Here is a 226,305-nt window from a genome sequence, read left to right on the forward strand (position 1 = left end):
CATCTCCTTCAACAAGGTGGTGATCGACATGCGCCGCATGGGCGGCGGCTTCGGCGGCAAGGAAACCCAGGCCGCCGCGCCCGCCTGCCTGTGCGCGGTGATCGCGCGCCTGACCGGGCGCCCGGCGAAGATGCGCCTGCCGCGCGTCGAAGACATGCAGATGACCGGCAAGCGCCACCCCTTCTACGTCGAGTACGACGTGGGCTTCGACGACGACGGCCTGCTGCACGGCATCCACATGGACCTGGCCGGCAACTGCGGCTACTCGCCAGACCTCTCCGGCTCCATCGTCGACCGCGCCATGTTCCACTCCGACAACGCCTATTTCCTCGGCAACGCCACCATCAACGGCCACCGCTGCAAGACCAACACCGCGTCGAACACCGCCTACCGCGGCTTCGGCGGCCCGCAGGGGATGGTCGCCATCGAGGAAGTGATGGACGCGGTGGCGCGCCACCTGGGCAAGGACCCGTTGGAAGTGCGCAAGCGCAACTACTACGGCAAGGACGAGCGCAACGTCACCCACTACCACCAGCAGGTCGAGCACAACCTCATCGCGGAGATGACCGCCGAGCTGGAGGCCAGCGCCGAGTACGCCAAGCGCCGCGCCGAAATCCGCGCGTTCAACGCCGCCAGCCCGATCCTCAAGAAGGGCCTGGCGCTGACCCCGGTGAAGTTCGGCATCAGCTTCACCGCCACCTTCCTCAACCAGGCCGGCGCGCTGATCCACATCTACACCGACGGCAGCATCCACCTGAACCACGGCGGCACCGAGATGGGCCAGGGCCTGAACACCAAGGTGGCGCAGGTGGTGGCGGAAGTCTTCCAGGTCGACATCGACCGCGTGCAGATCACCGCGACCAACACCGACAAGGTGCCCAACACCTCGCCGACCGCGGCATCGAGCGGCGCCGACCTGAACGGCAAGGCCGCGCAGAACGCCGCCGAGACCATCAAGCAGCGCCTGGTGGAGTTCGCCGCGCGGCACTGGAAGGTCACCGAGGAAGACGTCGAGTTCCGCAACAACCAGGTGCGCGTGCGCGACCTCATCCTGCCCTTCGAGGAGCTGATCCAGCAGGCCTACTTCGGCCAGGTGTCGCTGTCCTCCACCGGCTTCTACCGCACGCCGAAGATCTACTACGACCGCGACAAGGCCGCCGGCCGGCCGTTCTACTACTTCGCCTTCGGCGCCGCCTGCTCGGAAGTGCTGGTGGACACCCTCACCGGCGAGTACCGCATGCTGCGCACCGACATCCTCCACGACGTCGGCGACTCGCTGAACCCGGCCATCGACATCGGCCAGGTGGAGGGCGGCTTCGTCCAGGGCATGGGCTGGCTGACCATGGAAGAGCTGGTGTGGAACGCCAAGGGCAAGCTGATGACCAACGGCCCGGCCAGCTACAAGATTCCGGCCATCGCCGACATGCCAATGGACCTGCGGGTGAAGCTGGTGGAGAACCGCAAGAACCCGGAGCAGACGGTGTTCCACTCCAAGGCCGTGGGCGAGCCGCCGTTCATGCTCGGCATCTCGGTGTTCTGCGCCATCAAGGACGCCGTGGCGAGCCTGGCTGACTACCGCGTGCAGCCGCAGATCGACGCACCGGCGACGCCGGAGCGGGTGCTCTGGGGGGTGGAGCAGATGCGCAGGCTGAAGGCTGCGCAGGCCGAGACCACCCAAACCCAAGCCGAACCAGCGTAACCCTGTAGGAGCGAGCTTGCTCGCGAACAACCCAACCACCCTTCGCGAGCAAGCTCGCTCCTACGAAGAGCCATCTACCGAGGTAGACGTCATGAACTGGATCAGCGCCCTCGCCGACCTGCAGCAACGCGGCGAAGCCGCCGTGCTGGTGACCATCATCGAGGAGCTCGGCTCCACGCCGCGCAACGCCGGCTCGAAGATGGTGGTCAGCGCCGACAGGCTGTTCGATACCATCGGCGGCGGCCACCTGGAGTTCAAGGCCCTGCAGATCGCCCGCGAGATGCTCGAACAGCGCAGCCAGCAGCCGCGCCTGGAGCGTTTCAGCCTGGGCGCCAGCCTCGGCCAGTGCTGCGGCGGCGCCACCGTGCTGCTGTTCGAGCCGATGGGCCAGCCCCAGGCGCACATCGCGGTGTTCGGCGCCGGCCACGTCGGCCGCGCGCTGGTGCCGCTGCTGGCCAGCCTGCCGTGCAAGGTGCGCTGGATCGACTCGCGGGAGGCCGAGTTCCCGGAAAGCATCCCGGCCGGCGTCGAGAAAGTGCTGAATGACGAAGTGCTCGACGAGGTCGAGAATATGCCGGCGGGCGGCTACTACATCGTCATGACCCACAACCACGCCCTGGACCTGGAGCTGACCGCGGCGATACTCAAGCGCGACGACTTCGGCTACTTCGGCCTGATCGGCTCGGACACCAAGCGCGCCAAGTTCGAACACCGCCTGCGCGACCGCGGCTTCGCCAGCGAGACCGTGCAACGCATGCGCTGCCCCATGGGCATCGCCGAGGTGAAGGGCAAGCTGCCGGTGGAGATCGCCGTGTCCATCGCCGGCGAAGTGATAGCCACCTACAACGCCGCCTTCGGCCAGGAAAAGGCCAGCGGCGAACACTCGGTGGCCAAGCTCCTGCCCAGCAGCCGCCGGGCCCGTACCGCCGAGAGCGGTACCTGAGGCAACCAACAGACATTCGTAGGATGGGTTGAGCGAAGCGATACCCATCGTTCCCAGGATCGAGAGAACGACATGACCAGCAAAGCCTACCGCGCCAGCATCCTGCACAGCGTCGCCGACCCCGCCGAAGTGGGCGTCGACAAGTCCTACCAGTACTTCGAAGACGGCATCCTGCTGGTGGAAGACGGCAAGGTCGCCCGCCTCGGCCACGCCGCCGAGCTGCTGCCGCAACTGGGCGGCGTGGAAGTGGTGGAATACCGCGACGCGCTGATCACCCCCGGCTTCATCGACACCCACATCCACTACCCGCAGACCGGCATGATCGCCTCCTACGGCGAACAGCTGCTGGATTGGCTGAACACCTACACCTTCCCCACCGAGAAGCAGTTCGCCGACCCAGCCCACGCCGCCGACGTCGCCGGCATCTTCCTCAAGGAACTGCTGCGCAACGGCACCACCACCGCCTTGGTATTCGGCAGCGTGCACCCGCAATCGGTGGACGCGCTGTTCAATGCTGCCGAGAAGCTCGACCTGCGGCTGATCGCCGGCAAGGTGATGATGGACCGCAACGCCCCGGACTACCTGACCGACACCGCCGAAAGCAGCTACCGCGACAGCAAGGCGCTGATCGAGCGCTGGCACGGCAAGGGCCGCCTGCTCTACGCGGTGACCCCGCGCTTCGCTCCCACAAGTACCCCCGAACAGCTGGACGCCGCCGGCCGCCTGCTCAAGGAGCACCCGGACGTGTACCTGCACACCCACCTGTCGGAGAACCGCAAGGAAATCGAGTGGGTCAAGGAACTGTTCCCCGAGCGCAGCGGCTACCTGGACGTCTACGACCACCACGGCCTGCTCGGCGCGCGCTCGGTGTTCGCCCACGGCGTGCACCTGTGCGACGGCGAATGCCAGCGCCTGGCCGAGACCGGCTCGGCGGTGGCCTTCTGCCCCACCTCGAACCTGTTCCTCGGCAGCGGCCTGTTCGACCTGGCCAAGCTGGAGAAGCACAAGGTCAAGGTCGGCCTGGGCACCGACGTCGGCGCCGGCACCAGCTTTTCCCAGCTGCAGTCGCTGAACGAGGCCTACAAGGTGATGCAGCTGCAGGGCATCAAGCTCGACCCGTTCAAGTCGCTGTACCTGGCCACCCTCGGCGGCGCCCGCGCGCTGGAGCTGCAGGACAAGGTGGGCAGCTTCGCCCAGGGCAACGAGGCGGACTTCGTGGTGCTGGACTACAAGGCCACCCCGCTGCTGGACTACCGCCTGCGGCAGGCGAAGAGCCTGGAGGAAAGACTCTTCGCCCTGATCATCCTCGGCGACGACCGCACGGTCCGCGAAACCTTCGCCCACGGCCGCTCGGTGCACCAGCGCGGCTGACGCTTACGGTCACGCCGGCCGGGCCCTTGCTCAGGACCGCCGGCCGGGGTGGCCGCTTTTCATTTCCCGGGGGGACGGGGTCGAACCGTAGGGCGCATAACGCCTACGGCGTTATCCGCCGTTTGGCCTTGGTCCCACTCGAGCACGAAGCCCCCGGCCCAGCCACGCATTCAGCGATGAGAAAGGCCAGGCGGCGGATAACCGCGAACGGTTATTCGCCCTACGCTGGCCGAGGGCTTCGTGCGATGCGAGAGAGTCCTCACAGCAAAGCCCAAGGGAAACTCCATTCGCGAGCATGGCTTTTCGTAGGATGGGTTGAGCCTTGGCGAAACCCATGCGGCCGTGGCGATGGGTATCGCTTCGCTCAACGCCATCCTACGGGTCTTGTGTTTGCCGGAGGGCGTAGGAGCGGATTCATCCGCGATCCGCGCCTGCACCCGGTCCATCGCGGACGGAGTCCGCTCCTACAAAAGCAGCCCCGCGCTACCCCCGCACCTCCACCAACACCGGGCAAGGCGCCCGCTCGATCACCCGCTGCCCCACCGAGGGATCCAGCAGCCGCTCGATGCGCCCCAGGTGGCGGTGGCCGATGACGATCAGGTCGCAGCCCTGGCGCTCGGCCTCGCGCAGGATCGCCCGCGCCGGGTCGCCGGCCAGTATCCGCCCCGTGGCGCGGCCCGCCGGCAGTTGCGCCAGCGCGGCGTCCAGCAGGGCCTGGGCCTCATGCTGCTCGTGCTCGGCCGGCGGGTAATCGAGCACGTCCGGCTGCGGCAGGGCGAAGGCGCGGTCGACCACGCAGACTACCTCCAGGCGCGGCGTGCCGGCCTCTGCCAGCTGCGCGGCGGTGGCGATGAGGCGCTGGGCCTGCGGGGTGCCGTCGATGGCGACCAGGATGCGTTCGAACATGGGGCTTCCTTAATAAAACGGTGAACACCGATCATTCTTCGGGCTCGCGCGGAATGCGTAAAGGCACCCTGGCTGCACGCCAGAGTTGCACCACACGCACGTATCGCCGAGCATCCCTGCGAACCAACGTTCCCGGAGGCACCATGGCCCTGCCCGACCTCAACCTGCTGGTCGCCCTCAACGTGCTGCTGGAAGAAGGCAGCGTGGTCGGCGCCGCGCGCCGCCTGCACCTGAGCCCGCCGGCCATGAGCCGCACCCTGGGGCGCATCCGCGAGGCGGTGGGCGACCCCATCATGGTCCGCGCCGGGCGCAACCTGGTGCCCACGCCGCGGGCGCTGCAGTTGCGCGAGGAGGTCAGCGAGCTGGTGGAACACGCCATGCGCCTGTTCAACGCCAAGGAAAACCTGCAGATGGACCGCCTGGAACGCTGCTTCGTGCTGCGCTCCAACAACGTGCTGGTGGGCGGCTTCGCCTCGCGCATGCTGGCGGTGATGCGCGACGAGGCGCCGCACTGCAGCCTGCGCATGGCCCCCGAGGCCGATTTCGACGACGAGGCCCTGCGGCAGAACCGCATCGACCTGTACATCGGCGCCACCTCCAGCCTGGAGCCGGAAATCCGCACCCAGACGCTGTTCACCACCAACTTCGTCGGCCTGGCCCGCCGCGACCATCCGATCTTCGACGGCGAGATCACCCCGGAACGCTTCGCCGCCTATCCGCAGATCAGCGTCTCGCGCCGCGGCCGGCCCCTCGGGCCGATCGACGAGGAACTGGCGAACCTGGGCCTCAAGCGCAACATCCGGCTGATCGCGCCGACCTTCCATTCCTCGATCTTCGCCCTGCTGGAATCCGACCTGCTGCTGCCGATCGCCGAGCACTCGCTGTGGCGCCTCGACCGCCTCGGGCTGTCCCTGCGCCAGTTCGACATCCCGCTGCCGCTGAAATCCGTGGTGATCATCCAGGCCTGGCACCCGCGCTTCGACAACGACCCGGCGCACAGCTGGCTGCGGCAGACGGTGAAGCGGGTATGCATCGAGCTGCGCGAGAGTTCGGGGTTGCTGAGCTGATCCCCAACCAGTGCACAATACGCACTGATTAGTTCTAATCATTTCAATTTTCACACTGATTGGCGCTCCCTAGACTCTGCTCAAAACCCCTAGAGTCCCGACGCCATGCCTTGCCCCGACCATAGCGCGATGGCCGGCCTCCGCCACGAGGCCCGGCCATGACCGCCGCGCTCACCCCGCTCGCCACCCCGGCCGCCGCGCAGCCGGCCAAACCTGTCGCCCAGCCCTTCGGCCCACGCATCCTGGTGGGCATGCTCGGCGTGCTGCTCGCCTCGCTCAGCGCCGGGCTCAACGACAAGGTCACCGACCTTGCGATGAACGACGTGCGCGGCGCGCTGGCCATCGGCCATGACGAAGGCACCTGGCTGCTGGCCCTGTACGCCGCCTTCCAGGTCGCCGGCATGGCCTTCGCGCCCTGGTTCTCGGTAACCTTCTCGCTGCGCCGCTTCACCCTCGCCGCCATCGCTGCCTTCGCCCTGCTGGCGCTGCTCTGCCCCTTCGCCCCCAACGTGCACACGCTGTACCTGCTGCGCGCCCTGCAAGGCCTGGCCGGCGGCTGCATGCCGCCGATGCTGATGACCGTGGCGCTGCGCTTCCTGCCGCCGGGCATCAAGCTCTACGGCCTGGGCGCCTACGCCCTGACCGCCACCTTCGCGCCCAACCTGGGCATGCCCCTGGCGGCGCTGTGGACCGAGTACGTCGGCTGGCAGTGGGTGTTCTGGCAGGTCATTCCCTTGTGCGCGCTGGCCATGGCCGCAGTGGCCTGGGGCATTCCCCAGGACCCGCTGCGCCTGGAGCGTTTCCGCCAGTTCGACTGGCTCGGCGTGGCCCTCGGGCTGCCAGGCATCCTCATGCTGGTGCTGGGCCTGCTGCAGGGCGAGCGCCTGGACTGGTTCGAGTCCGACCTGGCCACCCTGCTGGTGGTAGGCGGCGCGGCGCTGCTGGCGGCCTTCTTCCTCAACGAATGGACGCACCCGCTGCCGTTCTTCCGCCTGGACATCCTCAAGCGGCGCAACCTCAGCCACTCGCTGCTGACCCTGGCCGGCGTGCTGGTGGTGCTCGGCGCCTGCGCCGGCGTGCCGGCCTCGTACCTGGCCGCCGCCCACGGCTACCGCCCGCTGCAGAGCGCGCCCATGGCCCTGCTGGTGGCCCTGCCGCAACTGCTGACGCTGCCGCTGGTGGCCGCTCTGTGCAATATCCCGCGCGTCGACTGCCGCTGGGTGCTGGCCATCGGCATCGCCCTGTGCGGCCTCTCCGCCTACGGCATGAGCCAACTGACCGGCGACTGGACGCGGGACAACTTCTACCTGCTGCTCAGCCTGCAGATCATCGGCCAGCCGATGGCCGTGGTGCCGCTGCTGATGTCCTCCACCAGCGTGGTGGCGCCCGTCGAAGGGCCCTTCGCCTCGGCCTGGTTCAACAGTGTGCGGGCCTTCGCCGCGGTGGTCGGCAGCAGCGTGGTGGGCATCCTCATGACCTGGCGCGAGCACTACCACTCCAACCGCCTGGTCGACCACCTGGGCGCCGCGCCCCAGGCCCTGGCGCTACGCCTGGACCAGCTCGACGGCAGCCTGCCGTGCCTGGCCGGGCAGGTCCACGGCCAGGCCTCGGTGCTGGCCGCCGCCGACACCCTCTGGTGCATGGCCTGGCTGGCCGCCGCCCTGCTCCCGCTGATCGCCGTCATGCCGCTGCGGGTCTACCCGCCGCGCCCGGTCGCCCCCGCTCACTGAAATCCGGAAAGCCATCATGTCCAAGACATTCCTCACTTCCCGCCGCGCGAGCCTGACAATGGCCGCGCTGCTGCTGCTCGCCGCCCTGGCCTGGCTGCTGCTGCGCCTGCTCGGCCCGGAGCGCGAACAGAGCACCGACGACGCCTACGTGCGCGCCGATTTCACCCTGGTGGCGCCCAAGGTCGCCGGCATCGTCGACAGCGTACTGGTGGAAGACAACCAGTCGGTGAAGGCCGGCCAGGTGCTGGCGCGCATCGACCCACGGGACTACCAGACCGCGCTGGCCGCCGCCGGGGCCGAGCTGCTCTCGGCGCGGGCGCGCCTGCGCCACGTCGGCGCCGACCTGGAGCGCCAGCACGCGGTGATCGCCCAGAGCGCCGCCCAGGTCGCGGCCGACCAGGCCACCCAGCGCTTCGCCCAGCAGGAGCTGCAGCGCTACCAGCACCTCGCCAGCCAGGGCGCCGGCACCCTGCAGAACGCCCAGCAGGCGCGCTCGCGCCTGGACAACGCCCAGGCCGCGCTGGACAAGGCGCGCGCCGCCAACCTGGCCGCGCGCAAGCAGCTGGACGTGCTGCTGGCCCAGCAGGCCGAGGCGCAGAGCGCGGTGCAGCGCGACGAGGCGCAGTTGCAGCAGGCGCAGCTGAACCTGTCCTACTGCGAGATCCGCGCGCCCTTCGACGGCATGGTCGGCCGCCGCGGCGTGCGCGTCGGTGCCTACGTCACCCCGGGCAGCCCGCTGCTGGCGGTGGTGCCGCTGCAGCAGGCCTACGTGGTCGGCAACTTCCAGGAAACCCAGCTCACCGAAGTGCATCCCGGCCAGGCGGTCGAAGTGCGCGTCGACACCTTCCCCGGCCAGGTGCTGCGCGGCCACGTCGACAGCATCGCCCCGGCCACCGGCCTGAGCTTCGCGCCCATCGCCCCGGACAACGCCACCGGCAACTTCACCAAGGTGGTACAGCGCATCCCGGTGAAGATCGTCCTGGAGCCGAACCAGGCGCTGCTGGCCCGCCTGCGCGTGGGCATGTCGGTGGTGGCCAGCATAGACACCGCCTCCGCCGGCGAACAACGGGTGGCCGCGCAATGAAACACACCCCGCTCCTGCTCGCCTGCCTGGCCCTGGGCGCCTGCAGCCTCGGCCCGGACTTCCGCCAACCCGACGCCCAGGCGCCGGCCTCCTGGAACGCCAAGGGCGACGACGTCGCCAGCCGCCCCGCCGGCGGCGCCGTGGAAAGCCAGTGGTGGAAGCTGTTCAACGACCCGCAGCTGGACCGCCTGCAGGCCCGCGTGGCCGCCGGCAACCTCGACCTGCAAGCCGCCGCCGCGCGCCTGGAGCAGAGCCGGGCGATCCGCCGGGCGCTGGGCGCCGACGCCGTGCCGCAGGTGGATGGCAACGCCGGCTATGCGCGCCAGCGCAACAGCGAGGTGGGCCTGTCCGATCCGTCCGGCGAGGCTGGCCGGCACAACTTCAACCAGCTCGACGCCGGCTTCACCCTGAGCTGGGAGCTGGACCTGTGGGGCCGCGTGCGCCGCGAGCTGGAGGCCGCCGACGCGCAGGTGCAGGCCAGCGAGGCGAGCCGCCATGACGTGCTGGTGGCGGTGCTGGCCGAAAGCGCCCGCGACTATGTGCAACTGCGCGGCGAACAGGGCCGCGAGGCGATCCTGCGCGGCAATCTGGACATCGCCCGGCACAGCCTGCAGCTGACCCAGCTGCGCCGCGCCGAGGGCGTGGCCACCGAACTGGACGTCGCCGAGGCCAAGGCCCAGGTGGCGGTGATCGAGTCGCAACTGCCCGGCAGCCAGAAACGCCAGGCGCGCCTGCTCAACGCCCTGGCCTTCCTCCTCGGCGAACAACCCGGCGCGCTGACCGCCGAGCTGGCCCAGACCGCGCCCATCCCGCGCGCGCCCCAGGCGGTGCCGGTGGGCCTGCCGGCGGAACTGGCCCGGCGCCGCCCGGACATCCGCCAGGCCGAGGCCCTGCTGCACGCGGCCACCGCCAGCATCGGCGTGGCCCAGGCGGACTTCTACCCGCGCATCAGCCTCAACGGCGACTTCGGCTTCCAGGCCCTGCAACTGGCCAACTTCGGTGACTGGAACAGCCGCACCTTCGGCATCGGCCCCAGCCTGCACCTGCCGATCTTCGAAGGCGGCCGGCTGAAGGGCACCCTGGCCCTGCGCGAGGCGCAGCAGAAGGAAGCGGCCATCGCCTACCGGCGCACGGTGCTCAATGCCTGGCGCGAGGTGGACGATGCGCTGAACGACTACGCCGCCGACCAGCGCGAGCTGGCGGCCCTGGATGAAGCGGTGGAGCACGGCCGCACGGCCTTGGCCAATGCCCGCGAGCAGTACAAGGCGGGGGCCGTGGATTTCCTCAATGTGCTGAGTGCGCAGCGTGAGTTGCTGGCCAGTGAGGAGCGCCAGGTGCGCAGTAGCGAGGCGGTGGGGGTGAACCTGGCGCTGCTGTACAAGGCGCTGGGTGGGGGGTGGGAGTCGTAGGGCGTACAACAGTTCGCGGTTGTACGCCGTTACAGCTGTCTCGTGGCTGGCTTCGTGGTTGGTGTCGGAGTGAGGCCGGGCGGTGCTTCCTGGCCGAACCCGGAGCGTTGTGGGGCCACGGTCAGGCGGCGGATAACCGCGAACGGTTATTCGCCCTACGTTTGCCGGGGCTTCTGTGCGATGCGAGAGCACCCTCTCCCCAGCCCTCTCCCTGAAGGGAGAGGGAGCTTGTCCGTGCCGAGAAAGGATTTGGTGTTAGCCGGGCCCTCGGTACAAGCCGGCTAACACAGAAACACCAGCGCACTCCGAACGATCCCCTCTCCCTTCAGGGAGAGGGTTAGGGAGAGGGAGCGGCGTCAACCCAACGCGCCAAAGCCACCGGGAAACGCCGTTCGCACCCTCCTCAGCGCGAAGCCTTCCGCCGCAAAGCCGCCGGGCTGAACTCCGCCACGTCCGGCGCCGCCTTGCTGAAGTCGGCGGTGCCCGGCTCCTCGTTGTCCAGCCACTGCACGCTGTAGCGCCGCGACTGCAGGTCGTGGAAGGTGTCCAGCGCGGTCCAGACCATGGGCTGTTCGTAGAAGTTCTTCAGGTAGGCCATCGATACCCGCCACAGCTCGCCACGGCCATCGTACTGGTCGACCACCGCCGCGCCCCAGCTGTCCTCGTCCAGGTACAGGGTGCGCTTGCTGTAGATGTGCCGCGCGCCGGGCTTGAGCTTGCCTTCCACCACCCACACCCGGTGCAGTTCGTAGCGGGTGTATTTCGGGTTGATGTGGCCGGGGGTGAGCAGGTCCTTGTATTTCACCTCGGGGCTGGTGACCAGGTAGTTGTTGTAGGGGATGTAGATTTCCTTCTTGCCCACCAGGGTCCAGTTGTAGCGGTCCGGCGCGCCGTTATACATGTCGGTGTCGTCGGCGGTGCGCAGGCCGTCGGAGTCCTCGATCGGGGTGTCGTAGGCCAGCGTCGGCGCGCGCCGCACGCGGCGCTGGCCGGGGCTGTAGCCCCAGGCCTGGCGCGGTTCCTTGACCTGGTCGAGGGTCTCCTGCACCAGCGCGCCCTCGCCCGCCAGGCGCGCCGGGGCGGTGGTGAAGGTCATGTAGTAGAACAGGGTGTTGCCCAGCTGCTCGAAGCTGCCTTTCGGATCGTAGAAGCGGAACAGCGCGGCGTCCTGGCTGGTGACCAGCGAGTAGGCGCCGTTGCGCTGCACGCCGGTCTGCGCCGAGCGCCGTTCGATGTAGCTGCCGCGGTAGCGGGCGATGTGGTTCCACAACGCTTCCAGGCCGCTCTGCGGGATCGGGAAGGGAATGCCGCCGTAGGCGTCGGCGAAGCCGTTGCCGCCTTCCACCAGCTTGCCGCTGGTGGCGTTGCGGAAGGTGTTGTCGTACACCCACTGCGGCGCCGCGCCGCTGCGGCGGGTCTGGTAGACCGGCATCTGGAAGCTGTCCGGGTAAGTGTTGAACAGGGCGATCTGGCCGGGCGTCAGGTTCGCCTTGTACTGCTCCAGGTTGGCCTTGGTAATGGTGAACTGCGGCTTGTCGCCGGCGAAGGGGTCGACGTGGTGGCTGCCCGGGCCCTTGTAGCCGGCCGGCGCCTGGGTCAGGCCGCCGCTCCAGGCGGGGATGCTGCCGGCGGCGTTGCCGGCCTTCTCGGCGCCCAGCGGCGTCAGGCTGCTCTTGAGCTGTGCGGCCTGGTCGGCGCTCACCGCCGCGCGGGCGTCGGTCGCCACCAGGGCCGCCAGGGCCAGCAGCGCGATCATGGGTTTCTTGGCGATCATGCGAGTCTCCATCACCTGGCTGATCAGAACGAGTACTTGGCGCTGATCGAGACGTTGTCCCGGTCACGCATGGAGTTGTTCACCCCGGCGCCGTAGTAGTTGGTGTACTGCATGCCCACCTGGAAGGTGTTCAGGTAGGTGGCGTCGGCGCCGAGGGTGTAGGCCTTGCGCCCTTCGATGAAGTTGCCGGTGCGGTCGGAGTTGCCCTTGAAGTCGTCCTGGTAGACCACGTAGGGGCTGAGCTTCACGCCGGCGAACACGTCGTTCCAGGTGCCGCTGAGCAGCAGGGTGTAGCCGTAGCTGTCGCGGCTGATCTGGTCGCCGTCGTCGGAGCCGCCGACATAGGACTTGTCCTGGGCGCCGACGAAGCGGCGCTTGCTGCCGTCCCAGGCGGTGTACTCCAGGCTGCTGCCGCGGATGAACTCGCCGGCCAGCTCGGCCACGCCCACCACCGAGTCGAAGGTCATGTGCGGGCCGAAGTTGTAGATGCCGGTCAGCGAGGCGTTGTAGGTCTCGGCGCGCTCGTAGTTCTGGAACAGCGAGCCGCGGCACAGCTGCTTGCCGGACACCGCCGCGCAGGCCTGGTCGGCCGGGGTGTTGGCGTCGTAGAGGTTGGTCAGGCCGAGCACGCCCTGGGTCAGCAGGTCGCCGAGCAGGTCGTTGGTGGCCGCGATGCTGATCGGCATGTTCGGCCGGTAGGCCAGCTCGCCGGCCACCGAGGCGTCGCCCAGGGTGGTGTTGAAGCTGAAGCCGTACATGCGGATGTCTTCGACGTAGTCGCGGCGCGCCTGGGCGTTGCTGGCCAGGTCCAGGGTGGCCAGGCCGGGCACCGCCTCGCCCAGGCCCAGCGGGCCGAGCACGCCGTTGAGGGCGGCGATGTCGGCGCCCTGATAGCTGCGCAGGTCCACCGCCACCTGGGGTTCCTTGGCGTGGTAGTTGACGAAGTACAGGCCGAACTCGGTGGAGTTGAGCTGCTCGGCGATGTAGCGGAAGGCCACGCCGTACTGGCCGCTGTCGCGGGCGTCGAGGTCCTTGCCGATGCTGGCCACCTTGAAGGTGCCGGTGTTGGGGTTGAGGTAGGCGTTCGGGCCGGCCGGGCCGTTGCCCAGCAGGCCGAGCCCGGCCACCAGCGGGTAGCCGGCCAGCAGCTGCTTGAACTCCGGGCTGTCTTCGGTGGTGTAGGCGACGTCGCCGCCGTCGGCGAACAGGTCGGTGTCGGCGAAATAGGTGCCCACCGGGTCCAGGCGCGTCTCCTTCCACTTCCACTGGTAGTAGCTTTCCATCGACAGGTTGTCGGTCAGCCCCAGGTTGAAGCTCAGCGCCTCCACCGGCACCAGCACTTCCTTGAGCTCCGAGCCCGGCAGGTGGAAACGCGAGGCGTCCACCGGGTTGATGGTGTTGATGCCGCCGCGGTAGAAGGTGCTCTCGCCCCAGTTCAGCACCTGGCGGCCAACGCGGCCGGTGACCGGGTGCTCGGCGACGTCCCAGTCGCCGGAGAGGTAGGCGTCGAGCAGCTCGGCCTTGCGTCCGGCGATGTGGCGGGTGTCCTGGGTGAAGCGGTCGTCGTCGGGGTAGGACTGGCTGGGGCGCTCGACGCCGTCGGTGGTGCTCAGGTAGTCGTTGCGCTTGTCCATGATCTGCGTGTCGTAGTAGGCGGTGCCACGCATGAACAGGCCGTAGTTCTGGTACTTGGCCGAGAGGTCCGAGGTGAGCTTGAACACCTGGGAGACCAGGCCCTTGTCGAAGTTGCGGTTGCCGTCGTCGGTGTTGATGTCGTCTATGTTCTCGGTGCCACGGCCCTGCACGCGCCACATGGCGCCGTACGACAGGGTACTGTCCAGCGAGCCGGTGACCTGGTTGTCGGCGAAGCTGAACTCGACGGCCTGGACACTGCCCGCCACCAGCAACGGCAGCAGCCCCATGAGCGCGCCGGCGCGCCTGGGCGCCCAGAACGACGGGTTGCCCCAACCCCTTTCGATGCACGTACGACGGTTCATCGAAGCATTACCTCCATGACGGCCAAGATTTATCGCCCCGGGCATTGCGTCCGGCGCTGTTCTTATTCGTTTCTCGGCTGCTGGCCGGTCTGGCGGCCCAGCAGTACAACTCCTCGGATGGCGCTTGCCGGCGCCGGCTGGCTCCTCTGGCGAATCCCCTGCACGCGGAATCTGGCACGATAGTGCAAGCAAGGTAACAAACTGTTTCCCCACTTGCCAACCCGAAAGCATGAACGCCCATCGCACGAAAGCGCGATCCAGACGGATTGGACTTCAGGCAGCGAAGGCTCCGCAATGACAGGTCGCGCCACTGCGACTCACAAATCTGACCGTCGGCCCGGCGGCGGCAGGCAGCCGGCGAAGGAAACGAGGCGGCCCGCGCCCGGGCTCAGCGCTGCGGCGGCGAGCGGCTATCCTATTGGCCATAGCCTTCCGGAAGCCTCGCCATGACTGCCGCCCCCTTCGCCATCCGCCCCCACGCCGACGAGGTCGAGGGCATGCCGATCCTGCGCGCCCTGCCTTCCGCGCAATTCCGCAGCATCGGCCCCTTCGTGTTCTTCGACCACATGCTGGCCACCGACTTCGCGCCGGGCCAGGGCATGAACATCAACCAGCACCCGCACATCGGCCTGTCCACCCTCACCTACCTGTTCGAGGGCCAGGTGCAGCACAAGGACAGCCTGGGTTCGGACCAGTTGGTGCTGCCCGGCGACGTCAGCTGGATGACCGCCGGGCGCGGCGTCGCCCACGTCGAGCGAACGCCGCGGGCGCTGCGCGAAAGCGGTTCGCGCCTGCACGGCCTGCAGGTCTGGCTGGCCCTGCCGCAAGCCGAGGAAGGCCGCGAGCCCAGCTACAGCCACCACCCGCTGGCCAGCCTGCCGCAGAGCGAGAGCCTGGGCGTGCGCATCCGCCTGATCGCCGGCAACGGCTTCTGCCTGGTCTCGCCGGTGCCGGTGCTGTCGCCGACCTTGTATGCCGACATCGAGATGGTTGCCGGCAGCACCCTGACGCTGCCGCCTGAACATCCGCAAAGGGCGTTCTATCTGTTGGAAGGCGAGGCCCTGCTCGACGACGATCCCGCGCCGCTGCGCCAGCTGCTGGTCCTGCCCGAGGGCGCAAGCCCGGTGCTGAGCGCCTGCGCCGACTGCCGCGCGGTGCTGATCGGCGGCGAGCCGCTGGACGGTGCGCGGCGGATGAACTGGAACTTCGTCGCCAGCGACCCCGCGCTGATCGACGAGGCCCGCCGGCGCTGGGCCGCCGGCGACTGGCCGACGGTCCCCGGCGAGCGCGAGCGCATCGAGCTGCCGCGCTGAGGCGCGGCCCTCCCCTTTCCTTCCACGTCCTGGAGCTGCCATGCCAGAGCAGAATCGTCACGCCGGCGCACTCACGGTGCTCACCGTGCTGTTCTTCATGTGGGGCCTGATCACCTCGCTGAACGACATCCTGGTGCCGCACCTGAAGGCGGTGTTCACCCTCAACTACGTGCAGGCGTCGCTGGTGCAGTTCAGCTTCTTCACCGCCTACTTCGTCATGTCCTTCCCGGCCGGGCGGCTGGTGGAGCGCCTGGGCTACAAGCGCGGAATCATCGTCGGCCTGGTCACCGCTGGAGTCGGATGCCTGTTGTTCCTGCCTGCGGCCGGCGCGCAATCCTACCCGGCGTTCCTCGCCGCGCTGTTCATCCTGGCCTCGGGCATCACCCTGCTGCAGGTGGCGGCCAACCCCTACGTCAACGTGCTCGGCAGCCCGCAGTCGGCGGCCAGCCGGCTGAACATGACTCAGGCCTTCAACTCCCTGGGCACCACCGTCGGCCCGCTGGTGGGCTCGGTGACCATCCTGGCCATTGGCGCGGGCGCGGCCAGCGAACTGGGCAGCGCCGCCGCCGAGGCCGACTCGGTGAAGATGCCCTACCTGGTGCTGGCCGCCCTGCTGTTCGCCATCGCCGTGCTGATCGGCCTGTTCCGCCTGCCGCGCATCAGCCACGGCGAACCCAGCGACGGCGCGGCCGCCGGCCGGCAGTCGCTGCTCGCCCACCGGCACCTGGTGTACGGGGTGGTCGGCATCTTCTGCTATGTCGGCGCCGAGGTGGCCATCGGCAGTTACCTGGTCAGCCTGATGGGTCAGCCGGACATCGCCGGCCTACCCGGCGAACAGGCCAGCAAGTTCCTCTCGCTGTACTGGGGCGGCGCCATGATCGGCCGCTTCATCGGCAGCGTGCTGATGCGCAGCATCCGCCCCAACCGCATCCTGGCCTTCAACGCGGTGACCAACGCCGTGCTGCTGGCGGTGGCCATCGGCGTGGGCGGCCACGTGGCGATGTGGGCGCTGATCCTCATCGGCCTGTTCAACTCGATCATGTTCCCGACCATCTTCTCCCTGGCCCTGGAAGGCCTGGGCAACCTGACCAGCAAGGGCTCGGGCCTGCTGTGCATGGCCATCGTCGGCGGCGCCCTGGTGCCGCTGGTGCAGGGCTTCTTCGCCGACCATATCGGCCTGCTGCATTCCTTTGCCATTCCGCTGGTGTGCTACCTGTATATCTGCTGGTTCGGTGCGCGGGGGTATCGGGCGGATGAGGCTGGGGCAAGGTGAGGGGGCAATCGCGGACGGAGTCCGCTCCTACAGTTCCAGGAAAGCCCGTAGGATGGGTTGAGCGAAGCGATACCCATCAGCGCAACCGCATGGGTTTCGCAAGTGTTCTGCCGGGAGACATGGGTAACAGGTGTCGGGAGACATAGGTAACGCATTTAGGATCACGGAATTGCCGTATCGGGAGATCGAGCGATGCCGTGGAAGGAGTGCACACCTGTGTCCAGTCGATATGAGTTCGTTCTCCTGGCAGAACAGCCTGATGCCAACGTGCGGGAGCTGTGCCGGCGCTTCGAGATCAGTCCGAAAACAGCCTACAAGTGGCTTCGACGCTACCAAGAGCAAGGCGAACCGGGATTGCTGGATAAGTCCCGGCGTCCCTTGAGTTGCCCCCGCCGTAGCAGCGAGGACCTGGAGCACGCTGTCCTGGCCTTGCATGAGGCCTATCCCGCCTGGGGCGGCCGCAAACTGCGCAGCCTGATGTCGGGTGACGAGTCTGCACGTCCGCATCACAGCACGCTCGATGCGATTCTGCGCCGGCATGGCCGGCCGTTGCGTTATGGGGCCGACGCCGGCCCTGCCGCGACATCGCGCTTCGAGCACGAGGCGCCAAACGACCTCTGGCAGATGGACTTCAAGGGGCACTTTGCGCTGTTCGGCCAGCGCCAGCATTGCCATCCATTGACGCTGCTCGATGACCACTCACGCTTTGCCCTGTGCCTGGCGGCCTGTGCTGACGAGCGGCGTGAAACGGTCCGCCAACAACTGATCAGGGTATTCCGGCGCTATGGCCTGCCCCGGCGCATTACCAGCGACAACGGCCCACCCTGGGGCTCAACCCGTCGCGGCGGCCTCTCGGCTCTGGAAGTCTGGTTGATGCGCTTGGGCATCAAGGTCGGACACAGCCGGCCTCACCATCCGCAGACCCAAGGCAAGCTCGAACGCTTCCATCAGACGCTCAAGCGCGAGCTGCTGCACGACGCGCACTTCCGCACCCTGGAGCAATGCCAGGCGGGTATGGACCGCTGGCTGGAACAGTACAATCAGCAACGTCCGCATCAGGCGCTGGGCCAGAAGCCGCCCTTGACGCGTTACCGGAGCAGCCCCAGGCCATACCCGGAAAAGTTGCTGGAAGTGGAGTACGAGCCCGGAGAGCGGGTGCTGACGGTACATACCAAGGGCCAGATTCGCCTCGATGGCCGAATGGTATTCGTCAGCGAAGGTCTGGCGGGTGAGCGAGTCGCCATCCGCCCCGCCAAGGAGGATGGCGTACTCGACATCATTTTCATCAACAAAACGGTCCGGCAGGTCGACCTCAGGCAGCCGGAGTGACCATGGGAAACCGTTACCCATGTGTCCCGACAGGCGTTACCTATGTGTCCCGGCAGAACACAAGCTCAACCCATCTTACGAAGAACGCCTCGGCGCAGACAGTTGCTCCTACAGTTCCAGGGAAGCACGGGCGCAGGAGCGGACCTTGTCCGCGATTGGATTCACCGGCCACACCGGACGCCCCGGCGCCACGAATAGGTGTTTCTGCGTAGGGCGCATAACGCCTACGGCGTTATCCGCCGAATCGCGGACGGAGTCCGCTCCTACGGTTCCAGGGAAGCACGGGCGTAGGAGCGGACTTTGTCCGCGATTGGATTCAGCGGCCGCACCGGACGCCCCCGGTGTGCCGGACTTTTGCATGGCCGAACGAAACCGCCCTACTCGCCGAACTTCTCATCCAGCAAATCGTACATCGCCTGGAACGCCCGGCGGGCCACCTTGGCGTCGTATTGCATCTTGCCCGGAATCTGGGCCTGCGGATCGGTGAAGGAATGCGCGGCGCCACCATAGCTGGTCAACGCCCAGTCCACGCCCGCGTCGTTCATTTCCTTGGCGAAATCAAGCAGTTGCTCGCGCGGCACCAGCGGGTCGATAGCGCCGTCGAGGACCAGCACCGAACCCTTGATGTTCTTCGCATCCGCCGGGTTGGGCGAATCCAGGGTGCCATGGAAGGACACCGCCGCGGCCAGCGGCGCACCGTCGCGGGCCAGGTCCAGGGCGCAGCAGCCACCGAAGCAGAAGCCGAACGCGGCCAGCTTGGCACCATCGATCGGTGCCTTGCCGGCCTGGGCCTGGAGCGCCTTGAAGGCCGCCTGCATGCGGCGGCGCAGCGAGGCGCGGTCGTTCTTCAGCGGCATCATGGCGGCGCCGGCCTGCTCCGGGCCGTCGGGGCGCACGTCCTTGCCGTAGAGGTCGGCCACCAGCACCACGTAGCCGTGGCCGGCGACCTGGCGGGCGATGTCCAGAGCGCCCTGGCTGACGCCCATCCAGTTCGGCGCCATCAGCAGGCCGGGGCGCTGCACGGTGCTGGAGGCGTCGAAGACCAGTTGACCTTCGAAGGACACGCCGTCGACTTCATAAGCGACGGGTTGGACGCTGATCTGGCTCATGGGGTGACTTCCTTCAGTGGGAGTAGGAAAAGCACAAAGCCCGCTTAAGGCGGGCTTTGTGTGAGGTTACCGGCTCAGGCGGAAAGTTCCACCAGCAGCTTGTTCAGGCGACGCACGTAGGCGGCCGGGTCCTTGAGGCTGTCGCCGGCGGCCAGGGCGGCCTGGTCGAAGAGGATGTGCGCCAGTTCGCCGAAGCGGTCCTCGTCCGGCTCCGCGTCGAGCTTCTCGATCAGCGGGTGGGCCGGGTTGAACTCGAAGATCGGCTTCGACTCCGGCACCTTCTGCCCGCTGGCTTCGAGAATCTGGCGCATCTGCAGGCCGAGGTCGGCCTCGCCGATGGCGAGGATCGCCGGCGAGTCGGTCAGGCGGTGCGACACGCGCACTTCGGCGACTTCCTCGCCGAGGGCGGCCTTCAGGCGCTCGACCAGGCCTTCCTTCGCCTTGGCCACTTCCTCCTGGGCCTTCTTGTCCTCCTCGGAGTCCAGCTTGCCCAGGTCCAGGTCGCCGCGGGCGACGTCGACGAAGTCCTTGCCGTCGAAGCTCGGCAGGTAGCTCATCAGCCACTCGTCGATGCGGTCGGTGAGCAGCAGCACTTCGATGCCTTTCTTGCGGAAGACTTCCAGGTGCGGGCTGTTCTTCACCTGCGCGTAGCTCTCGCCGGTGAGGTAGTAGATCTTGTCCTGGCCTTCCTTCATGCGGCCGATGTAGTCGGCCAGGGACACGCTCTGCTCGCCGGAGTCGTCGTTGGTGGAGGCGAAGCGCAGCAGGCCCGCGATCTTCTCCTTGTTGGCGAAGTCTTCCGCCGGGCCTTCCTTGAGGACCTGGCCGAAGTTCTTCCAGAAGCCCTTGTAGGCCTCGGCGTCGCTGCTCGCCAGTTTCTCCAGCATGTCCAGCACGCGCTTGGTCAGCGCCGACTTCATCGAGTCGATCACCGGGCCGGACTGGAGGATCTCGCGGGAGACGTTCAGCGACAGGTCGTTGGAGTCCACCACGCCCTTGATGAAGCGCAGGTACAGCGGCAGGAACTGCTCGGCCTGGTCCATGATGAACACGCGCTGCACGTACAGCTTCAGGCCGCGCGGGGCCTCGCGGTGGTACAGGTCGAAGGGCGCGCGCCCGGGCACGTAGAGCAGCGAGGTGTATTCCAGCTTGCCTTCGACCTTGTTGTGGCTCCAGCTCAGCGGGTTCTCGAAGTCATGCGCGATGTGCTTGTAGAACTCCTGGTATTCCTCGTCCTTGATCTCGGTGCGCGGACGGGTCCACAGGGCGCTGGCGCGGTTGACCACTTCCCACTCGGTTTCCGCCGGCGCGTCTTCACCGTGCTGTTCTTTCGGCAGCTCGATGGGCAGGGCGATGTGGTCGGAGTATTTCTTGATGACGTTGCGCAGGCGCCAGCCATCGGCGAACTCGTCTTCGCCGTCCTTCAGGTGCAGGACGATGCGGGTGCCGCGCTCGGGCTTGTCGACGGTGGCGACTTCGAACTCGCCCTCGCCCTTCGACGACCAGTGCACGCCCTCGCTGGCCGGGGCGCCGGCGCGGCGGGTGAAGACGTCGACCTTGTCGGCGACGATGAAGGCGCTGTAGAAGCCCACGCCGAACTGGCCGATGAGGTGCGAATCCTTCTTCTGGTCGCCCGAGAGGTTCTTCAGGAAGTCGGCGGTGCCGGACTTGGCGATGGTGCCCAGGTGCGCGATCACTTCCTCGCGGCTCATGCCGATGCCGTTGTCTTCGAGGGTGACGGTCCTGGCGTCCTTGTCGAAGCTGACGCGGATCTTCAGCTCGGCGCCGCCTTCGAGCAGCTCGGGCTTGGCCAGGGCCTCGAAACGCAGCTTGTCGGCCGCGTCGGAGGCGTTGGAAATCAGTTCGCGGAGGAAGATTTCCTTGTTCGAATACAGGGAATGGATCATCAGGTGAAGCAGCTGCTTCACTTCGGTCTGAAAGCCCAGGGTCTCTTTCTGCGTCTCCACGCTCATAGGTTCTCGCTCCGAGGATGACAAAAGCCGCAGCGGGCGGCGGATGTCAGCGAGATGGGGGCTTCCTGAAGCTTTTCAAGGGTTTGCCGCGACGAACGTCACTGCGGCAGGAGTTCGATGGCGCTGATCTCCGCAGGCCGCAGGCTGTAGCTGGCCTGGCCGGCGCCGGTGAGCAGGTGGCGGATGACCACCCGGCCGTTCGGGTCCAGGCCGGTGAACACGCCTTCGGCCACGCGCCCGCGTTCGGTGGTCACGCGCATGCCGCGGTTGACGTAGCGCTGCGGCTCGGCCTGCAGGCGCTCCAGGCTCAGCGGCCGCGTCGCGCTGCCGGGCTGCGGCGCGGCGGGCCCGGGTTCGGCCACCGGGGCGCTGGCCTCGGCGCGCGGCGCCAGCTTCGGGTAGCGGTCGCCGCGCACCGCCCAGCCACGGCTGGCGCTGCGCTTGAGCTCCAGGTCCAGGTGCTGCGCTTCGCCGTCCAGGCGGAAGTCCAGCGGCACCTGCATGATCGGGCCCAGGGGCTCCAGGCGCGTCTCGGGCAATTCCAGCTGGCGGCCCGGGAAGCGCCGCTGCAGGTAGTCGCGCAGGACGTAGGCCAGGGTGTCGGCGGAGTCGAAACGGGTGTCCACCTGGCCGTCGCGGTAGCGCAGGCGGTCGGTGTACAGCTCAATGCGGCCGCTGAGGGTGGTGCGGTATTCCGTCGGCAGCACCAGGTGGAAGTCGCCGCGCAGGCGGTTGGGCGCCTCGGGCTGCAGGTCCAGGTGCAGGCTGTAGCCGCGCTCCAGGCGCACGGCCTCGGGCAGGTCGGCGCCCGGCGCCAGCCAGCTGACCTCCACCACGGGCCGCGGCCCGCGGTCGTCCGGCAGCACGTCCAGGCGCAGCGGCCCGTGCGGCTGGGCGGCCAGGCGGATGCGCACCTCGCGGTGGGCATAGAAGTCCTGGCCCTCGCGCAGGCTGAGCACGCCGTCGATCAGCTCCGCCTGCTGCGGCGCGAAGGCCTGGCCGTCGAGTTCGCCGCGCAGGGCGATGTCCAGCTCCGGCGCCGCCGCCGGCTCGCTGCGCAACCATTGCAGGCTGAGGATGGCCTCAAGCCGCGCGCTGTCGCGGCTGGCGAGCATGGCCAGGCCGACGACCAGGGGAATGCAGCCCAGAGCGCCGAGGAACAGCGCCTTGCGCGCGAAGCCCCAGTGCCGCGCCAGGAACACCGGCGCCAGCGGCGGCAGCAGGCAGGCCAGGCCCCACAGCGGGCCGCGCGCGAACGCCAGCATGACCAGCCAGGCGTAGCCGGCCAGGATCAGCAACAGCCCGCCGAGGATCAGCAGCGTGTCCATCGAGCCCCCGGCCTCAGGCGCCGTCGACCTTGAAATGCGCCCGCGCGGTGGCGATCGGCTCGGCGCGAGTGCTCTGCCAGGCGGTGATGGCGACGTTGGCCACGCGCCGGCCCTGGCGCCACACCTGGCACTGGGCGTAGGTGTCGCGGAAGTGCCCGGCGCGCAGGTAGTCGACGGAGAAGTCGATGATCTTCGGCAGGTGCGGCACGCCCATGAGCATCAGCAGGTGCAGCATGGCCGCGTGTTCCATGAAGCCGGCGATCACCCCGCCGTGCAGCGCCGGCAGCGTCGGGTTGCCGATGTTGTCGCGGCTGGCCGGCAGGTGGAAGATCACCTCCTCGCCCAGGCGCAGGCAGCGGATGCCGATCAGCCGGGCGTAGGGGATCATGTCCAGCAGCGGGCTGAAATCGTTGTCCTGGTGCATCTGGCGCAGCAGGTTCTCGATGTTCGGCGTGCTCATGCGCCCTCCCCCTTGGCGCCCGCCGGCGCGCCGGTGGCGCCCTTGCCCAGGCGCATGAAGGTGCCGACCACGTGGGCGATGGGCTGCTCGGGGTCGTCCTGGTAGGCGATGCCGCGGGTGAAGATGACGGTGGGCGTCACGCGGTAGCACTCGGCGAAACCGAAGATGTCCTTGTGCGGCTCGGCCGGGTGCATGTAGTCGATGCGCAGGTCGAGGGTCGGGCAGATTTCGAACTGCGGCAGCACGCAGAGCGTCGAGATGCCGCAGGTGGTGTCCATCAGGGTGGTGATGGCGCCGCCGTGGATCACGCCGGTTTCCGGGTTGCCAACGATCGCTTCGCTATAAGGCAGGCGCAGGGTCAAACCCTTTTCGTCCGCGGCATGGGCCGCGATGCCCAGCACCTGGCAATGGCGCAGGACGGCGAGGAAGCGTTGCGCGCGCTCTAGAATGGACATTTCACTCATGCGGATCGGGGCCCCGGGATGCTCGAAGGCGCATCATACTCCGCCGCCAAAGGGCGCTGCAGTGAATAATCGTAGTGCCGGCGCAAACTTGCGTTGAACTTCTGAGGAAGGTCTCAGCTCAAAGGGCTAACACCAGGAACGCCGCACATGGAGGCTCCACGATGAAAAAAACCCTTCCCTTCGCTCTGATGCTGGTTGCAGGCCTGACGCTGGCCGGCTGCGACAAGAAAGAAGAGCCCAAGGCCCCGCCGGCCGCGCCGAGCACCGAGCAGCCGGCGACCCCGGCGCCGACCACTCCGCCGGCCAACGAAGCCGCTCCGGCGCCGACCACCCCGGCTCCGGACACCGCGCCGGCTCCGTCCAACGAGGAGCAGAAGTAACCGCCCGCTCCCCGTACAACGCACAAGGCCCGCATTCGCGGGCCTTGTCGTTTCTTCACTCCGGCTCTTTCGCCGGCTCCCCGTGGGGCGTGGGGGTGAACACCATCACCTTGAGCACGTCGGAATGGAATTCGCGCTGGTACAGCACCCCGACCACCCCGGCGGTGACCAGCATGAAGATCCACGGGTTGATGAACCAGGCCAGCATGGCCAGGCCGAAGTAGTAGGAACGCAGGCCCTGGTTGAACTGGTGCGCGGCCATGGACACCACCCGCGCGGCGCGCTCGGCGAAGGCATTGCGCTCCTGCTCGCCGACGTGGCGCTCGCCGATCATCGGCGCCGAGCCCACCAGCACGGCGGCGAAGTTGTACTGGCGCATGCACCAGCTGAAGGTGAAGAAGGCATACACGAACACCACCGCCAGGCACAGCAGCTTCAGCTCCGACAGCCCGCGGGTCGGCGAGGCCACGAAAGGCAGGTCGGCCAGCACCGACACGGTGCGCTCGGCCGAGCCCAGCAGGGTGAGGATGCCGGCCAGGATGATCAGGGTGCTGGAAGCGAAGAACGAGGCGTTGCGCTCCAGGTTGCCGATCACGCTGGCATCGGCCACGCGGTTGTCGCGCAGCAGCAGGCGGCGCATCCAGTCCTTGCGGTACAGGTGCAGCACGCTGGCCAGGCACGCGGTGTCGCGGGCCCTGTGGCTGGCGTAGCGGGCATAGCCGACCCAGCAGAAGGCGAACCAGAGCATGGCCAGCAGGTTCCACAGGTACTGGATATCGAAGAGATCGACGACGTCGGTCATGGGCTTCCTTGGCGGGCCCTGTCGGCGGGCCGGGCCTGTTGATCGGGTGATTGAGGGAGAACGCGGCAGATAGACGCCGGATGTCGGCGGGAAGACACGAAGCTGCGTCACCTCCCCCATCGGGACACTTGACTACGCCAAACCGAAGGCAATTCCTACAAGCAAACGAGCCTTTCCCTCAAAAGCCCTGCCCTAGAATCGCGGCGGCCATCACGGCATTCCCGGCGCATCTGTGCAGATCGCCCAGTGAGTCGTGAGCAAGCGCACAAACCCGACCTCCCTCACTTGTAGTTGGACCAAAATGAAAACAATCGCCTTTGCCTTCGCCCTGTCCGGAACCCTTCTGGCCAGCAACGCCCAAGCCGCCGCAGGCTCGGTAAGCTTCGACGGATACATCACCCCCTCTACCTGCGCCGTAGCCGTCAACGGCCAGGGCGAACATGGCGCCGTGACCTTGAAGCCGGTCGGCTGGGAAAAGCTGCAGAACGCCGGGGATCTCGCCGGCGACACGCCGTTCACCATCACCCTCACCGGCTGCGGTGAAAGCGGCGCGCCGGCCTGGGTCCGCCCCAAGTTCGCCTCCACCGGGGTGAACCCCGCGACCGGCAACCTCCGGAACCAGAGCGGCGACGGCAACTCGGACATCGAAATCCAGCTGCGCAACGGCACCTACGCCACCATCGACCTGATGACCAACGAAAACAACTCCCCGCAGATAGCCGACTCGGTCATGACCTTCGACTACCACGCCCATTACTACCGCGCCGGGACCACGGGCACCGTAAGCGGCCGCGTCACGGCGAAGCTGGAGTTCTCGGTGGAGTACATATGACGGTCCCCTCCTCGACAATGTGAGGACCCGTAGGGCGGACAGAGTCTGCTCCTACGGTTACAGAGAAACACGGACGTAGGAGCGGACTCCGTCCGCGATTGGGTTTACCGGTCACGCCGAACGCCCCGGTGGCACGGCCAACGGCGGATAACCGCGAACGGTTATACGCCCTACGCTCCTACACGACGTCCCGTAGGATGGCGTTGAGCGAAGCGATAGCCATCACCATGGCCCGATGGGTATCGCAGGTTCAACCCATCCTACGAAAAGCACCTCGGCGCGTCGGCAAGGCAGTTGCGCAACGAAAAAGGCCGCCTCGTGGGCGGCCTTTCTCATTGTGGCGGGCCCGGTCAGGCCACGGCTTCGCTCGGTTCGCCGAGCAGGCGGTCGATCACCACCATCACGGCGAGCATGGCCACCGACGGAATCAGCCAGGCCAGGCCCTGCTCGGACAGCGGCAGGTGGGCCAGCCATTCCGGTAGGGCGAAGCCGGCGCCCTTGAGCGCGTCGATCATGCCGAACACCAGCGACACCGTCATCACCGGGGCGACTATGCGCGTCTGCGACTTCCACAGGCCGGCGCAGAAGCTCAGCGCCACCAGCACGATGCACGGCGGGTAGATGGCGGTCAGCACCGGCACCGAGAACTGGATCAGCTTGGTCAGGCCGAGGTTGGACACCAGCAGCGAGAAGCCGGCCAGGATCACCACCAGGCTGCGGTAGGACAGCGGCAGGATGCGGCAGAAGTACTCGGCGCAGGCGCAGGTCAGGCCCACGGCGGTGACCAGGCAGGCCAGGGCGATGAGCACGGCGAGGAAGCCGCTGCCCAGGGAGCCGAAGGTGTGCTGCACATAGGCGTGCAGCACGGCCGCGCCGTTGGTTGCGCCGGCGGCGATGTCGTGGCTGCCCGAGCCCAGGCGGAACAGGCTGATGTACACCAGCGCCAGCCCTACCCCGGCGATCAGGCCGGCGATCACCGCGTAGCGGGTGATCAGGCGCGGCGACTGCACGCCGCGGGAGCGGATGGCGTTGACGATGACGATGCCGAAGACCAGGGCGCCCAGGGTGTCCATGGTCAGGTAGCCGTTGATGAAGCCCTGGGAGAAGGCCGCGTGCTCGTAGCTCGGCTCGGCCTGGCCGATGGTCCCGGCCGGCAGCATGAAGGCGGCGATGCCCAGCGCGGCCAGGGCGATGATCTTCAGCGGGGCGAGGAAGCGGCCCACGGTGTCCAGCAGCTTGCCGGGGTACAGCGAGATCAGCAGGACGATGGCGAAGTACACCAGGCTGTAGAGGAACAGCGGCAGCGGGCCGTCGCCGGTGAGCGGCGCCAGGCCGACTTCGAAGGACACGGTGGCGGTGCGCGGGGTGGCGAACAGCGGGCCCACGGAGAGGTAGCAGACCGCCGCCAGCAGGCCGCCGGCGACGCGCCCGATGGGGTGGCTCAGGGTGTCCATGGCGCCGCCGACCTTGGCCAGGGCGACCACGGTGATGACCGGCAGGCCGACCGCGGTGATCAGGAAGCCGAGGGCCGCCATCCATACGTGCGGGCCGGAGTGCAGGCCGACGATGGGCGGGAAGATGATGTTGCCGGCCCCGACGAACAGGGCGAAGGTCATAAAGCCGAGCGCCAGGATGTCCTGGCCTTTCAAGACGTTCATTTAGGGGAATACCACAGTGCTGAAACGGGTTTCGTGGCCTCCCAAGGCACAAAAGCCGAACGGGCACGGCGCAGCCGCATCGGAGATGCCTGCGTTCATACCTGCACGGGAGATTGTTCTTGGAAGTCCGATAGCAGAGGTTTTCCATGGGCTCGTGGCCCGTTTGCTCCTGCATTCTGGTTGTCCCGCCATCCATGACGGTCCGGAATAGCCGCCGCTCCGGGTAGGAGTTGGCGGTTAGCACGCCTTCCCTTGTGGGGAACGCAGCGCTGGGGATAGTTGCTAGCCTAACGATCTATCCCGATGAACTGTACTGACGTATGTCAGCTCGTCCACGGGATGAAAGGGCGTGTCGCCTGAACGACACTTCTGAGGACGTCTCACCAAAACAAGAGGCCACCCGAAGGTGGCCTCTCGCGACGGACGGTCAGGTAAGCGAAGCGCTTACTTGGTCGCCCAACCGGTCAGCTCGGCCAGGGCCTTGCCGATGTCGGCCAGGGAACGCACGGTTTTCACACCGGCGTCCTGCAGGGCGGCGAACTTCTCGTCCGCGGTGCCCTTGCCACCGGAGATGATGGCGCCGGCATGGCCCATGCGCTTGCCGGGCGGCGCGGTGACGCCAGCGATGTAGGACACCACCGGCTTGGTCACGTTGGCCTTGATGTAGGCAGCGGCTTCTTCTTCAGCCGAACCACCGATCTCGCCGATCATGACGATGGCTTCGGTTTTCGGGTCTTCCTGGAACAGCTTCAGGATGTCGATGAAGTTGGAGCCCGGGATCGGGTCGCCACCGATGCCCACGCAGGTGGACTGGCCGAAGCCGGCGTCGGTGGTCTGCTTCACGGCTTCGTAGGTCAGGGTGCCGGAACGCGACACGATGCCCACTTTGCCCGGCAGGTGGATGTGACCCGGCATGATGCCGATCTTGCACTCGCCGGGGGTGATCACGCCCGGGCAGTTCGGGCCGATCAGGCGTACGCCCAGCTCGTCGCACTTGACCTTGGCGTCCAGCATGTCGAGGGTCGGGATGCCTTCGGTGATGCAGACGATCAGCTTGATGCCACCGAAGGCGGCTTCCAGGATCGAGTCCTTGCAGAACGGAGCCGGAACGTAGATCACCGAGGCTTCGGCGCCGGTGGCTTCAACGGCTTGCTTGACGGTGTCGAACACCGGCAGGCCCAGGTGGGTGGTGCCGCCCTTGCCGGGGGTCACGCCGCCGACCATCTTGGTGCCGTAGGCGATGGCCTGTTCGCTGTGGAAGGTGCCCTGCGAGCCGGTGAAGCCCTGGCAGATGACCTTGGTGTCTTTGTTGATCAGGATGCTCATTACTTACCCTCCGCGGCCTTGACGACTTGCTGGGCAGCGTCGGTCAGGCTGGTCGCCGCGATGATGTTCAGACCGCTTTCGGCCAGTACCTTGGCGCCGAGTTCGGCGTTGTTGCCTTCCAGACGGACGACAACCGGAACCTTCACGCCGACTTCTTTAACGGCACCGATGATGCCTTCGGCGATCATGTCGCAGCGGACGATGCCGCCGAAGATATTCACCAGTACGGCAGCGACGTTGCTGTCGGAGAGGATGATCTTGAACGCTTCGGTCACGCGCTCTTTGGTCGCGCCGCCGCCAACGTCGAGGAAGTTGGCCGGCTTGCCGCCGTGCAGGTTGACGATGTCCATGGTGCCCATGGCCAGGCCTGCGCCGTTGACCATGCAGCCGATGTTGCCTTCCAGCGCGACGTAGTTCAGCTCCCACTTCTGCGCATGGGCTTCACGGGCGTCGTCCTGGGACGGGTCGTGCATGGCGCGCAGCTTGGGCTGACGGTACAGGGCGTTGGAGTCGATGTTGATCTTGGCGTCCAGGCAGTGCAGGTTGCCGTCTTTCTTGATCACCAGCGGGTTGACTTCGAGCAGGGCCAGGTCGTAATCCTGGAACAGCTTGGCCAGGCCGACGAAGATGTGCACGAACTGCTTGATCTGGTCGCCCTTCAGGCCCAGCTGGAAGGCCAGCTCGCGGCCCTGGAACGGCTGGGCGCCGACCAGCGGGTCGATGGTGGCCTTGAGGATCTTCTCGGGAGTGTCGTGGGCGACCTTCTCGATGTCCACGCCACCTTCGGTGGAGGCCATGAAGACGATACGGCGGCTGGAACGGTCGACGACGGCGCCGAGGTACAGCTCCTTGTCGATGTCGGTGCAGGATTCCACCAGGATCTTGCTGACCGGCTGGCCATTGGCGTCAGTCTGGTAGGTCACCAGACGCTTGCCCAGCCAGTTGGCGGCGAACGCCTTGGCGTCCTCCTTGCTCTTGACCAGCTTCACACCGCCCGCTTTACCGCGGCCACCGGCGTGCACCTGGGCTTTCACGACCCACTCGGTGCCACCGATTTTCTCACAGGCTTCTGCGGCCTCTTCGGGTGTGTCGACGGCGAAGCCCTTGGATACGGGCAGGCCGTACTCAGCGAACAGCTGCTTACCCTGATACTCGTGGAGATTCATGCTTGTCTACCGTTTTTTCGTCTTGGGTATTGCGCATTCGGCGCAGCGCTCGTGGCGCCGCACCACCTGTGATTCCCGCGCCGCGGCGCGGGAATCCGGCGGGGTGGTCACGACAGTCCCTCGCGAATGACTGCCGCCCTGCCCCGCCGTGGTCCTACCGCCTCAGCGCTTCTTGCGGTTGGCGATGTGGATGGCGTGGCCATTCACCGCCAGGGCCGCTTCGTGCAGCGCTTCGGACAGAGTCGGGTGGGAGAAGACCATCATGCCCAGGTCTTCGGCGCTGGTGCCGAATTCCATGGCGATCGCGCCCTGCTGGACCAGCTCGGCAGCGCTCGGGCCGATCACGTGGACGCCCAGGACGCGGTCGGTCTTGGCATCGGCGATGACCTTGACCAGGCCGGTGGTGTCGTTGGCAGCCATGGCGCGGCCGCTGGCGGCGAACGGGAAGGTGCCGACGTTGACTTCGACGCCTTCGCCCTTGAGCTGCTGCTCGGTCTTGCCGACCCAGGCGATTTCCGGGTGGGTGTAGATGACCGACGGGATCAGGTCGTAGTTCATCTGCGCCTTGTGGCCGGCGATGCGCTCGGCGACCATCACGCCCTCTTCCGAGGCCTTGTGCGCCAGCATGGCGCCGCGGACCACGTCACCGATGGCGAACACACCCGGAACGCTGGTCTTGCACTGGTCGTCGACGTAGATGAAGCCACGCTCGTCGAGGGTCACGCCGCTGTCGGCGGCCAGCAGGTCGGTGGTCACCGGGCGACGGCCCACGGCCACGATCAGCTTGTCGAAGGTTTCCTTCTGCTCGCCGTTGGCGTCGGTGAAGGTCACGGTGACCTGCTTCTTCTTCACTTCGGTGCCGGTGACGCGGGCGCCCAGGCGGATATTCAGGCCTTGCTTGGTCAGGACCTTCAGGGCTTCCTTGGCGATCTGCTCGTCGGCGGCCGGGAGGAACTTGTCCAGGGCTTCCAGGACAGTGACTTCGGCACCCAGGCGGGCCCAGACCGAACCCAGCTCCAGGCCGATGACGCCGGCGCCGATCACGCCCAGCTTCTTCGGCACGGCCTGGAATTCCAGGGCGCCGGTGGAGTCGACGATGATGTCGTCGGTCAGCGGGGCCGGCGGAATCTCGACCGGCTTGGAACCGGAGGCGATGATGATGTTCTCGGCTTCCAGGACCTGCACCTTGCCGTCCAGACCGGTGATTTCGACCTGCTTGTTGGCCAGCACCTTGCCGTGGCCTTCGAAGGAGGTGACGCCGTTGGCCTTGAACAGGGTGGCGATGCCGCCGGTCAGGTTCTTAACGATGTTGGCCTTGCGCGCGACCATGGCCGGTACGTCGATGGTGACGCCCTTGGCTTCGATACCGTGGACGGCGAAAGCCTCCTTGGCCTCGTGGTACTTGTAGGAGCTGTCCAGCAGCGCCTTGGACGGAATGCAGCCTACGTTCAGGCAGGTACCGCCGAGGGCGACCTTGCCCTCCTTGCCGATGTACTTCTCGATGCAGGCGGTCTTCAGGCCGAGCTGGGCGGCACGGATGGCAGCCACGTAGCCGCCGGGGCCGGCACCAATCACAACCACGTCGAATTTCTGGCTCATATCTCAATCCTTATTCCGGTGAAGCGGACGGCCCCTCGCGGGGCCGTCGTGTAGTACGGGGCCGTCAGGTGAAATGACGAATCAGACGTCCAGCAGCAGACGAGCCGGATCTTCCAGCAGGTCCTTCATGGCGACCAGGAAGCTCACCGCTTCCTTGCCGTCGATCATGCGGTGGTCGTAGGACAGCGCCAGGTACATCATCGGCAGGATCACCACCTGGCCGTTAACGGCCATCGGGCGTTCCTGGATCTTGTGCATGCCGAGGATGGCGGTCTGCGGCGGGTTGACGATCGGAGTCGACAGCAGGGATCCAAATACGCCACCGTTGGAAATGGTGAAAGTACCACCGGTCATGTCTTCGATGGACAGCTTGCCGTCTTTGGCCTTCTTGCCGAAGGTGGCGATGCCGTTCTCGATCTCGGCCAGGCTCATGAACTCGGCGTTACGCAGTACCGGTACCACCAGGCCGCGGTCGCTGGACACAGCGACACCGATGTCCTGGTAGCCGTGGTAGACGATGTCGTTGCCGTCGATCGAGGCGTTGACGCCGGGGAAGCGCTTCAGGGCTTCGGTGGCGGCCTTGACGAAGAAGGACATGAAGCCCAGGCGCACGCCGTTGTGCTTCTTCTCGAACAGGTCCTTGTACTTGTTGCGCAGGTCCATGATCGGCTTCATGTTGACTTCGTTGAAGGTAGTCAGCATGGCCATGGAGGACTGGGCTTCGACCAGGCGCTCGGCGACCTTGGCGCGCAGGCGGGTCATCGGCACGCGCTTCTCGACGCGGTCGCCGGCGGCGAACACCGGGGCCTCGGCGGCCGGAGCGGCCGGCTTGGCGGCGGCCGGAGCGGCAGCCGGGGCGTTCTTCTTGGCCTCGACGGCGGCGACCACGTCTTCCTTGGTCACGCGACCGCCCTTGCCGGTGCCGGCGATGCTGTTCGGATCGATGCCGTTCTCTTCGGCCAGCTTGCGCGCGGCCGGCGAGAGGATGGCGTCTTCACCGGCGGCGGCCGGAGCGGCAGCGGCAGCCGGGGCAGCAGCCGGAGCTGCGGCGGCCGGGGCCGGAGCGGCGGCAGCGGCGCCGCCTTCGCTCAGCTTGCCGAGCAGTTCGTTGGAGAGGACGGTGTCGCCTTCGTTCTTGACGATCTCGGCCAGTACGCCGTCGGCCTCGGCCAGCACCTCGATGACCACCTTGTCGGTCTCGATGTCGACGATCAGTTCGTCACGCTTGACGGCTTCACCGACCTTCTTGTGCCAGGTGGCGACGGTGCCGTCGGCGACCGATTCCGGGAAGGTTGGGGCTTTGATTTCGATAGCCATTCTGTGTGTTTCCTTAAATTCGGTATCTACTGCGCGTTGGCGTTAAACAGTGAAGGCGTCTTGCAGCAGTTTTTCCTGCTGCTCGGCGTGCATCGAAGCGTAGCCGCAAGCCGGGGCGGCCGAGCCGTCGCGGCCGGCGTATTCCAGGTTGAGGCCCTTCTTGTGCGCGGCGATGACACGGCGCATGTGGTGCTGCGAGCAGTACCAGGCACCCTGGTTCATCGGCTCTTCCTGGCACCAGACGATGTGCTTGAGGTTCTTGTACTGCGACAGGACCTCGGCCAGGTCGTCTTCCGGGAACGGGTAGAGCTGTTCCAGGCGGACGATCGCGATGTTCTCGCGGCCTTCGGCGCGGCGCTTCTCCAGCAGGTCGTAGTACACCTTGCCGCTGCACAGGACGATGCGGTCGACCTTCTTCGGATCCAGGCTGTCGATCTCGTTGATGACGGTCTGGAACGAGCCGTTGGCCAGGTCTTCCAGGGTCGAGATGGCCAGCTTGTGGCGCAGCAGCGACTTCGGCGTCATGACGATCAGCGGCTTGCGCAGCGGACGGATCACCTGGCGGCGCAGCATGTGGTAGACCTGAGCCGGGGTGGTCGGCACGCAGACCTGGATGTTCTGCTCGGCGCACAGTTGCAGGTAACGCTCAAGGCGCGCGGAGGAGTGCTCCGGGCCCTGGCCTTCGTAGCCGTGCGGCAGCAGCATGGTCAGACCGCACAGGCGCTGCCACTTGGTCTCGCCGCTGGTGATGAACTGGTCGACCACCACTTGCGCACCGTTGGCGAAGTCACCGAACTGGGCTTCCCAGACCACCAACGCGTTCGGCATGGTGGTGGCGTAGCCGTATTCGAAGGCCAGTACCGCTTCTTCCGAGAGGAAGGAGTCGTACAGGCTGACGCGCGGCTGGCCGTCGAACAGGTGGGCCAGGGGGATGTAGACCGAGTCGTCCTTCTGGTTGTGCAGCGCCGCGTGGCGGTGCGAGAAGGTGCCGCGGCCGACGTCCTGACCGGTCATGCGCACCGGGTGGCCTTCGAACAGCAGGGTGGCGTAGGCCAGGTTCTCGGCGAAGCCCCAGTTGATCGGCATGCCGCCGGCCGACATCTTGGCGCGGTCTTCGTAGATCTTCTGCACCTGGCGCTGCATGACGAAGCCGTCCGGAGTCTCCAGCAGCTTGTTGGACAGCTCCTGCAGGGTCTTCAGGTCGAAGCGGGTGTCGTGACGCGCGGTCCAGGCATGGCCGACGTACGGACGCCAGTCGACGAAGAGCTCCTTGTTCGGCTCCTTGACCAGGCTCTTCACCACGTGCAGGCCGTTGTCCAGGGCGTCGCGGTATTCGTCGACCTTCTCCTGGGCCTGCTCGGCGGTCTGCACGCCGGCGGCGATCAGCTCGTCGGCATACAGGTCGCGGGTGGTGCGCTGCTTGGCGATCTGCTGGTACATCAGCGGCTGGGTGCCGCTCGGCTCGTCGGCCTCGTTGTGGCCGCGGCGGCGGTAGCAGACCAGGTCGATGACCACGTCACGCTTGAACTGCATGCGGTAGTCGACGGCCAGCTGGGTGACGAACAGCACCGCTTCCGGATCGTCGCCGTTCACGTGGAAGATCGGCGCCTGGATCATCTTGGCAACGTCGGTCGCGTACTCGGTGGAGCGCGCGTCGTCCTGGCGGCTGGTGGTGAAGCCGACCTGGTTGTTGATCACGATGTGGATGGTGCCGCCGGTCTTGTAGGCACGGGTCTGGGACATCTGGAAGGTTTCCATGACCACGCCCTGCCCCGCGAAGGCGGCATCGCCGTGGATGGAAATCGGCACGACCTTGTCGCCGCTGCCGTCCTTGCGACGGTCCTGGCGGGCGCGTACCGAGCCCTCGACCACCGGGGAGACGATCTCCAGGTGCGAGGGGTTGAACGCCAGCGCCAGGTGGACTTCGCCGCCCGGGGTCATGACGTTGGAGGAGAAGCCCTGGTGGTACTTCACGTCACCGGAACCCAGCTCGACCAGCTTCTTGCCCTCGAACTCGTCGAACAGGTCGCGCGGGTTCTTGCCGAGGGTGTTGACCAGGACGTTCAGACGGCCACGGTGGGCCATGCCGATGACCACTTCCTTGACGCCGTAGGAGCCGGAGCGCTGGATGATCTCGTCGACCATCGGGATCAGGCTCTCGCCGCCTTCCAGACCGAAACGCTTGGTGCCCGGGTACTTGGTGCCCAGGTACTTCTCCAGGCCCTCGGCCGCGGTCAGGCGCTCCAGCAGGTGGGCGCGCGCCTCGGTGGAGTACGCCGGACGACCGCGCACGCCTTCCAGGCGCTGGGCGAACCAGTGACGCTGCTCGGAATCGACGATGTGCATGAACTCGGCGCCGATGGTGCTGCAGTAGGTCTGCTTCAGGGCGTCGATGATTTCGCGCAGGGTCGCCTCTTCCTTGCCGATGTAGAGCTCACCGGTGCGGAAGGTGGTGTCGAGGTCGGCGGCGGTCAGGCCGTAGTGATCCAGCGACAGGTCCGAAGGCGCGGTACGCACCCAGAGGCCCAGCGGATCGAGCTTCGCGGCCTGATGCCCACGCAGCCGGTACGCCAGGATCAGGCGCAGGACTTCGACCTGCTTCTTCTCGTGCTCGGTGCTTACGCTGCCGGCGGAAACGGGCGCGGCGCGGCGCTGGTTCTTGGCCAGGAGCACGAAATGATCACGGATGGAGGAATGCGAGACGTCGGGGGCGGGATTGCCGTCGGCAGGGAGCTTCTGGAAGTACGTGCGCCACTCTTCTGGCACAGCGTTCGGGTCGTGCAGGTAGAGCTCGTAGAGCTCTTCGACGTAGGCAGCGTTCCCACCGGATAGATGGGCACTGTTCCACATCCGCTGCATTACGCTTTCGTGCATGCTTGGTCACCCTCGGTAAGGGGACTCCACCTGATGGAACTCTCGGGAGACCCAGCCCTGTGCAGCGACTGGTAGCCACAAAGGTTCCCGCAGATAGTCCGGGTACCAGCCCGGATGCCCCTGCTGGTCATATATACGTTTTCAGAGTCAGAACCCCGGCTTTGTGGGCTGGGGCCCGTTGCAACCGTACCGCCGGACAATGTTCCGGCGGCACGGGTATTGCTCTTTTCGCACGCGACGGCGAGTGGGATCAGGTCCCGCTCTGCAGCAGCATGTTGCGAATGTGACCGATGGCCTTGGTCGGGTTCAGGCCTTTCGGGCAGACATTCACGCAGTTCATGATTCCACGGCAACGGAACACGCTGAACGGATCGTCCAGGCTCGCCAGGCGCGACTGGGTTTCCGTGTCGCGGCTGTCGGCCAGGAAGCGATAGGCTTGCAGCAGCGCGGCGGGGCCGAGGAACTTGTCCGGGTTCCACCAGAACGACGGGCAGGAGGTCGAGCAGCAGGCGCACAGGATGCACTCGTACAGACCGTCCAGCTTTTCGCGCTCTTCGGGGGTTTGCAGGCGTTCGATCGCCGGCGCGGCATACTTGTTCTGCAGATACGGCTTAACGCTCTCGTACTGCTTATAGAAGATGCGCATATCGACGACCAGGTCACGGATCACCGGCAGGCCCGGCAGCGGACGCAGCACCAGCTTGCCGCCCTTCAGGCCGGCGGCCGACAGCGGAGTGATGCAGGCCAGGCCGTTCTTGCCATTGATGTTCATGCCGTCGGAGCCGCAAACGCCTTCACGGCAGGAACGACGGTAGGAGAAGCCCTCGTCCTGTTCCTTGATCAGCGCCAGCACGTCCAGGACCATCACGTCCTTGCCCTGGGTATCGACGTCGAAGTCCTGCATGTAGGGTGCAGAGTCCTTCTCCGGGTTGTAGCGGTAAACACTTACTTTCAACATGACGGGCACCCTTAGTAAGTACGAACCTTGGGTTCGAATGCCGGAACGGTCTTCGGCGCGAAGTTGACGGCACGCTTGGCAACGCGTTTCTCACCCGGGAAGTACAGGGTGTGGCACAGCCAGTTCTCGTCGTCGCGCTCCTCGAAGTCTTCGCGGGCATGGGCGCCGCGGGACTCTTTGCGGTTTTCGGCCGCGATGGCGGTGGCTTCGGCCACCTCGAGGAGGTTCTGCAGTTCCAGCGCTTCGATGCGCGCCGTGTTGAAAGCCTGGCTCTTGTCGTTGATCTTGACGGTGGCGATACGCTCGCGCAGGTCAGCCAGTTGAGCGATACCCTTCTGCATGTATTCGCCGGTACGGAATACACCGAAGTAGTTCTGCATGCACTGCTGCAGTTCGCGCTTGAGCGGGGCGACTTCTTCGCCGCTGGTGCGCTCGTTCACGCCGTTCAGGCGCTTGAAGGAGGCTTCCAGGTCGGACTCGGAGGCGCCGCGGTGCTCGATGCCCTCTTTCAGGGCCTTTTCCAGGTGCAGGCCGGTAGCGCGGCCGAAGACCACCAGGTCGAGCAGCGAGTTGCCGCCCAGGCGGTTGGCGCCGTGTACCGATACGCAAGCGACTTCGCCGACCGCGAACAGGCCTTCGATGATGGTGTCGTTGCCGTTGGCGTCCATGGTCAGGGCCTGGCCATGGATGTTGGTGGCGACGCCGCCCATCATGTAGTGGCAGGTCGGGATGACCGGGATGGGCGCGACCACCGGGTCGACGTGGGCGAAGGTCTTGGACAGTTCGCAGATGCCGGGCAGGCGGCTGTGCAGGACTTCCTCGCCGAGGTGGTCGAGCTTCAGCAGTACGTGGTCCTTGTTCGGGCCCACGCCGTTGCCGGCGATCACTTCCTTGACCATGGAACGGGCGACCACGTCGCGGCCGGCCAGGTCCTTGGCGTTCGGAGCGTAACGCTCCATGAAGCGCTCGCCATGGGCGTTGATCAGGTAGCCGCCTTCACCACGGCAGCCTTCGGTGACCAGTACACCGGCGCCGGCGATGCCGGTCGGGTGGAACTGCCACATCTCGATGTCCTGCACCGGTACGCCGGCGCGCAGGGCCATGCCCACGCCGTCGCCGGTGTTGATCAGGGCGTTGGTGGTGGAGGCGTAGATGCGGCCTGCACCGCCAGTGGCCAGGACCACGGCCTTGGAGCGGATATAGATGGTGTCGCCGGTCTCGATGTCGATGGCGATGATGCCGACCACGTGGCCGTCCTGGTTCTTCACCAGGTCGACGGCGTACCACTCATTGAGGAAGGAAGTGCCGTTCTTCAGGTTAGCCTGGTACAGGGTGTGCAGCAGGGCGTGACCGGTACGGTCGGCCGCGGCGCAGGTACGGGCGGCCTGGCCACCCTTGCCGAAGTCCTTGGACTGGCCGCCGAACGGACGCTGGTAGATGCGGCCCTGCTCGGTACGGGAGAACGGCAGGCCCATGTGTTCCAGCTCGAACACGGCTTCCGGGCCGACGGAGCACATGTATTCGATGGCGTCCTGGTCACCGATGTAGTCGGAGCCCTTGACGGTGTCGTACATGTGCCAGCGCCAGTCGTCGTTCGGGTCGGCCGAAGCGATGGCGCAGGTGATGCCGCCCTGGGCGGAAACGGTGTGCGAACGGGTCGGGAAGACCTTGGTCACCACGGCGGTCTTGTGACCGCCCTGGGCCAGTTGCAGCGCGGCACGCATGCCGGCGCCGCCGCCACCAACGATGATGGCGTCGAAGGAGAGAGTGCGAATGCTTGCCATGGATCAGTTACCCCAGAGAATCTGCACACCCCAGACGAAGAATGCGAACATGGCCATGCCGCATACCGCCTGGACGAGGAAACGCACGACGGTCGCGGCTTTGCCTAGCGCCATCGGAGTCAGGTAGTCGGTGGTGATGGTCCACATGCCGACCCAGGCGTGCACGCTCAGGGCAACCAGCGTGAGAAGACTGAAGATCTTCATCAGGCTGTGGGAGAACAGACCATGCCACTCCTCGTAGGAGATGTTCGGGTGTGCGATCAGGTAACCCAGCAGGAAAAGCACGTAAGCCGCGAGAACGACCGCAGAAACGCGTTGGGCCATCCAGTCGTAGAGGCCGGAACGCGAGAAGTTAGTGACGTTAGTTACCATACCCAGACCCCCGCCAGAACGATCAGCACCACGGCAATGGCGATGACGATTTTCGAACCACGCTTGCCACCTTCCAGCGTCTCGCCGATACCTGCGTCCATGACGAGGTGACGAATGCCGGCTACCAGGTGGTAAAGCAGCGCGGAGAGCAGGCCCCAGATCACAAGCTTGGCCAACGGATGGGCCAGACACGCCTTCACCTGCTCGAAGCTGTCTTCCGATGCCAGGGACTTGTCGAGCGCGAACAGCAGCACGGCAATGCCCACGAACAGGATGACGCCAGAGATGCGGTGGAGAATGGACGTGTAAGCAGTGACAGGGAGTTTGATGGTCCTTAGGTCTAGGTTTACAGGTCGTTTGCTATTCACGGCTTTTTTCACACTGAGAGCCCTTCGAATTGCAGGGCTAGTTGTCGGGAGGTGCACTTGTCAGGTACCCATCACCTTCGGGAGTGACAACCGCCTGTGGAGCGAGGCCTGGAGGGCCCCAGCGGCTGGTCGCCGAGTATAGACAGTTAGGCTCCTAATGACAACGGAATCGCCTTCGCCTAAGGACTTATTGCCGCACCCCCATAAAAGGCGTAAATAGGCGATTTTTTTCGCCAAAACAGGCAGTTGGAGGGGCTGTCCGGTAGCGGTTCTTGCAAATTGACAATCGGATTTATCTCTCTATAGTGGTGCGGGCCCTGCGTGGGGGGTCGTACAGATGATTTCAAGCATTAATAGGAGGCCTAATCATGGCTGACAAGAAAGCGCAGTTGATCATCGAGGGCGCAGCCCCCGTCGAACTGCCCGTCCTCTCCGGCACGCTGGGCCCCGATGTAGTGGATGTGCGGGGTCTGACCTCCACGGGCCACTTCACGTTCGATCCTGGCTTCATGTCCACCGCCTCCTGCGAGTCGAAGATCACCTATATCGACGGCGACAAGGGCGTGCTGCTGCACCGCGGCTATCCGATCGAGCAACTGGCCGAGAAATCCGACTACCTGGAAACCTGCTACCTGCTGCTCAAGGGCGAACTGCCCACCGCCGAGCAGAAGGAACAGTTCGTCGGCACCATCAAGAACCACACCATGGTTCACGAGCAGCTGAAGACCTTCTTCAACGGCTTCCGCCGCGATGCCCACCCGATGGCCATCATGTGCGGCGTGATCGGCGCCCTCTCCGCCTTCTACCACGACTCCCTGGACATCAATAATCCCAAGCATCGCGAGATTTCCGCGCATCGCCTGGTCGCCAAGATGCCGACCATCGCCGCCATGGTGTACAAGTACTCCATGGGTCAGCCGATGATGTATCCGCGCAACGACCTGAGCTACGCAGAAAACTTCCTGCACATGATGTTCAACACCCCCTGCGAGACCAAGCCGATCAGCCCCGTGCTGGCCAAGGCCATGGATCGCATCTTCATCCTGCACGCCGACCACGAGCAGAACGCCTCGACCTCGACCGTGCGCCTGGCCGGCTCCTCCGGCGCCAACCCGTTCGCCTGCATCGCCTCCGGCATCGCCGCCCTCTGGGGCCCGGCCCACGGTGGTGCGAACGAAGCGGTACTGCGCATGCTGGACGAGATCGGTGACGTTTCGAACATCGACAAGTTCGTGGCCAAGGCCAAGGACAAGAACGATCCGTTCAAGCTGATGGGCTTCGGCCACCGCGTGTACAAGAACTTCGACCCGCGCGCCAAGGTCATGAAGCAGACCTGCGACGAGGTGCTCAGCGAGCTGGGCATCAACGATCCGCAGCTGGAACTGGCCATGAAGCTGGAAGAGATCGCCCGCCACGACCCCTACTTCGTGGAGCGCAACCTCTACCCGAACGTGGACTTCTACTCGGGCATCATCCTCAAGGCCATCGGCATCCCGACCAGCATGTTCACCGTGATCTTCGCCCTGGCGCGTACCGTGGGCTGGATCTCGCACTGGCAGGAAATGCTCTCCGGCCCGTACAAGATCGGCCGCCCGCGCCAGCTGTACACCGGCTACACCCAGCGCGATTTCGTCGACCTCGGCGCTCGCAAGTAAGTTTCGCCGGGATACGGAAAAGGCTGCTTCGGCAGCCTTTTTTGTTATCTGCTCGCGTGCCCTAGTACTTGTAGGAGCGAGCTTGCTTGCGAACTTTTATCCCGCGCTCCGATCCTCACGCCCCTGAGGCGTTCCGGTGCATGCGGAGGTTTCTGCGTAGGGCGCATAACGCCTATGGCGTTATCCGCCGAATCGCGGACAGAGTCCGCTCCTACGGTTCAGGGAAGCACTGGCGTAGGAGCGGACTTTGTCCGCGATTGGATTCACCGGCCACGCTGGGCATCCCGTTCGCCGGCAGCTCAGGACAGCCCGCAAACACAAAAAAGGCCGCCCCCAGGCGGCCTTTTCCATAACACCAAGCCTCAGCGCTTCTCCGCCGCCGCCCGCAACCCCTTCAGGGTATTCATCGGCGCATCCACCACGAAGCTGTTGGCCAGCCACGACGGAATGCTGCCGCCCGGCTCGGTCTGCACCTGGTAGGTCACTTCGGTGACGCCCGCGCCCTTGGGCACCAGCTTCCATTCGCCGACCAGCTTGGGCACCCGGATCTCGCCCTTCTCTTCCGGGATGTAGGTCGGCTCGGCCTGCAGGTGGCGGATGAGGCCGCCGTCGGCGGTCTTCTCGGTGGTCACGTGGATCACCACGTCGCGGCCGGTCACAGGCCAGGGCATGTCGATCTTCGAGTAGGTCCAGGAATTGTCGCCCTCGCTCTTGAGCAGGCGCATCTCGGCGCAGGCGTGGATCCACTTGCAGGAGCCCTTCACGTCTTCCTGCAGGGCGTTGATGCTGGCCACGTCGGCCTTGATGTCGACCACGCCGCGATAGGCCTTGTACTTCGAGCCCGGGACGCTGCTCAGGTAGACCTTGACGCCGTCCTGGTCCTTGGCCAGTTGCCAGTCCTCGGCCATGGCGGCGCCGGAGGCGCCCAGCAGGGCGGCGCTCAACAGGGTCATACGCAGGATGCCACGCATCGTCATCTTCCTCTGGTTATTGTTGGTCTGGCCGGGCCGGCGGAGGGCCGTACCCGTTGCAAATCCGCGATCCTGAGCGGTTCGGCAGTCAGGATGGGCGCCAGTATGGCCCCTGAAAACGTGACTTCCAAGTCACTCAGGCGGCGGTGATCCGTTCCCATTCGGCGAGGATGCGCAGCGCCTCCTCGTTGCTGCTGCCGCAAGCCTCGGCGTCGGCGTCGAAGGCCGCGCACACCGCCGGACGCTCGGGCCGGCCGAACAGGCGGCAGAGGTTGCGCTCGTCCAGTTGCACGCAGCGCACGCCCGCGGGCTTGCCGCCGGGCATGCCGGGGATGGGCGAGGAAATCGACGGCGCCACGCAGCAGGCGCCACAGCCGGCACGGCATTGCATCGTTGCTGGGCTCATAAAAAGGCACGGAGGAAGATCGCGCACCGCAGGGCCGGTGCGCGGCGCGGAGGATAAGCCCAGCGGCGCCCGCCGCCAAGGGCCTTGCATCGCCTGCCCCTCTTGGCGGCGCGAGCGCGGCGATTTAGGCTGGCGCCCTCCTCACCTCCGAGAGCTCCCCATGCCGGTCTGGGCCCAAACCGCCACCCTCCTGGCGTTCTCCAACCTGTTCATGACCTTCGCCTGGTACGGCCACCTGAAGACGCTGAACACCAAGCCCTGGATCATCGCCGCCCTGGTCAGCTGGGGCATCGCGCTGTTCGAGTACCTGCTGCAGGTGCCGGCCAACCGCATCGGCTATACCGCGCTGTCGGTGGGCCAGCTGAAGATCATGCAGGAGGTCATCACCCTGGCGGTGTTCGTGCCCTTCAGCGTGTTCTTCATGCAGCAGCCGCTGAAGCTGGACTACCTGTGGGCGGGCCTGTGCCTGCTGGGCGCGGTCTACTTCATCTTCCGCAGCTGACTCACCCGCGCGGCTTCAGCCGGGTGATCAGGCTGGAAGTATCCCAACGCCCGCCGCCGGCGGCCTGCACCTCGGCATAGAACTGGTCGACCAGCGCCGTCACCGGCAATTGCGCGCCGTTGTGCCGCGCCTCGTCGAGCACGATGCCGAAGTCCTTGCGCATCCAGTCCACGGCGAAGCCGAAGTCGAAGCGCCCTTCCAGCATGCTCTTGTGGCGATTCTCCATCTGCCAGGACTGCGCCGCGCCCTTGCTGATGACCTCGATGGCGGCCTCGCCGTCCAGCCCCGCGCACTGGGCGAAATGCAGGGCCTCGGACAGGCCCTGGAGCAGGCCGCCGATGCAGATCTGGTTGACCATCTTGGTCAGTTGCCCGGCGCCGCTGTGGCCCATCAGCCGGACCATCCGCGCATAGGCGGCGATCAGCGGCTCGGCGCGCCGGTAGAAGACCTCCTCGCCGCCCACCATCACCGTCAGCACGCCGTTCTCGGCGCCGGCCTGGCCGCCGGACACCGGCGCGTCGAGGAAGCCCAGCTCGCGCTCGGCGGCCTGCACCGCCAGCTCCCGGGCCACCGCCGCCGAAGCCGTGGTGTGGTCGACGAAGACGCTCCCCGGCTGCATCCCGGCGAGGGCGCCGTCCGGCCCCAGCACCACGCTGCGCAGGTCGTCGTCGTTGCCCACGCAGCACATCACGAATTCCGCCTGCGCCGCGGCCTCGCGCGGCGTGGGCGCGGAGCTGCCGCCGTGCTCGGCGACCCACTGCGCGGCGCGCGCCGGGGTACGGTTGTAGACGCAGACCTCATGCCCCTTGGCCTGCAGATGCCCGGCCATGGGATAGCCCATGACGCCCAGGCCGATGAACGCGACTTTCGCCATGGCTCGGTTCCCCTGTTGTCGATCGGGCTAGCCTAGCAGCGGTTTGCCGAGCCCCGAAAGGCCTTCCATACTGCATGCCAGGCGCCGCGCACGCGGTCCGGACCGTCCCACTTCAGCGCACGAGCAGGCCCTATGCCCCACTGGCTGGTGATCGACCTGGAAGCCACCACCGAGGAAGGCGGCTGGCCGGTCGAGGAAATGGAGATCATCGAGATCGGCGCGAGCCTCGTGGCCGCCGCCGACGGCCGCGAGCTGGACCACTTCCAGCGCTTCGTGCGGCCGCAGCGCCGCCCGCTGCTGACCAGCTTCTGCCGCGAACTCACCCACATCAGCCAGGCCGACGTCGACGGCGCCGCACCGCTCACCGAGGTCTGGCCGCAGTTCGAGCGCTGGCTCGCGCAGCACAGCCCGCGCCTGGCCGGCTGGGCCAGCTGGGGCGACTACGACCGCCGCCAGCTGGAACTGGAATGGCGCCAGCAGCACATCGACAGCCATCTGAGCCAGGTGCCGCACCTGAACCTCAAGCAGCGCTTCGCCCAGGCCCGCCAGCTCAAGCGCCCGGTGGGCCTGAACACCGCGCTGCAACTGGCCGGACTGCATTTCCAGGGCCAGCAGCACCGCGCCCTGGAAGACGCGCGCAACACCGCCCGGCTGCTGCCGCTGGCGCTGTGACGGCCGCGTAGTGACGCTGCCCATCGCCTTGGGCATACTGGCGCTCCTTTTTTCGCCCTCCCTACCCCCTGTTGCAGGAGCAGCCCCATGTTCAAGGTCAACGAGTACTTCGACGGCACCGTCAAATCCATCGCCTTCGGCATGACCGAGGGCCCGGCCACCATCGGCGTCATGGCCCCCGGCGAGTACGAATTCGGCACCAGCCAGTTGGAGATCATGCACGTGGTCGCCGGCGCCCTGACCGTCAAGCTGCCGGGCAGCGACGAGTGGGAAACCTTCGCCGCCGGCAGCCAGTTCACCGTGCCGGGGAACAGCAAGTTCCAACTGAAGGTCGCGGTGGAGACTGCTTACCTCTGCGAATATCGCTGAGTTCGGGTGGTGTGGTGAAGAAACCGGCCTTTGGGGCCGGTTTTTTATTGGGTGGCTTGCGAAAGCAGTGGCGTAATGCCGAAGAGCGCCCTCTCCCTAACCCTCTCCCTGAAGGGAGAGGGCTGGGGAGAGGGAGCGGAGTTACCCCTGGCACCGGAGCAACCGGTAAGCGCCATTCGCGAGCAAGCTCGCTCCTACACTCCCCCTCTCCCACCAAGCCTCTGCAACCGCTGCTGCGTAGCACTGGGCGTCTCCCCGAACAGCTTGCGATAGTCCCCCGCAAAACGCCCCAGGTGAGCAAACCCCCACCCCATCGCGATCTCCGAGATGCTACGCGCCCCACCCGCAAGAATGTCCTCGCGCACCCCATGCAGCCGGTAGTGCTTCAGATAGGTCATGGGCGCACTGCCAAAGTACCTGCGAAACCCCTCGAACAGCTTGAACCGCGACACCCCGGCAGCCTCTTCCAAGTCGTCCAGGCACAATGCCTCACGAGCATGGGCATGGATGTGCTCGCGGGCGCGAAGCAGGTAGTGCGGCACCTTCTCGGCCAGGCAGCGGCGCAGCGCCTCGCTGTAGTTGTTCGGCTGGGCGAGGATCAGCCCCTTGAGCAGCGCGCGCTCCAGGTCGCGGCTGAAGAAGGCCTGGCCGAACAGCTCGCTCAGCGCCATCTCCTCGTTCAGGTGGCGGACCATGCGCCACCAGGCGGCCGCCGCGCCGTCCCGGGCGTCCATCTCCGGCTCGAACACCAGGGGCTGCTCGGCCGGGCGCTGGAGCATTTCCTCCAGGGTCCGGCGCATGGCCAGCAGCGGTATCACCACCTGCAGCTTGCGGCAGTCGCCGGTGATGTTCAGTTCCTGGCTCTGGTTGGGCGAGACGATCACCCCGCGCTGCGGGTTCGACTGCAGGTAGCGCCCGGCCACGCTCAACTCCTGCTCGCCCACCAGCGGCAGGCTCAGGCTGTAGCTGTTGAAGCGCTCGGTCTCGACGATACCGATGGTCACCTCGGTGCCGTACTCGATGCAGCCCAGGGTGGTGGACATGCCCTTGAGCACGCTGCCGCTGTGCTGGAAGCGCACCGCCTCGGGGTGGCCGGCGTGCAGGCGGTGGGGCCCGCAGATGGCCGACATCCAGTTGCGGGCGGCGGCAAGGTCGAGGCGATCGGCGTGGATGTCACGGAAGTGACCGGGGTTCTTCGGATTCATCGCTGGGCACTCACGGCTTGTTCGGGGCGGCTCTGACGGCGCTTGCGCCCAGTGTGCAGCAAGACGCGTACCCCCGGGCCACGGGTCGTCGGCAAAGCCCCAGTATGCGGATAGTGTTCGACCACTTTCCGGACCATTCGCACCCTGCCGGCGCCCCACCCGCCCTCTCCGCCGCCGCCCGGCGCACTGCGGCTGGGCAGCTTCTACCCAGCCCCTGCACCGCGGTGTTACCCCGCCGCCAATTTTGCGGATCGCCTTCCCCCACTGGGCGGATAGACCGCCATGGCGCGCCGGCCGTGAAATGGCGCCACCGATCCGCCCGATGGGACAACAACAATGAACGCACCAAGCAAGAGCCTTGCGCAGTGGCAGGACTACATCCGTGGCTGCCTGGATTTCCGCCCCGCCGAAGGGGTATACCGCATCGCCCGGGACATGTTCACCGAGCCGGAACTGTTCGACCTGGAGATGGAGCTGATCTTCGAGAAGCAGTGGATCTACGCCTGCCACGAGAGCGAGATCGCCAAGCCCAACGACTTCATTACCCTGCGCGCCGGGCGCCAGCCGATGATCGTCAGCCGCGACGGCAACGGCGAGCTACACGCCATGGTCAACGCCTGCCAGCACCGCGGCGCCACCCTCACCCGGGTGTGCAAGGGCAACCAGTCCACCTTCACCTGCCCGTTCCACGCCTGGTGCTACAAGAGCGACGGGCGCCTGGTGAAGGTCAAGGCGCCGGGCGAATACCCGGCGGACTTCGACAAGGCCAGCCGCGGCCTGAAGAAGGCGCGCATCCAGAGCTACAAAGGCTTCGTCTTCATCAGCCTGGACGTGAGCGCCAGCGACAGCCTGGAAGACTTCCTCGGCGACGCGAAAGTGTTCTTCGACATGATGGTCGCGCAGTCCCCCACCGGCGAGTTGGAAGTGCTGCCGGGCCGCTCCGCCTACACCTTCGAGGGCAACTGGAAGCTGCAGAACGAGAACGGCCTGGACGGTTATCACGTCAGCACCGTGCACTACAACTACGTGGCCACCGTGCAGCACCGCCAACAGGTCAACGTCGAGAACGGCACCGCCAGCGGCACCCTGGACTACAGCAAGCTCGGCGCCGGCGATGCGCAGACCGACGACGGCTGGTTCAGCTTCCGCAACGGCCACAGCGTGTTGTTCAGCGACATGCCCAACCCCGCCGTGCGCCCCGGCTACGCCAGCGTGATGCCGCGCCTGGTCGAGGAACACGGCCAGGCCAGGGCCGAGTGGATGATGCACCGCCTGCGCAACCTGAACATCTACCCCAGCCTGTTCTTCATGGACCAGATCAGCTCGCAGCTGCGCATCGTCCGCCCCATCGCCTGGAACCGGACCGAAGTCATCAGCCAGTGCATCGGCGTCAAGGGCGAGTCCGACCAGGACCGCGAGAACCGCATCCGCCAGTTCGAGGACTTCTTCAACGTCTCCGGCATGGGCACCCCGGACGACCTGGTGGAATTCCGCGAGCAGCAGCGCGGCTTCCAGGGCCGCCTGGAGCGCTGGAGCGACATCTCCCGCGGCCACGGCAGATGGGTCGAGGGCCCGACGCCGAACAGCCAGACGCTGGGCATCGCCCCGGTGCTCACCGGCACCGAGATCACCCACGAAGGCCTCTACGTCAACCAGCACCAGCACTGGCAGCGCTTCCTCCTCGCCGGCCTGGAACGCAAGGCCCTGCAGCCCAAGGAGGTGCAGGCATGAACGCGCAACTGCAATACCGGGTGGAACAGTTCCTCTACCGCAACGCCGAGGCCTGCGACGCCCAGGACTGGGACGCCTACCTCGACATGTTCAGCGAGGACAGCGAGTTCCACGTCCCGCAGTGGGATTCCGAGCACGTCTACACCACCGACCCGAAGCGCGGCATGTCGCTGATCTACTACCCCAGCCGCGCCGGCCTGGAGGACCGGGTGTTCCGCATCCGCACCGGCAAGGCCGCCTCGACCATCCCCATGCCGCGCACCCTGCACGGCATCGACAACGTGCGCATCCGCGAACTGGACGGCGGCGAGCTGGAAGTGCGCGCCAACTGGCACACGCTGTTCTACCGCCTGGAGAGCCTCGGGCAGTTCTTCGGCCATGCCACCTACCGCCTGCGTCCCCATGGCGAGAGCTGGCTGATCGCCCGCAAGCATGTGCTGCTGCTCAACGACCGCATCGACTCGGTGCTCGACTTCTACCACCTGTGAGGATGGCCCGATGAACCACAAGGTCGCCTTCAGCTTCGCCGACGGCAAGACACTGTTCTTCCCCGTGCAAGGCAACGAAATCCTGCTCGACGCGGCGCTGCGCAACGGCATCAAGATTCCCTTGGACTGCCGCGAGGGCGTCTGCGGCACCTGCATGGGCCGCTGCGAATCCGGCAGCTACGCGATGGACTACGCCGACGAGGAAACCCTCTCCGCCGAGGACCTGGCCCAGCGCAAGATCCTCAGTTGCCAGACCCGCGTGCAGTCCGACGCCGCGTTCTACTTCGACTTCGACTCCAGCCTGTGCAGCGCCGCCGGCCCGGCCAGCCACCGCGGCGTGGTCAGCGGCGTCGAGCAGGTCTCGGCGAGCACCGCCATACTGCGCCTGCAGGTCGAAGGCCCGGCGCTGGACTACCTGCCCGGCCAGTACGCGCGCCTGCGCGTGCCGGGCACGGACGCGGTGCGCTCCTACTCCTTCGCCAACCGGCCCAATGCGCAGAACCAGCTGCAGTTCCTCATCCGCCTGCTGCCCGACGGCGCCATGAGCGACTACATCCGCGAGCGCTGCCAGCCGGGCGACGAAATCCGCTTCGAGGCACCGCTGGGCGCCTTCTACCTGCGCCACGTCGAACGCCCGCTGCTGCTGGTGGCCGGCGGCACCGGGCTGTCGGCCTTCCTCGGCATGCTCGACGAACTGGCCGAGGCCGGCGGCTGCGGCCAGCCGGTGCACCTGTACTACGGCGTGCGCCAGGCGGCGGACCTCTGCGAGCTGGAGCGCATCGCAGCCTACGCCGAGCGCATCCCGGGCTTCGCCTTCACTCCGGTGATCAGCGATGACGCCGGCTGGGACGGCAGGCGCGGCTACGTCACCGAGCACTTCGACGCCGCGGCCCTGCGCGATGCGCCCTTCGACATGTACCTGTGCGGCCCGCCGCCGATGGTCGAGTCGGTGAAGGAATGGTTGCAGGCGCAGGGCCTGGAGAACGGCCGGCTGTACCTGGAGAAATTCACCCAGAGCAACAATTGAACCCGTGAACGCTGCGGCTGGGCTGGGCGTAGGGCGAATAACCGTTCGCGGTTATCCGCCGTTGGCCCGGAACACCGCGGCTCTGTATCGCTTGGTAGGAGCGGGCCCTGCCCGCGATTCGCGCGCAGGGCGCGCTCCTACAGGGGAATGGCGTGGTTGGGGCAGCGTAGGAGCGGATCTCATCCGCGAACCGCGCCTGGACCTCCGGCTATCGCGGACAAGGTCCGCTCCTTGTTTTCTGGGTTATCCCCCTGCGGGCCAGCGCAAGCGCTGTTCGCGATGGAGCCGCGTCCCGCGAACGCGGGAACCCAATAAAAGGTGCAGGAAAAACGCCATCGTAGGATGGCGTTGAGCGAAGCGATACCCATCACCACGGCCCCATGGGTTTCGCAAGCTCAACCCATCCTACGAAAAGCGGCGGTGGCTTCACCCCTCCTCGCCCAGTTCCTCGCTGGCGGCGCGCAGGCATTCGCGGAACAGCCGCGCCGCCGGGCCCAGTTCGCGGCCGCTGGGGTGGAAGCAGCCGATGTCGCCGAAGCGCAGCGCGATGTCCAGCTCGAAGGCGCGGACGCCGCCGCCATCGGCCAATTGCCGGGCGGTTTCCAGGGGCAGCAGGCCGACGGTCTGCTGGTCCTGCATCAGGGCGACGTTGGTGAGCACCGATAGCGACTCGATCACGTTGCCCGGCAGCGCCAGGCCGGCTAGGGCGAACAGGTGGTCCACCGTCTGCCGCAGCAGCGAGCCGGGCGGCGGCAGCACCCAGGGGTAGGCGTGCAGCTCGGCCAGGCCCACTGCGCCGCCGGCATGCAGCGGGTGGCCATGGCCGCCGACGATGCACAGGCGCTCGTCGTAGAGCACGTCCACGCCCAGCGCCCGCGCCTCGCCGCGGGCCTGCCAGTCGTCCGGCACGCGGCCCACCACCAGGTCCACCTCGCCGCCGATGAGGGCCGGGAACAGCTGGTCGAACTGGCCGATGCGCACCGACACCAGCACCCGCGGCGCACGGCTCTTGAGCAGGCGCAGGGCGCGCGGCAACAGCGAGGTGGAGGCGGAGATCAGGGTGCCCACCACCACGTGCCCGGAAGTGCCGTCGCGGAAGGCCTCCACCTCGTCGCTCAGGGCCCGCAGCTCGGCGAGCATCGAGCGCGCCCGGCGCAGCACCAGCTCGCCCAGTTCGGTGACCTTCACCCCGCGGTTGCTGCGTTCGAGCAGCGGCGCATCGAAGTACGACTCCAACTCGTGGATGACCTTGGTCACCGCCGGCTGGGTCAGGTTCAGCACCTGCGCCGCGCGCAGCAACGAACCGCTCTGCACCACCTGGTCGAGCACCACCAGTTGGTAGAACTTCAGCTTGCGCGCGACCGATACCACACTCGACTTCATCGACTACCCCGACATCCGGCTCAGAAACGGAAAGTACCACGCATCGACAGGCAGGCCGTGCCATCGCCAGCCCGGGTGAGCGCCGGCAGGCCCGGCCTGGGAGTGAACGGAGTGGTTTTCTTCGGGATGCGGGCGAGCATCGGCATGGACGGTTCTCATCTCGGAAATGGCCCGGCCGTAATGGCCGGGCCTGCAAAGGGATTCATCGGCTGCTGGCGGCTTCCAGCAACTGCGGCACCAACGGCCTGCCCTGCGCGTCCAGGCGCAGGTTGTTGCGCTGGGCATAGGCGCGCCAGTCGCGCAGCAGCTCGGCCAGCGCCTGGGGCCGCTGCGCGGCCAGGTCGTGGCGCTCGCCCGGGTCGCTGGCGAGGTCGTAGAGGCGCCAGCGCGCCTGGGCGTCCTCGACGTCGTAGAGCAGCTTCAGCGAGCCCTTGCGCAGGGCGGCGTTGCCATTGAGCTCCCAGCCCAGCGGCTCGTCGGCGGCATGCACGCGCGCGCCTCGGCCGAACAGCAGCGGCAGCATGGACAGGCCCTGCGGCGGGATGACCTCGCGGCCCCGGTAGCGCGGCCCGGGCTGCTCGGCGCCGGCCAGCTCCAGCAGCGTCGGCAGCAGGTCGTGCACCCGCGCCAGCTGCGTGTTGCGCCCGGCGGCGATGCGCTGGGGCATGTAGGCGAACAGCGGCACCCGGTAGCCACCCTGGTAGGTGGTCATCTTGTAGCGCCGCCCCGGCAACGAGCTGACCTGCGCCCAGGCGCTGCCCTGCAGCAGGAAGGAGTCGCGCCGGCCGTAGTTTTCCTGGCGGTTGTCGAAGTGCTCCGCCACCCACCTGGCGTCCATGCTGTCGCGCCCTTCCGGGCCGTTGTCGGACATGAACAGCACCAGGGTGTTGTCCAGTTGCCCGCTGCGGCGCAGGTGGTCGAGCAGGCGGCCGACCTCGGCGTCGAAGGCCTCGACCATGGCCGCATAGACCTCCATGGTGCGCGCCGACTGGCGCTGCTGTTCGTCGCTCAGCGTGAACCAGGCCGGCACGCCTTCCAGTTGCGCCTGCGAGGGATAGCCCTCGGGGATCAGCCCCAGTTCGCGCTGACGCGCCAGGCGCTGCTCGGCGATGGCCTGGTAGCCGGCGTCGTAGCGTCCGCGGTACTTCGCCAGGTAGGCGTCCGGCGCCTGCAGCGGCCAGTGCGGCGCGGTATAGGCGGCAAAGGCGAAGAACGGCCGGCCGTCGCCGGCGCGGCGGTCGATCATCTCGATCAGGCGGTCGGTGTACCAGGTGCTGGAGTAGAAGTCGTCCGGCAACTCGATGGGCTGTCCGTCGTGCAGGTAGGTGGTGCTGTAGTTGGGCAGCAGCGCCATGTTGGCCTGCTTGAAGTTGGCCGCGCCGCCTTCCAGCAACACGTAGGACTCCTCGAAGCCCCGCTTCTGCGGCTGCAGTTCCGGCTGCTTGCCCAGGTGCCACTTGCCGGCGATGTAGGTGTGGTAGCCGGCATCGCCCAGCAGCTCGGCGAGGGTCGGCACCTTGGCCGCCAGCACGCCCTCGTAGCCGGGGCGCAGACGCTCGCGCTGCGCAGGTGGCAGGCGGCCGCGCCATTCGGCCATCATGCCGACGCCGACCAGGTGCGGGTCGTTGCCCGAGAGCAGCGCCGAGCGCGTGGTGGAGCAACTGGGCGTGGCGTGGAAGTCGAGGAAGGTCATGCCCTGGCGGGCCAGGCGGTCGAGGTTGGGGGTGGCGATCTCGCCACCCAGCGCACCTATGTCGGAGAAGCCCAGGTCGTCGGCGACGATCAGCAGCACGTTGGGCCGCTGGCCGCCGTCGGCGGCCTGGGCGAAGGGTAATGCGCTGGCCAGCAGCGCAGCGGCCAGCCACTTGAGCAAGGTATGCATGGAGATGAGGCCCTCCTTCCTGTCGTTGTCGGCCAGCCGCGGGCGCCTCAGGCGAGTTCACCCCGCGCGGCGCCCGGTGCACGGCGCAGGACCATGACGAACAGCGCCAGGCTGGCCAGCAGCGCCGGCGCGGCGAGCCAGATGAAGAACACCTGCAGGCCACCGGCGGCCTCGAACAGCCAGGCGCCGAGCAGCGAACCGATGATCGAGCCGGCGCGCCCGGCGCTCAGCGCCCAGCTCACGCCGGTGGCGCGGGCGTGGGTCGGGTACAGGGTGGCGGCGAGGATGCTCAGGTTGTTCAGCGCGCCGGTGAGGGTGAAGCCCACGGCGAAGACCATCAGCAGCAGCGCCAGGCCGTTGCCCAGCTGGGTGCCGGTCAGCGCCAGGGCCACGGCGGCGCACAGGCACAGCGGCGGCAGCAGGCGCTGGGCGCCGAAGCGATCCATCAGCAGGGCCATGACGATGCCGCCGATCACCCCGCCGAAGGGGATCATCGCGGCGATGTGCGAGGTCTCCTGGGTGCCGTAGCCGCTGCCGCGGAGGATGGTCGGCAGCCAGCTGGTCAGCAGGTAGAAGACGAACAGGCAGCAGAAGAAGGTCAGCCACAGCATCAGGGTGCGCAGCGCCCGGCCCTCGGCGAACAGCGTCGAGGCGGGCGAGCGCTGTTGCGCGGCGGCGACGTCGCCGACCAGGGTCGCTTCGTCCAGGTCCTGGCGCCCGCTGATGCGCCCGAGGATCGCCCGCAGCCGCTGGGCGTGCGCCGGGCTGCCGGCCATGAAGCAGGTGGATTCCGGCAGCGCCAGGACCAGCGCCGGCAACAGCACCAGCGGCGCCAGGCCGCCGCACAGCAGCAGGCCCTTCCAGCCCACCAGCGGCAGCAGCAGGCCGGCCACCCAGCCGCCCAGGGCCAGGCCCAGGGTGAAGCCGGAATAGCTCAGGGTCACCAGCAGCATGCGCCGCCGCGCCGGCGAGTATTCCGAGCTCAGGGTAATGGCGTTGGGCAGCACGCCGCCCAGGCCCAGGCCGGTGAAGAAGCGCAGCGCGGTGAGCACCTCGATGTTCGGCGCCAGGGCGCAGGCCAGGGTGCCCAGGGCGACTATGCCCAGGCTGAGCAGCAGGACGAACTTGCGGCCCTTGCGGTCGGCCACCGGGCCGAAGCCGACGCTGCCCACCAGCATGCCGAACAGCCCGGCGGCGAAGGCCGGGGCCAACTGGCCGCGGGTGATGCCCCAGTCGCGGATCAACTCGGGGGCGATATAGCCGATGGCGGCGGTGTCGAAGCCGTCGAGCACCACCACCAGGAAGCACAGCAGCAACACGCGGATCTGCAGGGCGGACAGCGGACTGTTGTCGATCACGTCGCTGACGCGCAGGGTTTGTCTGTTCATGGCGTTCTTCTCGTTGCTAGGGGGTGGGCCGGCTCAGAAGAGCTTCCAGGTGTAACTGAGGATCAGGCGGTTCTCGTCGACGTCGGTGAGGTAGTTGGAGCGGGCCACGGCGTTGCGCAGGCGGACGTTCAGCCCGGCCAGCGGGCCGCCCTGCAGCGTGTAGGCCAGCTCCAGGTCGCGCTCGCGGTCGCGGCCCTCGAAGCCCCTGCCGGTGTCGACGTTGCTGCCGCGCAGGTAGCGCAGCGTGGTGCTCAGGCCGGGGATGCCGAGGGCGGCGAAGTCGTAGTCGTGGCGCACTTGCCAGGAGCGCTCGTCGGCCGAGGCGAACATGAAAGTGGGCACCTCGTTGCCCAGCGGCGCGACGTTGGGGAATACCCGCGGGAAGCCGTCGTCGCCGAACATGCCCTGGTAGCCGACGTAGAAGGTGTGCCCGCCGCGCTTGGCCGAGAGCAGCGCGTAGAAGGCGCGGTTGTCCAGGTTGCCGAGCAGGCGCTTGCCGTCCTCGTTGGCGTCGTAGTAGCCGAGGTTGCCGCCCAGCACCCAGTCGCCGACGCTCTGGCTGTGCTTGAGGCCGAGAAAGCCCTGGCGGTAGATGTCTTCCAACTGGCCGTACCACAGGCTGGCGCGGGTGCGCTTGGCGTTGAAGTCATAGTCGCCACCGGCGAAGTTGAAGGCGTCGCTTTCCACCTGGCGGTAGGGCGTCGCGCCGACCATCGCCTGCAGGTCGCTGGTGCCGGCCTCGTTGCGCATGCTGTAGGACTTCAGCCGCCCCGCCTGCAGGGCCAGGCCGGGAATATCCGCGGAGGCCAGCATGGCGCCCTGGTAGGTCGGCGGCAGCAGGCGGTTGTCGCTGGCCGGCAGCACCGGCAGGTTGGGCTGCAGTTCGCCGAGCTTGAGTTCGCTGTGCGAGACCTTCGCCTTCAGCGCCACGCCCAGGCGGCTGTAGTCGTCCGGCGCGCGGCCGTCGCCGTCCACCGGCAGCAGGCCGGTGTTGGCCCGGTCCGGGCTGCTGTCCAGCTTCAGTCCGAGCAGGCCGATGGCGTCCACGCCGAAGCCCACGGGGCCCGGCGTGTAGCCGGAACGGAAGTCGAGGATGAAGCCCTGGGCCCACTCCTCCGCCTTCGATTGCCGGCTGGCGCCGACGATGTCCGAATAGTCGCGGCTGAAGTAGTAGTTGCGCGCCTGCAGGGTGGCGCTGGCGCCCTCGACCAGGCCCTCGCCGGCCTCGACCTGGGGCAGCGCCGCCAGGGTGCCGGAGGCGAGCACCGCCAGGGACAGTTTGGGTTGATTGCTCATGCTGCTTGCACTCTTCTCGTTGTTGTAGGCAAAGCGTCCCCTGCCACCGGCAGCCCGGCGGCAGGAATGAGTCGGTAGCGGAGTCGTCAGTTCACCGGTTCGCGCTGGCGCAGCGCGGCGTCGTAGGGCTCGCGCACTACGCCCTTGGGCGTCAGTTCGAAGGCCATCAGGTCCTGGCCGATGACGAAGGAACCGTCGTAGCCCTGGGCCACGCGCGCACGGATGTCCTCTTCGGAAGCGCGGCCGATGTCGCCGCGGCTGTACAGCGAGATGTGGGAGAACACCGCATCGCGCGGACGCGTCTCGCTGAGCACTTTCGCCACCGTCTCCGGGTTGGCCAGGTAGTCGTAGAAGTGCTTCACGTAGTCGGGGTAGGCCTTTTCCAGCTGATGGCTGGCGATCGACAGGGAGTGCACCAGCAGGTCCACGCCCTTGGCCTGGCGGACCAGGTTGGGGGCATAGGTGGTGTCGCCGGAGAGCACCACCGACCGCCCCGCGTAGTCGATGCGATAGCCGTACGCCGGCTTCACGTAGCCGTGGTCCACCAGGAACGCGGTGACCTTCACGCCCTCCTTGTCGAAGACCACGCCGCCTTCCGCCGGTATGGCCTGGTCGGCGATGCGCGCGGCCTGCGCGTTGGTCTCCTTGCCGCGGATGCGGTTGTTCTCGCTGAACATCTGCTCGATGCCCCGCGCCACGCTGTCGATGCCCTTGGGCCCATAGACCGGCAGGGCCTGGGTGCGCCGGCCGTCGTCGGTGGGCAGCGGTGCGGTGGCGTACAGGTCCGGCAGGCCGGTGAGGTGATCGGAGTGCAGATGCGTGATGAACACCGCCTCGATATCGCGCAGCGGCACCTGCAGCTGGTGCAGGCGGATGGCCGCGCCGCGCCCGGCGTCGAACAGCAGCTTGTGCGGGCCGGCCTCGACCAGGGTGCTCATGCCGAAGCGGTTGACGTTGAGGATCGGGGTCCCGGTGCCCAGCAGGGTCACCTTGATGCTGTCTTCCGCCGCTGCGGAGGCGGGGGCGCCATGCAGCGCCAGCAAGGCGGCGCCGACGGCGCCCAGGATGCGCAGAGCTTTCATCGTGTTCTACCTTCTATTGTTGTTATTGGTCGCTTGGCCGGTACCGGCCCGGCACGCCCAGCCATTAGCGGCCGCCGCTCCCTGCCGGTCTATCCGCATAGTCGGCGGCTTCGATCCGCTGAGTGCCGCTACGCTCGCCGCGCCGCCCGGCTCGCGGCCGCCGGGTCGGAAGCCGCCGCCGCGCTCCCTTTCAAAGGCCGAAGAAGGCCTGGGCGTTGCTGGCGCAAATGCGAGCCTTGTCCTGCTCGCTGAGCTGCGGGTGTTCCAGCACGCCGGCGCCGATGCTCTGTTCGCCCAGTGGGAAGGGCGAGTCGGAGCCGAGCATCACGCGGTCGGCGCCCATCACGTCCACCAGCAGGCGCAGCGCGCCGGGGTCGAATACCGCCGAGTCGACGAAGAAGCGCTTGACGTAGCTGGACGGCAGCTGCGGGCAGTCCTCGCGGACGATGTCGCGGTGGCGCCAGGCGTTGTCCACCCGCCCGAGCAGGAAGGCGAAGCCGCCGCCGCCGTGGGCGAAGCAGATGCGCAGCGACTCGGGCAGGCGCTCGAAGGCGCCGGAGAGGATCAGCGAGAGGATGCCCAGCTGGGTTTCCGCCGGCATGGCCACCAGCCAGGGCAGCATCCACTTCTTCATGCGCTCGCGGCCCATCATGTCCCAGGGGTGCACCAGCAGCGGGATGCCTTCGTTGGCGCAGTGGCGCAGGAAGATCTCCAGGCCGGAATCGTCCAGGTCACGCTCGCCGACGTGGTTGCCGATCTGCACGCCGACGTGGCCGCAGGCCATGGCCCGGCTGGCTTCGCGGCAGGCGGCGTCGATGTCCTGCAGCGGCACCTGGGCCAGCACCTTGAGGCGCTCCGGGGCAGCGGCGGTCATCTCCAGGGCGCGGTCGTTCATCAGCTGCGCCCAGGGCAAGGCGCGTTCGATGGGCTGGTCGTAGCCGAACATCACCGGGGTGGCGCACATCACCTGGGCGTCCAGGCCCTGCTCGTCCAGGTGTTCGATGCGTCGCACCGGGTCCCAGAGCACGTCGTGCACCGGGCGGAAGGGCTTGTCGCCGAGCATGATCTGCCCGCGCCGGCCCTCGGTGTGCAGCCAGGGCGCGCGCTGCGGGTGCAGGCGCGCGGCCTCGGCCTGGGTGATGCGCGGGAAGAAGTGCGAGTGGATGTCGATCTTCATACGGAGTGGAACTCGTTGAGTGTCTGGTGCCAGGCCTGCCAGTCGCGGCCGGGATGGATCTCGCCGCATTCGTGGCAGCGGCGTTCCTCGTCGGAGGTGGCGTAGAACTGCTCGTACACCGGCGGCAGGTCGGCGACGATGCTTTGCAACTGCATCTCGTAGCGCTTGATCAGGCAGCCGCAGCGCGCACAGGACCACTGCAGGGCGTCGTGCTGGCCCGCCGGGCGGCGGTGCTCGATGACCAGGCACAGGCTGCCGGGCTCGGGGCGTTGCGGCGAATGGATGACGTGCGGGGCCATCAGGTAGATGTCGCCTTCCTTGAGGTCCACCCGCTCGTAGCGGCCGCGGTCCCAGATGTTCAGGTAGGCGTTGCCCTTGAACTGGTAGAAGAACTCTTCCACCGGGTCGTCGTGGAAGTCGGTGCGCTGGTTGGGGCCACCGACCACGGTGACCATGTAGTCGCTGCCCTGCCAGATCTGCTGGTTGTTCACCGGCGGCTTGAGCAGGTGGGCGTGCTCGTCGAGCCAGCGGTTGAAATTGAAGGGGGCGCTGAAGTGGTGCTTGTCCATTGTTGTTGTCTCCCAGCGGTTCAATGGGTGCGGGGGGCGTAGGCCACCGCCTTGATCTCGATGCGCAGGTGCGGGTGCGGTAGTTGGTGCACGGCCACGGTGGTGCGGGTCGGGCCGTTCTCGTCGAAGTACTGGGCGTAGACCTGGTTGTAGCCGCCGAAGTCGTTCATATCGACGAGGAAGCTGCTGATCTCGACCACGTCCGACAGCCGCGCGCCCTCGCTGGCGAGGATGTCGCGGATGTTCTCGATCACCGCGCGGGTCTGGGCGCGGATGTCGAGGTTGGTGGTGCCCATGGCGTCCACCTCGACGCCGACGAAGCTGTTGTCCGGGCGCCGCGAGCTGGTGCCGGAGACGAAGAGAAAGTCGCCGGCGCGCTTGATGTGCGGGAAGCGCCCGCGCGGGGTGGCCTTGCCGGCGACCACGGTGGATTTGTTGTCGCTCATGCTGCTGCTCCTTGAGGGTTGCGGACGCTGAAGCTGCTCTGTCCCAGGCCCTGGACTTCGACGCTGACGTGCATGTCAGGGCGCAGCGCCTCGGCGGCGGTGGCGGCGCCGGCCATCACCAGGCTGCCGGCGGGCAGTTCGATCTGCGCCTGGTGCAGCAGGCGCGAGGCCTGCACCAGGCTGCGCAGCGGGTTGCCGAGGATGGCGGCGCTGGAACCGGCCTGGACCACGCGGCCATCCAGGCGCAGCACCACGCCGGCATTGGCCAGGGCGCCGAAGTCCCGCGACCAGGGGCCGACGGTGAGGCCGGCGGAGGAGCAGTTGTCCGCCACCACGTCTTCGAGGCTGAACTTGAAGGCCTGGTAGCGCGAGTCGATGATCTCCAGCGCCGGGGCCACGGCCTCGATGTAGTCGGCGGCTTCCAGCAGCGTCAGCGGGCGGTCGATGGCGCGGCGGGTGAGGAAGCAGACTTCCGGCTCGACGCGCGGGTGGATGTAGCGGCCCAGGTCGACCAGGCCGCCGTCCTCTTCCAGCATGGCGTCGGTGAGCCAGCCCCAGATCAGGCTGTCGACGCCCATCTGGACCATCTTGGCGCGGCTGGTGAAGCCGAGCTTGACGCCGATGCCGCGCTCGCCGTCGTCGTAGCGACGCTGCATGGAGGCGCGCTGGATGCGGTAGGCGTCATCCAGGCTGAAGGGCGTGCTGGCGCTGAACTGCGCCAGGGGTTCGGCATGCCGCGCGGCCTGGTCGAGGGCCTGGGCGATGCGGGGGATGTCGGTGCTCATGTGTGGTGCTCCTGCAATTCAGGCTTTTCGTAGGATCGAGCGAACCCGGTCTCGCAGCGGGGTTGGTTCGCGAGCAAGCTCGCTCCTACAGGGCTAGGTCGATGCTTTCGTAGGATGGGTTGAGCCTGCGAAACCCATCGGGCATGGCGATGGGTATCGCTTCGCTCAACCCATCCTACGAGGGTGTTTCTCCTGCGCCAGCAACTGCGCCGCGGTGCTCTTCGTAGGAGCGAGCTTGCTCGCGAACCTGGCCTCACAGCGGGGGTTGGTTCGCGAGCAAGCTCGCTCCTACAGGGCTAGGTCGGTGCTTTGAGGAGGTCCAGGGCCACGTCGACGATCATGTCTTCCTGGCCACCGACCATGCGCCGCTTGCCCAGCTCGACGAGGATGTCCACCGCCTTGATGCCGTACTTGGCCGAGGCCACCTCGGCGTGGCGCAGGAAGCTCGAATAAACGCCGGCGTAACCGAGCGCGAGGGTTTCGCGGTCGACGCGCACCGGGCGGTCCTGCAGTGGGCGCACCAGATCGTCGGCGGCGTCCATCAGCGCATAGAGGTCGGTGCCGTGGTGCCAACCGAGCTTGTCGGCGGCGGCGATGAAGACCTCCAACGGCGCGTTGCCCGCTCCCGCGCCCATACCCGCCAGGCTGGCATCGATGCGGTTGCAGCCCTCCTCCACCGCGGCGATGGAGTTCGCTACACCGAGGCTGAGGTTGTGGTGGGCGTGGATGCCGGTTTCGGTTTCGGGCTTCAGGACAGCCTTCACGGCACGGAAGTGCGCGCGGATGTCATCCATGTTCATCGCACCACCGGAATCGACGACGTAGATGCAGGTAGCTCCGTAGCTCTCCATCAGCTTGGCCTGTTGGGCTAAACCTTCAGGGGTTTGCATGTGGCTCATCATCAGGAAGCCCACGGTGTCCATGCCGAGTTCGCGGGCATATTCGATGTGCTGCTTGGACACATCGGCTTCGGTGCAATGGGTGGCCACGCGGACCACGCGGGCGCCGGCGTTGTAGGCATTCTTCAGGTCGTGGATAGTGCCGATACCCGGCAGCAGCAGCGTGGCGATCTTGGCGTGCTTCACCACATCGGCCGCCGCTTCGATCCACTCCAGATCGGTGTGGGCGCCGAAACCGTAGTTGAAGGACGAACCTTGCAGGCCATCGCCGTGAGCGACTTCGATGGAGTCCACCTTGGCGAGGTCGAGTGCGGCAGCAATCGCACGCACATCCTCCAGCGAATACTGATGGCGGATCGCGTGCATACCGTCACGCAGCGTCACGTCGGAGATATAGAGTTTCTGGCTCATACCGAAGCCCCCATTGCCTGCGCCATGCGCTCGGCGGTGGCCAGCGCGGCGGAGGTCATGATGTCGAGGTTGCCGGCGTAGGCCGGCAGGTAGTGGGCGGCACCTTCGACTTCGAGGAACACGGAAGTCTTCAGCCCGGAGAAACGGCCACGGCCGGGAATGTTCAGGTCACGGACTTCGTCGAACTGCACCTTCTGCTTCAGGCGGTAGCCCGGCACATAGGCCTGAACCGCAGCAGCCATCTCCTCGATGGAGGCCTCGACCTTGGCTTGATCGACCGACTCGCTGAGCACGTACACCGTGTCACGCATGATCAGCGGCGGCTCGGCCGGGTTCATGATGATGATCGCCTTGCCCTTCGCCGCGCCGCCGATCACTTCGATGGCTTTCGAGGTGGTCTCGGTGAACTCGTCGATATTGGCGCGAGTACCGGGACCCGCCGACTTCGAAGCGATGGAGGCAATGATTTCCGCGTAGTGGACTTTGGCCACACGGGAGACCGCCGCCACCATCGGAATGGTCGCCTGCCCGCCGCAGGTCACCATGTTCACGTTGCTGGCCGTGAGGTGCTGCTCCAGGTTGACCACCGGCACGCAATACGGACCGATCGCTGCCGGGGTCAGGTCGATCATCCGCAGCCCGGGCTTCACGCCAAGCAGGAAGGCGTCGTTCTTCACGTGGGCGCTGGCGGAAGTGGCATCGAAGACGAAGTCGATGTCGGCGAAAACCGGCAGTTTCACCAGCCCTTCGACACCCTCGTGGGTGGTGGCCAGGCCCAGGCGGGCGGCGCGGGCCAGGCCGTCGGAGGCCGGGTCGATGCCGACCATGGCGGCCATTTCCAGATGCTGCGCATTGCGCAGGACTTTGATCATCAAATCGGTGCCGATATTGCCGGAACCGATGATGGCGACTTTGCGTTTGTTGCTCATGGCATTCCTCGGAAAGCGTTCGATCAAGAGCAAAGAGCTCGATTAAGAGCGCTGAAGGCTGGAGGCTGAACGACAAGCAGTCCCTGCCACGGTGGAGGTCGGCGCTCTTTCGTCCAGCCCTCCAGCCTCCAGCGCTTTTTTCGGCTTTTTAGCTCTGCACGAAGGAGGCGCTGACGCGCCCCAACCCCTGGATTTCGGCGCTGAATACATCGCCTGGGCGCACCGCCACCATCGGCCCCAGGGCGCCGGTGAGCACCACGTCGCCGGCGCGCAGCGGCTCGCCCAGGCGGGCCATGGTGTCGGCCAGCCAGAGCGCGGCGTTCAGCGGGTTGTCCAGGCAGGCGGCGCCGGCGCCGACGGATACCGGCTCGCCGCGCAGGCTCAGGCTCATGCCGCAGTTCACCAGGTCCAGCCGGTCCAGGCGCACCGGACGGCTGCCGAGGACGAAGAGTCCGGAGGAGGCGTTGTCGGCCACGGTGTCGAGCAGGCTGATGTCCCAGTTGGCGACGCGGCTGCCGACGACCTCGATGGCCGGCAGGGCGAAGGCGGTGGCGCGGATGATGTCGGCCAGGGTGTGGCGCTCGTGGCACAGGTCGTGTTCCAGCACCAGGGCGATTTCCGCCTCCACCTTGGGCTGCTGGCAGTCGCCCCAGGCGATGGGCTGGCCGTCGCCGCGGGCCATCTGGGCGAACAGGCGGCCGAAGTCCGGCTGCTCGACGCCCAGCTGGCGCTGCACGGCGCGGGAGGTCAGGCCGATCTTGTGGCCCACCGGGCGCCAGCCGGCGGCGATGTCGGCGACGTTGTTGCATTGCTGTACGGCGTAGGCCAGGTCGAGGGCGGCGGCCCCCTGTTCGTTGGCGGCCTGCTGGACGAGGTCGCGCACCGGCGCGCACGGCTGGCCCTGTTCACGGGCCTGGCGCAGGCGCGCGGCGGCTTCGGCTATGGCTGGATGCATGGGCTTCTCCTGGCCTCAGGGGTTGACGCAGATGGTGGTGAGTTCGGAATAGAAATCCAGCGAGTGGCGGCCGCCCTCGCGGCCCAGGCCGGACAGCCGGGCGCCGCCGAAGGGGGTGCGCAGGTCGCGCAGGAACCAGGTGTTGACCCACACCATGCCCACGTGGATGCGTCGCGAGACGCGGTGCGCGCGGCCCAGGTCGCGGGTCCACAGCGAGGCGGCCAGGCCATAGGCGGAGTCGTTGACGCGGCGCAGCACTTCCTCGTCGCTGTCGAAGGGCGCGATGTGGCAGACCGGGCCGAAGACTTCCTCGCGCATGCAGCGGGCGTCGTCGGCGAGGCCGGTCCAGATGGTCGGCTGGACGAAGGCGCCGTTGTCGCGCGCATCGCCGAACTTCGGCACGCCGCCGCCGCTGACCACCGTGGCGCCCTCCTCGCGGGCCAGCTGGAAGTAACCCAGCACCTTGTCGCGGTGCTTGTGGGAGATCAGCGAGCCCATGTTCACGCCGTCTTCGTCGGGGTAGCCGATCTTCAGCTGCTCGGCGCCTGCCTTGAGCGCGGCGACGAAGCGTTCGTAGATCGGCCGCTCGACGTAGACGCGCTCGGAGCACAGGCAGACCTGCCCGGAGTTGGTGAAGCTGGAACGCAGCACCCCGGCCACGGCGGCGTCGAAGTCGCAGTCGGCGAAGACCACCGCGGCGTTCTTGCCGCCCAGCTCGAAGGAGACTTCGCGCACGCCTTCGGCGGCGGCGCGCATGATGGTCGAGCCGGTGCGCGACTCGCCGGTGAAGGTGATGGCATCGACTTCCGGGTGGCGGGTGAGGAACTCGCCGGCGGAGTTCGGCCCGAAGCCGTGGACCAGGTTGAAGGCCCCGGCGGGCACGCCCACCTCGTGCATCACCTCGGCCAGCAGGGTGGCGCTGGAGGGCGTGTCTTCCGAGGGCTTGACCACCACCGAGTTGCCGCAGGCCAGGGCCGGCGCGACCTTCCAGGTGAGCAGCAGCAGCGGCAGGTTCCACGGCGAGATGATCGCCACCACGCCATGGGGCTTGCGCACCGTGTAGCTGAACACGTCGCTGCCGTCGCCGGTGCGCATCTCGAAGAATTCGCTGCCGCCCTGGCGCACCAGGTCGGCGAAGGTGCGGAAGTTCTGCACGCCACGGGCCACGTCGAGGCTGCGGGCCTGGTGTACGGGGCGACCGGTGTCGGCCACCTCGGCGGCGACGAAGTCTTCGAAGCGCCGCTCGATGCCGTCGGCGATGCGTTCCAGCAGCTCGGCGCGCTGGGCGGCGCTGTAGCTGACCCAGGGGCCGTTCTGCGCCTGCGCGGCGGCGCTGACCGCGGCATCGACTTCCACCTCGCCGGCCTCGCAGACCTGGCCGAGGACGCGGCCATCCACCGGGGAGACGTTGTCGAAGGTGCGGCTGCTGGCTACGAAAGCTCCGGCGATGTAGTGGCGGAGCAAGGAATGGGACACGGCGACCTCCTGCATAGGCTTGTTTTTCGCCGAGTCTAGGGAGGCCGCCTATAAGCGGATAATCAAAAAAGCGCTCTCAGGTATCCCTTACAGGAATACCGGAAATACCCTCGGGCGCCCTCCTCCATCCGCCCCGGTAGCCGGGGCGGACAGGGGGCCGAGCGGCCCCGGATGGGCTCAGAACAGCTTCCAGGTGTAGCTGAGGATCAGGCGGTTCTCGTCGATGTCGCTGCGGTAGTTGGAGCGCGCCATGACGTTGCGCACGCGCACGTTGAGCCCGGCCACCGGGCCGCTCTGCACGGTGTAGCCGATGTCCAGGTCGCGCTCGCGGTCCTTGCCCTCGAAGCCCTGACCGGTGTCGACGTTGTTGCCGCTGATGTAGCGCACGGTGGTGGTCAGGCCGGGCACGCCGAGGGCGACAAAGTCGTAGTCGTAGCGCGCTTGCCAGGAGCGCTCGTCGGTGGAGGCGAACTCGTAGGTCGGCACCTCGTTGCCCAGCGGCGAGACGTTGGCGAACACGCGGGGGAAGGCGCTGTCGCCGAACATGCCCTGGTAGCCGAGGTAGAAGGTGTGCCCGCCATGCCTGGCCGAGAACAGCGAGTAGAAGGCGCGGTTGTCGATGTCGCCGAGCAGGTGCTTGCCATCCTCGCTGGCGTCGAAGTAGCCGAGGTTGGCGCCCAGCACCCAGTCGCCCAGCGGCTGGGCGTGCTTGAGGCCGAGGAAGCGCTGCTTGTAGATGTCTTCCAGCTGGCCGTACCAGGCGCTGACGCGGGTGCGCTTGGCGTTGAAGTCGTAGTCGCCGCCGGCATAGTTGAAGGCATCGCTCTCGGCCTGGCGCTGCGGCTGGTAGCTGAGCATGGCGAGCATCTTCTCGTCGCCGCCCTCGTTGCGCAGGTGTGTGGAGGTGAGGTGCCCGGCCTGCAGGGTCAGCCCGGGGATTTCGCTGGAGGTCAGCGAGGTGCCCTGGTAGCTGGGCGGCAGCAGGCGGATGTCGCTGAACACCAGCACCGGCAGGTTGGGCTGCAGCTCGCCGATTTTCAGCTCGGTCTTCGAGAACTTCATCTTGCCGGCCACGCCCAGGCGGCTGTAGTCGTCCGGCGCGCGGCCGTCGCCGCCCACCGGCAGCAGGCCGCTGTTGGTGCGGTCGGGGCTGCTGTCCAGCTTCAGGCCCAATACGCCGATGGCGTCCAGGCCGAAGCCGATGGGCCCCGGGGTGTAGCCGGAACGGAAGTCGAGGATGAAGCCCTGGGCCCACTCCTCCGCCTTGGACTGCCGGTTGGGCCCGACGATGTCGGAGAAGTCGCGGCTGAAGTAGTAGTTGCGTGCCTGCAGGGTGGCGCTGGCACCTTCGATCAGCCCTTCGGCCGCGGCCGCCGGCTGGGCGGCGGCCACGCCGATGCCCAGCGCGACGGCGGTCACGCATACGCGATTGCTCATGGTTTTCTCTTGTTCTTATGGTTGTGCGATCCCCTGCCGAGCGACCGGAGGGCCGCGGCTTGGCGCAGGGCGGGGAGTCATGTATCGGCGACGGGGGCCCGGGGCTGTCCGCTTCGATCAGCCGCCCTGCCCTGCTTCCGCTGCCGTGTTGCCTTGGGCGGACGCCCCGGCCGGGCGCCCGCTTGCCGTTGCCCGATGGTCAGGCGCGCACGGCGCGCGCCTCGCGTTGAGGAGTGCGGCGGCGCACCAGCAGCAGGTGCGCGGCCAGGCCGAAGATCAGGCCCCAGAAGGCCGCCGACAGGCCGAGGAAGGACATGCCCGAAGCGGTGACCAGGAAGGTGATCAGCGCCGCCTCACGGTCCTCGGGCACGCCCATGGCGCCGGCCAGGGCTCCGCCGATGGCGCCGAACAGCGCAAGGCCGGCCAGCGCGGCGATCAGCTCGCGAGGGAAGGCGCTGAACAGCGACACCAGGGTCGCGCCGAACAGCCCCAGCAGCAGGTAGGCGACGCCGCCCACCACCCCGGCGACGTAGCGCCGCGCCGGATCCTCGTGGGCCTCGCGGCCGGTGCAGATGGCCGCGGTGATGGCGGCGAGGTTCAGGCCGTGGCAGCCGAAGGGCGCCAGCAGCAGGGTGCCCAGGGCGCTGCTGGCGATCAGCGGGCGCGCCGGGGTCTGGTAGCCGTCGTTGCGCAGCACGGCGATGCCCGGCACGAACTGCCCGGTGAGCGCCACCACCACCAGCGGCAGGGCGATGTTGAGCAGCGCGTGCAGGCTGAACTCAGGGGCGATCCATTGCGGCGTGGCCAGGCCGATCACCAGCGCCGAGGCGTTCAGCTCGCCGCCGCCGATGGCCATGGCGCAGCCCACCAGCAGCACCAGGGCCACCGCGTAGCGCGGCGCCAGGCGCTTGCCCAGCAGGTAGGCGACGAACATGGCCAGGACCAGCGCCGGCTTGGCCTGCAGCGAGACGAACAGCTGGGTGCCGAAGCTGAACAGGATGCCGGCGAGCATGGCCGCCGAAATGGCCGGCGGCAGCTTGCCGACCACACGGTCGAAGGCGCCGGAGATGCCCACCAGGAAGATGATCAGGCTCGACACCAGGTAGGCGCCCACCGCCTCGTTCAGGCTGATGCCCGGCAGCAGCGCCACCAGCAGCGCCGAGCCGGGCGCCGACCAGGCGATCACCAGCGGCACCTTGTAGCGCAGGCTGAGGAGGATACCGAGCACGCCGCTGCCGATGGAGATCGCCCACACCCAGGACGACACCGCGGCGTCGGGCAGGCCGGCGCTCTTGGCCGCCTGGAAGATGATCACCAGGGGGCCGGCGTAGGAAATCAGTGTGGCGATCAACCCGGCCACCAGGGCGGACAGCGAGAAGTCGCGGATGAGGTCTTTCATGGCGCCTCACTTTTTCTTGTTCTGCACGCAAGGCTTCGCCGTGCCGGCAAGCCGGCTCGGGACGATGCTTGGGGTAACCGTGTAGGAGCGAGCTTGCTCGCGAACCAACCCCCGCTGCGAGGCTGGGTTCGCGAGCAAGCTCGCTCCTACACCGTTTTCTGGGTTCCCGCGTTCGCGGGAATGACGTCGGGAAACACAGTTCTCAACCCGTCATTCCCGCGCACGCGGGAACCCAGAGAACAGCGCCTCAGGCGCCCTGCACCTGCAGCGCGCGCGGGCGGTGGCTGCGCTGTTCGTCTTCGGCGCTGGCGGCCTTCTGCAGCTGGAAGCTGAATTCCAGCTCGGCCACGCGGCCGTCGATGCCGCGGACGTTCTCGGCGAACTTCACTTCGCCGACCAGGCCATCGCGGGTGGCGTAGGCGAAGTCGTCCCACAGGTACTGGTCGCCCGACAGGTTGATCTGGGTGGTCAGGTGGCGGTAGCCGGGCGCCGAGATGAAGAAGTGGATGTGCGCCGGGCGCTGGCCGTGGCGGCCGAGCTGGTCCAGGCATTCCTGGGTCGGGCCCTGCGGGTCGCAGCCGTAGCCGCTGGGGACGATGCTGCGGGCGCGGTAGCGGCCCTCGGCGTCGGTAATGATGCGGCGGCGCAGGTTGTACTCGGACTGGCTCTGGTCGAAGTAGGAGTAGTTGCCCTTGGTGTTGGCATGCCACAGGTCGACGGTGGCACCGGCGACGGGCTTGCCGTCCAGGTCCAGCACCTGGCCTTCGAGGAACATCACGGTGGCCACGCCATCCTCGCTGCCGTCGTCCATGCGCGCCTCGCCCTCGACGATGGGCGCGCCGGCCACGTACAGCGGGCCTTCGATGGTGCGCGGGGTGCCGCCGGTCTTGCCGATCTGCGCGTCCTTGGCGTCGTTGAGCAGGTCGATGAAGTGCTCGATGCCCAGGCCGGCCACCAGCAGGCCGGCTTCGCCGCGGCCGCCCAAGCGGTTCAGGTAGTCCACGGCGGTCCAGAATTCGTCGTCGGTGACTTCCAGGTCCTCGATGAGTTTCGCGGTGTCCTGCAGCACGCGCAGGACGATCTGCTTCAGGCGCGGGCTGCCGTTGTCGTTGCCGTAGCCGGCGGCTTCTTCGAAGAACTTCTGGATCTCGGCAGTCTGGGAAATCTTCACGGTCATGGTGTTCACCTCGTCTTGTTCTTATACAAGGGTTTCGTCGTTGGGGTTCAGGGCTCAGCGGTCATCGGCATGGATGGAGGACGGATGGCGGCAGAGTCCGTCGACCTCGATGTCCATGTAGGGGAACAGCGGCAGTTGCATCAGGGTGTCGTGCAGTGCCTCGACGCTGGCGACGTCGAAGACGCTGTAGTTGGCGTAGTGCCCGGCGATGCGCCACAGGTGGCGCCACTTGCCCTCGCGCTGCAGGCGCTGGGCCAGTTCCTTCTCGTCGGCCTTGAGCTGGGCGGCGCGGGCCGGGTCCATGTCGACGGGCAGTTTCACCGTCATCTTCACGTGGAACAGCATGGGGCTTCTCCTCTCTCTAATTCAGGGGCGGCGGAAGCGCTTGAGGCGCTCCTCGTCCAGGCTCAGGCCGAGGCCCGGGGCGTTGGGCACCAGCAGTTGGAAGTCGCGGTACACCGGCGGCTCGCTGACGATCTCCTCGGTCAGCAGCAGCGGGCCGAACAGTTCGGTGTGCCAGGTCAGCTGCTTGAGGGTGAGGAAGGCATGGGCCGAGGCCAGGGTGCCGATGGCGCCTTCGAGCATGGTCCCGCCGTACAGGGCGATGCCGGCCGCCTCGGCGATCTGCGCGGTGCGCAGCACGGCGCGCGGGCCGCCGTTCTTGGCGATCTTCAGGGCGAAGATGCTGGCGGCGCCGTCGGCGGCCAGGCTGAAGGCGTCTTCGACACTCTCGATGGATTCGTCGGCCATGATCGGCGCCGGGCTGCGTAGGTTCAGGCGCACCTGGCCGGCGCGGTTGATCCGCGAGATGGGCTGCTCGACGAGGTCGATGCCGTTCTCGCCGAGCACCTGGCAGCCGCGGATGGCCTGGGATTCGTCCCAGTACTGGTTGACGTCCACGCGCACGCTGGCGCGCTCGCCCAGGGCGCGCTTGATCGCCACCACGTGCTTGAGGTCCTGCTCCAGCGGGTTGGCGCCGATCTTCAGCTTGAAGATGCGGTGGCGGCGCAGGTCGAGCATGCGCTCGGCTTCCTCGATGTCGCGGGCGGTGTCGCCGCTGGCCAGCGTCCAGGCCACTTCCAGGCCGTCGCGCACGCGGCCGCCGAGCAGTTCGCTGACGGCCAGGCCCAGGCGCTTGCCCTGGGCGTCGAGCAGCGCGGTTTCCACCGCCGAGCGGGCGAAGGTGTTGCCCTTGATGGCCTTGTCCAGGCGCTGCATGGCGGCGTTGATGTTGCAGGCGTCCTGGCCGATCAGCAGCGGCGCGAAGTGCGCCTCCAGGTTGGCCTTGATGCTTTCCGGGCTTTCGTTGCCGTAGGCCAGGCCACCGATGGTGGTGGCCTCGCCGAGGCCTTCGATGCCGTCGCTGCAGCGCAGGCGCAGGATCACCAGGGTCTGCTGCTGCATGGTGTGCATCGCCAGCTTGTGCGGGCGGATGGTCGGCAGGTCGACGATGATCGCTTCGAGGCGTTCGATCAGGGCTTGGGTCATCTCGGGTTCCATATCACGCTAGGCTGCTTGTCGAGGCCCGGCCGTCTGGTGCGGCCGATACCTTCCAGGTCTTTTGTTGCACACCGAAGGATTGCGCCAGCGGTGGCGAGCAGTCCAATATCATTGCCCTCTCGTTCCATACCCTGGAGGTATCATGGAGCTTCGACACCTGCGGTACTTCCAGGCGGTCGCCGAAACCCTCAACTTCACCCGCGCCGCCGAGCGCCTGCACATCGCCCAGCCGCCGCTGAGCCGGCAGATCCAGCAGCTGGAAGAGCTGCTCGGCGTCGAGCTGCTGGAACGCGGCCGGCCGCTGCGCCTGACCGAGGCCGGGCGCTTCTTCTACGAGCAGAGCGGCACCCTGCTGGAACAGCTGCAGAACATCTGCGACAACACCCGCCGTATCGGCCTGGGCCAGCGCCAGTGGCTGGGCATCGGCTTCGCGCCTTCGACGCTCTACGCGGTGCTGCCGGAGCTGATCCGCGAGCTGCGCGGCGACGCCGAGCTGGAGCTGGGCCTGCAGGAAATGACCACCCTGCAGCAGGTCGAGGCGCTGAAGAGCGGGCGCATCGACATCGGCTTCGGGCGCATGCGTTTCGACGACCCGGCCATCCACCAGCAGGTGCTGCGCGAGGACCCGCTGGTGGCGGTGCTGCCCACCGGGCACCCGCTGCTGGGCGCGCCGGTGAGCCTGCAGCGCCTGTCCCGCGAGCCCTTCGTGCTGTACCCGGCCAACCCGCGGCCGAGCTATGCCGACCACGTGCTGGCGCTGTTCGCCAACCACGGCCTGGGCATCCGCGTGGCGCAGTGGGCCAACGAGCTGCAGACCGCCATCGGCCTGGTCGCCGCCGGCCTGGGCGTGGCCCTGGTGCCGGCCTCGGTGCAGCAGCAGCACCGCCCGGACATCGGCTACGTCGCCGTGCTGGAGCCCGAGGCGGTGTCGCCGATCGTCCTCAGCCGCCGCGCCGGCGACGTCAGCGCCATGGTGCAGCGTTGCCTGGCGCTGATCGAGCAGGTCAACCGCTGAGCGGGCCACTCAGAGCAGCCTCAGGGGCGCGTCGATGATCAGGCGGAACTCCTCCAGGTTGCCCTCGATCTGCCCCGCGCTGGCGCGGTGCCAGATGTAGCCGGTCGACAGGCCGACGCCGCGCAGCGGCCCGGACTGCACGGCGTAGCTGAGCAGGCCGCCGACCTCGTAGTGGCTCTCGCCCTTCTGCCCCAGCACCGAGTTGTAGGCCGCGCGGGGGCCGCCGTTATAGCCGCTGCCGTCGATGCCCCAGCCCTTCACGTACCACAGCAGGCTCTTGAACCCCGGCAGGCCGTAGGGCGTCCAGTCGGTGCCGTAGCTGACCTGGAAGGAGCGCTCGTTGGGCCCGTTGTAGTACGAGAGCATGGCGTTGGGCAGGTCGAAGGCGTTGGACTCGGCGGGGAAGTCGAAGTACTCGTCGCCATTGATCTGCTGGAAGGCCAGCTTCAACGTGTGGTTGGCGTAGCCCGGCGCGACGCTCGCGCCGTAGGCCCGCTGGCTGATGCGCCCGGCGTTCTCGCGGCCGCTGGAGCGGGTGTCGTAGAAGTCCAGGCGCAGGCCCAGGTCCAGCTCGCCCAGGCGGTAGCGCTGCGCCCAGCCGGCGTAGGTGCGGTCCCAGACGTCGTCGAAGCGCGACAGGTAGAGGCTGGCCCGGCCCCGCTCGCCGAGGCGGTAGTCGCCGCCGGCATAGGCGATCCAGTCGCTTTCCACCAGGCGCGTGGTGAAAGTCAGGCTCAGGTCCTGGCTGCCGGCGCCGGTGCGCGGCGTGGCGCGCTGGAAGTGCCCGGCCTTGAAGGTCAGCCCAGGCAGGTCATAGCTTTGCAGCGAGAAGCCATCGAAGGAGGCCGGCAGAGTGCGGGTGTCGGCGTAGCTCATCACCGGCGTGCGAACCTGCTGGCGACCGAGCTTCGCCTCGGTTGCGCCGGCTTTCAGCTTGAGCGCGGCGATGCCCACCTTGCCCCACTGGTCCACCACCTCGCCGTCGCGCTCCACCAGCAGGCGGGTGCTGCCGCCGGCCACCGCTTCGCGGCTGCGTTCCAGGGCCACCGCGCCGTACAGCGAGAAGTCCATGCCCAGGCCCAGCTCGCCCTGGCTGTAACCGGACCGGTAGTCGAGCTTCAGGCCCTGCAGCCAGGCCACGCGGTCGCGCACCGGGCGCCCGCCCTCGTCGTCGGGCACCCGGAAGTAGCTGTCCTTGCGGGCGATTTCATGGGAGTACCAGTGGCGGGTGTTCAGCACCAGCGAGCTGTCTTCGAGCAAGCGGCGCTCGTCGGCCAGGGCCAGTTCGGCGGTGAAGGGCGCCAGCAGCGCCAGGGGGCCGGCGAAGCGCCGGGCCCGGGTTTCGCTTATGTGCATCGGGTCATGCCTCTTCATTGTTGTTGTCGTCTGGCATGGGCGCTCAGGCGGGCCCGGTCGGATAGGCGCGCGGCATCCGCGCCGCCGCCTCGATCACGGCGGCCACCTGGAAGCAGCGGTCCTCGCGGTAGTGGTCGGCGATGACCTGCACGCCGGCCGGCAGGCGCTCGCCCTGCAGGCCGCTGGGTACGCTGAGCGCCGGCAGGCCGCTGAGCGCGACGCTCATCAGGATCGCCTGCTGGCGCATGATCCGCGCCATGGCCGCGCCGCCCTGGGCATCCAGGCCCCAGGGCAGCGGCGCGCTGGCGGACACCGGGGCAATCAGCGCGTCGTAGCGCTGGAACAGCGCGCGCCACTTCACCCGCAGGTTGTTGCGGGTGGCCAGCGCCACGACGTATTCGTCCAGGCCGGTCTCCGGCGTCACCTCCAGCATGCCCTGCACGGCCGCCTGCAGCGCCTCGCTGCCCTCGCGCCGCATGACCGGCAGCAGCTGCAGGCGGATCTCGGTCATGACGATGCGCAGCCAGGTCTGGGTGGCCAGCTCGTGGTCCGGCAGGCTCACCGGCTCGACGCGGTAGCCGGCGTCCTCGAGCATCTTCGCCACCGCCGCCAGGTTGTCCCGCACCGAAGCGTCGAGGGGGATGCCGGGCAGTTCGTTGACCAGGCCGATCACCCGCTTCTCGCGCGCCTCGGGCGCCGCCACGGGGCTCACCCAGTTGGGGTCGGCGCCGCCGCTGCTGGCCATCGCCAGGAACGCCAGGCGCGCATCGGCCACGCTGCGCGCCAGCGGGCCCTGGGTGGATATCTGCTGCCCGGCGAAGCCCAGGCCGAGCCCGGTGGGAATGCGTCCGACGCTGGGGCGCAGGCCGACCACGCCGCAGGCATAGGCCGGGTAGCGGATGGAGCCGGCGATGTCGTTGCCGTGGGCGATCGGGCACATGCCCGCGGCCACGGCCGAAGCCGCGCCGCCGCTGGAGCCGCCTGGGGTGATGTCGGCGCGCCAGGGGTTCAGCGTGCGGCCGTACAGCGGGCTTTCGGTGTACCAGCGGAAGGAGAACTCCGGCGTGCTGGTCAGGCCGATGATGACCGCGCCGTTGTCCAGCAGGTTCTGCACCACCGGGCTGTTGTCGGCGGCGATGTTGTCGCGGCGCGCCAGAATCCCGTTGGTGTTGGGCTGGCCGGCGACGTTCTGGTTGATCTTGACGGTGACCGGCACCCCGTGCAGCGGCGGCAGCGCGTCGCTACCCCGCCGCTGGTCGGCGCGCTGCGCCGCGCGCAGGGCCTCGTCGCGCATCTCGTGGACCACGGCTTTGAGCCCGGGGTTGGCCTCGGCGATGCGCCCGAGGCAGCTTTCCACCGCCTCCCGGCTGCTGATGGCGCCGCTGGCGATGCCGGCGGCCAGCTCACTGGCCTGCCACTGCCACAGCGGCGCATCCGGCAGCGCGAGCGCTGCCTGCCCTTGCTTCACGCTGGCGGCCAGCGCGTTCCTGCCGAGCAGCAAGCCGGCGGACAAGGCCGCGGCACCGGTCATGAAATCTCTGCGTTGCATAGTGTTCCCTCCTTGGCTCCCGTCAGCGCGGAAGCCTGCGGCGGGCGCCGGAGTGGCCGGCCCCGCCCTTCCGTTGTCGGTTCAGGCCTGGGCTTCGGCCAGGGGCGCGACCACCCGCTCGCTGCGGCTGACCAGGTACATGGCCAGGGCCGCCAGCGCGCCAGGGATGGCGAAGGCCATGAAGTTCAGGTGCAGCGGCAGCTCGATGGCCAGCAGCGAGCCGCCCAGCAGCGGGCCGACGATGGCGCCGTTGCGGCCGATGCCCGAGGCCCAGCCCAGGCCCGTGGAGCGGATGGCCAGGCCATAGAACTGCGCGGCAGTGGCGTAGAGCAGGATCTGCGTGCCGATGGTGGTGGCCCCGGCGATGCCGATCAGCAGGTAGAGCACCGGCATCGGCGTATTGAAGCCCAGCAGGGTGATGGAAACGGCGGCGGTGACGAAGAACAGCGCCACCACCTTGGGCAGGTTGAAGCGGTCGCCCAGCCAGCCGCCGAAGATGGCCCCGAACATGCCGCCGAAGTTCAGCGCCAGCAGGAACGACAGGCTCGAACCCAGGCTGTAGCCGGCGTTGGCCATCAGTTTCGGCAGCCAGGAACTGAGCGCGTAGACCATCAGCAGGCAGCAGAAGAACGCCACCCAGAGCATCAGGGTGCGCAGCGCGCGGCCCTCGCGGAACAGCTCAAGCACCGGCGCGCCCTGCGGCTTGCTCTCGCCCAGGTGCAGATCGGCGGCCTCCTCCAGGGTGGTTTCCGGGGAAATGCGGCGGAGGATGGCGCGGGCCTGTTCGGTACGCCCCTGGCGTAGCAGGAAGCCCACCGACTCCGGCAGCTGCCAGAGGATCAGCGGCAGCATCAGCAGCGGCAGCAGCGCGGCGAAGAACATCGCCTCCCAGCCGAAGCGCGGCAGCATGTAGATGCCCACGCCGGCGGAGAGCATGCCACCCAGCGAGTAGCCGCTGAACATCACCGCCACCAGGGTGCTGCGCAGCTTCCTCGGCGCATATTCGTTCATCAGCGCCACCACGTTGGGCATCAGCCCGCCGATACCGAGGCCGGCCATGAAGCGGCAAATGCCGAACTGCGTGGGGTTGCTGGCGAAGCCGTTGACCACGGTGAAGCCGGAGAAGAGCACGAAGCAGATGGCGATGCCCTTCTTGCGCCCGACCTTGTCGGCCAGCGGGCCGAAGAACAGCGCGCCGGCCATCATACCGAACAGCGCATAGCTGCCCAGGGCGCCGGCCTGCAGCGGGGTCAGCCCCCACTCCTTCATCAGCACCGGCAGCACCACGCCGTAGATGAACAGGTCGTAGCCGTCGAAGATCAGCAGCAAGGCGCACCAGGCCATGACCATCCAGTGGAAGCGGCCGAAGCGCGCGTTGTCGATGACCTCGTGTACGTCGATTTTCCGCATGGCATCACTCTCTTTTTTGTTGTTGTGCGAGAAGCCGTTGGGGACCGCGTCGTGGGCGGTCCGTCTTTACGTAGGATGGCGTTGAGCGCAGCGATACCCATCAATGCCGGGCGATGGGTATCGCCTTCGGCTCAACCCATCCTACGAATGTGCGTGGTTCAACCCAGGTCGCCACCGCCTACCGGCAGGGTCACGCCGGTGATGTAGGAGGCTTCGTCGGAGGCCAGGAAGAGGATGGCGCCGACCTGTTCGTCGATGCTGCCGTAGCGCTTCATCAGGCTGCTGTTCACGGTCTGGTCGACGATCTGCTGGTACCAGACCTTCTCCTGCGGGCTCTGCTCGGCGGCGTTGCGCGGGATGCGCCGCGGCGGCGCCTCGGTGCCGCCCGGCGCGGTGGCGTTGACGCGCACGCCGCGCTCGGCGGCCTCGAAGGCCAGGCAGGCGGTCAGCGCGTTCACCCCGCCCTTGGCCGCGCCGTAGGGCACGCGGTTGACGCCGCGGGTGGCGATGGAGGAGACGTTGACGATGGCGCCGGCGCCCTGCTCCAGCATCGGCACCAGGGCGGCGCGGCAGCACCACAGGGTGGGGAACAGCGAGCGGCGCACTTCGGCTTCGATCTCATGCTCGGCGTAGTGCTCGAAGGGCTTGGCCCAGATGGTGCCGCCGACGTTGTTGACCAGGATGTCCAGGCGGCCGAAGCGCTGCACGGCTTCGTTGACCACACGCTGGGCTTCGGCGAATTGCTCCAGGTCGGCGGTGAGGGTCAGCACTTCGGCGTGCCGGCCGAGTTCGTCCTGCAGTTCGTGGACCAGCTCGGAGCGGTCCACGGCGACCAGGCGGGCGCCCTCTTGCGCCAGGCGCTCGGCGACGCGGCGGCCGATGCCCTGGGCGGCGCCGGTGACCAGGGCGACTTTGTGGGGGAATCTGTTCATGGCTACCTCACGGGCTCAAGGGGTGCTGTAGGAGCGAGCTTGCTCGCGAATGGATTCCGCAGCGGGGCTTGTTCGCGAGCAAGCTCGCTCCTACGAAGTGCGCTTACGCCGCACTAGCCGCAAACTTCTCGTAGTAGAAATTCGCCGGCGTGATCCCCTGCTCGCGGATGTACGCGCTCACCGCCTCGACCATCGGCGGCGGGCCGCACAGGTAGATGTCCACCTCGCCTTCGTTGAGGTGCGCAGGCGTGATGTGCTGGGTGACGTAGCCCTTGTGCGGGTAGCTGCTCTCGGGGTTGGCCACACAGGCGCTGAAGCTGAAGTTGGGGATGCGCGCGGCGAAGGCTTCGAGCTTGTCCAGTTCCACCAGGTCGAAGTCGTTGGTCACCCCGTAGATCAGGTGCAGCGGGTGCTCGCTGCCCTGCTCGGCGATCTTCTCCAGCATCGCGGTGAAGGGCGCCAAGCCCGTGCCGCCGGCCAGCAGCAGCAAGGGGCGCCTGATGTCGCGCAAGTAGAAGCTGCCCAGCGGGCCGGCCAGCTCCAGGCTGTCGCCGGCCTTGGCCAGGCTGGTGAGGAAGCTGCTCATCAGCCCGCCGGGCACGTTGCGGATCAGGAAGCTGACCTCGCCGCCCTTCTGCAGCGAGCTGAAGGAGTAGGCACGGCTCTGGCCGCTGCCCGGCACCTGCAGGTTGACGTACTGCCCCGGCAGGAAGGCCAGCTTGCTCAGCGACTCGCCCTTGACCGACAGCGCGATGGTGCTCTCGGACAGCTGGCGCACCTCGCTGATGGCCGCCTGGTAGCTGGCCTGCTGGGTCTTGCAGACGTCCGAGGCCGCCGGCACGCGCACCACGCAGTCGCTTTCGGCGCGCATCTGGCAGGTCAGCACGTAGCCCTGCTCGGCTTCTTCCTCGCTCAGCGCGTCCTCGATGTAGTCCTGGCCCAGGTCGTAGCGGCCGGCTTCGGCGAAGCACTTGCAGGTGCCGCAGGCGCCGTCGCGGCAGTCCAGCGGGATGTTCACGCCCTGGCGGTAGGCCGCGTCGGCGACGGTTTCGTCGGGGTTGGCGTCGATGAAGCGGGTGACGCCGTCTTCGAAGTTCAGTGCGATCGAATAGCTCATGGCGGCCACCTCAGATGTGGTAGATGTCGATGACCTGGCGGACGTAGTCGTTCTTCAGGACCACCTTCTTCGCCTTGATCAGCGGGTTCTCGCCGCGCAGGTCGAGGGTGTAGAAGCTGGTGCCGAAGTAGCTGTCGGTGGTCTTGTAGCGGAAGCTCAGGGTGTGCCAGTTGAAGCGCACCTGGCAGATGCCGTCTTCCTCGCCCAGCACCTCGATGTTGCCGATGTTGTGCGAGGTGCGGGTGTCCGGCATGGTCGCGCTGGAGCGTTCGGTCTTGATGCGGAACACGCGGTCTTCCAGGCCGCCGCGGTTGCCGTACCAGATCAGCGAGATTTCCCGCTGCGGGTCCTGGGTCAGCTCGTCGCGGTCGTCCCAGGCCGGCATCCAGAAGCTGGCGTCGCTGGCGTACAGCTCCAGCCAGGCGTCCCAGTCCTTGTCGTCGAGGTAGCGGGCTTCGCGGTAGAGGAAGTCGCGGACGGTTTCGTAGCGGCTCATCACACGGCCTCCTCGAGCGGAATGCGCTTGGCTTCTTCGGCGACCAGGGCTTCGCTCATCGCTTGCAGCCAGTACTTGTGCTGCAGCACGAACAGGCCTTCGTCCTCGGTGCGCACGCCGGACAGCTGCGGGTGCAGGTCGATTTCCTGCGCGGCGGCGTCGGCGCCGTCGATCCAGTGCGCGGCCCCGCGGGACATGTCGTTCCAGCCGTCGGCGCTGCCCTGGTAGGCCTGCTGGCAGGAGCGGAACTCCTCCAGGTCGTCCGGGGTGGCCATGCCGCTGACGTTGAAGAAGTCCTCGTACTGGCGGATGCGCTGGGCGCGGGCCTCCAGGCTCTCGCCTTTCGGCGCGATGCAGTAGATGGTGATTTCGGTGCGGTTGACGTCGATCGGCCGGGCGATGCGGATCTGCGAGCTGAACTGGTCCATCAGGTAGACGTTGGGGTACAGGCAGAGGTTGCGCGAGTTCTGGATCATCCAGTCGGCGCGGGCCTGGCCGAAGTCGGCGGCGAGCTGCTCGCGGCGCTCGAAGGCCGGGCGGTCCTCGGGGTTGGCCCAGCGCGTCCAGAGCAGCATGTGGCCATGCTCGAAGGAGTAGAAGCCGCCGCCGTGCTTGGCCCAGCCGCCGGCGCTCATGGTCTTCACTTCCTCGCCGGCCTCGCGCTGCTTGCGCTGGTTCTGGGTGGCGGCGTAGTTCCAGTGCACGGAGCTGACGTGGTAGCCGTCGGCGCCGTTCTCGGCGGTGAGCTTCCAGTTGCCTTCGTAGATGTAGGTGGAGGAACCGCGCAGCACTTCCAGGCCTTCGGGGGACTGGTCGACGATCATGTCGATGATCTTCGCCGACTCGCCCAGGTGCTCCACCAGCGGGCGCACGTCGGGGTTGAGGCTGCCGAAGAGGAAGCCGCGGTAGGACTCGAAGCGGGCGACCTTGGTCAGATCGTGGGAGCCTTCGCAGTTGAAGCTCGACGGGTAGCCGGCCTCGGCCGGGTCCTTGACCTTGAGCAGCTTGCCGGAGTTGTTGAAGGTCCAGCCGTGGAACGGGCAGGTGTAGCTGGAGCGGTTGCCCGACTTATGCCGGCAGAGCATGGCGCCCTTGTGGCTGCAGGCATTGAGGAAGGCGTTGAGCACGCCATCCTTGTTGCGCGCGATGAAGATCGACTGGCGACCGATCAGGGTGGTCAGGAAGTCGTTCTTCTCGGGAATCTGGCTTTCGTGGGCGAGGTAGACCCAGTTGCCTTCGAAGATGTGCTTCATCTCCAGTTCGAACAGGCGCGGGTCGGTGAACATTTCGCGCTTGCAGCGGTAGACGCCCTTGGCGGGGTCTTCTTCAAGCAGGGAACGCAAGTAGTCGATACCCAGGGTCATGGCCGGGGCCTCCGTTGTTATTGTTCAGGCAGGCTCAGGTTAGGGCTGGGTGGGCGGGGGGAATATCCGCTTTGTGCAGAGCGTTATCCGGTTTTTGCAGGGGGGGGTTGCGGGGTGTTTCGGGGGGCTTATGGGGGGCTTGATCCTGCCCTCGCACCTCACCCCCACCTTCGTCATTCCCGCGAACGCGGGAACCCAGAGACGTCTTGTTTGGGTGTGTTTGCGCCGCTTCGGCGTGCTCGGATGTTTCTTGTTTCGCCCCCTCGGGCGAGTCCCTTTTGTCAAACGCCACAAAAGGAACCAAAAAGGCTTGCCCCAACATACGGGCCCGATGAAGCCGGGCTACCCTCGCGAATTCCCCCGCCACGGAGGCCCGCCCCGAGGGTACGTCCCTGTAGCCCGCGGGGCTCTCGCGACATCCATGTCGCATGACCTCCTGAGCGCGGGTTTCGTTCGGCCTTCTGAAGGGGCGTTTCGGAGTGCGCGGATATTTCCCTGGAAGTCCCAGAGCAAACGCGCTTTTGCTTTTGCTTTTCGTAGGAGCGAGCTTGCTCGCGAACCGCCCGTCACTGGATTCCCGCGTTCGCGGGAATGACGGGGTTGAGTTAGAGGTTCCAGGATGACTCAGGATTCTCCCTTCACTCAGGACAGCCCCCTCTCCCTTCAGGGCGGGGCGCGCAGCCGAGGGTTGGGGAGAGGGCGCTCTTGAACCCAGCACCTACGCCCCCGGCAAACTCCGTTCGCGAGCAAGCTCGCTCCTACGAAGAGCGAAGAGCGAGGAGCCGCTCGGGCTCAGCCGCGGCGTTTGAGGGTTTCCGACGGCAGTTCGCCGAACTGCTGGCGGTAGCTTTCGGAGAAGCGCCCCAGGTGCAGGAAGCCGTAGTCCAGCGCCAGCTCGGTGACGCTGCGCACGTTACAGCTGGGGTCGGCGAGGCAGGCGCGGATGCGTTCGAGCTTGCGTTGGCGGATGTACTGGCGCGGGGTGGCGCTGGCGTGGCGTTCGAACAGGGCGTAGAGCGAACGCAGGCTCATCTTCGCCTGGCGGGCCAGTTCCTCGATGTCGATGTCCTGCCGCAGGTTGCGCCCTATGTAGTCGTCGATGCGCTCGAAGCAGGCCATGGGCGCGGCCAGGCATTCGCGGCTGACGTTGGTCTGCAGCAGGGTCAGCAGCTTGCTGGCGACGATCTGCTGGTAGTGCTCCTCGATGCGCGGCAGGCGCTCGCTGGATTCGGCTTCCATGCAGACCATGCCCAGCAGGTTGACGAAGCCTTCCAGCTCGCCCAGGCGGTAGCGGCTCTCGGTGAAGCGCGGGCCCTGGCGCGGGTGGGCCCAGCGCTGTTCGGCGCAGATGCCTTCGAGCACCGCGGTGGGGATCTTGATGATGAATTTCTCGCAGTCGTCCGAGTAGGTCAGGTCGACCGGATCGTCCGGGTTGATCAGCAGCAGCTCGCCGGGCTCCAGGTAGTGTTCCCGGCCCTGGCCGCGCCACAGGCAGTGGCCGTGCAGCAGCACCTGCAGGTGGTAGATGGTCTCCAGCGCCGGCGAGGTGACGCGCACGGCGGCGCCGTAGCGGATGCGGCAGAGGTCGAGGCTGGCGAACTTGCGGTGGTTGAGGCTGGCCTCGGGGCGGCCGTGGGCGGGCATGCGCAGGGCGTGGTTGCCGACGTGCTGGTTGACGTAGCCGGACACCGCGTAGGGGTCGGCTCGCTCGAATACCCGGCTGCGCTCGCTCAGCAGGTTCTCCATACAGGCACTCACTCTTGTTGTTGTCGTCCGCGCTCTTCGTCGCGGCTCGTGCCCGTCCAGTCTATGCCGGGGCCGGGATGGCGGGGCCCGGCAGAGATGGACGGTCGTGCGGGCCACCCCGGATCGGGGACGGCTGGCCCGCGTAGCGTCCGGCCACCCTAAAGGCCGGAAGGCGGGCGGCGCAATTCGACCTGTGGCGCAGTGTTCGCTTATCGCACGCTTTCGCCCCGGCTCATTGCCAGCAGCTGCTGGCCGTGCCGGTGCCGGTGGCGCCGCGGGTGCCGGCCTGGTCGAGGGTGAGCGTCAGGCATTCGCTGTCCCTGGCCTGGCTGCCGGTGGCCGTGGCGGTCAGGGTGTAGGTCGAGGCGCTGACGTTGGAGATGGCCAGGCCGTAGTACTGCAGGCTGGCGACGTAGCTGGTCATGTTCAGCGCCGCGGCGCTGCTGGCGTAGCTGTTGTTCTGCGCGAAGTAGCGCTCCTGCCGCGCCGCGGCCTCGCTGAGCAGCGCCTGGCCTTCGGCGCGGTGGCTGCGCAGCACGTACTTCTGGTAGCTGGGCAGCGCGATGGCCGCGAGTATCGCCAGGATGACCACGACGATCATCATTTCTATCAGGGTGAAGCCGCGGCTTCGCTGTGCAGGTTTCATCGCTGGCCCTTTCAGTTGGAATCGCTCGGCAGCACCTGCCAGCTGCGCCGGCCGCTGACCGTGCCGGTGTTGGTGGCCACGCCGTCGAGGGTATTTTCGGAGTTGCCCCAGGTGTAGCCGCCGGACAGGGTGATGTCGCCGCCGTCGGTGACGAAGCCGGATATCGACTCGTAGGTGCCGTCGCTGTTCAGGTCGAAGACGTTGTAGTCGGTCTTGCCGCCGCTCTCCGGGTCCACCGCGTAGACGGTGCCGGACAACCCCGCGGCGCAGGTGCCGGTCTGCGGCGTGGAGCTGGCGAAGATCAGGCTGGAGCCGTACAGCGTCATGTCGTAGATCAGCCGCTCGCCAGTGCGCGGGAAGTCGAAGTACCAGCCCCAGGTGGCGACGTTGGCGTCGGCGGTGTTGCCGCTGCTGTCGTACCAGGTGACGTCGCTCTCGCTCAGGGTGTAGGTGGTGGTGCCGTCGGTGGTGCCGGCGGTCAGCGTCTGCTGTTGCAGGTCGCTGCGCGTCCTGGCCGCGGTCAGCGAGGCGCTGGTGGCTTCGCCGGCGGTCTTGCGGTCCCAGATGCCGTAGACGCTCTGGGTGGCGGTGGAGGTCTTGTCCGAGGTGGTCAGGTAGCGGCCGGTGCCGAAGGCGACGATGTAGCCGGTGCCGCTGGGGTGCTCGACCAGGCTCGGCGCCGCGGTGATCGGCTGGCGCACGTTGCTGGCGTTGCGCGCCACGTATAGCGGATTGCCGCCGAAGGCCACGGCGAACTTGGCGTCGGCGGCGCTGGCGGTGAGCGGGCTGCTGGCGCTGGTGTCGATCAGGTCGAAGCGCCAGAGGTCGCCCAGCAGGTCGCCGGCATAAGCGTAGTCGGCGATGCCGTCGCTGTTCACGTCGGCCACGTAGAGCCGCGACAGGCCGTTGGCCAGGCTGTCGATCGCGCCAGTGTCGGTGGTGGTCAGGCTGGGGGTGGCGGTGATCTTCTTCAGCAGGGTGCCGCTCTGGATGTCGATGATCAGCAGCGAGGCGCTGTTGCTGCCGCTCTCGTAGCCGTTGGGCACCAGGGCCACCCACTTGCCGTCGTGCAGGCGGGCGATGCTGGGCTTGGCGGCGGTGTAGCCGAGGCTGGAGTCGTTGTCGCTGGTGAACTCCCAGAGCAGGCTCGGCGATGCCGGGTCGGTGATGTCCAGGGCGAACACCTCGCGGCCGCCGGCGCCGAGGCTGCCGAGCAGCACCTTGTGCCAGGCCGAGCCGTAGTAGACGTCGGCCACCACCGGAGTGCCATCGACGAAGTAGCGGTGCTCGGTGCCTTCGTCCTGGCCGTAGTCGCTGGCGGTGAGGATGTTCAGGTTGGCGATCACCGCGCTGGGGATGAAGGCGAACAGCTCGGCTCCGGTGCTGGCGTTGAAGGCATGCAACATGCCGTCGTTGGCGCCGACGTAGACCGCCGACGGCTTGGCGGCCTGCTCGCTGGCGTAGGTGGCGTAGCTGGTGCTGCCTTCCAGGGCGTCGGCCCGCGCGGTAATGTAGTCGGCGCCGCTGACCAGCACCGGCGAGGAGTTGACGATGTCGCCGAGCAGCGAGGAACGGCTGCGGAAGCTGGTGTTGCTGCCGCGCAGGAAGTCCACGCGGGTCGAGCCCTTGCTGTCGACCACGCCGGCGGCGGTGCGGTTGAGCGTGGTCTGCTGGGCGCTGCTGAGGTTGGCCCAGGTGAACGAGGTCAGGCTGCCGTTCTTGGCGAAGTAGATGTTGCGGCTGCTGGGCAACTGCGCCGAGGCCTTCCACAGGGTGGTGGTGGTCGTGCTGGTGGCGCCGCTGCTGGAGGTGCTCTTGACCTTCTGCTTCTTGATCAGGTCGCCGGTCCAGTCGCTGGAACTGAAGTTGGTGCTATAGACGTAGTCGCCGTCGTCCAGCGACTGCGAGTCCACCGCCACCGCGGTGACCGAGGTGTTGAGCTGGAGAATGTCGTCGAAGGCCGACTTCAGCTGGCTGGCCAGCTTGCTCGGGTTGCTCACCAGGAAGTAGTTGTCCGGGGTGCCGTCGCCGTCGGTATCCCAGGTGCTGAGGTCGCTCTTGCCGTACTTGGCGGCGTACCACAGCGGGTCCTGCAGGGTGGTGACGGCGGTGGAGGTGGATGGCGTGAAGGTGCGGGTGTGCGAGTCGGAGCGCCCGCTGATGCTCGCGCTGTTGTTCGCCAGGCCCGGCAGGTAGCTGCAGTTGGCGTTGGTCGCCGAGCAGTCGCCGGGGTACTTGCCGTCCGGGGTGTCGAGCTTGTAGCGCGTGGTCCCGCTGCCGCCGCCGGTGACCTCCAGGTAGACGCCGTCCTTGGTGGTGCCGGACATGGTGTAGCCCATGTGCGACTCGTAGGAGGCCACCGAATATTCGGTCTTGGAGGTGACCGACACGGTGCCGTCGCTGTTGGCCGTCACCGTGTAGAGCACGATGGCGTCCATGTCGTAGTCGCTGCCCTGGGCCGAGTCGTCGTAGACCACGCGGAAGGTGATGGTGCTGATGTTGCCGCTGCTGTCCTTGGTCAGGGTGTCGATGTAGAAGCCGGTGATCTGGCTGACCACGCCCTGGGTCACGTCCATGCTGAAGGGCACCAGCTTGAGGCTGCCCTTGCTGGTGGTGATCTTGATGTTGGGCAAGGTCGAGGACAGCGCGATGGAGAAGCTCTGCACCTTGTTCGAGCCGGCAGTGGTCAGCACCGTCTGGCTGCCGAAGTAGCTCACCGCGGCGGTGCTGTAGCTGCCCTGGCGCGTCGGCTCCTCGGCCAGGCCGCGGATGCTGGCGAAGCTGCTGGCGGACTTGGCGGTGGGCGCCGAGTCGTTGGTGGTGCCGGAGGATTCGCCGATGTTGACCTTGGCGCTGGCGCCCACCTCCTTGCTCCACAGGGTGGCGCCCAGGGTGGCGAAGTCGAAGCCGATGTCGTCGGTGGGCTTCACGTCGCTGCCCAGGGTGCTGCCGGGCACGTCCGAGTCGTAGCTGGGGTTGATGTCGCTCATCAGCGTCATGAACGGCCGTGTGCACGACGGATAGGTCGAGTAGGGGTTGCTCCAGGTGGATACGCTGGACAACCCGAGCGCGGTGTCGATGCTGCCCGAGGCATAGTTGCCGTTGAGCGCCTTGCCGGCGTAGTAGCGCAGGGCCTCGTAGGCCATCTCGCCCAGCGGGTTGCCCCAGTCCGGGCAGCTGCCGTTGGTCAGCGGGTTGAGCAGGGTGCCGCTGCTGCAGCGCTGGTAGTACACCAGGCGGTCGAGGTTGGCGACGATGCCGCTGTTGTTCACGTAGCAGCGCGAGTTCAGGCAGCCGGTGCCGCTGGTGGAATCGGTGAGGAAGCGCCCGGTGCTGGCGGTGTATTCATCGCCGAAGCTGGCCGGCGCCTTGCGCAGCACGCCGCCACGCAGGTTGTTGGTATAGGTGCCGGTCATCAGGCCGAAGTACATCTTGTTCGAGGCGCCGTAGTCATGCAGCACCCCGGTGGGCTTGTAGACGCTGCCGTACTGCACGCAGTTGCTTTCCAGCAGGCCGCTGACGCAGGCCTGCACGCGCACGGTCATGTCCGGGCTGGGGGTGACGCTGGTGCTGGAGGAAATGGTGTTGGTGGCCTGCGGGTCCTCCCGCGAAACCCAGTTCCAGATGCGGTAGCTGGTATTGCTGATCACCCGCAGCTTGGGCACGGCGCTGCTGCTGTAGCCGGTCAGCGTGGACGTGCCGCTGGCCGGCCGCGAGGTGTTGGCGAAGAGGATGTACTTGCTGCTGTCCGGGACGCTCAGCGGCGCGTAGTCGGCGATGTTGTAGCCGTCGCGGGCGACGCTCTTGTATTCCTTGCCCCAACTGTGCGCGTCGTTGGGGATGAAGGCGCGCTCCAGCACCGTGGCGGTGGCGCTGTCGGTGGAGCGGTAGCCGCCGTAGAGCACCTTGCGCAGCACGTCCAGGCGCGACATGGTCAGGTAGTTGAGGAAGTCGCCGCTCCACTGGCTGCTGCATTTCTTGGTGCTGGTGACGCTCTTCGGGACGAAGACGTTGTTGCTGCTGTCGTAGCTGTAGCACTTGTACGAGTCGAAATAGCCGGTGTAGTCGATGCTCGGCTTGTAGTAGATGTCCAACTGGCCGTCGCCGTCGATGTCCGAGGCGTCGTTGTAGGCCGGGAAATAGAGCTTCTGGTCGCGGCCGACCACCAGCATGTTCATCGGCGGCGCGATGTTGCTGACGAACAGCGGCGTCTGCGCCAGCACCGAGGCCCGGGCTCCGGCGCACAGCAGGCAGGACAGCAGGAACAGCGCCAGCATGCGCAGCGGTTTCATGGCGGGGAGCCTCCTTGCGGGCCTCATGGGATCACCAGCGCGGTGCTGGAGCGCAGGCACAGGGTATTGGCGGCGCAGCCGGTGGCGCTGGCGCTGTCCTTGTAGGCCTGGGCGTTGACTTCGTAGTAGTAGGTGCAACCGGACTGGCCCTTGGACAGGTAGGCGTTGGCGCTGCCGCCGGAGCCGCCCTTGCAGCTGTTGCCGATGTAGCGCAGGTACCAGCGCGCGTTGCGCGGCAGGCTGGTGGCGCCGTCCAGCCCGGTGTAGGCCGTGGCGCCGGAGAAGTCCGCGGCATAGCTGCTGGCCAGGCCGGTGTAGCAGGGGCTGGACGACGAGCAGGCCTCCAGCGCGCGGCTGCTCTCGCTCACCCTGCCCTCGCCTTCGCGCAGGGCCGACTCGGCGGCGCTGGTCAGCCGTTGCAGTTCCAGGCGGTTGCCGGTCATCCGCCCTTCCAGCTGCATCTCGCGCATGCCGCCGACCGCCAGCAGGGTCAGCACCAGCAGCATCACCAGGGCGACGAACAGCACGGCGCCGTGTTGCCGCCCATGCACAGAAATAGTCATGGCATCAGGTTCCTCAACATGCTGCTGCCGCTGACGATGCGCCGCAGGGTGCCGTCGCCGTCGGTGCAGGCGCTGCCGCCGCTCAGGGTCGTCCAGTTGGCGCAGGTGGTGGTGCTCATGCCGCCGGTCAGGTTGCTCCCGCTGCTGGCCAGCAGCAGCGTGTAGCGCAGGCTGCGCACGGTCTGCGCGCTGCCCGGGCTGGCGACATACTTGGCGACCTGGCGGGCGTTCTCGTCGGTGCCGGTGTCCACGCCGTAGTCGAAGTGCACCGCCGCCACGTTGTCGGCCAGCACGCTGCCGTTGCAGCTGAGCTGGCCGCTGGCCAGGCCGATCTTCTCCACCACGTCGTTGCCCGGGCTGAAGGTCGCGTAGGGCGTGGTCAGCCCCGGCACGCTCGCCAGGGAGGCGCCGGTGCAATCGGTGTCGGCGGCGTCGCGCGGCTGGTAGCGCAGGCACAGGGTGTTGGCGTCCACCCGCACCAGCGCCTGGCCGGCGGCGAAGCTGCAGCCGTTCGTGCTCTGCGCCGGAAAGGCGGTGCTCATGCGCGCCGACGGCTGGCGCCGGTAGCCGGCCCGGGACAGGCGCGCGTCCAGCACCTGCTGCAGGTAGCGGGCGTTGTCGAGGTTCTCGGACTGGCCGGCGAAGTAGCGGGTGCGGGTGCTGCCATCGAGGTACATCTGGGTGACGCCCAGTATCAGGAACAGGCCGAGGGTCATGGCCACCATCAGCTCGACCAGCGAGAGGCCAGCCTGGCGGCGGGAATGGGCGGGCATTCAGGGTTCCTCGCGCAGCACGTAGTGGCAGATGGTCGGGTCGCTGCCGGGGCTGGCCTCCAGGCACTCGCCGGACTTCACCCGCCAAGCGAGCTGGATCTCGATGGCCGAGCCAGTGCCGCTGCAGGTGCTGGCGCCGTTGCTGCGGCAGATGTGGAAGTCGCTGCTCATCAGGCTGGCGGCATCGGGCAGCGCCTGCTGCACCCGCTGCGCCCAGCAACCCAGGCGCTGCGCAGCGCTCAGCGCAGCCAGCGAGGCGCAACTGCTCGGCGCCGCCGGGAAGGCGCTGCCGGTGGCCTTGTAGTAGTCGGAGCTGGCCGGCGGCGTCAGCGGCGTGCCGGCGTCCTGGGCGGAATAGAGGTCGGTGCGGATGGTCTCCATCAGCTCGTCGGCCAGGGCTGCCGCCGTGCCTCGCACCGCCATGTCCTGGGAATAGGCGATCGCCCTGCCCTGCATGGCGAGCATGCCCAGCACGCCGACGCAGATCACCAGCAGCGCCACCAGCACTTCGATCAGGCTGAAGCCGGCCAGGCCACGGCGCGTCATTGGCTGCTCCCCGAGCCAAAGCTCATGTAACCCGAAGCGGCGACCTTGATGCTGTAGCTGCTGCCGCTCTTGCTGCCGCTGAGGCTCAGGCTGGCCACCGCGGCGCTGCCGTCGGCATGGAAGGTCAGTGCGCTGACGCTGCTGCTGACGCCGATGCTGGTGGGCAGACTGAGGCGCTGCGACACCAGGCTGGAATCGAGCGAGGCGCAACTGCCGGCGCGCACCAGCAGCCACTCGTAGGCGCTGCCGTTCTGGCACAGGCTGGTGGCGGTGCGCGTGCTCACGGCATCGGCGCGGGCGGCCTGGAGCAGGCGATAGAGCGCCGAGGCGGAAGACTTCACCCGGCTGGACTCGATCAGCGAACCGAAGGCCGGCACGGCGATGCTGGCGAAGATCGCCACCAGGGCGACGACCACCATCAACTCGATCAGGGTGAAAGCGCGCTGACCACCGGCCCCCTCCCTGGGCGCAGGTCTGCGCGGGTGAATGAAAAAGCTCATGGCCCGAACCGCTCGAACGACAGTTGCGTGAAACCCCGGCCGAAGGCCGGGATGCGATGGGCCTATTGTCGTGCCGGCGTTAGCGGCGGCATGTGTCCTTAATTTTTCATCGGCGATACATTCGCTACCGCTCGCAGGTGGGGGGAGACCGCTCGTCTGGTGTCATCTTTGGGGGCGGAAGAGGATGGCTCTTCGTAGGAGCGAGCTTGCTCGCGAACAATGGTTACCGGTGACGTAGGTGTTGGGTTCAAGAGCACCCTCACCCCAGCCCTCTCCCGCAAGCGGGAGAGGGGGCTGTCCTGAGTGAGGGGAAAACTCAGAGTCATCCTGATACTCCCATCTCCCCCTCGTCATTCCCGCGAACGCGGGACGCGGCTCCATCGCGAACAGCGCTTGCGCTGGCCCGAAGGGGAATAATCCAGTGACTGCGGGGTTCGCGAGCAAGCTCGCTCCTACGAAGAGCAAAAGCAAAAGCGCGTTCGCTCTTGCTTTTGGACTTCCAGAGAAACCTCCGCGCACTCCGAAACGCCCTTCAGAAGGCCGAACGAAACCCCCGCTCAGGAGGTCATGCGACATGGATGTCGCGAGAGCCCCGTGGGCTACAGGGACGTACCCTCGGGGCGGGCCTCCGTGGCGGGGGAATTCGTGAGGGTAGCCCGACTCTGTCGGGCCCGTATGTTGGGGCAAGCCTTTTTGGGTCCTTTTGTGGCGTTTGACAAAAGGGACTCGCCCGAGGGGGCGAAACGAGAGACATCCGAACACTCGGAGCGGCGCGGTACACCGAGCAAGAAGGCAGCTGGGTTCCCGCGTTCGCGGGAATGACGAGGTGAGGTTAGGGGTGGGAGGATGGCGCCTGACCGACGCGTCGCTCAGGACAGCCCCCTCTCCCTTCAGGGCGGGGCGCGCAGCCGAGGGTTGGGGAGAGGGAGCGGAGTTCCCCCCGAAACACCAATGCAGCCGGGAAATGCCATTCGCGAGCAAGCTCGCTCCTACAGTCCCCCCGGCCTCAAGTCGCATCAGCGTGACTAACCACCCCCTTGATCACCACCGCCACACTGGCAATCGCCGCCGGCACCACCAGGGCAGTGAGCACCTGCTCGAAGTTCCACCCCAACCCCAGCAGGGTAGCCCCGATCCAGGCCCCGAGGATGGCACCGAAGCGTCCAATGCCAAGCATCCAAGACACCCCGGTGGCACGCCCCTGGGTCGGATAGAAGCGCGCCGCCAGCGAAGGCATGGCCGACTGCGCACCGTTCACACACATGCCCGCAGCCAGCACCAGGCCCGCCAGCAGGCCTAGGGTGCCCAGGCTCTGCCCCACGCAGTAGGCGAAGACACCGGCCAGGCAGTAGAAGATGCCAATCACCTTGTGCGGGTTGAAACGGTCCATGGCCCAGCCCACCGCCACCGAGCTGAGCACCCCGCCAAGCTGGAACAGCGCGCCGATGAAGGCCGCCTGCTCCAGGCTGGCGCCGCTGTCGCGCATCAGGGTGGGCAGCCAGCTGGTGAGCAGGTAGACGATCACCAGGCCCATGAAGTAGGTCAGCCACAGCAACAGGGTGCCGGCGCTGTAGCGGCCGGCGAACACCACCTTGAGCACGTTGCCGCTGGGCGCGCTGCCCTGCTCCGGCACGCTGAAGCCGCCGGCCATGGCCACCTCGGCCGGGGCTATCGGTGCCAGTGCCTTGCGCACGCGTGCATCGCCGCGGTTGCGCACCACCAGGAAACGCGCCGACTCCGGCAGCCACAGCAGCAACACCAGGGCCAGCGCCAGCGGCAGCACGCCGCCGAGCAGCAGCAGGCTGTGCCAGCCGAAGGCCGGGATCAGCTTGGCGGAGATGAAGCCGCCGCCGGCCATGCCCAGGTTGAAGCCGCAGAACATGCTGGTGACCAGCAGCGACTTGAGGCGCTCGGGGGTGTACTCGGCGAGCAGCGTGGTGGCGTTGGGCATGGCCGCGCCCAGGCCGACGCCGGTGAGCAGGCGCAGCACCAGCAGTTGGTCAAGGTTGGCGCTGAAGGCGCAGAGCACGCTGAACAGGCCGAACAGGAACACCGCCGCCACCAGCACGACCTTGCGCCCGAAGCGGTCGGCCAGCGGGCCGGAGCCCAGGGCGCCGAAGACCATGCCGATCAGCGCGGCGCTCATCACCGGGCCGAGGCTGGCGCGGTCGATGCCCCAGTCCTGGGTCAGCGCCGGGGCGATGAAGCCCATGGCAGCGGTGTCGAGGCCGTCGAGGAAGACGATGAGGAAGCACAGCAGGACGATGCGGTACTGGTACGCCGACAGCGGCTGGGCATTGATGAAGGACTGGACGTCCAGGGTGCCGGTGGACGGCAGGGTGGCGGAACGGGTCATGCGGCGATTCCTGCAGGCGGACAGGAATGAGAGCGCCACCGGGGCATGGACCGGCGGCCGTCACTCATTGTTGTTATTCGATGCCCTTGCGGGCGGACGGCCCACAGTACGAATTGCCTGTCAGAGCTTCAATTCGATAATCGCCATTGCGGGCGGTTATCGACCACAACCCTGGTGCTCAGTGGAACAGCCGCGTGCTCAGCTCCCGGCTGGCCTCCAGCAGCACCGGCAGGAAGCGCGTCTCCAGCTCCTGGCGCGACACCCGGCCGACGTGGGTGCCGACGTTCAGCGCCGCCAGCACCTGGCCGGCGGAATCCTTCAGCGGCACCGCCACCGAGCGCAGGCCCATCTCCAGTTCCTGGTCGATGATCACCCAGCCCTGCCGGCGGATCTCGGCGATGCTCGCGCGCAGGCCCTCCGGGGTGCACACAGTGCGGCTGGTCTTCACCTGCAGGTCGGCGTGGGCCAGATAGTCCTCCAGGGCCTGGTCGTCGAGCCCGGCCAGGAGGATGCGGCCCATGGACGTGCAGTAGGCCGGCAGACGGCTGCCCACGCTGAGGTCCACCGAGATCAGCCGCTGCGGCGTGGCCGAGCGGGCGATGTAGAGAATCTCGTCGCCCTCCAGGGTGGCCATGGAGCAGGCCTCGCGCAGCTGCTCGCTGACGCGGTCCAGCAGCGGCTGCGCGGTGACCGCCAGCGGCGTCGAGGACAGGTAGGCATGGCCGAGGGTCAGCACCTTGGGCAGCAACGAATAGGTGCGCCCGTCGGTGGTCACGTAGCCCAGCTTCATCAGCGTGTGCAGGCAACGGCGCACGGCGGCGCGGGGAATCTCGGTGCGGTGGCTGACCTGGGCGATGGTCAGGTGGCGCTTGCGCTCCTGGAACGCATGGATCACCGCCAGGCCACGGGCCAGCGAGGTCATGAAGTTGGGGTCGCCGGTGAAGGCCTCGATGCGCTTGGCCGGCGAAGCGACGATGGGCGGGGCCAGGGTGGCCTGGCTGGCGGAATGTTCGTCGGTCATGGCGAGGTCCTGTTGGCGGCGGATTCGGCCGATTATCGAAGCGTCGGGCGATAATCGCAAATACCGGTGATCGATAATCGCCCAAAGTCCCCTCTTCCAAAGGTACGAATGCTTGGCGACCCCGGCTCGTCATCGGAGAAAACTCGACCGTGCCTGCTTGCCAAAATCATGGCCTATTGCCTTTAATCAACGGCAGCCCTGTACGCAAGAAATTGCCAGAGCATTCTACCTATGTAGAAATTCCAGACTTCCAGCTCATCAAGGAGAGTGGCATGGAATTCTTCGAGAAACTTAGCGCATTGGCAGCAAAGGTAAGGCAACAGGCCTCTTCCATCCAAACGGAAGAAGCAACAAAAACAGCCTTTGTGATGCCCTTTATCCATTCTGTTCTAGGTTATGACGTATTCGACCCCACGGAGGTTATCCCCGAATATGTCTGTGACATAGGAACAAAGAAAGGCGAAAAAATTGACTATGCGATTCTCAAGGATGGTGAAATCCAGATTCTGATTGAGTCCAAAAAGATTGGGGAGCCGCTAAACATCAATCATGCCGGACAGCTATTCCGATATTTCCATGTTACCAATGCCAGAATCTCAATTCTAACCAACGGCCAAGTCTATAAATTCTTTACCGACTTGGAAGCGCCTAACAAAATGGACGAAAAACCGTTCCTTGAATTAGACCTTCTGGATATCGATGAATACAGTATCCCTGAGCTTCAAAAACTGACGAAATCTGCCTTCGATGTTGACTCCATCATTAGCGCGGCAGGCGAACTGAAATATCTGAATCAGATAAAAAAAGAAATCGCATCGCAATTCAATCGACCTGACGACGACTTCGTACGCTTCTTCGCTAGCCGTATATACGATGGAATAATAACGCAGAAGGTCAGAGAGCAGTTCAGCGAACTTACCAGAAAAGCCACCGCACAGTTCCTGAATGATCAGGTGAATGACCGCCTAAAATCAGCAATGAGTGGCGCAATACAACCTTCCTCCATAGATACTTCCATCCAAGAGACCTCGTCGAACACATCCAAAGAAGCTGAAGAGAATCGTGTGACGACAACTCTCGAAGAGTTGGAAGGGTTTCATATTGTAAAAGCAATCGTTAGAACTAGTGTCGATGCGAAGCGAATAATCCATCGAGACACCCAGAGTTACTTTGGTGTTCTACTTGATGACAACAACAGAAAGCCTATCTGCAGATTGCACTTCAATAGAAGCCAGAAATACATAGGTATTTTCGACAAAGAAAAAAACGAGACCAGGCACCCGATCTCTTCCCTTGATGAGATATATAGCTTCGCAGATGCCCTGAAAGAGACAGTCACCTACTACGACTGAACGAAATCTTCAGGGTAGGTCACGGTCAGGCGGCGGATAACCGCGAACGGTTATCCGCCCTACGCCATGGCCGACCTGTGCGTAGGGCGTACAACCGTTCGCGGTTGTACGCCGATACACCAGGCACACCCGCCCCTCCGGAGCTGGGCCCGATTCCCCTACAACGGCTCCAACTTCAACTGCCGCAACCGGCTCAAGGTCCGCCCGAAGTCGATGGCGGTCCCACCTTCGGCCAGGCGCTCCAGCGACACGCTGGCGAACAGCTGCAGGCGCAGCTGGCGGTCGTAGGCGATGTCGATGAAGTTGAGAAAGCGCATGCTCACGTCTGGCGGGTAGTCGCCCAGCGGGCCCAGGCCGCTGACCGCCATGCGCGGGAAGTGCTCGATCAGCCACAGGTAGTCGGCCGCCGAGCGCGGGCGTTCGAACAGCTCGCTGAAGTCGAGCCAGGCGCGGCCCTCCTCCAGGGCGTGGATGCGCAGCGGGTGGTGGTTGACGTCCAGCACCTGGTCGAACTGCGCCTGCTCGTCCAGGCCCAGGCGCTTGCCGATCAGCGCCAGATCGTCGGCGCGCGCCGGCCACAGGTAGCTGCCCCAGTTCTCCAGGGGCGTGGCGCGCAGGCGGTAGTCCTCGCCGCCGTCCAGCGGCACCACGTCGAAGCGCTTCTCGAGCAGCTCGATGGCTGGGCGGAAGCGCTCGCGGTACAGCGGGTTGGGGCACAGGCCGTCGGGCTCGTAGTTGGAGGTGCAGACCATGCCCACGCCCTCCTCCACCAACACCTTGAGCATGCGCCCGAGCAGCATGGCGTCGCCGATGTCGTGCACGTGGAACTCGTCGAAGCACAGCAGCCGCGTCTGCGCGGCGATGTCGCGGGCCGCCCGCGCCAGCGGGTCAGCCTGGCCGGCGAAGGCCATCATGCGTTGCTGCAGCTCCTGCAGGAAGGCGTGGAAATGCACGCGGCGCTTGGCCTGCAGCGGTGCCGCGGCATAGAAGCAGTCCATCACGAAGCTCTTGCCGCGCCCCACGCTGCCCCACAGGTACACGCCCGCGGGCGGCTTGCGCAGCCAGGAGCGGCGGCCACCGAGGAAGCCGTCCAGCCAGTCGGCCAGGTGCTCGATGGCGGCCAGCTGCGAGCCGTCGGCGCTGTAGCCGCGCTCGTCCAGGGCCACGCGGAAGTGCCGCAGCACCCGCGTGGCCACCGATTCGTCGTCGAGGGAATGGTCGGAACTCAAGACACACCTTTCGACATCACCGACAGTGATGTCCCTTGCAAAACAGCGGATAAACCGCGAACGGACCTGGCCTGTGCCTGCTGCGGGGTGGCATGGTGGCAGGCAAAAACCCTGGCTTGTGTGCGGCATCACCTTGCCAACCGGTGCCGGTATTGGCATAACGATGGCCCCGGGCCTCAAGAAACAAGGAAGTTGCGATGCGCATAATCGGACGGATCATACTCGCTATCGTCCTATTGCTCCTGCTCGTGGGGGGCGTGCTGCTGTGGTACGTCGCCCACCCCAACGTGCCGCAGTACACCGCGCCCGACAAGCTCAACCTCCTCCCGCAATGGGACCCGCAGGCCCGCGAGCACTACTACTACACGCCCCAGGGCACCCAGGTGAAGGGCCTGCTCTACGACTGGTTCATCCACCTGCGCCAGCCCTTCTCCAGCGAGAAATTCGCCGACCCGGCCAACCTCGCCCGCTACGGCTTCCTCATCGACCCCGAGCAGCTCAAGCCGGCGAAGGAGCGCAAGCTCGACCCGAACAACCCCGGCAACCTGCCGGTGGGCTTCGCCCGCCATCGCAACGGCGAGAACAGCCCGCAATACCTCGACATCACCTGCTCCGCCTGCCACACCGGCGAGCTGCGCTACAACGGCCAGGCCGTGCGCATCGACGGCGGCGCGGCCATGCACTCCATCGCCTCCACCGTGCCCACCGTGCGCGGCGGCGCCTTCGGCCAGGCGCTGGGCATGAGCATGCTGTTCACCTACATCAACCCCTGGAAGTTCGACCGCTTCGCCGAGGACGTGCTGGGCAAGAACCCCGACAAGGATGCCAAGGCCGAACTGCGCGCCGGCTTCAAGGACGTGCTCGGCACCCTGCTGGGCACCGCCTGGAACGACACCCGCCGGCGCCTCTACCCCACCGAGGAAGGCCCCGGCCGCGCCGACGCCTTCGGGCGTATCGCCAACGGCGTGTTCGGCGACCACATCAGCGCCGACAACTACCGCGTGGCCAACGCCCCGGTGAACTACCCGCAGCTGTGGGACATCTGGAAATTCGACTGGGTGCAGTGGAACGGCTCGGCCATGCAGCCCATGGCCCGCAACATAGGCGAAGCCCTGGGCGTGGGCGCCACCCTCGGCCTGCTCGACGCCGACGGCCAGCCGGTGCTGGGCGACGCGCGCTACGCCTCCAGCGTGCGGGTGCAAGACCTGCACTCCCTGGAAGAAGGCCTCAAGACCCTCAAGCCGCCGGCCTGGCCGGAGCAGGTGTTCGGCGCCATCGACCTCAAGCGCGCCTCCCAGGGCCGTGCGCTGTTCCGCGAGAACTGCCAGCGCTGCCACGGCCCCCACGTGGTGGAACCGGACCAGCGCCTGGCCCCCGCGCGCGACCCGGAATGGAAGATGAGCATGATCCCCACCACGGTGATCGGTACCGACCCGACCACCGCGGACAACATCGCCAACCACACCTACGACCTCACCCCGCTGAAATGGCAGCTCGACGAGCTGAACAAGCTCAACGTGGTGCTGATGCCACCGCCCAGCCAACCGCTGGACCTGTCCAAGCTCTCCGCCGCCAAGGGCCTGGCCTACATCACCGCCTACGTCGAACAGCGCGCCTACAAGGACGCCAACATCGGCCCCGAGGAGCAGAAGCGCATGAACGGCTACGGCCTGGAGATCGGCGTGCGCGAACTGGCCGCCTACAAGGCCCGCCCGCTGGACGGCATCTGGGCCACCCCGCCGTTCCTACACAACGGTTCGGTGCCCAACCTGTTCCAGCTGCTCTCGCCGGTGGCCGAGCGCGACACCCAGTTCTACGTCGGCACCTTCGACTTCGACCCGAAATTCGTCGGCTACCGCACCGAACGCTTCCCCGGCGGCTTCCTGTACAAGACCGGCGTCACCGGCAACAGCAACCGCGGCCACGAATTCCGCGACGGCTGCCGCAAGGACGGCGCCATCGGCCGCGCCCTGAGCCCGGACGAACGCTGGGCGCTGGTGGAATACCTGAAGGTGCTGGGCAACCCGGCCTACGAAAGCCGCCTGACCGACGAACCCACCCCACCCTGGACCCCAGGCCCGAAATGCGAGTGATGCCCGAGCGGAGCTGACCAGCTAACGGAGTAGCCCCGCCTCGCGCCGGACAGCCCCCTCTCCCTTCAGGGAGAGGGTTGGGGAGAGGGCAAAACTCCCCGCACACACGAAGCCCACAGAAGAAAACCAAGAAAGCCCCCGCAAAGGACCGCCCCCATGCGCGCACTGCTCACCCGGATCTGGAACCTCCTCGGCAAATGGGTGGCGCTGCCCATCCTCTGCCTGGCCCTGCTCGGCCTCGTCGGCCTGGGCATCGGCTGGGTGTACTACAGCATCAAGTTCAGCGGCCCGGTCTCGACCCAGGAACAGATTCCCGCGAACGAAGCCCAGCAGACCCAGGCCATCATCGAAGACGCCATCCGCATCGTCGAACAGCACCGCGACAACACCCGCGTGCTGCGCGACGCCCACGCCAAGGCCCACGGCTGCGTGAAGGCCGAAGTCACCGTCAACCCCAACCTGCCCGCCGACCTGCGCCAGGGCGTGTTCGCCCAGCCGGGCAAGGTGTGGAACGCCTGGGTGCGCTTCTCCAACGGCAACGCCTACCCGCAGCAGGACAGCGCCAACGACGCCCGCGGCATGGCCATCAAGCTGCTCGACGTGCCCGGCGCCAAACTGATGCCCGGCAAGGGCCACGACGGCGAGCAGGACTTCGTCATGTTCAACCACCCGGTGTTCTTCGTCCGCGACGTGGCCGAATACCGGCAGAACTTCAACGCCCAGGCCAACGGCCAGAAGATCCTCGCCTTCTTCCCCAGCTGGAAGCCCAATACCTGGGAAATCCGCCACCTGCTGATCGCCCTGCAAACCCTCGCCCCAGCCCCGGCCAGCCCGCTGCAGGCCAGCTACTTCGGCATAGCCCCGTACAAGCTCGGCGAACAGAACAACATCAAGTTCCGCACCGTCCCCGCCCCGGGCGCCTGCCCCAACTACCAGTTGCCCAAGCTCAACGAAAAACTGCCGAACTTCCTGCGCACCGCGCTCTACCAGCAGCTCTCGATAGACCGCGTCCCAGCCTGCTTCGCCCTACAAGTGCAAAAACAGGACGCCAACAAATACATGCCCATCGAAGACACCAGCGTGGAATGGAAAGAAAAGGACTCCCCCTTCCAGACCGTCGCCCTGGTCAGCATCCCCCCGCAGGACTTCGACAGCCGCAACCAGAACCTGATGTGCGACAACCTCTCCTTCAACCCCTGGCACGCCCTGCCGGAGCATCGGCCGATTGGTGGGATCAACCGGTTGCGCAAAGCGGTTTATGAGGCGGTGAGTGTTTATCGGCATGAACGCAATGGCGTGGGCGGCGAATAGTCAAAACATGACTCTTAGGGTGGATAAAGCATAACGATCCAACCTAACTCATTACCTCCTATTTCTATGTAAGAGAAGCACCATGGATGCAGCAAGCAAATCAAAGCTTATACAAACCTACAGAAGATACGGATTCAATCTTGCAAGAGACCAGTCAAGAGACAACTTCCTAGTTTTCACACTGAAAACTGGCTACTTTGACAACGCCGAGATATTAAAACTAAGCCACAATGCAGACACCACAGCAGTCTTTTCAGAGTTCTCTAGAGCAGGATTTGCATGTACCGTAAGGGAGCCAGTTGCCCCAGAAGAAGCTGAAGAAACCTTATTCCAAGGTTTTTTTTCAGCTGAGATAACTCGTGAACGCCTGCTAGATGACTATAGAAGATTCGCGGACGATATAATCCAACCTTACGGCCCAAAGGCCGAATACACTTATATCCATGCCCCCTACCAGATAAATGGAAAGGCTGGGACGAAGAACGTACCTGAAGAAGTAACGTCTAGGATGTCAGAGCCCGGACCAATACTATTCTTAATCGAAGCGGCCGCTGGCTTTGGCAAGACCTGCACTGCATTGGAGATCGTCAAACTGCTTGCACAGCATCAGAGATACTTGCCCCTCTATGCAGAACTGTCCAGGAACCGCCAAGCTCGAATCTTCAAACACATCCTCCTCGACGAAATAGATAGAACTTTTCCTCTACTAAGCTCATCTCTTGTCAATACAGAGATAAAAAATGGGAGAATTGCAGCCATTTTAGATGGCTTTGATGAACTTCTTAGAAAAAATGAACAAACAGGCGCCTTTGAAAACTCAGAACCCATGCTTGAAACTGTCAGCGAATATCTGACAGGCAATGCAAAAGTTATAATAACCACTCGTAGAACTGTGCTTTTTGATGGAGACGAATTCCATCAATGGTTAGAAAGGCATGCAGAATCATTCAAGGTAATCCGAATAAGAATCCAAGAACCCAGAGTCAACGACTGGCTAAAACAGGAGCGACTCGAAATCCTAGCGGGGACTGGACTAAAGATCGAGTCAATGGCAAATCCGGTATTGCTATCCTACCTAAGATGCATCGAAGACAGCGACTTCATTGAAACATCAAACACCCCAGAGCGCATAGTTGAAAGCTATTTCAGCTATATGCTTGAGCGCGAACGAGAACGTCAAGATCTTCGAATGAGCGCAGAACTCCAAGGACAGGTACTACAGTCCGTCGCCAAGGACATGATGGATTTCAAATATACAGCAGAAAAGCGCGACTACATAGTAAACCTAATACTCACCAATCAATCAAAAATAATTGACGAAACCAGAGTTCAATATCCTGCAGCAGAAAAACCCAGCCGAGAAGAAATAGCAAACAAACTTGCCAGCCACGCACTATTAGATCGAAATGCACAGTCTCCTGACAAAATAAGCTTCATCAACGAATTTGCCCTTGGCCACTATGTAGCAGCAAATATTCTAGAAACACCAGACTGGCTTGACGATGATATGCGATTTATTGATCCAGCTGTAAGGTCATATGCTCCAAGAGGCGATTACTCGAAACTATCCCTATACAGCAGCCTGCAAGACTCACTCCCCTATTTAGATACCAGCTCGCAGATAGAAATATCCGCAGAGCTAATTAGCAAGTTACCAGAATCTCTAGCAGACGAATCCGCTGAATCTCTCACTCTAGAAGGCCTAATTATTGGAGAGAACTTAATCTATAATTTTCAATTCAATGAGTGCCACTTTAAAAAATGCACGATAAAGCGAGACTCTCTTTCAAACGTCACATTCTTAAATTGTAAATTCTATGACTGCAATATTGCTGGAGAGAACCCTCTCGGCCCGATATATGTACTAGGTGGAACAAGCGACCCTGACATAAGACAAGCTCTCTCTCATTCTCAAAACGAAACTTTCATAGATGAAATACAATACAGCAGCCAAGATGCCGACCTAGCAGTAATCAGAAAGCTCTGGCCAATAGGTGAACCCCTAACACAGCGCCCATCCAGACCAATTTACCGCCCATTGAAGGCTCTGTGCCGGCCAGTAGACGGATTCTCCTCAGAGACCTTATACGATGCTGCCGAGAGACTTATAAAGTCCGGTATCTTACTAGAAAAGAGCAAATCCGGCCTAATTACATTAAACTTAGAAATGCTTTACAAAATAGATGAAATTATCGGAGATGGGGAATGAATGGATTCATAGGATTCAATCGCATTTCCGAAGCGATAAGAAAGGACCTAGAAAATTATCTTGAGTCTATCGGCCTACTTTGCAGGGTTTTTGGAAGAGGGAAAAGTCTGCCATCCCTAACCAGAAAAATTAACTCATCACCAGGAAAGTACGAGAAAACAGGAAAGCTAATCCAAGACTCCGTTGGGCTACGAGTCGTGCTTTATTTTCCTGAAGATATAGACATTGTTCAAAATACCTTAAAATCAAAATACGAACTCGACGCAATCTCGTCTACAATTGACAAACCAGAAAATAGCGTATTCTCAGTAACAAGGTATAATTTGATATTTAAAGTTCCAGAATCCCATTTGCGCGACATGAGAAATAGCATTCAGAACTTACCTATCGATACCACCTTTGAAGTACAAATAAGAACAATTCTTTCTGAGGGTTGGCATGAGGTTGAGCATGACTTACGCTACAAGCGAAAGGAGGACTGGCAGGACCATGATGATCTTAGTAGAGGATTGAATGGAGTCGTCGCCACTCTTGAAACAGCCGAATGGAGCATGCGTAAGATTTTCGATGACCTCGCACATCGCCATTACAAAAACCGGCAATGGGCAGCCATGCTCCATACAGCTGTAAAAATGCGTATAAGCCCCGAGATATCGCCTGAAATATGCCATATCTTTGATAATGACATCCTCTTGGCAAAAGATATGTATCGAATAAATAGGCCAAAAATATTCAAAAGCCTAAATAAAATATCTCCCAGAATTCCGCTAACACTAGACAACATTATTTATCTTTGGAACCACATTGAGATACAGAACCCCAAGATAGCCGATATAACACCAAGAATACTTTCTGAAGTATTTTCGGAATGCATCCCCTCTGAAAGCCTCATCTACATTGAGAGATCTTGACTAAAATTTAAAACATCATTAATCTAATCCGGCCTCAGAATATTTAAGAGGCCGGGATTAGCAGCCCGAAACACTCAGAGACATATCGCCGATCTGTATCGGTGGCTCAATCATTGGAGCCTCCACCAGAACGCGGCGTATTGGTGAGTAGGCTGCTGATCCAATACCGTCCGCTGGTGGTTCGCTCGTATGCAAGAAGTGACTTGAACCATGGACGAATCCACCCTCCCCACCCCGCTCTACTTCTTCCACAAGCACCGCACCCTCCGCGCCCTGTTGCTCGACGACCAGGTCTGGTTCGTGCTGGACGATCTGCGCCGGTTGATCGGCCATGCCAGTTGCGAACGGCTGGCCAGGCGCCTGGAGGATGACCAGTTGTGCACGCAGTGGCTGCGCCTGGACGATGGCGGCAGCCTGGAGCGGCTGCTGGTCAGCGAGTCCGGTGCTTATGCGTTGTTGTTCCATTTCGCCCATGCCGATCTGGGTGGGTTGCGGCGCTGGATCAGTACGCAGGTGGTGCCGGAGGTGCGTTGTCAGGGCGGCGATGGCGGGCCGCGGCAGTTGTGCCTGAGTTGGGGGCGGCAGGGTGTGCGGGTGCTGGATTGGCAGGGGCAGTTGTGGGTGAACATGGCGGAGTTGCCGCGGGTGGTGCGGGGCTCTGCCGAGACGCGGGCGGGTTGGCAGGAATGGGCTCGGCGGTTGCGGTAAGGCCTATACAGAGCGCGATGCCCATTGCGGGCTAGTGCTCACACCAGCCTGAATGCTACCGACGCCATATATGCTGCCTGAACGGAAAATTCTCACAACCACCTAGTCCGGCCCTAGGAATCCGTCCGACATTCAACGCTCGATCGCTTGTCTAGCTTGGCCCGCTTCACCCCGGCCAAGCAGGACAGTAAGCATGAGCGCGGATGATTTCCGAGCAGCCGCCTACCCCTTCGATCGCAGTTGGGCCCCTGAGCCCGACTGGAAGCCTTCCAGCAACTGGCATACCGACCGCAGTTGGGCACCGGACAAGGGCTGGAGCCGCTTCACCGAACTACCCAGGCGCCGCCAGGACAACGGCGGCGCCTCCTTCGTGGCCTGGGAGCCCAAGCCCGAACGCGTACCCGAGGTTGATCGGCCATCACCCGGCCTGTTCAAGCGCCCGGCCAAGCTGGAGCCCGGCTTCCATATCATGCAGCGCAGCATGAGTTTCGAGCAGTTGCTGGCGCACCTCTTCCCCGAAAAGGCCCATTCCTACCTCATCAGCCGCCTCAAGGCGCTCAACCCCACCCATGCCCAGGGTTTCAAGGCCGGGGAAATCTTCGTGATCGGCGACCTGCTCAACCCCACCGCCTGCCTGCGCGAAGAAGCCGAGCTGATGGCCGCCGCCGCCCAGGTACGCACGGCCCTGGAACCGCTGAGCGAGGAGGAAGCGGATTTCATGGTCAGGCACCAGGCCGAGATCGCCAACATCCTCGGCGGCGCCGGCACCTCGCTGGGGCTGACCAAGGACGTACTGGACAAGGGCCTGCGCCAGATCGGCGAAACCCTGCGCGACATCGAATACCTGCACCAGACCGAATTCGCCACCCACGGCCACCTGCGCAGCCATAACTTCTTCGTCAGCCGCCGCCAGCTGCTCACCCACCTGGACTCCCAGCTCAAGGCCACCTTCATGAACAAGCAACTCAACCTCGGCCACCACCCCCTGCTGCGCCGCGACCTGGGCATTTCCACCCGCAGCCTGGTCTACCACTGGAGCCGCTCTGGCGCGCCGGGGCAGATTCCCGGCTATGCCACGCATATCGAGGAGGTGGCCAAGGCGGCGCGATATCTGAAGTACGGCGGCTATATCGGCATTGGCTTTGGGGCTACTGCGTCTGCGTTGAAGGTCCAGGAGGTGTGTCGGGCTGGAGAAACCGAGGCTTGCGAGAGAGTGCGATTTACCGAGACAGCGAGCTTTACTGGAGCCCTCGCGCTTGGCGGACTCAGCGCAGGAGCGACAGGTATGGTCACGCCATATATTTGTGCAGCACTTGGAGTTCCTTCGGGGGGAGCCGGTGCAGTGGCATGCAGCCTAGTACTGATCGGAATAGGAAGCTATATAGGAGGAAAGAGTGGTGAGACAGGGGGTGAATGGATTGGGGAGCATATATATGAGCAAAGCAGGAGATGAGTAAATTCTGGAGTTCAGAATGGGCCTTTTTCTTCATGACGGCTCCTTATGCTATTGGAATTCTAGGCATGGCGGCTCATATCTACGTTACATTCCGCCACCGTGAAACAATCACTAGAGCCTTCCCCAACAGTCCAATTATTCGAAACCACATGGCAACATGGATGGGCCATAGTATTCCAGCGCGCCTCATTCAAACATCCATGGTTAGCGGCATCATTCTCTGGCCAACCATCCATATTAGACGCGGAGACCTCGATCCTGAAGAAATACGTAACTTCCCCTACTCCATAAGGCTTATCATGAGTATTTCTGCTGGCCTCATGATTACCGGGGTTCTCTGGGGAGTATTAAGTGTTTTAATACTCAAGCTCAGCTATTCATCGTAGCGCCGGCTTCGATAGTGTGTTTGCGGATTGGCTCCGATTGGAGCAGGAGGTTATCTGGGAGGTGTCGGAGGAGAACGTTTTGGTGGTTGGATAGGAGAAAAAATTTACGAGGTGCGAAGGTGACTAACGCCGTTAAGCCTTCAGATTGCGTTTGGACTACCCCTTTCATCATCTGTGCTGCGGGAGTAACGCTAATTGGCTATATCACCTATCGTCATTACGAAACCATTATCACCGCCTTCCCGAATAGTGCAGGCGTGAGAAATACCGCCAGATTCTGGGCGGGACCCAGTTCCCAGGCTCGATATCTACAAGTCATCACCATATCCAGCTTCGTGTTATGGCCGAGGGGAGCGATACGACGTGGAGAACTGAATGCCGAGGAGATTAGGAGGTTTCCTTGCTCCGTTAGACGTCTGATATGGATTGCCTGGTGGCTCTGCATCATTGGATCCCTTTGGTTGCTTGTCGGTATTGGCCTCATCCGACTGAGCGATGCCCGATGAACTTGGTCTCCTTAAATGATGCCCTCATGCTATGCCACACATATCGAAGAGGTGGACAAGGCGGCGCGATATCTGAAGTACGGCGGCTATATCGGCATTGGCTTTGGGGCTACTGCGTCTGCACTGAAAGTGCAGGAGGTGTGTCGGACTGGGGTGACCGAGGCTTGCGAAAGAGTGCGATTTACTGAAACGGGGAGTTTCGTTGGAAGCATGGCGGGAGGGTCGCTTGGTGCTTGGGCAGGTAGCGGTGCAGCCTCAAGTCTCTGCATAGGTATCGGATTAGCGAGCGGGGGAGCTGGTGGAATGGTATGTAGCTTGATGTTGGTTGGCGTAGGAAGCTACCTAGGTAGCAAAGGCGGAGAGAAAGCCGGACTACTCGTCGGAGAGAAAGTCTATGAGAGAGCTAAGAATTGAGCAAATTCAAATTCTGGTATGAAAGTTGGCCACTGGACCTACAAATTGCCTTTCTGTTATCGCCTTTCATTATCGGCCTTATTGGCATCGGAATTGGAATACATATCGCCTGCACCTCCCACTTCCATGACATGATTTCAGCGCTCAAAAATAGCAAGTGGCCTCAAATGGTAAGAAATACTCTAGGCGACAAGGATTTCATGTCTCGTTGTTTCTTAGTCAGCTCCATAGGAGGAGCTTTTCTTTTCGCTCGCTGGAATGAACGCAGAGGAGTGCTGGACTCGAAAGATATTGAAGATTTCCCCAAGAAACTCTGGTACAGACTAATGATATCTACTTGGCTGGTAATATTTAGCATGATCTGGATGAGCATCATGATTGCTCTAATAGAGCTTAGCGACGCCAAATAGTTTCACTATCCACCAAAAAGCTTTTTAACCAATTTACCCAGCATCACTGTATCAGAAACCAGCAACTAAAGGAGGAGAACTGATGTGCGATTATATACATGAGCAAACGATGCCATGACCGAATTCTGGAACAGTTGGTGGGCATTTATATTTATTCTTTCCCCTTTTCTCATCGGTATGGCTGGAATGGCGATATTCGCATACCTTTCGTATCGCCATTTCGATAGGGTAATTTTGGCCTTCCCCAACAGCCTCTTCGTTCAAAATAGTGCCAGATTCTCTGTCAGAACCAACTTTAAACTTCGGTATTTCCAGATTACCAGGATCTCAGGCCTCGTGACTTGGCCAGGATTCTTCATTCGCCGAAATGAGCTAGATATAGAAGACCTCAAGCGATTACCACCAAGCATTTCACTCCTGCTTAAGATTGGCTGGTGGCTCTGCATCATTGCCTCAATCTGGTTGCTTCTAGCTGTTGGCTTGCTCAAGCTCACTGGAGCGAAATAATACAACAGGTTCGAATACACTTTTTATGTCTCAGACAAAAGATGTGCTAGACATAGTGTCTATACCAGATCACCGCCCCCCTACGCAATCTCGAACTCCTGCACCAAGGCGCGTTCGAGGACTAAGGCATCTGCACAGCGAGTATTTCTTCGTAGTTGGAGTGCCCCCGTTTTTCGGCAAGCTCGGTCGGTAAGAAATTTGGTGCAACTACTGGAGAGAAAATCCATGAGGGAGTCCGTAAGAAGTGAGCTTTGAAAGCTGGTTTGACGATTGGCCATTCTTATTACAGATAACATTTTTCTTAACGCCCTTCGCTATAGGGGTAGCAGGAAAATTAATCACTCTCTTCATGGTCAGACACGATCTTGAAATATTGCTCTCAGTATTTCCAAAAAGCATCTACGTGAAAAGACAGACTATAATCTGGAAAGGCTCTGGCTTTCTCTCTCGCTACATGCAGCTAAATACAATATGCGGGGCAATACTCATGTCCCGGTACTACCTGAGCCGCGGAGAGCTTGAGCACGAAGAACTACTAAACGCCCCCCAAAATATTAAGTTCAGAGCACTTCTATCGTCTTGGCTACTTGGCATAAGTCTGACATGGATAATCACGGGATCACTATTATTTAGCTAACCATCCCTCCATCCATCCTGAAGCTCTGAAATCCTTTCAGGCCGAAGGATGAGCTTTGCAGAAATCACAAATCAAATTTACATATTACAAACAACAATATGAACGAATTCTGGAATTCATGGTGGGCATTTTCATTCATGCTCAGCCCATTCCTAGTTAGCCTGTCCGGTATGGCTCTTGGCATCTACATTGCTTGCAGCCGCGACTTCAAGGGCATACTGGTAGCGCTTTCAAATAGCGAGCTCCCCAAACGAACAAGTCTCATCTTGGGTAGCCAAGACCTTATCTCTCGCTGCCATCTGGTCAGCTCCATCGGCGGTGCCCTTCTGCTTCCCGGCAGGAGTATTCGCCGAGGCCTTCTTGATAGGGAGGACATGCGCAACTTCCCGCCCGCACTCAGGCGCCGCCTACTGATTTCAACCTGGATGGTTATCGCGGGAATGGCTTGGCTGGGCCTAATGCTCGCCCTACTGAAGCTAAGTGGTGTGAACTAACAGCCCCCATACAGTTCGGGCCTCATCGGTACGTAAAGCTTCACCACTTAGAAATTTCTGATGGCGGAACTACAAGTTACGCTGGGAGGCAAAGGCGGCGAATGGTCGTGGGAGATTGCAGGGAAAATATATGAAAGGAGCCAGCCATGAATTTCGGCATGTGGTTTGAATCCTGGCCCTTGGATGTGCAAATTGCTTGTCTTCTTTCACCCTTCGTGATCTTGCTGTCCGGTGCAGCGGTCCTGGCCTATACAACGCACCGCCACTATGAGCGAATCCTCACTGCGTTTCCCAATAGTCCTGGCGTCAATAATTACAACCGAATATGGGCGGGCTCCAGTTTCCGCTCGCGCTGCATGCAGGTCGCCAGCACAGCGGGTTTCATGTTCCTACTGACAAGAATCAATATTCGTCGTGGCCATCTGAGTCCCGAGGACCTACGTAATTTCCCACCTGATATCAGGCGACTCATGCTCATTTCAGGCAGCCTTCTGCTCGCGGGTTCAGCATGGTTGTTTCTACTTGTGGGCCTGCTCAAGCTCAGTGGTGTGAAGTAGCGGGAGCCACTCCTCATGCAGTTCGGACCTCATCGGTATATAGAGCTTCATTTCTTAGCAATTGCTGATGGCGGAAGCTGAAAATTACGTAGGCGGCGAATGAGCCGGGGAGATTGCAGGGAAAAATAGCGGCGGTGGATCAGTACGCAGGTGGTGCCGGAGGTGCGTTGTCGGGGCGGCGAGGTCGGGCCGCGGCAGTTGTGCCTGAGTTGGGGGCGGCAGGGTGTGCGAGTGCTGGATTGGCAGGGGCAATTGTGGGTGAACATGGCGGAGTTGCCGCGGGTGGTGCGGGGGTCTGCCGAGGTGCGGGCGGGTTGGCGGGAGTAGGCTCGGCGGTTGAGGTAGGGGGTTTTCGTAGGAGCGAGCTTGCTCGCGAACCGCATGGTACCACGTTTGTTCGCGAGCAAGCTCGCTCCTACGAGAAGCTGTGGTTGCCTGCAACGTTAGCGGGTCTTGCCCGCGATTCGCGCGCAGGGCGCGCTCCTACAAGGGGCGCGGTGTGACGTGCTGGGTTGTAGGGGCTTGCGTTTCCCGGTAATTGCAGCGTTTGGGGATTACTCCGTTCCCTCTCCCCAGCCCTCTCCCTGAAGGGAGAGGGAGTCGTTCGGCGTGGCGGGGAGGGTCGGTGCCGACCTGTAGGAGCGGGCCCTGCCCGCGATTCGCGCGCAGGGCGCGCTCCTACAAGGGGTACGGTGTGACGTGCTGGGTTGTAGGGGCTTGCTTGTGGGTGGTGTTTGCCGGTGATTGCGGTGTTTAGGGGTTACTCCGTTCCCTCTCCCCAGCCCTCTCCCTGAAGGGAGAGGGGGCCGTTTGGTGTGAGCGGGAGGGGCGGCATCGGCCTGCAACGCTAGAGCCGCCTTTAAGTGATTTCAGCGCCAGTCGAGGATCGGCCAGCCGGCTGTTTCGGCGTGGTAGCGCAGGGCTGGGTCGGGGTTTACTGCTCGGGGGTTTTGCACCAGGGATAGCAGCGGCAGGTCGTTGCGGGAGTCGGAGTAGAAGTGGGCGCCGGCCAGGCTTTCGTCCTGTTCCTGCAGCCAGGCTTGCAGGCGGGTGACCTTGCCTTCGCGGTAGGTCAGGGTGCCCTGGGTGCGGCCGCTGTAGGTGCCCTGGTGTTGTTCCAGGTCGATGGCCAGGACTTCGGTCACGCCCAGGCGGGCGGCGATGCTGGCGACCAGGAAGTGCGCCGAGGCGGAGATGATCAGCAGGCGGCCGCCGGCTTCGCGGTGCTGGTTCAGGCAGCCCATGGCGTCGAAGCGGATGCAGGGGCCTATGACTTCCGTGACGAAGGGTTCGACCGCTGCGGCGACGGCCTCGGGGGTGCGCCCCGCCAGGGGGGCCAGGGTGAAGGCCATGTAGTCTTCCATCGCCAGCCGGCCTTCGGCGTACAGGGCCATGAGTGCCCGTTCGTGGCGGACGAAGGCGTCGCCTTCCACCCAGCCCAGGTCGGCCATGTGCCGGCTCCACAGGCTGGCGCAGTCGCCGTCGATGAGGGTGTCGTCCAGGTCGAAGAGTGCGAGGGCCATGGGCGTTCTCCTTGTTTAGTCGGGAATGCGGCCGGGCCGCGGGCGGCCCGGTGGTGGCTCAGCGGGCTTGCAGGGCGGTGGCGGGTGCGGCGCCTGCCCTCCCCTGCGGGAGGCTGTGCCAGAACGGCACCAGCAGCAGGCAGGCGGTCAGCGCGGCGCCGGTGAAGAGGATGAATACAGAGAAGGTATCGAAGTAGCCGGGCAGCAGGCCGCCGAGGATCGCCCCCACCGAACCGCAGCCGTTGACGAAGCCGGTGGCGGTGCCGGCGGCCTGGCGGGTGCCGAAGTCGATGGCGGCGGCGCCGCTGATCATCGAGTCGGGACCGTAGAGGGTGACGCCCATGAGGAACAGCAGCCCCACCACCAGGTACAGGTTGCCGCTGAGCAGCACCGGGGTGAACAGCGCCAGGCACGCCGCCAGCGCCAGCAGGCTGAGCACGCAGGCGGGCATGCGCCGGGCGCCGAACAGCCGGTCCGAGGCCAGGCCGATGAGGATGGGCCCGAGCAGGCCGGCGACCTCGAAGGCGGTGGGGACGACGGCGGCGGCGACCTTGCCGATTTCCGGCATGCGCTCGTAGATGATCACCGGGCCCCAGAACAGGATGGCGTAGCGCGCCGGCTTGAGCAGGAAGTAGGCCAGCCCCAGGACCAGCACGGTGCGGTTGCGCAGCACCTGGCGCAGCGCGTCCCACAGGCCGGTGGTGGCTTGCGCCTGCGCTTCCTGTTCGTCGTCCGCTGGCGGCAGGCCGACGTCTTCCGGGCGGTTGCGTTGCAGCAGCAGGAACAGGCAGCCCACGGCCAGCACCACGCCGGCGGAGGCAGTGAAGGCCACCTGCCAGTCATTGCTGAGCTGGTAGGCGCACCAGCCGACGAAGGGCGTGGCCACCAGGCCGCCGAAGGCGTAGCAGGTGCTCCAGTAGCCCATGGCGCGGCCGCGCTCTGCGGTGGAGAAGAAGCCGCCCATGTTCTTGCACAGCCCCGACCAGCCGGTGGACTGCGCCAGGCCCTGGACGACCATGCAGGTGGCGAAGATCGGCACGGTGGCGAAGGTGCCCATGGCCAGCGCCGCCAGGGCCGAGACGAACAGCCCGCCACCCACCACCACGCGTGGGCCGAAGCGGTCGGCGAAGCTGCCCCAGACGAACTGGCCCACGGCGTAGGCGGCGAGGTAGAGGGCGTCCAGGTCGGCCATGGCCGCCTTGTCGAGGACGAAGCCGGGGTCTTCGCCGATGCCGAGCTTGGCCACGGAGAAGGCCTTGCGGGTGAAGTAGAAGGCGGCGTAGGCCAGCCAGGTGATGGCGAAGATCTGGATGCGCCAGCGCTGCCGGGCCGTCCAGCCGCCGCTTCGAATCTGCATGGTGGTGGTCCCCCATTGGTTGTTCTTGTCGTGGGTGCGACCGGTGCACGGCAAGGCCTGGTCCGGCGCGTGGGGGCGATCTTAGGGGTGGCGCGCCGCGCAGAACTTGACCGCCGGCTCACGCGGCGAACCCCTGGGGTCAAGTCCCACAACGCTCGGCGCAATTGCGGAAATCAGCTACGGCGAGGGCGGTGCAGCACTGTCGGAAATCGGCTCGTCTCCGGCAAGCCGGGATTCGGGCAGGGCATGCCGCTCAGGTGCCCAGGTAGCGCTCCGGCCAGCGCAGTTCCCAGGCCTCCAGCTCGGTGCCGCTGGGTGGGCGGCAGCCGGCGCGCAGGGGCGCCATGGCCGCCGGCGGGCTGGGCGGGTCGCAGTGGATGGCGGGGTTGGCGCTGACGTAGCGGCGCGCGGCTTCGGCGCAGGCTGAGGCTTCGTCTTCATTGGCGCATACGATGAAGAACGTCCCCAGGAAGACCTTCCATGCGGGCGGATCACCATCGGTCTGTTCGATCCGGATGTCCATGGGCCCAAGCATAGCCACACTTTTATTACGGGAAGGCGCGGGTCGTCGCCTGGGGGGTGGGCCGCTGGTCGGGGTGGAATGCCAGGTTCAGCAGCGAGTGGGCCGGTGGCCGAGGTCGGGCTCGACACCGAGTGGGCCGGTGGCCGAGGTCAAACGGCGGATAACGTCGAACGTTATCCGCCCTACGCAAAGGTCGAGCCTGGCGTAGGGCGTATAACCGTTCGCGGTTATACGCCGCCTCACCTTTCTCATCGACCCTGCCTCGGTCGAGCCGGGGGAATGCGTGACCCGCTCCAAGCTCGACACCGAGTCGCCGGCGAGCGAGGTCAAACGGCGGATAACGTGGAACGTTATCCGCCCTACGCCAGGCCTGGGCTCAATATTGCTCCGGCACCAGCATTTCCGCCGGCGTGGGGATTCGCACGTAGTCGGCGTGGCGCTGGCGCGCCGGCAGTTCGATGGGTTTCTGCGCCACTTCTTCGTAAGGCACCTGGCCCAGCAGGTGGTGGATGCAGTTCAGCCGCGCGCGCCGTTTGTCGTCGGCCTGCACCACCCACCAGGGCGCCTCGGCGATGTGGGTGCGTTCGAGCATGGTTTCCTTGGCCTTGGTGTAGGCCTCCCAGCGCCGCCGCGATTCCAGGTCCATGGGGCTGAGCTTCCACTGCTTGAGCGGGTCGTGGATGCGGCTGAGGAAGCGTAGGTGCTGCTCTTCGTCGGTGATCGAGAACCAGTACTTGATCACCTGGATGCCCGAGCGCGCCAGCATGCGTTCGAACTCCGGCACGCTGCGGAAGAATTCCTCGTACTGCTCGTCGTTGCAGAAACCCATCACCCGCTCGACACCGGCGCGGTTGTACCAGCTGCGGTCGAACAGCACGATCTCCCCCGCCGCCGGCAGGTGCGAGACGTAGCGCTGGAAGTACCACTGGGTGCGCTCGCGGTCGTTCGGCGCCGGCAGCGCCGCGACACGGCATACGCGGGGGTTGAGGCGCTGGGTGATGCGCTTGATCACCCCGCCCTTGCCCGCCGCGTCGCGGCCTTCGAAGAGCACCACCAGCTTGTGTCCGGTCTTGACCACCCAGTTCTGCAGTTTCACCAGTTCGCCCTGCAGGCGGAACAGTTCGCCGAAGTAGCGCTGGCGCAGCAGGTGCTGTTCGAAGTTCTCCAGGGTGTCGGCGCGCAGGCCGTCGAGGTCGTAGAGCTCCTGCCAGTCGAGTTCGAGTTCCTCGTCGCGGTCGTCGAGCGCCTCCTGGCGGATGCGCTGGGGCAGGGTCTTGTCGTTGAGCAGCATGGGGTCAGCACTCGCAAGGTCGGTATGGGCCGTCACTGGCTCCGTCACTCAGGCGTGACATTTTCATGACAGAAAAATGTAGTTACGACTGATGACAGAATCATGACAAAAGCGCCTTTCGCCTCACGAAAACCTGCGGGCCAGAGCGGTTGGGGATGGCAGGGTGCCATGGGAGGGAATCGCGGACGGAGTCCGCTCCTACGGGGTGCACGTTGTAGGAGCGGATCTCATCCGCGAATCGCGCCGGAGCGTCCGGCTATCGCGGACAAGGTCCGCTCCTACGCTGCGTCGATCAAGGTGATCCCCGTAGGAGTGCGCCCTGCGCGCGAATCGCGGGCAGGGCCCGCTCCTACAGTCATTCCGGGGGGGCAGGCTCAGGCGTCGATCACCGGGCGCTGTTTGTTCTGGTACTTGAAGGTGCCGCTGGCGGTGGCCACGGTTTCGCCCGCGGCGTTGCGGACTTCGGCCTCGCAGAAGGCGATGGAGCGGGTGCGGTGGCGGACCTGGCCGAAGGCTTCGAGCACTTCGCCGACGTCGCCGCCGGGGCGCAGGAAGCTGGTCTTCATTTCGACGGTCACGCAGCCTCGGCCTTCCTCGTCGGCATGGCTGCAGGCCAGGGCCATGGCCACGTCGAGCAGGCTCATGAGCACGCCGCCGTGGGCGTTGCGCCAGCCGTTGAGGTGTTCGCGCTCCACGCGCAGCACCAGGTGGCCGTCGTGCTCGCCGGCGCCGGCCGGCTGGTAGCGGAACTTCAGGTGGTCGAGAAAGGGAATCTCGATGCCACGGTATTCGGTGTAGGACTGCAGGTGCGAAGGGTCGAAGCTCATGGGCCATCCGGTGGAAGTTGACGGGCAGGATCATTTCAGCGCATCGGCCGGCCCTGGCGTATCACTCCTTGGGATGAATCTTCAGCGCCGCTTGCGGCTGCGCTCGCCGTCGCGCTGCAATTCCACCGCCTGGACGAACAACTCGTCCACCATCAGCGTCTGGATGGGTTCCTCGCACAGCAGCGACAGGCTCATGGATTCGATGGCCTGGTTGTATTCCAGGCGCGCGATGCCGCACAGCAGGATGCGCTGGTTGAAGCCGACGCGGCCGCGGTCGATCAGTTGCTCGCGGACGGTCTCGCCGTCCTGGTAGCTGACTTTCAGTGTCACCTGGGCGTCGCCGGCGGTGGCTAGGTGCAGCCACACCGCAACGTTGAAATCGGCGCGCCAGCCGCGCCCGACCTTCTTCGCCACGGCCTGCTGGATCAGGTGCCGGGGAACGTGGCTGATGAGTCTGCTGTGGGATTGCATGGAAGACATGTGCACAAACGTGGGTTCACTGCGGAAGACCGCAGTCTAGGCAAGGGAGTTCAGCGATGCAGCCAGCATCGGGTAGCGTCCCGTATCGGTTCCGATACAAGGCTTGAGGCCGGCGCGAGGGCCGGCCGGGGCGGGGTCAGCCGAGGAGATCGAGGCTGGGCTGGGTTCGTTCGACGCCATACATCTGCTTCAGGGCCACCGGAGTGGCAGTGGGTGCGACCGGCTGGCTGCCGGAGTCGGCCTGCTGCGTGATCTTTTCCCTGATGCGCTGGGCTATTTCGTTCTCGATGCGCTCGCGGTCCTCGGCGGGCATGGCGTCGAGCTGTTCCTGGGTGATGTCCATGTCCTGCATGACGCTGTGCCGCAGTTTTTCGCCGGGGCTGAGCTTCATGTAGGCGAGGAATTCGTCCAGGGGGCCGCCGCCACTCTGCGCGGCGCCGCCGGAGGATGCTACCGCGCCGGAGGGCGCCTCGCTCGTACCGCTCGTCGTCGCGCTCGCGCTGCTGGCGTTGGCCAGGTAGCTGGCGAACTCGCTGGCGCCGGCGACCACGCCGCGCACCAGCTTGGTCGCCAGGCTGATGCCGCTCAGGCCGTCGATGATGTTCATGGGCAGGTCTCCCGTGCCGAAGGGGGGAGCCTATATCGGGCAAGAAACACGCCAGGATGCCAGCCGGCGGTCATGACGGCGCCGCCCTCCCCTGTAGGAGCGAGCTTGCTCGCGAACGGGCTTTCCCGGTTGCGACGTTGCCGTGCGGTTCGCGAGCAAGCTCGCTCCTACGAAGAGCCTGCCGTCGGCAAGCGTCTGCCGTGGGTGGCAAGGGGTTGCCGGAATCCATAACGAAAAACGCCCACCACGGCTTGCACCGTGGCGGGCGTCGGGTGAACGCCGGGGCGATCAGCCGAAGCGACCGGTGATGTAGTCCTCGGTCTGCTCCTTGGCCGGCTTGGTGAACAGGGTGTCGGTGTCGCCGAACTCGATCAGGTCGCCGAGGAACATGAAGGCGGTGTAGTCCGAGCAACGCGCCGCCTGCTGCATGTTGTGGGTGACGATGACCACGGTGAACTCCTGCTTGAGCTCGGTGATCAGCTGCTCGATGCGCCCGGTGGAGATCGGGTCCAGCGCCGAGGTCGGTTCGTCGAGCAGCAGCACCTGGGGCTTGAGGGCGATGGTGCGGGCGATGCACAGGCGCTGCTGCTGGCCGCCGGAGAGGCCCTGGGCGCTGGCGTTCAGCTTGTCTTTCACTTCGTCCCACAGGGCCGCGCCGCGCAGGGCCTGCTCGACGCGGTCGTCCATCTCGCGGCGGTTGACCTTCTCGTGGTGGCGCACCGCGTAGGCGATGTTCTCGTAGATGGTCATCGGGAACGGCACCGGCTTCTGGAACACCATGCCCACCTGGCTGCGCAGGCGGTTCATGGAGTAGCCGGGGGCGAGGATGTTCTCGCCGTTGAGCAGCACCTCGCCGCGCGCTTCCTGCTTCGGGTACAGGGAGTAGATGCGGTTGAAGATGCGCAGCAGGGTCGACTTGCCGCAGCCGGACGGGCCGATGATGGCGGTGATGCACTTCTCCGGGATGTCCATGTTGATGGACTTGAGCGAACGGTGCTCGCCGTAGAAGAACTCCAGGTCGCGAACGCGGATCTTGGTGCGTTCGGCGGCGATGGCGGTGGTCATGGCAGTCATCAGGATGCCCTATTGCGCAGAAGGATGAGACGGGAGGTGAGGCTGAGCAGCAGTACGAAGAGGGTCAGCACCAGGGCGCCGGCCCAGGCCAGAGCGTTCCAGTCGCTGAAGGGGCTCATGGCGTACTGGAAGACCACGACGGGCACGCTGGCCATGGGTTTGAGCAGGTCGCTGCTCCAGAACTGGTTGCCGAAGGCGGTGAACAGCAGCGGCGCGGTTTCGCCGGTGATGCGCGCCAGGGCCAGGAGGATGCCGGTGATCACCCCGGCGCGGGCGGCGCGCAGGACGATCTGCAGGGTCAGCTTCCATTGCGGCACGCCCAGGGCCAGCGCGGCTTCGCGCATGGTGGTCGGCTGCAGCTGGAGCATTTCGTCGGTGGTCCGCACCACCACCGGGATCACCAGCAGGGCCAGGGCCAGGGCGCCGGCGATGGCGGAGAAGCCCACGCGGTGGTCGGTGAGGTAGTTCAGCGGCAGGATCACGCTGGTGTAGACGAACAGGCCCAGGACGATGGACGGCGCCGACAGCAGGATGTCGTTGATGAAGCGCACCACGGTGCCCATGCGGGTGTGGCGGGCGTATTCGGCCAGCCAGATGCCGGCCATCAGGCCGATGGGGGTGCCGATCAGCAGCGCCAGCGCGCTCATCAGCACGCTGCCGTAGAAGGCGTTGGCCAGGCCGCCCTCGGCCCCCGGCGGCGGCGTCATCTTGGTGAACAGGTTGAGGTTCAGCGCCTCGATGCCGTGGCTGATGGTGGTCAGCAGGATCCACGCCAGCCACATCAGGCCGAACAGGGTGGCGCCGCAGCTGAGCACCATGGCGGCGCGGTTCTTGAACGCGCGGGTGCGGTACAGGCTTTCGTTGCCGGCCATGTCACTTGCCCTCCTTCTGGGCCAGGCGCAGCAGCATCAGGCGAGCGGCGGCGAGAACGATGAAGGTGACCACGAAGAGCAGGAAGCCCAGGGCGATCAGCGAGGAGCGGTGCAGGTCGGTGTAGGCCTCGTTGAACTCGTTGGCGATCACCGAGGCGATGGAGCTGCTGGGCATCAGCAGCGAGGCGGAGAAGTGCTGCGAGTTGCCCAGCACGAAGGTCACCGCCATGGTCTCGCCCAGGGCGCGGCCGAGGCCGAGGAAGATGCCGCCGACCACCGCCGAGCGGGTGTACGGCAGGACGATGTCCCAGACCACTTCCCAGGTGGTGTTGCCCAGGGCGTAGGCCGATTCCTTCAGGGTGGTCGGTACGCTGTTGAACACTTCGTTCATCACCGAGGTGATGAAGGGGATGATCATGATCGCCAGGACGATGCCGGCGCTGAGCATGCCGATGCCCAACGGCGGGCCCTGGAACAGGCCGCCGATCAGCGGCAGCGCGCCCAGGTAGTCGTTCAGCCAGGGGGCGATGTGCTGGGCCATGAACGGGCCGAAGACGAACAGGCCCCACATGCCGTAGATGATCGAGGGGATGCCGGCCAGCAGCTCGACGGCCGCGGCCACCGGCATGCGCAGCCACGGCGGCGCCAGCTCGGTGAGGAAGATGGCGATGCCGAAGCTGACCGGTACGGCGATCAGCAGCGCCAGGAAGGAGGTGACCAGGGTCCCGTAGATCGGTACCAGGGCGCCGAATTTGTTGTTCACCGCATCCCATTCGGTGCTGGTGAGGAAGTCCAGGCCGAAGTGCGAGAAGGCCAGGCTGCCGCCCCACAGGGTGGAGCCGGCGACGCCGGCGAGCAACAGCAGGACCAGGATGGCGGAGCCGAACATGGCGTTGCGGAACCAGCGGTCGTGGCGCTGGTCGCGCTGGGCGCGGTCTTCGGCTTCGGCGGCCTTCAGGTTGGGCATGGCGAGGGACGGTGAGGATTCGGTAGACATCGGTTCATCCAAGCAAGCGAACCGCCGCACGGGGCTTCCGGGCGGCGGTCCTGGTCATTCACCCGATCAGCGGGCGAAGTCCGACTTCCAGTAGCCTTCGATGCGCTTGACCAGGGAATCCGGCAGCGCCACGTAGTCCAGGGCGGCGGCCTGCTGCTGGCCGTTCTCCAGGGACCACTTGAAGAAGTGGAAGGCGGCCTGGGCCTGTTCCGCGTTCTTCGGTTGCTTGTACATGATGATCCAGGTGGTGGCGGTGATCGGCCACGCGGTGTCGCCCGGGGCGTTGGTCATCAGCAGGTTGAAGTCCTTGGCGTTGGCCCAGTCGGCGGTGTCGGCGGCAGCCTGGAAGCTCTTGGTGTTGGGCTGCACGAACTTGCCGGCGGCGTTCTTCAGCGAGGCGTAGGACATCTTGTTCTGCAGGGCGTAGGCGTACTCGACGTAGCCGATGGAGTTCTTGATCTGCTTGACGTAGGCGGAGACGCCTTCGTTGCCCTTGCCGCCCATGCCGACCGGCCAGGGTACGGTGGTGCCGAAGCCGATCTTGTCCTTCCACTCCGGGCTGACCTTGGACAGGTAGTTGGTGAAGTTGTAGGAGGTGCCCGAACCGTCGGAACGGCGGACCACGGTGATCTTGGTGGCCGGCAGTTTCAGCTCGGGGTTCAGCGCGGCGATGGCCGGGTCGTTCCAGTCGGTGATGCTGCCGAGGAAGATCTTGGCCAGGACTTCACCGTCCAGGTGCAGCTTGCCCGGCTCGACGCCGTCCAGGTTGACCACCGGCACGATGCCGCCGATCACGCTGGGGAACTGGCCCAGGCCGGTGGCCTTGAGGTCGTCGGCCGACAGCGGGGCGTCGGAGGCGCCGAAGTCGACGGTGGCGGCCTTGATCTGGGCGATGCCGCCGCCGGAGCCGATGGACTGGTAGTTGATGCGATTGCTGGAAGACTTGCTGTATTCCTGGGACCACTTCGACAGCACCGGGTAAACGAAGCTGGAGCCGGCGCCGGTGACATCAGTGGCATGGGCCAGGCCGGTCAGGGCCATGGAAGCCAGCAGGACGGACAAGCGGGTTTTGCTGAGCAGCATCACGTCAATACCTCAATATGGGAGGAAGTCCGGGAAGTCCCCGGTTGGTTAGAAGACGTGATGATTTAATGCCGTGAATATGTACGCTTTATGACAGCGAGATTAATAATCCGAGTACTGGCAACTTAATGGCAGCGCGGGTGTCCGCCCTCCCTTTGCCACTCGGCCCGGCCAGGGCTGCCAGGGCAGGCGCCTTGCGCGCACCCGGCCACGCAGGAAGCGGCGGCAGGGTGCGGGGCGCGCCGGTCAGGCCGGCGTCGCGGCCAGGCGCGGGCGATGCTCGCCTGCGCGGTTCTTGCGGACTTCGCGGCGTTCGCGGAAGTCCAGTTCCTCCATGGCCTCCATGCGTTCCTGCAGGTCCTCGATCTCCTGGGGGGTCAACAGCTTGCGCGTCCTGTACATGGACACCTCCGCATGCAAGTTCCTCACTGCTTTAGACTGGCACGCGGCGGCGAAGATTCCAGTCAGCGCAGTTCTTCCACCAGGCTCGACAGGGTCGAGAGCACGGCGCCGGCCAGGCGCTTGGCGCGCGCGCCGCTCCAGCCGGCGCGGGCGTCCGGGGCCAGGTCGTGGTCCTTGAACGGCATCTCCAGGGTCAGCGCCAGGCACTGGTAGGTTTCGCCGACGTGGTTGCAGGCCAGCGTCATGTTGGCCTTGCCCGGCGCGCTGCGCGGGTAGCCATGCAGGCTCTGGAACTCGCCGCGCTCCTCCAGGCGCTTGCGGAACTCCGCTTCGAGGTAGGCCTGGCGCTCGCTGTAGCCGGGGTTGCCCTCGCAGCCGGCGGCGAACACGTAGGGGATTTCCTCGTCGCCGTGAATGTCGAGGAACAGGTCGACGCCCTGCTGGCGCATGTGCGCCTGGACGAACAGCACTTCCGGGCTGGTCTCGGCGCTGGGCGAGGCCCAGGCGCGGTTGAGATCGGTGCCGGCGGCGTTGGTGCGCAGGTGGCCGCGGAAGGCGCCGTCGGGGTTCATGTTCGGCACCAGGTACAGCTCGGCGTGCTGCAGCAGATAGTCGAGTTCCGCATCCTTCTGCTGCAGGCGCTCGATCAGGCCTTCCATGAACCATTCGGCCATATGCTCGCCGGGATGCTGCTGGGCGATCAGCCACAGCTTGCGCGTGGCCTGCGGGTTGCGGCGGATGCGCAGCAGCGGGATGTCGCGGCCCTCGATACTGCGCCCGGTGGCCACCAGCTCGGCGCCGGCCTGCTCGATGGCCTGGCGCACCAGCGCGGCATGGCGCTCGCGGCTGTAGGGCTCGAAGTAGGCGAACCAGGCCCGGGGCTGCTCGGCGTCGAGGCTGAAGCGCAGGGATTGGCCGTCGTAGCTGCTGTCCACACGGAACCAGTCGCGCTGGTCGTAGGAGGCCAGCGCGCGGTAGCCCGGCCAGCCGCCGGTGTAGCTGGAGTGCCCGGCGTTGGTCAGGTTGAAGGTGTAGCGCTGGCCCGGGGTCATGCCGTCGGCGCAGAAGTGGAACCACTGGAAATGCGGGCTGTTCAGGTCCGGGCGCAGGGCCAGGCGCACGTCCTGCGGGTCGCTGGCATCCAGCACCTGGATGTTGCCGCTGTCGAAGTCGCAGCGAATCTCCATGAAACCTCCTCAGGCAAAAGCGGATGCAAAGCCCCTATCTTGCGGCGCCCTGCCCCGGCTGTCACGAATTGGCCGTGGAAAAGCCGAACCGGGGGCACGCGCGCCCTGCGACGCAACGGCGCACCCCGCAAGTTCGATGAAAGCCGCGTGGCAGAGCCATTTACCCGCGATTTCCCGGAAGATTGCCGGCAATTTCCCCGCTTCCAATGCGACAACCTTGTGCACAAAAGCGACAGGCGTTGTGACTTTTTGCGCGGCTCGCGGTGTCAATGGGCTGTACAGATCGGACGGATCAGTGAAGCGCCGTCCCCTTAACAGAGCAATGGATGACCTGCGCAGAGAGTGTAACCACCATGAACGCGACCCTTCGTTTCAACGAGGCTCTGCTGATCACCGGACGAGCCTTCCAACCCTTCCACTGCGTCACTTGGATCGACCAGTCCGGCGGCGACGGCAGCCTCGACCTGTCCGTGCTCGACCGCACCGGCACCCGCCTGCTGGGCCTGACGCGCATCCCCTGCACCGAATACTCCGACCCGGCCCGCCTGGCCGACCTGCTGACCCAGGCCCGCGAGGAGCTGAACCGCGAAGGCTATGACCTGCAGGAATGGCATATGCCGGAGTGAAGCCCAGGCCTTGTGGCCCGGAGCTGAAAAGCGCCGTTTTCCTCGGGGAGGGAAACGGCGTTTTTTATTTCCGGTGGGGCATTTTCGGGAGCGGGGGCTGTTGTAGGAGCGAGCTTGCTCGCGAACAGAGTTTCCCGGTTATTTCGGAGCCCGGCTGAACTCCGTCCCCTCTCCCCAACCCTCTCCCTGAAGGGAGAGGGGGCTGTCCTCTGCAGGTCGTGGGTTCGGCGTGATCCTGTGGCTGCTGTTGGCTGATGGGACTGCCAGGAGAATGCCGAACTTCCAGCTCGCTCCAAACGGCCCCCTCTCCCTGAAGGGAGAGGGGGCTGTCTTCTGCAGGTCGTGGGTTCGGCGTGATCCTGTGGCTGCTGTTGGCTGATGGGACTGTCAGGAGAATGCCGAACTTCCAGCTCGCTCCAAACAGCCCCCTCTCCCTGAAGGGAGAGGGGGCTGTCCTCTGCAGGTTGTGGGTTCGGCGTGATCCTGTGGCTGCAGCTGGCTGATGGGACTGCCAGGAGAATGCCGAACTTCCAGCTCGCTCCAAACAGCCCCCTCTCCCTCTGGGAGAGGGCTGGGGTGAGGGAGCGGAGTCAATCCAAGACACCTGCATCCCAGGAAACGCTGTTCGCGAGCAAGCTCGCTCCTACAAAAAACCACCGAGTAATTGGCAAGATCCGTGGGGCCCATGTCATTGCCGCCACTCCCCACCCGGCGCACACTCCCGGTAAACCCTGAGAGCCGCCCGCCATGCCCGCCACCCGCCGCATCGCCAGCCTGATCTACCCCGACGTCATGAGCCTGGACGTCACCGGCCCGCTGCAGGTGTTCGCCTCGGCCAACGTCGAGCGCCAACGCCAGGGCCTGCCGGCGCCCTACGAACTGCTGGTGCTGGGCGAAAACGAAGGCCCCGTGGCCACCTCCGCCGGCCTGCGCATCTGCGCCGACGCCGCCTGGGCCAATACCGACGCAGCCAGCCTCGACACCCTGCTGGTACCCGGCGGCCTGGGCGTGGAGGCGCAGTGCGCCAACCCCGCGCTGCTGGCATGGCTAAGCGCCGCCGAAGGCCAGGTGCGGCGCCTCGGCTCGGTGTGCTCCGGCGCCCTGCTGCTGGCCGCCGCCGGGGTACTCGACGGGCGCAGCGCCACCACCCACTGGGCCGACGTCGACACCCTGCGCGAGTGCCACCCCGCAGTCCACGTGCAGGGCGACCGCCTGCACACCTACGACCCCAGCCGCCGCGACGGCGACGACCACGTGTTCACCTCCGCCGGGGTCACCGCCGGCATCGACCTGGCCCTGGCGCTGGTGGAGGCCGACCTGGGCCGCCCGCTGGCCCTGGCCGTGGCCCGGCGCCTGGTGATGTTCCTCAGGCGGCCCGGCGGCCAGGCGCAGTTCAGCGCCTGGCTGACGCCCGAGCTGGTGCGCGCGCCGCGCCTGGCCGCGCTGCTGGAGTGGATCCCGGCCAACCTCGGCGCCGACCTGTCGCTGGAAGCCCTGGCCGAGCAGGCCTGCATGAGCCCACGCACCCTGTCGCGGGTGTTCATCGCCGAACTGGGCGTAGCGCCCGGCCGCTATGTCGAGAAGGTCCGCCTGGAAGCCGCCCGCGCCCTGCTGCAGGACGCCCGGGCGTCGATCGCCACCGTGGCGCGGCTGTGCGGCTTCGGCCACCCGGAGAACCTGCGGCGCACTTTCCACAAGCACCTGGCGGTGAGTCCCCAGGAATATGCCGAACGCTTCGGCCAGCTCACCGACGCCTGATCCCCAGCCAGAAGGACCTCGCCATGCTCGAACTGCGCCCCAACTGCGAATGTTGCGACCGCGACCTGCCCGCCGATAGCACGGACGCGCGCACCTGCACCTTCGAATGCACCTTCTGCCGCGACTGCGCCGAAGGCGTGCTCGGCGGCGAGTGCCCGAACTGCGGCGGCGAGCTGCTGCAACGGCCACGGCGGCCGAGCGAGGCGCTGCTGCGCCACCCGGCCTCGACGCAACGGGTGCTCAAGCCCGGCGGCTGCCGGAACTGAGGGCGCGGACATGCTGCTACTGCGCAACGGCGCGCTGCGCCTGCTGTTCCTCGGCCAGGCGCTGTACTGGTCGTGCTCGCTGATCGGCATCACCCTGACCTCGCTGATCGGCGCGCAACTGGCGCCGCTCAACGGCCTGGCCACCCTGCCCCTGGCCCTGCTGGTGCTGGGCAACCTGCTGGCGGTGCAGCCGCTGTCGCTGTTCATGCAGCGCCACGGCCGCCGCCCCGGGCTGATGCTCGGCGCCACCGGCGGCGTGCTCGGCGGGCTGACCTGCGCCCTGGGCGTGCAACTGGGCTCGTTCTGGCTGCTGTGCCTGGGCGCACTGCCCATCGGTGGCTACCAGGCCTCGGCGATGTACTACCGCTTCGCCGCCCTGGAGGCGGTGGGCGAGGCCGAGAAGGGCCGCGCCAGCGCCTACGTGATCGGCGGCGGAGTGCTGGCCGCCCTGCTCGCCCCGAGCCTGGCGCTGTGGGCCCGCGAGGCGCTGCCCACGCCCTTCGTCGGCGCCTACCTGGCCATCGCCGCGCTGGCGCTCGTCGGCCTGCTGCTGATGGCGCGCCTACGCGAAGGCGCCGCGCCTCGCCCACCCCATGGAGGCCTGGCGGCCATGCGCGCCCTGCTGGGCCGGCCACTGGTACGCGCGGCCATGGCCTGCACCGCCGCCGGCCACGGCCTGATGATCCTGATCATGAACGCCACGCCGCTGGCCATGCAGTTCTGCGGGCTGTCCCTGGAAAGCTCGGCGAGCGTGATCCAGTGGCACATCCTCGGCATGTTCCTCCCGGCCTTCGTCGCCGGCCCGCTGGTGGACCGCCTGGGCAGCCGCCGCGTGGCCCTGCTCGGCATCGCCCTGCTGGCGGCCAGCGCAGCCGTGGCCCTGGCCGGCCTGGACCACGGCCACTTCCTGGCCAGCTCGCTGCTGCTGGGCATGGGCTGGAACCTGCTGCTGGTGGCCGGCACCACCCTGCTCGGCGAAGGCCACGGCGCGGACGAGCGCGGCCAGGCGCAGGGGCTGATGGAGCAAGGCAACAGCCTGATGGCGGCGCTGATGTCGTTCAGCTCCGGCGCGCTCATCACCAGCCTGGGCTGGAGCGCGGTGAACCTGCTGGTGTGGCCGGTGCTGGCGTTCGCCCTGGCGCTGCTCTGGCCGGCGCGCCGACGCCAGCCGGCCAGCGCCTGAGCCACGGTATTCCTCCCCCCGTAGGAGCGGACCTTGTCCGCGATAGCCGGCCATCCCGGCGCGATTCGCGGATGAGATCCGCCCCTACGCTGCCCCACCCGCGCCATTCCATGTAGGAGCGCGCCCTGCGCGCGAATCGCGGGCAGGGCCCGCTCCTACAGGTCGCCGGGAGCCACGGTATTCCTCCCCCGTAGGAGCGGACCTTGTCCGCGATAGCCGGCCATCCCGGCGCGATTCGCGGATGAGATCCGCTCCTACGCTGCCCCACCCGCGCCATTCCCATTGTAGGAGCGCGCCCTGCGCGCGATTCGCGGGTACGTACAGGCGAGCACGGCTTCTCGTAGGAGCGAGCTTGCTCGCGAACAAACACGGTGCCATGCGGGTCGCGAGCAAGAACTAGGCGTCCCCCTCGCTCCTACGAAGAGCACGGCCGCGGGGACTTTTGTAGGATGGGTTGAGCGAAGCGATACCCATCACCGCAACCGCGTGCAACACTGCCACACGCACAAAAAAGCCGCCCCTCAGGGCGGCTTTTTTGTCGAAACACCCGCCACTCAGTAGTAGGCGTTTTCCTTGTTGCTGTGGTCGGTGACGTCGCGCACGCCCTTCAGTTCCGGGATGCGTTCGATCAGGGTCTTCTCGACGCCGTCCTTGAGGGTCATGTCGACCATGCCGCAGCCCTGGCAGCCGCCGCCGAAGCGCAGCACGGCGATGTTGTCCTCGACCACGTCGACCAGGCTCACCTGGCCGCCATGGCTGGCCAGGCCGGGGTTGATCTCGGTCTGCAGGTAGTAGTTGATGCGTTCGGTGATCGGGCTGTCCTCGTTGACCATCGGCACCTTGGCGTTCGGCGCCTTGATGGTCAGCTGGCCGCCCATGCGATCGGTGGCGTAGTCGACGACGGCGTCTTCCAGGAAGGGCTCGCTGATGCCGTCGACCCAGGCGGTGAAGTCCTTCAGGCCGATCGGGGTGTCTTCCGGCTTCTGCTCGCCCGGCTTGCAGTAGGCGATGCAGGTTTCCGCGTACTGGGTGCCCGGCTGGGTGATGAAGATGCGAATGCCGATCCCGGGGGTGTCCTGCTTGACCAGCAGTTCGGCCAGGTAATCCTGGGCAGCTTCGGTAATGGTGATGGCGCTCATGGCAACTCCTCGCAAACGTGGAGGCAGTTTACGCCATTCGCCCGCCCCGGATAAAGCCCTACCAATTTAGTAGGAATAATTCGCAGTTGGCCGGATGACCCCACTGTAGGAGCGAGCTTGCTCGCGAACAGCCCCGCTGCGGGCTTGGGTTCGCGAGCAAGCTCGCTCCTACAGTGTCAGCCGTCAGAGGTTCTCGTAGCGGTTCATGTCGAGGATGCCCGCCTCCACCGGCTCGGTCTCGCGCAGGTAGGCGTCGAGGTCGTGGAAGTAGCGCCAGAACTGCGGGTGGCTGCGGCGGATGCCCCAGCGCTCCACCACCTTGTCGAAGTCTTCCTGGCTCTGCACGCGCTCCAGGGCCGAGACGAAGTCGCCGGCCTCCTCCGCCTTGAGGTCGAACATGAAGTTCGGGTAGCTGGAGAGCACGCCCGGGTAGATGGTCAGGGTGTCGAGCCCCGGCTGGTAGCGCAGCGACTCGCCGAGCATGAAGGCGACGTTGCTGTGGGCGCGGTTGCGCAGCGCCGTGTAGATCTCGCGTTTTCCGCCGGGCAGTTCGACGCGCAGGATGGTCGCCTCGGGGAACTGCTCGATCACCTTCAGCCCCGCCGCCGGGCGGCTGACCAGGCGGCTGAAGGCCTGCTCGGCGTCCTGCAGCGGGCGCGGGACGCTGCGCCGGTAGCAGCCACCGTCCTGGCACAGGTTGATCGGGTCGGGCCGCGCATCGAGGCTGGCGTAGCGGCTGAGCAACTGCACGGCGAAGGCATTCTTGGCGCCCTTCTCCGGCAGGTCCAGGCCGGTCGGCGCGTCGTTGTCGAGGTTCTGGTAGTCCAGCCACATCTTCAGCCGGCCGCTGTTCTGGTACCAGTCGTCGAGCAGGTGCTTGCGCGCGGCCACCGGCATCAGGCGCAGGAAGTTCTGCTCGGCGCCATTGCGGATCAGGTCGAAGTACAGGCGCGTCTGCGCCTGGTGCGAGACGTTGCCGTAGACGTCGAAGTTGACCACCAACTGGTAGTAGGTGCGCTCCAGCAGCGGGTAGTCCATCCACCACAGCGTCTGCGGGACGCCGCCGATCAGGCCCTTGCGCACCGAGGCGCTGTCGTACTGGCGGAAGATCGACAGCAGCGCGTTGTCGTTGCCGTGCCAGATGTCCGCCCAGGTCGGCGCCGGAGCCTCTTCGTAGGCGTCCAGGCGCAACGCCTCGTATTCGTTGCGCTTGTCGCGGTAGCTGGTCCATTGCTGGAGCATCTGGCCCATGTCGTCGATCTGCCCGGGCAGGCCCAGCAGCGGCGTGGCCTTGGCCCGGTACGCCGGGTCGGTGACGTAGAGGTCGTGGGCCGGGTCCTGGAAGATCGCCCAGAAGTTGTCACGGATCACGTCGGTGGCGATCTGCCCGCGGCACACCGGGCCGCGGATGAAGGTGCGGACGAAGTACTCGGCGTTGTCCAGCATGAACTGGTAGCGCGCCCGGGCCGGGATGGCGGCGAAGGTCTCGAAGGGGTTGGCGCGGTGCTGCAGGCCGTAGCCGGGCACCTTATCGGCCGCCCAGGTGTCGGCGAAGAACAGCTCGCGGGTATGCGCCAGCTTCGCGGGGCTCAGCGGGTAGGTGATGTGCGTCTTGTGCACGATCACGCCCTGGATCGGCCACAGGCGGTAGTAGAAGGCCGCGCCGGGGTCGTCGTTGGGCCGCCGCGTGGCGATGGGGTCGATGGGCTGGCCGCTGGGCGTGCGCGAGCGCACCAGCTGGAAGAAGTGCCCCGGCGCGCCCTGATCTTCGAAGTACAGGTGGGCGAGGAACAGGTGCTCGTAGAGCCAGCGCGAAACCAGGCTTTCGCGGGCGCCGGGCTGGTTCAGGAAGCGCTCCCATTCGGCGATCTGCCGCGCCTCGCCGGCGCTGGGCTGCCAGGCCTGCTCGTCCACCGGCGCGCCCTCGGCCAGCCATTGCTTCAGGGTGGCGTACTGCTGGGCGCTGAGGCCGGTGACGGCGAAGGGCATGCCGCTGCGCGGGTTCTTCTGCACGAACTCGTCGATGCTGTCCGGCGTCGGGCACTGGTTGCTGCGGTTGATCGACAGGTCCAGGCCCTCGGGGATCTTCGCGTTGGGCACCAGCGGGTGGGCCTGGCCGAGGTCGAGCATGCGCTGCATCAGCGCCGCCTGGCCGCCGCGGGCGTCCAGCACCGACCAGAAGTCCTTGCGCCGCCAGGCGTCGGCGCCGTGGGCATCGAGGAACAGGCGCGTGGTTTCCTGGGCCTTGGTGCGGGTGCCGTCGTACACCGGCAGCTTGTTGGCGCCGCGCTGGGCGCCCTCGGCGGCGCTCAGGTTGAGCTGGCACGGCGAGTCGTAGCAGGCGTGGCAGGCCACGCACTTGTCGGTGAAGATCGGCTGTATGTCCTTGCTGTAGGAAATGCCGGCTGCCTGGGCAACGGCTGAAAGCAGCATGAACGCAATGGTCAACGCGAAGGATGCGCGCAAGGACATCGGTAACTCCCTACCTCGTGAATAGGCGGATTCTAGCGGCTCCGCGGGCTTTTGCGGCCAACCGATGGCCGGTACAACATGAACTGCGCTCATGTAAAAGCCCGGTCAGCTCAAATCCCCTGCAGGTTTGCTATCATCAGCGACCCTTTGCCACAGCCGTTTCCAGGTAGTTCCCATGTCCGATCGTGCCGCCCGCCAGCAAGCCCTGCAGAAAGCCCTGAAGGAGCGCATCCTGATCCTCGACGGCGGCATGGGCACCATGATCCAGAGCTACAAGCTGCAGGAAGAGGACTACCGCGGCGAGCGCTTCGCCGACTGGCCGAGCGACGTGAAGGGCAACAACGACCTGCTGCTGCTCAGCCGCCCGGACGTCATCCAGGCCATCGAGAAAGCCTACCTGGACGCCGGCGCCGACATCCTCGAGACCAACACCTTCAACGCCACCCAGGTGTCCCAGGCCGACTACGGCATGGAAGAACTGGTCTACGAACTGAACGTCGAAGGCGCGCGCCTGGCCCGCGAAGTGGCCGACGCCAAGACCGCCGAGACACCCGACCGGCCGCGCTTCGTCGCCGGCGTGCTGGGCCCGACCAGCCGCACCTGTTCGATCTCCCCGGACGTCAACGACCCGGGCTACCGCAACGTCACCTTCGACGAGCTGGTGGAGAACTACACCGAGGCCACCCGCGGCCTGATCGAGGGCGGCGCCGACCTGATCCTGATCGAGACCATCTTCGACACCCTCAACGCCAAGGCGGCGATCTTCGCCGTGCAGGGCGTCTATGACGAGCTCGGCTTCGAGCTGCCGATCATGATCTCCGGCACCATCACCGACGCCTCCGGCCGCACCCTGTCGGGGCAGACCACCGAGGCCTTCTGGAACTCGGTGCGTCACGCCAGGCCAATTTCCGTGGGCCTGAACTGCGCCCTCGGCGCCAAGGACCTGCGCCCCTACCTGGAGGAGCTGGCGAACAAGGCCGGGACCCACGTCTCCGCGCACCCCAACGCCGGCCTGCCGAACGCCTTCGGCGAATACGACGAGACCCCGGCGGAAATGGCCGAGGTGGTCGAGGAGTTCGCCGCCAGCGGCTTCCTCAACATCATCGGCGGCTGCTGCGGCACCACCCCGGCGCACATCCAGGCGATCGCCGAGGCGGTGGCCAAGTACCCGCCGCGCGCCATCCCGGAAATCCCCAGGGCCTGCCGCCTGTCGGGTCTTGAGCCGTTCACCATCGACCGCAGCTCGCTGTTCGTGAACGTCGGCGAGCGCACCAACATCACTGGTTCCGCCAAGTTCGCCCGGCTGATCCGCGAGGAGAACTACACCGAGGCCCTGGAAGTCGCCCTGCAGCAGGTGGAAGCCGGCGCCCAGGTGATCGACATCAACATGGACGAGGGCATGCTCGACTCCAAGGCGGCGATGGTGAAGTTCCTCAACCTCATCGCCGGCGAGCCGGACATCTCCCGCGTGCCGATCATGATCGACTCCTCCAAGTGGGAGGTGATCGAGGCGGGCCTGAAGTGCATCCAGGGCAAGGGCATCGTCAACTCCATCTCCATGAAGGAAGGCGTCGAGCAGTTCAAGCACCACGCCCGCCTGTGCAAGCGCTACGGCGCGGCGGTGGTGGTGATGGCCTTCGACGAGGCCGGCCAGGCCGACACCCAGGCGCGCAAGGAAGAAATCTGCCAGCGCTCCTACGACATCCTGGTCAACGAAGTGGGCTTCCCGCCGGAAGACATCATCTTCGACGCCAACATCTTCGCGGTGGCCACCGGCATCGAGGAACACAACAACTACGCGGTCGACTTCATCAACGCCTGCGCCTACATCCGCGACAACCTGCCCTACGCGCTGAGCTCGGGCGGGGTGTCCAACGTGTCCTTCTCGTTCCGCGGCAACAACCCGGTGCGCGAGGCGATCCACTCGGTGTTCCTCTACTACGCCATCAAGAACGGCCTGACCATGGGCATCGTCAACGCCGGCCAGCTGGAGATCTACGACGAGATCCCGAAGGAGCTGCGCGACGCGGTGGAGGACGTGATCCTCAACCGCACCCCGGAAGGCACCGAGGCCCTGCTGGCGATCGCCGACAAGTACAAGGGCGACGGCGCCACCAAGGAAGTCGAGGACGAGGAATGGCGCGCGCTGCCGGTGGACAAGCGCCTGGAACATGCGCTGGTCAAGGGCATCACCGCCTTCATCGTCGAAGACACCGAGGAGTGCCGGCAGCAGTGCGCGCGGCCCATCGAGGTCATCGAGGGCCCGCTGATGAGCGGCATGAACGTGGTCGGCGACCTGTTCGGCTCGGGCAAGATGTTCCTCCCGCAGGTGGTGAAATCCGCCCGGGTGATGAAGCAGGCGGTGGCCCACCTGATCCCCTTCATCGAGGCGGAGAAAGGCGACAAGCCCGAGGCCAAGGGCAAGATCCTCATGGCCACGGTGAAGGGCGACGTGCACGACATCGGCAAGAACATCGTCGGCGTGGTGCTGGGCTGCAACGGCTACGACATCGTCGACCTCGGCGTGATGGTGCCGGCGGAGAAGATCCTGCAGACCGCCATCGCCGAGAAGTGCGACATCATCGGCCTGTCCGGGCTGATCACGCCGTCGCTGGACGAGATGGTCCACGTCGCCAAGGAAATGCAGCGGCAGAACTTCAGCCTGCCGCTGATGATCGGCGGCGCCACCACCTCCAAGGCGCACACCGCGGTGAAGATCGACCCGCAGTACAACAACGACGCGGTGGTCTACGTCACCGACGCCTCGCGCGCGGTGGGCGTGGCCACCACCCTGCTGTCGAAGGAAATGAAGCCCGACTACGCGCGCAAGCTGCGCGAGGAGTACGCCGAGGTCCGCGAGCGCACCGCCAACCGCAGCGCCCGCACCGAGCGCCTGAGCTACGCGGCGGCCATCGCCGCCAAGCCGCAGTTCGACTGGGCCGGCTACCAGCCGCCGGTGCCCTCCTTCACCGGCGTGAAGGTGCTGGAGGACATCGACCTGAACGTGCTGGCCGAGTACATCGACTGGACGCCCTTCTTCGTCTCCTGGAACCTGGCCGGCAAGTACCCGCGCATCCTCAGCGACGAAGTGGTCGGCGAAGCCGCCACCAGCCTGTTCAACGACGCCCAGGACATCCTGCGCAAGCTGATCGACGGCAAGCTGATCAAGGCCCGCGCCGTGTTCGGCTTCTGGCCGGCCAACCAGGTCAACCACGACGACCTGGAGGTGTACGCCGAGGACGGCCACAAGCTGGCCACCCTGCACCACCTGCGCCAGCAGACCATCAAGCCCGACGGCAAGCCGAACTTCAGCCTGGCCGACTTCGTCGCGCCCAGGGACAGCGGCATCAAGGACTACGTCGGCGGCTTCATCACCACCGCCGGCATCGGCGCCGAGGAAGTGGCCAAGGCCTACGAGGCCCAGGGCGACGACTACAACGCGATCATGGTCAAGGCCCTGGCCGACCGCCTCGCCGAGGCCTGCGCCGAATGGCTGCACGAGCGCGTGCGCAAGGAATACTGGGGCTACCAGCCCGAAGAACACCTGGACAACGACGCGCTGATCCGCGAGCAGTACGTCGGCATCCGCCCGGCCCCCGGCTACCCGGCCTGCCCGGACCACACCGAGAAGGGCACCCTGTTCCAGCTGCTGGACCCCAAGGGCCTGTCCGGCGTCACCCTCACCGAACACTACGCCATGTTCCCGGCGGCCGCGGTCAGCGGCTGGTACTTCGCGCATCCGCAGGCGCAGTACTTCGCCGTGGGCAAGGTCGACAAGGACCAGATCGACGCCTACAGCGCCCGCAAGGGCCAGGACGTGGCGGTCAGCGAACGCTGGCTGTCGCCGAACCTGGGCTACGACGCCTGATCCGCCTTCCAGGAGCGAAAGATGAAATACCTCACCCCCGAACAGATGGAAAAACCGCGCAAGCGCCGCCTGCGCAAGAAACTGCGCCTGGCCGAGTTCAAGGAACTGGGCTTCAGCCTGGAAGTGAACTACAGCGGCGACCTGGACGAAGTGCTCGACCAGTGGATCGCCTTCGTCGAATCCCAGGGCTGGCTGTTCGTCGGCGGCGCCACCGAGGACGGCGAGTTCACCGGCTACCTGTGCCTGAACGCCGTCGGCAGCCTCGACGAAGCCGACCGCGAAACCGTCCGCCAGTGGCTGCAGAGCCAGGCCTGGTGCACCTCCTCCGAGCTCGGCGAGCTGAGCGACTGCTGGCACGGGTTGCTCGACTGACGGAATCGCAAACGGAGTCCGCTCCTACGCTGCCCCACCCACGCCATTCCCCTGCACGCGATTCGCGGGCAGGGCCCGCTCCTACAATCCACCGTGAGGCATGGCGTTTCCCCGTAGGAGCGGACCTTGTCCGCGATAGCCGGACATCCCGGCGCGATTCGCGGATGAGATCCGCTCCTACGCCACCCCACCCGCGCCATTCCATGTAGGAGCGCGCCCTGCGCGCGAAATCGCGGGCAGGGCCCGCTCCTACAGTTCGCCGTAAGGCATGGCGCCTCCCCATAGGAGCGGACCTTGTCCGCGATAGCCGGATATATCGGCGCGGATCGCGGATGAGATCCGCTCCTACGCTACCCCACCCACGCCGATCTCCTGTAGGAGCGCGCCCTGCGCGCGATTTCGCGGGCAGGGCCCGCTCCTGCAAATCACCGCAACCGACGACCGCACGGGCAACGCCGCGCCCGTTACGCTAGGCTTTGCCGTGAGGGGCGCGGTCACCGGCACGCCGCCGCCCTCGACCAACAATCGCCGGATCACCTGCAGTTCGGGGACGCCATGCTAGAGCGCGAGCGCCTTCGCAATATCCTCTGCCTGGGGCTGCCGATCATCGGCGGCATGCTCAGCCAGAGCCTGCTCAACCTGGTGGATGCCGCCATGGTCGGCCACCTCGGGGAAAAGTCCCTGGCCGGTGTGGGCATCGGCAGCTACGCCAACTTCGTCGCCATTTCCCTGGTCATGGGCCTGGGCGCCGGCGTCCAGGCGTTGGTGGCGCGGCGCCGCGGCCAAGGGCGCGACGGCGACCTGGCCGCGCCGCTGAACTGCGGGCTGCTGGTGGCCCTGGGCCTGGCCCTGCCGATCAGCCTGGCCTGCCTGCTGTTCGCCAGACCCATCGTCAGCCTGCTGTCGCCCGACCCCGAGGTGCTGGCCATCGGCGTGCCCTACTTCGAGTGGCGCACGCTCTCGGTGCTGGCCGTGGGCCTGAACTTCTCCTTCCGCGGCTACTGGAACGGCACCCGGCGCTCGGGCACCTACATGCGCACCCTGGTGGTCATGCACCTGGCCAACGCCGCCATCAGCTACAGCCTGATCCACGGCCTCTTCGGCCTGCCGCGCATGGGCGCGGTGGGCAGCGGCCTGGGCACCACCCTGGCGCTGTACCTGGGCTCGGCGATCTACGCCTGGATCACCTGGCGCGACGCCCGCCGGCACGGCTTCCTCGCGCGCCGCCCGAGCGAGCGGGAAATCCGCGTGATGCTGCGCCTGTCGCTGCCCAACTCGCTGCAGCAGTTCTTCTTCGCCGCCGGCATCACCCTGCTGTTCTGGATCATCGCCCAGGTCGGCACCCGCGAGTTGGCGGTGGCCCACGTGCTGATCAACCTGGCGCTGTTCCTGATCCTGCCCGGCATCGGCCTGGGCATGGCCGCCACCACCCTGGTCAGCCAGTGCATGGGCGAGCGCGACTTCGACAGCGCCCACCGCTGGGGCTGGGACGTGGTCAAGGTCGCCGCCTGCGGCCTGGCGCTGCTGGGCACGCCGTTCTGGATGTTCCCCGAGGCGATCCTGCGGCTGTTCGTCAGCGACCCGGCGCTGATCGAGCTGGGCCGCGTGCCGCTGATGTTCACCGGCCTGGGCATGGTCATCGACGCCACCGCCCTGGTGCTGACCCAGGCGCTGCTCGGCGCCGGCGCCACGCGCACGGTGATGGCCGTCAGCCTGGGCAACCAGTGGCTGTTCTTCCTGCCCCTGGCCTACCTGGTCGGCCCGGTGCTGGGCGGCGGCCTGCTGGCGATCTGGAGCATGCAGATCATCCAGCGCGGCCTGGCCTCGGCAATCTTCGCGGTGATGTGGCAGAAGCGCCAGTGGACGCAGATAGAACTCTGAGGCCGGCTATGCTTGTCCCACAGCAAAGGAGGCTTTCATGAACGACGATCCGCAGAACCGCCCGCCGAGCTTCTGGCAGATGCTGCAAAGCGTGCTGGCCGCCGCCTTCGGCGTGCAGAGCGGGAAGAACCGTGCCCGCGACTTCACCCACGGCAAGCCCAGCCACTTCATCGTTCTCGGCGTGGGCTTCACCCTGGTCTTCGTCCTGTTGCTCTATGCCCTGGTGCGCCTGGTGCTGCACTTGGCCGGCGTCTAGTCCAGCAGCGGCTGCAGGGAGAAGCGGTAGGCCTTCTGCTTCGGGTGCAGGGCCAGGCTGAAGTCGCGGAAGTCCAGGCCGTAGCCGGGGCGCTCCAGGTTGGCGCGCAGCTTCTGCGCGCGGCGCTTGTCCAGCAGGATGAACACCGGCAACTGGCGGTCCTTGCCGCCATGGGCGGCGAAGTCCACGCCGGCGTCGTAGTCGTGCAGCAGCACCATGGCCCAGCCGCCGAGGGTGAAGTGGCCGCTCATGGCCACGCTGATGCGGCCGTCGACCACCGCGCCGAGCATCTCCGAGGAATTGTTCAGGCCGCTGAACAATATGTCGCGGCCCGGCACGCGCCCCGCCTCGCGGGCCGCCTTCATCGCGCCGAAGGCCATCTCGTCGTTGGCCGACCACACCAGCCGCACCTGCGGGTAACGGCGCAGCAGTTGCTGCGCCTGTTCATAGGCGCGCTGGCGGTCCCAGCCGCCATAGACCACCTGCAGCAGACGGGCCCGCGGGAAGTCGGCCAGGGCCCGGCGCATGCCCTGCTCGCGCAGCTGCGCCACCGGCGCCTGGGCCAGCCCGGAGAAGGCCAGCAGGTCCAGTCCCTGCCCCGCCGCCGCGCCGGCCTTGAGCAGGCGGTGGGCCATCAGGTAGCCCGCCTCCTCCTCGTTGGCCACCAGGCTGCCGATCCAGTTGCGGTAGCGCTCGCGGCTGCCGCCGACGATGCGCTGCTGGTCGGTGGTCAGCATGTTGTTCACGGCGAACAGGCGCACCGGGGTATCGGCGAACAGGCGCAGCAGTTCCGGGCCGATGTAGCCCTCGTTGGTGAACACCAGGTAGTCGGGCAGCTGGCCGTCGCGCAAAAGCTCGCGCGCCTGCTGCAGGGAGCGTTGCGGGTCGCGCTCGGCGTAGAGCACGCGCAGCGGCATGCCCAGGTCGCCGGCGGCGGCCTGCATGAAGCGGCTATAGCTGAGCCAATAGGGCTCGTTGGACCGCCCCGGGTTGAGGAACACCACCGACGCCGCCTGGCAGCCCAACGACAGCGACAGACCGACGACCAGCAACCAGGACCTGCACAGAAGACTCAAGAACCCACACCCCACCGACCGGAAGCCGGCGAAGTATAGCCATTTGCCTTCATTGTGTTCGCCCACCCCTGACCGGTGGAGCGAAATTATTGATGGCTCACCCAGAATATCGCCGTAGCCACCACCAGCAGGATGAGGATCAAGGCCGCGCGGGCGTCGATCACGCTGTCGCGATTCTCGTTACGGGATTCTTCGCTCATGTTTCCCCCATTTGTTATTGCTGTTTTCGGTGGACCCACCAGCAGTTAAGACCAGGGCACGGGCAGCGACAAGGCGCGGCCCTTCATGAGGGCGGCGAAACCGGCTAGGCTGGGGCCGTTTCCGCGACAAGAACAAGGCTCCCCATGGACAATCTTTCCCTGCAAGACCGCGCCGCGCCCGAAGGCATCTGCTACGGCTGCGGCGGCAGCAACCCCCACGGCCTGCACATCAAGAGCTACTGGCACGAGGACGGCATCCACGTGATGGCCAAGCACCTGCCCGAGGCCAAGTACACCGGCTGGCCGGAACTGGTCTACGGCGGCCTGATCGCCATGCTGGTGGACTGCCACTCGAACTGGACGGCCATGGCCTACCACTACCGCGCCGAAGGCCGCGAGCCGGGCAGCCTGCCGCGCCTGGACTGCGTCACCGGCAACCTCGGCATCAAGTTCATCAAGCCCACCCCGATGGGCGTGCCACTGACCCTGCGCGCACACGTGGAAGGCGAGCTGGGGCGCAAGAGCCGGATCATCTGCGAGGTCTATGCCGGCGACGTGCTGACCGCCATCGGCGACTCCATTTTCGTCCGCGTCGATGCCGCTCAGCTGGGCGCCCAGGCCCACGGCCGCGAAGGCTGAAGACCTGCCGCGAGGGCCTGCGGCCAGGCGCCGCAAGCCCTGGCGCGGCGCCGGTGGGTGGAGAAGGTTCCCACGGATGCCGCGCTTATATCAGAAAGTTCTCGCCATATACTCAAACTTCACTTTTACGCATATTCCCTAACTGGTATCTTGCCCGCCACTCCGCGTGGAGCGCGTTGCCGTGCGCGCTCGGAAGCGTAGTACGCCCGAGCGCTATAGCCTGACAGCAGGATTTTTCATGTACGTATACGACGAATACGATCAGAGGATCGTAGAGGATCGCGTCAAGCAGTTCCGCGATCAGACCCGCCGCTACCTGGCGGGCGAACTGACCGGCGAGGAATTCCGCCCGCTGCGTCTGCAGAACGGCCTGTACATCCAGCGCTATGCGCCGATGCTGCGTATCGCCGTACCCTACGGCCTGCTCGCCTCCCGGCAGTTGCGCAAGCTGGCGCAGATCGCCCGCGACTACGACAAGGGCTACGCCCACATCAGCACCCGGCAGAACGTGCAGTTCAACTGGCCGGCGCTGGAGGATGTACCGAACATCCTCGCCGAACTGGCCACCGTGCAGATGCACGCGATCCAGACCAGCGGCAACTGCATCCGCAACACCACCACCGACCAGTTCGCCGGCATCGCCCGCGACGAGCTGGTGGACCCGCGCCCCTGGTGCGAGATCATCCGCCAGTGGTCGACCTTCCACCCCGAATTCGCCCACCTGCCGCGCAAGTTCAAGATCGCCGTCAACGGCGCCGCGAGCGACCGCGCCGCCATCGAGGTACACGACATCGGCCTGGAAGCGGTGAAGAACGAGGCCGGCGAGCTGGGCTTCCGCGTGCTGGTCGGCGGCGGCCTGGGCCGTACCCCGATCGTCGGCAGCTTCATCAACGAATTCCTGCCCTGGCGGCACCTGCTGTCGTACCTGGACGCCATCCTGCGCGTGTACAACCGCTACGGCCGCCGCGACAACAAGTTCAAGGCGCGCATCAAGATCCTGGTCAAGGCGCTGACCCCGGAAGTCTTCGCCGAGAAGGTCAACGCCGAATGGGCGCACCTCAAGGACGGCCCCAGCACCCTGACCGACGCGGAAGTGCAGCGCGTTGCCGCGTTCTTCGTCGACCCGGCCTACAAGGCCCTGGAAGACCAGGACGCCGCCCTCGCCACCCTGGACGCCGAGCACCCCGGCTTCGCCCGCTGGCGCGAGCGCAACACCTTCGCCCACAAGAAGCCCGGCTACGTCGCCGTGACCCTGTCGCTCAAGCCCACCGGCACCGCCCCGGGCGACGTGACCGACAAGCAACTGGACGCCATCGCCGAGCTGGCCGACCGCTACAGCTTCGGCGAGGTGCGCAACAGCCATAACCAGAACATCATCCTCGCCGACGTCGAGCAGGCGCAGCTGTTCACCCTCTGGGGCGAACTGCGCGAGCTGGGCTTCGCCAGCCCCAACGTGGGCCTGCTGACCGACATCATCTGCTGCCCGGGCGGCGACTTCTGCTCCCTGGCCAACGCCAAGTCGATCCCGGTGGCCGAAGCCATCCAGCGCCGCTTCGACGACCTCGACTACCTGTTCGACATCGGCGACATCGACCTCAACATCTCCGGCTGCATGAATGCCTGCGGCCACCACCACGTGGGCCACATCGGCATCCTCGGGGTGGACAAGAAGGGCGAGGAGTTCTACCAGGTGTCCCTCGGCGGCAGCGCCGGCCGCGAAGCCAGCCTGGCGCAGATCCTCGGCCCGTCCTTCGCCCAGGACCAGATGGCCGACGTGATCGAGAAGCTGATCAAGGTCTACGTCGAACGGCGCACCGAAGAGGAACGCTTCCTCGATACCTACCGCCGCATCGGCATCGACCCCTTCAAGGAGCGCGTATATGCAGCGAATCATTAAGCACCGCGAAGTGGTCGACGACCGCTGGCACCTGCTGCCCAAGGACGCCACCCTGGAGAGCGTGCCCAACAGCGACGACGTGATCATCCCGCTGGCCCTGTGGCTGGAACACGGCCCGGCCCTGCGCGGCCGCGACGGCGGCCTGGGCGTGTGGCTGGACTCCGACGAGGAGCCCGAAGCCATTGCCGGGGACCTGGACAGGTTCCAGGTGATCGCGGTGAACTTCCCGGCCTTCACCGACGGCCGCGGCTTCAGCACCGCGCGCCTGCTGCGCGAGCGCTACGGCTACAAGGGCGAGGTGCGCGCCATCGGCGACGTGCTGCGCGACCAGCTGTTCTACATGCAGAGCTGCGGTTTCGACGCCTACGCCATTCGTGCGGACCGCGATCCGCATGACGCGCTGGCCAGCCTGGATGATTTCAGCGAGGTCTACCAGACCTCGGTGACCCAGCCGCAGCCGCTGTTCCGGCGGCGGCAGTTGGCCTGACCTGAAAAGCCCCGCCTCGGCGGGGCTTTTTCGTTGGGTCGGGATCCTGCTTCTCGTAGGAGCGAGCTTGCTCGCGAACCTTTATCCCGCGCTCCCATCTCCCCATCGTCATTCCCGCGAACGCGGGAATCCAGAGACTTGGGGGCTTGGTGTAGCGCGCCGCACCGAGTGTTCGGATGTTTCTTGTTTCGCCCCCTCGGGCGAGTCCCTTTTGTCAAACGGTGGAAGGCCACCCCCGCAAAAAGGAACCAAAAAGGCTTGCCCCAACATACGGGCCCGATAAAGCCGGGCTACCCTCACGAACTCCCCCGCCACGGAGGCCCGAACTAGGCGTCCCCCCCGAGCGTACGTCCCTGTAGCCCATCGGGGCTCTCGCGACATCCATGTCGCATGACCTCCTGAGCGCCGGTTTCGCTCGGCCTTCTGAAGGGACGTTCCGGTGCGCTCGGAGGTTTCTCTGGAAGTCCGAATCGCGGACAGAGTCCGCTCCTACGGTTACAGGGAAGCACGGGCGTAGGAGCGGACTTTGTCCGCGATTGGACTCAACGCCCCCGCCGGACACTCCGGTGGCACGAATGGCCCCCTCTCCCGCTTGCGGGAGAGGGCTGGGGTGAGGGCGCTCTTGATCCCCGACCGTCGGCGTTATCCGCCGAATCGCGGACAGAGTCCGCTCCTACGGTTCCAGGAAGCACGGCTTTTCGTAGGATGGCGTTGAGCGAAGCGATACCCATCACCACGGCAGCATGGGTATCGCAAGCTCAACCCATCCTACGGAGAGCACCTCGGCGCAAGGAGCGGACTTTGTCCGCGATTGGACTCACCGGCCACCCCGGTGGCACGGCCAACGGCGCACAACCACGAACGGCTATGCGCCCTACGCCCTCACACTCCCCCAGGCGATCTCCGCCAACAAATCCCGGCAATCCGCCAGCTCCACCCGCGTCCGCCCGGCCAGCCAATTGCGCACGTAATCGTGGGTGGGGCCTATCACCACCGAGTTGAACAGCTCGAAGGGCATTTCCCGGAAGGCGCCGGCCTGGCGGTACACCGCCAGCAGCTCGGCGATGCGCCGGCCCTGCTGGCGGTTGGCTTCGCGCAGTTGTTCGCCCATCTCCCCCGCCTCCACCCGGCCGCGGTTGTGCAGGATGAAGCGGGCCCAGTCCGGGTGCGCCACCACCCAGTCGATGTAGCAGGTGACGAACAGCTTGACCGTGGCCTCGGCGCCCATGCCCTCGCGCAGCCCGGCGTCGAGCAGGGCCGCGTACTGGCCGATGCCTTCCAGGTAGAGCGCGCCGATGATCCGCTCGCGGTTGCCGAAGTGGTGGTACAGGCTGCCGATGCTGGCGCCGGAGCGGTCGCGGATCATCTCGATGGTGGTGGCGTCCACCCCGGATTCGCTGAAGCAGGCCAGCGCGGCCTGGAGGATGTCGTCTTTGCGGGAAGCTCGGCCCATGGGGTTCCTTGTGCGGATCGTTTCTAGAATTTTTTTCTAGAATTAATTTCTAGCCTTCGTATACTGCCCTGACGCGCCGCCATCCTTCAACCCGAATCCACGCAGCCTGACCGGCCAGCCCCAGGAGCATGCAGCATGACCACCCCGCAGCCCCGCGAGATCGACAACGGCCAGGGCCAGCGCCTGGCCAGCCACTGGTACCGGCCGCCGGGCGAGATGCTCGGCGCCGCCCTGATCGTCCCGGCCATGGGCGTCGAGCAGCGTTTCTACGGCGCCTTCGCCAACTGGCTGGCCGAGCGCGGCTATCTGGTCGTGACCTTCGATTACCAGGGCATGGGCCAGTCGCGCAGCGGCCCCTTACGCGAGGTGAAGGCCAACGTCGTCGACTGGGGCCGCCACGATTGCAGCGCCGTGCTCGCGGCGGTGGCCGAGGCCGCGCAGGACAAGCCGCTGTACTGGATCGGGCACAGCCTGGGCGGGCAGATCCTGCCCTTCGTCGACGGCCGCGGGCGCATCACCCGGGCCTTCAGCATCGCCAGCGGCAGCGGCTACTGGCGCGACAACACCGCCGGCCTGCGCGGCCGCGCCTGGCTGCTCTGGCACTTCATCGCGCCGACCGTCACGCCGCTGCTGGGCTACTTCCCGGGCCGCCGCCTGGGCATCGTCGGCGACCTGCCGCGCGGGGTGATCGAGCAATGGCGGCGCTGGTGCCTGCACCCGCAGTACGCCCTGGGCGAAGGGGAGCAGATGCGCATCCGCTATTCGGCGGTGCACACGCCCATCGTTTCGCTGTCCTTCACCGACGACGAGATGATGTCCCAGCGCAGCACCGAAGCCCTGCTCGGCTTCTACCGCAGCGCGCCCAAGGTGAGCCGGCGCATCGCTCCGGAACAGCTGGGCGTGAAACGCATCGGCCACTTCGGGTTCTTCCGCGAGCAGTTCGCCGACACGCTGTGGGAGGGTTACCTGCTGCCGGAGCTGGGCTGAGCGCCCGGCCCCGGCGCGGGCATCAGTCGAGGTTCACCAGCAGCCGGCCGACCAGCTTGCCGGCGAGGATCTGGTGGATGGCGGTGGACAGGTCGTCGAGGCGGATTTCGCGCACCAGCTCCTCCAGGCGCGGCAGCTTCCACTGCAGCGAGAGCTTGTCCCACATGGACGCCTTGACCACCAGCGGCAGCTCCACCGAGTCCACGCCCAGCAGGTTCACCCCGCGCAGGATGAACGGCAGCACCGTGGCCTTGAACGCGGCGCCGGCGGTCAGCCCGCAGCAGGCCACGCTGCCGCCGTACTGCAGCGACTTGACCACGTTGAACAGGATGTCGCCGCCGACCGTGTCCACCGCGCCGGCCCACTGCTCCTTGAGCAGCGGCTTGTCGACGCCGTCGGCGACGGTGGCGCGGTCGATGATCTGCCGCGCGCCCAGGCCGTTGAGGAACTCGGCCTGCTCCAGCTTGCCGGTGGAGGCCGCCACGCTGTAGCCCAGCTGGGCCAGCAGCATCACCGCGATGCTGCCGACGCCGCCGCTGGCGCCGGTGACCAGCACCGGGCCGGAGGCCGGGGTCACCCCGGCCTGCTCCAGCTTGTCGACGCACAGCGCCGCGGTCAGGCCGGCGGTGCCGAGGATCATCGCCTCGCGCAGGCTCAGGCCCTGCGGGCGCTTGATCACCCAGGCGGCCGGCACGCGGACGTACTGGCCGAAGCCGCCCGGGGTGTTCATCCCCAGGTCGTAGCCGGTGACTATCACCTCGTCGCCGGCGACGAATTCGCCCATCGAGGACTCCTCCACCACCCCGGCGGCGTCGATGCCGGGGGTGTGCGGGTACTTGCGGGTCACGCCCCGGTTGCCGCTGGCCGACAACGCATCCTTGTAGTTCAGCGACGAATACCGCACCCGGATCAGCACCTCGCCGGCCGGCAGCTGGCTGGTGTCGCGCTCGACCACCTGCTGCTCGTAGATGCCATGCGGGGACTCGGTAACCCAGAGGGCCTTGAATGCACTCATCACGCTCTCCTTCTGCAAAGCCTGCCGCGCGGGCGCCCCTGCGCCCGCGCCGGAATCATTGCCAGTAACGGCTGCGCCCCAGGCGCTCCCACCAGCTCAGCAGCACGCGGTCGATCACCGTGCTGGCGCCCACGCCCAGGCGCTCCTGGACGCTCTTCTTCTGCACGTACTGCAAGTGGTAGACGTCCGCCTCGCGGGCGCGTTCGGCCAGGTACTCGTCGCTGGTCTTCAGCTCGTCCACCAGCTTGCGCCCCAGCGCCGCCTGGCCCAGCCAGACCTCGCCGGTAGCGATTTCCTCGATGGCGAGCTTGGGCCGGTAGTGGGCGACGAAGCCCTTGAACAGCTCGTGGGTGGACTCCAGGTCCTCCTGGAACTTCTCGCGGCCCTTGTCGGTGTTCTCGCCGAACACCGTCAGGGTGCGCTTGTACTCGCCGGCGGTGAGCACCTCGAAGTCGATGTCGTGCTTCTTCAGCAGGCGGTGCACGTTGGGCAGCTGCGCCACCACGCCGATGGAACCGAGGATGGCGAAGGGCGCGGACAGGATGCGCTCGCCGATACAGGCCATCATGTAGCCGCCGCTGGCGGCGATCTTGTCGACGCACACGGTCAGCGGCACGCCGGCCTGGCGGATGCGCGCCAGCTGCGAGGCGGCCAGGCCGTAGCTGTGGACCATGCCGCCGCCGCTCTCCAGGCGCAGCACCACTTCGTCCTTGGGCGTGGCCAGGCTGAGCAGCGCGGTGATCTCGTTGCGCAGGTGCTCGGTGGCCGAGGCCTTGATGTCGCCATCGAAGTCCAGCACGTAGACGCGGCTCTTCTGCGCGCCGGCCTTCTTCGCCTGCTTGGCGGCCTTGTGCTCGGACTTGCGCAGGGCCTTGAGCTTGTCCTTGTCGAGCACGCTGCCCTGCAGGCGCTCACGCAGCTCCTTGTAGAAGTCGTTGAGCTTGCGCACTTCCAGATGGCCCGAGCTGCGCCGCCCGCGGCCGCGCAGGGCGGCGACCACCACCAGCACCACCAGCACCGCCACCAGCACGGTGAAGGTCCTGGCCAGGAAACCCGCGTAATCCAGAAGAAACTCCACACTTCCCCCTATCGACCTGTGCCCCGCCCGCCGACCGGGCCGGGGAATCCCGCAAGCATACCCAGCCCGCCGGGCCGCAGCCAGCGCTGGCGAACGCCTTCATCAGCGTTGGGAATAGCATTCAAACAAGCGTATGTTTTTTCGTTGACAGCCCTGGGCCTTCCTCATACCCTCGCCGGAACTTTCCCCCTGCCGAGGTCCGTGCGTGGGCAGCATCTATCTGATTCGACATGGCCAGGCTTCGTTCGGCGCCGACGACTACGACGTGCTCTCGACGACCGGCGTGCGCCAGGCCCAGGTCCTGGGCGAACACCTGGCGGGCCTGGGCCTGCGCCTGGACCGCTGCCTGGCCGGCGACCTGCAGCGCCAGCGCCACACCGCCAGCGAAGCCCTGGGACGCATGCGCGAAGCCGGGCTGCAGGTGCCGGAACTGGAGATCGACGCCGCCTTCAACGAGTTCGAGGCCGACGCGGTGATCCGCGCCCACCTCGACGACCTGCTGCAGCACGAGCCCCAGGCCCTGCACATCCTGCGCAACGCCGCGCAGCACCGCGGCGAGTTCCAGCGCCTGTTCTCCTACGTGATCGCCCGCTGGGTTTCCGGCGAGCACCACAAGGACGGCCTGGTCAGCTGGCAGGAATTCCTCGACACCGTGCACGACGGCCTGCAGCGCCTGCTGCGCCAGGCCAGCGGCAAGGACAACATCGCCGTGTTCACCTCCGGCGGGACCATCACCGCCGTGCTCCAGCAGATCGTCGGCATGCCGGCGATCAAGGCCTTCGAGCTGAACTGGCAGATCGTCAACACTTCGCTCAGCCGCCTGAAGTTCCGCGGCGACGAAGTGTCCCTGGCTTCCTTCAACAGTCACGTGCACCTGGAACTGTTGAGGGCGCCGGAGCTCATTACCTACAGATGAGCCCGGCCCATTGCGCCCCCGGGCGCGCGAGAAAACCTAGAAAAGGGATAGAACCATGAGCGTTGCTGACATCGTCTCCACCATGAAGAGCAAATTCAACGCTGGCGCCGCCGCCGGCCTGGACCTGGTCTTCCAGTTCAACATCGAGGACGGCGACAACCACTACCTGGTGGTCAAGGATGGCACCTGCGAAGTCGTGCAGGGCGATGCGCCGAACCCCAACGTCACCCTGATCATGGACAGCGAGACCCTCAAGGGCATCACCAGCGGCGAAACCGACGGCATGCAGGCCTTCATGGCCGGCAAGCTGCGCGCCGAAGGCGACATGATGCTGGCCATGAAGCTGGGCGAGCTGTTCCCGGTCTGACCTGGAGCGCTGCCTGCCGGCACGAGAAACCGGGGCCCCGCGGCTCCGGTTTTTTTTCGCCCGCGCCGCTCTGGCAAAGGCGTATCAGGCAGCCTGATCAGGGCCCAACACGCTCGCCAATAACGCCCTGCGGCGCTTGTGGGGGTAGGAAGCGAGCATTAGATTAGCCAATTATCTCGGGACACCATTATTGCCCTGCATGATGGATCCCGGGCGCCGCTGCCCCGGCAGCTACCGACTACAAGAAAGGGATAAGCATGTCGCTGACTGACCAGTCCACCCGCATCCGCCAAGGCGAAGAGCTCGACGCCGCGGTCATCGATCCCTACCTGAAGGCCCACATTCCCGGCCTGCAGGGCGAGCCGAAGATCAGCCAGTTCCCTGGCGGCGCCTCGAACCTGACCTACCTGCTGGAATACCCCAGCCACGAGCTGGTGCTGCGCCGCCCGCCGTTCGGCCGCAAGGCCAAGTCGGCCCACGACATGGGCCGCGAGTACCGCATCCTCAACCAGCTCAACGCCGGCTTCCCGTACTGCCCGAAGGCCTACGTGCACTGCACCGACGAGTCGGTGATCGGCGCCGAGTTCTACGTGATGGAGCGCGTCAACGGCATCATCCTGCGCGCCGACCTGCCGCCGGAGCTCAAGCTCGACGCGCAGCAGGCCAACACCCTGTGCAAGAACTTCATCGACCGCTTCGTGGAACTGCACAACGTCGACTACCAGGCCTGCGGCCTGGGCGACCTGGGCAAGCCCGAAGGCTACGTGCAGCGCCAGATCGAAGGCTGGATCGACCGCTACGAGAAGGCCCTGACTCCCGACGCGCCGAGCTGGGAACCGGTCAAGGCCTGGCTGCGCGAGAAGATGCCGGCCGACCACCCCAAGCCGGGCATCGTGCACAACGACTACCGCTTCGACAACGTCATCCTCGACCCCAAGGACCCGATGCGCATCATCGGCGTGCTGGACTGGGAGCTGACCACCATCGGCGATCCGCTGATGGACCTGGGCAACACCCTCGCCTACTGGATCGAAGCCGACGACCCGGCGCCGGTGCAGCTCATGCGCCGCCAGCCGAGCCACCTGCCGGGCATGCTGACGCGCCGGGAATTCGCCGACTACTACGCCGAACGCGCCGGCCTGCCGCGCATCGACAACCTCGACTTCTACTACACCTACGGCCTGTTCCGCCTGGCCGGCATCGTGCAGCAGATCTACTACCGCTACTTCCACGGCCAGACCCAGGACAAGCGCTTCGCCCAGTTCATCCACATGAACAAGCTGCTGGAGCAGATGAGCCTGCAGGTCATCGGCAAATCGCGCCTGTAACGACGATCACAACAAGGGGAACCCCATGTCCAAGACCAACCTGTTCGACCTCGACGGCAAGATCGCCTTCGTTTCCGGCGCCAGCCGCGGCATCGGCGAGGCCATCGCCAAGCTGCTGGCCCAGCAAGGCGCCCACGTGATCGTCTCCAGCCGCAAGATCGAGGGCTGCCAGGAAGTGGCCGACGCCATCAATGCCTCCGGCGGCAAGGCCACCGCCATCGCCTGCCACATCGGCGAGATGGAGCAGATCCAGAGTGTCTTCGCGCAGATCCGCGAGCAGTTCGGCCGCCTGGACATCCTGGTCAACAACGCCGCCACCAACCCGCAGTTCTGCAACGTGCTGGACACCGACCTGTCGGCCTTCCAGAAGACCGTCGACGTGAACATCCGTGGCTACTACTTCATGTCCATCGAAGGCGGCAAGCTGATGAAGGAGAACGGCGGCGGCAGCATCATCAACGTCGCCTCGATCAACGGCGTCAGCCCCGGCGAGTTCCAGGGCATCTACTCGGTGACCAAGGCTGCGGTGATCAGCATGACCAAGGTCTTCGCCAAGGAATGCGCGCAGTTCGGCATCCGCTGCAACGCCCTGCTGCCGGGCCTGACCGACACCAAGTTCGCCTCGGCCCTGGTGAAGAACGACAGCATCCGCAACGCCGCCCTGCAGCGCATCCCGCTCAAGCGCGTGGCCGACCCGAGCGAAATGGCCGGCGCCGTGCTGTACCTGGCCAGCAGCGCCTCCAGCTACACTACCGGCGTGGCGCTGAACGTCGACGGCGGGTTCCTCGCCTGATCGCATAAGCGCAATGAAAAAGGGAGCCTTCGGGCTCCCTTTTTCGTTGGGCGATCCGTTGATGCACGCCTCCTACAAGGGAATGGCGCGGGTGGGGCAGCGTAGGAGCGGATCTCATCCGCGAATCGCGCCGGGACGTCCGGCTATCGCGGACAAGGTCCGCTCCGGGAGGAGGAATACCGTGCCTCCCGGCGACCTGTAGGAGCGGGCCCTGCCCGCGATTTCGCGCGCAGGGCGCGCTCCTACAAGGGAATGTCGTGGGTGGGGCAGCGTAGGAGCGGATCTTATCCGCGAATCGCGCCGGGACGTCCGGCTATCGCGGACAAGGTCCGCTCCTACGGGGGAGGAATGCCGTGCCTCCCGGCAATTTGTAGGAGCGGGCCCTGCCCGCGAAATCGCGCGCAGGGCGCTCCTACAGGGGAATGGCGCGGGTGGGCGGCGTAGGAGCGGATCTTATCCGCGAATCGCGCCGGGGTGTCCGGCCATCGCGGACAAGATCCGCTCCTACGAGGGAAGGAATACCGTGCCTCCCGGCGACCTGTAGGAGCGCGCCCTGCCCGCGATTTCGCGCGCAGGGCGCGCTCCTACAAGGGAATGTCGTGGGTGGGGCGGCGTAGGAGCGGATCTTATCCGCGAATCGCGCCGGTGGTTCCGGCTATCGCGGACAAGGTCCGCTCCTACGGGAGGAGGAATACCGTGCCTCCCGGCAATTTGTAGGAGCGGGCCCTGCCCGCGAAATCGCGGGCAGGGCGCGCACCTACAGGGGAATGGCGCGGGTGGGCGGCGTAGGAGCGGATCTTATCCGCGAATCGCGCCGGGACGTCCGGCTATCGCGGACAAGGTCCGCTCCTACGGGAGGAGGAATACCGTGCCTCCCGGCGACCTGTAGGAGCGGGCCCTGCCCGCGATTCGGCGGATAACGCCGTAGGTGTTATCCGCCCTACGAATGTCCAGAGAAACATCCGTGCGCACCGAAACGCCCCTTCAGAAGGCCGAGCGAAACCCGCGCTCAGGAGGTCATGCGACATGGATGTCGCGAGAGCCCCGCGGGCTACAGGGACGTACCCTCGGGGCGGGCCTCCGTGGCGGGGGAGTTCGTGAGGGTAGCCCGGCTCCATCGGGCCCGTATGCGGGGCAAGCCTTTTTGGTTCCTTTTTGCGGGGGTGGCCTTCCACCGTTTGACAAAAGGGACTCGCCCGAGGGGGCGAAACAAAAAATCTCCGCAGACTCGGAGCGGCGCGCTACACCCAAACAAGACGTCTCTGGGTTCCCGCGTTCGCGGGAATGACGGGGGGGGTGAGGTCGGGGCAGAGGTTGAGAATCCCCAGAAGAGCACCCTCTCCCCAACCCTCTCCCGCAAGCGGGAGAGGGGGCCGTTCGGAGCGGGCGGCAAATCCGACATCATTCTGAACGCGTAGGATGGCGTTGAGCGAAGCGATACCCATCAGTTTCGCAACGAAAGGCACCTCGGTGCGGCCCGCCTACCGCCACTCCCGCAGCGCCTGCTGCGCCGCGGCATTGACCGGTTCCGCCTCCAGGCCCGCAGGGCCCAGGCGGACGCTGTAGACCGCCTGGTCCGCCATGGGCAGGAAGTTCACCCGCGCCGCCAGCGGCCGGAAGGTCAGCAGGTCGTGCTGGCCGTCGCGCAGCCAGCGCCACAGGTCGAAGCCGTAGGGGCTTTGCGCCAGCACCTGCTGCCGGGCCTGAGCCTGTTGCTGCTCGATGGCCAGGTAGCGGCCGGCCAGGCCCTGCAGGCGGTAGCCGGGGTCCAGGCCTATCAGTGCGGCCAAACCACGCCACTGCATGATGCGCACGTCCAGTTGCCAGAGGTCGCCGCCCAGCTCGACGCGGCGTTCGCGGTCGCCTTCGAGGATTTTCACCTCGTAGCGCTGCGGCGCCAGGCGCTGGAAGCTCAGGGTCGCCAGCGGCCGCTCGGCGGGCAGCGCGTCGTAGCTGCGCAGGTCCCAGGCCGCCAGGCCCAGCGCCAGCGCGGCGGCGACGAAGGCCAGGCCGGCGCAGCCACGCAGCCAGCCGAGGAACCAGTGGCGGTCGAAGAGGATGCGTGCGGCGACCAGCAGCGCCAGCAGGGCGATCAGCGCGAACGTCCAGGCCAGGCCGTCGTACTGCATTGAATCAGTTCCTTGCGGGTAGAATTGCCGGCATTATGCGCACCCCTCGACGCGACGGCCAGCCGTGGCGTCGCAGCCTTGAACCCAGGTCGTACTTTTCATGCCCTTCACCCTCCCCTTCGAGCTGGCCATCGACCCGCTCACCCTGCTGATCCTCGCCGTCGTGGCCTTCCTCGCCGGCTTCATCGACGCCATCGCCGGCGGCGGCGGCCTGCTGACCATCCCCGCCCTGCTCACCGCCGGCGTGCCGCCGCACCTGGCGCTGGGCACCAACAAGCTGAGTTCCACCTTCGGCTCGGCCACCGCCAGCTACACCTTCTACAAGCGCAAGCTGTTCCACCCGGCGAAGTGGCGCAACGGCCTGCTGGCCACCGCCATAGGCGCGGCCGTCGGCGCCTGGGCCGCGCACCTGCTGCCGGCGGAATGGCTGAACCGCATGTTGCCGGTGGTGGTGTTCTCCTGCGGGATCTACATGCTCTTCGGCGGCACACCCAAGGCGCCGCTGGACGCCGACGCCCCGGTCGGGCGCAAGCGCCAGTGGCCGCAAGGCCTGGGCCTGGGCTTCTACGACGGTGTGGCCGGCCCCGGCACCGGCGCCTTCTGGACCGTCAGCAGCCTGCTGATGTACCCCCTGGACCTGGTCCGCGCCAGCGGCGTGGCGCGCACCATGAACTTCGTCAGCAACATTGTGGCGCTGGCGGTGTTCGTCGCTTCCGGCCAGGTGGTCTGGTTGCTCGGGCTGTGCATGGGCAGCGCGCTGATGGTCGGCGCCTACCTGGGTGCGCGCACCGCCATCGGCGGCGGCGCCAGGTTCATCCGCCCGGTGTTCATCCTGGTGGTGCTGGCGCTGACCGCGCGCCTGGTCTGGCAGCACTGGTTCAGCGCGGCTTGAAGCGCGGGGAAAACGCCGGGCGTCAGTAGCCGCCGCCCGGCAGGATGGGATCGGGCCGTCCGGCGCGGCGCGCCAGCCAGCTCTCGATCAGGTAGCGGGCGATGGAACGCCCGGCTGGCAGGCGCGGCAGCGAGTCGTAGGGGAACCACTGGGCGTCCTCGATCTCGTCCGGCTGGCAGACGATCTCGCCGCTGATGTACTCGGCGTGGAAGCCGAGCATCAGCGAATGCGGGAACGGCCAGTTCTGGCTGCCCAGGTAGCGGATGTTGCCGACCTGCAGCCCCACTTCTTCCTTCACCTCGCGGGCCACGCAGTGCTCCACCGACTCGCCCGGCTCGACGAAGCCGGCCAGGGTGCTGTACATGCCCGGCACGAAGCGCGGCGAGCGCGCCAGCAGCAGTTCGTCGCCGCGGGTGACCAGGACGATCATGCTCGGCGACAGCAGCGGGTAGCGCTGGATGTCACAGGCGTCGCAGCGCATGGCGCGTTCGCGCGGCACGGCGCGCATCGGCTGGCCGCAGCCGCCGCAGAAACGGTTCTCGCGGGCCCAGGTGCCGACCTGGCTGGCGAAGCCGAGCATGGCGAACTGGTCTTCCTCGGCTTCGAGCATGACGTGGCGCAGGCCTATCCAGCTGCAGCCCTCGACGCTGGCGGGAGACTCCAGCTCCAGCAGGTACACGGCGTCGCCATCGAAGTGGCCGACGCCCTGCTCGGAGAGCACCGGCAGGTCCTGGCGCTTGAGCCAGTCACGGGGGAAGAGCACGCCATTGGCATCGCCGAGGAATTGCTGGCGATAGTGGGCCAGGGCCCAGCCACCTTTCTCCGCCGGGTCGAGCCAGGCGGACTCCCAACGTCCGGTACGCATCAGGCAGCCACCTCCAGGCCGAGGGCGCGCACGCTCTCGCTGGCCACGTCCAGCACGTCGGGCTGGCCTTCGGGACGCAGCACGGCGCCGCCCTCCAGGTAGTATTCGAGGCCGGTCAGGGCATCGGCCAGGGTTTCCAGCATCTGCTCGGACGGCATCTGCGTGGTTTCAATCATCTGCCGCTGGATGTAGTCGGCGCAAGCCCCGACCAGCCGGGCGGCGCGTTCCTGGCCGAGGAACCAGAGCCCGCCGCGCACGGCCTGCAGGCTGCCGGGGACGTTGGCCAGGTGCAGCTTGTCGCCGTTGGATTCCAGGTAGGCGGTGATCGCCCGCTTGGCCAGGGCCAGGCCGCCCTGGGCTTCGTCGATGACCACGATGCGCGCCTCGGCCAGCTGGTGCACGGCGAAGGACTCGGCGGTGGGCTCGAGGTCGATGATGGCGGGGGCGGCCAGGCGCTCGCCGCGCTCCAGGCTGCCGACCAGGCTTTCCACGTAGAGCAGCGCGTCGGCCAGGGCGTTCAGCGCCACCGGCGATTCCACCGCGCCCCTGGCCACCCAGCCGGACACCACCGAAACCTGGCCCTGCAGCACGTTGGCCGCGGAGTTCAGGCCGACCATGCCGAGGGTCTTGGCCAACTTGCCCAGTTGGGTGTGCAGGGTGCCCAGGGCATCGGCCGGGGACACGCCGCGCTCGATCAGGTCGAGCTGGTCCTTGACCGTGGTGAGTTCCTCGCGAATGGCCGCCGACAACGAGCGCATCACCGCCTGGCCGGGACCGGACAGGCGCTGCGACTCGTCTTCCAGCAGGTGGTCGGTGAACGGCAGCGGCGCCAGGCCGAACACCTCGCGCAGCTCGCTGGCCCGCGGGCCGCGGGTGTCGGCCAGGGCGGTGAGGTAGAGCAGCTCCTTGAGCAGCTGGCGCGGCGCCTCGTAGCTGGCGTTGGCCAGCAGTTGCTTGAGTTCGCGGTCCAGGCGCGAGAACAGCTGCTTGCGCGCCTTGCGCGGCAGCATCTGCGCATCCACCAGGGCTTCCAGGGCGCCCGCGCCTATCCAGCACAGGCGGCTGCGCTGGCCGTAGCCGAGCAGCGCGTCGAGGCGCGCCAGGGCGCGCCCCATCAGCTTGAGGCCGGAGTAATGGTCCTGTTCGCGCACCAGGGCGAGCAGGCCGACCTGGTACATGTGCCGCAGGCGGCGGACTTCCTGGGCGCGGTCGGCCACCGTGGGCACCGCGCGGGGCGCAGCCGGGCGCGGCAGGTCCAGGCGCGCGCTGAAGAAGAAGCTCTCCGGCAGCACCGGCTGGCCGGCGGCCAGGCGCACGTCGTTGATCGCCGGCAGCAGCAGCTCGGGGATTTCCTGGCGGTTGGCCTCCAGGTTCTCCAGGTAGCGGCGCAGCACATACAGGGCATTGCCCAGGGCGGCCAGCTGGCCGTCGCGCTCCTCGCCGACGCCGGTGGGGATGTCGGTGGCCAGCTGCAGGGCTTCCTGGGCCAGCAGCTCGGCGCCGGCCAGTTCGATCAGGTTGAGGGTACCGCGGATCTGCGCCAGGCATTCGACCGCGTGTTGCAGCAGGCTGCCGTTCTGGCGCTCGGCGATGAATTGCTCGAGGTTCTGCTCGGCCTGCTCCATGGTGGCGAAGAGTTCATCGCGCACCAGACTGAGGGAGGTGGCTCCAGTGACCATCGGGCTAACGCGCCTCCTGCGCGAGGGAGTAATGGGGCATCAGTCGGCGAACTCCGGCTGCTGCTTGCTCATGTGGGCGGCCATGGCCTTCTGCAGGTCGGCCGATTGCAGCATGGCGGCGTTCCAGGTGGCGATGTATTCCAGGCCGTCCTCGACGCTGTGGTCGCGGGCGTAGCGGATCATCTCCTTGGTGCCGCGGATGGCGATCGGCGACTTGCCGGCGATCTGCCGCGCCAGTTCGAACACGCCGTCGAGCAGCGCCGCGCTGTCGGCGTAGCTGCGGTTGACCAGGCCGATGCGCACCGCCTCGGCGGCGTCGACCATGCGTCCGGTGTAGGCCAGCTCGCGCATGATGCCGTCGCCGATCAGCCGCGGCAGGCGCTGCAGGGTGCCGACGTCGGCGGCCATGCCCATGTCGATTTCCTTGATGGAGAACTGCGCGTCCTCGCTGCAGTAGCGCATGTCACAGGCCGAGATCAGGTCGATGGCGCCGCCCAGGCAATAGCCCTGCACGGCGGCGAGCACCGGCTTGCTGCAGGCGTCGATGGCGTTGAACGAGGCCTGCAGCTCGAGAATCTTGCGGCGCAGGGCGCGGGCGTTGCGGCCGACGTCCTTGCCCAACTGGCTGCCGGCCTGGGCCAGCAGCATCAGGTCGATGCCGGCGGAGAAATGCTTGCCGGCACCGGAAATCACCACCACGCGGACTTCATCCGTTTCATCGGCCCAACGAAAGATATCGACGATCTCGCGCCAGAAATCGGCGTTCATCGCGTTGACTTTTTCCGGGCGATTGATGATCACATGCGCGATCTTGTCGGCCAGTTCGACGCGAAATGCTTTGTACTCGGTCACGGGGGAAACCCTCGGGAATGCCCTGCTCTGCTGTGCGCGGCAGTTCTTGTAGTGATGGCGTGCCACTATAACAAGGCAAGGGCAAAAGTCGATGCCGGCCTATGTGATGCAGGGCACGCTCCAGCTGCGAACGGGCGCTAGTCGATTTCCGCCACCGGCAGGCCCTGCTGGCGGTTGCGCCATTGCCGCCAGGTGTACATCGGGATACCCGCCATGAACACCAGGAAGCCCCAGAAGATGGCCTGCTCGCCGGTACCGTAGAGGGCCCACAGCGAGTAGAGGAAGCCCAGCGAGCCGACGGCGATCAGCTGCGGCCGCGAGCGCGGCGAGAACTCGCTGGTGCGCACCGCCAGCAGCTGCAGCAGCGCCGCGGTGCAGAAGGCGTAGGGCACCACGCCGGTCATGGTGCCGAGCAGGATGATGACGTTGAACACGTCCACCAGGTTGCCCTGGCCGTCGATCAGCACCAGCACCGTCACCAGCAGCCCCGAGGCCCACAGGCCGTTGGCCGGTGCGCCGTGCTTGTTGAGCTTGCCGAGGGATTCGGGGAACAGCCCGTCGCGCGCCGGCGCCACCGGGATCTGCCCCTGCAGCAGCACCCAGCCGTTGAGCGCGCCGAGGCAGGCGATCACCGCGCCGGCGGCCACCAGGTAGTAGCCCCAGTCGCCCATCAGCACGCGCGCGGCGTCGGCGAAGGGCGAGGTCGACTTGGCCAGCACCTCCGGCGGCATCAGGCCCTGCACCGAGGTGATCGACAACACATACACGCCGGCCGCGGCCAGGGTGCCGAACAGCGTGGCGCGCGGGATGGTGCGCTTGGGGTCGCGCACGTCGTCGGCCGGCACCGTCGCCGATTCCAGGCCGATGAACGACCAGAGCGTCAGCGCCGCGGTGGTGGCGATGGCCTGGGCATAGCCCATGTTCGGCAACTGCTCGCGCGGCGGAATGGCCAGGTAGTCGGGGTTGAAGTGCAGCCAGCCGAGCACCCCGACCAGCAGCAGCGGGATCAGCTTGAGCGCGGTGAGCAGGTTCTGCACCACAGCGAAGGTGGCGATGCCGCGCAGGTTGATGAAGGTGCACAGCCAGATGGCGCCGATGGCGGTGGCCACCATCAGCAGCGGGTCGGCCAGCGCCGGGATGAACACCCGCAGGTAGCCCACCAGGGTCACGGCGATGGCGGCGTTGCCGATCCATGCGGCCTTCCAGTAGGTCCAGGCGCACAGGTAGCCGGCGAAGCTGCCGAAGCCCTCGCGGGTGTAGGCGTAGGGCCCGCCGGCGCCGGGGTTGAGCCGCGCCAGGCGGGCGAAGGTGAAGGCCAGCAGCACCGCGCCGGTGCTGGAGACCAGCCAGCCGAACAGGCTGAGCCCGCCATAGGCGGCGAGGCTGGAGGGCAGCAGGAAGACGCCCGAGCCGACCATGTTGCCGATCACCAGCGCGGTACAGCTCCAGAACCCCATGCTGCCTTTCTTGGCAGCCTCTCCCCCGCTCATCCTCGCTCCTTAGGTCCCGTCGCCCTGGACGACGGAATCAGCTGTCGGCATTTTCCACGATGCACTCAACTGTATAGCAGCGCCGGCCGTCCACGTCCTGCGCCTGCAGGCCATGCACATCGGAATCGAAACCGGGGAAGTCGTGTTCGAAGGTCCGGGCGAAGGCCAGGTAGTCGAGGATCGAGCGCGTCGCCTCGGTGAAGCGCTCGCCCGGCATGATCAGCGGGATGCCCGGCGGGTAAGGCACCAGCATGACCGCGGCGATGCGCCCTTCGAGGCGCTCGATGGGCACCGCCTCGACCTCGCCGCGCACCAGCTGGGTGTAGGCGTCGGCCGGGCGCAGCGCCAGTTCCGGCAGGATGGTGTACATGCGGCGCATGGCCTTGGCCGTGGCGTGCTCGCGGTAGCAGGCGTGCAACTGCTCGCAGAGGTCGCGCAGGCCCATGCCGGCGTAGCGCGCCGGGGCGGCCTGGAGCACGCTGGGCAGCGCCTCGGACAGCGGCGTGTTGCCGTCGTAGCTGCGCTTGAACTCCAGCAGCTCGGTGACCAGGGTGCTCCACTTGCCCTTGGTCACGCCCATGGAGAACAGCACCAGGAAGGAGTACAGGCCGGTCTTCTCCACCACCAGGCCGCGCTCCCAGAGGAAGCGGCCGACCACCGCGGCGGGAATGCCGTGTTCTTCAAGACGCCCGGCGGCGTTCAGGCCCGGGGTGGCCAGGGTGACCTTGATCGGGTCGAGCAGCACGTAGTCGTCTTCCACCTCGCCGAAGCCGTGCCACTCGGCGTCGGGCTCCAGCAGCCAGTCGCGGGTGCGCACCTCGTCGGTGCCCTCCACGCCCGGCGGCTGCCACACGCAGAACCACCAGTCGCCGGCCGCCAGGTTCTGCTGCACGTTGGCCAGGGCGCGGCGGAAGCTCAGGGCCTCGTCGAAGGTCTCCTGGATCAGCGAACGCCCGGCCGGCCCTTCCATCATCGCCGAGGCCACGTCCAGCGAGGCGATGATGCCGTACTGCGGCGAAGTGGAGATGTGCATCATGAAGGCTTCGTTGAAGCGCGCGCGGTCCAGGCGCCGCTTGCCGCCGTCCTGCACGTGGATCATCGAGGCCTGGCTGAAGGCCGCCAGCATCTTGTGCGTGGAATGCGTGGTGAACACCAGCGGGCCGTCCTCGCCGCGGCTGGTGGCCATGCCGTAGCGGCGGTCGTAGAACTCGTGGAAGGCGGCGTAGGCGTACCAGGCCTCGTCGAAGTGCAGCACCTCGACGCTGCCGTCCAGGGCCTGCTTGATCAGCTCGGCGTTGTAGCACAGGCCGTCGTAGGTGGAATTGGTCACCACCGCCAGCCGCACCTTCGGCTCGCGGCCGCGAGCCAGGGGGTTGGCGGCGATCTTCGCGGCGATCGACTCGCGGCTGAACTCGGACAGCGGAATGGGCCCGATGATGCCCAGCTCGTTGCGCTCCGGGCACAGGTACAGCGGGATGGCGCCGGTCATGATGATCGAGTGCAGCACCGACTTGTGGCAGTTGCGGTCCACCAGCACCAGGTCGTCGCGGCTGACCATGGAGTGCCAGACGATCTTGTTCGCCGTGGAGGTGCCGTTGATCACGAAGAAGGTGTGGTCGGCACCGAAGTTGCGCGCCGCGCGGGCCTCGGCCTCGGCCAGCGGGCCGGTGTGGTCGAGCAGCGAGCCCAGCTCGGGCACCGAAACGGACAGGTCCGAGCGCAGGGTGTTCTCCCCGAAGAACTGGTGGAAAGCCTGCCCCACCGGGCTCTTGCGGTAGGCCACGCCGCCGCCGTGGCCAGGCGTGTGCCAGGAATAGTTGGACTGCGCGGTGTGCTCCACCAGGGCGCGGAAGAACGGCGGCAGCAGGCCCTCCAGATACTTGCGCGCGGCCCGCGAGACCTGGCGGGCGAGGAAGGGCACGGTGTCTTCGAACAGGTAGAGGATGCCGCGCAGCTGGTGCAGGTCGGCCATGGACTCGGCCGGCGCGTTCTCGATGGTCATCTGCTCGCCGAGGGCGAAGATCGGCAGCTGCGGCGCCCGCACCCGCGCCACGCGGATCAGCTCGACCACGTCCTGCAACAGGCGCTGGTTCTCCCCCGCCCCCTCGGCGGCGACCAGGATGCAGGCCAGGCCATGGTGGGTGGAGGCGACGATGCGCCCCTCGGTGGCACTGGCGGTGGAAAGGATGCTGAAGCCGTCCAGCTCCAGCTCGCGGGCGATGCCGCGGACGCGGTCGCCGGCGACGGTGTCGGCCTTGATGTCGCGGTGGACGATGAGGATGGGGAATTTCAGATCTTTATACATTGTGAGCCCCGAATGCTGACGGAGGCTTTCCGTCGATCCCCTGCAGCGTATGGGCTTACATTCCGCAGGGGAATAGGGTCGGCTGTTGGCTATAAGAATAGGTCGCACGGGCGAAAGGCGGGGGGTTGGGGGAGGTTGTTGGTGGTGTGGGTGTTGGGTGTTGAAGAGCGCCCTCTCCCCAGCCCTCTCCCTGAAGGGAGAGGGGGCTGTCCTGAGCGATGCGTCGGTCAGGCGCCATCCTTCCAACCCTAACCTCACCCCGTCATTCCCGCGAACGCGGGACGCGGCTCCATCGCGAACAGCGCTTGCGCTGGCCCGAAGGGGAATAACCCAGTTGCCTCAGCTTGGGTGTTTCTGCGCCGCTCCGAGTCTGCCTGGCCTTCTTGTTTCGCCCCCTCGGGCGAGTCCCTTTTGTCAAACGCCACAAAAGGAACCAAAAAGGCTTGCCCCAACATACGGGCCCGATAAAGCCGGGCTACCCTCACGAATTCCCCCGCCACGGAGGCCCGCCCCGAGGGTACGTCCCTGTAGCCCGCGGGGCTCTCGCGACATCCATGTCGCATGACCTCCTGAGCGCCGGTTTCGCTCGGCCTTCTGAAGGGGCGTTCCGGTGCGCTCGGCTGTTTCTCTGGAAGTCCCAGAGCAAACGCGCTTTTGCTTTTGCTTTTCGTAGGAGCGAGCTTGCTCGCGAACCCCGCAGTCATTGGGTTCCCGCGTTCGCGGGAATGACGAGGATGGGTTAGGAGTATCAGGATGACTCCAGATTTTCCGTCCACTCAGGACAGCCCCCTCTCCCTTCAGGGAGAGGGTTGGGGAGAGGGCGCTCTTACCCCCAACACCGCAGCCCCCGGCAAACCCCATTCGCGAGCAAGCTCGCTCCTACGAAAAGCGGGAATGACGGGGTGCGAGGACGGCGCCTAAAACACCCCCACATGACAGCCCCGCCCCACTCCGGCATCCTTGACCCTCCGCCCCGCCCCACGAGAGCGCAGATGAACCTGCCCCCCCGACAGCAAGACATCCTCGACCTGGTCCGCGAACGCGGCTACCTGAGCATCGAGGAGCTGGCCCAGCAGTTCGCCGTCACCCCGCAGACCATCCGCCGCGACATCAACCAGCTCGCCGAGCGCAGCCTGCTGCGCCGCTACCATGGCGGCGCGGCCTGGGATTCGAGCATCGAGAACACCGCCTACAACACCCGCGCCGACCAGATGCGCGACGAGAAGCAGCGCATCGCCGAGGCGGTGGCGGCGCAGATTCCCGACGACGCCTCGCTGTTCATCAACATCGGCACCACCACCGAGGCCATCGCCCGCGCCCTGCTCGGGCATCGCCACCTGAAGATCATCACCAACAACCTGCACGTCGCCGCCACCCTCAGCGCCAAGGACGACTTCGAAGTGCTGGTGGCCGGCGGCACCGTGCGCAGCGACGGCGGCGTGGTCGGCCAGGCGGCGGTGGACTTCATCGAGCAGTTCCGCGCCGACTTCGCCCTGGTGGGCATCAGCGGCATCGACGAGGACGGCAGCCTGCTGGACTTCGACTACCAGGAAGTGCGCGTCTCCCGCGCCATCATCGACAACGCCCGGCAGGTGTTCCTCGCCGCCGACTCCAGCAAGTTCGGGCGCAACGCCCTAGTGCGCCTGGGGCCGATCGGCCTGGTCGACCGCCTGTTCACCGACGCCGCGCCGCCGCCCGCCGTGGCGCGCCTGCTGGCCCAGCACAAGGTACAGCTGGAGCTGGTCTGACGCGCTTTACGTTCGAATCCGAAAATTCCCGGTAAATCAGCCGAATGGCTGGGCTTCAGCCTGGCCATCCGGCGCTCGCTCGCCTATCCTATTTTCGAATTCGAACGCATTTATGTTCATTTCCAGCCAAGAGGACGCCCCATGAGCCATTCCCACAAGCGCTCCGCTCCCCTGGCTGAGGTCTACGACCTGGCGGTGGTCGGCGGCGGCATCAATGGCGCGGGCATCGCGGCGGACGCCGCCGGGCGCGGCCTGCTCACCTTCCTTTGCGAACAGCACGACCTGGCCAGCCATACCTCCTCGGCCAGCAGCAAGCTGGTCCACGGCGGCCTGCGCTACCTGGAACACGGCGAATTCCGCCTGGTGCGCGAGGCCCTGGCCGAGCGCGAGGTGCTGCTGGCCAAGGCGCCGCACATCGTCCACCCGCTGCGTTTCGTGCTGCCGCACCAGCCGCACCTGCGCCCGGCCTGGATGATCCGCGCCGGGCTGTTCTTCTACGACCACCTGGGCCGGCGCGAGAAGCTGCCCGCCTCCCGTAGCCTGCGCTTCGGCGCCGACAGCCCGCTGCAGGAACATCTGCGCCGCGGCTTCGAGTATGCCGACTGTTCCGTCGACGACGCCCGCCTGGTGGTGCTCAACGCCATGGCCGCCCGCGAGCGCGGCGCCCACGTGCACCCGCGCACCCGCTGCGTCAGCGCGCGGCGCAGCAAGGGCCTGTGGCACCTGCACCTGGAGCGCGACGACGGCAGCCTCTATTCCATCCGCGCCCGCGCCCTGGTCAACGCCGCCGGGCCCTGGGTGGCGCAGTTCCTCCGCGACGACCTGCGCCAGCGGCCGCCCTACGGCATCCGCCTGATCCAGGGCAGCCACCTGGTGGTGCCGCGGCTGTACGAGGGCGAGCAGGCGTACATCCTGCAGAATGAGGACCGCCGCATCGTCTTCGTCATCCCCTACCTGGGGCGCTTCACCCTGATCGGCACCACCGACCGCGAATACCTGGGCGACCCGGCGAAGGTGCAGATCAGCGACGAGGAAACCGGCTACCTGCTGGCGGTGGTCAACGCCCACTTCAAGCGCCAGTTGCATCGTGAAGACATCCTATGGAGCTTCTCCGGGGTGCGCCCGCTGTGCGACGACGAGTCCGACGAGCCGTCCGCCGTCACCCGCGACTACACCCTGGCGCTGCAGGGCGCGCCAGGCGAGGCGCCGCTGCTGTCGGTGTTCGGCGGCAAGCTGACCACCTACCGCAAGCTGGCCGAGGCCGCCCTGGCCGAGCTGGCGCCGACCTTCCCGCGCCTGGGCCCGGCCTGGACCGCCGATGCCCCGCTGCCCGGCGGCGAAAACATGAGCAGCCCCGAGGACCTGGCCGTCGAACTGCTGGCCAGGCATCCCTGGCTGCCGGCCGGTCTGGCGCGGCGCTGGGCCACCAGCTACGGCACGCGCAGCTGGCGCCTGCTCGACGGGGTGAAGGGCGAAACCGAGCTGGGCGAACACCTGGGCGCCGGGCTCTACGCCCGCGAGGTGGACTACCTGTGCCGCGAGGAATGGGCCGAAGGCGCCGAGGACATCCTCTGGCGCCGCAGCAAGCTCGGGCTGTTCCTCGATGCCGCGCAGAAGCTGCGCCTGGCCGAGTACCTGGCCCGAGAACATCCGCGCAAAGCCAGCGTGCAGGTAGCCTGAGCAGGCTCAGAGCGAGGCGTTCAACTCGCTGATCAGCGCTTCGCGATGCTTGAGCGAGGCCAGCGCGCTCTCGCCCAGCCGTCCGGCCACCTCGCTGAGCAGCCCCTGGGCCAGGAGCATGAAGGCGCACATGCTGTTGCTGTAGAACAGGCTGTGGTTGGGCACGTAGAAGCTGTGCGCCGCCACCCGCGCCAACGGCGAACTCGAAGAATCGGTCAGGGCCACCACCTCGATGCCGTGGCGCGCCGCCACTTCGGCGGTGGCCAGCACGCTCGGCGTATAGGGGAAGCAACTGGCGACCACCAGCACGTCGCCGGCATCCAGTTGCGCCAGGGCATCGGCCACGCCCTGGCGGTTGGAGTCCAGCGCCGCCACGTCGGGGCGCAGCATGCCCAGGCCGTAGGACATGAACAGCGCCAGCGAGGTGAACTGGCGCATGCCGTGGATGCGCACGCGGCGCGCGCCGGCCAGCAGCTCCACCACGCGGGCGAACGCTTCCGGCTCCACCTGCTCGATCAGGCTGGCGATGTTGGCGCTTTCCTGCCGGCCCAGGCGCGTCAGGCGCGACAGGGTGCTGTCGGCGGGGGTCAGCAGCAGGCGCGAGGCCTGGTCGCTGTAGAAGCTCTTGCCCTCGGTCAGCTCGCGGCGGAACACGTCCTGGAACTTGCTGAAGCCGCCGTAGCCCAGGCGCTGGGCCAGGCGCGAGAGGGTCGAGGCGTTGACCCCCAGCTGCTCGGCCAGCTCGCTGATGGACGACACCGCGGTGCGCTGCGGCGCCTCGATCAGCGCCGTCAGCACGCGGCGCGAGCTGGCGCCCAGGGAGATGCCCGCCTCGCCGCGCTCGATGTCCTCCAGCAGTTGCTTGAGGGCTCCCAGGTTGTCGGGCAGGGCGGCGGGCGCTTGGCTCATCGTGCGGGTCCAGGTTCGGGATCGGGGCGGACACTGCCCCGGGCCTCGACCTCGCGGGTATCGGGCTGGCAGTGGACGCGCCATTCTACCGAGTTCGCCCCGATGCGGAACACGGCCGTGGCCAGGGTGTTCTCCTCGTCCGGGTCGTCCGCCGCGCGGCGGTACACCGGCAACTCGGCGTCCGCCGTGTCGCGCAGGATGGCCAGCGCCCGCTCCTCGTCCAGCAGCGCGGGCGCCCCGGCCAGCAAGGCATCGACGCGCTGCTGGCGGCTGCCGGAACTGCCGGTGATGCGCTGGCCGGCGGCGTCCAGGCCAGCATCCAGCAGGTGATTGGAATGCCCCGCCGGATGCTGGATTTCCCGCACCGCCACGCCAGAGGAACAGGCCTCGACGCTGAACAGCTGGCTCGCCCCCACCTGCCCCAGGGCATGGTGGAAGGCGCCGGCGCGCCCCGCCGTGGACAGCACGGCGACGGCCTGCGCCAGGCTCCCGGCATCCAGCACCGCCCGGGCCAGCACCTGGCGCGGCAGGCCCGCCGGGATGGCGCGCGGGCGGATGTTGTTGACCGTGCTGACCAACCCGCGTTCGTTCACCGCGAAGGTGTGGCCGGGGATCGAACCGGGGTAGACGAAGCTGGTGAAGCCCAGGCCCTGCTCGGGTTGCGCGTGGAGCAGGCCGCAGAAGCCGTCGAGCGAAGGCAGGCCATCCTCGTTGTGAGCGATCAGCCAGCCGCCTTCGGCGGGGCCGAACACCGTGGTGCAACCGTCGACGCTGGCGTCCTGGACGAAATCGCCACGGCAGTTCCACAGGAAGACTTCCTCCAGCGGCAGTTCCAGGCCGTCGGCCAGGCCGCGCAGTTCGTCCCAGATGCGCGGGAACTGCGCCTGGACCTGCGCCTGCATGCGCTGCGCCGCGGCCGAGCCGGCCCGCGCCGCCAGGCTGTGCCACAGCGGCAGCGGGCGCAGGCGCTGGTGCACCGCGTCGCGGCCGAAGCGGCCCAGGCCCAGGCCGATTTCGTAGGCGCTGCCGGAAAGGTTCAGGGGGCTCAGGCTCATGGGGCGACCTTCAGGCGACATGCTGCAGGAACTCCCGCAGGCGCGGGCTGGTGGGGTTGCCGATCAGGCTGGCGGGCTCGCCGTCCTCGGCGATGCGGCCCTTGTCGATGAAGATCAGCCGCGAGGCGACCTTGCGCGCGAAGTCGATCTCGTGGGTGACGATGACCATGGTCATGCCCTCCTCCGCCAGGTCCTTCATCACCTGCAGCACCTCGTGGCGCAGCTCCGGGTCCAGCGCCGAGGTCGGCTCGTCGAACAGCATCAGCTTGGGCTTCACCGCCAGGGCGCGGGCGATGGCCACGCGCTGCTGCTGGCCGCCGGAGAGCTCCGACGGATAGTGCCCGGCGCGCTCGGACAGGCCGACCTTGGCCAGCAGCTCGCGGGCCAGCGCCTCAGCCTCGGCCTTCTTCGCCCCGCGCACGCGGATCGGGCCGAAGGCCACGTTCTCCAGCGCGGTCATCTGCGGGAACAGGTGGAACTGCTGGAACACCATACCCGCTTCCTGGCGGATCAGGCGCTCGTCCACCTTGGGATCGTTGACCTCCATGCCGTCGACGAACAGCTCGCCGCCGGTGATCACCTCCAGCTTGTTGATGCAGCGCAGCAGCGTGGACTTGCCCGAGCCGGAGGGGCCGATGATCACCACCACCTCGCCGGAACCGATCTTCAGGTTGATGTCGTGGAGCACCTCGGTCTGGCCGAAATGCTTGGAAACCCGCTTGAACTCGATCATAGGATCTTCAGCCTCGACTCCATGCGCCGCAGCACGTAACTCAATACCAGGGTGATGACCAGGTAGATCACCGCCACCGCCGACCAGATCTCCATCGCCCGGAAGTTGCCGGCGATCACCTCCTGGCCCTGGCGGGTCAGCTCAGCCACGCCGATGACGATGAACAGCGAGGTGTCCTTGATGCTGACGATCCACTGGTTACCCAGCGCCGGGATCATCCGCCGGAAGGCCAGCGGGGCGATCACGTAGCGCAGGGTGTCGCGCCCGGACAGCCCCAGGGCCAGCCCGGCCTCGCGGAACCCGCGGTTCACCGAGAGCAGCGCGCCGCGGGTGATCTCGGCGATGTAGGCGCCGGAGTTGATCATGATGGTGACCACCGCCGCGCTGAACGGGTCGATGCGCACCGGGACCATCAGCGGCAGGGCGAAGTAGATGAACATCACCTGGACCATGATCGGCGTGCCGCGGATCAGCTCGACGAACACCAGCGCCAGGCGGCTGGAGAAGAAGCCGCCGTAGGCGCGGCCGACACCGGCCAGCAGGCCGATCACGGCGCCGCCGGCAAGGCCCAGGATGGAAATCCACAGGGTCAGCCGGGCGCCCTCGAGCAGCACCGGCAGCGCGTCCCAGATGGCGGACCATTGGAAATGCATGGGGTTCTACCTCCGGCTCACTTGGGATCGGTGCCGAACCACTTGCGGTAGATCTGCGCGTAGGTGCCGTCTTCGCGCAGCTTCTTCAGCGCGGCGTTGACCGGCTCGCGCAGCTCGCTGCCCTTGGGGAAGCCGATGCCGTACTGCTGCGCCATCATCTGCTCGCCGACGGCCTTCACCTGGCCGTCGCCGGCGGTCTTGATGTAGTAGAGGACGTTCGGCGTGTCGTGCATGGCGGCGTCGACGCGGCCGGTGCGCAGCTCCAGGTAGGCGTTGTCGACGTTGGGGAACTGGCGCAGGTCGGCGGCCTTGAGGTTGGCCTTGGCGTAGTCCGCCGCCGAGGTGCCGCTCTTCACCGCCAGGCTCTTGCCGGCGATGTCGGCCTCGCCCTTGATGCTGTCGTTGTCGGCCTTGACCATCAGCAGGAAGCCGCTGTCGTAGTAGCCGTCGGAGAAGTCGATGACCTGCTTGCGGTCTTCCTTGATGGTGATGCCGGCCAGCGCGGCGTCGACGTTGCGCGTCTGCAGCGCGGGGATGATGCCGTTGAAGTCCATCGGCTTGAGCTGGTAGGTGACGCCCATCTCCTTGGCGATGGCCGCCCACAGGTCGATGTCGAAGCCGACGTACTTGTCGCCCTGCTTGAACTCGAAGGGCACGAAGGCGGTGTCGGTGGCGATCAGCAGTTCCTTGTCGGCGGCCATGGAGCTGGCGGCGGCGAACAGGGACAGCGCGGCGAAGGAGGCTTGAAGCAGCTTTTTCATGCAGGTCTTCCTCTTGCAGGTCGGTGGATGCGCCCCGCCTGGGCGGGGCGCGCATTAGCGGCAGTTCGATCGCAACGGGCCGGGGCCCGGACTTTATTGTTTTGAGCGGCTAACCCACGGAAGGGGCTGCATGCACAGAGTGCTTTTTCGCAAAATAAACATGCAATAAATTCGATTGCAAGTATTTTTCTCACTCCTTGCCGGGGCTTTGCGGACGAGAGCCAGGCGGAATTTCGCCTGGGGCTTCTCTGTTTCGCCACTTTCAGCCGATCATGAGCTGTCCTGGCCGCGCAATGGGCACGCAACAAAAGATTGCCAAGATAAAAAATGCAATTAATATTTGCGCAATCACCCCGGAGGTCACCATGAGCCACGTCCTGCACCGCAGCCTCACCCAGCCCTACCCCACGGCCGTCCGCGGCGACGGCGCCTACCTGGTCGACAGCGAAGGCCGCCGCTACCTGGACGCCAGCGGCGGCGCGGCGGTGTCCTGCCTGGGCCACAGCGACCCGGCGGTGATCGAGGCGGTGCGCCGGCAGGTCGGCACCCTGGCCTATGCGCACAGCTCCTTCTTCACCACCGAGCCCATGGAACAGCTGGCGGACTTCCTGGTCGCCCGCGCGCCGGCGGGCATGCGCTCGGTGTACTTCGTCAGCGGCGGCTCCGAAGCGGTGGAGGCGGCGCTCAAGCTGGCCCGCCAGTACTTCGTGGAGATCGGCCAGCCGCAACGCACGCACCTGATCGCCCGCCGCCAGAGCTACCACGGCAACACCCTCGGCGCCCTGGCCACCGGCGGCAACGCCTGGCGGCGCCAGCAGTTCCAGCCGCTGCTGATCGACGTCAGCCACGTCAGCCCCTGCTACGCCTACCGCGACCAGGCCGCCGGCGAGACGCCCGAAGCCTATGGCGAACGCCTGGCCCGGGAGCTGGAAGCGGAAATCCTCCGCCTGGGCGCGGACAAGGTCATGGCCTTCGTCGCCGAGCCGGTGGTGGGCGCTACCCTCGGCGCGGTGCCCGCGGTGCCCGGCTACTTCAAGCGCGTGCGGGAAATCTGCGACCGCCACGGGGTGCTGCTGATCCTCGACGAGGTGATGTGCGGCATGGGCCGCACCGGCAGCCTGTTCGCCGCCGAGCAGGAAGGCATCAGCGCCGACCTGATCACCATCGCCAAGGGCCTGGGCGCCGGCTACCAGCCGATCGGCGCCACCCTGGTGAGCGAGCGCATCCACAATGCCATCGCCCAGGGCTCGGGCTTCTTCCAGCACGGCCACACCTACATCGGCCACGCCACCGCCTGCGCCGCGGCCCTGGCGGTGCAGAAGACCATCGAGGAACGCGGCCTGTTGGCCCGCGTGCGCAGCCTCGGCCTCGACCTGCAGCAGCGACTGCAACAGGCCTTCGGTGCCAACCCGCATATCGGCGACATCCGCGGCCGCGGGCTGTTCCAGGGCCTGGAACTGGTGGCCAAGCGCGACGGCAAGGCGCCCTTCCCCGCCGAGGCGAAGCTGCACGCGCGGATCAAGAAGGCAGCCATGCAGGAAGGCCTGCTGTGCTATCCCATGGGCGGCACCCTGGACGGCCGCCGCGGCGACCACATTCTCCTGGCGCCGCCCTTCATCCTCGAAGAGGCGCAGCTGGACGAACTGGTGGACAAGCTGCAGCGCGCCATCGACCAGGCCATCGGCAGCCTCTGAGGAAAGCCCATGAAGATCACCTCGCGCCTCACCCCGCTCACCGACGAGAACATGGACGACGAGCAGCGCCGTGTGCTGAGCGACATCCTCAGCGGCCCGCGCGGCAACCTCGACGGCCCCTTCCTGGCCTGGGTGCACAGCCCGCAGCTGGCCGACAGCGCGCAGAAGCTGGGCGCCTTCTGCCGCTACGGCACGCGCCTGGAACTGCGCCTGAGCGAATTGGCGATCCTGCTTACCGCGACCTGGTGGCAGTCCCAGGCGGAATGGCAGATCCACGAGCCCATCGCGCGCCAGGCGGGGCTGGCCGAGGGCGTGATCGAAGCGCTGCGGCGTGGTGGGGAACCGTCTTTCGAGCGGGACGATGAACGCCTGGTGTATCGCCTGGGGTGGAGTCTCTATGCCACTAAGCGGATCGAGCAGGCGCTCTATGACGAGGGCGTGGAGGCGTTCGGCGAGGCCGGGATGGTGGAACTGGTGGGGATCTTCGGCTACTACGCGCTGGTGGCCATGACCCTCAACGCCTTCGCCGTGCAGCGCGAGACGGAGGCGCCGCTGCCCTTCGCCGAGCCTTGAGCGCCGGCCCTGCCGGCGCAATCGCGGATGAATCCGCTCCTACAGGACGACGGCGTATAACCGCGAACGGTTATACGCCCTACCCCACCCCACACCATTCCCCTGCGTGCGCAACTGACTTGCAGGCCGCGCCGGGGCGCTCTTCGTAGGAGCGAGCTTGCTCGCGAATGAGCCCCGCAGCGGAGTCCGTTCGCGAGCAAGCTCGCTCCTACGAAAAGCCGTACATCCTGGAACCGTAGGAGCGGACCTTGTCCGCGATAGCCGGCGGTATCGGCGCAATTCGCGGATGGGATCCGCTCCTACGTTGTTTTCTGGCTTCCCGCGTTCGCGGGAATGACGTCGGAAAACACGAATCTCAATCCCGTCATTCCCGCGAACGCGGGAACCCAATAGACAGACGCCCCACCCACGCCATTCCCCTGTAGGAGCGCGCCCTGCGCGCGAAATCGCGGGCAGGGCCCGCGCCTACCCGGCCAGCTGCGCCTCCAGTTCGGCGATGCGTGCCTGCAGGCGTTCGCGTTCGGCGCGGGCCGGGCCTATGTCTTCGTAGACGCTGATCAGGTGCTCCGGCAGGCCGTCCTGGCGGCGGCGCTGCAGCGAGGTGCGGGCGCGCACCCAGACGTAGCGGCCGTCCTTGCGCCGGCAGCGCTTTTCCACCACGTAGCGGTCGATCTCGCCGGCCAGCATGCTGCGCAACAGCTGCAGGTTGCGCTCCAGGTCGTCGGGGTGGGTGAGTTGCTGGAAGGTCATGCCGTAGAGTTCCTCGGCGCTGTAGCCGAGCAACTCGCAGAGGCTGCCGTTGACGCGCTGCCAGGTGCCGTCCAGGCCGATGTAGGCCAGCGCGCCCCAGGTCAGCTCGAAGATGGCGCGGAAGCGCTCCTCGCTGTTGCGCAGCTCTTCCTCGGCGGCCATGCGCGCGGTGTTGTCCATGCTGATGCCGACTATCTTCACCGAGCGCCCGGCGCTGTCCTTGACCACCCGGGCGCGGGAGGCGATCCAGCGCAGCTCGCCGTCCGGGCGGTAGATGCGGAAGTCGCACTCGCAGCCGCTGCCTTCGGCGATGGCCTGGTCGTACATGGCGCGCATGGCGGCCACGTCCTCGGCCGGCAGGTGCGGCCAGAAGTCCTGGTTATGACTCACCGGCCAGCCGTAGACCTCCTCCACGTTGGGCGAGTAGGTCACCTCGTCGCTGATCAGGTTCCACTCCCAGGTGACGATGCGCGCGCTCTCCTGGGCCAGCTTCATGCGCGCCTCGCTCTCCATGATCTCGGCGGTGTAGCGGCGGCGCACGTCGGTCATCGGCAGTTCGATGGGCTCCAGCGCCTGCAGGTCGCGCACCGCCTCCTCGCCGTAGCGCAGCCAGATCCAGTTGACCTTGAGGAAGGCGGCCAGCTTGCGCAGGTTGTCGTAGTCGATCTCGCCGCCGCGCGTCCACTTGTGCACCGCGGTGCGCGAGATGCCCAGCGCGGTGGCCACGGCCTGCAGGGTCAGCTTGTTGAGCTCGAGCAATTCCTTGAGGCGGAAGGCGAAGCTGTTTTCCGTCATGCGCGGTCCTGTCCTGGAAGAAGCCTGGAGCCGCAGTATACACAGTTGTAAACCACCGGATTACAGCAAACCCCGGGGCGCACGGCCGTGCGCCCCGCCCGCTCACGCCAGGCCGGCCAGCTTCAGCCAATGGGCGTAGAAGCCCTCGGCCACGCGGTTCAGTTCAGCCACCTTGCGCGGCAGGTCGGCGAGCATCACCTCGGCGCTTTCCTGGCTCGGCTGGCTGGGGTCCAGGTACTGCGGCCAGCCGTTGATCCAGCCGCTGACCAGCTCCTCGGTCATCTCCGGGTGGCCCTGCAGGCCGAGGACGAAGCCGCCCCAGGAGAAGCCCTGGTTGGCGCACCAGGGGCTGGACAGCAGGTGCTCGGCGCCCTCGGGCAGCTCGAAGGCATCGCCGTGCCACTGGTAGATCGGGAATTCCTCGGGCAGGTGCGCCAGCCACGGACTCGCGGACTCCAGGCGGCGCATCGGCTGCCAGCCCATCTCGGTGTAGCCCTGCTGGCGGATCGACGCGCCGAGGGCCTTGGCCAGCAACTGGCCGCCCAGGCAGTGGCCGATCAGCGGCACCCGGCGCTCGATGAAACGGCGCAGCGCCGCCACCTCGGTGCGCAGCCAGGGCAGGTCGTCGTTCACGCTCATGGGGCCGCCCATGATGGCCACGGCCTTCGGGCGCTCCAGGTCGTAGCCGTCCAGCTCGCCGTGGTCGGCGCGGCGCACCTCGAAGCCCAGGCCGGCGCGGTCGAGCACGCGGGCCAGGTGGCCCGGCGGGCAGAAGTCGGCGTGGGTCAGGATCAGGATATCGGTCATGCTTACCTCCGCGCGGCAGTCTGCCGCAAAAGGCGCGCGACCATAACCCCCAGCGCGCCCGCGGGCAGGCCCGCACCGCCTTCCGGCGGCGCGGGCGCATTGGGTTCATGGGAGTGGGAAGCCACCGGCCGACGCGGCCTGGCGGCGAGACGAACGTGTTGGATCAGGGACGCAGGCTGCTCACTTCCTGGGTAACCCCCCAGCCGTCGAGCACACCTCCGAGCGGCGCCACGACTTCCTCCAGGTCGTGTTCGAATGCGCCGATCGCCGCGTGGGTGGCGAACATCACCTTGCTGATCTGCAGGTTCCAGCCACCGTCGGAACGGGCTTCGACCTGGGCCCTCAGGGATTCGCCGCGGAATTGCCGGGCGGCCTGGCGGGCGTTCTGTTCATCGGGAAAGATGGCGAAGAAGTCGATGGGATGAATGCGGGCGAAATCGAAGCCCCCTTCCTTCATCCGGCGCAGCACATTGACACTGATATCCTCCGAGAGGGGCTTTTCCATGGTACGCACCTCCTTTCGAGACGTTCAGGGTTTCACCTAGTTTCCCAGCCGATGCGGGCCCGGCTTGCAGCCGAACCCGCGGCGGGCACTTCGCTGTGCCACAGGAAACGCCAAAAATGCTTCAACGTCCCCCAATTGGTCGCCAAAGGTCTTGAACTGGCAGGCAGGAAGGCCCGTCTGCCGGCGACCAACAGTTTCAGCGTAGCGTCTATGCAGGCCGAATGCCGCCCTACCGGTCAGTCGGTACGTTCGGCGGCGACGGGCGGCAGCGCCGCGGGGCGCGTCGCCAGCAGCAGGGCCGCCAGCACCAGGGCCATGCCCAGGGCGTGGCTGGCGCCGAAACGCTCGCCCAGCAGGCTCACGCCGACCAGCGCCGAGCCCACCGGCATCAGCCCGGTGAACAACCCGGCGGTGCTGGCCGGCACCCGGGAGATGCCGCGGTACCACAGCAGGAACGACAGCACGCTGGCGCTCAGGGCGTAGAACAGCGTCCAGCCCCAGGTCGCCGTCGGCACCGCGCGCCAGTCCAGCGCCCGCGCCTCGGGCAGCGCCAGGGGCAGGAACAGCAGCAGCCCGGCGAGGTTGACGCCCAGGGCCATGGTCCAGGGGTGCAGGTGCAGCGACAGGCGCCGCGAGTAGATGGCGAACAGCGCCTCGGCGAGCACGGCGCCCAGCACCAGGGCATTGCCCGGCACGCCGCTCTGGCCGCCCGCCGGGCGCTCCAGCAGGTTCAGCGCGGCGATGCCCAGCACCGCCAGGGCGATGGCCAGCAGGCCGCGCGGCTCCAGGCGCTCGCGCAGCCACAGCCAGGCCAGCAGGGCGATAACGCTGGGCGTGGCGCTGGTGATGATGCCGGCGCTGGTCGCCGAGGTCAGTTGCACGCCATGCAGCATGCAAATGCTGAACAGGAAGCAGCCGAAGAAGGCCTGCAGGAACAGCCCGCGGCAGGCGCCGCCATCCAGCCCCGCGCGCACCCGCGGCAGGGCCAGCCCGGGCAGCAGCACCAGGCTGGCGATGAGGAAGCGCAGCAGGGCGAACAGGTAGACGGGCAGCTCTTCCAGCACCAGCTTGCCGATGGCGATGTTGCCGCCGACCAGCAGCATCGACAGGGCCAGGCAGAAATAGGCGAAAGGCATGGCGGCTTCCTTGCGGCGGGCGAAGGGAAAGGCGGCCGACTTCCTACGGCCGCGGACCAGCCCTACAGCATCCGGGCTGCACCCCATGGGTGCAAGCCCCTTTCCGTCACTCGCGGCTGAGCCAGCCCATCACCCAGCGGTTGAGCGCCGGCGGCGACAGCTGGCCGGACCAGTACATCGCCCGGAACAGCGCGCCGATGGGCCGGTGCACCCCGCTGCGGTGGGCCTGGCGCCAGGCCGCCGCGGCGATGTCCTCGGCCCGCAGGTGCAGGCCCAGGCGGCGCAGCACCGGCGGCTCGTAGCCCTGGCTGGTGACCATGGGCGTGCGCACGAAGGGCGGCATCAGGTCGGCGACGCGGATGCCATGGCGCCGCCACTCCAGTTCCAGCGCCTCGGTGAAGCCGCGCACGGCGAACTTCGAGGCCGAGTAGGTGGCCATCTCCGGCACCCCGTACAGCCCCGACGCCGAGCCCATGTTCAGCACCTGGGCGCCGGGCGTGGCCTTGAGGTGCTCGAAGGCGGCATGGCAGCAGTTGAGCAGGCCCTGCACGTTGATCGCCAGCAGGCGGGCGTGGTCCTGCGCGGGGATTTCCTCGAAGCGGCCGAAACGCAGGATGCCGGCGCAGTTGAACAGCAGGCGCAGGCAGCCGTCGCCGGCGCCGACGAAGTCCGCCAGCGCCTCGCGCACCGCCGCCGCGTCGGTCACGTCCAGCGCCCGCTGCCAGGCGCCGCCCAGTTCGGCGGCGAGCCCGGCCAATGCCTCGACGTTCAGGTCCAGCAGGCCGACGCGCCAGCCGCGGGCATGGAACAGCCGCGCGCTGGCCGCGCCTATGCCGGAGGCCGCGCCGGTGATCAGGATGCTGTGCATCAGCGCCCTCCCCCGAGGTACCGGCCGAGGAAGCCCGCCACCTCGCCCAGGGCCTGGTCGGCGATGCGCAGCACCCCGGCGTGGGCCTGGAACACGTGCCAGCAGTCGCGGTAGCGCTGCAGGGTGACGTCCACTCCCCGCTTACGCGCCGCGCCGGCCAGGCGCAGGCTGTCGTTGCGCAGCACTTCGTCCTCGCCGACCTGGATCAGCAACGGCGGCAGCCCGGCCAGGTCGGCGAACAGCGGCGACAGCTGCGCCGAGTCGCGCGCCACGCCGGGCGGGCAGAACATCGCGATAGCGCTTTCCACCCAGGCGCGGCTGATCAGCGGGTCGCCGGCCTTTGGCTGGTGCCACTGGCTGCAGCTGACGTCGGTGACCGGCGAGAACACCACCAGCGCGCCGGGCAACGGCAGGCCGCGTTCCTTCAGCGCCACGGCCAGTTGCAGGGTCAGGTGGCCGCCGGCCGAATCCCCGGCCACGGCCAGCCGCGCCGGGTCCTGGCCGCGCGCCAGCAGCGCCTGGTACACCGCCAGGGCATCTTCCAGCGGCGCCGGGAAGCGGTGTTCCGGGGCCAGGCGGTAGTCCGCCGCGCACACATCGAGGCGGCCCAGGCGCGCCAGGTTGGCGGTGATCGCCCGGTGCGTGGCCGGCGAGCCCGCCAGGTAGGCCCCGCCGTGCAGGTAGAGCAGCGTGCGGCCTTCGCCCCGGCCCGCGCGCTGCCATTCGCAGGGCACCCCGGCGATGACTTCCGCACCGCGCTGCACGCCGCGTGGGGTCAGGGTGGCGGCAGTAAGCGCGCTCAGCACCCGGCGCTGCATCGACACCGGGATCGACGGGCGCATCAGCCCGCGGAACAGCAGGCGCAGGGTGCCGCGCAGCAGGCCGGCCAGCAGGCGTTGCGAGGCGGAAACGGGCGGTGCGAACTCAACGGGCGCATTCATAGTCGGCGAACTCCGGCTGGCGGGTCTGTTGGCGGTAGCGGAAGGTGAAGCCCGGCCAGTTGTTGGTGTTGCGGCCGGCGGCGGTCTTGTACCAGCTGTCGCAGCCGCTCTCCCACACGGTGTGCTGCAGGCCGTGCTGCAGGGCCTGGTTGTAGGCGCGCTGCACCTCGGGCTTCACGTCCAGGTAGCGCAGGCCCTGGCGGTCCAGGTGGCGCAGGCAGGCCAGCACGTAGGGGAACTGGCTCTCCAGCATGTAGACGATGGAGTTGTGCCCCAGGTTGGTGTTCGGCCCGTAGAGGATGAACAGGTTGGGGAAGCCGGCGACGCTGATGCCCTTGTAGGCCTCGGCGCCCTCGGCCCAGGCCTGTTCCAGCCAGCGCCCGCCCAGGCCCTGGACGCGCAACGGGGCGAGGAACTCGGTGGCGGCGAAGCCGGTGCCGAAGACGATGGCGTCCACCGGGTGGCGCTGGCCGTCGCGGGTGACGACGGCGTCCCCGGTCACCCGCTCGATGCCGCTGTCGATCACCCGCACGTTGTCCCGCGCCAGCGCCGGGTAGTAGTCGTTGCTGATAAGGATGCGCTTGCAGCCCAGCGGGTAGTCCGGGATCAGCCGCCGGCGCAGCTGCGCGTCGGCGATGCCGCGGCGCAGGTTCAGGCGGAAGCTCAGCTGCATGAACTTCATCAGCGGCGGGAAGGTGGAAAAGGCCAGTACCCGCGCCTCGTGCTGCAGGTACTTGAGGCCACGGTCCAGGCGCTGCAGCCAGGGCAGGCGCGCCTTCAGGCGGCGTTCCCAGGCGGCGTAGGGGCGGTCCGGCTTGGCGATCACGTAGGGCGCGCTGCGCTGGAACAGCAGCAGCTCGGCCACCTGCGGGGCGATGCGCGGGACGAACTGGATGGCGCTGGCGCCGGTGCCGATCACCGCCACGCGCTTGCCGCGCAGGTCGGCGCGGTGGTCCCAGCGCGCCGAGTGGAAGGCCACACCCTTGAAGCCGTCGAGCCCGGCGATGCGCGGGTACAGCGGCCGGCTCAGCTGGCCGGTGGCGCAGACCAGGGCGCGGGCGCGCAGCGTCTGGCCGTCGGCGCAGCGCACCTGCCATTCCCCGGCGGCCTCGTCGAAGCTGGCATCCACCGCCTCGCAGCCGAAGCGGATGCGCTCGCGCAGGCCGTACTTGTCGGCGCAGTGGCGCAGGTAGTCGAGGATTTCGGCCTGCGGGGCGAACTTGCGGCTCCAGTCGGCCTTGGGCTCGAAGGAGAAGGAATACAGGTGCGAAGGCACGTCGCAGGCGGCGCCGGGGTAGCTGTTCTCGCGCCACACGCCGCCGACGTCGGCAGCCTTTTCGAGGATCAGGTAGTCGTGGATGCCGGCCTGTTGCAAGCGGACGGCCAGGCCCAGGCCGCCGAAGCCGGCGCCGATGATCAGCACGCGCAAGGGTGCCGGATCACGGGAAGTATTGTGCATTGTTGTGCTCCCGGTTTGGCTGGACGGCGGCCGCGCGGGGCCTGCCGTCATCCGCCGCGCTGGCGGATGAGCATAGGCTAGTGCCGCCGGCGGCGCCGGTTTATGGCATAGTCGGACATTAAATTGTGATTTCCGGACAAGACGGAGCCCGCGATGCCCGACCAGCCCCGGCCCAGCCGTCGCAGTGCCCTGAGCGTGCAACTGCTCACCCAGTTCGGCCTCGACCATGGCCTGGCGCTGGAGGACTGCCTGCACGGCAGCGGCCTGGACCTGGCAGTGCTAGCCGACCCGGCCCGCGAGATCGACGCCGCCTGCGAACTGCAGGTGCTGCACAACCTGGCGCAACGGCTGCCCGCCGGCAGCGGCCTGCAGGCCGGCCTGCGCTACCACCTGAACACCTACGGCATCTGGGGTTTCGCCCTGCTCAGCAGCCCGACCTTCCGCAGCGCCGCCCTCCTCGGCCTGCGCTACCTGGGGCTGACCTACGTGTTCACCCGCCTGGAATTGCTGGAGGACGGCGCCGAGGCCCACCTGCTGCTGGACGACAGCGACGTGCCGGAGGACGTCCGCGCCTTCGCCTGCGAGCGCGACCTGGGCGGCGTGCTGCGCATCCAGCGCGACCTCACCGGGCGCCCGCTGCCGATCCTGCGCGCCGAATTCCGCCGCCCCCGACCTGCCGACGGCAGCCTGTACCTGGCCGAACTGGGCGTGGAACCGGCGTTCGGCCAGCCCGCCAACCGCATCGTCTTCGCCAGCACCGCCCTCGACCTGCCGCTGCCCGGCGCCAACCCGCAGGTGGCGCGGCACTGCGAGGAAGAGTGCCGCGCACTGCTGGCCCGCCGCCAGGAACTGGGCGGCCTGGCCGGGCGCATCCGCGACCGCCTGCTGCGCACGCCCGGGCGCCTGCCGGACATGGAGCAGGTGGCGGCGGAACTGCACATGACCTCGCGCACCCTGCGCCGCCGCCTGCAGGACGAGGGCAGCAGCTACCGCGCCCTGCTCGACGAGGTGCGCCAGGCCCTGGCCGAGGAACTGCTGGGCACCGGCGCCATCCGCCTGGAAGAGATCGCCGAGCGCCTGGGCTATGGCGAGGTGTCCAACTTCATCCACGCCTTCAAGCGCTGGAAGGGCGTGCCGCCGGGGCGTTTCCGCGGGCGCTAGGCCTCGATGCCCAGTTGGCGCAGGGCCTCTTCCAGGTGCTCGATGAAGGCGAGGATCTTGCGCGTGGCGCGCCTGTGGCTGGGATAGACGGCGAGGATGCGCTGGCCGAAGGCGTCGGGGTCGAAGTGGTAGTCCTCCAGCACGCTGCACAGGCGCCCGTCGCGCAGGTAGGGCTGGACGCTCCACAGCGGGCAGGGCATCAGGCCCCTGCCCTTGAGGCAGGCGGCCAGCAGCAGTTCGTGGTTGTCGCTGGTCAGGCGCCCCTCGCGCAGGATGGAGAAGCGCTCGCCGTCGCGCTCCAGCCACCAGCGGGTGTCCAGCGCCGGGTGCCAGTAGGTCAGGCGGTCGTGCTCGGCCAGTTCCAGCGGGTGCAGCGGCTCGCCGCGGCGCGCCAGGTACTCGGGGCTGGCGCAGAGCACCAGGCGGTTCGCCACCAGCGGCCGCACGATCAGCCCCGGCAGGTTGCTGTGGCCCAGGCGCAGGGCCAGGTCGTAGCGGCCGTCGAGCAGGTCGACGTAGCTGTCGCTGAGGTCCACCTGCAGGCGCAGTTGCGGGTGCTGGATGAGGAAGTCGGCGCAGACGTCATTGAGGAAGGCCGCGCCGAAGGCCAGCGGCGCGGTGATCCGCAGGCTGCCGCGCAGGCTGTGCTGCAGCTGGCCGATCTCCTCGGCGGTCTCGTGCATGCGCGCCAACACCTCGCGGGCGCTGTCCAGGTACAGCTGCCCGGCCTCGGTCAGGGCCATGCTGCGGGTGGTGCGCTCGAACAGGCGCGCGCCGAGGCTGGCCTCCAGCTGGCCGATGGCCTTGGTCACCGCCGAGGGCGTCTTGCCCAGTTGCTCGGCGGCGCGGCTGAAACTACCGGTCTCGGCGCAGGCGACGAAGAGAGCGAGGCTGCTGAACCTGTCCATATTCTTTCCAGATTTTCACAAGTCTTGTGCCAGCGACTGGCTTTCGGGAAATAGCCCCGGGCCATTAGCCTCTTGCCCAGACCAATAAAAATCAACCACCAAGCAAGGGGGAAGCATGCGAAGGCTCATCAAGGGCGCACTCGCTGTCGCAATCGCACTGGGCACTTTGGAAGCCCACGCACAAACCGCCGACCTGATCCTGTACAACGCCAAGGTCTTCACCGCCGAGCCCGGGCAGCCGCTGCAGCAGGCGCTGGCCATCGCCGGCGACAAGGTGCTGAAGGTCGGCAGCGACCAGGAAGTGCGCGCCCTCGCCGACGCCCACAGCCGCCAGGTGGACCTGGGCGGCAAGCTGCTGATGCCCGGCTTCATCGACAGCCACTCGCACGCCATCTTCGGCGGCCTGGAGCTGATCGCCGCGAGCATGGAGGACGAGCAGGTCGGCCTCGACGAACTGGCGCAGCGTTTGCGCGAGGCCCGCGACAACGGCAAGGCCCGGGTCGGCGACATCCTGGTGCTGAACGGCATGCACTCCAGCTACTGGTCCCAGGCCGAGGGGCTGGCAAAGATTTTCAATGCCGGCGAATGGGCCCAGGTGCCCATCGTGCTCATCGGCAGCGACCACCACACCGCCTGGGCCAACGCCGCCATGCTGCGCCGCGCCAAGCTGGACGCGGCGCTGGTGCGCTCGCTGCCGGCCACCGAGCAGCAGAACATCGGCCACGCGCCGGACTTCACCCCCAGCGGCTTCGTCGTCGACTCCGGCTTCGACCGCGTCGCCGCAGCCATGCCCGCCGCCGACCAGCAGACCCTCGACCGCGCCGGCCTGGCCGCCGTGCGGTACAACAATAGCCTGGGCATCACCGCCTGGATGGACCCGGCGGCCAACGGCAGCCCAGGCCAGGCGCTGTTCGACATCAAGCCCACGGAACGCACCGTCGGCGTGTTGCCGGTGTACCGCGACCTGGCGCAACAGGGCCGGCTCAGCGCCCACGTCGCCGCGCTGCTGGTGGTCAACCCGAAGAGCCGCCCGGCGGACCTGGCGGTGATCGACAAGGTGCGCCAGCAGTTCCAGGGCATCCCCAACCTCAGCCTGCCGGGCATCAAGGTGTTCGCCGACGGCGTGCTGGAATATCCGGCGCAGTCCGCCGCGCTGCTGGAGAACTACAACAACCTGCACAAGCCCGGCGAGCTGCTGCTCGATCCGCGGCACTTCGGCGAGCTGGTCAGCGCCGCCGACGCCCGCGGCTGGCTGGTGCACATCCACGCCATCGGCGACCGCGCGGTGCGCGAATCGCTCAACGGCATCGCCCAGGCGCGCAAGGACCGGCAAAGCGGCGTCACCCACTCCATCACCCACCTGCAACTGGTCAACCCGGCGGACTTCCCGCGCTTCAGGCAACTAGGCGTGATCGCCTCGATGCAGCTGGACTGGGCCACCGCCGAGGACTACACCCTCGACCTGGTCAAGCCCTACATCGCCGACGACGCCTTCCGCTACATGTACCCGGCCAAATCGCTGCTGGACGCCGGCGCCACCATCGCCGGAGCCAGCGACTGGCCGGTGTCCACCCCCGACCCGCTGAAGGCGATGTACCAGGCGGTGACGCGCCAGGGCCCGAAGGGCGTGCTCAACCCCGAGCAGCGCATCGACCGCCAGGCCATGTTCTACGCGTACACCGCCAATGCCGCGAAGGCCATCGGCCTGGGCGAGAAGATCGGCAGCCTGGCCCCCGGCAAGCAGGCCGACCTGGTGGTGCTCGACCGCGACCTGTTCAGCGTCCCCGACGCCGAACTGGGCGAGGCCAAGGTGCTGCACACCCTGTTCGGCGGCCGCGAGGTCTACCGCGCCGACGGCCAGGAAGCGCTCTGACGCCGTTCGCTCCAATGCCGGGCTGAAGCCCGGCCCTTCCCGCCGCCCCTTCCCTTTCGCTTCCCGGCTCGCCGGCGGGAGGGGGCTGCGCGGGCTTTTTTCCTGCCCACACAAGCACAACAAAGGGTAAGTCCATGAAGTACAAAGCACTCGTCCTCGGCGCGGCGCTCGCCTGCGCGCCTTTCACCAGCAGCCATGCGCTGGAGCTGACCGAGGACCTCTCGGTCCAGCTGGAGGCCACCCTGGCCAGCGACTACCGCACCCGCGGCATCTCGCAGACGCAGAACGACCCGGCCATCCAGGCCGCCGCCACCCTGCAGCACAGCAGCGGCCTGTACCTGGGCGTGTGGAGCTCCAACGTCGACTTCGGCTACGGCCTGAAGACGCGCCAGGAGCTGGACTACTACGCCGGCTGGTACTGGCAGGCCACCGACGCGGTGAGCCTGGACCTGGGCTACATCCAGTACCGCTACCCGAAGGAAGGCCAGTTCAACCAGAGCGAGGTCTACGCCGTCCTCAACGCCTACGGCTTCGAGCTGGCCAGCTATTACTCCAAGGACATCACCACCTACGTCGGCAAGGACCAGAGCCAGCTCTACAGCTACGTTGGCTACGGCTTCGAGCTGCCGGCCGGGTTCCAGGCCAAGCTGCGCTATGGCCGCAACGACGCCAAGGACCCGCTGTACCTCGCCGGCGACGGCGGCACGCGCAGCACCTATCACGAATGGGAGGCGAGGCTGGACAGGGAGTTCGCCGGCATCGACTGGTCGCTGAGCTACATCGACACCGACCTGTCGCAGAGCGAATGCTTCAACTGGCAGGGCTTCAAGGACATCTGCACGGCGACCGTGGTGGCGCGGGCGACGAAGCGGTTCTGACGTCGCGGCGGGTCTCGCGCGGCCGGGGAGCGATCGCGGACGGAGTCCGCTCCTACACGTAGGGCGCCTACGCTGCCCACGCCATTCCCCTGCGCGCTCCTACGAAAAGCCATGCGCCCTGGACGCCGTAGGAGCGGACTCTGTCCGCGATAGCCGGACATCCCGGCGCGATTCGCGGATGAGATCCGCTCCGCCCTGACTCAAACGAAAAGGCCGCACATCCTCGGATGCACGGCCTTTTTTGCTTCCCCCGGCTCTCACCTGGCCGAGGCGGCCTCACGCCGGCCCGGGCTGCGCAGCGCCGGCGTCTCGCTCAGCGGCATGCTCTCGGGCCGGTAGCCCAGGCGCAGGCCGCCCCAATGGCGGCCGTTGACGAAGATCGGCACCGACAGGTCGTGCATCTGCTCGCCGGTGTCACGGCAGTAGGTCTGCAACAGCAGCGCCTGCTGGTGGCTGCCGCAGCGGATCCCGGTGCGGTCGTCGAACAGGCGCTTGCTGCGGCTCTTCAGGCGGTCCACCTCGGGGTCGCCGGTCGGTGCCTGTGCGAAGGCGCGGTTGTGCGTCGGCACGTAGCCCTCGGCGGTGCAGGCGATGGCGAACACCAGGCCCTCGTGGCGCTGCAGCAGGTCTTCCTGGATCTTCGGCAGCACCTCGTCGGTGTAGCGGTCGAAGCGCGTGCTGTACTTCTGCGGCTCGGTGCCCGGGATCGGCTGGTAGTGGCGGTCGAACAGGTCCTCGGCGGAAATCCGCCCGTCCTCCAGGTCGGCGGCGAAGCGCGCGCCTATGCTCGATGCACCTTCGCGGGCCAGGTCGTAGACGCGCTGGTGGTAATCGTCCAGGCCCACTTCGGCCAGGCGCTCGCTGATGGCCTCGGCCTGGGCCTCCAGGTGCACAGCGGCGTCGGCCAGGCGGTGGGTCTGCTCGTCGCTGACGCGGATGTCGGCGCGCATGCGCTCCACCGCGGCGAACAGGTTGTCCAGTTGGTGGCGGTTGATCTCCGCGCCTTCGGCGATCTCGGTGATCTGCCGCTCGACGCCAGCGGCCAGCCCGGCGATGCCTTCCAGCTGCCCGCCGGTGCGCTCCACCTGGGCCACGCCTTCGTCGAGGTCGGCGGCCAACTGGAGGATCTGCTCGGCGACCTGGGCGGTGCGCTGCTGGATGTCCTCGACCATCTGCCCCACCTCCTCGGTGGCCTCGGCGGTACGCGCAGCCAGCCCGCGCACCTCGTCGGCGACCACCGCGAAGCCGCGGCCGTGCTCGCCGGCGCGGGCCGCCTCGATGGCGGCGTTGAGGGCCAGCAGGTTGGTCTGGCTGGCGATCGACTGGATCACCTGGGTGACGCGCTGGATGTCCTCGCTGCGCTGGCTCAGCGCCTCGATCAGCGCGCGGCTTTCACCGGCGCGGCCGCTGAGCTGGTGCATGCGGGCGATGGCCTGCTGCAGCTCGCTGCGCCCGACATCGCTGCCGGCGCGGGCCTGGGTGGCGGCGTCCATGGCCTGGCGCGCCAGGGAAGAGGTGGCGCGCTCGGTATGAATCATCACCTCGGCGCTGCCGACGATCTGCTCGGCCGCCGCCAGTTGCGACTCCAGGCGCTCCACCAGGCGCTGCACCGAGTAGGACACGCCGGCGGCGGACAGCGCGTTGTGGCTGGTGCTGTGCGACAGGTCGCGGGTCAGCGCGGCCAGCTCCGGCGCGGCGGCGGATACGCCGGGCAGGCTGCGCCGCTGGCCGACGAACCACGGCAGCCAGAGCAGCGCGAAACCGAGCAGCAGGCACAGCGACAGCGGCCAACCGCCCAGCGACTGGGCGATGAACAGCGCGAGAAGGCCGGTGGTCTGCAGGGAAAGAACGAGGAAGATACGCGAACGCGTCGGGTCCATGAGGGCACCTCTCCAGCCATCGCCCGCCCCGTGGAACACCCGGGTTGGCGCAGGCCCTGAATTATTGTTGTCAGGACCATTAGGCGACCATTTGCCGGCCGCGGCTATCGTCCCTTAGTCGGTAGTGTGGCCGTCATTGCGAGGCGGTGCACTGTTGCGATTCGGCCTGAAGTGCAGCACGCACGCTGTCACGCTCCCCTACCCGCTCGACGAAGCGCGCCAGCGCCGGCCAGCGCGCCAGCTCGATGCCCAGGCGCTGCGTCCAGCCCAGGACGGTGAACAGGTAAGCATCGGCCACGCTGAAGCCTTCGCCCAGCAGGTGACTGGAGCGCTCCAGGACCGGCGCCGTCTGTGCCAGGCGCTTGCCGACCTGATTGCGGAAGCGCGTCTTCAGCGCCTCCGGCAGCTCGCCGTCGAACAGCGGGTTCATGCCGGCATGGATCTCGCTGCCGATGAAGTTCAGCCACTCCTGCAGCCGCGCCCGCGCCAGGCCGCCCGGCGCCGGCGCCAGCCCCGCCTCGGGGCGCAGGTCGGCCAGGTACTGGAGGATGGCCGGCCCCTCGGTGAGTACCTGGCCGTCGTCCAGTTGCAGGGCGGCGACATAGCCCTTGGAGTTGATGGCGAGGTAGTCGGCGCCGTCGGCGGTGCGCTTGCTGCGGTTGTCCACCCGCACCAGTTCGAAGGGCAGGCCCAGCTCGCGCAGGGTGATGTGGGAGGCCAGGGAACAGGCGCCGGGGGCGTAGTACAGCTTCATGGAGAACTCCTTGCGTCGATGGTGCGCAGGAGTATCCGCAGAGCGGTATATCTTTTAAAGAAGGGAGAAAAATGGTGTATAGGTACAAAAAATATACTTTGCGCCCGCCATGAGGAGCCGGCCATGAAGAAGAACGTCTCCGGTTGTTCGGTGGAAGAAGCCATGCACCTGCTGGGCGGGCGCTGGCGCCTGCTGCTGGTGTCCTATCTGCTGGACGGCCCCAAGCGCTTCAACGAACTGCGCCGCGACATGCCGAACATCTCCCAGCGCATGCTGACCCTCGACCTGCGCGCCCTGGAGGACGCCGGCCTGGTGACGCGCACGGTCTACCCGCAAGTGCCGGTGAAGGTGGAATACCGCCTGAGCGAGGATGGCGAACGCCTGCGCAAGGTGGTGGAGGTGGTGAAGGAGTTCGGCCTGTGGCTGAAGGCCCGGGCGCCGGCCGACGCCGCCGCGGACTGAAAGCGCGCGGCCTGGGGGCCGCGCGGGATGGGGCTCAGTTGCTGGCGCCGGACTGGTAGCTGTTCACCACGCAGCCATTGGCGTCGTAGTTGATGCTGAAGAAGTTCAGGTACTTGTCGTTCCAGTAGGTGCTGCTGCCGGCGCCGTGGGCGCTGGCCTGCTTGCTCGGGGTGCCGAACATGCTCTCGATTTCCTTGCGGCTCATGCCCGGGACGATTTCCTTGCGCACCATGGCGGTCCGCAGGTCGCGCTCGGAAAGCCCGGTGGAGCAGCCCGGCCGCTCCTCCGAGCCGCCCACCACGGTCACCCGCGTGCCGCCGGCCGGCGCCGGGGCCGCCGGCTGCTGCGCCGGATAGGCCCCCGCCGGAGCGTAATCCGCAGCCGGCGCCTGAAGCGCCGGCTGCGCCATCACCGCCCCCTCGCCGCCGCCACTGGGCCGGCGGTTCTCCACGTTCAGCTCGACGCCGGCGTTGCCGCCGTTGGGGCAGGCCTGCTTGGTGAAAGTCACCTTGCCCTGCGCATCGACGCATTTGTAGATCGTATCCGCCTGCGCCCAGGCGGCGCAGAACAGCAGCGGAACAGCAACGAGAACACCCTTCATACAGCCTCCCTGGCTGATCAATGGCAGATTGACACCTCAGACCGCCGCGCCGGCGAAAGTTCCAAGGCCGATACACGAAATCCTAACCGCATCGCCAGGAATAACCCACGCCCGGGGGCTCCGTGCTTTCTGCCAGCGTCCCTTCACCGATCCCGCGCCTGCCCCGCCGCCACGGCCTGCCCTGGCCGGCACGAATACTGGAGAGCCCCAGCAGCTACCAGGGAAGTAGCGGCCAGCCCTGCATCACCCATGCCTCCCTCATCCGCGTGGACCAGGGCCTGGTGCAGGCTTGCCAGCAGAAGGATTGCGCCACGACTCAACCTTCACCCCGTAGTGTTCCGAAATGCGTGCTCTTCATTGGTTTATCGCTCTTTTACTTCTCGTGCTGATCGTTCCCCTCGCCCACGCCGATGACCTCGGTATCCCGCAGTGGCGCCGCTACGCGCCCGCATCGGCCCAGCAGGCACCGACGGGCCAGCCCGGCGCCGTCAATCCGGACACGCGCCAGCTCATCGTCGCCCGCGCGCACCAGCTCGTCGGCCAGCGCTACCGCTGGGGCGGCGAATCGGAGGAAACCGGGTTCGATTGCAGCGGCCTGCTGGTCTACCTGTATCGCAGCGTCGCCGACCAGCGCCTGCCACGCACCACCCGGTCGATGGTTGCGCGGCGCGACGCGACTATCGCCCGCCACGAACTACAGCCTGGCGACGCCGTGTTCTTCAGCCACAACGGCAGCGATAGAGTCAGCCACGTCGGCCTCTACATCGGCGACAACCGCTTCATTCACGCCCCCAGCACGGGCAAGAAGATCCGCATCGACTCCCTCGCCTTCCCCTACTGGAAGCGTGCCTACGTCACCGCGCGCAATTTCAGCGGCTGACGGAATCGGCGCCATCGGGAATATCACCGCCCAGGTGCGGGCGTAGACGCAGTGAAACCAACGGAATAGCGCCGGGACCGCCCGTGGAGCCGAGGGCGCAGGCCTGGGTTGCCGATCTTCTGCGGAGGCCCAACCGAGCCCCAGCCGGCGTGGCGGGATGCGTTTGGCCGATGGAAAGGCGTTTGCCTGCGTTGAGGGCTGGTATCGGGGGTTTGCTGCTGGATCACCGTCCAGGGCCATCGAGGCCCTGGACGGTGAAGGTCCCGATCCAGTGAGTGGAAAGGCTGCTCCGCTTGAGTGAACGGCATTGCAGCCTAGATCGGGCTGACTCGTCAGCTCAGGCCGATCACTGCTTGGCCTGGGCTTCCACTTCGGCTTCCACTTCGGCTTCCACGCGACGGTTGACGGCGCGGCCTTCGGCGGTGCCATTGTCAGCGACCGGACGGCTCTCACCATAACCCACGGCGCTCACGCGGCCGCCTTCCACGCCGTACTCGTTGACCAGCACGTCACGAACGGCGTTGGCACGACGCTCGGACAGCCTCTGGTTGTAGGCGTCGGTGCCGACGGAGTCGGTGTGGCCTTCAACGGTGGTGGAGGTGGACGGGTACTGCTTCATGAAGTCGGCCAGGTTCTTGATGTCCACGTAGCTGTTCTGCTTGACCCTGGACTTGTCGAAGTCGAACTTGACGTCCAGCTGGACGCGCACGGCCTCGGCCACGACCGGGCAGCCGCTGGCGTCGACGGTGACGTTGGCCGGGGTGTTCGGGCACTTGTCGACGTTGTCGCAGACGCCGTCGTGGTCCTCGTCGGAGCAGACGTCGGCGACCGGCTCGGTCGCCGGGGCCGGCTTGGAACCGCCGCCGAAGTTCAGGCCGACGCCGACGCCGGCCATCCACTCGCCCTGGTGGCCGCTTTCACGCCTTTCCATGCCGTACTGGCCGTCGAGGCCGGCCCTGGCATAGAAGTTCTCGGTGAAGTAGTACTTCAGGCCGGCGCCGATGTTGGCCATGGTCAGGTTGCGGCGGCGTCCGTCTCCGCTGTTGACGTCGGTCAGGCTCTGGTGGCCGATGCCGGCGGAGAGGTACGGGCGCAGGCCCGCGCCGGGAGCGCCGAAGTGGTAGATGGCGTCCAGCGAGGCCAGGCTGCCACGCACCTTGGCATTGCCGCTCGAGGAGGTGCCGCGGAGGTCGTGGTATTCACCGTAGGACAGCGCCAACTCGACGTCGTCGGTCAGGAAGTAGCCGAGGGAGCCGCCGTACAGGTCGCCGTTCTGCATGTTGCGATTGCTGTCGGTGAAGTAGCGCTTGCCGAAAGCCTCGACCTCGACCGAATTCCGGCCTTGGGCGAAGCCATCCATGGCAGACAAGGCGACCATGGCACCCACAACGACGCCTAAGGTGTTTCTCAATTTCATTCACGCGATCCTTTCAATAAATACAGGGCACAGGTTCAAGCAACAGCCGAAGACCCACACCAGATGAACGAGTGTGAATCTTTCATCCACGACAGGGGCGAAGTTCCATTTCCTGGAGTCTTTTTCTCGAAATATCCACGAGGCAAGACCGGCGCTATTCAACTTGTTTCAAGCCAAGCAAATGCTATCGGCAGGTCCCGAACCGGTTCCGGGCAGCCAGGATGGTATCCAGGTGAACTCCGGCAACACCATGCGACGCCGTCTGAATTCTTCGCTCCACGATTCCGCCAAGTACGACCACCCCAGGCTGCGGACAGAAGTAGCGGCCAACCCTCCTTGCCACTACATACCGCGATCATCTTGAACCCGGCCCCCAACAGCCCTGACTGGAAGAACACGGATTATCTTCCAGGCCTATCAGCGGACATTGACTTCAGAAAGCGCGCAGGAAGTGCATCGACCCAGTAGCGGCGGCCATCAAGCCGATCCCGATATCACCGCCAGCGGAGGCGCATGGAACGGCCTTTTCCGAGGCGGCCATCCCGCAGGCTGCGCGATCCCGGCATATCGAATTGACGAAAAGTAAGGCGCCGATCCAGACCATTTTAGAACTCGTCAGATACCTGCCCCGAAGGCCGCGCCCTACTCTTCTCAGCGCAAGACGACGCAACTTCTTCTAAACAGATCAGCGCTGAATTTCTCCTTCGGAAATCCACCGGAGAACTGTTTCTCAAGCGCCGAAAGCGACCCCGAAGACTCATGTCGCCCGCCCCGCGGGCATTGGCACTTTTCGAGACGCTTGTGGGTTCGCGCCTGCTGCAGGATGCGGGAAGATGGTTGACCCTGTAACTATCTGACTATCCGTACCTAAATGAAAAATCTGATCGATAGCAAAATAAATTTCTCGGTCGTGACCGAAGACTCCCTCATACAGGCATATACCCTGGATGCAAGCCAGGCCGCGCCTGAACAAGTCCTGATGAGCAAGCCTGGCAACCTGTACCTATTGCAGGAGCCCCAGCATGCTTCCCTGAGCGATGCGCTGGTTGCCGAACGCTCCGGAGAAGACCTGCTGTTGGCTTTCCGATCCCAGGAGCAGGCCCGCCCGGCGCTGAAGTTCAAACCCCGAGAATGGGCGCCCGGCAGAACGACAGGAAGCTCAGCGTCTATGTGCCTTACGAAACCATCCAGAAGGAGTGGCGATTCTTCATGGAACGCCGCAACCACAACGATTCCTGAGCGATCGCCAAACCGGCCCCTTCGAAGCTACGCCTCGCACAGGCCCCGGAGCGCCAGCCAGGCCGCTTCGCAGGCCTGCTCCAGCACCTGGCGTTTCCAGTCCTCAGCGTCCACGTAGAAGGCATCACGCAACTGCTGCTTGATGCGCCCGGCCTTGTGCGCCGGCACCTGCGGCGAGCGGGCCAGCCACTGGTCGGCGCGCAGCGCGTCCAGCACCTGCAATCCCGGCAGGGTGCCGAACTCCAGGGTCATGGAGGTCAGCCGTGCCTGGGGGCATTCCTGCAGCGCGGCATGCACCATCTTGCCGTTGAGCCTCACCGACACACTGTTGCCCTCCTCCGCCGAACGCACCGACTCGCCCCACCAGGCGCGGGAGCGGGCCAGCGACGCCGCGGTGTTTTCGCCGGAGTGGATGCGCTCGCCGTGCCCGCGGGGGCCGAGGCCGGTATGCAGGTCGATCCAGCCCAGTTCGCGGCAGCGCCGGCCCTGTTGGCGCAGCACCTGGCGCACCTTGCCGTTGCTCCAGGTGGGCTCGGCGCCGACGTAGAAGAGCCCATGCGGATGGCTGCTCTGGCCGCAGGAAACGGCCTGCTGCAGGTGCCGGCGGCCATGGCGCAGGACCTGCAGCAGCAAGCGCGCACGACTCAGCCGCGACGGCCAGCGGCGTGGCACCAGCAGCGGATCGAGACGGGCGTAGGCCGGGTTCTCCGGCAGGGGCGCGGAAAAGTCCAGGAAGTTGCGGTTGAGGTCGACGTTCTCGTGGGTCCAGCGCCGCCACCAGGAGAAGCCGTAGGGGTTGACCGCGTGGAGGTAGAGCACGGCACAGCCGCTTTCGTGCACGCGGGTCCGCCAATGCGGGTCGCGCAGCATCGCGGTCTGCACGGCGGAACCGCAGAAGCCTTCGACGCCGTGACAGCCGCTGCTGATGATCAGCAATCGGCTGGCGTCCTCCGGGCCGTCGCGGGCCACGTCGAGGGCCAGCGGCTCGCCGTCGCGCCCGGGTAGCGGGTGGTCATGGGATTCGACGGCCAGGCCGGCGGCGGCACAGGCCGCGAGGAACTTGCCACGCGCCTCGGCGTAGCTCTGGGAGAAGCAGGCGGACGGGTTCATCGTCACTCCAGGATGAGCGCAGCCGGGACGCGGGCCGCCGGGCCCGCGCCCGGAAGACGCAAAGGGGATGGGATCAGGGGGCCGGCGGCCGGCTCATGGGCGGCCGCCGCGGCTCATGCCGTGGCGGGCAGGTCCGTGGCGGCGCTGCCGTGCAGCGCCTGGCGGGTGCGCTCGGGGGCGATCAGGCGCAGGCCGAGCAGCGCGCAGAGGATCACCGCGGCGCCGATCAGGCCCAGGCCCAGCTCGAAGCCCTGGGCGATGCTGCCGCCCTTGTGCTCCACCAACTGGCCGATCAGCCAGGGCGCGAGCATGCCCGCGCTGGTCAGGCCGCCGATGTGGATGGCCAGCATGGAGCCGCGCTGCGCCGGCGGCGCTATGTGCGCCACTATGGTGTTGCAGAAGGTCGGCAACAGGTTGATCAGCACGCAGCCGGCTAGGTACAGGCCGATCACCGCCGGCAGGTTGCCGTGGAAGCCGCCGAGGGCGACGAAGGCCGCGCCGGCGAGGATCGCGCAGACCACCGGCAGGCGCACCAGCGCGGTCTGCAGCGGCACGCCGCGCTTGAGCAGGCGCTGCGACCAGGCCGAAACGCCGAGGTTGAACACGATCACGCCGAGGGTCGCCGCCATCACCGTGTAGCCCGATTGCAGCGGCGTCATGCCCAGGCCCTTCTGCAGGTACACCGGCACCCAGCTGTAGACCAGCGCGTTGGGCAGGTAGCCGAGGAAGCCCAGCAGGGTGATCCAGAGGAAGGTGCGGTTGAGCAGCAGGCGCCGGTACGACAGGTGCTGGCCGCTTTCTTCGCCGCTCGCTTCGGCGTGGCTGCCCTCGCGGCCGAAGGCCAGCCAGGCGAGCATCCACAGCAGGCCGATAAGCGCCAGCGCCAGGTAGGCCATGCGCCAGCCCAGGTGCTGGATGGCCAGCGGCAGGGTCAGCGCGCCGAGCACCGCGCCGAGCATGATCGACACCTGGATCAGCGACGAAGGCAGCACCCGCTCGCGCGGGCCGAACCATTTGAACACCGCGTGCTGGGTCACCGCCGTGCCCGGCCCGGTGCCGGCGCCCAGCAGCAGGCGGCTGGCCACCAGCGCGGCGAAGCCGCTGCTGAAGCTGACCAGCAGCTGCGCCAGCATCCACACCAGCGACATGCCGAAGAGGATCCAGCGGGTCGGGAAGCGGTTGGCGAGGAAGCCCACCAGCACCCCGGAGACCGAGTAAAGGAAGAAGAAGGCGCTGCCGATGAAGCCGAACTCGCTCGGCGTCAGCTTCAACTCGTCGATGATCTGCGCCCCGGCGAAGGCGAAGATGGTCTTGTCCATCACGCTGATGACCATCACCAGCATCAGCAGGATCAGCACCAGGGTACGGCGTGCGTTGCGCATCGTTGCTCCATTGGCCATCAGGCGGCCAGGTAGGTCTCGACCAGGCGCACCCAGAGGCTGGCGCCGAAGGGGATGGCCGCGTCGTTGAAGTCGTAGCCGGGGTTGTGCACCATGCAGCCGCTCGGCCCGCTCTGGCCGTTGCCCAGGGCGATGTAGCAGCCCGGCCGGCGTTCGAGCATCCAGGCGAAGTCCTCACTGCCGAGAAAACCCGCCGGCGGCTCGGACAGCAACCGCTGCGGGCCCACCAGCTCGCTCGCCACCTGGCGCAGCAGTCGCGTTTCGGCCGGGGTGTTGACCAGCACCGGCACCAGCTCCTCATAGTCCAGTTGCGCTTCGATGCCATGTACCGCCGCCACCCCCTGGGTGACTTCGGCGATGCGCCGCTTCAGCAGCTGGCGCACGTCCGGGCGGGTGGCGCGGACGCTCAGGCGCAGTTCGGCCCGGTCGGGAATCACGTTGGCCGCCTCGCCGGCGTGGATGGCGCCGACGGTGATCACCGCGACCTCGCTGGCGGGCACGTTGCGCGAGACGATGCTCTGCAGCGCCAGCACCAGTTCGGCGGCGGCCACCACCGGGTCCTTCGCCGCATGCGGCATGGCGCCGTGGCCACCGACGCCGAGCAGGCGGATGGTGGCGCGGTCGCTGGAGGCGGTGAGCGGCCCCTCGCGGGTCAGGAAGCAGCCCACCGGCAGGCCCGGCGCGTTGTGCAGGGCGTACACGGCGTCGCAGGGGAAGCGCTCGAAGAGGCCGTCTTCCATCATCGCCACGGCGCCGCCGAGGGTCTCCTCGGCGGGCTGGAAGATCAGGTTCAGGGTGCCGTCGAAGGCGCGCGTCTGCGCCAGGTAGCGCGCCGCGCAGAGCAGGATGGCGGTGTGCCCGTCATGCCCGCAGGCGTGCATCTTGCCCTGCTCCCGGCTGCGGTAGGGCACGCCGCTGGCTTCCTCGATGGGCAGCGCGTCCATGTCGGCGCGGATGCCGATGCTGCGCGGGCCCTGGCCCTGGCGCAGCACGCCGACCACGCCGGTGCCGCCGACGCCCTCGTGCACCGCGTAGCCCCACTGGCGCAGGTAGCCGGCCACCAGTTCGGCGGTGCGCCGTTCCTCGAAGCCCAGTTCGGGGTGCTGGTGGATCTGCCGGCGGATGGCGGCGAACTCATCCTGCCAGTGCTGGATGCGCGCAAGCGGCTCGGGGCTGGCCTGGATCATGGCCCTGGTCCTTGTTGTAATGACGACGGCCGGCAGCATGCCTCAGCCATGGCGGGCTGAATAATGACCTCTGCACATGCTTATCCAGGCTGGTTATGTCAGCTGGCGGGCTTTTGCAGATGCGGGCCCTTGAAGGCGTAGACCAGCTCGTCGACCAGCATCTGCGCCTCGCGGGTCATCAGCTCGGGCGGCCGCGAGACCAGCGAGATGTCGGTGCCCGGCACGCGCTCGGCGATGTTCAGCGGCTCCAGAGTGCTGGAGACCACCGGCAGGTCGAACACCCGCCGCGACCAGAAGCTCACCGCGTCGGTGTTGGCCGCCAGCTCCGCGTAGAGCACCACCGAGGCGCACTCGATGATGCGCTGCGGCGGCTCCACCCGATGCTCGCGGAACATCTCCCCGGCCAGGGAAACGTCGAGGGAATCGGGGATCAGCCACTCCTGGTCGAGCAGCTCGTGCAGCGACCCGGCCGCGCGCAGCGGATGGCCCTTGCGCACCGCCAGGGTGGTGGGCTGGGCGTAGAGTTCCTGCCAGAGGAAGCCGTCGATGTTGCGCGAGGCCGGCTGCGAGGTCAGCGCCAGGTCCAGCTGGCCTTCGCGCAGGCCCTCCAGCAACTTGGCCGGGCGCAGTTCGTTGATCTGCAGTTGCACCTTGGGGAAACGCTTGCGGTAGCGCAGCAGGCAGTTGGCGAACTGCTGGCTGGGCGTGACCGGCGACACGCCGATGGCCACGCGGCCGTCCATGGCGCCCTTGAGCGTCTCGATCTCGTCGCGTGCGCGGCGCACCTCCTCCACCACCAGCCGCGCCCGGCGCACCAGGCGCTCGCCATATTCGGTGGCGGTGATGCCACGGTTGGAGCGCAGCAGCAGGGGCACGCCCAGCTCGGCTTCGAGTTCCTTGATGCTCTTGGACAGCGCCGGCTGCGAGATGTGCAGCAGGCGCGAGGCCTCCTGGATGCTGCCACTCTCGCAGATGGCGACCATGGCGCGCAGTTGGTGCAACTTCATAATGGGGCTACGACGGCTCGGTTCGACTTGTACCGCGCAAGGTAAAGCAAAAATCGCGCGGGCAGGCAGCGGCCAATTGTAAAAAACGCCGGATTCCCGGGTGAGTGGTTGGTCATGGCTGGTGGGGCATTGGGTTGGGCGTGGGGTTGGGCATGGGGGTCTGCCGGTGGGGAAGGTGTAGGGGGTCGAATCCGTTCCCTCTCCCCAGCCCTCTCCCTGAAGGGAGAGGGGGCCGTCCGTGCCGAGAAAGGAAATGGTTTCAGCCGGATGTCGCTGAGCTTGCCGGCTAACACCGAAACCCCCGAACACTCCGAACAGTCCCCTCTCCCTTCAGGGAGAGGGTTAGGGAGAGGGCGCTCTCTCCCCAAAACACCCAATTCACCAGCAAACTCCCCCTGTAAATACCCCCGAAAAAAAAGGCGGCCATCCAGCCGCCCACAAAGAGAGCATCGATGGAGTTGCTCTGTCGACTCAACGAATCCCGGTAGCACGCAAGGCGCTGGGAGTGAAGTCATTGCTGGTGGACTCGAGGTCGAAGCGGTACGCGCCCTTCTCCTCGTTGCGCAGGCCCGACACCGTGTAGCGCCCGGACAGCACGTCGTAGTGGGTCTCGGCGGTCAGCCAGGTGAACTGCTGGTCGTAGAACGGCCGCGCGTGGCCCTCGGAAACGCGCCAGAGGTTGCCGCGGCCGTCGTAGGCGTCGGCCTCGGCGATCTGCCAGCTGTCTTCGTCGATGTACAGGTCGCGCTTGCTGTAGACATGGCGCTGGCCCGGCTTCAGGGTCGCCTCCACGTGCCACACGCGGTGCAGTTCGTAGCGGGTGTAGTCGGGGTTCAGGTGGCCCGGCTTGACGATATCGGCGTACTTCGCCTTGGGCGAGTCCAGGGCGAAGCTGTTGTAGGGGATGTACAGCTCCTGCTTGCCCAGCAGCTTCCAGTCGTAGCGGTCGGGCGAGCCGTTGAACATGTCGAAATCGTCGTAGGTGCGCATGCCTTCGGCGCCGGGGCTGTCGTAGGCCACCTGCGGGGCGCGGCGCACGCGGCGCTGGCCGGCGTTGTACATCCAGGCCATGCGCGGTTCCTTGACCTGGTTGATGGTCTCCAGCACCAGCATCACGCTGCCGGCGCGGCGCGGCGGCGAGAGGATCTCCTGGCGGAAGTAGTAGAGGATGTTGTCCATCTTCGCCGGGTCGTAGTCCTTCAGCCCGAAGGGGAAGGCGAACTGCTCCTTCATGTAGCTGATGGTGTAGTCGCCGTTGCTCTGCGGGTTCATCTGCGCGGTGGTGCGCAGCATGGTCTTGCCGCGGTAGCGGGTGACGTGGTTCCAGATCGCCTCCAGGCCGTTCTGCGGGATCGGGAAGGGAATCGAGACCTTGAAGTTCTCCAGGCCGTTGCCGCCCTCGGCGAGGTGGGTGGCGCCGGCGTTGGCCTTCACCGCGGCGAGCACCTCGGCCGGGTAGGCGGCGCTGCGGTGGCTGGGGTAGACCGGGATGCGGTAGCTGTCCGGGAAGCGCTTGAACATCGCCAGCTGGCCGGGGGTCAGCTTCGCCTTGTACTGCTCGGCGTTCTGCGCGGTGATGGTGAACAGCGGCTTCTCGCCGGCGTAGGGGTCGGCGAGGAAGCCCGCGGCGTCCAGGGCGCCGGCGTTGGTGGCGAGGCCGCCGGTCCAGGCCGGGATGCTGCCGTCGGCGTTGCCGGCCTTCTCGGCGCCCATCGGCGTCAGGTCGGCGCCCAGGCGCGCGACCTGGTCGGCGGAAACGGCGGCCATCGCCTGGCCGGCGAGCAGGCCGAGGCTGAGGCAGCCGGCCTTGAGCAGGAGCTTGTGCTGCATGGTGGGTCCTCCGGGGGGCGTCAGAAGCTGACGCCCAGGCTGACGGCGAGGAAGTCGCGGTCGGTGTTGGTGTTGTAGTCGCCGCCGAAGTAGTCGGTGTAGCTGATGCTGGCGGTGTATTTGCTCAGGTATTCGCCGTCCAGGCCGATGCTCAGGGCCTTCTCGCCTTCGCTGAAGGTCGGGCCGTAGCCCTGCACGTCGTGGGCGAACGACAGGTTCGGCTTGAGGGTCACGCCGCCGATCATGTCGTTGTATTCGAGCTGGCCGCGCAGGCGGTAGCCCCAGGAGTTGCCGGTGTAGAAGCCGTGGCTGTTGCACTCGCCGGGGTTGGCGGTGTTGACCACCCCGGTGCACAGCGCGTTGCCCGCAAGGCCCAGCAGCGAGGAACTGCCCGCCGCGCCCAGCTCGCCATTGCCATAGACGCTGCTGCGGCCGAAACGCAGGGCGCTGCCGTCGGTGGGGCCGAGGTCGCTGACGTGGGTGAAGCCGACCTCGCCGACCAGGGTCAGGCGGTCGGCGCGCACCAGCGGCAGGTTGTCGAAGGTGTTGGTCAGGGTGACCTGCGCCTGGGTCACCGGCTTGCGCTGGTAGCCCTGGATCAGCGAACCGTAGGCCGAGTCGGCCCAGCCGCTGGCGAAGATCGGCAGGCCGGCGTTGACCGCCGGGTTGGTCGATGCCGCGCCGAGGGTGGCGGCGGCGGAAATGTCGGTGCCGTTGAGCCCCAGCGGCATGTTCGGCCGGTAGCTGATTTCGCCGGAGAGCGCCGCGGTGCCCACCGTGGTGTTGAAGCTCAGGCCGTACAGGCGGATGTCTTCGGGGTAGGTCAGGAAGTAGCGCGCGGTGCTGCGCCCGCCCTGGCCGAACAGCCCGCCGACCGGGTCGGCCAGCGCGCCCTGGCCGACGATCCAGCTGCTGTAGGGCGTGCGGCTGTGGTAGTTCATGGCGTAGAGGCCGAACTCGGTGTCGTTCAGCGACTCGACCATCCAGTGCAGGGCCACGCCGAACTGGCCGCCGTCGCGGGCGTCCTTGTCGCCCAGCCGCGGCACGTAGCCATAGCCGCCCCGCACGCCGGTGCCGTCGATGTCGCGGTCGAAGTCGCTGCCGTTGATCGCCATGCCCGTGTCGCAGCCCTGGGCGACGATATCGCTGCCGAAGAAGGTGCCGCAGTTGTCCACCACGGTCTTTTCCCATTTCAGCTGGTAGAAGGCTTCCAGCGACAGGTTCTCGACGATGCCCTGGTTGAAATAGAACATCGGCACCGGGATCAGCGCTTCCTTGACCTCCGAGCCGGGGCGGCGCAGGGCCGAGACGTCCACCGGGTTGATGCTGTTGATGCCGTTCTGGATGAAGGTGCTCTCGCCCCAGCTCACCACCTGCTTGCCCAGACGCACGCTGCCGGGCAGGTCGCGGACGCTGTAGTTGTGGTAGACGAAGGCGTCGAGCAGTTGGGCGCCGGAGGAGCGCGCGGCCTGGTCGCGGCCGCTGTCGTCGATGTCGTAGAGGTGCTGGTGGCCATCCTTGAGCTCGAAGTCGTACCAGTACTTGCCGCGCAGGAACACGCCGGTGTCCTGGTACTTCAGCTCGAGGTCGTGCACGCCCTTGAACAGCTTGGAGAAGGCCTCGCCCTTCTTGAAGTTCAGCCGGTTGTCGTCGGAGGTGGCGCTGGAGGCGCTGCCGCCGTTGCGGCTGCCGATGAATTTCTTGTCCGGGTTGTCCATGGCCCAGCTGGCGCCGATGGACAGGCTGGAGTCGAAACGCCCCTCGATCTCCCCGATGTTGAAGGTTGCCGCGTGGGCCGGCAGCGCGCCGCCCAGGGCCATGCCGACCGCCAATGCCAGTTTCCGCGGTCGCAGGGATGCACCTTCGGTTCTTGTTCTTTTCATGTTTTCTCCGCCTGGAACGTGCTTCAAGGGGGGGAGCCCGGGGGCTTCCCGCACAACCCGGCGCCATGAAAAACACAGCGAACCGGGAGGCGGTCGCATAGTAAGAGCCGCGTTGCACGGCTGGCCTCTGAAAAAAACTTATGCCCATAGCCAAAAGCGCCGCCCGCGCCGATAACCAGCGGCTATCGGGATAAGAAGGATTCAGCCGGCACGCGACGCGCCTTGCCCTATAGTCCGCGCCATCCAACCTGGCAGCCCATGGGGACGAGCATGAAGATTGCGTTGACCGGCGACAGCATCCTGCAGCGCCGCCTGAACAGCCTCGAGGACGCGACCCTGCGCCCGCTGTTCGACCTGATCCGCAGCGCGGACGTCAGCTTCACCAACCTGGAAGTGCTGCCCAACGACTTCGCCGGCGACCCGGCCCTGGAAAGCGGCGGCTCGCACTTCGGCGCCCCGGCCTGGGTTCTCGACGAGCTGGCGGCGGGCGGCTTCGACCTGTTCTCCACCGCCAACAACCACGCGCTGGACTACAGCATCGCCGGCCTGCACGCCATGCACCGGCAGCTGCGCCAGCGCGAACTGCTCTACGCCGGCACCGGGAGCAACCTGGAAGAGGCGCGGCGCCCGGTCTATTGCACGCGCCCGGAGGGCACCGTCGCCCTGCTCGCCTGCAGCGCCACCTTCGGCAAGGGCCAGGAAGCCAGCGACCAGGGCCGCGACATGCCCGGCCGCCCGGGCCTGAACCCACTGCGCTTCGACACCGTGCACGAAGTGACCCCGGCGCAGATGGCCCAGGTGCGCGAGCTGATCGCCGGCCTCGGCCTGGACCGCCTGTACCAGGGTGCGGTGGACCTGGGTTTCGCCCACCCGTTGCCGCACCCGTCGCTGGCGGTGTTCGGCCCCTTCACCCCGGTGCTGTTCCGCGAGGGCCAGCAGACGCGCCTGCGCACCACGCCGCGGAAGAAGGACGTCGACGACATCCTGCGCTGGGTCGAGGAGGCGCGACTGATGGCCGACGTGGTGGTGCTGAGCATCCACGCCCACGAGCTGGGCTACAACGCCGAGGGCGAATGGGATCTGGAAACCCCGGCGGAATTCCTCCAGCCGGTGGCGCGGCGGATGATCGACGCCGGCGTCGACATCGTGGTCGGCCACGGCCCGCACCTGCTGCGCGGCATGGAGATCTACAACGGCAAGCCGATCTTCTACAGCCTGGGCAACTTCATCGGCCAGAACGAGCTGGTGGAGCGCCTGCCGGTGGATAGCTACGAGCAGTTCCGCGTCGATCGCGAGCAGACGCCCTCCAAGGTCTTCCAGCAGCGCACCCGCAACGACACCCGCAGCTTCCCCGCGGATGCGCGCTTCTGGGAAACCCTGGTGCCGGTCTGCCGCTTCGACGGCGGCCGCCTGCAGGCCATCGAGCTGCACCCGGTCAGCCTGGGCCTGGGCGAGGCCATTCATCGCCGCGGGCGCCCGCGCCTGGCCGAAGGCGAGCATGGCCGCGCCATCCTCGAACGCTTCGCGCAGCTGTCGCAGCCCTATGGCACGCGGTTCAGCATCGAGGGCGGTGTCGGCCTGCTAAGCCTGTAGGGCCGCAGTAGAACGCCGACGCCGGACAAGTAGCCGGTATCGGCGCGCCGGCCCGGGCTCCGGCCGCCTGCCGGCGATCGACGGCCCGGGATTCCTGATAGAATTGCCGGCCGTCGCCCATGATCCTGATCCGTACCGCATGAGCGACGGTTCCATCCTTGCGTTTCCGCTGGCCAATGATCAGCCAGGCTGACCGGATACCCGGTACCGGCGAAGCGTCAGGCACAAGCGAAAACGCCCCGAAACGCAGCGGAACACGATCCACCGAGATGCCTCCAGAATCGCCCACCAAGCCAGCAATCGCGCGCCCCGAGCCCTCCCGCCGTTTCTCCGTGGCCCCCATGATGGACTGGACCGACCGCCACTGCCGGTTCTTCCTGCGCCAGCTGTCGAGCCATGCCCTGCTCTACACCGAGATGGTCACCACCGGGGCCTTGCTGCATGGCGATGCCGCGCGTTTCCTGCGCCATGACGAGTACGAGCACCCGCTGGCGCTGCAGCTGGGCGGCAGCGTGCCGGCCGAGCTGGCGGCGGCGGCGAAGCTGGCGGAGGCTGCGGGTTACGACGAGGTGAACCTGAACGTCGGCTGCCCCAGCGACCGGGTGCAGCACAATATGATCGGCGCCTGCCTGATGGCCCATCCGGCGCTGGTGGCCGAGTGCGTCGTGGCCATGCGCGAGGCGGTGTCGATTCCGGTCACGGTCAAGCACCGCATCGGCATCAACGGGCGCGACAGCTATGCCGAGCTGTGCGACTTCGTCGGCCAGGTGCGCGAGGCCGGCTGCCGCAGTTTCACCGTGCATGCGCGCATCGCCATCCTCGAAGGCCTCTCGCCCAAGGAGAACCGCGAGGTTCCGCCGCTGCGCTACGAGGTGGCGGCGCAGCTCAAGCGCGATTTCCCGGACCTGGAGATCGTCCTCAACGGCGGCATCAAGACCCTGGCCGAATGCCAGGAGCACCTGCGCACCTTCGACGGCGTGATGCTCGGCCGCGAGGCCTATCACAACCCCTACCTGCTGGCCCAGGTGGACGCCGCGCTGTACGGCGCCACGGTCCCGGCGATCAGCCGCGCCGAGGCCCTGGCGCGGATGCGCCCATACATCCAGCGGCACATCGCCGAGGGCGGCGCCATGCACCATGTGACACGCCACGTGCTCGGCCTCGGCCAGGGTTTCCCCGGCGCCCGGCGCTTCCGCCAGCTGCTTTCGGTGGACGTGCACAAGGCCGCCGATCCGCTGCTGGTGCTCGACCAGGCCATCGAACTTCTCGCAGGCCGCTAGGTCCCGTTGAGCGCGAGGTTGCGCTCGGGTAAGGTCATGGGGATCGCACTCGGAAGACCTGCCATGACCTCCAAGCTGGAACAACTGAAGCAGTACACCACCGTCGTCGCCGATACCGGCGATTTCGACGCCATTGCCCGCCTGAAGCCGGTGGATGCCACCACCAACCCCTCGCTGCTGCTCAAGGCCGCCGCCCTGCCCCGCTACGCCGAGCACCTGGCCCGCGCCACCGCGGCCAGCGGCGGTGACGCCGGCCTGGCCTGCGACCGCTTCGCCGTGGCGGTGGGCAAGGACATCCTCGGGGTCATTCCCGGGCGCGTCTCCACCGAAGTGGACGCGCGCCTGTCCTTCGACACCGAAGACACCCTGGCCCGCGCCCGCCGGCTGGTCGAGCTGTACGATGAACAAGGCGTCGGCAAGGACCGCGTGCTGATCAAGATCGCCTCCACCTGGGAAGGCATCCGCGCCGCCGAACAGCTGGAGCGCGACGGCATCCAGACCAACCTCACCCTGCTGTTCTCCTTCGCCCAGGCCGCGGCCTGCGCCGACGCCGGGGTGTTCCTCATCTCGCCCTTCGTCGGCCGCATCTACGACTGGTACAAGAAGGCCAACGCCCGCGACTACGTCGGCGCCGAGGACCCGGGCGTGCAGTCGGTGTCGCGCATCTACCGCTACTACAAGGCCAACGGCTACCGCACCGTGGTGATGGGCGCGAGCTTCCGCAACCTCGGGCAGATCGAGCAACTGGCCGGCTGCGACCGCCTGACCATCAGCCCGGACCTGCTGCAGCAACTGGCCGACGCCCAGGGCGAACTGCCGCGCACCCTGCAGCCCGGCGGCGGCGAGGCGCGCCAAGTGCTGGACGAGAGCGCCTTCCGCTGGCAGATGAACGAGGACGCCATGGCCACCGAGAAGCTGGCCGAGGGCATCCGCCTGTTCGCCCGCGACCAGGAGAAGCTGGAAGCCCTGCTCGGCGGCCGCTGAAACCTACGCGCAGCAAAACGAACCGGCGCCCCAGGGCGCCGGTTTGCGTTCTATCGACAGGCTTCGCGCGGATCAGTGGTGCTCGAGGGCACTCACCAGGTCGTGGAAGGCTTCACGGTTGGACTCGTTCAGGCCCATGAGGATGCGGTGGGCCTCCAGCACCTTGCTGCGCACCACTTCCTCGGACTGGTCCTGGGGCGGCAGGTCGGTGAGGCAGTCCGTGCAGGGGATGGGCCGGTCGACGATGTTGAACACCTGGTCGAAGCCCATGGACTGCAGCAACCGGGTGATGTCCGGGTTGGTGGTCACCAGGGTCGGCAACAGCCCCACCTTCTGCCGCGAGAGGATCGACAGCTTGGCCAGCAGGCCCAGGGTGGTGCTGTCGATGCTCTGGGTTTCCGTGAGATCGATGATGATCGCCGTGAAATTCAACGCGGCGAAGATTTTTTCAATGGTGGCATCCAGCGCCGAACACAGGGTCAGTCGGACTTCGCCCACGAACTTCAGGACGAATGAGCCATCCTGCTCGGCGAACTGGATTTTACCGGTACTCATGCAAGGTTCCTGCTCAACACCAGCAAGGCGATATCATCCGGCATCTCGGACAACTTGGCCAGTCCGAAGACCTGGCGCAGGCCGTCCAGCGTCCCGCCGGCGGCGACGACCTGCTCGGGCAGGGCCGTCTCCTTTTCTTTCAATGTAGCCCCGGGCAGCACATCCAGTATGCCGTCGGAGAACAACGACAGGCTGAAGGACCTGGGCAGGTCCATGGTCCGGTCGTCGTAGGTGGCGTCCTCGAACAGGCCCACGGGCAGGCCGCGGCCCTCGAGGTAGCGTGCTTCGCCGTCGACGTAGAGTACCGGCAGCGGCAGGTGGCCACCGATGCTGTAGGTCAAGCGATCGGTTTCCAGGTCGATCACCCCGCCGAGCATGGTCACGTGCTTGCCCAGCTTGGTGTTGATCAACCCGCGGTTGATGTGCCCGAGCACCTCGGAAGGCTTGAACTCGGGCAGCGTGCCCGCGCGCCGCGACTCGTACAGCAGGCGGGTGGTCATGAACTTCAGCAGCACGGTCACGAACGCCGAGGAGGCGCCATGGCCGGAGACGTCGGCGAGGTAGAAGCCGATGCGCCGCTCGTCGACGCGGAAGTAGTCGACGAAGTCGCCGGACAGGTACAGCGACGGGATGATCTGGTGGGCGAACTTCAGCCCCTCGGCTTCCCAGGGCGTCACCGGCAGCATGTTCATCTGCACCTGGCGCCCGGCGTTCTGGTCTTCCTGCAGCAGGTTCAGGCTGGCCTGCAGTTCGCGGTTGGCGGCTTCCAGCTTCTCGCGGTAGCGGCGGTTCTCCGAACGCAGGTAGGCGCGGTCCAGGGCGCGGCGCACCGAGTGCTCCAGCACGGCCAGGTCTTCCAGGGGCTTGATCAGGTAGTCGGCGGCGCCCAGGCGCAGGGCCTCGACCACGTCGCTCATCACCCCGGCCCCGGAAAGCACGATGACCGGCGTTTCCACCGCCATCTCGCTGACCCGGCGGATCAGCTCCAGGCCGTCCATCTGCGGCATGCGCAGGTCACAGATGACCAGGTCGGGCAGTTCGTGCTGGAAGACCTGCAGGCCCTGCTGGCCGTTGGTCGCCTGCAGGACTTTGAAACCACTGTCTTCCAGGTAGGCCGCGAGGCTTTCGCGAACGGCCTCGTCGTCATCGATGATCAGCAGCGTGGCACTGGGTTTGTGCATGGGTTATCCAGGCAAACGGCGCCGGAGGTGGTGGAGTGGGCGCGCATGGCAATGAAAACGGCGCGGGTCGGGTGCGACAAGGCGCAGACACTACTCCCATCCGCCCAAGGGTTCAAGACGGCGGCACGGCGCGCTTGCGGCAGCCCCGGGGCGGATGGGTGGCGGGTGTGTCAGAAGTCGTCTTCGACCTGGCCGTCCTTGACCTTGAACTCGCGGTTCTGCAGGTAGGCGTTGCGGATGAAGTTGTACTTGTCGCCGGAAATCAGCTTCTCGGACTTGATCAGGTCGGCGCGGGTGTCGACCACGTCCACGGCGCGGATGCTGTTGCGCACGGACACGTCGTCGATGTACGGGTACATGCCGGTATAGGCGTCCGGGATCTTCGACGGCGCGTCGCGCAGGGTGCTCGGGCCCAGCAGCGGCAGCATCACGTACGGGCCGCTGCCCACGCCCCAGTAGCCGAGGGTCTGGCCGAAGTCCTCGTCGTTGCGCTGCAGGCCCATGCGGGTGGCCACGTCGATGAAGCCGGCCAGGCCGAAGGTGGTGTTGAACAGCAGGCGGCTGGTGTCGACGCCGGCGTGCTCGAGCTTGCCCTGCAGCAGGTCGTTGGCCAGGTTGCGCACGTCGCCGATGTTGCTGAAGAAGTTGTGGATGCCGTCCTGCACGAAATTCGGCGTCACCTTCTGGTAACCCTGCGCCAGGGGCTTGAGCGCATAGGTGTCGAGGGTGTCGTTGAACACGAAGATCGGGCGGTTGACGCTCTCCCAGGGGTCGTCCTCGCTCGCCGCCTGGGCCAGGAAGGGGAGCATGGCCAGGCTGGCTCCGGCCAGCAGGCGAGCGGTGCGCTGCATCCAGTTGACGCCATGTGGGCGCATCGGGTTTCTCCTTTGAAAGTCTCATGAGGCCGCCGCCGCGGCCTCGAACCGCTGCGCAGTATATAGTTCCAAATTCGATTTGCAGACATCGGATTGTTTCTAACGCCTTCGCACCCGGAGCGCGGCTGGAGGCGTCGCCCTCCCCCCTCACGATAGCCAAGAGCCAGCTTTTGTGCCGATAGGATTCTCTTGCCGACTGAGTTGGAAGGCTCTTCGTAGGAGCGAGCTTGCTCGCGAATGGGGTTTGCCAGGGGCTGCGGTGCTGGGGAGAGGGCGCTCTTGAGCCCAGCACCCAAAGTTTTCCGGAAATCCGTAGGGCGCATAACGCCTATGGCGTTATCCGCCGTTTGACCTTGGTTACCGGCCCGCTCGGTGTCGAGCCTGGCGCTGGTCACGCATTCCCCCGGACCGACCGAGGCAGGGTCGATGAGAAAGGTGAGGCGGCGGATAACCGCGAACGGTTATTCGCCCTACGCTACTGGAAGTCCGAATCGCGGACAGAGTCCGCTCCTACGGTTACAGGGAGGCACGGGCGTAGGAGCTGACTTCGTCCGCGATTGGATTCACCGGCCACGCAGGACACCCCGGTGGCACGAACAGCCCCCATTCGCGAGCAAGCTCGCTCCTACAAAAAGCCACCTCGCCCGATTCAATCCGGATAGCGGGCCTGGATGACAATCTCCAGAGCATCCGGACGCCAGAACTCCTGGTCCAGCTCCACCAGCCGGTCGTCCTCGGCGTAGCTCAGGCGTTCGAGGAACAGCCCCGGCGCGCCCGGCGCCAGCTGCAGCGGCTCGGCCTCCGCGGTGCCCAGGGCGCAGGGGTGCATGGCCAGCTCGCAGCGCTGCGGGCGCTTGCCGAGGCGTTCGCGCAGCACCTGGGTGAGGGAACCGTCCAGGTCCTCTTCCAGCAGGCCCGGGCACCAGGCGGCGTCCAGCAGGATGCGCTCCAGCAGCACCGGGCGCTGGTCGATCCAGCGCCGCCGCTCGATGGCGAACAGCCGGGCGCCCTCCTCCAGGCCCATGCGCGCGGCGAGCCGTGCGTCCGCCGCATGCACCTCGCGGCGCAGCGTCTCGGTGCGCGGCTGGCGGCCCTGGGCAGCGACGTAGTCCATGAAACCGGCGGTGCGCGTCGGGTTGTAGCGCACCCGCGGCGGCGCGACGAACCAGCCGCGGCGGTTCTCGCGGTACAGCAGGCCCTCGGTCTCCAACTGCTGCAGGGCCTCGCGCAGGGTCACCCGGGTGCAGCCGAAGCGTTCGGCCAGCTCGCGCTCGCCCGGCAGCTTCGCGGCCAGGCCGCCCTGGCGAATGTCCCCGGCCAACTGGTCGCGGATGCGCAGGTAATGCAGGGGTCGTTCGGCCGCCATGGTGGGCTCTCCAGCGAAAGGCGCGCCATTATAAAGGCAGCGGGCCCGCGCGCAGGCCGGCTTCACCGGATCGTCACAATGCGCGTCTAGTCTGGCCTAGACCATTGTCCAGACGCCCCGCCATGCCCGCCTCGACTGCCGCCGACCTGCCCCGCTTCACCTCCCTGCTCTTCGGACTCGCCGGCGACCTGGTGGACTTCGGCGCCCGCACCCTGCCCCGCGCCCTGCAGCAGAGCTGCCCGGACTGCCCGCAGGAACGCCTCGCCGAGGCCGCCACCCTGGCCCCGCAGCAGGCCCTGGGCCATGTGCTCGGCCGCCTGCCCAGCGCCGAGGAGGTCGCGCGCTTCCGCAAACGCCTTGCCGAAGCCGCCGACGCCCATGCCGAGCCCATCGCCGAGGCCCTGCCCGCCCTGCACCAGCTGAACCACCAGGGCGTGCCCTGCGCCTGGCTGGAGGAACTGCCGGAGCCGGCCAGCGAACGCCTGGCCGCCGCCCTCGACGGCGCCCTGGACAGCGGCATCGCCCACGCCGGGCGGCCCTGGCCGGCGCCGGACGCCTGCTGGCGCGCGCTGATGGAACTGGGCACCCCGCAACTGGATGGCTGCGTGCTGGTGAGCAGCCAGCCGCGGCTGCTCCAGGCCGGCCTCAATGCCGGGCTGTGGACCATCGGCCTGGCCGCCAGCGGCCCGCTGTGCGGCCTGTCGATGCGCGACTGGGAAGCGCTGGACGGCCCCCAGCGCGACCTGCGCCGCGCCCAGGCGACCTTCGGCCTGTACCGCCTGGGCGTGCACTCGGTCATCGACCACCTGGGCGAGCTGGATTCCTGCCTGCTGGACATCGCCAGCCGCCGCGCCAAAGGAGAAAAGCCATGAACCGCGCCCGCCACGCCTTCCTCGACGAGCTGGCCGAACGCTTCGCCAGCCACGGCGCCGAGCCCTACGGCGAATCGGTGAGCCAGGCCGAGCACGCCCTGCAATGCGCCACCCTGGCCGAGCGCGCCGGCTGCTCCGACGCCCTGGTGATCGCCGCGCTGCTGCACGATATCGGCCACCTCTACGAGAACCCCGACGAGATCGAGGCCCGCGACCTGCGCCACGAGGAAGTCGGCGCCAACCTGCTGCGCGAGCTGCTGCCCGAATCGGTGTGGCAGCCGGTCCGCCTGCACGTGGCCGCCAAGCGCTACCTGTGCGCGGTGGACGCCGCCTACCACGCCGGCCTGTCGCCCGCCTCGCGGCACAGCCTGGCGCTGCAGGGCGGGCCCTTCGACGAGCGCGGCGCCAGCGCCTTCCTCAGCGCCCCCTACGCCCAGGACGCCGTCACCCTGCGGCGCCTGGACGACCTGGGCAAGGACCCGGCCATGCGCACCCCGGAGCTTGCGCACTTCTTCCCGCTGCTGGAACGCCTGCTGCGCATTGACGGGCATCAGACACGGTTGCGTTCGGCGGGTTAAGCTGTGTGGCATGGAGATGGATTTTTCGCCGCCGCGCGGCGGTCCATCCTGGGTAGCCACCGCAGAAGGAAACCACCATGCCGACACGTCAACTGCGTGAAGAACTGCAGCGACTGCGCGACCAGCTGGAACAGCAGCCGCCGCTGAGCGAAGAGCAGCGCGGGGAGCTGGAGACGCTGATAGAAGACATCGAACTGCAACTGGCCAACGAGGAAGCCCTCGCCGACGACAGCCTGCTGGATGGCGTCAACCTGGCGGTGGAGCGCTTCGAGGTCAGCCACCCGACCCTCGCCGGCACCCTGCGCTCGATCATGCAGAGCCTGGCCAACATGGGCATCTGAACCCTTCCCCCGGCGGCCCGCCCCCTCTTGGCGCGGGCCGCATCGCCTTTACCAGAGCGGCAATGTGTAACTGATGATGACGCGGGTTTCGTCCACGTCGTTGCCGAAGTCGCTGCGGAAACTGCCGTTGCGCACCTTCAGGCCCAGGTTCTTCAGCGCCCCGCTCTGCACCACGTAGCCGATATCGGTGTCGCGCTCCCATTCCTTGCCGTTGCCCCGGCCATCGAGCAGGTCGATGTTGTCGCCGCGCAGGTAGCGCGTCATGAAGCTCAGCCCGGGCAGGCCGACGGCGGCGAAGTCGAAGTCGTAGCGCAACTGCCAGGAGCGCTCGTCCTTGTTGGCGAAGTCGCCGATCTGCACGAAGTTGGTCAGGTACGGGTCGGTGCCGGCCAGGTAGGCGTAGCCGGTGTCGCCGGACATGCGCTGGTAGCCCAGGCCGAAGCCATGGCCGCCCAGGCGGTAGGTGAACAGGGCGTTGAGCGCGCGGTTGTCGACGTTGCTGCCGCCCTCGTCGGTGGAGCGCGCCCAGCGGATATCGGACTTCAGCGACTGGCCCCTGGCGATCGGCAGGACGTGCACCAGGCCCAGGTAGTGCTGGCGGTAGAAGTCCTCCAGGTTGCCGTAGTGGTAGCTGGTGCTCAGGTTGTCGCTCCAGCGGTAGCTGCCGCCGGCCAGGTTGAAGCGGTCGCTGCTGGCGTGGCGCCCGGGCAGGATGTTGCGCTTGTTGCCGCGGGTGATGGTCAGGTCCTCGGCGTTGGTCGAGTCGCGCTGCTTCACCTGGCGCAGCTGGCCGAGCTGCACGGCCAGGCCGTCGATCTCGTTGATTTCCGCCAGACCGCCCTGGAAGGTCTGCGGGTGCAGGCGGGTGTCGTTGTACTGCACCACCGGCAGCCTGGGCGTCAGGGTGCCGATCTTCAGCGTGCTGTTGGCGGCGCGCAGCTTGGCGGTCAGGCCCAGGTCGGAATAATCGTCGGCGGCGCGGCGGTCGCCGGCCGAATACGGCAGCAGGCCGGAGCCGGAGCGGTCCGGGCTGGAGTCGAGCTTGAGCCCGAGCAGCCCCAAAGCATCGACGCCCACACCGACGCTGCCCTCGGTGTAGCCGGACTCGTAGCGCAGCAGGAAGCCCTGGGCCCACTCCTCCGAGTAGGACTGGCTGGCGCCGGCCTGGCGGTAGTCGCGGTTGAAGTAGAAGTTGCGCAGTTCCAGGCTGGCCTTGCTGTCGCCGATGAAGTCGGCCTGGGCGCAGAACGGCAGGCAGGCGGCGACCGAGGCCAGCGCCCGTGCGGGAAGATTTTTCATTGTTGTTGTCTCTTCGTTCGGTGAGGTGAGGCGGCGCCCTCCTGCGGTGCCGCGTGGGGATGGCGGTCAGTCGGCGAGCATGCCCTCCAGGCGCTGGCGCACCAGGGCGCGGGCCTGCTCGACGATATCGCGCAGCAGCTCGGCGCAGCCCGGCTCATCAAAGATCAGGCCCTGGACCATGCCGGCCGACCAGATGCCCAGGTCGGTGTCGCCCTGCTCGTAGACGCCGCGTCCGCGCTGGCCGCTGACCAGCGCGGCGATGTCGGCGTAGGTGGCGCCGCCGCGCGCCTCGATCGCCCGCACTTCCTGGCTCACCGCGTTGCGCGCCACCCGCGCGGTGTTGCGCAGGCTGCGCATGATCAGGTCGGTGGAACGCTCGTCGGCGGCGCGGATGGCCGCCTTCACCTGCGGGTGGATCGGGCATTCGCGGGTGCTGAGGAAGCGCGTGCCCATGTTGATCGCGTCCGCTCCCAACGCCAGCGCCGCCACCAGCCCGCGGCCGTCGGCGAAGCCGCCGGAGGCGATGATCGGTACCCGCAGGCGGTTGGCCGCGACCGGGATCAGCACCAGCCCGGGGATGTCGTCCTCGCCCGGGTGGCCGGCGCATTCGAAGCCGTCGATGGACACCGCGTCCACGCCCAGTTGCTCGGCCTTGAGCGCGTGGCGCAGCGAGGTGCACTTGTGGATCACCTTGACGCCATGCCGGCGCAGCTCGGCGATGTGCTCGCCGGGGTTGTTGCCGGCGGTCTCGACGACGCCGATGCCGGCCTCGATGATCGCCGCGCGGTACTCGGCATAGGGCACCGGCTTCTGCGTCGGCAACAGCGTCAGGTTGACGCCGAAGGGCTTGTCGGTCAGCTCGCGGCAGCGCGCAATCTCCCCGGCCAGCGCCTCCGGGCTGGGCTGCGTCAGCGCCGACAGCGTCGCCAGGCCGCCGGCGTTGGCCACCGCCGCGGCCAGCTCGGCGCGCCCCACCCACTGCATGCCGCCCTGCATGATCGGGTGCTCGACGCCGAAGGTCTCGGTGAAACGGGTGTTGAAGATGCCCATGACGCCTCCGTGGTCAGACCGGGTCCCAGGAGAACACGTCCGGGCTGCGCGCCAGGTCCATGAAGCTGCCGCGCAGCGCCGGCATGCCGTGCTCGGCGATGCTCTGCGGGGTCCAGCCGTGCTCGCTGTGCACGCTGCGCAGCGGGCGGCTCTGGCTCATCAGGAACAGCTCGTGGTTGCGCGCGGCGAACACCTGGCCGTTGACCTCGCGGGCGGCGTCGGAGGCCAGGTACACGGCCAGGGGCGCGTTCTTATCGGGGGTCATGCGCTGCAGCTTCTCCACCCGCGCCTTCTGTTCCGGGGTATCGGCCGGGATGGAGTCGGTCATGCGGCTCCAGGCGAAGGGCGCGATGCAGTTGGAACGCACGTTGTAGCGCTGCATGTCGAGGGCGATGGACTTGGACAGCGCGACTATGCCCAACTTGGCCGCCGAGTAGTTGGCCTGGCCGAAGTTGCCGATCAGCCCCGAGGTGCTGGTCATGTGCACGAAGGCGCCGCTGCCCTGCTCGCGGAAGCGCTCGGCGGCGGCGCGGCTGACGAAGAAGCTGCCGTTGAGGTGCACGTTGATCACCGACAGCCAGTCCTCGGCGCTCATCTTGTGGAAGATGGCGTCGCGCAGGATGCCGGCGTTGTTGACCACTATGTCCAGCCGGCCGAAGGCGTCCAGGGCGCTGGCGACGATGCGCCGGGCGCTGTCCCAGTCCGACACGCTGTCGGTATTGATCGCCCCCTCGCCGCCGCGCTGGCGGATCAGCCCGAGGGTTTCCTCGGCCGGCGAGGCCGAGCCGCCCTCGCCGCCCAACGACACGCCGATGTCGTTGATCAGCACCTTCGCCCCGCTGGCGGCCAGGGCCAGGGCGATCTCGCGGCCGATGCCGCCACCGGCGCCGGTGACGATCGCTACCTTGCCTTCGTTCAGTCGTTCACTCATCACTCTTTCCTCTCGTATGGATTCGGCTGCGGCCTTCAGCCCGGCAGGCCGAGCAGGCTCTTGGCCAGGATGTTGCGCTGGATTTCGTTGGTGCCGCCGTAGATGGTGGTGGGCCGCGACTGGATGAAGATGCCCGCCGGGTGCAGCTCGGGGTCGTCGGCCAAGGGCTGCAGCAGGGCCGAGTCGGGGCCGGCGATCTCCAGGCCCAGTTCGCTGATGCGCTGGTACAGCTCGGACTGGTGGACTTTCAGCATCGACACCTCCGGGCCCAGGTTCTCGCCGCGCCGCAGGCGCTCGGCGAAGTGCCCGTAGAGCGCCTTGTGGCAGTCCAGGTCCATGCTCAGCGCGGCGAAGCGCTGGGCGAACGCCGGGTCGTCCCACAGGCCCTGGCGCCGGGCCAGGCGCGCCAGGCGCTCGAAGGCGAAGGTGGCCTGCTTGGGCGAGCCGAGGAAGATGCGCTCGAAGCCCAGCAGCGCCTTGGCCATGCTCCAGCCCTGGTTGACCTCGCCCACCAGGTGCTCGGCCGGCACCCGCACGTCGTTGAAGAACACCTCGCAGAACTCGCCCTGCAGCTCCAGGTTGAGGATCGGCCGCACCTCCACGCCGGGGCTGTCCATCGGCACCAGCAGGAAGCTGATGCCCTGCTGCGGCTTGCCGCCGCGCTCGGTGCGCGCCAGCACGAAGATCCAGTTGGCCTCGCTGCCCATAGTGGTCCAGGTCTTCTGGCCGTTGATCAGCCACTGGCCCTCGCGCAGTACCGCCTCGGTGCGCAGGCTGGCCAGGTCGGAGCCGGCGTTGGGCTCGCTGTAGCCCTGGCACCAGATGTCCTCGCCGCTGAGGATGCGCGGCAGGAAGCGCTCGCGCTGGGCGTCGCTGCCGTAGCGGATCAGCAGCGGGCCGAGCATGGTGATGCCGCTGTCGGGCAGGCGCGCGCAGCCGTAGCCTTCCATTTCCTCGATCATGATCAGTTGCTTGCCCGCGGAAAGGCCCATGCCGCCGTAGCGCACCGGCCAGCCGGGGCACAGCCAGCCCTGGCGCGACAGGGCCTGGTACCACTCCCAGGTGTCGTCGCGGCCCAGGCGGTGGGCCGGGTTGCGGATGCGTTGCGGGTAGTTGGCGGCGATCCACTCGCGCACCCTCAGGCGGAACTCGCCATCGCCCATGGCGTTGTAGTCGGTCATTTCAGTGCCCTCGGCTCATTGTCCGGTGAATGCGGGGATGCGCTTGGCCAGGAAGGCCGCCTTGCCCTCGGCATGGTCGGCGCTGAGGAACAACTGGCTCTGCAGCTCGCCCTCACGCTCCAGCAGCAGGTCAAGACCGTCGGCGAGCAGGGCCTTGGTCATGGCCAGCGGCAACGGCGCCTGCTGCTCGACCAGGGCGGCGCGGGCCATGGCCGCGTCCAGCACCGCGCCGGGTGCGCAAAGCTGGTCCACCAGGCCGATGCGCAGCGCTTCCTCGGCCTCCACCACCTGGCCGAACATCAGGATCTGCCGGGCCTGACCGTGCCCCACCCGCGCCGGCAGGGTATGCAGCAGGCCGAGGTCGGCGAGCAGGCCGACCTTGCCGAAGCCGGCGGCGAAGCGCGCCGTGCCGCCGCACACCAGGCTGTCGCAGGCCAGTGCCACGGACAGCCCGGCGCCCACCGCCCAACCTTCTATAGCGGCGATCAGCGGCTTGCCCATGCGCACCATCTGCTGCACCAGGGCGGCGTTGTCGTGCATGCGCGCGCGGCCGGCGCCGAGCCCGGCGACGTTCATGTCGCTGAGGTCGCCGCCGGCGCAGAACACTTCCGCGCTGCCGGTGATCACCACGCTGCGCACCTGCGCGTCGGCGTCGGCCTCGCGCAGGGCCTGCAGCAGTTCCTGGCGCAGCGCCGGGGCCAGCGCGTTGCGCCGCGCCGGGTTGTTGAAGCGCAGCAGGCGCACGCTGCCGTGCGTCTCTTGCAGCAGCATCCCGCTCATCAGGCCACCTCGCGTTGCAGCAGCGCGATGTAGCGCGCCTTGTGGAAGGCCAGCGAACCCTGGGCGTTGAGCAGCACCATGGCGCGGCGCAGGAACAGGCCGATGTCGGCCTCGTCGGTGAAGCCGATGCCGCCGTGCAGTTGGATCGCCTGGCGGGTGACCAGCAGCGCGGCCTCGGCGGCGCACACCTTGGCGGTGGACACCAGGCGCCGGACCTCGGCCAGCGGCGCCCGGGCGTCGATGGCGTCGGCGGCCTGGGCGACCACGGCGCGCGCCAGTTCGATCTGGATCTTCAGGTCGACCATGCGGTGCTGCAGGGCCTGGAAGCTGCCGATGGCGCGGCCGAACTGGCTGCGCACGCCGAGGTAGTCGCGGGTGCGCTCGAAGGCGGCATCCATCAACCCCACCAGGTAGGCGGCGCAGGCCAGCGCGGCTTCGTCCAGCGCGGCGGGCGGTGCCGCCAGCACGCGGGCCGGCGTGGCGTCGAAACGCAGGCGCGCCAGGTGGCCACCGTCCTGGGTCGGTTCCTGGCTCAGGTGCAGTCCTTCGGCGCCGCGCTCCACCAGCGCCAGGCCGCCGTTGCAAGCCACCAGCCAGGCATCGGCGGCGGCGCCCAGGGCGACATGGCCGACCTCGCCATGCAGCTTGCCGTCGCGCAGTTGCGGCAGCGCCGCGCCTTCGTCGTAGGCGATGCCTGCCGGCAACACCAGCTTTTCACCGGCCAGCAGCGCTTCGCGCTCCGCCTCCGGCAGCAGCGGCGCCACCAGGCTCGCCTCGATCAGCGGCTCCGGCAGCAGGCCGCGTCCCAGTTCTTCCAGCAGCGCGGCGTATTCGGCCATGCCCAGGCCGCTGCCACCCAACTCTTCTCCTAGGCGCAGGCCCGGCCAGCCCATGGCGCAGACTTCGGCCCAGGCTGCGCGGTCCACGCCCGGCTCGCTGAAGCGCAGGCGGCGCACCCGGCCCAGGTCGCCGTCGGGCGGAACCAGGGAGGCGGCGCTGTCACGGATCATGCGCAAGCGCTCCTCGCGCTCGCGGGCCAGTTCGGCGGTGTCGGTCATGTCGTCGTACTCGTGTCGGTGGAACGTCTCCCGGCCTCGGCGGCCCGGTACTTGAAGCTGCCCGAGGCGCTGGCGACCAGTTCGCCGTCCTCGTTGTGGATCTCGGCTGTGCAGAAGCACAGGTTGCGCGTGCGCCGCAGCACCCGGCCGACGGCGTTGAGCTCGCCGCGGGCGGTGCCCATGAAGTGCGTGGCCATGTCGATGGTGACCATCGAGCAGCCCGGCGAGCAGATGCGGATGGCTCCGGCCATGGCGGCGTCGAGCACGGTCATCAGCACCCCGCCGTGGAAGTGGCCGAGGTAGTTCATCAGCTCCGCGCGGTGCTTCAGGCGGATGCGCGCCAGCTCGCCCTCGGCCCAGCGTTCCAGGCCGATGAACTCCTGGAAGGTGAAGTGGCCGGTGGGAAACACCGTCGCGGGCTCGGCCAGGCTGACCGCCATGGGTGAATCGTTCATCGCAAGGGGCTCCGTCATGGGCTCAGACCTTCAGCGGCCGAGGTTCGGCGATGTCGGCGCGCGCCGGGGCGGCGGGCTCGACGCTGGCATCGGCGTCGCTCGATGCGCGGTTCGGGTCGTACAAGCGGTCGGGGATGAACAGCGCCGGGATCAGGCCGGTGATCACGTAGGTGATGCCCATCACCAGGAAGCCGGCGCCGATGGAGATGTGCGAGGCCAGCAGGCCGATGGCCGCCGGCGCCACCGCCGCGCCGACGCGGCCGAGGTTGTAGGCGGTGCCCACCGCGGCGCCACGCACCCGGGTGGAGAAGCTCTCGGTCATGTAGGTGGCCAGCACGCCCACCGGCACGCCGTAGATGAAGCCGAACAGGGTGAGGATCCAGACGATGTTGTCCGGCGTGTGCCAGAACACGATCAGCGGCATGAAGATGGCGCTGCCGATGGCGCCAGCGGCGAAGGTGGCGCGGCGGCCGAAGCGGTCCGAGGCGACCCCGGCGGCCACCTTGCCGAGGATCATCGCGGTGTAGGTGCCGACCATGTAGCCGGTCATGGACTTGAAGTTCATGCCCAGCTCGCTTTCCAGGTACGAGGGCATCCAGTTGTTGGTGCCGTAGTAGCCGAACAGCAGGAAGCACGAGGTCAGCGTCCACAGCAGGAACATGCGCCGCGTGCCCGCATCGGCCAACAGGCCCTGCACGCCGCCACGGGCGGCGGGCGCGGCGCGCACGCCGGCCGGCTGCTGGCGGCGCTGGGCGCGGGCCGCCAGCCACGACGGCGACTCCGGCACCCAGGGGCGCAGCGCCAGGCAGATCAGCGCCGGCGCCAGGGCGGTGAAGAACAGCGTGCGCCAGCCGAACTCGGGGATGATCTGCCCGGCGAGGATGGTCGCCACCAGGTAGCCCACGGTCCAGCCGGCCTGCATGGTCGCCAGGATGGTGGTGCGGTATTTGCTGGCGACGAACTCGGACATCAGGATGTTGCAGGCGACGAACAGCGAGCCCAGGCCCAGCGAGGACAGGAAGCGGATCAGCGCGAACTGCCAGTAGTTGTGGGTGAGCCCCAGCAGCGCGGTGCCGAGCGAGAAGATCACGATGGTCCAGGTCACCACCCGCACCCGGCCGAAACGGTCGCAGCACCAGCCGCCGTAGATGCCGCCGATGGCCATGCCGGCCAGGGTGATGCTGCCCAGCGAGCCGGCCTCGAAGTTGCTCAGGCCGAACTCGGCCTTGAGGCTGTTCAGGCTGTAGGCGAGGAACATCAGGTCGACGCCGTCGGCGAGCAGCCCGAGGAAGCAGAAGAAGAAGGCGATGACCAGGGTCCGCCGGGGAAACCCGGCGTCCTGGGGAGGACTCATGGATGCGCTCATTGTTCTTGTTCTCGCAGGTTGGTTGAGGGGGTTGTCGCCATGCCGCCCGGCTCAGTTGTTCGCCGCCGGCGTCAGGCGCACGTGGCCGTTGTCCAGCACCACCCGATCACGCTCGACCACGCGGGTGCGGAAGGAGCCGTCGTTCCAGATTTCCGTGCGCAGGGTCTCGCCGGGAAACACCGGCGCGGAGAAACGCACCTGCAACTGCCCGAAGCGTTCCGCGCGGTAGTCGGCGAAGCCGCGCAGCAGCGCGTGGAAGGCCACGCCGAGGGTGCACAGGCCATGCAGGATCGGCTGGGGGAAGCCGCCGCGGGCCGCGGCTGCCGGGCTGGCGTGGAGCGGGTTGTCGTCGCCGTTGAGGCGGTAGTACAGGGCCTGCTCCGGGCGCGTCGGCAGGTCGATGGCCAGGTCCGGCGCGCGCTCGGGCAGGCAGTGCGGCTGGCTCAGCGACTGGCTGTCGCCGCCGAAGCCACCGTCGCCGCGCAGGAAGGTGGTGCCGCGGGCGATGGCCAGCACCTCGCCGCTGGCGGCGTCGCTGAGCACCTTCTCGCTGTACAGCAGCGCGCCCTTGCCGGCGCCCTTGTCCACCAGGCCGGTGACGCGGGTACGGCCGATCACCTCGCCTTCCGGTGGCAGCGGCTTGAGCCACTCCACGCTCTGCTCGCCGTGCACCAGGCGCAGGGCGTCGACGCCGGTGTCCGGGTTGCCCAGCCAGAAGCCCGGGTGGCCCAGCACCACGGCCATGCAGGGCAGCGCCTGGAGATCGCGATTGGCGTCGACGAAGGCCAGTTGGTGCTCGTCCAGGGGGTCGGCGCCCAGGCCCACCGACAGCGCGTAGAAGGCGCTGTCCTCGCGGCTATAGCGCTGGCGCACCTCGGGGATGCGGTAGTTCAGCAGGTGCTCAGGATTCAGCGCCATCGGCCACCTCCTCGACTTCCAGCACTGCGTCGGCGGCCCAGGCGCCCTGCCCCTCGGGCATGGCGAACACCGGGTTGAGGTCCACCGAGCGCAGCCGCGGGCCGGCCTGGGCGGCGAACTGCGAGAGCCGCGAGAGCACCTGCGCCAGCGCCTTCACGTCGGTCACCGGGCGGCCGCGGGCGCCGAGCAGCAGCGGCGCGCCCTTGATGCTGCGGATCATCGCCTCGGCCTCCTCCGCGCCGAACGGGCAGCGGCGGAACACCACGTCCTTGAGCACTTCGACGAAGATGCCACCGAGGCCGAACAGCGCCACCGGGCCGAACAGCGGGTCGCGCTGGATGCCCATGAAGCACTCCACGCCGCCCTGCAGCTGACGCGCCATCAGCACGCCGTCGATGCGGGCCTGCGGGGCATGTTCGGCGGCGCGCTGCAGCAGCAGGTCGAAGCCTTCGCGCACCGCCGCGGCGCTGTCCACGCCCAGCAACACGCCGCCGATCTCCGATTTGTGCAGGATGTCCGCCGAGGCGATCTTCAGCACCACCGGGAAGCCGATCTGCTCGGCGAAGGCGGCGGCCTCCGCGGCGCTCACCAGCACCCGCTCCGGCGCCGACTCGATGCCGGCGCGGGCCAGCAACTGTTTGGCCTCGGCCTCCCCCGGCGTGCGCGGCGGCAACTCCACGCCGCCGGGCACCGGCACCTGGCGCAACGGTTTGGCGAAGGCCTCGCCGAGCCGGCCCATGGCCTGGATGGCGTGCACCGCGCGGGTCGGGTCCTCGAACAGGGCAAAGCCGGCCTTGCGGTAGGGTTCCAGCTCGTCGCCCTCGCCCATCACCGAGACCACGAACAGGCGGTCCGGGTGGTCGGCCTTGATCCGGCCGAACTGCTCGGCCAGCTTCGGGCCGATGGAGGCGACGGTGCCGGCCTGGGTGAAGAAGGCGATCAGCGACTTGTAGCCGCCGTCCACCACCATGGATTCGGTGAAGTCATGCACCAGGCTCAGGTCGTTCAGGGCCTGGGCGGTGCAGTCCACCGGGTTGATCGGCGAGGCGAACGACAGCCGCTGCTTCAGCCGCGCCTGGGCCGCCTCGGGCATGGGCGGCATCGGCAGGCCGACGTCCTCGGCGGCGTCGCTGACGATGATCCCGGCGCCGCCGCTGACGGTGATCATCCCCAGGCTGTTGGCCACCGGGTAGATGCGCTGGGTGGCGAGGTAGGCGATGTCGATCAGTTCCTCGGTATTGCGCGCGCGGACCACCGCATAGTCGGCCAGCACCGCGTCCAGCACCTTGTCGTCGCCGGCCAGCGAAGCGGTGTGGGACATGGCCGCGCGGCCGCCCAGCTCACTGCGCCCGACCTTGTGCAGGATCACCGGCTTGCCGGCGCGGTGGGCGGCCGCCAGGGCGGCGAGGAAGCTGTCGACGTTGCGGATGGATTCGGCGTAGGTCATGACCACGTCGACTTCCGGCGACTCCACCAGCCAGCCGATGGCGTCGCCCAGGGTGACGTCGGCCTCGTTGCCGGTGGCTACGCAGATCGGCGTGCCCAGCCCGCGCTGCCGCGCCAGGCCCAGCAGGTGCGCGCCGTAGGCGCCGGACTGGGTGGCGATGCCGACGCGCCCGGCCAGCGGGATGCCGCGCTCCAGGCTGGTGGAGAAGAAGGCGTAGTAGCCCAGGTTGGCGTTGAACACGCCCAGGGCGTTGGGGCCCAGCAGGCGCATGTTCGCCGAGCGGGCGGCCTCGACCATGGCCTCCTGCATCAGCACACCCTCGCCGCCCACCTCGCTGAAGCCGGAGGAGAACACGATGGCGCTGCGCGCGCCCTTGCGGCCCAGCGCCTGGATGGTCTCCAGCACCTGCGGCGCCGGCAGCGCGACTATGGCCACGTCGGGCGCCTCGGGCAGCGCCTCGACGCTGGCGAAAGCCGGCAGGCCCTGGATTTCGCTGCGGTTGGGGTTCACCGGCAGGATGCGGCCGCCGAAGCCATTGCGCAGCATGTAGGCGATGGGCCGGCCGCCGATGCGGTGCGGGTCGCTGGAGGCGCCGACCACGGCCACGGAACGCGGTTGCAGCAGGGGCGTGAGGCTGGCGAAGCACGAGGCGTTGCCAGGGTGTTGCGAGTGACTCACTGACATGGCTTTCCACCTGAACTGTTGACGGTTGCCGGACCGACCGTCCCGGCGAGAGGGCGAGCGCGTCCACGGCGGGCCGCCGAAGCGGCCACCGCTGGGGCGCCGAACCCGGGGGTTTCAGAGCACCGACTGGGTGCCGAGCAGGGCCGTGACCTGGCTGGACAGGGTGCCGCCGTTGCCGTGCAGCAGGGCGACGTCGGCCTTGCGCAACTGCCGCTCACCGGCCTGGCGGCGCAACTGCGTCACCGCCTCGATGATCAGGAACATGCCGTACATGCCCGGATGCACGCAGGACAGCCCGCCGCCGTTGGTATTCACCGCCAGCTCGCCGCCGGGGGCGATGCGCCCGCCCTCGACGAAGCGCCCGCCCTCGCCCTTCGGGCAGAAGCCGAGGTCTTCGAGGAACAGCAGGGTGTTGATGGTGAAGGCGTCGTAGAGCATCACCAGGTCGATGTCGGCGTGCGTCACCCCGGCCATCTGCATGGCGCGCGGGCCGCTTTCCGAGGCAGCGGTGACGGTGAGGTCGGGCATCGCCACGATGGAGCGATGCCACTGCGCACCGGCGGCGCCGAGGAAGTACACCGGCGCATTCGGCAGGTCGCGGGCGCGCTCGGCGCGCACCAGCACGCAGGCGCCGCCGCCGTCGGTGACCAGGCAGCAGTCGGCCTTGCTCAGCGGGTCGCTGACCATGCGCGCGGCGAGCACGTCCTCAATGCTCAGCGGGCCGCGGGCGAAGGCCTCGGGGTTGAGGTTGGCCCAGCCCCGCGCGGCCACCGCCACCTCCGCCAGCTGCGCGCGGGTGGAGCCGTACTGGTGCATATGGCGACTGGCAGCCAGGGCGTAGGCGGTGATCGGGTGGCGCGGCTTGTAAGGCGTCTCGTGCCACTGCGGCTCGCTCATCGACACCAGCTTGCCGCCGGCGGTGCGCTGGTTGGAGCCGTAGCAGATCAGCGCCGCGTCGCACAGCCCGGCCTCCAGGGCCAGGGTGGCCTGCAGCAGGTGCAGTTCGAAGCTGGAGCCGCCGATATTGGTGCCGTCGACGAACTTCGGGCGAATGCCCAGGTATTCGCAGACCGACAGTGTCGGGAAGGCGTGGGAACTGGTGGCGGCGAACACCGCATCGATGTCGGACAGCTTCAGCCCGGCGTCGGCGATGGCCTTCACCGAGGCCTGGCCGAGCAGTTCGATGGCGCTGTGGCCGGGGGCCTCGCCGATGCCGGCGCTGCCGATGCCGACGATGGCGGTCTTGCCGCGCAGGACCTGGCTCATGGCTGCACCTCCGCAAGCGCGTCGAACACCACCACGGGGGTGCCTTCCTGCTCGACGATGCGCGCCTTCAGGCGGGTGCCGATGGGCAGTTCGAGGTGGCCCTCGATGCGCGACATCATGCGCACGCCCTCGTCCAGATCGACCAGGGCGACGTTGTAGTCGCCGCCACGGGCGCGGTTCACGGTGATCGCATAGAGGGTGCCCAGGCCGCTGGCCGGCACCCATTCCAGGTCCGTCTCGCCACTGCCCGGCACCAGGTTGCGCGGGTAGAAGACGTAGCGCCCGGTGGAACGGCTGCGCTGCAGCATGAAGCGGCCCTGGGCCAGGAAGGCGAGGTACTGGGCTTCGGGGCCCGGAACGACGCACTCGGGGAGATCTGCCACGTAGGTCCTCCTTTATTCTTGTTCGACCTTTGCTGCAAAGTGCAACGACGTGGACGCACCAACCGGCGACTTCAGGGCAGCGGTTGTGCGCTCCGTGAAGCCAGCATATATTCACCCCGCTGAATGTCAACCCGAATACTGAATATGAAAAACAAAGAAACCGCACCGGAAGCCAGTACCAAGAGCGCCAGCACCAAGGATGTAGGGGCCGTGGTGAACGCCATTCAGATCCTCCGCCACCTGGCCCACGCCGAAGCCCCCGAAGGCGTGGCCGCCATCGCCCGCGCCACCGGCATCAGCCCGAGCAGCGCCTTCAACATCCTGCGCACGCTGCACAACGAACAGCTGGCGTCGTTCGACAACGAGACCAAGACCTACCAGCTGGGCCTGGGCCTGTCGGAACTGGCGGTGAGCTTCATCGGCCGCAGCTACGCCGACCTGATCCAGCCGGAACTGGAGCGCCTGAGCCTGGCCCACCGGATACTCGTCGCCCTCTGGCAGGTCACGGACGACGCGCACATCCGCGTGATCGCCCGCTCCGAGCCGCAGATCGCCCACGTCAACGTGGCCATGGGCACGCGCCTGCCGGAACTGGTGGGCGCCGCCGGGCGCTGCATCGCCGGCCTGCGCCAACTGCCGGAGGACGAACTGCGCCGGCGCCTGTCACGGGTGCGCTGGGAGAACCCGCCGGCCTTCGAGCAGTACCAGGCCGACGCCCACGAAGCCCTGGAACGCGGCTGGGCCATGGACCAGGACCACCTGTACCGCGGCGTGAGCATGGTCGCCAGCGCGGTCACCGACCGCGACCGGCAGCCACGCTTCATCATCTCCGCCATCGGCATCAGCGCCCAGCACCGCCGCGATGAACTGGAAAGCATCGGCAGCAGTTTGCGCGATACCGCCAGCTTCATTGGCCGCGCGCTCTTTCCCCAGGGCGGTGGCCGCAAGGCGTAGAATCAGAATGCCATTCAGTATCGGGAAAGGCATTCGGCGGGAATGACGAGAGGGATTACGATCGCGCGGCCGGAGGTCAATCGCGGACGGAGTCCGCTCCTACGACCGTGCTTCCCTGAAACCGTAGGAGCGGACTCCGTCCGCGATATCGCGCGCAGGGCGCGCTCCTACAGGGGAATGGCGTGGGTGGCGCAGCGTAGAAGCGGATCTCATCCGCGAATCGCGCCGGAATCTCCGCCCGCGATGAAGCCGTATCGTTACTGCCGCACCAACCGACGGTTGTCCGGCGCGATATCCATGCTGCTGCGATAGGGGTTGATATCCAGCCCACCACGACGCACATACCGCGCATAAACGGTCAGCCGGCTGGGCTGCAGCAGACGCTGCAGGTCGAGGAAGATGCGCTCCACGCACTGCTCGTGAAAATCCTGATGCTGGCGGAAGGAAACCACATAGGCCAGCAGGCTGGCGGGGTCGAGCGCCGGGCCGGCGTAGTCCACCACCAGGGTGCCCCAGTCCGGCTGGCCGGTGACCGGGCAGTTGGATTTCAGCAGGTGGCTGTAGAGCACCTCGTCCACCCGTCGGGCGTCGTCGCAACGCAGCAGTTCCGGGCGCGGGTGGTCGTAGCTGTCCACGGCGATGTCGAGGTCGTCGATGCAGCGGCCAGGCAGCTTCGCTACGCCCTCCTCGGCCACTTCGTCCAGGCTGCGCAGGCGCACGCCCACCGGCGCGCCGGCGGCGGCGGACAGGTCGCGCTCCAGCACCGCCCGCAGCGCCTCGCGGCTGTCGAACGGGCTCTGGTTCAGCGAGTTGAGGTAGAGCTTGAAGGACTTCGACTCGATGATGTTCGGCGACTGCGCCGGGATGGCGAATTCGCCGATGGCCACCACCGGCTTGCCGCCGGGGGTCAGCCAGGACAGTTCGTAGCAGTTCCAGATGTCCACGCCGCGGTACGGCAGGTTGGCGCCGTCCAGGCCCAACTCGGCCCACTTGGTAGCGCGGCTGATGGGGAACAGCAGCCCGGGCGCGTAGGTGGAGACGTATTCGCTGGATTTGCCCAGCGGCGAGTGTTCGGCGGGATGCTGCATGCAATGGACCTGCGGAAATCGTGTCGGCGCCCGCCGGGGTGGCGGGCGGGGCAAGTGTATACAAATGCCCCGGTGGTTTCAGCAGGCGCGGGAGGCCTTCGTGACGGCTGGCGGCCTCGGAGCGGATCGCGGACGGAGTCCTCCTGCACGTAGGGCGTATAACCGTTCGCGGTTATACGCCGCTGGCCGGGGCACCGATGCCCTACGAACCTGGGCTTGAGAGCGCCCTTTCCCCAACCCTCTCCCGCAAGCGGGAGAGGGGGCTGTCCTGAGCGGCGTCGAGGCCAGGCACCATCCTCATACCCATCATTCCCGCGAACGCGGAAAGCCAATAGACAGTTGCTCCTACGTCGCAGGCAAGCACAGCTTTTCGTAGGAGCGAGCTTGCTCGCGAACAGACTCCGCGGCGGGGTTCATTCGCGAGCAAGCTCGCTCCTACGAAGAGCATCCCGGCGCGGCGCGCTCCTACGAGGGCTGATTCATCTCCAATTGCGCCGGCGCTCAGGGCTCGACGGTCAACCGGCCGACCATGCCGGCCTGGTAGTGGCCGGGGATGTTGCAGGCGAATTCCAGCTCGGTGGCCCTGGTGAAGGTCCAGGTCAGCTCGGCGGTCTTGCCCGGCTCCACCAGCACGCTGTTGGGGTCGTCGTGCTTCATCATCTTCGAATGGTCCATGCCGTGGCTCATGCCGGTGGGCGTGAGCATGCCCATCGCCTGCATCTGCTGCATTTCCTTCTGGTGCTCGGCGTGCATGGCGGCGTTGCCGAGGTTGAATTCGTGCAGCAGGCTGCCCTTGTTGTGGATGACGAAGCGCACCGTCTCGCCGGCCTTCACCTGCAGCGACTTGGGCTCGAAGTACATCTCGCCCAGAGTGACCTCTACGCTGCGGGTGGCCTGGGCGGCCTCGGCCGGCTTGCCGAAGTCATACCCATGGCCGTGGCCGGCGTCGGCCAGGGCCGGCAGGGCAATGGCGGCGGCAAGGCCGAGGATGGCGGCATTGAAAAGCTGGCGTGTACGCATGATGCGGACCTCTTGCAGATGACTGCCTCCCATGTTGCCGCCGACCACCTGCCGGTTGGCTGTCGGGAAGATTACAGTTGTGTCAGCTTGGCGGCGCCACCGGCAGCGCTGGATACAATGACCGGCATTCCGCCACGGAGGCCATCCACCTTGAAACTGCTGATCGTCGAAGACGAACCCCGCATCGGCCAGTACCTGCGCCAGGGCCTGAGTGAGGCCGGCTATGCCGTGGACCTCTGCGGCGATGGCGCCGAGGGCGAACAGCTGGCGCTGTCCGGCGGCTACGACCTGGCGATCCTCGACGTCATGCTGCCCGGCCGCGATGGCTGGCAGATACTCCAGGCCGTGCGCCAGGCCGGCCTGGCCCTGCCGGTGCTGTTCCTCACCGCCCGCGACGCCGTGGAGGACCGCGTGCGCGGCCTGGAACAGGGCGCCGACGACTACCTGGTCAAGCCCTTCGCCTTCGTCGAACTGCTGGCCCGCGTGCGCACCCTGCTGCGCCGCGGCGGCCAGCAGTTGCAGGAGACCGTGCTGCAACTGGCCGACCTGGAGCTGGACCTGCTGCGCCGCCGGGTGCAGCGCGGCGGCCGGCGCATCGAGCTGACCGCCAAGGAATTCGCCCTGCTGGAACTGCTGCTGCGTCGCCACGGCGAGGTGCTGCCCAAATCGCTGATCGCCTCCCAGGTGTGGGACATGAACTTCGACAGCGACACCAACGTCATCGAGGTGGCCATCCGCCGCCTGCGCGCCAAGGTCGACGACGACTTCCCGCAGCGCCTGATCCACACCGTGCGCGGCATGGGCTACGTGCTCGAAGAGCGCGCGCCGTGAGCGCCGCCGCGCGGGTTTCGCTGGGCGTCCGCCTGAGCCTGCTGTTCGCCGCCTGCACCGCGGCCGTGTCGCTGATCGCCGGGGTGGTGTTCAGCCGCGCCAGCGAGGCGCACTTCGTCGAACTGGACCGCCAGGTGATGGCCGGCCGCCTGCCCTTCTTCCGCGAACTGCTCGGCCCGGTGCGCGATCCCGCCGGCCTGGCCACGCAACGCGGGACGCTGGAGCACGAACTGACGCGCCACCCGGACCTGGGCCTGCGCCTGGAGGGCCCCGACGGCCAACACTGGCTGGACGAGCCGCCGCGCATGAGCAGCGGCATGGAGGGCATGGGCGAACCGCCCGCCTACCGCGAGATGCGCGTGCCGCTGGACCCGGCCGAGCCCGCCGGGCGCCAGCTGACCCTGGTGCTGGACATCACCCATCACCAACACTTCCTCGGCCGCATGCAACAGCTGATCTGGCTGACCATGGGCCTCTCCGCCCTGGCCACCGCGCTGCTCGGCGCCTGGGCCACCCGCGCCAGCCTGCGCCCGCTGCGGCGCATACGCGAGGTGGCGGCGCAGGTGTCGGCGCAGTCGCTGACCACCCGACTGGACGCCAGCCGCCTGCCCGCGGAACTGCGCGGCCTGGCCAGCGAGCTGAACGCCATGCTGGCGCGCCTGGAAGAAGCCTTCCAGCGCCTGTCGGCGTTCTCCGCGGACATCGCCCACGAGCTGCGCACGCCGCTCACCGCGCTGCTGACGCAGACCCAGGTGGTGCTGTCGCGCCCGCGCGGCGAGGACGACTACCGCGAGGCGCTGCACGGCAACCTGGAGGAACTGCAGCGGCTGACCGCCATGGTCAACGACATGTTGCTGCTGGCCAAGGCCGACCACGGCCTGCTGGCCCCCGGGCGCGACAGCCTGGACCTGGCCGCGGAAGTGGACGCCCTGCTGGAGTTCTACGCGCCGCTGGCCGAGGACCAGGGCGTCCACCTGGCTCGCGAGGGCCAGGCGCAGGTGTGCGGCGACCGCGGCATGCTGCGCCGGACGCTGGCCAACCTGCTGGACAACGCCCTGCGCTTCACCCCCGCAGGCGGCGCCATCCGCGTGCGCCTGCAGCCCGGCCAGATCAGCGTGGAGAACCAGGGCCCGGCGATCCCCGCCGAGCAGTTGCCAAGGCTGTTCGACCGCTTCCACCACCGCGAGGCGGCCCAGCGCGAGGGCCAGGGCGTGCACGCCGGCCTCGGCCTGGCGATCTGCCGCTCCATCGTCCAGGCCCACGGCGGCAGCATCCGCGCCGAATCCGCAGACGGCTGGACACGTTTCATCATCGAATTACCGCCGGAAACGTAGGGCGTATAACCGTTCGCGGTTATACGCCGCCACACCCAAGCCCCAGCCAACACCCAGGTCAACCCCGAAGCCGCCTGGAACCAAGGCCAAACGGCGGATAACGCGGAGCGTTATTCGCCCTACGCCAAGCCCGCCGTAGGGCGTATAACCGTTCGCGGTTATACGCCGCCTCACCCAAGCCCCCAGCCAACACCCAGGTCAACCCCGAAGCCGCCTGGAACCAAGGCCAAACGGCGGATAACGCGGAGCGTTATTCGCCCTACGCCAAACCCACCGTCAGATCACCAACCGCCCACTCGCCACCAGCCGCGCCTGGCCGGCAATGCGCACGCGGTCGCCTTCCAGCCGGCACCAGAGTTCGCCACCACGGGCCGAGCACTGCAAGGCGCGCAACTGCAGCTTGCTCAGGCGCTGCGACCAGTAAGGGATCAGACAGCAGTGGGCGGCGCCGGTGACCGGGTCTTCGTTGATGCCGATGGCCGGGGCGAAGAAGCGCGAGACGAAGTCATGCTCGCCCTCCCCGCGCGCGGTGACGATCACCCCCAGGTACGGCAGCTTCGCCAGGGCGACGAAGTCCGGCGTGCAGGCGCGCACCGCCTCCTCCGACTCCAGCAGCACCATCAGGTGCGCCGTGGTGGCGAGCGCGTCGACCACCGGCAGGCCCAGGGCCTGCTCCAGCTCCACGGTGCTGCCCGCCTCGCGCGGCGGCTGCGCCGGGAAGTCCAGGGCCAGGCGCTGGTCCTCGCGGTACACCCGCAGTGGGCCGGACAGCGAGTTCAGCTCCAGGCGCTCGCCCGGCTCGCCGAACACTTCGAACAGCACATGGGCGCTGGCCAGGGTGGCGTGGCCGCACAGCGGCACCTCGGCGGCCGGGGTGAACCAGCGGATACGCCAACCATCGGCCTCGCGGACCAGGAAGGCGGTCTCCGACAGGTTGTGCTCGGCGGCGATGTTCTGCATCAGCTCGTCGGCCAGCCAGGCGTCCAGGCGATAGACCATGGCCGGGTTGCCGGCGAACGGACGGTGGGTGAAGGCATCGACCTGGTGGAATTCGAGCTGCATGGCGTTCTCCTCTGAATGGGGTTCCAGCATGCCGTCCCGCGCGTTCGGCGCTGCTATACAGTGTGCGACTTTCGCATCGGCACAGTCGCGCCCTCAGGCCCGACCGATGGCGGCGAAACTGGCCGAGGTCAGCCCGGCCAGGGTCTCGGCGCTCAGCTCCACCTCCAGGCCGCGGCGCCCGGCGCTGACGTGGATGCTGGGGAACTGCCGGGCAGACTCGTCGATGAAGGTGCGCAGGCGCTTCTTCTGCCCCAGCGGGCTGATGCCGCCGACCAGGTAGCCGGTGGCGCGCTGCGCGGCGCTGGGCTCGGCCATGTCGGCCTTCTTCGCCCCGGCGGCGTGGGCCAGGGCCTTCAGGTCGAGGCTGCCGGCCACCGGCACCACGGCCACCAGCAGTTCGCCCTTCTCGGTGGCGGCGAGCAGCGTCTTGAACACCCGCGCCGGCTCCAGGCCGAGTTTCTCGGCGGCCTCCAGGCCGTAGGACGGCGCCTTGGGATCGTGTTCGTAGCTCAGCACGCGGTGCTCGGCGCGAGCCTTCTTCAGCAGGTCGATGGCGGGGGTCATGGCGGTCCGGGGTCTGTCCGTGAACGATGCCCAAGCATAGCAAGGGCCGGCGGCCGAATCCGCCACCGCCGCCCGCGCGCGCGGCCCTTCACCCGGCGCGCGGAATGGCCTAAGGTCGCAGACGACCCGGGCTCTGCCGGATGCAGCACAAGGCCAACGTCATGACCGACAGCCAGAACAAGAAATACATCGTCGCCCTCGACCAGGGCACCACCAGTTCCCGCGCCATCATCTTCGACCGCAACGCCAACGTGGTCAGCGTGGCCCAGCGCGAGTTCGCGCAGATCTACCCCCAGGCCGGCTGGGTCGAGCACGACCCCATGGAAATCTGGGCCACCCAGAGCTCGACCCTGGTCGAGGCCCTGGCCCAGGCCAGCATCGGCTTCGGCGAGGTGGCCGCCATCGGCATCACCAACCAGCGCGAGACCACGGTGGTGTGGGACAAGGCCACCGGCCGGCCGATCCACAATGCCATCGTCTGGCAATGCCGGCGCAGCGCGGGCATCTGCGAGCAGCTGCGCGCCGACGGCCTGGAACCCTACATCCGCGACACCACCGGGCTGGTCATCGACCCCTATTTCTCCGGCACCAAGCTGAAATGGATTCTCGACAACGTCGACGGCGCCCGCGAGCGCGCCCGCCGCGGCGAGCTGCTGTTCGGCACCGTGGACAGCTGGCTGGTGTGGAAGCTCACCGAGGGCGAGGTGCACGTCACCGACTACACCAACGCCTCGCGCACGCTGCTGTTCGACATCCACAAGCTCGACTGGGACGACCGCCTGCTGGCGGCCCTGGACATTCCCCGGGCCATGCTGCCGAAGGTGCAGGCCTCTTCCGGGGCATTCGGCCAGGCGCGGGTCGGCGGCCTGGGCGTGCACCGCACGCCCATCGCCGGGATCGCCGGCGACCAGCAGGCCGCGCTGTTCGGCCAGCTCTGCGTGGAGCCCGGCCAGGCGAAGAACACCTACGGCACCGGCTGCTTCCTGCTGATGCACACCGGCGCCAAGGCGGTGAAATCCACCCACGGCCTGCTCACCACCATTGCCTGCGGGCCCCGCGGCGAGCCGCAGTACGCCCTGGAAGGCGCGGTGTTCAACGGCGGCTCCACGGTGCAGTGGCTGCGTGACGAGTTGAAGGTGATCAACGACGCCCACGACTCCGAGTACTTCGCCAGCAAGGTCAAGGACAGCAACGGCGTCTACCTGGTGCCGGCCTTCACCGGCCTGGGCGCGCCCTACTGGGACCCGTACGCCCGCGGCGCGCTGTTCGGCCTGACCCGCGGGGTGAAGGCCGACCACCTGATCCGCGCCACCCTGGAATCCATCGCCTACCAGACCCGCGACGTGCTCGACGCCATGCAGCAGGACGCCGGCGAGCCGCTGCGCGCCCTGCGCGTGGACGGCGGCGCGGTGGCCAACAACTTCCTCATGCAGTTCCAGGCCGACATCCTCGGCACGCCGGTGGAGCGCCCGCAGATGCGTGAGACCACGGCGCTGGGCGCCGCCGTGCTGGCGGGGCTGGCCAGCGGCTTCTGGCAGGGCCTGGACGAGCTGAAGGGCAAGGCGGTGATCGAGCGGGTGTTCCAGCCCAACTGCGAGGCGGCCGAGCGGGAGCGGCTGTATGCGGGCTGGAAGAAGGCGGTGGAGCGCACGAGGGGCTGGGCGGAGCCGTAGGGCGTACAACCGTTCGCGGTTGTACGCCGATAGGCCCGAGTCCTGCCCGGCTTCACGGTCAGGGTCGGGGCGGTCCGGACAGGGGCTTCGAGTCTGGCTCCGCAGTGGCCTGGGGCCAAGGTGAAACGGCGTATAACCGCGAACGGTTATACGCCCTACGCCGATGGCTATTCCTGTGCAGCGGGGGCTTCCAGTTGCGCCCACAGCGACGGGCCGCCGGTGGATTTTTCCACCGCGGCGAGGCGCACGGCGTGGGCCGCCAGTTCCTCGTCGCTGGCGCGGATCACCCGGGTCAGCGCGCGGCCGGCCGCCAGGCGGCGGATCGCGCTGGGCTGCGGGCGGCCGCTGCCGTCGCCCTCGGCGCCATGGCCGGCCAGCGACAGGCTGGTCTGGCCACCGGTCATCGCCAGGTAGACGTCGGCGAGAATCTCGGCGTCGAGCAGTGCGCCGTGCAGGTCGCGGCCGGAGTTGTCGACGCCGTAGCGCTTGCACAGGGCGTCGAGGTTGTTGCGCTGCCCCGGGTGGCGCTCGCGGGCCATCATCAGGGTGTCGAGCACCGAGCAGTAGTCGCTGACCTCGGCGCGCTCGCTCTGCCCCAGCAGGGCGAACTCGTTGTTGATGAAGCCGATGTCGAACGCCGCGTTGTGGATGATCAACTGGGCGCCGTGGATGAACTCGAAGAACTCGTCGGCCACCTCGCGGAAGCGCGGCTTGTCCTTGACGTATTCGTTGGTGATGCCGTGGACGGCGATGGCGCCTTCGTCGATCTCGCGATCGGGCTGCAGGTAGACGTGGAAGTGGCGGCCGGTGAGGCGGCGGCCTTCCAGCTCGACGCAGCCGATCTCGATGATCCGGTGGCCATCGGTGACCGGCATGCCGGTGGTTTCGGTATCCAGTACGACGCTGCGCATTTCAGGACCTTGTAGCTTTGACCATGGAGGGCGCCCGCGGGCGCCCGTTGCAATATTCAGCGCGGCAGTTCGGCGACGCCGCGGTTGGCGAGCATATCGGCGCGCTCGTTGCCGGGGTGCCCGGTGTGGCCGCGCACCCACTGCCACTCGACATTATGCCGGTTGACCTGCTCGTCCAGCGCCTGCCACAGGTCGGCATTCTTCACCGGCTGCTTGGCGGCGGTCTTCCAGCCGCGCTTCTTCCAGTTCGGCAGCCATTCCTTGATGCCTTTCATCACGTACTCGGAGTCGGTGACCAGGCGGATCTCGCAGGACCGCTTGAGCGCCGCCAGGGCCATGATGGCCGCCGTCAGCTCCATGCGGTTGTTGGTGGTCTCCGGCTCGCCGCCCCAGAGTTCGCGCTCGGCGCCCTTGTAGAACAGCACCGCGCCCCAGCCACCGCGGCCGGGGTTGCCCTTGCAGGCGCCGTCGGTATAGATGACGACCTTCTCTTCTTCGCTCATATCACCTTCAGTACGGCCCGCGGCGTCCCGCCCCGGGATGGTGGCACGAGGGACTGGCGAAGGCCGTCGCTAGATTTCCGAATCGCGCCGGCTGACCTTGGCCACCGGCAGCGGCACCAGTTGGCCGCGGGCCTCGCGGCGGGCCTGGCGCAATGGCCGCAGGCCGACCACCAGCTTGCGCGCCACCAGCAGGTAGAAGCCGGCGCCGGTGCCCTTGAGGCCGGCGCCCCAGCCTTCCATGCGCGCCAGGCGCGCCTGCCAGACAGCCGAGGCAAGCGGCGGACGATAGCACCCGAAGCGGCGTTTCTCCAGCGCGAAGCCCAGCAGGTTGAGCCAGTCGCAGACGCGCCCGGGGGAAATGCAGCGCGCCCGGCCCAGGCCGTCGGAAGCGAAATAATGCCGCAGGCCCCAGGCGCTGCGCGGGTTGACGCCGATCACCAGCAGGTGCCCGCCGGGGCGCACGCTGCGCGCGGCTTCGCGCAGCAGGCGGTGCGGCGACAGGCAGAAATCCAGGCCGTGCTGCAGCAGCACCACGTCGGCGGCGTGCTCGCCCAACGGCCAGGCGCATTCGTCGCAGGCGATCTCCACCCCCGGCAGCGGCGGCCCCAGGCGCACGCCGCGCTGGATGTTGCCGGTGCTCTCCGGCAGCTCGGCGTGCGGGCCGTAGTGCACCAGGTAGCCACCGAAGTAGCGCTGCAGCTCGTCGCAGAGCAGGCGCTGCTCCTCGGCCAGCATCATCGCGCCCAGCGGCCCGGCGAACCAGTCGCGCGCCTCGGCGATCAGCTCCAGCCAGTCAGCATCGGCCTGGGCGAAGGGTTCTCGTTCCATTCTCACCACCCCCTGAACAGGTTGGCTGTCGCCGCCGGGAGGGCGGCCGACGCCGTTCGGCGAACACAGGACGGCACATTCGCACTACTATGCGCCAACCTATTCCGCTTAGCGACATCCGGCCATGATACAGATCGACGCGCTGCCCGCCTTTTCCGACAACTACATCTGGCTGTTGCAGGATGTGACCACCCGGACCTGCGCGGTGGTCGACCCGGGCGACGCCGCGCCGGTGGAAGCCTGGCTGGCCGCGCACCCGGATTGGCGCCTGGCCGACATCCTGGTCACCCACCACCACCAGGACCACGTCGGCGGCGTGGCGCGCCTGAAACAGACCAGCGGCGCCCGCGTGCTGGGCCCGGTCGGCGAGCGCATCCCGGCCATCGACCAGGCGCTGCGCGACGGCGAGCGCGTCGAGGTGCTGGGCCTGGGCTTCGAGGTCATCGAGGTGCCCGGCCACACCCTCGGGCACATCGCCTACTACCATGCGGACGCCGACGCGCCCCTGCTGTTCTGCGGCGACACCCTGTTCGCCGGCGGCTGCGGCCGCCTGTTCGAGGGCACCCCGGCGCAGATGCACGCCTCCCTGGGCCGCCTCGCCGCGCTGCCGGGCGCCACCGGCGTGTACTGCGCCCACGAATACACCCTGAGCAACCTGCGCTTCGCCCGCGCGGTGGAACCCGGCAACGCCGAGCTGGCCGCGCGCTTCGACGAGGTCAGCGCCTGGCGCGAGCGGGGCCGCATCAGCCTGCCCTCCAGCATCGCCCTGGAGCGGGCCACCAATCCCTTTTTGCGCACCTCGGAAAACAGCGTGAAAAAAGCCGCCGACGAGCGGAACGGCGGGCCCATAGCCAGCCCCGCAGAGGTTTTTGCGGTCATTCGGCAATGGAAAGATAAATTCTGAGGTCTGGCGAAATCTTGACCACGTCCGGCGCGGTTTCTAGAATCCCCGAAATTTTTACCCTGGACAAAGTCATCCGCCAATGCCGCCAAAGACCAGTAAGACCAGCGATCTAGACGCATTGGCTCGTGCCATACGAGTCTCCGTCCTGCTCGGCGCCGGCGCCCTCGCCGGCTGCCAGACCAGCCAGCACAGCGGCACCGACCAGGACGCCCTGACCTATCGCCCCGCCAGCCGCGCGGTGGACGTACAGTTCAACCCGGCCTACGCCGACAGCGACATCTGGCAGCGCATGCGCCACGGCTTCCAGTTGCAGGCCGACGCCACCGACACCAACCCGCGCATCGAACGCCAGCGCCTGTGGTTCGTCAGCAACCAGGCCTTCATCGAGCAGGCCTCCGAGCGCGGCAGCCCCTACATGCACTACGTGGTGGAGCGCCTGGAAGAGCGGCAGATGCCACTGGAACTGGCGCTGCTGCCGATGATCGAGAGCGCCTACAACCCCCTCGCCGTGTCCCGCGCCCAGGCGGTGGGCCTGTGGCAGTT

199 protein-coding genes (2 of these 199 only partly in view) are annotated in these 226,305 nt (G+C 67.0%); 69 read left to right on the top strand and 130 right to left on the bottom strand.

The annotated features are described in order from the left end of the window. From xdhB to guaD, 3 genes are all read left to right on the top strand, one after another. On the top strand, positions 1-1,699 hold the 3' portion of the coding sequence (gene xdhB / locus ACTWJ5_RS20115) for a xanthine dehydrogenase molybdopterin binding subunit (protein WP_444436392.1). 692 nt of this gene lie to the left of the window's left edge; the window shows 1,699 of its 2,391 coding nt (coding positions 693-2,391); its start codon lies off the left edge, out of view; the stop codon is at positions 1,697-1,699. 91 nt (positions 1,700-1,790) lie between these two features. Further along, positions 1,791-2,642, top strand: a complete 852-nt coding sequence (xdhC, locus tag ACTWJ5_RS20120) for a xanthine dehydrogenase accessory protein XdhC (protein ID WP_074982597.1) — start codon at positions 1,791-1,793, stop codon at positions 2,640-2,642. Between the two features lie 72 nt (positions 2,643-2,714). Beyond that, on the top strand, positions 2,715-4,013 hold the full coding sequence (gene guaD / locus ACTWJ5_RS20125) for a guanine deaminase (RefSeq protein WP_074982599.1): 1,299 nt from the start codon (positions 2,715-2,717) through the stop codon (positions 4,011-4,013). A 483-nt stretch (positions 4,014-4,496) separates the two neighbouring features. On the opposite strand, the gene ACTWJ5_RS20130 is transcribed toward guaD, so the two are convergent. Beyond that, the gene (locus ACTWJ5_RS20130) at positions 4,497-4,919 is read right to left on the bottom strand and encodes a universal stress protein (protein ID WP_074982601.1); all 423 of its coding nucleotides are present in this window, start codon (positions 4,917-4,919) and stop codon (positions 4,497-4,499) included. A gap of 143 nt (positions 4,920-5,062) precedes the next feature. On the opposite strand from ACTWJ5_RS20130, the gene ACTWJ5_RS20135 reads away from it, so the two are divergent. The 4 genes from ACTWJ5_RS20135 (at position 5,063) to ACTWJ5_RS20150 (ending at position 10,209) form a co-directional block, all read left to right on the top strand. Beyond that, entirely contained in the window at positions 5,063-5,986 is a 924-nt protein-coding gene (locus tag ACTWJ5_RS20135; protein ID WP_074982603.1) for a LysR family transcriptional regulator, read from the top strand. 158 nt (positions 5,987-6,144) lie between these two features. Then, positions 6,145-7,716 carry an MFS transporter gene (locus ACTWJ5_RS20140; protein ID WP_444436393.1) on the top strand — a complete coding sequence of 524 codons (1,572 nt, stop codon included), beginning with the start codon at positions 6,145-6,147 and terminating at the stop codon, positions 7,714-7,716. Positions 7,717-7,732: 16 nt separating this feature from the next. After that, a complete protein-coding gene (locus ACTWJ5_RS20145; RefSeq protein WP_444436394.1) occupies positions 7,733-8,800 on the top strand; it encodes an HlyD family secretion protein in 1,068 nt (355 codons plus the stop codon). After that, on the top strand, positions 8,797-10,209 hold the full coding sequence (locus ACTWJ5_RS20150; RefSeq protein WP_444436395.1) for an efflux transporter outer membrane subunit: 1,413 nt from the start codon (positions 8,797-8,799) through the stop codon (positions 10,207-10,209). Before ACTWJ5_RS20145 ends, ACTWJ5_RS20150 begins: the two co-directional genes overlap by 4 nt. A 403-nt stretch (positions 10,210-10,612) precedes the next feature. Here ACTWJ5_RS20150 and ACTWJ5_RS20155 read toward each other — a convergent pair whose 3' ends face one another. Beyond that, positions 10,613-11,983 carry a DUF1329 domain-containing protein gene (locus tag ACTWJ5_RS20155; RefSeq protein ID WP_436410223.1) on the bottom strand — a complete coding sequence of 457 codons (1,371 nt, stop codon included), beginning with the start codon at positions 11,981-11,983 and terminating at the stop codon, positions 10,613-10,615. A gap of 23 nt (positions 11,984-12,006) precedes the next feature. Continuing rightward, positions 12,007-13,980, bottom strand: coding sequence for a DUF1302 domain-containing protein (locus ACTWJ5_RS20160; RefSeq protein ID WP_301501106.1), 1,974 nt, complete (start codon positions 13,978-13,980; stop codon positions 12,007-12,009). A 446-nt stretch (positions 13,981-14,426) separates the two neighbouring features. Between ACTWJ5_RS20160 and ACTWJ5_RS20165 the strand changes: the two genes are divergently transcribed. The 3 genes from ACTWJ5_RS20165 to ACTWJ5_RS20175 all read left to right on the top strand — a co-directional run bounded on the left by ACTWJ5_RS20165 (position 14,427) and on the right by ACTWJ5_RS20175 (position 17,895). Continuing rightward, the gene (locus ACTWJ5_RS20165) at positions 14,427-15,293 is read left to right on the top strand and encodes a pirin family protein (RefSeq protein ID WP_444436396.1); all 867 of its coding nucleotides are present in this window, start codon (positions 14,427-14,429) and stop codon (positions 15,291-15,293) included. Between the two features lie 40 nt (positions 15,294-15,333). Further along, positions 15,334-16,566 carry a sugar MFS transporter gene (locus ACTWJ5_RS20170; RefSeq protein WP_249917057.1) on the top strand — a complete coding sequence of 411 codons (1,233 nt, stop codon included), beginning with the start codon at positions 15,334-15,336 and terminating at the stop codon, positions 16,564-16,566. A gap of 192 nt (positions 16,567-16,758) precedes the next feature. Then, entirely contained in the window at positions 16,759-17,895 is a 1,137-nt protein-coding gene (locus tag ACTWJ5_RS20175) for an IS481 family transposase (protein WP_135499969.1), read from the top strand. Between the two features lie 377 nt (positions 17,896-18,272). Here ACTWJ5_RS20175 and ACTWJ5_RS20180 read toward each other — a convergent pair whose 3' ends face one another. The 5 genes from ACTWJ5_RS20180 to ACTWJ5_RS20200 form a co-directional block, all read right to left on the bottom strand. Further along, positions 18,273-19,004: a dienelactone hydrolase family protein gene (locus tag ACTWJ5_RS20180; protein ID WP_074982624.1), complete on the bottom strand. Its 732-nt coding sequence runs from the start codon at positions 19,002-19,004 to the stop codon at positions 18,273-18,275. 74 nt (positions 19,005-19,078) lie between these two features. After that, the gene (gene htpG, locus ACTWJ5_RS20185; RefSeq protein WP_444436397.1) at positions 19,079-20,977 is read right to left on the bottom strand and encodes a molecular chaperone HtpG; all 1,899 of its coding nucleotides are present in this window, start codon (positions 20,975-20,977) and stop codon (positions 19,079-19,081) included. Positions 20,978-21,075: 98 nt separating this feature from the next. After that, positions 21,076-22,305, bottom strand: a complete 1,230-nt coding sequence (locus ACTWJ5_RS20190; RefSeq protein ID WP_256511791.1) for an MFS transporter — start codon at positions 22,303-22,305, stop codon at positions 21,076-21,078. A gap of 13 nt (positions 22,306-22,318) precedes the next feature. Then, the gene (locus tag ACTWJ5_RS20195; RefSeq protein ID WP_444436398.1) at positions 22,319-22,765 is read right to left on the bottom strand and encodes a PaaI family thioesterase; all 447 of its coding nucleotides are present in this window, start codon (positions 22,763-22,765) and stop codon (positions 22,319-22,321) included. After that, complete coding sequence (locus ACTWJ5_RS20200; RefSeq protein WP_074982633.1) at positions 22,762-23,229, bottom strand: PaaI family thioesterase; 468 nt, start codon at positions 23,227-23,229, stop codon at positions 22,762-22,764. Before ACTWJ5_RS20200 ends, ACTWJ5_RS20195 begins: the two co-directional genes overlap by 4 nt. 161 nt (positions 23,230-23,390) lie before the next feature. On the opposite strand from ACTWJ5_RS20200, the gene ACTWJ5_RS20205 reads away from it, so the two are divergent. Further along, positions 23,391-23,609 carry a hypothetical protein gene (locus ACTWJ5_RS20205; protein ID WP_009619390.1) on the top strand — a complete coding sequence of 73 codons (219 nt, stop codon included), beginning with the start codon at positions 23,391-23,393 and terminating at the stop codon, positions 23,607-23,609. 55 nt (positions 23,610-23,664) lie between these two features. Here ACTWJ5_RS20205 and ACTWJ5_RS20210 read toward each other — a convergent pair whose 3' ends face one another. Further along, positions 23,665-24,411, bottom strand: a complete 747-nt coding sequence (locus tag ACTWJ5_RS20210) for a DUF599 domain-containing protein (protein WP_074982635.1) — start codon at positions 24,409-24,411, stop codon at positions 23,665-23,667. Between the two features lie 301 nt (positions 24,412-24,712). On the opposite strand from ACTWJ5_RS20210, the gene ACTWJ5_RS20215 reads away from it, so the two are divergent. Then, positions 24,713-25,243, top strand: coding sequence for a fimbrial protein (locus ACTWJ5_RS20215; protein WP_249917062.1), 531 nt, complete (start codon positions 24,713-24,715; stop codon positions 25,241-25,243). Positions 25,244-25,593: 350 nt separating this feature from the next. On the opposite strand, the gene brnQ is transcribed toward ACTWJ5_RS20215, so the two are convergent. The 10 genes from brnQ to sdhC form a co-directional block, all read right to left on the bottom strand. Further along, positions 25,594-26,901, bottom strand: a complete 1,308-nt coding sequence (gene brnQ / locus ACTWJ5_RS20220; RefSeq protein ID WP_444436399.1) for a branched-chain amino acid transport system II carrier protein — start codon at positions 26,899-26,901, stop codon at positions 25,594-25,596. Between the two features lie 444 nt (positions 26,902-27,345). Next, a complete protein-coding gene (gene sucD / locus ACTWJ5_RS20225) occupies positions 27,346-28,227 on the bottom strand; it encodes a succinate--CoA ligase subunit alpha (protein WP_009619384.1) in 882 nt (293 codons plus the stop codon). Beyond that, positions 28,227-29,393, bottom strand: coding sequence for an ADP-forming succinate--CoA ligase subunit beta (gene sucC, locus ACTWJ5_RS20230; RefSeq protein ID WP_009619383.1), 1,167 nt, complete (start codon positions 29,391-29,393; stop codon positions 28,227-28,229). Before sucC ends, sucD begins: the two co-directional genes overlap by 1 nt. Positions 29,394-29,555: 162 nt before the next feature. Further along, positions 29,556-30,992: a dihydrolipoyl dehydrogenase gene (gene lpdA, locus ACTWJ5_RS20235; protein WP_444436400.1), complete on the bottom strand. Its 1,437-nt coding sequence runs from the start codon at positions 30,990-30,992 to the stop codon at positions 29,556-29,558. An 81-nt stretch (positions 30,993-31,073) separates the two neighbouring features. After that, positions 31,074-32,309 (bottom strand): 2-oxoglutarate dehydrogenase complex dihydrolipoyllysine-residue succinyltransferase, encoded by a 1,236-nt coding sequence (odhB, locus tag ACTWJ5_RS20240; protein ID WP_009619379.1) that lies wholly within the window; start codon positions 32,307-32,309, stop codon positions 31,074-31,076. A gap of 42 nt (positions 32,310-32,351) precedes the next feature. Then, a complete protein-coding gene (locus ACTWJ5_RS20245) occupies positions 32,352-35,183 on the bottom strand; it encodes a 2-oxoglutarate dehydrogenase E1 component (protein ID WP_116424943.1) in 2,832 nt (943 codons plus the stop codon). A gap of 250 nt (positions 35,184-35,433) precedes the next feature. Continuing rightward, positions 35,434-36,141, bottom strand: coding sequence for a succinate dehydrogenase iron-sulfur subunit (locus tag ACTWJ5_RS20250; RefSeq protein WP_074982649.1), 708 nt, complete (start codon positions 36,139-36,141; stop codon positions 35,434-35,436). A gap of 11 nt (positions 36,142-36,152) precedes the next feature. Further along, complete coding sequence (sdhA, locus tag ACTWJ5_RS20255; protein WP_074982650.1) at positions 36,153-37,925, bottom strand: succinate dehydrogenase flavoprotein subunit; 1,773 nt, start codon at positions 37,923-37,925, stop codon at positions 36,153-36,155. 3 nt (positions 37,926-37,928) lie between these two features. Beyond that, positions 37,929-38,297 (bottom strand): succinate dehydrogenase, hydrophobic membrane anchor protein, encoded by a 369-nt coding sequence (gene sdhD, locus ACTWJ5_RS20260; RefSeq protein WP_074982652.1) that lies wholly within the window; start codon positions 38,295-38,297, stop codon positions 37,929-37,931. Beyond that, on the bottom strand, positions 38,291-38,677 hold the full coding sequence (gene sdhC / locus ACTWJ5_RS20265) for a succinate dehydrogenase, cytochrome b556 subunit (protein ID WP_167364784.1): 387 nt from the start codon (positions 38,675-38,677) through the stop codon (positions 38,291-38,293). The genes sdhD and sdhC overlap by 7 nt, the downstream gene beginning before the upstream one ends. A 356-nt stretch (positions 38,678-39,033) precedes the next feature. On the opposite strand from sdhC, the gene gltA reads away from it, so the two are divergent. Further along, positions 39,034-40,320, top strand: a complete 1,287-nt coding sequence (gene gltA, locus ACTWJ5_RS20270) for a citrate synthase (protein WP_074982655.1) — start codon at positions 39,034-39,036, stop codon at positions 40,318-40,320. A 362-nt stretch (positions 40,321-40,682) separates the two neighbouring features. On the opposite strand, the gene ACTWJ5_RS20275 is transcribed toward gltA, so the two are convergent. Both ACTWJ5_RS20275 and ACTWJ5_RS20280 read right to left on the bottom strand, forming a co-directional pair. Continuing rightward, on the bottom strand, positions 40,683-41,291 hold the full coding sequence (locus ACTWJ5_RS20275; RefSeq protein ID WP_135500019.1) for an START domain-containing protein: 609 nt from the start codon (positions 41,289-41,291) through the stop codon (positions 40,683-40,685). Positions 41,292-41,427: 136 nt separating this feature from the next. Further along, a complete protein-coding gene (locus ACTWJ5_RS20280; protein WP_009619371.1) occupies positions 41,428-41,682 on the bottom strand; it encodes a YkgJ family cysteine cluster protein in 255 nt (84 codons plus the stop codon). 175 nt (positions 41,683-41,857) lie between these two features. Between ACTWJ5_RS20280 and ACTWJ5_RS20285 the strand changes: the two genes are divergently transcribed. Further along, positions 41,858-42,199 (top strand): DMT family protein, encoded by a 342-nt coding sequence (locus ACTWJ5_RS20285; RefSeq protein ID WP_009619370.1) that lies wholly within the window; start codon positions 41,858-41,860, stop codon positions 42,197-42,199. A gap of 1 nt (position 42,200) precedes the next feature. On the opposite strand, the gene ACTWJ5_RS20290 is transcribed toward ACTWJ5_RS20285, so the two are convergent. Further along, complete coding sequence (locus ACTWJ5_RS20290) at positions 42,201-43,073, bottom strand: NAD(P)-dependent oxidoreductase (protein ID WP_043266741.1); 873 nt, start codon at positions 43,071-43,073, stop codon at positions 42,201-42,203. 132 nt (positions 43,074-43,205) lie between these two features. Between ACTWJ5_RS20290 and ACTWJ5_RS20295 the strand changes: the two genes are divergently transcribed. Together ACTWJ5_RS20295 and ppnP are read left to right on the top strand one after the other, a co-directional pair. Further along, positions 43,206-43,745: an exonuclease domain-containing protein gene (locus ACTWJ5_RS20295; protein ID WP_009619365.1), complete on the top strand. Its 540-nt coding sequence runs from the start codon at positions 43,206-43,208 to the stop codon at positions 43,743-43,745. Between the two features lie 87 nt (positions 43,746-43,832). Continuing rightward, entirely contained in the window at positions 43,833-44,114 is a 282-nt protein-coding gene (gene ppnP, locus ACTWJ5_RS20300; protein WP_074982661.1) for a pyrimidine/purine nucleoside phosphorylase, read from the top strand. Positions 44,115-44,308: 194 nt separating this feature from the next. Here ppnP and ACTWJ5_RS20305 read toward each other — a convergent pair whose 3' ends face one another. Continuing rightward, complete coding sequence (locus ACTWJ5_RS20305; RefSeq protein WP_074982663.1) at positions 44,309-45,319, bottom strand: AraC family transcriptional regulator; 1,011 nt, start codon at positions 45,317-45,319, stop codon at positions 44,309-44,311. A 336-nt stretch (positions 45,320-45,655) separates the two neighbouring features. Here ACTWJ5_RS20305 and antA point away from each other — a divergent pair, with 336 nt between their 5' ends. The 3 genes from antA to antC are packed head-to-tail and all read left to right on the top strand — an operon-like array spanning position 45,656 to position 48,565. Further along, positions 45,656-47,050 carry an anthranilate 1,2-dioxygenase large subunit gene (gene antA / locus ACTWJ5_RS20310; RefSeq protein WP_444436401.1) on the top strand — a complete coding sequence of 465 codons (1,395 nt, stop codon included), beginning with the start codon at positions 45,656-45,658 and terminating at the stop codon, positions 47,048-47,050. Continuing rightward, positions 47,047-47,538, top strand: a complete 492-nt coding sequence (gene antB, locus ACTWJ5_RS20315; protein WP_444436402.1) for an anthranilate 1,2-dioxygenase small subunit — start codon at positions 47,047-47,049, stop codon at positions 47,536-47,538. Before antA ends, antB begins: the two co-directional genes overlap by 4 nt. Before the next feature lie 10 nt (positions 47,539-47,548). Further along, positions 47,549-48,565 carry an anthranilate 1,2-dioxygenase electron transfer component AntC gene (antC, locus tag ACTWJ5_RS20320; protein WP_249917071.1) on the top strand — a complete coding sequence of 339 codons (1,017 nt, stop codon included), beginning with the start codon at positions 47,549-47,551 and terminating at the stop codon, positions 48,563-48,565. 426 nt (positions 48,566-48,991) lie between these two features. Here antC and ACTWJ5_RS20325 read toward each other — a convergent pair whose 3' ends face one another. From ACTWJ5_RS20325 to ACTWJ5_RS20415, 19 genes are all read right to left on the bottom strand, one after another. Further along, positions 48,992-49,948 carry a LysR substrate-binding domain-containing protein gene (locus ACTWJ5_RS20325; protein WP_444436403.1) on the bottom strand — a complete coding sequence of 319 codons (957 nt, stop codon included), beginning with the start codon at positions 49,946-49,948 and terminating at the stop codon, positions 48,992-48,994. Between the two features lie 20 nt (positions 49,949-49,968). Next, positions 49,969-50,094, bottom strand: a complete 126-nt coding sequence (locus ACTWJ5_RS20330; protein WP_255314656.1) for a hypothetical protein — start codon at positions 50,092-50,094, stop codon at positions 49,969-49,971. A gap of 56 nt (positions 50,095-50,150) precedes the next feature. Then, positions 50,151-51,830 (bottom strand): arylsulfatase, encoded by a 1,680-nt coding sequence (locus ACTWJ5_RS20335; protein WP_444436404.1) that lies wholly within the window; start codon positions 51,828-51,830, stop codon positions 50,151-50,153. 47 nt (positions 51,831-51,877) lie between these two features. Then, positions 51,878-53,218: an MFS transporter gene (locus ACTWJ5_RS20340; RefSeq protein ID WP_444436405.1), complete on the bottom strand. Its 1,341-nt coding sequence runs from the start codon at positions 53,216-53,218 to the stop codon at positions 51,878-51,880. Positions 53,219-53,251: 33 nt separating this feature from the next. Then, the gene (locus ACTWJ5_RS20345; RefSeq protein WP_444436406.1) at positions 53,252-54,514 is read right to left on the bottom strand and encodes an OprD family porin; all 1,263 of its coding nucleotides are present in this window, start codon (positions 54,512-54,514) and stop codon (positions 53,252-53,254) included. 86 nt (positions 54,515-54,600) lie between these two features. Continuing rightward, entirely contained in the window at positions 54,601-55,596 is a 996-nt protein-coding gene (locus ACTWJ5_RS20350; protein WP_444436407.1) for an MBL fold metallo-hydrolase, read from the bottom strand. Positions 55,597-55,786: 190 nt separating this feature from the next. Then, entirely contained in the window at positions 55,787-56,773 is a 987-nt protein-coding gene (locus ACTWJ5_RS20355) for an amidohydrolase family protein (RefSeq protein WP_253407104.1), read from the bottom strand. After that, a complete protein-coding gene (locus ACTWJ5_RS20360) occupies positions 56,770-57,342 on the bottom strand; it encodes a 3-hydroxyanthranilate 3,4-dioxygenase (RefSeq protein WP_301501119.1) in 573 nt (190 codons plus the stop codon). Before ACTWJ5_RS20360 ends, ACTWJ5_RS20355 begins: the two co-directional genes overlap by 4 nt. Positions 57,343-57,362: 20 nt before the next feature. Beyond that, positions 57,363-57,788, bottom strand: a complete 426-nt coding sequence (locus ACTWJ5_RS20365) for a RidA family protein (protein ID WP_444436408.1) — start codon at positions 57,786-57,788, stop codon at positions 57,363-57,365. Beyond that, a complete protein-coding gene (locus ACTWJ5_RS20370; RefSeq protein ID WP_444436409.1) occupies positions 57,785-58,573 on the bottom strand; it encodes a 2-keto-4-pentenoate hydratase in 789 nt (262 codons plus the stop codon). Before ACTWJ5_RS20370 ends, ACTWJ5_RS20365 begins: the two co-directional genes overlap by 4 nt. A 296-nt stretch (positions 58,574-58,869) precedes the next feature. Beyond that, entirely contained in the window at positions 58,870-59,883 is a 1,014-nt protein-coding gene (gene mhpE / locus ACTWJ5_RS20375; RefSeq protein ID WP_444436410.1) for a 4-hydroxy-2-oxovalerate aldolase, read from the bottom strand. Beyond that, a complete protein-coding gene (locus tag ACTWJ5_RS20380) occupies positions 59,880-60,812 on the bottom strand; it encodes an acetaldehyde dehydrogenase (acetylating) (RefSeq protein WP_444436411.1) in 933 nt (310 codons plus the stop codon). Before ACTWJ5_RS20380 ends, mhpE begins: the two co-directional genes overlap by 4 nt. 148 nt (positions 60,813-60,960) lie before the next feature. Beyond that, the gene (locus tag ACTWJ5_RS20385; protein ID WP_444436412.1) at positions 60,961-61,767 is read right to left on the bottom strand and encodes a 2-keto-4-pentenoate hydratase; all 807 of its coding nucleotides are present in this window, start codon (positions 61,765-61,767) and stop codon (positions 60,961-60,963) included. Positions 61,768-61,782: 15 nt separating this feature from the next. Next, positions 61,783-63,243, bottom strand: a complete 1,461-nt coding sequence (locus tag ACTWJ5_RS20390; protein ID WP_444436413.1) for a 2-hydroxymuconic semialdehyde dehydrogenase — start codon at positions 63,241-63,243, stop codon at positions 61,783-61,785. 177 nt (positions 63,244-63,420) lie between these two features. Next, positions 63,421-64,680: an OprD family porin gene (locus ACTWJ5_RS20395; protein WP_444436414.1), complete on the bottom strand. Its 1,260-nt coding sequence runs from the start codon at positions 64,678-64,680 to the stop codon at positions 63,421-63,423. Positions 64,681-64,879: 199 nt separating this feature from the next. Next, positions 64,880-66,079: a benzoate/H(+) symporter BenE family transporter gene (locus tag ACTWJ5_RS20400; protein ID WP_074982699.1), complete on the bottom strand. Its 1,200-nt coding sequence runs from the start codon at positions 66,077-66,079 to the stop codon at positions 64,880-64,882. A gap of 247 nt (positions 66,080-66,326) precedes the next feature. Then, positions 66,327-67,256: a catechol 1,2-dioxygenase gene (gene catA / locus ACTWJ5_RS20405; RefSeq protein WP_116424923.1), complete on the bottom strand. Its 930-nt coding sequence runs from the start codon at positions 67,254-67,256 to the stop codon at positions 66,327-66,329. A 54-nt stretch (positions 67,257-67,310) separates the two neighbouring features. Further along, on the bottom strand, positions 67,311-67,601 hold the full coding sequence (gene catC / locus ACTWJ5_RS20410) for a muconolactone Delta-isomerase (protein WP_064583587.1): 291 nt from the start codon (positions 67,599-67,601) through the stop codon (positions 67,311-67,313). Between the two features lie 21 nt (positions 67,602-67,622). Beyond that, positions 67,623-68,744 (bottom strand): muconate cycloisomerase family protein, encoded by a 1,122-nt coding sequence (locus tag ACTWJ5_RS20415; protein WP_116424922.1) that lies wholly within the window; start codon positions 68,742-68,744, stop codon positions 67,623-67,625. A gap of 154 nt (positions 68,745-68,898) precedes the next feature. Here ACTWJ5_RS20415 and ACTWJ5_RS20420 point away from each other — a divergent pair, with 154 nt between their 5' ends. Continuing rightward, positions 68,899-69,771, top strand: a complete 873-nt coding sequence (locus tag ACTWJ5_RS20420; RefSeq protein WP_058072534.1) for a LysR family transcriptional regulator — start codon at positions 68,899-68,901, stop codon at positions 69,769-69,771. Positions 69,772-69,780: 9 nt separating this feature from the next. Here the strand turns inward: ACTWJ5_RS20420 and ACTWJ5_RS20425 are convergent, their stop codons facing one another. From ACTWJ5_RS20425 to ACTWJ5_RS20500, 16 genes are all read right to left on the bottom strand, one after another. Next, positions 69,781-71,127, bottom strand: coding sequence for an OprD family outer membrane porin (locus ACTWJ5_RS20425; RefSeq protein ID WP_444436415.1), 1,347 nt, complete (start codon positions 71,125-71,127; stop codon positions 69,781-69,783). 43 nt (positions 71,128-71,170) lie between these two features. Then, the gene (locus ACTWJ5_RS20430; protein WP_444436416.1) at positions 71,171-72,676 is read right to left on the bottom strand and encodes an amidase; all 1,506 of its coding nucleotides are present in this window, start codon (positions 72,674-72,676) and stop codon (positions 71,171-71,173) included. Between the two features lie 81 nt (positions 72,677-72,757). Next, positions 72,758-74,086, bottom strand: a complete 1,329-nt coding sequence (locus tag ACTWJ5_RS20435; RefSeq protein ID WP_444436417.1) for an MFS transporter — start codon at positions 74,084-74,086, stop codon at positions 72,758-72,760. Between the two features lie 158 nt (positions 74,087-74,244). Beyond that, positions 74,245-75,018, bottom strand: coding sequence for a 1,6-dihydroxycyclohexa-2,4-diene-1-carboxylate dehydrogenase (locus ACTWJ5_RS20440; RefSeq protein ID WP_116424917.1), 774 nt, complete (start codon positions 75,016-75,018; stop codon positions 74,245-74,247). Positions 75,019-75,121: 103 nt separating this feature from the next. Next, the gene (gene benC, locus ACTWJ5_RS20445) at positions 75,122-76,135 is read right to left on the bottom strand and encodes a benzoate 1,2-dioxygenase electron transfer component BenC (protein WP_116424916.1); all 1,014 of its coding nucleotides are present in this window, start codon (positions 76,133-76,135) and stop codon (positions 75,122-75,124) included. Positions 76,136-76,145: 10 nt separating this feature from the next. Next, on the bottom strand, positions 76,146-76,631 hold the full coding sequence (benB, locus tag ACTWJ5_RS20450; protein WP_444436418.1) for a benzoate 1,2-dioxygenase small subunit: 486 nt from the start codon (positions 76,629-76,631) through the stop codon (positions 76,146-76,148). Then, positions 76,631-77,995 (bottom strand): benzoate 1,2-dioxygenase large subunit, encoded by a 1,365-nt coding sequence (gene benA, locus ACTWJ5_RS20455; RefSeq protein ID WP_444436419.1) that lies wholly within the window; start codon positions 77,993-77,995, stop codon positions 76,631-76,633. The genes benB and benA overlap by 1 nt, the downstream gene beginning before the upstream one ends. Before the next feature lie 792 nt (positions 77,996-78,787). Then, positions 78,788-79,741, bottom strand: a complete 954-nt coding sequence (locus ACTWJ5_RS20460) for an AraC family transcriptional regulator (RefSeq protein WP_253392883.1) — start codon at positions 79,739-79,741, stop codon at positions 78,788-78,790. Between the two features lie 232 nt (positions 79,742-79,973). Next, the gene (locus ACTWJ5_RS20465; protein WP_009619290.1) at positions 79,974-80,387 is read right to left on the bottom strand and encodes a type IV pilin protein; all 414 of its coding nucleotides are present in this window, start codon (positions 80,385-80,387) and stop codon (positions 79,974-79,976) included. Positions 80,388-80,398: 11 nt separating this feature from the next. Then, the gene (locus ACTWJ5_RS20470) at positions 80,399-84,679 is read right to left on the bottom strand and encodes a pilus assembly protein (protein ID WP_444436420.1); all 4,281 of its coding nucleotides are present in this window, start codon (positions 84,677-84,679) and stop codon (positions 80,399-80,401) included. Between the two features lie 23 nt (positions 84,680-84,702). Beyond that, positions 84,703-85,242 (bottom strand): pilus assembly PilX family protein, encoded by a 540-nt coding sequence (locus tag ACTWJ5_RS20475; RefSeq protein ID WP_444436421.1) that lies wholly within the window; start codon positions 85,240-85,242, stop codon positions 84,703-84,705. Further along, positions 85,239-86,015, bottom strand: a complete 777-nt coding sequence (locus tag ACTWJ5_RS20480) for a PilW family protein (RefSeq protein WP_444436422.1) — start codon at positions 86,013-86,015, stop codon at positions 85,239-85,241. The genes ACTWJ5_RS20475 and ACTWJ5_RS20480 overlap by 4 nt, the downstream gene beginning before the upstream one ends. Beyond that, a complete protein-coding gene (gene pilV, locus ACTWJ5_RS20485; RefSeq protein ID WP_197887539.1) occupies positions 86,016-86,561 on the bottom strand; it encodes a type IV pilus modification protein PilV in 546 nt (181 codons plus the stop codon). Then, complete coding sequence (locus ACTWJ5_RS20490; protein WP_444436423.1) at positions 86,558-87,061, bottom strand: GspH/FimT family pseudopilin; 504 nt, start codon at positions 87,059-87,061, stop codon at positions 86,558-86,560. Before ACTWJ5_RS20490 ends, pilV begins: the two co-directional genes overlap by 4 nt. A gap of 1,006 nt (positions 87,062-88,067) precedes the next feature. After that, positions 88,068-89,417, bottom strand: coding sequence for an MFS transporter (locus ACTWJ5_RS20495; protein WP_256511857.1), 1,350 nt, complete (start codon positions 89,415-89,417; stop codon positions 88,068-88,070). 178 nt (positions 89,418-89,595) lie between these two features. Continuing rightward, a complete protein-coding gene (locus ACTWJ5_RS20500; protein ID WP_043266799.1) occupies positions 89,596-90,438 on the bottom strand; it encodes an IclR family transcriptional regulator domain-containing protein in 843 nt (280 codons plus the stop codon). 272 nt (positions 90,439-90,710) lie between these two features. Between ACTWJ5_RS20500 and ACTWJ5_RS20505 the strand changes: the two genes are divergently transcribed. Then, positions 90,711-91,790 (top strand): type I restriction endonuclease, encoded by a 1,080-nt coding sequence (locus tag ACTWJ5_RS20505; protein ID WP_444436424.1) that lies wholly within the window; start codon positions 90,711-90,713, stop codon positions 91,788-91,790. 158 nt (positions 91,791-91,948) lie between these two features. Here ACTWJ5_RS20505 and zapE read toward each other — a convergent pair whose 3' ends face one another. Continuing rightward, entirely contained in the window at positions 91,949-93,019 is a 1,071-nt protein-coding gene (gene zapE, locus ACTWJ5_RS20510) for a cell division protein ZapE (RefSeq protein WP_064583601.1), read from the bottom strand. A gap of 197 nt (positions 93,020-93,216) precedes the next feature. Between zapE and ACTWJ5_RS20515 the strand changes: the two genes are divergently transcribed. From ACTWJ5_RS20515 to ACTWJ5_RS20560, 10 genes are all read left to right on the top strand, one after another. Continuing rightward, positions 93,217-95,112 (top strand): di-heme-cytochrome C peroxidase, encoded by a 1,896-nt coding sequence (locus ACTWJ5_RS20515; protein ID WP_444436425.1) that lies wholly within the window; start codon positions 93,217-93,219, stop codon positions 95,110-95,112. Positions 95,113-95,268: 156 nt separating this feature from the next. Continuing rightward, positions 95,269-96,423 (top strand): catalase family protein, encoded by a 1,155-nt coding sequence (locus ACTWJ5_RS20520; protein WP_444436426.1) that lies wholly within the window; start codon positions 95,269-95,271, stop codon positions 96,421-96,423. An 82-nt stretch (positions 96,424-96,505) separates the two neighbouring features. Then, positions 96,506-98,632: an NACHT domain-containing protein gene (locus ACTWJ5_RS20525; RefSeq protein ID WP_444436427.1), complete on the top strand. Its 2,127-nt coding sequence runs from the start codon at positions 96,506-96,508 to the stop codon at positions 98,630-98,632. Continuing rightward, a complete protein-coding gene (locus tag ACTWJ5_RS20530; RefSeq protein ID WP_444436428.1) occupies positions 98,629-99,543 on the top strand; it encodes a hypothetical protein in 915 nt (304 codons plus the stop codon). Before ACTWJ5_RS20525 ends, ACTWJ5_RS20530 begins: the two co-directional genes overlap by 4 nt. 210 nt (positions 99,544-99,753) lie before the next feature. Beyond that, on the top strand, positions 99,754-100,251 hold the full coding sequence (locus ACTWJ5_RS20535; protein WP_444436429.1) for a BRO-N domain-containing protein: 498 nt from the start codon (positions 99,754-99,756) through the stop codon (positions 100,249-100,251). Between the two features lie 193 nt (positions 100,252-100,444). Then, positions 100,445-101,704 carry a hypothetical protein gene (locus ACTWJ5_RS20540; protein ID WP_444436430.1) on the top strand — a complete coding sequence of 420 codons (1,260 nt, stop codon included), beginning with the start codon at positions 100,445-100,447 and terminating at the stop codon, positions 101,702-101,704. Further along, positions 101,701-102,093: a hypothetical protein gene (locus ACTWJ5_RS20545; protein WP_197887550.1), complete on the top strand. Its 393-nt coding sequence runs from the start codon at positions 101,701-101,703 to the stop codon at positions 102,091-102,093. Before ACTWJ5_RS20540 ends, ACTWJ5_RS20545 begins: the two co-directional genes overlap by 4 nt. A 916-nt stretch (positions 102,094-103,009) precedes the next feature. Next, complete coding sequence (locus ACTWJ5_RS20550; protein ID WP_152989195.1) at positions 103,010-103,423, top strand: hypothetical protein; 414 nt, start codon at positions 103,010-103,012, stop codon at positions 103,421-103,423. Positions 103,424-103,537: 114 nt separating this feature from the next. Then, on the top strand, positions 103,538-103,930 hold the full coding sequence (locus ACTWJ5_RS20555) for a hypothetical protein (RefSeq protein WP_444436431.1): 393 nt from the start codon (positions 103,538-103,540) through the stop codon (positions 103,928-103,930). Between the two features lie 1,277 nt (positions 103,931-105,207). Then, complete coding sequence (locus ACTWJ5_RS20560; protein ID WP_444436432.1) at positions 105,208-105,618, top strand: hypothetical protein; 411 nt, start codon at positions 105,208-105,210, stop codon at positions 105,616-105,618. Positions 105,619-106,487: 869 nt separating this feature from the next. On the opposite strand, the gene ACTWJ5_RS20565 is transcribed toward ACTWJ5_RS20560, so the two are convergent. From ACTWJ5_RS20565 to ACTWJ5_RS20625, 13 genes are all read right to left on the bottom strand, one after another. After that, on the bottom strand, positions 106,488-107,141 hold the full coding sequence (locus ACTWJ5_RS20565) for an HAD family hydrolase (protein ID WP_444436433.1): 654 nt from the start codon (positions 107,139-107,141) through the stop codon (positions 106,488-106,490). A gap of 58 nt (positions 107,142-107,199) precedes the next feature. After that, complete coding sequence (locus ACTWJ5_RS20570; protein WP_444436434.1) at positions 107,200-108,498, bottom strand: MFS transporter; 1,299 nt, start codon at positions 108,496-108,498, stop codon at positions 107,200-107,202. A 253-nt stretch (positions 108,499-108,751) separates the two neighbouring features. Next, the gene (locus ACTWJ5_RS20575; protein ID WP_301501141.1) at positions 108,752-109,021 is read right to left on the bottom strand and encodes a hypothetical protein; all 270 of its coding nucleotides are present in this window, start codon (positions 109,019-109,021) and stop codon (positions 108,752-108,754) included. A 376-nt stretch (positions 109,022-109,397) separates the two neighbouring features. Then, entirely contained in the window at positions 109,398-110,312 is a 915-nt protein-coding gene (gene ppk2, locus ACTWJ5_RS20580; RefSeq protein ID WP_301501142.1) for a polyphosphate kinase 2, read from the bottom strand. A gap of 374 nt (positions 110,313-110,686) precedes the next feature. After that, complete coding sequence (locus tag ACTWJ5_RS20585) at positions 110,687-111,139, bottom strand: PaaI family thioesterase (protein ID WP_043266815.1); 453 nt, start codon at positions 111,137-111,139, stop codon at positions 110,687-110,689. A gap of 81 nt (positions 111,140-111,220) precedes the next feature. After that, positions 111,221-111,619 (bottom strand): hypothetical protein, encoded by a 399-nt coding sequence (locus ACTWJ5_RS20590; protein WP_245323053.1) that lies wholly within the window; start codon positions 111,617-111,619, stop codon positions 111,221-111,223. Positions 111,620-111,755: 136 nt separating this feature from the next. After that, positions 111,756-112,226, bottom strand: a complete 471-nt coding sequence (locus ACTWJ5_RS20595; protein WP_074986477.1) for a hypothetical protein — start codon at positions 112,224-112,226, stop codon at positions 111,756-111,758. 288 nt (positions 112,227-112,514) lie between these two features. Beyond that, on the bottom strand, positions 112,515-113,300 hold the full coding sequence (gene pstB, locus ACTWJ5_RS20600) for a phosphate ABC transporter ATP-binding protein PstB (RefSeq protein ID WP_370686624.1): 786 nt from the start codon (positions 113,298-113,300) through the stop codon (positions 112,515-112,517). Continuing rightward, positions 113,300-114,172 carry a phosphate ABC transporter permease PstA gene (gene pstA / locus ACTWJ5_RS20605; RefSeq protein ID WP_074986475.1) on the bottom strand — a complete coding sequence of 291 codons (873 nt, stop codon included), beginning with the start codon at positions 114,170-114,172 and terminating at the stop codon, positions 113,300-113,302. The genes pstB and pstA overlap by 1 nt, the downstream gene beginning before the upstream one ends. A gap of 1 nt (position 114,173) precedes the next feature. Next, positions 114,174-115,139, bottom strand: a complete 966-nt coding sequence (gene pstC, locus ACTWJ5_RS20610; protein ID WP_370311616.1) for a phosphate ABC transporter permease subunit PstC — start codon at positions 115,137-115,139, stop codon at positions 114,174-114,176. A 96-nt stretch (positions 115,140-115,235) separates the two neighbouring features. Next, positions 115,236-116,252, bottom strand: coding sequence for a phosphate ABC transporter substrate-binding protein PstS (pstS, locus tag ACTWJ5_RS20615; RefSeq protein WP_116423840.1), 1,017 nt, complete (start codon positions 116,250-116,252; stop codon positions 115,236-115,238). A gap of 246 nt (positions 116,253-116,498) precedes the next feature. Beyond that, a complete protein-coding gene (locus tag ACTWJ5_RS20620; RefSeq protein WP_181925984.1) occupies positions 116,499-116,654 on the bottom strand; it encodes a hypothetical protein in 156 nt (51 codons plus the stop codon). 62 nt (positions 116,655-116,716) lie between these two features. Continuing rightward, positions 116,717-117,841 (bottom strand): M14 family metallopeptidase, encoded by a 1,125-nt coding sequence (locus ACTWJ5_RS20625; RefSeq protein ID WP_444436435.1) that lies wholly within the window; start codon positions 117,839-117,841, stop codon positions 116,717-116,719. Positions 117,842-118,194: 353 nt separating this feature from the next. Between ACTWJ5_RS20625 and ACTWJ5_RS20630 the strand changes: the two genes are divergently transcribed. The 4 genes from ACTWJ5_RS20630 to ACTWJ5_RS20645 all read left to right on the top strand — a co-directional run bounded on the left by ACTWJ5_RS20630 (position 118,195) and on the right by ACTWJ5_RS20645 (position 121,674). Next, positions 118,195-118,467, top strand: coding sequence for a hypothetical protein (locus tag ACTWJ5_RS20630; RefSeq protein ID WP_009619255.1), 273 nt, complete (start codon positions 118,195-118,197; stop codon positions 118,465-118,467). Positions 118,468-119,214: 747 nt separating this feature from the next. Beyond that, positions 119,215-120,225: a GlxA family transcriptional regulator gene (locus tag ACTWJ5_RS20635; RefSeq protein WP_261748313.1), complete on the top strand. Its 1,011-nt coding sequence runs from the start codon at positions 119,215-119,217 to the stop codon at positions 120,223-120,225. A gap of 23 nt (positions 120,226-120,248) precedes the next feature. After that, positions 120,249-120,491, top strand: a complete 243-nt coding sequence (locus tag ACTWJ5_RS20640; RefSeq protein ID WP_261748312.1) for a DUF1272 domain-containing protein — start codon at positions 120,249-120,251, stop codon at positions 120,489-120,491. A 13-nt stretch (positions 120,492-120,504) separates the two neighbouring features. Next, the gene (locus tag ACTWJ5_RS20645; protein WP_444439627.1) at positions 120,505-121,674 is read left to right on the top strand and encodes an MFS transporter; all 1,170 of its coding nucleotides are present in this window, start codon (positions 120,505-120,507) and stop codon (positions 121,672-121,674) included. Positions 121,675-122,228: 554 nt separating this feature from the next. Here the strand turns inward: ACTWJ5_RS20645 and nfuA are convergent. Together nfuA and ACTWJ5_RS20655 are read right to left on the bottom strand one after the other, a co-directional pair. Beyond that, positions 122,229-122,813 carry a Fe-S biogenesis protein NfuA gene (gene nfuA, locus ACTWJ5_RS20650; RefSeq protein WP_074983710.1) on the bottom strand — a complete coding sequence of 195 codons (585 nt, stop codon included), beginning with the start codon at positions 122,811-122,813 and terminating at the stop codon, positions 122,229-122,231. Positions 122,814-122,996: 183 nt separating this feature from the next. Further along, the gene (locus tag ACTWJ5_RS20655) at positions 122,997-125,285 is read right to left on the bottom strand and encodes a fatty acid cis/trans isomerase (protein WP_253407042.1); all 2,289 of its coding nucleotides are present in this window, start codon (positions 125,283-125,285) and stop codon (positions 122,997-122,999) included. Positions 125,286-125,460: 175 nt separating this feature from the next. On the opposite strand from ACTWJ5_RS20655, the gene metH reads away from it, so the two are divergent. The 4 genes from metH to ACTWJ5_RS20675 all read left to right on the top strand — a co-directional run bounded on the left by metH (position 125,461) and on the right by ACTWJ5_RS20675 (position 131,662). After that, positions 125,461-129,153 (top strand): methionine synthase, encoded by a 3,693-nt coding sequence (gene metH, locus ACTWJ5_RS20660; RefSeq protein WP_444436436.1) that lies wholly within the window; start codon positions 125,461-125,463, stop codon positions 129,151-129,153. Positions 129,154-129,174: 21 nt separating this feature from the next. Next, positions 129,175-129,525, top strand: coding sequence for a 50S ribosome-binding protein YggL (locus ACTWJ5_RS20665; RefSeq protein WP_043316259.1), 351 nt, complete (start codon positions 129,175-129,177; stop codon positions 129,523-129,525). 555 nt (positions 129,526-130,080) lie between these two features. Continuing rightward, positions 130,081-131,406: an MATE family efflux transporter gene (locus ACTWJ5_RS20670; protein WP_074983699.1), complete on the top strand. Its 1,326-nt coding sequence runs from the start codon at positions 130,081-130,083 to the stop codon at positions 131,404-131,406. A 37-nt stretch (positions 131,407-131,443) separates the two neighbouring features. Then, positions 131,444-131,662 carry a DUF2970 domain-containing protein gene (locus ACTWJ5_RS20675; RefSeq protein ID WP_009619245.1) on the top strand — a complete coding sequence of 73 codons (219 nt, stop codon included), beginning with the start codon at positions 131,444-131,446 and terminating at the stop codon, positions 131,660-131,662. Here the strand turns inward: ACTWJ5_RS20675 and ACTWJ5_RS20680 are convergent. Beyond that, positions 131,659-132,738 carry an ABC transporter substrate-binding protein gene (locus ACTWJ5_RS20680; protein WP_258872473.1) on the bottom strand — a complete coding sequence of 360 codons (1,080 nt, stop codon included), beginning with the start codon at positions 132,736-132,738 and terminating at the stop codon, positions 131,659-131,661. The genes ACTWJ5_RS20675 and ACTWJ5_RS20680 overlap by 4 nt on opposite strands. Before the next feature lie 344 nt (positions 132,739-133,082). On the opposite strand from ACTWJ5_RS20680, the gene ACTWJ5_RS20685 reads away from it, so the two are divergent. The 3 genes from ACTWJ5_RS20685 to ACTWJ5_RS20695 all read left to right on the top strand — a co-directional run bounded on the left by ACTWJ5_RS20685 (position 133,083) and on the right by ACTWJ5_RS20695 (position 135,961). Continuing rightward, on the top strand, positions 133,083-133,577 hold the full coding sequence (locus tag ACTWJ5_RS20685; protein ID WP_058489119.1) for a PaaI family thioesterase: 495 nt from the start codon (positions 133,083-133,085) through the stop codon (positions 133,575-133,577). 238 nt (positions 133,578-133,815) lie between these two features. Then, complete coding sequence (locus ACTWJ5_RS20690) at positions 133,816-135,474, top strand: nitrite/sulfite reductase (protein ID WP_444436437.1); 1,659 nt, start codon at positions 133,816-133,818, stop codon at positions 135,472-135,474. Continuing rightward, entirely contained in the window at positions 135,458-135,961 is a 504-nt protein-coding gene (locus ACTWJ5_RS20695; protein WP_074983691.1) for a DUF934 domain-containing protein, read from the top strand. Before ACTWJ5_RS20690 ends, ACTWJ5_RS20695 begins: the two co-directional genes overlap by 17 nt. Before the next feature lie 874 nt (positions 135,962-136,835). Here the strand turns inward: ACTWJ5_RS20695 and ACTWJ5_RS20700 are convergent. After that, positions 136,836-137,414 (bottom strand): TetR/AcrR family transcriptional regulator, encoded by a 579-nt coding sequence (locus ACTWJ5_RS20700; protein WP_444436438.1) that lies wholly within the window; start codon positions 137,412-137,414, stop codon positions 136,836-136,838. A 135-nt stretch (positions 137,415-137,549) separates the two neighbouring features. On the opposite strand from ACTWJ5_RS20700, the gene ACTWJ5_RS20705 reads away from it, so the two are divergent. After that, positions 137,550-138,401: an alpha/beta hydrolase family protein gene (locus ACTWJ5_RS20705; protein WP_444436439.1), complete on the top strand. Its 852-nt coding sequence runs from the start codon at positions 137,550-137,552 to the stop codon at positions 138,399-138,401. A gap of 22 nt (positions 138,402-138,423) precedes the next feature. Here the strand turns inward: ACTWJ5_RS20705 and ACTWJ5_RS20710 are convergent, their stop codons facing one another. Both ACTWJ5_RS20710 and sohB read right to left on the bottom strand, forming a co-directional pair. Next, on the bottom strand, positions 138,424-139,416 hold the full coding sequence (locus ACTWJ5_RS20710; RefSeq protein WP_444436440.1) for a YhdH/YhfP family quinone oxidoreductase: 993 nt from the start codon (positions 139,414-139,416) through the stop codon (positions 138,424-138,426). Between the two features lie 55 nt (positions 139,417-139,471). Next, on the bottom strand, positions 139,472-140,494 hold the full coding sequence (gene sohB / locus ACTWJ5_RS20715) for a protease SohB (protein WP_256511875.1): 1,023 nt from the start codon (positions 140,492-140,494) through the stop codon (positions 139,472-139,474). Positions 140,495-140,699: 205 nt separating this feature from the next. Between sohB and ACTWJ5_RS20720 the strand changes: the two genes are divergently transcribed. The 4 genes from ACTWJ5_RS20720 (at position 140,700) to ACTWJ5_RS20735 (ending at position 143,898) form a co-directional block, all read left to right on the top strand. Next, positions 140,700-141,410, top strand: coding sequence for a histidine phosphatase family protein (locus ACTWJ5_RS20720; protein WP_116423829.1), 711 nt, complete (start codon positions 140,700-140,702; stop codon positions 141,408-141,410). Positions 141,411-141,465: 55 nt separating this feature from the next. Next, positions 141,466-141,777 carry an SCP2 sterol-binding domain-containing protein gene (locus tag ACTWJ5_RS20725; RefSeq protein WP_009619228.1) on the top strand — a complete coding sequence of 104 codons (312 nt, stop codon included), beginning with the start codon at positions 141,466-141,468 and terminating at the stop codon, positions 141,775-141,777. Between the two features lie 257 nt (positions 141,778-142,034). After that, the gene (locus ACTWJ5_RS20730) at positions 142,035-143,105 is read left to right on the top strand and encodes a phosphotransferase family protein (RefSeq protein WP_444436441.1); all 1,071 of its coding nucleotides are present in this window, start codon (positions 142,035-142,037) and stop codon (positions 143,103-143,105) included. A gap of 25 nt (positions 143,106-143,130) precedes the next feature. Then, positions 143,131-143,898, top strand: a complete 768-nt coding sequence (locus tag ACTWJ5_RS20735; protein ID WP_444436442.1) for an SDR family oxidoreductase — start codon at positions 143,131-143,133, stop codon at positions 143,896-143,898. A 1,481-nt stretch (positions 143,899-145,379) separates the two neighbouring features. Here the strand turns inward: ACTWJ5_RS20735 and ACTWJ5_RS20740 are convergent. Further along, positions 145,380-146,027 carry a hypothetical protein gene (locus ACTWJ5_RS20740; RefSeq protein WP_061561282.1) on the bottom strand — a complete coding sequence of 216 codons (648 nt, stop codon included), beginning with the start codon at positions 146,025-146,027 and terminating at the stop codon, positions 145,380-145,382. Between the two features lie 100 nt (positions 146,028-146,127). Here ACTWJ5_RS20740 and ACTWJ5_RS20745 point away from each other — a divergent pair, with 100 nt between their 5' ends. Next, positions 146,128-146,919: a TSUP family transporter gene (locus tag ACTWJ5_RS20745; RefSeq protein ID WP_249917112.1), complete on the top strand. Its 792-nt coding sequence runs from the start codon at positions 146,128-146,130 to the stop codon at positions 146,917-146,919. Between the two features lie 22 nt (positions 146,920-146,941). Here the strand turns inward: ACTWJ5_RS20745 and nudC are convergent, their stop codons facing one another. From nudC to ACTWJ5_RS20770, 5 genes are all read right to left on the bottom strand, one after another. After that, the gene (nudC, locus tag ACTWJ5_RS20750) at positions 146,942-147,784 is read right to left on the bottom strand and encodes an NAD(+) diphosphatase (protein ID WP_256511879.1); all 843 of its coding nucleotides are present in this window, start codon (positions 147,782-147,784) and stop codon (positions 146,942-146,944) included. Further along, complete coding sequence (locus ACTWJ5_RS20755; RefSeq protein WP_074983662.1) at positions 147,784-149,463, bottom strand: ferrous iron transporter B; 1,680 nt, start codon at positions 149,461-149,463, stop codon at positions 147,784-147,786. Before ACTWJ5_RS20755 ends, nudC begins: the two co-directional genes overlap by 1 nt. A 39-nt stretch (positions 149,464-149,502) precedes the next feature. Beyond that, positions 149,503-150,315: a crotonase/enoyl-CoA hydratase family protein gene (locus ACTWJ5_RS20760; RefSeq protein ID WP_043266857.1), complete on the bottom strand. Its 813-nt coding sequence runs from the start codon at positions 150,313-150,315 to the stop codon at positions 149,503-149,505. Positions 150,316-150,452: 137 nt separating this feature from the next. After that, complete coding sequence (locus ACTWJ5_RS20765; RefSeq protein ID WP_249917115.1) at positions 150,453-151,805, bottom strand: amino acid permease; 1,353 nt, start codon at positions 151,803-151,805, stop codon at positions 150,453-150,455. Positions 151,806-151,842: 37 nt separating this feature from the next. Then, positions 151,843-154,110, bottom strand: coding sequence for an Orn/Lys/Arg decarboxylase N-terminal domain-containing protein (locus ACTWJ5_RS20770; protein WP_256511880.1), 2,268 nt, complete (start codon positions 154,108-154,110; stop codon positions 151,843-151,845). A gap of 992 nt (positions 154,111-155,102) precedes the next feature. Between ACTWJ5_RS20770 and ACTWJ5_RS20775 the strand changes: the two genes are divergently transcribed. After that, complete coding sequence (locus ACTWJ5_RS20775; RefSeq protein ID WP_301501152.1) at positions 155,103-155,858, top strand: DeoR/GlpR family transcriptional regulator; 756 nt, start codon at positions 155,103-155,105, stop codon at positions 155,856-155,858. A 141-nt stretch (positions 155,859-155,999) separates the two neighbouring features. Then, on the top strand, positions 156,000-157,538 hold the full coding sequence (gene glpD / locus ACTWJ5_RS20780) for a glycerol-3-phosphate dehydrogenase (protein WP_261748301.1): 1,539 nt from the start codon (positions 156,000-156,002) through the stop codon (positions 157,536-157,538). 6 nt (positions 157,539-157,544) lie between these two features. Here the strand turns inward: glpD and ACTWJ5_RS20785 are convergent, their stop codons facing one another. The 5 genes from ACTWJ5_RS20785 to glnH are packed head-to-tail and all read right to left on the bottom strand — an operon-like array spanning position 157,545 to position 161,649. After that, on the bottom strand, positions 157,545-158,447 hold the full coding sequence (locus ACTWJ5_RS20785; protein WP_024128311.1) for a MurR/RpiR family transcriptional regulator: 903 nt from the start codon (positions 158,445-158,447) through the stop codon (positions 157,545-157,547). Beyond that, positions 158,444-159,502, bottom strand: coding sequence for a C45 family autoproteolytic acyltransferase/hydolase (locus ACTWJ5_RS20790; protein ID WP_444436443.1), 1,059 nt, complete (start codon positions 159,500-159,502; stop codon positions 158,444-158,446). The genes ACTWJ5_RS20785 and ACTWJ5_RS20790 overlap by 4 nt, the downstream gene beginning before the upstream one ends. A 10-nt stretch (positions 159,503-159,512) precedes the next feature. Beyond that, positions 159,513-160,235: a glutamine ABC transporter ATP-binding protein GlnQ gene (gene glnQ / locus ACTWJ5_RS20795; protein ID WP_009619208.1), complete on the bottom strand. Its 723-nt coding sequence runs from the start codon at positions 160,233-160,235 to the stop codon at positions 159,513-159,515. Beyond that, a complete protein-coding gene (gene glnP / locus ACTWJ5_RS20800) occupies positions 160,232-160,888 on the bottom strand; it encodes a glutamine ABC transporter permease GlnP (RefSeq protein ID WP_253392170.1) in 657 nt (218 codons plus the stop codon). The genes glnQ and glnP overlap by 4 nt, the downstream gene beginning before the upstream one ends. A gap of 17 nt (positions 160,889-160,905) precedes the next feature. Further along, on the bottom strand, positions 160,906-161,649 hold the full coding sequence (gene glnH / locus ACTWJ5_RS20805; RefSeq protein WP_253392169.1) for a glutamine ABC transporter substrate-binding protein GlnH: 744 nt from the start codon (positions 161,647-161,649) through the stop codon (positions 160,906-160,908). A gap of 365 nt (positions 161,650-162,014) precedes the next feature. Here glnH and ACTWJ5_RS20810 point away from each other — a divergent pair, with 365 nt between their 5' ends. Then, positions 162,015-163,343 (top strand): aspartate aminotransferase family protein, encoded by a 1,329-nt coding sequence (locus tag ACTWJ5_RS20810; protein ID WP_253392168.1) that lies wholly within the window; start codon positions 162,015-162,017, stop codon positions 163,341-163,343. Between the two features lie 9 nt (positions 163,344-163,352). Further along, positions 163,353-163,916: a carboxymuconolactone decarboxylase family protein gene (locus tag ACTWJ5_RS20815; protein WP_444436444.1), complete on the top strand. Its 564-nt coding sequence runs from the start codon at positions 163,353-163,355 to the stop codon at positions 163,914-163,916. A gap of 465 nt (positions 163,917-164,381) precedes the next feature. Here ACTWJ5_RS20815 and ACTWJ5_RS20820 read toward each other — a convergent pair whose 3' ends face one another. The 7 genes from ACTWJ5_RS20820 to ACTWJ5_RS20850 all read right to left on the bottom strand — a co-directional run bounded on the left by ACTWJ5_RS20820 (position 164,382) and on the right by ACTWJ5_RS20850 (position 171,177). Continuing rightward, positions 164,382-165,461: a PAS domain-containing protein gene (locus tag ACTWJ5_RS20820; RefSeq protein WP_253407015.1), complete on the bottom strand. Its 1,080-nt coding sequence runs from the start codon at positions 165,459-165,461 to the stop codon at positions 164,382-164,384. Between the two features lie 102 nt (positions 165,462-165,563). Further along, entirely contained in the window at positions 165,564-166,268 is a 705-nt protein-coding gene (locus ACTWJ5_RS20825) for a type 1 glutamine amidotransferase (RefSeq protein ID WP_116423815.1), read from the bottom strand. Positions 166,269-166,431: 163 nt separating this feature from the next. Further along, the gene (locus ACTWJ5_RS20830) at positions 166,432-166,773 is read right to left on the bottom strand and encodes a ribonuclease E inhibitor RraB (RefSeq protein ID WP_009619201.1); all 342 of its coding nucleotides are present in this window, start codon (positions 166,771-166,773) and stop codon (positions 166,432-166,434) included. Between the two features lie 236 nt (positions 166,774-167,009). Further along, positions 167,010-167,909: a DMT family transporter gene (locus ACTWJ5_RS20835; RefSeq protein WP_074983633.1), complete on the bottom strand. Its 900-nt coding sequence runs from the start codon at positions 167,907-167,909 to the stop codon at positions 167,010-167,012. A 106-nt stretch (positions 167,910-168,015) separates the two neighbouring features. Beyond that, positions 168,016-168,777, bottom strand: coding sequence for an SDR family oxidoreductase (locus ACTWJ5_RS20840; RefSeq protein ID WP_253407009.1), 762 nt, complete (start codon positions 168,775-168,777; stop codon positions 168,016-168,018). Next, a complete protein-coding gene (locus ACTWJ5_RS20845) occupies positions 168,777-169,718 on the bottom strand; it encodes an alpha/beta hydrolase (protein WP_444436445.1) in 942 nt (313 codons plus the stop codon). The genes ACTWJ5_RS20840 and ACTWJ5_RS20845 overlap by 1 nt, the downstream gene beginning before the upstream one ends. Then, entirely contained in the window at positions 169,702-171,177 is a 1,476-nt protein-coding gene (locus tag ACTWJ5_RS20850) for a flavin-containing monooxygenase (protein ID WP_444436446.1), read from the bottom strand. The genes ACTWJ5_RS20845 and ACTWJ5_RS20850 overlap by 17 nt, the downstream gene beginning before the upstream one ends. A gap of 153 nt (positions 171,178-171,330) precedes the next feature. Between ACTWJ5_RS20850 and ACTWJ5_RS20855 the strand changes: the two genes are divergently transcribed. Beyond that, on the top strand, positions 171,331-172,338 hold the full coding sequence (locus tag ACTWJ5_RS20855; RefSeq protein WP_444436447.1) for an AraC family transcriptional regulator: 1,008 nt from the start codon (positions 171,331-171,333) through the stop codon (positions 172,336-172,338). Here ACTWJ5_RS20855 and ACTWJ5_RS20860 read toward each other — a convergent pair. Beyond that, on the bottom strand, positions 172,335-173,246 hold the full coding sequence (locus ACTWJ5_RS20860) for a LysR substrate-binding domain-containing protein (RefSeq protein ID WP_444436448.1): 912 nt from the start codon (positions 173,244-173,246) through the stop codon (positions 172,335-172,337). The two genes, ACTWJ5_RS20855 and ACTWJ5_RS20860, sit on opposite strands and share 4 nt — an antisense overlap. 115 nt (positions 173,247-173,361) lie before the next feature. Between ACTWJ5_RS20860 and ACTWJ5_RS20865 the strand changes: the two genes are divergently transcribed. After that, a complete protein-coding gene (locus ACTWJ5_RS20865) occupies positions 173,362-175,119 on the top strand; it encodes an amidohydrolase (protein WP_444436449.1) in 1,758 nt (585 codons plus the stop codon). 134 nt (positions 175,120-175,253) lie between these two features. Next, the gene (locus tag ACTWJ5_RS20870; RefSeq protein ID WP_061561271.1) at positions 175,254-175,997 is read left to right on the top strand and encodes a TorF family putative porin; all 744 of its coding nucleotides are present in this window, start codon (positions 175,254-175,256) and stop codon (positions 175,995-175,997) included. 257 nt (positions 175,998-176,254) lie between these two features. Here the strand turns inward: ACTWJ5_RS20870 and ACTWJ5_RS20875 are convergent, their stop codons facing one another. Then, complete coding sequence (locus ACTWJ5_RS20875; RefSeq protein ID WP_074983617.1) at positions 176,255-177,877, bottom strand: methyl-accepting chemotaxis protein; 1,623 nt, start codon at positions 177,875-177,877, stop codon at positions 176,255-176,257. A gap of 133 nt (positions 177,878-178,010) precedes the next feature. Beyond that, positions 178,011-178,631, bottom strand: a complete 621-nt coding sequence (gene gstA, locus ACTWJ5_RS20880) for a glutathione transferase GstA (protein ID WP_444436450.1) — start codon at positions 178,629-178,631, stop codon at positions 178,011-178,013. Between the two features lie 123 nt (positions 178,632-178,754). On the opposite strand from gstA, the gene ACTWJ5_RS20885 reads away from it, so the two are divergent. After that, on the top strand, positions 178,755-179,093 hold the full coding sequence (locus tag ACTWJ5_RS20885) for a winged helix-turn-helix transcriptional regulator (protein WP_009619175.1): 339 nt from the start codon (positions 178,755-178,757) through the stop codon (positions 179,091-179,093). 34 nt (positions 179,094-179,127) lie between these two features. Here ACTWJ5_RS20885 and ACTWJ5_RS20890 read toward each other — a convergent pair whose 3' ends face one another. Further along, a complete protein-coding gene (locus ACTWJ5_RS20890; RefSeq protein WP_267852358.1) occupies positions 179,128-179,694 on the bottom strand; it encodes a DUF4124 domain-containing protein in 567 nt (188 codons plus the stop codon). 343 nt (positions 179,695-180,037) lie between these two features. On the opposite strand from ACTWJ5_RS20890, the gene ACTWJ5_RS20895 reads away from it, so the two are divergent. Next, positions 180,038-180,574: a C40 family peptidase gene (locus tag ACTWJ5_RS20895; RefSeq protein ID WP_444436451.1), complete on the top strand. Its 537-nt coding sequence runs from the start codon at positions 180,038-180,040 to the stop codon at positions 180,572-180,574. Between the two features lie 346 nt (positions 180,575-180,920). On the opposite strand, the gene ACTWJ5_RS20900 is transcribed toward ACTWJ5_RS20895, so the two are convergent. From ACTWJ5_RS20900 to ACTWJ5_RS20930, 7 genes are all read right to left on the bottom strand, one after another. Beyond that, a complete protein-coding gene (locus tag ACTWJ5_RS20900) occupies positions 180,921-181,991 on the bottom strand; it encodes an OmpA family protein (protein ID WP_444436452.1) in 1,071 nt (356 codons plus the stop codon). 1,266 nt (positions 181,992-183,257) lie between these two features. Further along, entirely contained in the window at positions 183,258-184,340 is a 1,083-nt protein-coding gene (locus tag ACTWJ5_RS20905; protein WP_444436453.1) for a M14 family metallopeptidase, read from the bottom strand. A gap of 113 nt (positions 184,341-184,453) precedes the next feature. Continuing rightward, positions 184,454-185,722 (bottom strand): MFS transporter, encoded by a 1,269-nt coding sequence (locus tag ACTWJ5_RS20910; protein ID WP_444436454.1) that lies wholly within the window; start codon positions 185,720-185,722, stop codon positions 184,454-184,456. 17 nt (positions 185,723-185,739) lie between these two features. Then, positions 185,740-186,927 carry a M20 aminoacylase family protein gene (locus ACTWJ5_RS20915; protein WP_444436455.1) on the bottom strand — a complete coding sequence of 396 codons (1,188 nt, stop codon included), beginning with the start codon at positions 186,925-186,927 and terminating at the stop codon, positions 185,740-185,742. A 98-nt stretch (positions 186,928-187,025) separates the two neighbouring features. Further along, a complete protein-coding gene (locus tag ACTWJ5_RS20920; protein WP_253406994.1) occupies positions 187,026-187,934 on the bottom strand; it encodes a LysR substrate-binding domain-containing protein in 909 nt (302 codons plus the stop codon). Positions 187,935-188,405: 471 nt separating this feature from the next. Next, entirely contained in the window at positions 188,406-189,764 is a 1,359-nt protein-coding gene (locus tag ACTWJ5_RS20925) for a DUF1329 domain-containing protein (RefSeq protein WP_074983597.1), read from the bottom strand. Between the two features lie 20 nt (positions 189,765-189,784). Further along, entirely contained in the window at positions 189,785-191,647 is a 1,863-nt protein-coding gene (locus ACTWJ5_RS20930; protein ID WP_116423803.1) for a DUF1302 domain-containing protein, read from the bottom strand. Positions 191,648-191,917: 270 nt separating this feature from the next. On the opposite strand from ACTWJ5_RS20930, the gene ACTWJ5_RS20935 reads away from it, so the two are divergent. The 3 genes from ACTWJ5_RS20935 (at position 191,918) to tal (ending at position 195,504) form a co-directional block, all read left to right on the top strand. Next, positions 191,918-193,240 (top strand): CapA family protein, encoded by a 1,323-nt coding sequence (locus ACTWJ5_RS20935; RefSeq protein WP_249917137.1) that lies wholly within the window; start codon positions 191,918-191,920, stop codon positions 193,238-193,240. A 269-nt stretch (positions 193,241-193,509) separates the two neighbouring features. Beyond that, positions 193,510-194,520: a tRNA dihydrouridine(20/20a) synthase DusA gene (dusA, locus tag ACTWJ5_RS20940; protein ID WP_249917138.1), complete on the top strand. Its 1,011-nt coding sequence runs from the start codon at positions 193,510-193,512 to the stop codon at positions 194,518-194,520. A 63-nt stretch (positions 194,521-194,583) separates the two neighbouring features. Beyond that, on the top strand, positions 194,584-195,504 hold the full coding sequence (tal, locus tag ACTWJ5_RS20945) for a transaldolase (protein WP_009619159.1): 921 nt from the start codon (positions 194,584-194,586) through the stop codon (positions 195,502-195,504). 72 nt (positions 195,505-195,576) lie between these two features. Here the strand turns inward: tal and rssC are convergent, their stop codons facing one another. The 4 genes from rssC to ACTWJ5_RS20965 all read right to left on the bottom strand — a co-directional run bounded on the left by rssC (position 195,577) and on the right by ACTWJ5_RS20965 (position 199,481). Next, positions 195,577-196,059: an anti-sigma factor antagonist RssC gene (gene rssC, locus ACTWJ5_RS20950; protein WP_043266908.1), complete on the bottom strand. Its 483-nt coding sequence runs from the start codon at positions 196,057-196,059 to the stop codon at positions 195,577-195,579. Then, entirely contained in the window at positions 196,056-197,240 is a 1,185-nt protein-coding gene (gene rssB / locus ACTWJ5_RS20955; RefSeq protein ID WP_009619157.1) for a two-component system response regulator RssB, read from the bottom strand. Before rssB ends, rssC begins: the two co-directional genes overlap by 4 nt. Before the next feature lie 170 nt (positions 197,241-197,410). Then, entirely contained in the window at positions 197,411-198,115 is a 705-nt protein-coding gene (locus ACTWJ5_RS20960) for an MlaA family lipoprotein (protein WP_074980960.1), read from the bottom strand. A gap of 649 nt (positions 198,116-198,764) precedes the next feature. Beyond that, positions 198,765-199,481: a UTRA domain-containing protein gene (locus tag ACTWJ5_RS20965; RefSeq protein WP_444436456.1), complete on the bottom strand. Its 717-nt coding sequence runs from the start codon at positions 199,479-199,481 to the stop codon at positions 198,765-198,767. A gap of 122 nt (positions 199,482-199,603) precedes the next feature. On the opposite strand from ACTWJ5_RS20965, the gene ACTWJ5_RS20970 reads away from it, so the two are divergent. From ACTWJ5_RS20970 to ACTWJ5_RS20980, 3 genes are all read left to right on the top strand, one after another. Beyond that, positions 199,604-200,353, top strand: coding sequence for an HAD family phosphatase (locus tag ACTWJ5_RS20970; RefSeq protein WP_444436457.1), 750 nt, complete (start codon positions 199,604-199,606; stop codon positions 200,351-200,353). Next, a complete protein-coding gene (locus tag ACTWJ5_RS20975; protein ID WP_043315378.1) occupies positions 200,350-200,931 on the top strand; it encodes a phosphonate degradation HD-domain oxygenase in 582 nt (193 codons plus the stop codon). Before ACTWJ5_RS20970 ends, ACTWJ5_RS20975 begins: the two co-directional genes overlap by 4 nt. Before the next feature lie 77 nt (positions 200,932-201,008). Then, entirely contained in the window at positions 201,009-201,272 is a 264-nt protein-coding gene (locus tag ACTWJ5_RS20980; RefSeq protein ID WP_009619150.1) for a DUF4404 family protein, read from the top strand. A gap of 48 nt (positions 201,273-201,320) precedes the next feature. Here the strand turns inward: ACTWJ5_RS20980 and ACTWJ5_RS20985 are convergent, their stop codons facing one another. From ACTWJ5_RS20985 to ACTWJ5_RS21040, 12 genes are all read right to left on the bottom strand, one after another. After that, positions 201,321-202,571 carry an OprD family porin gene (locus tag ACTWJ5_RS20985; protein WP_444436458.1) on the bottom strand — a complete coding sequence of 417 codons (1,251 nt, stop codon included), beginning with the start codon at positions 202,569-202,571 and terminating at the stop codon, positions 201,321-201,323. Positions 202,572-202,637: 66 nt separating this feature from the next. Then, positions 202,638-203,621 carry an NADH:ubiquinone reductase gene (locus tag ACTWJ5_RS20990; protein ID WP_444436459.1) on the bottom strand — a complete coding sequence of 328 codons (984 nt, stop codon included), beginning with the start codon at positions 203,619-203,621 and terminating at the stop codon, positions 202,638-202,640. Positions 203,622-203,634: 13 nt separating this feature from the next. Next, complete coding sequence (locus ACTWJ5_RS20995; protein ID WP_444436460.1) at positions 203,635-204,552, bottom strand: SDR family NAD(P)-dependent oxidoreductase; 918 nt, start codon at positions 204,550-204,552, stop codon at positions 203,635-203,637. A gap of 35 nt (positions 204,553-204,587) precedes the next feature. Beyond that, positions 204,588-205,733, bottom strand: a complete 1,146-nt coding sequence (locus tag ACTWJ5_RS21000; protein WP_444436461.1) for an acyl-CoA dehydrogenase family protein — start codon at positions 205,731-205,733, stop codon at positions 204,588-204,590. A gap of 15 nt (positions 205,734-205,748) precedes the next feature. Then, a complete protein-coding gene (locus tag ACTWJ5_RS21005) occupies positions 205,749-206,513 on the bottom strand; it encodes an enoyl-CoA hydratase/isomerase family protein (RefSeq protein ID WP_444436462.1) in 765 nt (254 codons plus the stop codon). Then, complete coding sequence (locus ACTWJ5_RS21010) at positions 206,513-207,571, bottom strand: acyl-CoA dehydrogenase family protein (protein ID WP_444436463.1); 1,059 nt, start codon at positions 207,569-207,571, stop codon at positions 206,513-206,515. Before ACTWJ5_RS21010 ends, ACTWJ5_RS21005 begins: the two co-directional genes overlap by 1 nt. Next, positions 207,568-208,011, bottom strand: a complete 444-nt coding sequence (locus ACTWJ5_RS21015) for a PaaI family thioesterase (RefSeq protein ID WP_444439629.1) — start codon at positions 208,009-208,011, stop codon at positions 207,568-207,570. The genes ACTWJ5_RS21010 and ACTWJ5_RS21015 overlap by 4 nt, the downstream gene beginning before the upstream one ends. A 37-nt stretch (positions 208,012-208,048) precedes the next feature. Beyond that, positions 208,049-209,392 carry an MFS transporter gene (locus ACTWJ5_RS21020; protein WP_444436464.1) on the bottom strand — a complete coding sequence of 448 codons (1,344 nt, stop codon included), beginning with the start codon at positions 209,390-209,392 and terminating at the stop codon, positions 208,049-208,051. Between the two features lie 51 nt (positions 209,393-209,443). After that, positions 209,444-210,310 (bottom strand): MaoC/PaaZ C-terminal domain-containing protein, encoded by an 867-nt coding sequence (locus ACTWJ5_RS21025; protein WP_444436465.1) that lies wholly within the window; start codon positions 210,308-210,310, stop codon positions 209,444-209,446. Next, positions 210,294-212,441 carry an acetate--CoA ligase family protein gene (locus ACTWJ5_RS21030; RefSeq protein ID WP_444436466.1) on the bottom strand — a complete coding sequence of 716 codons (2,148 nt, stop codon included), beginning with the start codon at positions 212,439-212,441 and terminating at the stop codon, positions 210,294-210,296. Before ACTWJ5_RS21030 ends, ACTWJ5_RS21025 begins: the two co-directional genes overlap by 17 nt. Before the next feature lie 114 nt (positions 212,442-212,555). After that, complete coding sequence (locus tag ACTWJ5_RS21035) at positions 212,556-213,707, bottom strand: thiolase (protein WP_444436467.1); 1,152 nt, start codon at positions 213,705-213,707, stop codon at positions 212,556-212,558. After that, a complete protein-coding gene (locus ACTWJ5_RS21040) occupies positions 213,704-214,090 on the bottom strand; it encodes a Zn-ribbon domain-containing OB-fold protein (RefSeq protein WP_249917148.1) in 387 nt (128 codons plus the stop codon). The genes ACTWJ5_RS21035 and ACTWJ5_RS21040 overlap by 4 nt, the downstream gene beginning before the upstream one ends. 144 nt (positions 214,091-214,234) lie before the next feature. Between ACTWJ5_RS21040 and ACTWJ5_RS21045 the strand changes: the two genes are divergently transcribed. Further along, positions 214,235-215,044, top strand: a complete 810-nt coding sequence (locus ACTWJ5_RS21045; protein ID WP_058071330.1) for an IclR family transcriptional regulator — start codon at positions 214,235-214,237, stop codon at positions 215,042-215,044. 257 nt (positions 215,045-215,301) lie between these two features. On the opposite strand, the gene queF is transcribed toward ACTWJ5_RS21045, so the two are convergent. Both queF and copI read right to left on the bottom strand, forming a co-directional pair. Continuing rightward, entirely contained in the window at positions 215,302-216,132 is an 831-nt protein-coding gene (gene queF / locus ACTWJ5_RS21050) for an NADPH-dependent 7-cyano-7-deazaguanine reductase QueF (RefSeq protein WP_444436468.1), read from the bottom strand. 501 nt (positions 216,133-216,633) lie between these two features. Further along, positions 216,634-217,152 carry a copper-resistant cuproprotein CopI gene (copI, locus tag ACTWJ5_RS21055; RefSeq protein ID WP_444436469.1) on the bottom strand — a complete coding sequence of 173 codons (519 nt, stop codon included), beginning with the start codon at positions 217,150-217,152 and terminating at the stop codon, positions 216,634-216,636. A gap of 150 nt (positions 217,153-217,302) precedes the next feature. On the opposite strand from copI, the gene ACTWJ5_RS21060 reads away from it, so the two are divergent. Beyond that, complete coding sequence (locus ACTWJ5_RS21060; protein ID WP_074980991.1) at positions 217,303-217,983, top strand: heavy metal response regulator transcription factor; 681 nt, start codon at positions 217,303-217,305, stop codon at positions 217,981-217,983. Then, on the top strand, positions 217,980-219,317 hold the full coding sequence (locus ACTWJ5_RS21065) for a heavy metal sensor histidine kinase (RefSeq protein ID WP_444436470.1): 1,338 nt from the start codon (positions 217,980-217,982) through the stop codon (positions 219,315-219,317). The genes ACTWJ5_RS21060 and ACTWJ5_RS21065 overlap by 4 nt, the downstream gene beginning before the upstream one ends. A 276-nt stretch (positions 219,318-219,593) precedes the next feature. Here the strand turns inward: ACTWJ5_RS21065 and ACTWJ5_RS21070 are convergent, their stop codons facing one another. Together ACTWJ5_RS21070 and ybaK are read right to left on the bottom strand one after the other, a co-directional pair. Further along, on the bottom strand, positions 219,594-220,379 hold the full coding sequence (locus tag ACTWJ5_RS21070; RefSeq protein ID WP_074980994.1) for a PhzF family phenazine biosynthesis protein: 786 nt from the start codon (positions 220,377-220,379) through the stop codon (positions 219,594-219,596). Between the two features lie 93 nt (positions 220,380-220,472). Further along, the gene (ybaK, locus tag ACTWJ5_RS21075) at positions 220,473-220,943 is read right to left on the bottom strand and encodes a Cys-tRNA(Pro) deacylase (RefSeq protein ID WP_074980996.1); all 471 of its coding nucleotides are present in this window, start codon (positions 220,941-220,943) and stop codon (positions 220,473-220,475) included. A gap of 161 nt (positions 220,944-221,104) precedes the next feature. On the opposite strand from ybaK, the gene glpK reads away from it, so the two are divergent. Beyond that, positions 221,105-222,616: a glycerol kinase GlpK gene (gene glpK / locus ACTWJ5_RS21080; protein ID WP_444436471.1), complete on the top strand. Its 1,512-nt coding sequence runs from the start codon at positions 221,105-221,107 to the stop codon at positions 222,614-222,616. Between the two features lie 167 nt (positions 222,617-222,783). Here the strand turns inward: glpK and dnaQ are convergent, their stop codons facing one another. The 3 genes from dnaQ to ACTWJ5_RS21095 all read right to left on the bottom strand — a co-directional run bounded on the left by dnaQ (position 222,784) and on the right by ACTWJ5_RS21095 (position 224,858). Next, positions 222,784-223,527: a DNA polymerase III subunit epsilon gene (dnaQ, locus tag ACTWJ5_RS21085; protein ID WP_074980998.1), complete on the bottom strand. Its 744-nt coding sequence runs from the start codon at positions 223,525-223,527 to the stop codon at positions 222,784-222,786. 56 nt (positions 223,528-223,583) lie between these two features. After that, entirely contained in the window at positions 223,584-224,030 is a 447-nt protein-coding gene (gene rnhA, locus ACTWJ5_RS21090) for a ribonuclease HI (protein WP_109937217.1), read from the bottom strand. Positions 224,031-224,099: 69 nt separating this feature from the next. After that, the gene (locus ACTWJ5_RS21095) at positions 224,100-224,858 is read right to left on the bottom strand and encodes a class I SAM-dependent methyltransferase (RefSeq protein ID WP_043315398.1); all 759 of its coding nucleotides are present in this window, start codon (positions 224,856-224,858) and stop codon (positions 224,100-224,102) included. Between the two features lie 124 nt (positions 224,859-224,982). Here ACTWJ5_RS21095 and gloB point away from each other — a divergent pair, with 124 nt between their 5' ends. Continuing rightward, positions 224,983-225,762 (top strand): hydroxyacylglutathione hydrolase, encoded by a 780-nt coding sequence (gloB, locus tag ACTWJ5_RS21100; RefSeq protein ID WP_253392018.1) that lies wholly within the window; start codon positions 224,983-224,985, stop codon positions 225,760-225,762. Positions 225,763-225,841: 79 nt separating this feature from the next. Continuing rightward, positions 225,842-226,305, top strand: partial view of a LysM peptidoglycan-binding domain-containing protein gene (locus ACTWJ5_RS21105; protein ID WP_253392017.1) — the start only. It continues 1,147 nt past the right edge of the window; 464 of the gene's 1,611 nt are visible here — the first part of the coding sequence; its start codon is at positions 225,842-225,844; the stop codon falls past the right edge of the window.

This window comes from Pseudomonas sp. A6 (assembly GCF_052367875.1).
In the GTDB taxonomy this organism is placed as follows: Bacteria; Pseudomonadota; Gammaproteobacteria; order Pseudomonadales; family Pseudomonadaceae; genus Pseudomonas; species Pseudomonas citronellolis.

Bases quoted from the DNA above. Each gene is read 5' to 3' on its own strand.
- xdhC (WP_074982597.1), top strand. From the start codon at position 1,791: ATGAACTGGATCAGCGCCCTCGCCGACCTGCAGCAACGCGGCGAAGCC.
- guaD (WP_074982599.1), top strand. From the start codon at position 2,715: ATGACCAGCAAAGCCTACCGCGCCAGCATCCTGCACAGCGTCGCCGAC.
- ACTWJ5_RS20130 (WP_074982601.1), bottom strand. From the start codon at position 4,919: ATGTTCGAACGCATCCTGGTCGCCATCGACGGCACCCCGCAGGCCCAG.
- ACTWJ5_RS20135 (WP_074982603.1), top strand. From the start codon at position 5,063: ATGGCCCTGCCCGACCTCAACCTGCTGGTCGCCCTCAACGTGCTGCTG.
- ACTWJ5_RS20140 (WP_444436393.1), top strand. From the start codon at position 6,145: ATGACCGCCGCGCTCACCCCGCTCGCCACCCCGGCCGCCGCGCAGCCG.
- ACTWJ5_RS20145 (WP_444436394.1), top strand. From the start codon at position 7,733: ATGTCCAAGACATTCCTCACTTCCCGCCGCGCGAGCCTGACAATGGCC.
- ACTWJ5_RS20150 (WP_444436395.1), top strand. From the start codon at position 8,797: ATGAAACACACCCCGCTCCTGCTCGCCTGCCTGGCCCTGGGCGCCTGC.
- ACTWJ5_RS20155 (WP_436410223.1), bottom strand. From the start codon at position 11,983: ATGATCGCCAAGAAACCCATGATCGCGCTGCTGGCCCTGGCGGCCCTG.
- ACTWJ5_RS20160 (WP_301501106.1), bottom strand. From the start codon at position 13,980: ATGAACCGTCGTACGTGCATCGAAAGGGGTTGGGGCAACCCGTCGTTC.
- ACTWJ5_RS20165 (WP_444436396.1), top strand. From the start codon at position 14,427: ATGACTGCCGCCCCCTTCGCCATCCGCCCCCACGCCGACGAGGTCGAG.
- ACTWJ5_RS20170 (WP_249917057.1), top strand. From the start codon at position 15,334: ATGCCAGAGCAGAATCGTCACGCCGGCGCACTCACGGTGCTCACCGTG.
- ACTWJ5_RS20175 (WP_135499969.1), top strand. From the start codon at position 16,759: ATGCCGTGGAAGGAGTGCACACCTGTGTCCAGTCGATATGAGTTCGTT.
- ACTWJ5_RS20180 (WP_074982624.1), bottom strand. From the start codon at position 19,004: ATGAGCCAGATCAGCGTCCAACCCGTCGCTTATGAAGTCGACGGCGTG.
- htpG (WP_444436397.1), bottom strand. From the start codon at position 20,977: ATGAGCGTGGAGACGCAGAAAGAGACCCTGGGCTTTCAGACCGAAGTG.
- ACTWJ5_RS20190 (WP_256511791.1), bottom strand. From the start codon at position 22,305: ATGGACACGCTGCTGATCCTCGGCGGGCTGTTGCTGATCCTGGCCGGC.
- ACTWJ5_RS20195 (WP_444436398.1), bottom strand. From the start codon at position 22,765: ATGAGCACGCCGAACATCGAGAACCTGCTGCGCCAGATGCACCAGGAC.
- ACTWJ5_RS20200 (WP_074982633.1), bottom strand. From the start codon at position 23,229: ATGAGTGAAATGTCCATTCTAGAGCGCGCGCAACGCTTCCTCGCCGTC.
- ACTWJ5_RS20205 (WP_009619390.1), top strand. From the start codon at position 23,391: ATGAAAAAAACCCTTCCCTTCGCTCTGATGCTGGTTGCAGGCCTGACG.
- ACTWJ5_RS20210 (WP_074982635.1), bottom strand. From the start codon at position 24,411: ATGACCGACGTCGTCGATCTCTTCGATATCCAGTACCTGTGGAACCTG.
- ACTWJ5_RS20215 (WP_249917062.1), top strand. From the start codon at position 24,713: ATGAAAACAATCGCCTTTGCCTTCGCCCTGTCCGGAACCCTTCTGGCC.
- brnQ (WP_444436399.1), bottom strand. From the start codon at position 26,901: ATGAACGTCTTGAAAGGCCAGGACATCCTGGCGCTCGGCTTTATGACC.
- sucD (WP_009619384.1), bottom strand. From the start codon at position 28,227: ATGAGCATCCTGATCAACAAAGACACCAAGGTCATCTGCCAGGGCTTC.
- sucC (WP_009619383.1), bottom strand. From the start codon at position 29,393: ATGAATCTCCACGAGTATCAGGGTAAGCAGCTGTTCGCTGAGTACGGC.
- lpdA (WP_444436400.1), bottom strand. From the start codon at position 30,992: ATGAGCCAGAAATTCGACGTGGTTGTGATTGGTGCCGGCCCCGGCGGC.
- odhB (WP_009619379.1), bottom strand. From the start codon at position 32,309: ATGGCTATCGAAATCAAAGCCCCAACCTTCCCGGAATCGGTCGCCGAC.
- ACTWJ5_RS20245 (WP_116424943.1), bottom strand. From the start codon at position 35,183: ATGCACGAAAGCGTAATGCAGCGGATGTGGAACAGTGCCCATCTATCC.
- ACTWJ5_RS20250 (WP_074982649.1), bottom strand. From the start codon at position 36,141: ATGTTGAAAGTAAGTGTTTACCGCTACAACCCGGAGAAGGACTCTGCA.
- sdhA (WP_074982650.1), bottom strand. From the start codon at position 37,925: ATGGCAAGCATTCGCACTCTCTCCTTCGACGCCATCATCGTTGGTGGC.
- sdhD (WP_074982652.1), bottom strand. From the start codon at position 38,297: ATGGTAACTAACGTCACTAACTTCTCGCGTTCCGGCCTCTACGACTGG.
- gltA (WP_074982655.1), top strand. From the start codon at position 39,034: ATGGCTGACAAGAAAGCGCAGTTGATCATCGAGGGCGCAGCCCCCGTC.
- ACTWJ5_RS20275 (WP_135500019.1), bottom strand. From the start codon at position 41,291: ATGCGTGGCATCCTGCGTATGACCCTGTTGAGCGCCGCCCTGCTGGGC.
- ACTWJ5_RS20280 (WP_009619371.1), bottom strand. From the start codon at position 41,682: ATGCAATGCCGTGCCGGCTGTGGCGCCTGCTGCGTGGCGCCGTCGATT.
- ACTWJ5_RS20285 (WP_009619370.1), top strand. From the start codon at position 41,858: ATGCCGGTCTGGGCCCAAACCGCCACCCTCCTGGCGTTCTCCAACCTG.
- ACTWJ5_RS20290 (WP_043266741.1), bottom strand. From the start codon at position 43,073: ATGGCGAAAGTCGCGTTCATCGGCCTGGGCGTCATGGGCTATCCCATG.
- ACTWJ5_RS20295 (WP_009619365.1), top strand. From the start codon at position 43,206: ATGCCCCACTGGCTGGTGATCGACCTGGAAGCCACCACCGAGGAAGGC.
- ppnP (WP_074982661.1), top strand. From the start codon at position 43,833: ATGTTCAAGGTCAACGAGTACTTCGACGGCACCGTCAAATCCATCGCC.
- ACTWJ5_RS20305 (WP_074982663.1), bottom strand. From the start codon at position 45,319: ATGAATCCGAAGAACCCCGGTCACTTCCGTGACATCCACGCCGATCGC.
- antA (WP_444436401.1), top strand. From the start codon at position 45,656: ATGAACGCACCAAGCAAGAGCCTTGCGCAGTGGCAGGACTACATCCGT.
- antB (WP_444436402.1), top strand. From the start codon at position 47,047: ATGAACGCGCAACTGCAATACCGGGTGGAACAGTTCCTCTACCGCAAC.
- antC (WP_249917071.1), top strand. From the start codon at position 47,549: ATGAACCACAAGGTCGCCTTCAGCTTCGCCGACGGCAAGACACTGTTC.
- ACTWJ5_RS20325 (WP_444436403.1), bottom strand. From the start codon at position 49,948: ATGAAGTCGAGTGTGGTATCGGTCGCGCGCAAGCTGAAGTTCTACCAA.
- ACTWJ5_RS20330 (WP_255314656.1), bottom strand. From the start codon at position 50,094: ATGCCGATGCTCGCCCGCATCCCGAAGAAAACCACTCCGTTCACTCCC.
- ACTWJ5_RS20335 (WP_444436404.1), bottom strand. From the start codon at position 51,830: ATGCATACCTTGCTCAAGTGGCTGGCCGCTGCGCTGCTGGCCAGCGCA.
- ACTWJ5_RS20340 (WP_444436405.1), bottom strand. From the start codon at position 53,218: ATGAACAGACAAACCCTGCGCGTCAGCGACGTGATCGACAACAGTCCG.
- ACTWJ5_RS20345 (WP_444436406.1), bottom strand. From the start codon at position 54,514: ATGAGCAATCAACCCAAACTGTCCCTGGCGGTGCTCGCCTCCGGCACC.
- ACTWJ5_RS20350 (WP_444436407.1), bottom strand. From the start codon at position 55,596: ATGAAAGCTCTGCGCATCCTGGGCGCCGTCGGCGCCGCCTTGCTGGCG.
- ACTWJ5_RS20355 (WP_253407104.1), bottom strand. From the start codon at position 56,773: ATGAAGATCGACATCCACTCGCACTTCTTCCCGCGCATCACCCAGGCC.
- ACTWJ5_RS20360 (WP_301501119.1), bottom strand. From the start codon at position 57,342: ATGGACAAGCACCACTTCAGCGCCCCCTTCAATTTCAACCGCTGGCTC.
- ACTWJ5_RS20365 (WP_444436408.1), bottom strand. From the start codon at position 57,788: ATGAGCGACAACAAATCCACCGTGGTCGCCGGCAAGGCCACCCCGCGC.
- ACTWJ5_RS20370 (WP_444436409.1), bottom strand. From the start codon at position 58,573: ATGAGCACCGACATCCCCCGCATCGCCCAGGCCCTCGACCAGGCCGCG.
- mhpE (WP_444436410.1), bottom strand. From the start codon at position 59,883: ATGAGCCAGAAACTCTATATCTCCGACGTGACGCTGCGTGACGGTATG.
- ACTWJ5_RS20380 (WP_444436411.1), bottom strand. From the start codon at position 60,812: ATGAGCAACAAACGCAAAGTCGCCATCATCGGTTCCGGCAATATCGGC.
- ACTWJ5_RS20385 (WP_444436412.1), bottom strand. From the start codon at position 61,767: ATGCATCCAGCCATAGCCGAAGCCGCCGCGCGCCTGCGCCAGGCCCGT.
- ACTWJ5_RS20395 (WP_444436414.1), bottom strand. From the start codon at position 64,680: ATGAGCAATCGCGTATGCGTGACCGCCGTCGCGCTGGGCATCGGCGTG.
- ACTWJ5_RS20400 (WP_074982699.1), bottom strand. From the start codon at position 66,079: ATGAAAGACCTCATCCGCGACTTCTCGCTGTCCGCCCTGGTGGCCGGG.
- catA (WP_116424923.1), bottom strand. From the start codon at position 67,256: ATGACCGTGAAGATTTCCCAGACTGCCGAGATCCAGAAGTTCTTCGAA.
- catC (WP_064583587.1), bottom strand. From the start codon at position 67,601: ATGCTGTTCCACGTGAAGATGACGGTGAAACTGCCCGTCGACATGGAC.
- ACTWJ5_RS20415 (WP_116424922.1), bottom strand. From the start codon at position 68,744: ATGACCCAAGCCCTGATCGAACGCCTCGAAGCGATCATCGTCGACCTG.
- ACTWJ5_RS20420 (WP_058072534.1), top strand. From the start codon at position 68,899: ATGGAGCTTCGACACCTGCGGTACTTCCAGGCGGTCGCCGAAACCCTC.
- ACTWJ5_RS20425 (WP_444436415.1), bottom strand. From the start codon at position 71,127: ATGCACATAAGCGAAACCCGGGCCCGGCGCTTCGCCGGCCCCCTGGCG.
- ACTWJ5_RS20430 (WP_444436416.1), bottom strand. From the start codon at position 72,676: ATGCAACGCAGAGATTTCATGACCGGTGCCGCGGCCTTGTCCGCCGGC.
- ACTWJ5_RS20435 (WP_444436417.1), bottom strand. From the start codon at position 74,086: ATGCGGAAAATCGACGTACACGAGGTCATCGACAACGCGCGCTTCGGC.
- ACTWJ5_RS20440 (WP_116424917.1), bottom strand. From the start codon at position 75,018: ATGAACAGATTCCCCCACAAAGTCGCCCTGGTCACCGGCGCCGCCCAG.
- benC (WP_116424916.1), bottom strand. From the start codon at position 76,135: ATGAGCTATTCGATCGCACTGAACTTCGAAGACGGCGTCACCCGCTTC.
- benB (WP_444436418.1), bottom strand. From the start codon at position 76,631: ATGAGCCGCTACGAAACCGTCCGCGACTTCCTCTACCGCGAAGCCCGC.
- benA (WP_444436419.1), bottom strand. From the start codon at position 77,995: ATGACCCTGGGTATCGACTACTTGCGTTCCCTGCTTGAAGAAGACCCC.
- ACTWJ5_RS20460 (WP_253392883.1), bottom strand. From the start codon at position 79,741: ATGGAGAACCTGCTGAGCGAGCGCAGCCGGGTATTCGAGCGAGCCGAC.
- ACTWJ5_RS20465 (WP_009619290.1), bottom strand. From the start codon at position 80,387: ATGAAACCTGCACAGCGAAGCCGCGGCTTCACCCTGATAGAAATGATG.
- ACTWJ5_RS20470 (WP_444436420.1), bottom strand. From the start codon at position 84,679: ATGAAACCGCTGCGCATGCTGGCGCTGTTCCTGCTGTCCTGCCTGCTG.
- ACTWJ5_RS20475 (WP_444436421.1), bottom strand. From the start codon at position 85,242: ATGACTATTTCTGTGCATGGGCGGCAACACGGCGCCGTGCTGTTCGTC.
- ACTWJ5_RS20480 (WP_444436422.1), bottom strand. From the start codon at position 86,015: ATGCCCGCCCATTCCCGCCGCCAGGCTGGCCTCTCGCTGGTCGAGCTG.
- pilV (WP_197887539.1), bottom strand. From the start codon at position 86,561: ATGACGCGCCGTGGCCTGGCCGGCTTCAGCCTGATCGAAGTGCTGGTG.
- ACTWJ5_RS20490 (WP_444436423.1), bottom strand. From the start codon at position 87,061: ATGAGCTTTTTCATTCACCCGCGCAGACCTGCGCCCAGGGAGGGGGCC.
- ACTWJ5_RS20495 (WP_256511857.1), bottom strand. From the start codon at position 89,417: ATGACCCGTTCCGCCACCCTGCCGTCCACCGGCACCCTGGACGTCCAG.
- ACTWJ5_RS20500 (WP_043266799.1), bottom strand. From the start codon at position 90,438: ATGACCGACGAACATTCCGCCAGCCAGGCCACCCTGGCCCCGCCCATC.
- ACTWJ5_RS20505 (WP_444436424.1), top strand. From the start codon at position 90,711: ATGGAATTCTTCGAGAAACTTAGCGCATTGGCAGCAAAGGTAAGGCAA.
- ACTWJ5_RS20515 (WP_444436425.1), top strand. From the start codon at position 93,217: ATGCGCATAATCGGACGGATCATACTCGCTATCGTCCTATTGCTCCTG.
- ACTWJ5_RS20520 (WP_444436426.1), top strand. From the start codon at position 95,269: ATGCGCGCACTGCTCACCCGGATCTGGAACCTCCTCGGCAAATGGGTG.
- ACTWJ5_RS20525 (WP_444436427.1), top strand. From the start codon at position 96,506: ATGGATGCAGCAAGCAAATCAAAGCTTATACAAACCTACAGAAGATAC.
- ACTWJ5_RS20530 (WP_444436428.1), top strand. From the start codon at position 98,629: ATGAATGGATTCATAGGATTCAATCGCATTTCCGAAGCGATAAGAAAG.
- ACTWJ5_RS20535 (WP_444436429.1), top strand. From the start codon at position 99,754: ATGGACGAATCCACCCTCCCCACCCCGCTCTACTTCTTCCACAAGCAC.
- ACTWJ5_RS20540 (WP_444436430.1), top strand. From the start codon at position 100,445: ATGAGCGCGGATGATTTCCGAGCAGCCGCCTACCCCTTCGATCGCAGT.
- ACTWJ5_RS20545 (WP_197887550.1), top strand. From the start codon at position 101,701: ATGAGTAAATTCTGGAGTTCAGAATGGGCCTTTTTCTTCATGACGGCT.
- ACTWJ5_RS20555 (WP_444436431.1), top strand. From the start codon at position 103,538: ATGACCGAATTCTGGAACAGTTGGTGGGCATTTATATTTATTCTTTCC.
- ACTWJ5_RS20560 (WP_444436432.1), top strand. From the start codon at position 105,208: ATGAATTTCGGCATGTGGTTTGAATCCTGGCCCTTGGATGTGCAAATT.
- ACTWJ5_RS20565 (WP_444436433.1), bottom strand. From the start codon at position 107,141: ATGGCCCTCGCACTCTTCGACCTGGACGACACCCTCATCGACGGCGAC.
- ACTWJ5_RS20570 (WP_444436434.1), bottom strand. From the start codon at position 108,498: ATGCAGATTCGAAGCGGCGGCTGGACGGCCCGGCAGCGCTGGCGCATC.
- ACTWJ5_RS20575 (WP_301501141.1), bottom strand. From the start codon at position 109,021: ATGGACATCCGGATCGAACAGACCGATGGTGATCCGCCCGCATGGAAG.
- ppk2 (WP_301501142.1), bottom strand. From the start codon at position 110,312: ATGCTGCTCAACGACAAGACCCTGCCCCAGCGCATCCGCCAGGAGGCG.
- ACTWJ5_RS20585 (WP_043266815.1), bottom strand. From the start codon at position 111,139: ATGAGCTTCGACCCTTCGCACCTGCAGTCCTACACCGAATACCGTGGC.
- ACTWJ5_RS20590 (WP_245323053.1), bottom strand. From the start codon at position 111,619: ATGTCTTCCATGCAATCCCACAGCAGACTCATCAGCCACGTTCCCCGG.
- ACTWJ5_RS20595 (WP_074986477.1), bottom strand. From the start codon at position 112,226: ATGAACATCATCGACGGCCTGAGCGGCATCAGCCTGGCGACCAAGCTG.
- pstB (WP_370686624.1), bottom strand. From the start codon at position 113,300: ATGACTGCCATGACCACCGCCATCGCCGCCGAACGCACCAAGATCCGC.
- pstA (WP_074986475.1), bottom strand. From the start codon at position 114,172: ATGGCCGGCAACGAAAGCCTGTACCGCACCCGCGCGTTCAAGAACCGC.
- pstC (WP_370311616.1), bottom strand. From the start codon at position 115,139: ATGCCCAACCTGAAGGCCGCCGAAGCCGAAGACCGCGCCCAGCGCGAC.
- pstS (WP_116423840.1), bottom strand. From the start codon at position 116,252: ATGCTGCTCAGCAAAACCCGCTTGTCCGTCCTGCTGGCTTCCATGGCC.
- ACTWJ5_RS20620 (WP_181925984.1), bottom strand. From the start codon at position 116,654: ATGTACAGGACGCGCAAGCTGTTGACCCCCCAGGAGATCGAGGACCTG.
- ACTWJ5_RS20625 (WP_444436435.1), bottom strand. From the start codon at position 117,841: ATGGAGATTCGCTGCGACTTCGACAGCGGCAACATCCAGGTGCTGGAT.
- ACTWJ5_RS20630 (WP_009619255.1), top strand. From the start codon at position 118,195: ATGAACGCGACCCTTCGTTTCAACGAGGCTCTGCTGATCACCGGACGA.
- ACTWJ5_RS20635 (WP_261748313.1), top strand. From the start codon at position 119,215: ATGCCCGCCACCCGCCGCATCGCCAGCCTGATCTACCCCGACGTCATG.
- ACTWJ5_RS20640 (WP_261748312.1), top strand. From the start codon at position 120,249: ATGCTCGAACTGCGCCCCAACTGCGAATGTTGCGACCGCGACCTGCCC.
- nfuA (WP_074983710.1), bottom strand. From the start codon at position 122,813: ATGAGCGCCATCACCATTACCGAAGCTGCCCAGGATTACCTGGCCGAA.
- ACTWJ5_RS20655 (WP_253407042.1), bottom strand. From the start codon at position 125,285: ATGTCCTTGCGCGCATCCTTCGCGTTGACCATTGCGTTCATGCTGCTT.
- metH (WP_444436436.1), top strand. From the start codon at position 125,461: ATGTCCGATCGTGCCGCCCGCCAGCAAGCCCTGCAGAAAGCCCTGAAG.
- ACTWJ5_RS20665 (WP_043316259.1), top strand. From the start codon at position 129,175: ATGAAATACCTCACCCCCGAACAGATGGAAAAACCGCGCAAGCGCCGC.
- ACTWJ5_RS20670 (WP_074983699.1), top strand. From the start codon at position 130,081: ATGCTAGAGCGCGAGCGCCTTCGCAATATCCTCTGCCTGGGGCTGCCG.
- ACTWJ5_RS20675 (WP_009619245.1), top strand. From the start codon at position 131,444: ATGAACGACGATCCGCAGAACCGCCCGCCGAGCTTCTGGCAGATGCTG.
- ACTWJ5_RS20685 (WP_058489119.1), top strand. From the start codon at position 133,083: ATGGACAATCTTTCCCTGCAAGACCGCGCCGCGCCCGAAGGCATCTGC.
- ACTWJ5_RS20690 (WP_444436437.1), top strand. From the start codon at position 133,816: ATGTACGTATACGACGAATACGATCAGAGGATCGTAGAGGATCGCGTC.
- ACTWJ5_RS20695 (WP_074983691.1), top strand. From the start codon at position 135,458: ATGCAGCGAATCATTAAGCACCGCGAAGTGGTCGACGACCGCTGGCAC.
- ACTWJ5_RS20700 (WP_444436438.1), bottom strand. From the start codon at position 137,414: ATGGGCCGAGCTTCCCGCAAAGACGACATCCTCCAGGCCGCGCTGGCC.
- ACTWJ5_RS20705 (WP_444436439.1), top strand. From the start codon at position 137,550: ATGACCACCCCGCAGCCCCGCGAGATCGACAACGGCCAGGGCCAGCGC.
- ACTWJ5_RS20710 (WP_444436440.1), bottom strand. From the start codon at position 139,416: ATGAGTGCATTCAAGGCCCTCTGGGTTACCGAGTCCCCGCATGGCATC.
- ACTWJ5_RS20725 (WP_009619228.1), top strand. From the start codon at position 141,466: ATGAGCGTTGCTGACATCGTCTCCACCATGAAGAGCAAATTCAACGCT.
- ACTWJ5_RS20730 (WP_444436441.1), top strand. From the start codon at position 142,035: ATGTCGCTGACTGACCAGTCCACCCGCATCCGCCAAGGCGAAGAGCTC.
- ACTWJ5_RS20735 (WP_444436442.1), top strand. From the start codon at position 143,131: ATGTCCAAGACCAACCTGTTCGACCTCGACGGCAAGATCGCCTTCGTT.
- ACTWJ5_RS20740 (WP_061561282.1), bottom strand. From the start codon at position 146,027: ATGCAGTACGACGGCCTGGCCTGGACGTTCGCGCTGATCGCCCTGCTG.
- ACTWJ5_RS20745 (WP_249917112.1), top strand. From the start codon at position 146,128: ATGCCCTTCACCCTCCCCTTCGAGCTGGCCATCGACCCGCTCACCCTG.
- nudC (WP_256511879.1), bottom strand. From the start codon at position 147,784: ATGCGTACCGGACGTTGGGAGTCCGCCTGGCTCGACCCGGCGGAGAAA.
- ACTWJ5_RS20755 (WP_074983662.1), bottom strand. From the start codon at position 149,463: ATGGTCACTGGAGCCACCTCCCTCAGTCTGGTGCGCGATGAACTCTTC.
- ACTWJ5_RS20765 (WP_249917115.1), bottom strand. From the start codon at position 151,805: ATGAGCGGGGGAGAGGCTGCCAAGAAAGGCAGCATGGGGTTCTGGAGC.
- ACTWJ5_RS20770 (WP_256511880.1), bottom strand. From the start codon at position 154,110: ATGTATAAAGATCTGAAATTCCCCATCCTCATCGTCCACCGCGACATC.
- ACTWJ5_RS20775 (WP_301501152.1), top strand. From the start codon at position 155,103: ATGAACCTGCCCCCCCGACAGCAAGACATCCTCGACCTGGTCCGCGAA.
- glpD (WP_261748301.1), top strand. From the start codon at position 156,000: ATGAGCCATTCCCACAAGCGCTCCGCTCCCCTGGCTGAGGTCTACGAC.
- ACTWJ5_RS20785 (WP_024128311.1), bottom strand. From the start codon at position 158,447: ATGAGCCAAGCGCCCGCCGCCCTGCCCGACAACCTGGGAGCCCTCAAG.
- ACTWJ5_RS20790 (WP_444436443.1), bottom strand. From the start codon at position 159,502: ATGAGCCTGAGCCCCCTGAACCTTTCCGGCAGCGCCTACGAAATCGGC.
- glnQ (WP_009619208.1), bottom strand. From the start codon at position 160,235: ATGATCGAGTTCAAGCGGGTTTCCAAGCATTTCGGCCAGACCGAGGTG.
- glnP (WP_253392170.1), bottom strand. From the start codon at position 160,888: ATGCATTTCCAATGGTCCGCCATCTGGGACGCGCTGCCGGTGCTGCTC.
- glnH (WP_253392169.1), bottom strand. From the start codon at position 161,649: ATGAAAAAGCTGCTTCAAGCCTCCTTCGCCGCGCTGTCCCTGTTCGCC.
- ACTWJ5_RS20810 (WP_253392168.1), top strand. From the start codon at position 162,015: ATGAGCCACGTCCTGCACCGCAGCCTCACCCAGCCCTACCCCACGGCC.
- ACTWJ5_RS20815 (WP_444436444.1), top strand. From the start codon at position 163,353: ATGAAGATCACCTCGCGCCTCACCCCGCTCACCGACGAGAACATGGAC.
- ACTWJ5_RS20820 (WP_253407015.1), bottom strand. From the start codon at position 165,461: ATGACGGAAAACAGCTTCGCCTTCCGCCTCAAGGAATTGCTCGAGCTC.
- ACTWJ5_RS20825 (WP_116423815.1), bottom strand. From the start codon at position 166,268: ATGACCGATATCCTGATCCTGACCCACGCCGACTTCTGCCCGCCGGGC.
- ACTWJ5_RS20830 (WP_009619201.1), bottom strand. From the start codon at position 166,773: ATGGAAAAGCCCCTCTCGGAGGATATCAGTGTCAATGTGCTGCGCCGG.
- ACTWJ5_RS20835 (WP_074983633.1), bottom strand. From the start codon at position 167,909: ATGCCTTTCGCCTATTTCTGCCTGGCCCTGTCGATGCTGCTGGTCGGC.
- ACTWJ5_RS20840 (WP_253407009.1), bottom strand. From the start codon at position 168,777: ATGCACAGCATCCTGATCACCGGCGCGGCCTCCGGCATAGGCGCGGCC.
- ACTWJ5_RS20845 (WP_444436445.1), bottom strand. From the start codon at position 169,718: ATGAATGCGCCCGTTGAGTTCGCACCGCCCGTTTCCGCCTCGCAACGC.
- ACTWJ5_RS20850 (WP_444436446.1), bottom strand. From the start codon at position 171,177: ATGCACAATACTTCCCGTGATCCGGCACCCTTGCGCGTGCTGATCATC.
- ACTWJ5_RS20855 (WP_444436447.1), top strand. From the start codon at position 171,331: ATGCCCGACCAGCCCCGGCCCAGCCGTCGCAGTGCCCTGAGCGTGCAA.
- ACTWJ5_RS20860 (WP_444436448.1), bottom strand. From the start codon at position 173,246: ATGGACAGGTTCAGCAGCCTCGCTCTCTTCGTCGCCTGCGCCGAGACC.
- ACTWJ5_RS20865 (WP_444436449.1), top strand. From the start codon at position 173,362: ATGCGAAGGCTCATCAAGGGCGCACTCGCTGTCGCAATCGCACTGGGC.
- ACTWJ5_RS20870 (WP_061561271.1), top strand. From the start codon at position 175,254: ATGAAGTACAAAGCACTCGTCCTCGGCGCGGCGCTCGCCTGCGCGCCT.
- ACTWJ5_RS20875 (WP_074983617.1), bottom strand. From the start codon at position 177,877: ATGGACCCGACGCGTTCGCGTATCTTCCTCGTTCTTTCCCTGCAGACC.
- gstA (WP_444436450.1), bottom strand. From the start codon at position 178,631: ATGAAGCTGTACTACGCCCCCGGCGCCTGTTCCCTGGCCTCCCACATC.
- ACTWJ5_RS20885 (WP_009619175.1), top strand. From the start codon at position 178,755: ATGAAGAAGAACGTCTCCGGTTGTTCGGTGGAAGAAGCCATGCACCTG.
- ACTWJ5_RS20890 (WP_267852358.1), bottom strand. From the start codon at position 179,694: ATGAAGGGTGTTCTCGTTGCTGTTCCGCTGCTGTTCTGCGCCGCCTGG.
- ACTWJ5_RS20895 (WP_444436451.1), top strand. From the start codon at position 180,038: ATGCGTGCTCTTCATTGGTTTATCGCTCTTTTACTTCTCGTGCTGATC.
- ACTWJ5_RS20900 (WP_444436452.1), bottom strand. From the start codon at position 181,991: ATGAAATTGAGAAACACCTTAGGCGTCGTTGTGGGTGCCATGGTCGCC.
- ACTWJ5_RS20905 (WP_444436453.1), bottom strand. From the start codon at position 184,340: ATGAACCCGTCCGCCTGCTTCTCCCAGAGCTACGCCGAGGCGCGTGGC.
- ACTWJ5_RS20910 (WP_444436454.1), bottom strand. From the start codon at position 185,722: ATGCGCAACGCACGCCGTACCCTGGTGCTGATCCTGCTGATGCTGGTG.
- ACTWJ5_RS20915 (WP_444436455.1), bottom strand. From the start codon at position 186,927: ATGATCCAGGCCAGCCCCGAGCCGCTTGCGCGCATCCAGCACTGGCAG.
- ACTWJ5_RS20920 (WP_253406994.1), bottom strand. From the start codon at position 187,934: ATGAAGTTGCACCAACTGCGCGCCATGGTCGCCATCTGCGAGAGTGGC.
- ACTWJ5_RS20925 (WP_074983597.1), bottom strand. From the start codon at position 189,764: ATGCAGCACAAGCTCCTGCTCAAGGCCGGCTGCCTCAGCCTCGGCCTG.
- ACTWJ5_RS20930 (WP_116423803.1), bottom strand. From the start codon at position 191,647: ATGAAAAGAACAAGAACCGAAGGTGCATCCCTGCGACCGCGGAAACTG.
- ACTWJ5_RS20935 (WP_249917137.1), top strand. From the start codon at position 191,918: ATGAAGATTGCGTTGACCGGCGACAGCATCCTGCAGCGCCGCCTGAAC.
- dusA (WP_249917138.1), top strand. From the start codon at position 193,510: ATGCCTCCAGAATCGCCCACCAAGCCAGCAATCGCGCGCCCCGAGCCC.
- tal (WP_009619159.1), top strand. From the start codon at position 194,584: ATGACCTCCAAGCTGGAACAACTGAAGCAGTACACCACCGTCGTCGCC.
- rssC (WP_043266908.1), bottom strand. From the start codon at position 196,059: ATGAGTACCGGTAAAATCCAGTTCGCCGAGCAGGATGGCTCATTCGTC.
- rssB (WP_009619157.1), bottom strand. From the start codon at position 197,240: ATGCACAAACCCAGTGCCACGCTGCTGATCATCGATGACGACGAGGCC.
- ACTWJ5_RS20960 (WP_074980960.1), bottom strand. From the start codon at position 198,115: ATGCGCCCACATGGCGTCAACTGGATGCAGCGCACCGCTCGCCTGCTG.
- ACTWJ5_RS20965 (WP_444436456.1), bottom strand. From the start codon at position 199,481: ATGGCGGCCGAACGACCCCTGCATTACCTGCGCATCCGCGACCAGTTG.
- ACTWJ5_RS20970 (WP_444436457.1), top strand. From the start codon at position 199,604: ATGCCCGCCTCGACTGCCGCCGACCTGCCCCGCTTCACCTCCCTGCTC.
- ACTWJ5_RS20975 (WP_043315378.1), top strand. From the start codon at position 200,350: ATGAACCGCGCCCGCCACGCCTTCCTCGACGAGCTGGCCGAACGCTTC.
- ACTWJ5_RS20980 (WP_009619150.1), top strand. From the start codon at position 201,009: ATGCCGACACGTCAACTGCGTGAAGAACTGCAGCGACTGCGCGACCAG.
- ACTWJ5_RS20985 (WP_444436458.1), bottom strand. From the start codon at position 202,571: ATGAAAAATCTTCCCGCACGGGCGCTGGCCTCGGTCGCCGCCTGCCTG.
- ACTWJ5_RS20990 (WP_444436459.1), bottom strand. From the start codon at position 203,621: ATGGGCATCTTCAACACCCGTTTCACCGAGACCTTCGGCGTCGAGCAC.
- ACTWJ5_RS20995 (WP_444436460.1), bottom strand. From the start codon at position 204,552: ATGAGTGAACGACTGAACGAAGGCAAGGTAGCGATCGTCACCGGCGCC.
- ACTWJ5_RS21000 (WP_444436461.1), bottom strand. From the start codon at position 205,733: ATGACCGACTACAACGCCATGGGCGATGGCGAGTTCCGCCTGAGGGTG.
- ACTWJ5_RS21005 (WP_444436462.1), bottom strand. From the start codon at position 206,513: ATGAGCGGGATGCTGCTGCAAGAGACGCACGGCAGCGTGCGCCTGCTG.
- ACTWJ5_RS21010 (WP_444436463.1), bottom strand. From the start codon at position 207,571: ATGACCGACACCGCCGAACTGGCCCGCGAGCGCGAGGAGCGCTTGCGC.
- ACTWJ5_RS21015 (WP_444439629.1), bottom strand. From the start codon at position 208,011: ATGGCGGTCAGCCTGGCCGAGCCCGCGACGGTGTTTCCCACCGGCCAC.
- ACTWJ5_RS21020 (WP_444436464.1), bottom strand. From the start codon at position 209,392: ATGAGCGCATCCATGAGTCCTCCCCAGGACGCCGGGTTTCCCCGGCGG.
- ACTWJ5_RS21025 (WP_444436465.1), bottom strand. From the start codon at position 210,310: ATGGCGCTGAATCCTGAGCACCTGCTGAACTACCGCATCCCCGAGGTG.
- ACTWJ5_RS21030 (WP_444436466.1), bottom strand. From the start codon at position 212,441: ATGTCAGTGAGTCACTCGCAACACCCTGGCAACGCCTCGTGCTTCGCC.
- ACTWJ5_RS21035 (WP_444436467.1), bottom strand. From the start codon at position 213,707: ATGAGCCAGGTCCTGCGCGGCAAGACCGCCATCGTCGGCATCGGCAGC.
- ACTWJ5_RS21045 (WP_058071330.1), top strand. From the start codon at position 214,235: ATGAAAAACAAAGAAACCGCACCGGAAGCCAGTACCAAGAGCGCCAGC.
- queF (WP_444436468.1), bottom strand. From the start codon at position 216,132: ATGCAGCATCCCGCCGAACACTCGCCGCTGGGCAAATCCAGCGAATAC.
- copI (WP_444436469.1), bottom strand. From the start codon at position 217,152: ATGCGTACACGCCAGCTTTTCAATGCCGCCATCCTCGGCCTTGCCGCC.
- ACTWJ5_RS21070 (WP_074980994.1), bottom strand. From the start codon at position 220,379: ATGCAGCTCGAATTCCACCAGGTCGATGCCTTCACCCACCGTCCGTTC.
- ybaK (WP_074980996.1), bottom strand. From the start codon at position 220,943: ATGACCCCCGCCATCGACCTGCTGAAGAAGGCTCGCGCCGAGCACCGC.
- glpK (WP_444436471.1), top strand. From the start codon at position 221,105: ATGACCGACAGCCAGAACAAGAAATACATCGTCGCCCTCGACCAGGGC.
- dnaQ (WP_074980998.1), bottom strand. From the start codon at position 223,527: ATGCGCAGCGTCGTACTGGATACCGAAACCACCGGCATGCCGGTCACC.
- rnhA (WP_109937217.1), bottom strand. From the start codon at position 224,030: ATGAGCGAAGAAGAGAAGGTCGTCATCTATACCGACGGCGCCTGCAAG.
- ACTWJ5_RS21095 (WP_043315398.1), bottom strand. From the start codon at position 224,858: ATGGAACGAGAACCCTTCGCCCAGGCCGATGCTGACTGGCTGGAGCTG.
- gloB (WP_253392018.1), top strand. From the start codon at position 224,983: ATGATACAGATCGACGCGCTGCCCGCCTTTTCCGACAACTACATCTGG.